Raw genomic sequence first — 230686 nt, 5'->3', positions numbered from 1 at the left:
AACTTGCCGAGCAGAGCACCGGAGTGCCGCGCGAGGACACCGAGCGCGAGTTCGATCGCCTGCCTTGTCGGGGTACCCCGTTCGACGACGAGTTCCTCCCGAATGGTGACCGTATTGTCCGCGTCCTCGACGTACACCGCCAGCGCTTCGTTGAGCAGATGGCGGTATTCGGCCGCGGCCAGCAACACTTCGCGCAGCGTGCGTTTGTGCGCGAGCAGGACATTGATCACGCCGCTGCCGAAAGTCTGCCGCGTTTCCGCCATTTGCAGCGCGAGGGTCGGGCACGACGCCTTTTCGGCCGTCATTTCCAGCAGCCGGCAACAGGCGGTGGCCGATACGCGATCGTCCGGATTCGCGAGCGCGCCGGCGTCGATGCCGGCCTGTTTCGCGAGCTCGACCGGATTGAGTCCAAGCCGTCGCGTCACTTCGAAATAGCCGCTCATGGCTACCGACGTCACCATCGTTTCCATCGTAGTTTCTCCGGACGATTCACACGCTGAGTATTTTTTCTAGTCATTAAACACATGCTTCGCGCAATTATTGGTGTTAACACGCGGTGGCACGAATCGCTAAAAGGATGGCGTCCAATCATAAAAGTGTAGCGCGCGATTGCCGTATTGTGGGCACATGTCGTTCGATGTGTTCCAGCAAATTTTCATGCGACCTCGCGATAGCGGAACACCGTCACTTCAAAACTGGATGGAGGCAAACAAATGCAATTTCTCGACGATTCGTTGCACCCTGAGAATCAGGACAAGGTAGTCATCACCACCGCCCCTTACGGCCCGGAATGGATGCCGGAGGACTTCCCGGAAGACATCCCCGTGACGATGGACGAGCAGATCCAGAAGGCCGTCGATTGCTACAACGCCGGCGCCACGGTATTGCACCTGCACGTGCGCGAACTGGACGGCAAGGGCTCGAAGCGCCTGTCGAAGTTCAACGAACTGATCGCGGGTGTGCGCGCGGCAGTGCCCGACATGATCATTCAGGTCGGTGGCTCGATCTCGTTTGCGCCGGAAGACGACGGACAAGCCGCGAAGTGGCTGTCCGACGACACGCGTCATATGCTGGCCGATCTCGATCCGAAGCCCGATCAGGTGACGGTCGCGATCAACACCACGCAGATGAACATCATGGAGCTGCTCTATCCGGAGTATCTGGCAGGCACCTCGCTTTCCAACCCCGGGTTCATGGCCGCCTATAGTGAAATGACGGTGCCGGCTGGCCCCGCATGGGTCGAGGAACACCTGCGCCGCCTGCAGGCTTCGGGCATCCAGCCGCACTTCCAGCTCACCGGCATTCACGCGCTCGAAACGCTCGAGCGCCTCGTGCGCAAGGGCGTCTACAAGGGCCCGCTGAACCTGACGTGGATCGGTATCGGTGGCGGCTTCGACGGCCCCAATCCATTCAACTTCTTCAACTTCGTGCATCGCGCGCCGGATGGCTGCACGCTCACCGCCGAGTCGCTGCTGAAGAACGTGCTGCCGTTCAACATGATGGCGATGTCGATGGGCCTGCATCCGCGCTGCGGCATCGAGGACACGATCATCGATCAGCACGGCAAGCGCTTCACGTCGGTGCAGCAGATCGAGCAGTGCGTGCGCGTCGCGCGCGAACTGGGGCGCGAAATTGCCACTGGCAAAGAAGCGCGCGAGATCTATCGTATTGGTGTGCAGTACGAGACGGTCGAAGAGACGCTGGTCGCAAACGGCATGGCGCCGAACCGCCAGGCCGGTGTCAGGAACCTGCCGCTTCGCGCGGCGTGATCACCAGGAGCCCGGGCCGGCGCATTGGCCGAGGCCGGGCTTCATGGCTAACGCTTCCGGTGCATAGCGGGGAGCAGATAGCTGAATCCATAACAGTCGTCGGCCCATGCGGGCAAGGCGGCCGCCAGGGAGTCAGCGTGGAAGGAGACAAAATATGCTCGTTCAGCATGCAGCCCCCACGACGGGCGAAGTTTCGACAGCTCAGACGGACGTGCGCGCTTATGCGTGGGTAGTGTTTGCGTTGACGGTCGGATTGCTGCTTTCCGACTATATGTCGCGGCAAGTGTTGAATGCCGTGTTTCCGCCGCTCAAGGCGGCATGGCATCTGTCCGACGCGCAGCTGGGTTCGCTCAGCAGCGTGGTCGCGCTGATGGTCGGTGTGCTCACGTTCCCGCTGTCGGTTCTGGCCGACCGCTGGGGCCGCGTGAAGAGCATCGTGCTGATGGCGGCGATGTGGAGTCTCGCGACGGTGGGCTGCGCGATCTCGGCGAACTATGGGCAGTTGCTGCTGGCGCGTGCCTTTGTCGGAATCGGCGAAGCGGCCTATGGCAGTGTCGGTATCGCAGTTGTTCTGAGCATCTTTCCGGTCCGGCTGCGCTCCACGCTGACCGGCACCTTCATGGCGGGCGGCGCGTTCGGCTCGGTGCTGGGCATGGCGCTCGGCGGCGCGGTGGCGGCTCACCTCGGCTGGCGTTCGGCATTCGGCGCCATGGCGGCGATGGGGGTCGTGCTGGTCGTGATCTACCGCCTCGTCGTCACCGAAAAGCGTCTTGTGCCACTGCAGCCGGCGAGCGTGACGAGGCAGGCGCAATCGCGCGGCATGTGCATGAGCCTGCGCGCGCTGATGAAGGGGTTGTTTTCGACGAAGTCCGTGGTGTGCGCCTATGTGGGCAGCGGCCTCCATCTGCTGGTTCCTGCCGCTGTGTGGGCATGGATGCCGAGCTTCCTGAATCGTTACTACGGCATGGCCACCGGCAAGGCTGCGATGTGCGCGGCGGTGTTCGTGCTGGTGACCGGGGTGGGCATGGTGGTGTGCGGAAACCTCGCCGACCGGCTCAGCAAGAACATGCGGGAACGCAAGTGGAGCGCCGCGATCGCCTTCTGCCTCGCCTGTTTCGTTCTGCTCGCGATCGGCTTGCGGATGCCCGCGGGGCCGTGGCAACTGGTCGTGATCGGCGCCGGCATGTTCTTCTGCGCCGGTGCGAGCGGCCCGTCGGGTGCGATGGTGGCGAACCTCACGCCGCCGACGATTCATGCCTCGGCGTTTGCGACCCTGACGCTCGCGAACAACCTGCTGGGCCTCGCGCCGGCGGCTGTTCTGACGGGGATCATCGCCGATCGGATCGGACTGCTGGGCGCGTTGCAACTGGTGCCGTTCGCACCGCTCGTCGCGGCCGCCGCATTCATGATCGGCAAACGGAACTACTCGGGCGATCTGGATCGGCTGAACACGCTGCGCGAGCAGGCGGCACGCTGACCTCGCATGGTGCCGCGCGGACGGCGCGGAGCACCGAACCTGTAACTGCGCCGCTGGCGCAACGAATTCTGCAAAGTGCAGATCAAGTAAAGAATTGGAGAGTCAACATGGCAAAGGCAGTTCGCTTTCATGAAACCGGTGGTCCTGACGTGCTGCGCTACGAGGACGTCGAAGTGGGCAACCCCGGTCCCGGTCAGGTTCGCCTGCGCCATCAGGCAGTGGGCCTCAATTTCGCCGACACCTACTTTCGCAGCGGCCTGTATCCGGTCCCGCTGCCCGCGGGGATGGGCGTGGAGGCCGCGGGCGTGGTCGAGGCCGTTGGCCCGGACGTCACGAACGTCGCGGTGGGCGATCGTGTGACTTACACGGGCTTCCTCAACACGCTCGGCGCGTACAGCACCGAACGTCTGATTCCGGCCGCGCCGCTGATCCGGCTGCCCGATGCGATCGACTGCGAAACGGCTGCCGGCATGACCATGCGCGGGTTGACCTGCGCGTATCTGATGCGCCGCATTCACGACTTCAAGGCGGGCGACACGATCCTTCTGCATGCCGCCGCCGGCGGTGTCGGCCTGATCGTTTCGCAATGGGCGAAGCTGCTGGGTCTGACCGTGATCGGCACGGTTTCGAACGAGGCCAAGGGCGAGGTGGCTCGCGCGCACGGCTGCGACCACGTCATCAACTACAGCCACGAAGACGTCGCCAGGCGCGTGCGCGAACTGACCGATGGCGTCGGCGTGAACGTCGTGTTCGACAGCGTCGGCAAAGACACCTTCGAGGCCTCGCTCGATTCGCTGAAGCGCCGCGGTCTGCTGGTTTGCGTCGGCACGGCCTCCGGCCCGATCCCGCCGTTCAATCCGCAACTGCTGGCTATGAAAGGCTCGCTCTATCTGACCCGCCCGGCGCTGGCTGACTACATCGCCGACCCGGCCGAGAAGGACGAGCTTGCCGACGAAATCTTCGGGCTCATTGCCTCGGGACGCATCAAGATCGAGCTGAATCAGCGCTATGCGCTCGAAGATGCGGCGCAAGCCCATCGTGATCTGGAGTCGCGCAAGACGACGGGTTCGTCGATCTTCGTCATCTAAGGAGCTAGCCATGCGAGTCGAACAACTGACGTGCTCGATCGGCGCCGAACTGATAGGGGTGAATCTCGCCCACGCCGTCTACGACGATGGCCTGTTTGCCCAAATCCGCTCGGCGCTGCTGAAGCACCGGGTGCTGTTCCTGCGCGACCAGGACATCACGCGTGCCGAACACGTGGCGTTCGCGCGCCGCTTCGGCGAACTGGAAGACCATCCGGTCGCGGGCAGCGATCCGGAAAATCCGGGCCTCGTGCGTATCTACAAGACCCCGGATCAGCCCAACGACCGTTACGAAAACGCGTGGCATGCCGACGCCACCTGGCGCGAAGCGCCGCAGTTCGGTGCCGTGCTGCGCTGCGTCGAGTGTCCGCCCGTCGGCGGCGACACGATGTGGGCGAACATGGTCCTCGCCTACGAGAAGCTGCCGGCGCACGTGAAGGCTCAGATCGCGGACCTGCGCGCGCGCCACAGCATCGAGGCGAGCTTCGGTGCCGCGATGCCGATCGAAAAGCGTCTCGCGCTGAAGGCGCAATTTCCGGACGCGGAGCATCCGGTCGTGCGCACGCATCCGGAAACGGAGGAAAAGGTGCTGTTCGTGAGCGCTTTCACGAGCCATTTCACGAACTTTCACACGCCGGAGCGAGTGCGCTTCGGGCAGGACGCGAATCCGGGCGCGGGCGATCTGCTGCGCTATCTGATCAGCCAGGCGTACATCCCCGAGTACCAGGTGCGCTGGCGCTGGCAGAAGAACAGCATCGCGATCTGGGACAACCGCAGCACGCAGCACTATGCGGTGATGGACTACCCGCCGTGCCACCGCAAGATGGAGCGCGCCGGCATCGTCGGCGACAAGCCGTACTGAACTAGCAGGTAGCTTCCCATGAATTACGAATTGAAACCGACCATTCTGATGGTTCCGGGTCTGCGTGACCACGTCGCGGAGCATTGGCAAACCCTGCTGCAGCAACGGCTGCCGAAAGCGCTGTCGGTGCCGCCGCTTGAGCACGACAAGCTCAGTTGCGCGGCACGCGTCGCGGCGCTCGATGCCACGCTCGCGCGGATCGACGGCCCGGTCATTCTGGTCGCGCATAGCGCTGGCGTGATGATCACCGTGCATTGGGCGGCGCAGCACAAGCGCGAGATTCACGCTGCGCTGCTCGCGGCGCCCGCGGACCTCGAGACGCCGATGCCGGCGGGCTATCCGGAGCTGGATACGCTCGAGCAGAACGGCTGGCTGCCGATTCCACGCAAGCCGCTGCCGTTTCCGAGCATCGTCGGCGCGAGCCGCAACGATCCGCTCGCGCGGTTCGAGCGGGTGCAGGAGATGGCGCAGGACTGGGGCAGCCGCCTCGTCGATCTCGGCGAAGTGGGGCACCTCAACCCTGCTTCGGGCTTTGGCGAATGGCCAATGGCGGAGACGTTGATTCGCCGCCTGGTACTGATGTGACGCGGCCCGCGTCGGATCAGAAGGAGTCTGGGATGTCGCGTCGGATCGTGGTGGGTGTTGCCGGCGAGCTCGCGCCGGGCCAGCGCAAGCTGGCCTTCATCGATGGCCGCAGCATCGTGCTGTTCAACATCGAAGGCTCGCTTCACGCCATCGACAACACATGTCCGCACAACGGGGCCGCGCTGTCGAGCGGCCAGCTGGAAGGCTGCATGTTGCGCTGTCCGGCGCACGGTCTGCGCTTCGACGTGCGCACGGGCTGCATGGCGGGAACAGGCGGATTGAGCGTGACGACCTTCCCGGTCGACATAGTGGATTCAAAGGTGGTGGTGAGTCTCGACGCGCCGAACGCGACGCCCTCGCAAGCGCGAGCCGGCAGCGCGGCAACGTAAGGCCGGGTAGGCCAGGCGCGAGACGCCACAACCAATCAGGAGACGGAAAGATGCAAGGCTTGATGATGCAGCAGTCGCTGCTGGTTTCCGCGCTGCTCACGCACGCGGAGCGCCATCACGGCGAACAGGAAATCGTGTCGCGACGCGTGGAAGGAGACATCCATCGTTATTCGTATCGGCACCTCGCGCAGCGCGCGCGCCGTATGGCCAACGCGCTGTCGACGCTCGGCGTCGGCCAGGGCGAGCGCGTCGCGACGCTCGCGTGGAACGGCTATCGCCACATGGAGCTCTATTTCGCGGTGTCGGGCTCCGGGTCCGTGCTGCATACGCTGAACCCACGACTGCACGTCGACCAGCTCGCGTACATCATCGAGCATGCGGAAGATCGTGTCGTGTTCTTCGACCTGACCTTTCTGCCGCTGATCGAGAGCGTCGCGCCCCGGGTGAAGAGCCCGAAAGTATTCGTGGCGATGACCGATCGCGCGCACATGCCGCAAGCGAACGACCTGAGCGGCATGCTGATGTGCTACGAGGATCTGCTCGAGCTGCACGACGACGTTTTCGAATGGCCGCTGCTCGATGAAAACAGCGCGTCGTCGCTGTGCTACACGTCGGGCACCACCGGCAATCCGAAGGGCGTGCTGTATAGCCATCGTTCGACCGTGCTGCACACCTACGCGGCGGCGCTGCCCGATTCGCTGAACTGTTCCGCGCGCGACGTGATCCTGCCGGTCGTGCCGATGTTCCATGTGAATGCGTGGGGACTGCCCTATATCGCCTGCATGGTCGGCGCGAAGCTGGTGTTTCCGGGGCCGGCGCTCGACGGCAAGTCGCTCTATGAACTGATCGAAACGGAACACGTGACGCTGTCGGCCGGCGTGCCGACGGTGTGGCAGGGACTGCTCACGCATGTCGATGCGATGGGCGGGACCTTCTCGTCGATGCGACGCACGGTGATCGGCGGCGCGCCGTGTCCGACCGCGATGACCGAGGCGTTCCAGAAGCGCCACCGGGTGGAGGTACTGCACGCGTGGGGCATGACCGAATTGAGCCCGATCGGCACGGTCTGCAGCTTCAAGGCGCATCAGCAGTCGCTGCCGATGGAGGATCAGTACATGATTCAGGCGAAGCAGGGACGCGCGCTGTTCGGCATCGACATGCGGATCGTCGACTCCCACGGTAATGAATTGCCGTGGGGCGGCGAGAGCGCTGGCGATCTGCAGGTGCGCGGTCACTGGGTCACGCAGCAGTACTTCGGCGCCGACGTCGAGTCGCCATTGTGCGACGGCTGGTTTCCGACCGGCGACATCGCGACGATCGACCGGCACGGCTTCATGCAGATCACCGATCGCAGCAAGGACGTGATCAAGTCGGGCGGCGAATGGATCAGTTCGGCGGCGATCGAAAACGTCGCTTATCTGCATCCGGAAGTCTCGACGGCAGTGTGTATCGCCGCACGGCATCCTAAGTGGGACGAACGGCCGCTGCTGCTGGTCGTGAAAAAACCGGGCAGCGAGCTGGCCAGCGACGAACTGCTGTCCTTCTTCAACGGCCGGGTCGCGCGCTGGTGGACGCCCGATGCAGTGGTGTTCGTCGACACGGTGCCTATCGGCGCAACAGGCAAGGTCCTGAAGAACCAGTTACGCGATCAGTTCGGCAACTACTACATGCCCTGATGCGCGGCTCTCGCAGCAACGCAGTTCGATTCACGCAACAACGCGACCGGGTACGCCCGGCGCACACAAAACCACCAACCATTTGAAGCGACCGCAGCATCGGCTTTTGCGCCACCGCCGGTACGCGAAGGAGACACAATGAAGTTGAAGTCAAGCAGCGCTGTCGTGTTGGCCATTTTCGCCACCGCGGCTCATGCGCAGTCGTCAGTGACGCTTTATGGCGTAGTCGATACGGGGCTGCTGTATCAGAGCACATCGGCCGCTACCTTTCTGCCGCACGCGCCGAACACGGGCAAAATTTATCAGCTGAAGGACGGCGGTATCTATTCGAGCTTCTGGGGTATGAAGGGAAGCGAAGACATCGGCGGCGGCTACAAGATCAACTTCAAGCTGCAGGGCGCGTTCAACACCACGAACGGCAAGTTCGGTCTGTCCGACACGCCGGGCACCACGGCGATCTTCAACCAGTTCGCGACGGTCGGCGCATCGGGGCCGTTCGGTACCTTCGACGCCGGCCGGCAGATCATTCCGATGATCTACGCGATGGCGGAAACCGACGTCCGCGGCGCGCAGTATTTCGGCAGTGTTCTGACCGCGTGGCTGGGCATCAATCAGGCGGCCGGCTGGCCTGGCACGAGCACGAACGCGCCGATCGGCGCGCTGTACGACAGCAACGCGCTCGTCTACAACTCGCCGAAATTCCATGGCGCGTCGCTCGCGCTCGAGTACGCGCCGGGCGGCGTCGCCGGTCAGTTCCAGGGCGGTACGCGCGAGTCGGCCGTGCTCAAGTATTCGAACTACGGTCTGAATCTGTCCGCGTTGTATTACAACGGCCACGATACCAACCCGTACCCGATCACCTACCCGGCGGCGCCCGCTATCCCCGCGACCGGGCTTGCGAACAACCGTTTCTACTATTTCGGTGCGATGTACACGATCGCCGGATTTTCGGTGTCGGCCTCGTACGGCGCCGGCAAGAACCCGGCCCATACCAACACCGCGGACTTCGAAATGATCTCGGGGGGCCTCGGCTACCAGTTCAATCCGCGTTTCAAGATCACGTCCGGGTACTACTACCTGAAAGACAAGAACAACTCGGCGAACCATTCGGGCGAGTTCGCCGTGGGCGCGGAATACAACCTGTCGCAGCGCACCAAGGCGTACGCGCAGGTGGGTTATGTCAACAACAGGGGGACCATGAACCAGACCATCGTCTATGGCGCCCCGGTTGCACCTGGCGTGTCCACCACGGCGGCCATGGTCGGCATCCGCCATAACTTCTGATTACGTCGCCTATAACAACTGGAGTATTCGATGAAAAGCATTCAGGCACGCGCGTTGGCGATTGCCATATTGATTCTGGCCGCGTCGAGCAACGCATGGTCGCAGTCGGGCCAGACGGCTAGTGCAGCTTCGGGCGCACCTGCGATGTCAGCTAGCGCAGCCGCTCCCGTCAGCTCGAGGCAAGCCAATCGCGCGCTGCGTCGGCAGGTGTATGCCGCGATCGGCAAGCATAAGGAGATCAGCGCCGGCAATATAAGCGTCATCGCAAAAGGCGGCGCGGTGACGCTGAGCGGCACGGTCACCGACGTTTCCCAGATCAATCAGGTCGCGGAGATCGCGAAGGGTGTTCCGGGGGTGACTTCGGTGACCAACAAGCTCACGGTGGAAAAGCCGTTCGGCGGGATGTAAAAAGAGCTCACGCATCGGGGGATTAAGCGCGAGGAGCCCAATATAACAATCCACTAGCTGTCGAATAGCGCCGTGTAACGGCGCTGCATCTCTTCAGGCGTGAGCGCTTCGATCTGCGCGCCGAGCATCCATTCGTGGCCGAATGGATCGCGCACGGTCGCCGAGCGCTCGCCATAAAAATGATCGGTTAGCGGGCGGACCACGGTTGCGCCCGCTGCAACCGCTCGTGCGAACAGCTCGTCGACGTCGTCGCAGTGGATATGCAGCAGCACACTCGGCCGGCTGTCGCCGGTCGGTCCGAGCATGTCGTGCTCGGGATATTCATCGGACAGCATCACAGTCGCGGGACCGATCTTCACTTCGGCATGACCGATGCGGCCGCCTGGCTCGGTCAGGCGAAATTGCTCGACGCCGCCGAATGCCTGCGCGTAGAACTCGATAGCCCGTGCGGCGTTGCGCACGCGCAGATAGGGGTAGAGCTCGTGGATCGCGTTCATCGTCACCTCCGGGTGGTGGGCGAATATGGGTTGCCGGACATAATAGTCTGCCCCGATCCGCTAAGCGGTCGCTTGGCTACCCACGGGATTCCATCGCCTTTTGACCAACGACGAATCGAGGTCGCTAGCGCTGCTCCTTCTGAATCGAGCCGCACCTGAATCGCGTCACATTTGTCACTCCCACCATTCGATGTCCGGCGGCCTAAACTACCCCATCATCAGCAGCGAGCGATGCCCGGTGAGCGAATCGCCTTCCGACCCGAACGCACAGGACATCGCTCAAACCCGGAGGTCACGATGACGACGATCAAGTCACCTGAGAAACGTGGGAAAGATGGACAGCCTGCCATGAAGACACCACCGATTGTGTCGCGGCAAGAGTGGGAGGCCGCGCGCGAGCAGCTGCTCGTCAAGGAGAAAGCCTTGACACGTGCCCGCGACGCGCTGGCCGCTGAGCGACGGCGGATGCCATGGCTTGCCGTGGATAAAACGTATGCGTTCGACGGGCCGGAAGGCAGAGTAAGCCTGCTCGACCTGTTCAGCGGCCGCCGCCAGCTGGTGGTCTATCGCGCCTTTTTCGAGCCCGGCGTGCACGGGTGGCCAGAGCATGCGTGCATTGGCTGTTCCCTGGGGGCCGATCAGGTCTCCCACCTTGCCCATTTGCACGCTCGCGACACTACGCTTGTGTACGCGTCCCGCGCGCCGCAAGCCGATATCGCGCGCCTGAAGACCCGGATGGGCTGGGAGATGATCCCCTGGTACACCATCACCGACAGTTTCGACGCCGACTTCGGCGTGGACGAATGGCACGGCCACAACGCGTTCATCCGGGACGGCGAGCGGGTGTTCCGAACGTACTTCATTAACGGGCGTGGGGACGAGGCGATGGGCACGATCTGGAGCTACCTTGACATGACGGCGCTCGGGCGGCAGGAGACGTGGGAGGATTCGCCGGAGGGCTACCCGCAGAGCCGACCGTACAAGTGGTGGAACTGGAACGACACTTACGTCCCCGGCGCGGCTCCCGATCCGAAGTGGGTCGAGGTGTCAGATGCCGGAGAGGCTGCGTTTCGGAAACGCGACGACTAGCGCCTGACGAATCATCGATCGCTGTCGTTTCTCCGAGTGACTCACTTCGAGCGTAGAGTTTCGAGGTGAAATCTGAGCCCAGGTCCCCGGATGCGAATGAGCAGTATCGCGGTACGTTCGATGTTTGAAATCGCGTCATCCGCCAGCCACGAATCCAGGCGGAGATTACAATGACTGGATCGTTACGGCATCCTATCGGTTCAACCGCTTCGTTTCCCCGCTTACGAGGGCCGCACTCCGATGAACGCATCCGAACGTATCGACGAACTGATCGCAGGACTCACCGACTGGCGCGGCGCAACCTTCGCTCGCATCCGTCAATGCGTGCTCGCGGCGGACCCGGCGATCGTCGAGGAATTCAAGTGGATGGGTAGTCCGGTCTGGTCGCGCGACGGCATGATCGCGGTCGCCAACGCCCACAAGGGCAAGGTCAAGCTGACCTTCGCGCATGGGGCGGGCCTGGCCGACCCGGACGGCTTGTTCAACGCAGGCCTCGAAGGCAACGCGCGGCGCGCTATCGACTTCTTCGAGAGCGACGGGGTCGACGAGCGCGCACTGAAAGCGCTGGTGCGCGCCGCAATCGACTATAACCAGAATCATCTGAAGACGAACACGCGCGGCGCACTACCGAAAGCCCGCCGTAAGCAGGCGTCCGGCGACGCCTGAGGCCGGCGCAGTCTGCTCGCCAGCCCCGCTGCGCCGCCACCCCCGGCGGATCGATACCAGAATTGATATCGATATCACCCAAAATATGATTGGAAAGATATCAACTCGCTCCGTACACTGCACCATCCCTGGACACTGAGCGGCAACCTTGCGCCGTAGCGCCGGGCGGGCCGCTTCCGTCAAATTGGCCGGTGAGGGTCCCGGCACATGCATCAAGGACCTAGTATGTCGGAAAAAAAGCGGAAATTGCGCTCGGCCGAGTGGTTCGGCACGGCTGACAAGAACGGCTTCATGTATCGAAGCTGGATGAAGAATCAGGGCATTCCCGATCATGAGTTCGACGGGCGTCCCGTGATCGGTATCTGCAACACGTGGTCCGAGCTGACGCCGTGCAACGCGCACTTTCGCAAGCTTGCCGAGCACGTGAAGCGCGGCGTCTATGAAGCGGGCGGCTTCCCGGTCGAGTTCCCGGTGTTTTCCAACGGCGAATCGAATCTGCGTCCGACCGCGATGCTCACGCGCAATCTCGCGGCGATGGATGTCGAGGAGGCGATCCGCGGCAATCCGATCGACGCGGTCGTGCTGCTGACCGGCTGCGACAAGACGACCCCCGCGCTGCTGATGGGCGCGGCGAGCTGCGACGTGCCGGCGATCGTCGTGACCGGCGGCCCGATGCTGAACGGCAAGCTCGACGGCAAGAACATCGGCTCTGGCACCGCGGTGTGGCAGCTGCACGAATCGCTGAAGGCCGGCGAGATCGATCTGCATCAGTTCCTGTCGGCCGAGGCGGGCATGTCGCGCTCGGCGGGCACCTGCAACACGATGGGCACCGCGTCGACGATGGCCTGCATGGCCGAGGCGCTCGGCACGTCGCTGCCGCACAACGCGGCGATTCCCGCGGTCGACTCGCGCCGCTACGTGCTTGCGCATATGTCGGGAATCCGGATCGTCGAAATGGCGCTCGAAGACCTGAAGCTGTCGAAGATCCTCACGCGCGAGGCGTTCGTCAACGCGATTCGCGTCAATGCGGCGATCGGCGGCTCGACCAACGCGGTGATTCATCTGAAGGCGATCGCGGGGCGCATCGGTATCGATCTTGATCTCGACGACTGGGTGCGCATCGGCCGCGACACGCCGACGATCGTCGACCTGATGCCGTCGGGCCGTTTCCTGATGGAAGAGTTTTATTACGCGGGCGGCCTGCCGGCCGTGCTGCGCCGGCTCGGCGAAGCGAACCTGCTGCCGCATCCGGACGCGTTGACGGTCAACGGCAAGTCGCTGTGGGACAACGTGAAGGATGCACCCAACACCAACGACGAAGTGATCCGTCCGCTCGACAAGCCGCTCGTCGCCGATGGCGGCATCCGCGTGCTGCGCGGCAATCTCGCGCCGCGCGGCGCGGTGCTGAAGCCGTCGGCGGCGACACCCGAGTTGCTCAAGCATCGCGGACGCGCGGTTGTGTTCGAGAACCTGGAGCACTACAAGGCGCGCATCGTCGACGAGACACTCGACGTCGACGCGAATTCGGTGCTGGTGATGAAGAACTGCGGGCCGAAGGGTTATCCGGGCATGGCCGAAGTCGGCAACATGGGCCTGCCGCCGAAGCTGCTGAGGCAGGGCGTGAAGGACATGGTGCGCATTTCCGATGCGCGCATGAGTGGCACCGCCTACGGCACCGTGGTGCTGCACGTGACGCCGGAAGCGGCGGCCGGCGGCCCGCTCGCCGCGGTGCAGGACGGCGACTGGATCGAGCTCGATTGCGACGCGGGCACGCTGCACCTCGATGTCAGCGACGCGGAACTCGAGCGCCGTCTCGCGCAGCATGTGCCGCCCCAGCCGCCGGAAGGTGGCGGCTACCGGCGCCTGTATATCGATCACGTGCTGCAGGCCGATGAGGGTTGCGACCTCGACTTCCTCGTGGGGTGTCGAGGTTCCGCGGTGCCGCGGCATTCGCACTGACGCGCCGTTGCAACGGCAACGGCTCGGCCCATGACCGTGCGGGCGATGCATTCGTGCATCGCCCGCATTTTTTTATGACCTGTGGTTGGCGTTCGCGGCGCAACTGCCTTGGATGGTGCGCCGCAAATGGCTATTGGCCGAGGTTGTCGACCGCGTCGAGCACGAGTCCGAAGAACTCGTTCGCCGCGGCCGGATTCAGCCAGCGCACGACCACCGTCATGCGCCGCTCCGGTTCGACCCACGTGAACGAACTGCCTGCGCCGACACCGAAATAGCTCGACTCCGGCACGTTCGGGAACACCTTGCGCCCGGTGTTGAGCCACACGAGGTAGCCATAGAACGGCGCGATCGCGCACGGCGTGCGCATGCGCGCGATCCATTCGGACGACAGCACGCGCTGGCCGTTCGCTACGCCGTCGTTGAGCAGCATCTGTGCGACCTTCAACTGATCGTTCGCGCTGACCGACATGCCGCCGCCCCAGTGCGTGCCGCCCGGCACCGACTGCATGCGTCGCCCGTCGATTTCGACCCACGCATTGTCGTAGCCGACCCATTGCCAGTTTTCGCTCGCGCCCGAAGGCCGCATGATCGCTTCGCGAAACACCTCGGGCAGCGGCTGACGGAACAGATGCAGCAGCGCGAGCGAAAACTGGTTGATGCGGACGTCGTTGTATTCCCAGTACGTGCCCGGCCGTTGCGGCGGACGCAGATCGCCTTTTTTGCCATCGGGCGGCGCGGCGAAATTGACCGCACGGTAGTGATCCGCCTGATCCGACAAACCGAAGTACGTGCCGCGCCATTCGCTCGTTTGCTGCAGTAGATGCGCCCAGCTGATCGGCGCGTTGTGTTCGTCGTCGAAGCCGATGTCGGGTACGCGCACGCGCACCGGTTCGTCGACGTCGGGCAACAGGCCGCGATCGTGAGCGACGCCGGCCAGCAGCGCGAGGTACATCTTCGCGACACTGAAGGTCAGGTCGGCGCGATCCGGTTCGCCCCAGCTCGTCAGCACGCGGCCGTCGACGGCGATCGCGCCCGACACCGGCCCGCGATCATGCACGGGACCGAGCAGCCTGTTCCACGGCGGCGGGTCGTTGACGTGCACACCCCATGCGCCACCCACATGGCGGTCCCAAAGCGATTCATGATTCACCGCGAACTGCACGGCTTGCTGCAAACGGTCTTGCATGGATAAGTTCCTGTCGGTTCAACGAAGCCCGCGAGGCAGAGACTCAGCGTGCGTGCAGTCGCACGCGTGCCCACATCACGGTGAAAAGGCTGAGCACGGCCGCGAGCATCAGATAGAGTCCGGGCGCGAGATTATTGCCGGTCGCCGCGATCAGCGCGGCAACGGCGAGCGGCGTGAAGCCCCCGAACACGGTGGTGCCGATGTTGTAGCCGAACGCCATGCCGGTCGTGCGCGTGCGGGTCGGGAACAACTCGGACATCAAGGCCGGAATCGGCGCGAAGTAGGTCGCCTTCAGCAACGCGACCCACGTGACCGCGGCAAGCAACGAGCCGAGCGACGGGCGCGCGTTCATCAGCACGAAGGCGGGATACACGGTCGCGAAGAACAGCACGCCGGCGCCGAGCATGATGCGCACGCGGCCCACCTTGTCGGACAGATGACCGACGACCGGCGTGAGCATCATCATGATCAGACCGGCCGCGAGCGTCGCGATGAAGCCCGACGACGGTGCGAGTCCGAGCTGCCGCGCCGCGTAGGTCGGCATGTAGAGCAGCATGTAGTTGGCCGTGGTGGTCAGCACGAGCACGCCGATCGACACGAGCACCCGTTCCTTTTGCGTCGCGAGCAGTTCTCGCACCGGTGCGGCGGATTTTTCCGCGCGCTCGAACTCCGGCGTTTCGTCGATGCGGCGGCGAATGTAGAGTCCGACCGGACCGATCAGCATGCCGAACAGGAACGGAATGCGCCAGCCCCAGCCTTCGAGTTGCGTGGTCGTCAGCGTGCTCGTCAACACCGCGCCGAACAGCGACGCCAGCACCGTGCTAGCGCCCTGGCTCGAGAACTGCCAGCTCGCCATGAAGCCTTTGCGCTCCGGCGCATGTTCGATCAGAAACGCGGTCGAACTGCCGAACTCGCCGCCCGCCGAGAATCCCTGCAACAGCCGCGACGCAAATACGCCAATCGGCGCGAGCACGCCGATCGCCGCATACGACGGCATCAACGCGATCATGCTGGTGCCGAGCGTCATCATCGCAATCGATAGCGTCAACGATGCCTTGCGGCCTTTGCGATCGCTGAACGAGCCGAGCGCGAGCGCGCCGATCGGTCGCGCGAGATACGACAGCGCGAAGGTGCCGAGCGTGAGCAGCAGCGATACGGTGCGGTCGTGCACCGGAAAAAACGTGCGCGACAGCACGGCCGCGAAGTAGCCGTACACGACCAGATCGTAGAACTCCAGTGCGTTGCCGATCGAGGTCGCGAGAATCAGCCGCGATACGCTCGAGCGCGAAGTGTGCCGCGCGAGCGCGTCGGCGGTGGTGACGGAGTCCATGCTCATGACGAAGTCCTCTGGCGGCATTGGGAGGCGCGCCGGCAGTGTCGCGTGAGCGGCGCGGGCGCGAGATCGAAGCGTGTGACCCGATGTTGGGGTGGACGATATTTATAGACAATTACAATATTTGGCAGATATCGTTGCCGAAACGGCAAAGCGGAATCGAGCTGACCCAGCTATTCGATATCGCATGCAGTCTCGAAGGCCTCGCGTTCGATCCGGCGTTGCTCGACCGATTTCGCACCGCAAAAGAAAAAGCGCCCCGTAGGGCGCTTTCCATCGATTCAATCAGACAGGGAACACAGATGTTCCCCTCCGCGAACCGTCTGCTTAGAACTTGTGACGCAGACCGATACGGAACGCCAGCTGGTTGTCGGCGCCGACGCCCGACGTGCTGAAGTAGCTCGTGCTCGAACCGATCTGTGCCTGCAGATCCTGCGTGCCGTTGCGGCCCGACGCGATCTGATAGATGCCCAGCACGTACACGTCCGTGCGCTTCGACAGCGCGTAGTCGCCGCTCAGGTCCACCTGGTTCCAGTGACCGACGTTCGCGCCGCTCAGGTGCATGTACGTGTAGCCCGCGCCTGCCGTGATAGCCGGCGTGACCGCGTACTTCGCGCCTGCTTCGTAGGCGGCGAACGTGGTCGACCCACCCGAGATCGGTGCAAGGCGCGTGTTGGTGTACAGGGCCCACAGCGTCGCCGGGCCGAAAGCGTAACGGCCGCCAACGCCGACCGTGCGCAGATCCTGGATCTGGCCGTTGCCGAGCGTCGGGAAGCTGACGTTTGCCAGCGAAGTCGAGAAGGCCGGCGATGCCTGGCCCGGATAACGGATGTCCGTGTACGCCGCGCCGATACCGAACGGGCCGTTCGCGTAGTTCGCGCCGAAGCTGTAAGCGCGCGACGAACCTGCCACCGGGGCAGTGGACGTGCCCGTACCCGGCGTGCCGGCAAAGCCGCCTGCCGTGTTCGAGAAGCCGTACATCGCGCCGAAGGTCAGGCCGGAGAAGTTCGCGCTGCTGAACTTGACCGAGTTGTTGATACGGCTCGACGTGAGCTGGTCGACGTCGTTGATGTGGTAAGCGTAGTTGCCCGCGACGGTCTGGCCGCCGGTCGCGTAGTTGGAGCCGAGGTAGTCGGTCGAGAACGAGTACTGGCGACCGAACGTCAGCGAGCCGACGTTGTTCTGCGACACGCCGACGTACGCCTGGCGGCCGAACATCGCGCCGCCCTGGCCGGCGGTGCCGTTCCCGCTGTTGAAGCCGTTTTCCAACACGAACAGCGCTTTCAGGCCGTTACCGAGGTCTTCCGTGCCACGCAGGCCCCAACGGCTGCCGTTCGCGACGCCGTCGTCGTACTTGGTCAGGCTGCTGTGGCCGGTGGCCGTTTTCGAGTTGTTCACGTAGCTGATACCGGCATCGATCAGGCCGTACAGCGTGACGCTGCTTTGTGCGTGAGCGGCGGAGGCGAAGACGGCAAGCGTAGCGGCGGTCAGGATTTTCTTGTTCAAAATACTTCTCCGAGTTAGCAAATTTTGGCGATCGCGACGCGCTGCTCTGCGGCAACGTCGTGCGATGGCCGGCAATTTAAGGGAACGCAGAGTAAGGTATGTGACACTGAAAAATTCTTTTCACGGTGTCGTGTCGGCGCGACACTTTGCGTGTGCACCGGAGGCAGGTGTATCGGTGGCGGGGCGGGTCGGTCGACCCTGGAGCGAGGCTGGACGCGTGGCAGCGAATCGCCCGCTTGGCGGCGGGCGATCGGTTATTTCAGCTGGTGCGTGAAAATTCAGTTACATGGCCGGCCGCGACAGCAGCGACGGTCGCGGCGGCTCTGGCGTCAGTTGCTCAGCAACGAGCCGCTGCGGAACGGCGTCGCGCCGGCGATGCGTGCGAATTCGAGGCCGGCCGTCGCGAAACGCGCCAGATGCCGCGCGTACAGCACGCCGGCCACGGTGTTTTTGATCGTGACGACGCGGTCCGTCAACGGATCGACGATGTCCGCGATTTCCTGGCCCGCGTCCACCCACGTGCCGACCTCGCAGCGATAGACGAGCACGCCGCTGATCGGCGCGACGAGCGGCTCGGCGCCCGCGAGCGGCGTCGCCGCGAATTCGAGCAGCGGAATCGGCGCCGGCTCGCCGTCGACCACGCCGCGCCAGGTCAGATACTCGATGATCGCCTGCGCGTCTTTTTCCGCGAGTTCGTACGACACATCGCGCTGGCCGCGCAGCTCGATCGTGACCGAGATGCCGCCGTTCGGGATCGGGAAGCGCTCGCCGAAACGGCCGCGCAGATCCGACCAGCAGAAGCTGTGGATTTCGTCGAACGGATTGCCGACCGAGTTCAGCGCGAGCAGCGACGCCTTCGCGTCCAGGTAGCGCGCGAGCGGCTCGACTTCGGGCCACAGGTCCGGATTGGTGTACAGGTGCATCGCGGCTTCCCAGTCGCAATGCAGATCGAGCACGACGTCGGCGTCGTACGAGAGCTTTTGCAGCGCGAGGCGTTGCGAGCCGAGTTCGGTGGTCGGCTGCTGCGCGTCGAGCGCTTCGCGCATCGCCGTGCGGATGGCGGCGCGGTTCGCGTCGATGTCGCTGGTCAGACGCGATTCGATGAACGGCTGCACGAGTTCCGCGAGGTCATAGAAGTTGCGGTTGAAGTTCTGCGCGCTGCCGGTTTCGAAGCGGCCGAGCATCTGGCCGAGCAGATGCTGATTAAGGCCGATCGGATTCGGCACCGGCACGACTACGACTTCGCCACGCAGCTTGCCCGCGGCTTCGAGCGCGGCCAGCTTGCGGCGCAGCGACCACGACACCAGCATCCCGGGCAGTTCGTCCGCATGCAGGGACGACTGGATATAGATTTTCTGGCCGCCGCCGGGACCGTAGTGGAAACTCGTCAGTGCACGGGCGGTGCCAAGCGACGGGGCAATCAGCGGATGGGTCTGGGTTTGCATGGTTTTGGCTTCGCGGCCCGTTCGGAGCAGCCGCGCTAGGTGGTTGATTGCAAGGGGAAAGATGCGCGCCGGCAGCGCGCGTGGTCCGCATGCGCGGACCGCGGCAACCTGTCTCACGGGGGGCCGCGTCTCGCACGATCTTAGCCGATATGCCACACGATGTGGCTTGATGCGGCTAGATGTGGAGCCGCAAAAACAAAACGGGCTCCGCGTCGCGGAGCCCGTTTCGGACAAGCTGCCGGCGCGCCGTGCGGCGCGCGTGGGCGATTTAGCTGCCGTACACGTCGAAGTCGAAGTACTTCTTCTCGATCTTCTTGTAGGTGCCGTCCTTGATCATGTCGGCGATCGCCTTGTCGACCTTCGCCTTCAGATCGGTGTCTTCCTTGCGCATGCCGATGCCGGCGCCATTGCCGAGGATCTTCGGATCGTCGAGGTCCTTGCCGACGAACGCGAAGCCCTTGCCGCGCGGCGTCTTCAGGAAGCCCTGGTCAGCCTGCACCGCGTCTTGCAGCGCTGCGTCGAGACGGCCCGAGATCAGGTCGGCGTAGACCTGGTCCTGGTTCTGATACGCCACGACTTTCGCGCCCGCCGGTTCCCAGTAGGTCTTCGCGTAGGTTTCCTGGATGGTGCCCTGTTCGACGCCCACCGTCTTGCCCTTCAGCGATTCAGCGGTCGGCAGGATGCCCGAGCCCTGCTTCGCGACGAGGCGCGTCGGCGTGTTGAACAGTTTCGACGAGAAAGCGATCTGTTCGGCGCGTTGCGGCGTCATCGACATCGACGACAGCACGCCGTCGAACTTCTTCGCCTTCAGTGCCGGGATCATGCCGTCGAAGTCGTTTTCCACCCACACGCACTTCGCACCGACGCGCTTGCAGATTTCGTTGCCGAGGTCGATATCGAAGCCAACGAGCTTGCCGTCCGCGCCTTTCGACTCGAACGGGGGATAGCTGGCATCAACACCAAAACGGATCGTCGACCAATCTTTAGCGTGTGCGCCAATCGAGACGGTGGCAAGCAGAGCAACCGTCAAAGCCGCTAGCAGTTTTTTCACTGTTTTTACTCCTCGGTGTAGTTCAATTACGCCCTCGGCGGTTGTGCCGCCTTGGGACGCCCGGCGCGTCTCGCAAACGGGCTTCTGGTCAGGATGCAAGCCGGGGTGGCCTGCAACGCGCGCCAAGCTTATCAGTTCAAAAATATTGGGAAGCTAGTAAAACACCGGATGGCGCGGGAGGAGGCCCTCTAGAGCAACGCTTGCGCCCCAGCCGGTGTGACCGGATCGTACACCGTTGATAGGGTTTGCGTAACGCGGATGCAATGCACGAGCGGTAATACGAAGGGCCGGCGAGCGTAATCGACTGGGATTTACGCCGGTTTTCTCGAGAGTTCGCCGAAAACCGGTTTGAAACGCGAGTTTGAAACGTGGACGGATCGTTAAAGCTCGCGGCTGAATTTGCCGTTAATTAAGAACGGCCTCGAGGCTATTGCCTTGCACGTTATTACCAACACCGATATTTTTGCGCCGCCGTTTCGAACCGGTGCAAAAAACAAAGGCTTTGGCGCTATCATCGATGCTCCCTGCGCTGGACGCCGGCCGTCCGCGCAGGCGGGGATCGCTCGGGCGCAGGTCGTCGGACGGCCGTCAAGATTCAAATTCCGCGTGTTTGCGCTCGCTCACATGGCCTTTCTGCTCAACGGTGTTATGCATGCACACGATGTTGTTCACGGCGGATCGAACAGGCTGTTGCAAACAGACTTTCAAGCGACGAATCGCGAGCACCGGCGTGCGGGCTCGCGCGGCATTATTGCAGCGCCGGTTTTTTGACGGTTTTTTGTCGAGCGTTACATCGGGATTTTCATCGATTGGCTCATCCGGATTTTCGTGCGACGTTTTTTCCGGGGTTTTGCCCCGCGTGTCGCGCGTTCTGATAGGCGCATTGCTGTGCGCGGGTTTCGGCGCGGCGACGCCCGCAGCGGCCGCCGAGAAAGTGCTGCACGTTCTCGCATGGCCCGGCTATGCGGACCCGGACGTCGTGAAGGCGTTCGAAGCGCGCTACGGCGCGAAGGTCGAGGTCACGCTCGTCGATTCCGATGAGGCGCTGTGGGCGCAGATGCACAGCAAGGGCGCGCCGCCGTTCGACGTACTCGCCGCCAACACCGCCGAAATCCGCCGCTATACGCAGGCGAATCTGCTCGCGCCGCTCGATCTCGCGAGTCTGCCGAATACGAAGAAGCAGTTGCCGCGTTTCCAGGCGCTCGGCTCGATCGACGGCCTGACCTCGGCGGGCAAGGTATACGCGATTCCGTTCACGTATTCGTCGATGGGACTCATCTACGATCGCAAGCAGATTCCGGTTGCGCCGCATTCGATGCTCGAACTGTGGAACCCGCGCTATCGTGGCAAGGTGCTCGACTTCAATAGCGCGCAGCACAACTTCTCGTTCACCGCGCTTGCGCTCGGCTATCCGCATCCGTTTCAACTCGACCCCGCGCAGATGCGCACGATCGCGCACAAGCTCGTCGATCTGCGCCGCAACCTGCTGACCTACTACACGCTGCCCGAGGAGGCGACCGCGTTCTTCATCCAGCACAAGGTCGCGTTGATGTTCGGCAACTACGGCACGCAGCAGGTGCAGTTGCTGCGGAGTGCGGGCGCCGACGTCGGCTACGTGATTCCGGACGAAGGCGCGCTCGCGTGGCTCGATTGCTGGTCGATGACGCGCGCGGCGAGCGACCAGCCGCTCGCGCTCGAGTGGATCAACTACATGCTCGAGCCGAGCGTGAGCGCGTTGCTGACACAGCGCCAGGGGCTCGCGAACACGCTGACCGAGCCGGCCGAAGGCAGCGCCAACGAGCACATCGTCTGGATCAGTCCGGTGGAAGATATCGAGCGCCGCGAGCAACTGTGGACGCGCATCGTGTCGGGCGACCGTTCGGAGCGCTTCTGATGCTGCATCGCGGCCTGACCTTCAAGCTATCCGTGCTGCTCGCGTGCATCGGCGTGCTGGCGTCGGGCGCGACCGGCTATTACGCGTATCGCGCGAATCGCACGATGCTGGTCAACGAAGCGGAGCACAGCCTGCAGACGTCGACGGAGCTGCTCGGCCAGCGCATCGCGGTATCGATCGACGACGTCGCGGCGGACGCGCTCGTGCTCGCGACGATGCCGTCGTCGGTGAGCGTCGCGCAGACCGACGACGGTATCGGCCCGAACCTCGGCCGCGAGCGGCTCGCGCAGGTGTATTCGAGCTTCATGCTGCACCACCCGGAGTATCTGCAGGTGCGGCTGATCACGCGGCAGCATCACGGTCTCGAACTGATCCGTTTCGATCGCGATAGCGATGGCCTCGTGCGTGTAGAGGGTGACGATTTACAGGAAAAAGCTCAGTTTCCCTACGTATTCGAAACGCTCGCGTTTTCGCCGGGCCGCATCTACACGTCGCCGATTTCGGTCAATCACGAATTCGGCACGCATGCGGCGCAAGGCAAGCCGACGCTGCGTCTCGGCACGCCGATCGCGGATGCGCGCGGCACGGTGGTCGGCGTCGTCGTAATCGATGTCGATCTGGCCGGCATGCTGCGGCGTTTGCAGAGCGATCTGCCGAGCGACTATCAGGTCTATCTGGCGAACGAGTGGGGCGACTTCCTGATCCATCCCGACGCGTCGAAAACCTTCGGTTTCGACCGCGGCCGTCGCGTGCTGATGCAGGACAGCTTCCCGGCCACGAAGCAGCTGTTCGAGCAACGCCAAAGCGAGGTGCTCATCAACGGTCTCGCGAGACCCGGCGAGGCGGCCGGCCGTGTGCTCGCGTTCGTGCGGCGGCCGTTCGGCGGTTCCGAGGGCAACCGCTTTATCGTGCTCGGTCTCGCGAAGCCGCTCGAGGACGTGCTGACCGGCGCCAATCAGCTCGGCACGCGGATCATTCGCATGGTGCTGGTGTTCAGCGCATTGTCGGTACTGCTGGCGATCCTGTTCGCGCGAGCGCTGACCAAGCCGCTGCATCTGCTCGCGTATGCGGCGACGCACCTGTTCGCCGACCACGCGATGCACACCTTGCCGCTCAAACGCACCGACGAAATCGGCGTGCTCGCGCGCTGCTTCGAGCGTTTGCGTTGCGAAATCCGCGCGCAGATGGATACGCTGCACAGCAAGCAGAGCGAGCTCGTGCATCTGGCCTCGCACGACGTGCTGACCGGCTTGCCGAACCGCATGCTGTTCATGCAGAAGCTCGAGAACGCGATCGAGGAGGCAAGCTTCCGCCGCGAAGGCCTCGCCGTGCTGTTCGTCGACCTCGACCGCTTCAAGCAGATCAACGATCAGTTCGGTCACTCGGTTGGCGACAAGGTGCTGGTCGCGGTCGCACGCCGTCTGAAGGACGTGCTGTGTGCCGGGGACGTGGTCGCGCGGCTCGGCGGCGACGAATTCATCGTGCTGATCGAAGGGCAGCGCGCGGCCGAGGTCACGCCAGAAATCGCCGAGCGCATCATGGACGCGCTGAACGAAACGCTGACCGTCGACGGCAATAGCATGACGGTCGGCGCGAGCATCGGCATCAGCGAGTTCCCGCACGACAGCGGCAATGCCGAGGAACTGCTGCTGAACGCCGATGCCGCGATGTATGCGGCGAAATCGGGTGGCCGTTGCGCGTATCTGCGCTATCAGGATCTGCTCGCCATGCGGCTCGACGAACAGGCTGGGCAGGCGAGGGCTGCCCAGGCCCAGCTCGCCCAGGCGCACGCCGCGCGCGATGCGACCGAGGGGCGCGAGGCGGAGCCCACCGCGTGACGCGGTCTTACCCGCGCCGCTGAGGGTTTTCTATTGCCACGCCGCGATCGCGCCGCGAGTGCCTTCTTGCTGCAACTGTAGCAGCGCGTGATCGAGCGTCAGGCGCGCTCAACCAGCCCACTCAAACGATCCGCACCCCTGCGCGATAAGTCGCGCGCGGCACCGGCAGCTTGTCGAGCATCGTCACGCGCACGAGATCCGCGCGCAGGCCGGGCTCGATCGCGCCGCGGTCCGTGAGGCCGGCGGTGCGCGCCGGCTCGGCCGAGACCGTTGCCATCGCGCGCGGCAGCGACCAGCCCGCTTTTTCGACGAGATCGAACACCGCGGTCAGCAAGCTCGACGGCACGTAATCCGACGACAGAATGTCGAGCAGGTCCGCGCGCGCGAGTTCGAGCGCCGACACGTTGCCCGAATGCGAGCCACCGCGCACGATGTTCGGCGCGCCCATGATCGTCGCGATGCCATGCTCGCGCGCGGCTTGCGCGGCGATCCGCGTGGTCGGGAATTCGGCGAGCACGATGCCCTCGGCCTTCGCCTGTTCGACGTGCTCGATCAGCGTGTCGTCGTGGCTCGCGACCGGAATGCCGAGCCGCCGGCAACGCGCGACGATCTCGCGGCGGTGCTCGTCCGCGTAACGCTCCTGTTCGACCGCGAGTTCGGCGAGCGTGCTCGCGACACGCTCGTCGCTCATCTTGCCGTTGCGCTCCTGGAAGCGGCGCCATTGCTCGCGGTCGTGCCATTGGCGCTGGCCCGGCGTATGGTCCATCACCGACGCGAGCCGCAGCAGCGGATGCGCGCACAGCGAATCGAATACCTCGAGCACGTCGGCGGTCGCGATCTCGCAGCGCAGATGCAGAAAGTGCTCGGCGCGCAGCAGTCGACGCGTGGACAGCCGCAGCAGCGAATCGGCGCATTGCGTTTGCACATCGCGGTTACGCAGCCCAACGCTCGAGCGCGAGCCGATGGCGAGCGCGTCGAATACCGTCGTGATGCCGGCTGCGGCGACCTGCGCGTCGTGAATCACGAAGGCCGCGTCGGTATTCCATTCGACGCCGGGACGCGGCACGAGGTGCTTCTCGAGGTTGTCCGTATGCAGTTCGATCAGACCGGGCAGCAGATAATCGCCGTCCCAGTCTTCGGCGTCGCGCGCCAAACCCGCGCCGCGTTCGACGTCGCGAATCACGCCGTCTTCCACGCGCACGGTGCCAATGAATTCTTCGTCTCGCGTCACGATGCGAGCGTTACTGATCAACATCGACTTGCTCCGTAGTCAGTCGGGACTGGTGTCAATTTAGTGCCGCAGCGGCGGCCGCAGTTCCAGGCGGCGCGTCGCGACCTTGTTGCGGGTCTCTTCGTCGTGAAAGATACCAACGATCGCCGCGCCGCGCTCGCGCGCCTCGACGATCAGATCGGCCACAACGTCGCGGTTTTCCGCATCGAGCGAAGCGGTCGGTTCGTCGAGCAGCAACAGCGGATGTTCGGCGATCAAACCTCGCGCGATGTTCACGCGTTGCTGCTCGCCGCCCGAAAACGTCGCGGGCGCGAGGGACCACAAACGCTCGGGCACGTTCAGCCGCGCCAGCAATTCAGCGGCGCGCGCGCTGGCTTCGGGTTCGGCGACGCCGTGCAAGACCAGCGGCTCGGCGACCAGCGCGAGCGTCGGCACGCGCGGGATCACGCGCAAAAACTGGCTCACATAGCCGACCACGCGACGGCGCAGCCGCAGCACGTCACGCGGTTCGGCACGGGTGATTGCAATGGGCCGGCCGTGATCGCTGGTGTCGCGAATCGCAATCGAGCCGCTGCTCGCCAGATAGTTGCCGTACAGACAGCGCAGCAGCGTGCTCTTGCCCGCACCCGACGGCCCGACCAGCACCACGCATTCACCGCGCTCGACCTCGAGCGACACGTTCGCGAGCGCGTCGATCCGCACACCGCCCTGGCCGTGCAGCGTGAAAGTCTTGCCGATGCCGATGGCGCGCAGCATCAGCGCCGCGTTGTCGGCGAAAGCGCGCTCGCCGTGGCGTGCATCGCTGCCTGCTTCTTTGACTACCTCAATGACTACCTCAGTGGATTGCATCGTGAGCCTCAAACCGGCAGAACCGAGGAAACCAGCGTTTGCGTATACGGGTGCTGCGGATCGTCGAGCACCTGATCGGTCAGACCCGCCTCGACGACTTCGCCCGCCTGCATCACCATCAGCCGATGCGCGAGGAGACGCGCGACGCCGATATCGTGCGTGACGATCAGCACCGACAGATGCAGCGTCGAGCTCAGCGTGCGCAGCAAATCGAGCAGACGCGCCTGCACGGACACGTCGAGACCGGCGGTCGGTTCGTCCATGAACACCAGACGCGGACCGGTGACGAGGTTGCGCGCTATCTGCAGACGTTGCTGCATACCGCCCGAAAACGCGGCGGGGAATTCGTCGATGCGAGTGGGGTCGAGCTCGACGTGCTCCATCCATTGCGTGGCTGTGCGGCGAATTTCGCCGTAGTGGCGCGCGCCGACCGCCATCAACGGCTCGCCGATGTTGGCGCCGGCCGATACGCCGCTGCGCAGGCCATCGCGCGGATTCTGCTGCACGAAGCCCCACTCGGTGCGCGTCAGCAGACGGCGGCGCGGCTCGGACAGCGCGCGCAGATCGAGCGAGTCGCCATGCGACGCGGTGTAGTGCAGCGAGCCGCTATCGGCCTCGGTCTTCAGCGCCAGCGTGTTGAGCAGCGTGGTCTTGCCCGAACCCGATTCACCGACGATGCACAGCACTTCGCCCGGATACAGATCGAAACTCACGTTGCGGCAACCGTTGCGGCCGCCATATTGTTTGGTGAGCGCGCGTGCGCTCAGAAGCGGCGTCATGCGGATTCTCCTTCGCGCGTGGCGTGGGGCAGCGGCGCTTGCGCTTCGATAGCGTCGTCGCCATCGCTATCGCCATTGCCGCGCCGCCCGTGACAGTAGTCGCTGTCCGAGCACACGAACATGCGCGTGCCCGCATCGTCGACGATCATCTCGTCGAGAAAGCTTTCCTTCGATCCGCACAGCGCACACGCGTGCTGCCACTTCTGCACTTCGAACGGATGATCGTCGAAGTCGAGGCTGCGCACCGGCGTATAAGGCGGAATCGCGTGAATGCGGCGCTCGCGGCCCGCGCCGAACAGTTGCAGCGCGGCGTTCATATGCATCTTCGGATTGTCGAACTTCGGGATCGGCGACGGCGAGCTCAGATAGCGATGATTGACGACCACCGGGTAGTCGTACGTGGTCGCGATGCTGCCGTGATGCACGATGTCCTCGTACAGTTTCACGCTGATCAGCCCGTAATCGGCGAGCGCATGCAGCTTCTTGCATTCGGCGACGCGCGGCTCGAGCCGGTACAGCGGCTCGGGCATCGGCACCTGATAGACGAGGATCTGCCGCTCGGTCAGCGGCGTTTCGGGAATCCGGTGCCGCGTCTGGATGATCGTCGCTTCGCTCGTGTGCCGCGTGGTCGCCACCCCCGTGGTGCGCGCGAAGAAGCGGCGGATGTTGACGGCGTTGGTGGTTTCGTCGGAGCCCTGATCGATGACCTTCAGCGTGTCCGTCCTGCCGATGATCGCGGCCGTCACCTGGATGCCGCCGGTGCCCCAGCCGTACGGCAGCGGCATTTCGCGCGACGCGAACGGCACCTGGTAGCCCGGCACGGCGACTGCCTTCAGCAGCGCGCGGCGCAGCATGCGCTTGGTCTGCTCGTCGAGATACGCAAAGTTGTAGCCGTGCGCGGCGGTGTCGTATGAGGTATTGGCAACAGCGGTGTCGGGCGCGTTCATGCTGCCTGCTCCTTGTCGGTGGCGCGGCTTGTTTCATCGTTGCTGCGATGCTGCGCGCGCAAACGCCGCACCAGTTCCAGCTCCGCCTGGAAGTCGACGTAATGCGGCAGCTTCAGGTGCTGCACGAAGCCCGACGCCTCGACGTTGTCGCTATGCGACAGCATGAATTCGATGTCCTGCGTCGGTGACGCGAGCGTCTCGCCGAGTTCTTCGGCACGCAACGCGCGATCGACGAGCGCCATCGCCATCGCCTTGCGCTCCGAGTGGCCGAACGCGAGGCCGTAGCCCTGCGTGAAGGTCGGCGGCACCGTGCCGCTGCCCGCGAACTGGTTGATCATCTGGCATTCGGTGATGTCGATATCGCCGATGTCGACCGCTTCGCCGAGTTCGTCGAGGTCCATCTCGACCGCGATCGTGCCGAAGCGGATCTCGCCGGCGAACGGATGCGAGTGCGCGTAGCCGCGTTGCGTCGCATAGCCCATCGCGAGCAGAAAGCCTTCGTCGCCACGCGCGAGATTTTGCAGACGCGTCGCGCGGCTCGCCGGAAACGCGAGCGGTTCACGCGACAGGTCGCCGGGTTCCGCGCCGTCGGGTGTCGGGCGCTCCTGTTCGATCAGGCCTTCCTTGTCGAGCAGCGACACGACGCGCGGCATCGATTCTGGCGCTGGCGGTTCTTGCGGAACGGGCGCGTTGCAGCGCGTCACGTCCTGCCGCGCGTCATCACCATCGGCGAGCAACGCGAAATCGAGCAGACGCTGCGTGTAGTCATAGGTCGCGCCGAGCAACTGGCCGCCGGGCAGGTCCTTGAACGTCGCCGAGATGCGCCGCTCGACCTGCATCGTTTCGGTATCGATGGCGCGCGTATAGCCGAAGCGCGGCAACGTGGTGCGATACGCGCGCAGCAGGAAAATCGCCTCGACCAGATCGCCGGCCGCCTGCTTGATGGCGAGCGCCGCAAGCTCCTCGTCGTAGACCGAGCCTTCGGTCATCACGCGTGCGACCGCGAGCCGCAACTGCTCGCGAATCTGCGCGACGCTCAGCTCGGCGATCCGCGTATCGCCGCGGCGCGCTTTGTCGAGCAGGCGCCACGACGCTTCGATCGCGCGTTCTCCACCTTTGACGGCAACGTACATCAGTTCACCTTCGCTTCGGTTGTGCGCGGCAGGCCGATCACGCGCGGGCCGCAAACCAGATAACAGTCGATGCCGCACGGAAACAGCGGCGCGAGCATTGCGCGCTCTTGCCAGAACCGCGCGGGAAGACCGACCGGCGAAATCGTTTCGGCATCCAGAATGCCGGGGCCGCTCAGCGTGACCGCTGCGCCGCCCGTCAGCGCGTCGACGCGGATCAGCAACGTGGCCGATTGTTCCGGTGACTCGGCGCTGCCGGGCGCGAAGCTTTCGAGCGACGGCAACGCGTCGGCATCGTGCACATACGCGAACGCGGCGTTGCCGGGCGCATCGACGAGCGGCGCGCCGGTATGAAAACGCAACGCCGACGCGAGCGCGGGATCAGGCTGCGCGAGCCACACCGGCGTCGCGTAGTCGCAGAGCGTCAGCAGTGCGGCAAACGCGGCGGGTTCGACCGGCGTGTTGCGCAACTCGGGCAGCACGTCGCGGATCACGCCGATCGTGCCGGGCCGCGACAACGCGTCGAGCAGCGTGCGAAACACGGCCTGGGTATCGTGGACCGGGTCCGCGAAACCCGGCGTCAGCGTGGACAACGCAATCGGTGAACGTTCCATCAGTCGCCTCGCACCATCGTGAAGAATTCGACGCGCGTCGCCGCGACGTCCTGTTGCTGTTGCGCGCCCCGGGCCTGCTGTTGCGCGGCGAATGGCTCGATCAATTGACGATGCAGGCTGTCGTGATGCTCGGGCATCTGCAGCAAGGCATCGGCGAGCGCGGCAAGCTCGGCGCGACGGCGGTCGCGTCCCAGATGGCAGGCGACGCCGACGGTGGCTTCGGCGTCGCCGCTGGCATGCAGACGCAGCGTGGCGCGCGTAACCGTGGCTTCGCCGAGATTGAACGGATCGCCGCTGCCGCCGATGCGCCCGCGCACCATCGCGAGGCCGATTTCAGGGGGGCGCAGCCAGTCGTAGGCGGGGGTGGGGCGGCCTTGCAGCGCGCGCTGCAGCGCGGCTTCGAGGTCGGCGCGCGGCGTGCGCGCCAGCACGGCCATCCAGGCGCGCCGCGCCGCCGAAGACACGGCCGGCAACGGCGAAGAGGATGGACGGGGCGGAACGTAACTCGGGCTCATCGGATTTCCTGTCGATCCAGCGAGTGGGCATTGAAGCATCTATTCATCTAAACGTCTAGACGTTTATAAGCATACTTGTCTGGACTGTTGTGCGCGGCGGACGTTCATATTTTCATCACGGCCCGCGCACTACAATGCACGTCATGGCGATCATTTGAACCGAAGGGAATGACAGCACCATGACATCGAACGACAGCGCGGCGCCGGCCACGACGCTCGAACGCGGCGCGGGCGTGGCCGTCTGGAGACAGATCGAACAGATTCTCGCCGCAGAGATCACGGCAAGCGGGTTCGGCGAAGAAGGGCGGCTGCCGAGCGAGGGTGAGTTGGCGAAGCGCTTCGACGTCAACCGTCACACGGTGCGCCGCGCGATGCTCGGCCTCGCCGCGCTCGGCCTCGTCAGCGTCGAGCAGGGGCGTGGCACGTTCGTGCAGCCCGGTGCGATCGACTATTCGATCGGCCGCCGTACGCGTTTCACCGAAAACCTGCGTCAACAACACCACTCGCCCGCGGGCACGATGCTGTCGGCCGCGCGCGTGAAGGCCGAGCCCAGTGTCGCGAAGGCGTTGGGTCTGCGCGCGGGCGCGGCGGTCTATCGCATCGAATCGCTGAACGAGTCGGACGGCGTACCGCTCACATACGCGCGCAGCTGGTATCCGGCCGCGCGTTTTCCGGATTTGCCGGAGGTCGTGCAACGCCTCGGCGGCACGACGAAAGCGCTGGCCGAATTCGGCGTGGACGATTATCTGCGCAAGTGGAGCCGCATCGGCAGCGTGCTGCCCGAGCCGGAAGTCGCGCGGCGGCTCAACATCAACCGTCAGCAGCCGGTGCTGTGGGTCGAGAACGTCGACGTCGATCTGCAGGGCACGCCGGTCAAATACGGCTTCACGCATTTCGCGGCCGATCGCGTGCAACTGCTCGTGGAGCATGACCTGTGAGCGGCCCCGCATGGAGTGCCGAAGCGCGCTTTGCGCTGTACTACGCGCCGTCGGTTGAATCGGCGTGGTGGCAGGCCGGCTCGACATGGCTCGGCCGCGATGCGCGAAGCGGCGAGCGCCGCGCGCAGCCGCAGCCGCCAGGCCTGACGCGCCCGCTCGCCGCGCTGACCGACGCGCCGCGCCGCTATGGCTGGCATGGCACGCTGGTCGCCCCGTTCCGGCTCGGCGCCGGCGTCACGCAGCCCGACGTGCTCGCGGCCGCGCGAGCCTGGGCGCTCGCGCAGCGGCCGTTCACGTTGCCGGTAGAAGCGGCCACGCTGGGCGACTTCGTCGCGTTGCGACCGGCCGATGCAGATGGCGAGACGCGCATTGGCGAGCTCGCGTCGAACGCGCTGCAGTCGCTCGACAGGCTGCGCGCGCGGCCGTCCGCGGCCGATCTCGAGCGACGGCTCGCCGCGCCGCTCAGCGAACGCCGACGTGCGTTGCTGTTGCAATGGGGCTATCCGTACGTGTTCGACGAGTTCCGTTTTCATATGACGTTGTCCAGTTCGCTCGCCGATGCCGACGAGCGCGCGACGCTGATCGCATGGTGGCGGGAGCGCACGCCCGCGCTCGGGCCGCTCGCTGTCGATCAGGCCGCGCTGTTCGTCGAGCCGGCGGCGGGCGAGCCGTTCGTGCTTTGGCAGCCGCTGCCGTTCAGCCACGGCGCGCAACCTGGCGATCGCACTGACGACGAGCAGCAAGACGAGGTGAGCAGCCAATGACTGGGCGTTTGATCTATGTGATGGGGCCGTCGGGCGCGGGCAAGGATTCGCTGCTGCAGTTCGCGCGCATGCGGCTCGCCGGGGAGCCGCTCGTATTCGCGCATCGTTACATCACGCGGCCGAGCGGCAATGGCGAGGTGCATGTTGCACTAAGCGTCGAGGAGTTCGCCGCGCGCTCGGTGCTTGGCCTGTTCGCGCTCGAATGGTCGAGCCATTCGCTGCGCTATGGCATCGGCATCGAACTCGATGCGTGGCTCGCGCGCGGCTGCACGGTGGTCGTCAACGGCTCGCGGCAGTACCTGCAGCATGCGCTCGCGCGCTATCCACGCGCGGAGGTGGTGCACGTGAGCGCCGCGCCGCATATTCTCGAAGCACGGCTCGGCGCGCGGGCGCGCGAATCGTCGGAGCAGGTCGCGGCGCGGCTCGCGCGGCGCGCGCCGTTTGCGTTGCCGGCCGGCGTGCGCTCCACGACGATCGACAACTCCGGCGCGCTCGAAGAAGCGGGGCACGCATTGATCACGGTGCTCAAGGAGCAGGTGAGCGCGTAGCGCAAGCACGCGGCCTTACTGCACGGCTCCCATCCGCTCCCGCGTCACCTGCCGCAAACATGCGACGAACTGCTGCACGGCCGGCGTCGGCAGCAGATCGCGTCGCGAGATGATGCTCAGATCGTAGTTCGGCAGCGCGTCTTCGATCTGTGCGACGCGAATGCCGAGCGGCGCGACCCTCTGCGCAAGCGGCCGCGTGAAGCAACTGATCACGTCGGTCTGCGACACGAGCCCGAGCGTGACTGCAAACGACGACGGCGCGCGCAGCAAGCGCTTCGGTACCGGCAAGCCGTGCGCGCTGAACATCGCCATCATCACGCTGTGCGGGAAGTGGTCGGCGCCCACCGTGACGATCCACTCGGCGTCGAGCAGCTCGGACAGACGCGTGACGTTCGCGAGCGGATGGCCGGCGCGCATCGTGACGACGAACTGCGTCGAGTACAGCGGCACCTGCACCAGATCGTTATCCAATGCCAGAACGTGATGGATCGCCGCGAGATCGAGCGCGCCGTTGCGCAGACGCGCGAGCGCGTCGGGCACGGTCACTTCCTCCAGATGCAGACTCACGAGCGGCATCCGCTCGCGAAAGCTCGACACCGCATGCGGCAGTACCGTCAGCGCCAGCGATGGCATCGTGCCGACGCTGACCTTGCCGGCCAGTTCGCCCTTGACCTGCTCGACGGCCTCGACCGTGCGGCGCATGTCGCCGAGCAGCTGCTCGGCGCGCGGCAACAGCGCGAGCCCGCACGCGGTCAGCTCGATGCCGCGCACGCTGCGCACCATCAGGGCGGCGTTGAGCGCGCTTTCCAGCTCGCGAATCGTATGCGTGACGGCCGGCTGCGTGACGCCAAGCTCACGCGCGGCGGCGCGCAGACTGCGGTGATGCGCGGCGGCGACGAAGGCCTGCAACTGCTGCAGCTTCATAAGGGTAACCCCGTATATAAGGGCTGTTAATCAGGGTGAAAAAAATAGCATCTTATTCGAACAAAACAGCGTGGCTATAGTGCGAGGCTACTCACTGGAGCCATACAAACTATGAACGAGACCCCGCGTTTGACCGAAGTGTCCGATCTGGAACCCGCCGCCGCGAGCCTGCGCGAGATTCGCCATCACATTCACCACCATCCGGAACTCGCGTACGAGGAAGTGCAGACCGCGGCGCTCGTCGCGGAAAAACTCGAACAGTGGGGCTGGCAGGTCACGCGCGGGGTCGGCAAGACCGGCGTGGTCGGCACGCTGAAAGAGGGTGACGGCAAGCGCAGCATCGGCATTCGCGCGGACACGGACGCGTTGCCGATCATCGAACAGACCGGCCTGCCGTACGCGAGCGGCACCCACGGCAAGATGCACGCGTGCGGCCACGACGGCCACACCACGATCCTGCTCGGCGCCGCGCAACGTCTCGCGGCCACGCGCAAATTCTCGGGCACCGTGCATTTGTATTTCCAGCCGGCCGAGGAAAGCGGCATCGACAGCGGTGCGCTGAAGATGATCAACGACGGCCTGTTCGAGCGCTTCCCGTGCGACGCCGTGTTCGGCCTGCACAACCATCCGGGAGCCGAGCCGGGCGTGTTGCTGTTCCGCAAGGGACCGTTCATGTCGGCGGGCGACAAGGCGATCATCACGATCGAAGGCGTCGGCGGCCATGCGGCGCGTCCGCATCTGACCGTCGATCCGGTCGTGGTCGCCGCGAGCATCGTGATGGCGCTGCAAACGATCGTCGCGCGCAACGTCGATCCGTCGCAGCCGGCCGTGGTGACGGTCGGCTCGATGCACGCGGGCACCGCGAACAACGTGATTTCCAGCAGCGCGCGGCTCGAGCTCAGCGTGCGCTCGTTCAGCCCCGAGGTGCGCGCGTTGCTGAAGAAGCGCATCACCGAACTGGCCGAGTCGCAAGCCGCGAGCTATGGCGGCAAAGCGCACGTCGAGTACATCGAAGGCTATCCGGTCGTCATCAATACGGATGCCGAAACGGATTTCGCGGTGCAGGTCGCGCGCGAACTGGTGGGCGACGACAAGGTGGTCGAGCAGACCGACATCCTGATGGGTAGCGAGGACTTCGCATTCATGCTGCAGAAGCGGCCGGGTACGTTCCTGCGCATCGGCAATGGCGTCGGCGAGGACGGCTGCATGGTGCACAACCCGCACTACGACTTCAACGACCGCAGTCTGCCGATCGGCGCGGCGTTCTGGGCACGGTTGGTGGAGCGCTATCTCGTGCAGTGAGCGCTTGATGCACACGCCGCGGCGCGCACGAGGCGTGCGCGCCCGGCTGCTCATCACCGCGCGGCCAGAGCCACGAAGCGTTCATTAGCCGCGCCGCGCGACCATCTCCGAGACTGTCTGCGCGGCTCGCTGCAGCGGTTCCAGGAACGCCTTCACCATCTGTTTGGCCGAATTGCGCTGTGCGTTGCCGCTGATGTTCATCGCGGCGATCACGCGGCCCTGGCGATTGCGAATCGGCGCGGACAGCGAAATCAAGCCGCCTTCGAGTTCCTGATCGACGATCGCCCACCCCTGACGACGCACCTGCTCGATCAGCTTCTTCAACTCTTGCTTGTCGGTGACGGTGCGCGGCGTGTGCGCGTAGAGCGGCGTCGAGTTCAGCGTCGCGTCGAGCGTCTCGTCGTCGAGCGAGGCAAGCAGCACGCGGCCCATCGACGTGCAGTACGCGGGCAGGCGGCTGCCGATCGACAGGTTGATCGTCATGATCTTGTGAGTCGGCACGCGCAGCACGTAGACGATCTCGGTGCGATCGAGCACGGCCGCGGAGCAGCTTTCGTGCACCTGCGCCGACAGGCTTTCCATCACCGGTTCGGCGAGATTCCAGAACGGCATCGAGGTCAGATACGCGAAGCCGAGGTCGAGAATCTTCGGCGTCAGACGAAACAGGCGTCCCTCGGCTTCCACATAGCCGAGTGTTTGCAGCGTCAGCAGGATCCGGCGCGCGCCGGCGCGCGTGAGGCCAGTCGCCGCGGCGACGTCGGTGAGCGTCTGTTCAGGCCGCGTCGCGTCGAACGCGCGGATGACCGCGAGGCCGCGCGCGAACGACTGCACGTACGAGTCGCCCGGTTTCTCCGGGGCTGGTTCGGCGTTGGCGGGCGCGACGGAAGACGGCGGCAGGGCTTTGCTCATGGACCTTGATCGTGGGTTCGGAAGAGTGCGCGCGAAGGACGCGCGACGCGCGTTCGTTTCGATGCGGCGACGCGTTTTGCGTTGCGGCGCAAAGGCGAGACGATAGCTTAAGCCTTCTATTTCGCCAAATAACGCCGATTCGTGCAAAAACCCCAGGGTTTGCGTGGATGCGATTTCCCACTCCAAATTTGTATGATGACCCGATAACCTGACTAGTTCGAGACACCCGGTCCAACCGATCCGCCATGTTCGACAAGATTCCCGCGCGCGCTTTGAGCGACACCGTCGCGCAGCAACTGCTGAAGCAGATCGACAAGGGCACCTTTGCGCGCGGCGCCAGGCTGCCGACCGAAGCCGTGCTCGCGCAACAGTTCGGCGTAAGCCGCACGGTGATTCGCGAGGCGCTGTCGCGACTGAAGAACGAGGGGGTGGTCGAGCCGCGCCAGGGCAGTGGCGTGTTCGTCGCCGGGCACGGCGCGATCCGCCCGCTGCGAATCGACTACGCGGAAGCCGTGGAGCCGGGCTCGGTCGTGCAGATCCTCGCGCTGCGTCGCGCGATCGAGGCGGAGGTCGCGTCGGAAGCCGCGATGCGCCGCAGCGATGCCGACATGGCCGCGATCGACGCCGCGCTCGCGCGCATCGAGCGCGCGGTCGGCAATGGCGAAGACGGCGTTGCCGAAGACGTCGCGTTTCATCGCGCGATCGCGGCGGCTACGGGCAATCCGTATTTCCTGAAGACGCTGACGTTCCTCAATCAGTACCTCGAAGCGGGCACGGTCGTCACGCGCCGCAACGAGGCGCTGCGCGAGGACTTCTCGCGGCAGGTGCGCGAGGAGCACGCGACGATCGCCGCGGCGATTCGCGCCGGCGATCCGATGGCGGCGCGCAACGCGGCGCAGACGCATCTGTACAACGCGGCGCGGCGGCTTGCCGAGGCGGGCATCGTCTGACGCGCCGAAGGCGCGCGGTGATTCCGACGCGCGCGAACCCACGAATGCAGCACCTATCCATAGAGGTCATGCATGTCGAGAAATGTCGGTGTCATCGGCTTGGGGGCCATGGGGCTCGGCGTCGCGCGCTCGCTGTTGCGCGCGGGCTTCAGGGTCCACGCGTGCGACTTGCGGCGCGACGCGCTGCAGGCGTTCGTCGATGAAGGGGGCATCGGCTGTGCGACGCCCGCGGAGCTCGGCGCGCAGTGCGAGGTCGTGATCACGCTGGTCGTGAATGCGGCGCAAACCGAGGCCGTGCTGTTCGGTGAGCACGGCGCGCTCGCGGCCATGAAGCCGGGCGGCGTCGTGATCGCGAGTGCCACGGTCGCGCCGGAGTTCGCGAGCGATCTCGGCAGGCGCGTCGAGGCGGCTGGTCTGCAGATGCTCGATGCGCCGGTGTCGGGCGGCGCGGCGCGCGCGGCGTCGGGCGAGATGACGATGATGACGTCCGGTCCCGCGGCCGCTTATGCCGCGTGCGAAGACGTGCTCGCCGCGATCGCCGGCAACGTGTATCGGCTTGGCGCCACGCATGGCGCAGGCTCGAAGGTGAAGATCATCAACCAGCTGCTGGCCGGCGTGCATATCGCGGTGGCCGCCGAGGCAATGGCGCTCGGCCTGCGCGAAGGTGTCGACCCGGACGCGCTGTACGACGTGATCACGCATAGCGCGGGCAATTCGTGGATGTTCGAGAACCGCGTGCCGCATATTCTCGCGGGCGACTACACGCCGCTGTCGGCGGTCGATATTTTCGTCAAGGACCTCGGCCTCGTGCTCGATACCGCGCGTCGCACGAAGTTTCCGCTGCCGCTGTCGGCGGCAGCGCATCAGATGTTCATGATGGCGTCGACGGCGGGCCACGGTGGCGAAGACGACTCGGCGGTCGTGAAGATTTTCCCAGGCATCGAATTGCCGACGAAGCAATAGGCGAGGGAGAGGTCATGACGGCTCAAACGAAACCCGCGCTGCTCGGCTGCATCGCCGACGATTTCACCGGCGCCACCGATCTCGCCAACATGCTCGTGCGCGGGGGCATGCGCACGGTGCAGACGATCGGCGTGCCCACCTCCAACGCAGCGCTTGGCGCCGACGCGCTCGTCGTCGCGCTGAAGTCGCGCACGATCCCGGCCGCCGACGCGGTCGCGCAATCGCTGGCCGCGCTCGCCTGGCTGCGCGCGCAAGGGTGCCGGCAATTCTTCTTCAAGTACTGCTCGACCTTCGATTCGACCGATGCGGGCAACCTCGGCCCGGTGACCGATGCGTTGCTGAATGCGCTGTCCGCCGAGTTCGCTGGGCGCGCGTCGTTCACGATCGCGTGTCCCGCGTTTCCCGAGAACGGCCGCACGATTTTTCGCGGTCATCTGTTCGTCGGCGATGCGCTGCTCAACGAGTCGGGCATGGAAAACCATCCGCTGACGCCGATGCGCGACGCGAACCTCGTGCGCGTGCTGCGGCGGCAAACGCAATCGAAGGTCGGGCTCGTGCGTTACGACCAGCTCGCGCAAGGCGATGCGGCCGTGCGTGCCGCATTCGCCGCGTTGCGCGCCGACGGCGTGCGCATCGCGATTGCCGATGCGGTGTCCGACGCCGATTTGCACACGCTCGGCGCTGCCTGCGGGGACCTCGCGCTGATCACCGGCGGCTCCGGCGTCGCGCTTGGTTTGCCGGCCAACTTCCGGCGCGCGGGTCTGCTCGGCGAGCAAACCCATGCTGCGCAATTGCCGCGTATAGAAGGTTTGTCGGCGGTGCTCGCGGGCAGTGCGTCGACGGCGACCAACGCGCAGGTCGCCGCCTGGTGCGCGACACGGCCCGCGTTTCGCATCGATCCGCTCGCGGCGGCGCGCGGCGAGGACGTCGTCGGCGAAGCGCTCGCGTTCGCACAACAGCGCTTCGTGCACGCCGAACCAGTGCTGGTCTATGCGACCGCATCGCCCGACGAAGTGCAGGCCGTGCAGCGCGAACTCGGCGTCAACGAGGCCGGGCATCTGGTCGAAAAGACGTTGGCGGCGATTGCGCGCGGTCTGCGCGAACGGGGAGTGCGCAAGTTCGTCGTCGCGGGCGGCGAGACTTCGGGCGCCGTCGTGCAGGCGCTCGACGTGCGCATGCTGCGCATCGGCGCGCAGATCGATCCGGGTGTGCCGGCCACGGCGACGACCGGCGCCGAGCCGCTCGCACTCGCGCTGAAATCCGGCAATTTCGGCACCACGGACTTCTTCGACAAGGCCCTGCGCCATCTCGACGGAGCCGCGCAATGAGCGACGCACCGGCACTTCACACCTGCGCCGAAGCGCGCGTGCGCGAGGAAATCTGCGCGGTCGGCGCGAGCTTGTATCAACGCGGCTATACGGTCGGCAGCGCCGGCAACATCAGCGCGCGGCTCGACGACGGCTGGCTGATCACCCCGACCGACGCGTGCCTCGGCCGTCTCGATCCCGCCGACATCGCGAAGGTCGATGCAAACGGCCACGCGGTGTCGGGCGGCAAGCCGTCGAAAACGCTGGCGCTGCATCGCGGTATCTATGCGCGCAACGGCGAGGCGCGCGGCATCGTCCATACCCATTCGACGCATCTGGTCGCGTTGACGCTCGCGGGCGTGTGGAGCGAAGCGGACGTGCTGCCGCCAATCACACCGTACTACGTGATGAAAGTGGGCCACGTACCGCTGATTCGCTACGAACGCCCGGGTGATCCCCGAGTGGCCGCGCAGATCGCTGCGCTGGCCGATCGGGTGCGCGCGGTGTTGCTCGAACGTCTGGGGCCGGTAGTGTGGGAGCGCTCGGTCGCGCACGCGTCGTATGCGCTCGAAGAACTCGAGGAGACCGCGCGCCTGTGGCTGATGACGAATCCGCGGCCCGCGCCGCTCGACGCCGCCGCGATCGAAGAACTCCGTGCCGTGTTCGGCGCGCGCTGGTAGCAGCGCGCATTGCCGATGAACGCCGCGCACCGTATTGCACTGTCTTGAAGGAGTTGCCGCCATGCCTCGCTTCGCCGCCAATCTGTCGATGATGTACAACGAGCACGCGTTCCTCGATCGCTTCGCCGCCGCCGCGCGCGACGGCTTCAACGCGGTCGAATTCCTGTTTCCCTACGAGTTCCGCCCGGGCGAGCTGAAGGCGCGGCTCGACGCGCATGGCCTCACGCAGGCGCTGTTCAATGCGCCACCCGGCGACTGGAGCGGCGGCGAGCGCGGCCTTGCGTCGTTGCCGGGCCGTGAGGACGACTTCCGCCGCGGCATCGACAGGGCACTCGAGTACGCGCGCGTGCTCGGCAATCGCAAGCTGCATGTGATGGCGGGGTTGATCGCCGGCGATCAAGCGGGCGAAACGCAGCGCAAAACACAACGCGACGTGTATCTGAACAACCTCGTCTATGCCGCGCGGGCCGCGCAAGCCGAACAGATCACGGTCGTCATCGAGCCGATCAATACGCGCGACATGCCCGGCTATTTCCTGAATCGACAGGACGACGCGCAAGCGATCTGCGCCGAAGTCGGCGCGCCGAATCTGAAGGTGCAGTTCGATTGCTATCACTGCCAGATCGTCGAGGGCGATCTCGCGACGAAGCTCAAACGCGATATGGCCGGCATCGGTCACATCCAGGTTGCGGGTGTGCCCGAGCGGCACGAGCCCGACATCGGTGAGCTGAACTACCCGTACCTGTTCGATCTGATCGATGCGCTCGGCTACGACGGCTACATCGGCTGCGAATACCGGCCGCGCGCGGGGACCTCGGCGGGGCTTGGCTGGCTGAAGCCTTATCTCGATGCGGGGCGTTGACTCTTTCCGACAACCACTGACGCACACGTAACCATGAAAGTACTGATCACCGGCGGTGCCGGTTTTCTCGGCCAGCGTCTCGCGCGCGAGCTGCTCGCGCGCGGCGCACTGAAAGATGCGCACGGCGCACCGCAAGCGATTACCGGGCTCGTGTTGCTCGACGTCGTGCGCGCACACGATTTCGGCGATGCGCGCGTGCGCACCGAAGTCGGCGATATCGCGGAGCGCAGTGTGCTCGAACGCGTGATCGACGATCAAACCTCGGTGATCTTTCATCTCGCTGCGATCGTCAGCGGCCAGGCCGAGGCGGACTTCGATCTCGGCATGCGCATCAATCTCGATGCGTCGCGGCTGCTGCTCGAAATCTGCCGGCAGCGCGGGCACCAACCGCGCGTCGTGTTCACCAGTTCGGTCGCGGTCTACGGTGGCGATCTGCCTGCAGTCGTGCGGGACGACACCGCGCTCAATCCGCAGTCGTCGTACGGCGCGCAGAAGGCGATCGCGGAGCTGCTGCTCAACGATTATTCGCGGCGCGGTTTCGTCGACGGCCGCGTGCTGCGGCTGCCGACCATCAGCGTGCGGGCGGGGCGGCCGAATGCGGCGGCGTCGTCGTTCGCGAGCGGCATCGTCCGCGAGCCGCTCAATGGCGAGGAGGCCGTGTGTCCGGTCGCCGGTTCGACGCGGCTGTGGTTGCTGTCGCCGCGCAAGGCGATCGAGGGTCTTATCGCCGGCCTCGAACTCGACGGCGCCGCGCTTGGCAAGCAACGCGTGCTGAACCTGCCTGGCTTGTCGGTCAGCGTCGACGAGATGATCGCGGCACTGCGCGAGGTCGCGGGCGAGGCGGTCGCGAGCCGCATTGTGCGGCAGCCCGACGAGCGCATCGAGAAGATCGTCGGCAGCTGGCCCGGCGCGTGGGATACGTCGCGCGCCGAACGGCTCGGGCTCGCGACCGAGCGCAGTTTCGCGGACGTGATTCGCGGCTACATCGCCGATGAAGGAATCGAAGTTCGCTGAAGATCGCCCCCTCCGCGTATTCCCTGGTGTCGCTTGGCACGGCTGCGGCCGTGCTTGACATGCTTTCGCGCCCCCGCCTATTATCGAGGCTGTTTTGTTCGATATATGACCTTGTGTTCGTATAAAGAACATGAGGCGGGCGAAGAAGGGGCGGCAGCCGTATCGGTCGTCAATCCCAAGCCCATCGTTCACGATCCTGCGCTAAGCTGCTTCGACGTGACGGCGCGCTACGCCGCCGCCATTTTGCAGTTGCCCGTCCGCGGCCGTTGACGCCCAGGGCCGATGCCTCGGCGCATCGAACCGGCCTCATCGGTGCGAAGCCGGCCGAGGCGCAGCGCACGCAGCATCTCAACTGGAGACATCCCATGACCGAAGCATTCCTGTGCGATGCGATTCGCACCCCCATTGGCCGCTATGCGGGTTCGCTGTCGTCGGTGCGCGCCGACGACCTGGGCGCGGTGCCGCTCAAGGCGTTGATGGAGCGCAACAAGAACGTCGACTGGACCGCGATCGACGACCTCATCTACGGCTGCGCGAACCAGGCCGGTGACGACAACCGCAACGTCGCGCGCATGTCGCTGCTGCTCGCGGGTCTGCCGAAGGACGTGCCGGGCTCGACGGTCAACCGTCTGTGCGGCTCGGGCATGGATGCGGTCGGCATCGCCGCGCGCGCGATCAAGTCGGGCGAGGCCGCGCTGATGATTGCCGGTGGCGTCGAAAGCATGAGCCGCGCGCCGTTCGTGATGCCCAAGGCGACCAGCGCGTTCTCGCGTCAGAACGAGGTCTACGACACGACGATCGGCTGGCGTTTCGTGAATCCGCTGATGAAGAAGCTGTACGGCGTCGACTCGATGCCGGAAACCGGCGAAAACGTCGCGACCGACTACAACATCAGCCGCGCCGACCAGGACGCATTCGCGCTGCGCAGCCAGCAGAAGGCGGCGCGCGCGCAACGCGACGGCACGCTCGCGCAGGAGATCGTCGGCGTGACGATCGCGCAGAAGAAGGGCGATCCGATCACGGTCATGCAGGACGAGCATCCGCGCGAAACGAGCCTCGATACGCTCGCGAAGCTGAAGGGCGTCGTGCGTCCGGACGGCACGGTTACGGCCGGTAATGCATCGGGCGTGAACGACGGCGCGGCGGCGTTGCTGCTTGCCAATGAAGAGACCGCGAAGCGCTTCGGCCTCACGCCGCGCGCCCGCGTGCTCGGTGTGGCCACCGCCGGCGTCGAGCCGCGCGTGATGGGCATCGGCCCGGCACCCGCCACGCAGAAGCTGCTCGCGCGTCTGGGCATGACGATCGACCAGTTCGACGTGATCGAACTGAACGAAGCGTTCGCCTCGCAAGGTATCGCGGTGCTGCGCGCCCTCGGCGTCGCCGACGACGATCCCCGCGTGAACCCGAACGGCGGCGCGATTGCGCTCGGCCACCCGCTCGGCATGAGCGGCGCGCGTCTGGTGACGACCGCGACGTATCAACTGCAACGCACGCAGGGCCGCTTCGCGCTGTGCACGATGTGTATCGGCGTCGGCCAAGGCATCGCGATCGCGATCGAGCGCGTGTGATGCGTGAGCTGGTTTAGCGCCAGCTTCGGTCCCCGCGCTAGGCGGGTCTCCGCGCAAGCTGAATAGTAAAAAGCGGAAGGGCCGGCGTCGAGACACGCCGGCCCTTTGTTTTGATCGCGCCTTGTTGCGCCGGGCGCAGGCGCTATGACGCCGCTTCGACGGTCAGATGCATGACCTCATGCACCGGCGCGAGCCGCGCGCGAATCGTCTCGGCCGTAACGCCGCCATGCGTGCGCACGCTGACGATCGCCGCTCGCGCCTCCGGGCCGATCTGCCAGACGTGCAGGTCGGCGATCTCGGCATCGCCGTGCGAATCCAGGATTTCGCGGATTTCGCCGGCCACGTGCTCGTCGGTTCTGTCGAGCAGCACGCCGGCCGTGTCGTGCATCAGCGTCCATGCCCAGCGCGCGATGACGATCGATCCGACGATGCCCATCAGCGGGTCCGTCCAGACCCACCCGAGATAGCGGCCGGCCAGCATGGCCACGATCGCCAGCACCGAGGTCAGCGCATCGGCGAGCACGTGCACATAGGCCGAGCGCAGGTTGTTGTCGGACCCATGCGCATGGTCGTGATGATGGTGATGATCGTGATGCCCATGGTGCGCATGGCCGCCCGACAACAGCAGCGCGCTGACGATGTTCACGACCAGCCCGATCGCCGCAATCACCGCGGCCTGCCCGAACGCGACACCGGTGGGATGAACGAGGCGGATCGCCGATTCGATGCCGATGCCAAGCGACACCAGCGCGAGAATCAGCGCCGAAGCGAAGCCGGCAAGCTCGCCCACTTTTCCCGTTCCGAAACTGAACGCGCGGTTTGCCGAGTTGCGTCTCGCGAACGCATACGCGAGCGCGGCAATGCCGAGCGCGCCGGCATGCGTCGCCATGTGGAAGCCATCGGCGAGCAGCGCCATCGAGCCGGTCACGTAACCGGCCGCGATTTCGCCGATCATCATGACAACGGTGAGCGCGACGACGAAGTGGGTCCGGCGCGCGTTGTCGTCGTGCGAGCTGCCGAGAAACGAGTGCTCGTGTTTGCGGATCAGATGGTCAGTCATACAAACTTACTTCGAATAGCGGCGGATTGCGCCGATCAATGCATCAACTCCCTTCTTGCGCTGGCTGGCCGTCAGGTCCGGATGCGCGACATGTTCGCGCGCGTGCGCCTCGACGATCTCGTCGAGCAGGCCGTTCATTGCGCCGCGGGTCGCGGCCACCAGGTGCAGGACTTTTTCGCAATCGGCGTCCGACTCCAGTGAACGCTCGATAGCCTGAACCTGGCCCGCGATGCGACGAACGCGCTTCAATAAGCCGTCTTTGTGTGTGCTCAGATGTGCCATACATATACCCCCTATGGGTATATAGGATAGCACGGTACTGAGATGGCGTTTCTGATGGCTGTCGGCGGCCATGCCGATGCATACGTCGGCAAATCGTTCGCGTCATACTGTTGGCCGTGGTTGTCCTGTAGGCGCGGAGTTCATGACGCCGGGCACGAATGCTGCGTAGCACGAAGCGATTGCGCTCGACGCGCATGACCGGCCGTCAAGCCGTATCGATACCTTGCACGAGGAGAACGCGGATGAAAACAGCGACGATAGCTGCAGCATTGGTCAGCGCGGTGGTGGCCGCGGCCCCGCCGGCGCGAGCGCAGGACGACATGGCGAGCACCGCGCAAGCGATGCTCAGCGCGGCGCAGCCGGTGCATATGACGGCGGAGATCGTCGCCATCGATGCGGGCACCCGTTCGCTGACATTGAAGGGTCCGCATGGCGACGTCGCGATCGTGCTCGTCAGCCAGCAGGTTGCCGGTTTCGATCAGTTGAAGATCGGCGATCGCGTCGACGTGCTGTACAAGAATGCGTTGCTCACCAAGGTCGAGAAGGCTAGCAGCGCGGGCAAGGGGATTCGCGAGCGGGTCGACCGGCGGAGCTATGCGCCGGCGTCGGGCGGGTACGAGTCGGCGCGGCAGACCGAGGTGCTCGCGACCGTGCTGAAGATCGATCGCAAGCAGCGCCTCGTGACGCTGCGCGGCGCGTATCAGACCCAGACCTTCGAAGCAGCGCCCGACGTCGATTTGAGCGACGTGAAGGTCGGCGACACCGTGCATGCGGCGTTCGTGTCGGCCGCCGCGGTGCAGGTGACGCCGGTCGGGCAGTGAGCGGCGGGGCCGCAGTCGATTCCGGCGGCCGCATCTGTTTCGCAAACTATGTCGAAATATGTCACGGCTCCCGCCGAATGCCCGCAAAACCTTGCCTGGCGGGCCCGCGTCGCGGTGAAACAGCGCGACATATGTTCCGTGATGATTTCCGCGGTGTGTCCTTCTATAGTCCGTTCGTTGCCACGCGGCAGTGACGCAAGTGGCCCGAATCCAGCAAGGACATACCGTGAAAAATCGTTCATTCGCAGGTTCCGACAGGGTCTGCGCCAGCATGGCGCGAGGCGCGCTGCGCAAGGCGGTGTTCGGCGCGGCCGCCGCCGTGCTCGCGCTCGGCAGCGCATCGGCGTTCGCGTGGTCGGGTCACGGCACCGCGTACACGTCGCGCGGCGTCTATAACGGCGCGCACTACGGCTCGTGCGGCGGCGGTAGCTGCTCGCATGCGGGCAGCGTGGCCGGCCCCTATGGCGGCGTCGCGAGCAACACTGGCACGGTCACGCGCACGGCGCCCGGCCAGTTCTCGAACTCGGGTACCGCGACGGGCCGCTACGGCAACTCGGTGCAGCACTCGGGCGACACCAGCTGCGCGGGCGGCTCCTGCTCGCATAGCGGCACGCTGACCGGTCCCGACGGCAAAACGGCGACGACGTCCGGCGACGTGACGCGCACCGCGCCGGGCCAGTATTCGTCGTCGGGCTCGATCAGCGGGTCGAACGGCAATACGGTCAATCATTCTGCGTCGACGAATTGCGCGGGGTCGACCTGCGCGCGCTCGGGCACGGTGACGGGTCCGGACAACAACAACGTCTATCACTCAGGCACCGCGACGCGGGTCGCGCCCGGCGTCGTGACGACTTCGACGAGCGTGACCGGCACGCAAGGCCACACGGTGACGTCGAGCGGTACGGTGGTAACAGGCGGCGTGGTGGTCGCGGGCGGGACCACGACGGCGACCGGTACGACCGTGGTCGTTGCGCCGAAGCCGGTGGTGGTCGTGGCGCCGCCTCCGCCGGTCGTCGTCCCGCCACCGGTCGTGTACGTGCCGCCGCCGGTCGTGGTGACGCCTCCGCCGGCCTATGTTCCGCCGCCGGTGGTGGTCGTGGCGCCGCCCCCGCCGCCGGCCGTCTACGTCGCGCCGCGTCCCGTGTATGTCGCGCCGCGGGCTGTGGTCTGGGTGCCGGGCCATTGGGTCGGGCGCGTGTGGGTGCCGGCGCATTGGGCCTGACGATGAGCGCGGCGATGAGAATCAGAACCTGCGTAGAATCGTGGCGCTCACGTCGCGCCGCGCGGTGCGACGCGATGTGCGAAATGGCGGGCTCGTGTCCACCATCTGCTGAGGGGGAGCGTCACTCGCGAGCGCAAAGGGCTGCGCGGGGCGCGCTCCGCAAAACGGTCGCGCTCGCGACGATCGTCGTGGCGACGTTGCTGGCGGTCAACGCAGTCATCGACGCCGGCGACGCCAACGACGACCTTCGCGCGAACCCCGCCGCCGGCGCGGCGAGCGACTGTTCCGCGCGCTACGCCGCGTTGCTCGATCTGGCCGAACTCGCGCGGCGTGACGGCAAATCGTCCGAGGTGGTCGTGCGTGGCTTGAGCCAGCAGAACGGGGCAATGAGCGAGTGCATACCTGCAGGCCGGGTCAGGCCTGCACCGCCATTACATTGAACGCGGCCGCGTCAGATCGCGTTCCAGAAAAATCGCGCCGGGGATCGGATTGAACACGTAGGCGTCGATGGGCTCGAATCCCAGCGATGCGTAGAGGCCGCGCGCCGCTTGCATCGTCGGCAGCTTGTCGAGACGCATGCGGCGATAGCCTCATCGCGAACAGCGAGAATCCCTTGAAGAGGTATCGGTCCTGATTCTGCGCAATCCAGTTTCTGGCTGATTCGTGAAACAGCCACCGCCAGTGGCGCCACGCCGACGCTGCCGCGCCTGGGTGATGGCACTCTTCTTACTCACAAACGACCCATCGGCCACAGCTAACGCAAGGTCCAGTTCATCGACGACCTCGCTGATTGACTGGTGTGTGGCTGATACCAACTAATGGATTGAATCGCTTGACCGGGTATTTGCGGAGGAGGCGCAAGATCAAACTATGTTTCAGTCAGGACTGGTGCATTGCAGAACATCTTTGTCAAAACGTTGCTCAAAATCGCTTCGGCCGAAGCGTTCGACAGATCATTGGGCATCGTCATGTTGAAGTAGAGGATGCCGTCGATCAATGCGATAACGGCGAGCGCGTGGTCGGCGAAAGGGCCCGGCAACTGTATGTTGAGGCGCTTGCATAGCTGCTCAACGAAGTACGCGATCATGTCGCGCTTTTGCAGGCATAAGGCATTCACATGTTGTCGGAATTTCGCGTCACGCATGGCATGCAAACGTGCCTCAGCCCAGATGATGTAGTTGTTGTCGTCGCGATAGCACTGCGCGTACAACAAGGTGAGCTGCACTTGCAGGTTTTCGCTGGACGGTGCGGCGTCTCGCAGGTTCTGCAAGTTTTCTTGCATGTTCTGGTGATCGAGACGGAGCAGTTCGACGAATAGATCGCTCTTGCTGCTGAAGTTCGAGTAAAACGCGCCGCGGGTATAGCCGGCCTGGGCTGCGATATCCTCCACGCTAGTCGCAGCAAACCCTTTTTCGGCGATGCTCGACGCTGCTGCGTCGAGCAAGCGCCGTCGGGTTCGCTCGCGGCTTTCTGCCCGCGTCATTCGTTTGTGTGGCATGCGGCAAAGCGCTCATATGGCAAAGAACGATGGCCAAAATCCACGCTCCTGGCAAATCGTTGGGTGCGTAGGGTTGCTATTTGAAGGCGACCGCTTCGGATTCGCGAGGTTGCCATCCGCCACCGAGCGCCTTGAAGGCAGCAACGGCTGCGCGTGCGGATTCCGTTTGCGCCTGCACCCGCTCGTCCGAAGCGCGTAGCAGGTTGTCGTCGGCCTGCAAGACTTCGATCAGGCTGACGACGCCTTTTTGATAGGCTGCGAACGAGGCGGCTCGAGCGCGACCGAGCGAATCCACTCCCTGGGCGAGCACCGCGGCCTCTTGCTCGCGCTTCACGAGTGCCGAGAATGAGTTCTCGACGTCTTCGGTTGCATGAAGCGCGGCGAGCCGATACGCGGCCAGCATTTCCGCCTGCTGCCCCTTGGCCTGCTCGATCTGCGCATTGATGCGGCCGAAATCGAACAGACGCCAGCGCAGCCCCAGCACGCCAGCGGCCTGATTGGCGCCGGTACTGAACAGGTTGCCGCTGGCCACCGAGGTGGCGCTGCCGAGCAGTCCACTAAGCGACACCTTGGGGTAATACTCGGCGATGGCCACGCCGATGCGCGCGTTCGATGCGGCGAGGCGACGCTCGGCCACGATCAGGTCGGGCCGGCGCCTGAGCAACTCACCCGGCGATCCTGTGTCCGCGATCCGCGGGGCGACCGGGATGTCGCCAACTTCGACCAGTTCGGCTCGATGCGTGCCGGGCTGTGAACCCAGCATTACATCCAGCGCGTTCATCGCAGCATCCAGAGCCGCCTCGAGGACCGGGACGGATGCCTGAACCTGGGACAGCGCACCTTCGGCCTGGCTCACCTGAAGGTCGGCCGCCAATCCTTTGCTATACAGGAGGTTGATGGTCGAAAGCAGATCCTGCTGCGTCTGCACCTGCCGTCGGGCAACCTTCAGACGGGCCTGCAATCCACGAATCGTGATGTAAATATCGCCAGTCTGCGCCGCCACTGCCAGGCGCGTGGCCACCGCACCGGCTTCCGAAGCCTGGTATTCGGCAAGTGCCGCTTCCCGCCCGCGACGCAGGCCACCAAACACATCCAGTTCCCAGCTCGCGTTGAAATTAGCCTCGTAATCATTGCCGTAGCGATCGAAACCGGGCGTCGAATTCAGAACTCGCCCCAAGGGGGTTTCAACCGACTGGTAGACTCGCGCCGCCTGCCCGCTGACAGTGCCGGACGGCAGCAGCGCGGCATTCGCCGCGCCAAGTCCCGCGCGCGCCTGCGAGACGCGAGCGGCGGCCTGGGCGAGGTCCAGGTTCTGTTCCAGCGCGAGCGTGACGAATCGTGTCAGTTCAGGATCATCGAAACCCGTCCACCACGTGACAAGGTCGGCACTGGCCGCCGCGTGCCGGTGATCCACGGCGGCCTGGCCCTGGAACTGCTCGGGCATGGCTATATTGGGCCGGACATAATCGGGGCCTACTGCGCAGCCAGCCGAGAGACTGGCGGCAATAACCGCGGCAAGGATGGGTTTGGGTAGCATGAGCGTCTTCGCAAGATTCCGGTGGTGACTATAATACCAAATAGTCACTGGTTGTCCATTCCTGTATGCTATACCCATGAAAAAAGCCACCAGTTCCCCCATCCCGGCGCGCGGCCCCGCTGACCACGAGGTACGGGATCAGATCGTTGTCGCCGCCACCGAGCACTTCAGCCGGTATGGCTACGAGAAAACGACGGTCTCAGACCTCGCCAAGGCGATCGGGTTTTCCAAGGCCTACATCTACAAGTTCTTCGAGTCCAAGCAGGCCATTGGCGAGATGATTTGCGCGAACTGCCTGCACGAGATCGAAACCGAGGTCAGGTCGGCCGTCGCACAGACCGATCTGCCACCGGAGAAGCTGCGGCGGATGTTCAACGTCTTCACGGAAGCGAGCCTCCGTCTGTTTTTCCAGGACCGCAAGCTCTACGAGATTGCCGCATCGGCGGCCACGGAGAACTGGCAGGCGGTGCTTGCGTATGAAGAGCGCGTCCAGAAGCTGCTTCGGGACGTCCTCCAGGAGGGTCGGCAAAGCGGGGACTTCGAGCGCAAAACACCCCTCGATGAGACTGCGATGGCGATCTATCTGGTGTTGCGCCCCTACCTGAACCCAATGCTCCTGCAGTACAGCTTTGATTACACCAAGGTCGCGCCTGCACAACTGTCCAGTCTCGTGCTCCGCAGTCTGTCGCCTTGATGGAAATCTCGGGTGTGACCATTGACTAAGTTGGTCACTATAACCATAATGAAAGCCCCGATCACTCCGTCAATGGGTCTTTCATGCTCCGGCGTCGTCTTGCTATCTCTACAGTCGTCTGTGCACTGGCACTTGCGCTAGCCGCCTGCGGCGCAAAAGCACCGTCCGATCCGCGCACCGAAGCGCCCCTGGTGCGCACCGCCATCGCTCGGGCGGCGATCCCCGCCTCCCGTTCGTTTACCGGAACCGTTGCCGCGCGTGTGCAGAGCGACCTGGGATTTCGCGTCTCCGGCAAGGTGCTCGAGCGGCTGGTGGATGCCGGGCAAACCGTCAAACGCGGCCAGCTGCTGATGCGCCTCGACCCCATCGATCTGAGGCTTGCCGCGCAGGCCCGGCAGGACGCGGTCACCGCCGCGCGAGCACGGGCGCAGCAGACCGCGCAGGACGAAGAGCGCTACCGCGACCTACGCGGCACCGGCGCGATATCGGCATCGGCCTACGACCAGATCAAGGCGGCGGCCGATGCCGCCAAAGCGCAGCTCAGCGCGGCCGAGGCTGACGCCGACGTTGCGCGCAACGCGACTGGCTATGCCGAACTGCTGGCGGACGGCGATGGCGTCGTGATGGAAACGCTGGCCGAACCGGGCCAGGTCGTCAGCGCCGGCCAGCCCGTGGTGCGCCTGGCGCACGCCGGGCGCCGCGAGGCTGTCATCCAGCTACCCGAAACCCTACGCCCCGCAATCGGTTCGGTCGCCCAGGCCACGCTGTTCGGCAACGGCGGTGTTAGCGTGCCGGCGACGCTGCGCCAGCTTTCGGATACGGCGGATCCTCGTACCCGGACCTTTGAAGCGCGGTATGTGCTGCAGGGAGAGCTGGCCGACGCCCCACTAGGCGCCACCGTCACGGTCCAGATTCCGGACGCGCGTTCCGCGGTGCAAGGCGGTTTGCAGGTGCCGATCGGCGCGCTGTTTGACGCGGGCAAGGGACCGGGGGTGTGGGTCATCAACGGCGAGCCGGCAAAGGTTGCCTGGCGGCCGGTTACTGTCGAACATCTGGACGACGATAGTGCTCGCGTCGCCGGTGAGATCAAGCAAGGCGACCGGATCGTCGCGCTCGGCGCGCAGCTGCTGCGCGAAGGCGAGCAGGTCCGGGTGACAAGTCAAGCCGTCGCCATGACGGCCGAGGGAGCCCGTCCGTGAGCGAAGGCCGTTTCAACCTGTCGGCGCTCGCCGTGCGCGAGCGCTCCATCACCCTGTTCCTGATCTGCCTGATTTCTCTGGCAGGGCTCGTTTCGTTCTTCAAGCTGGGCCGGGCGGAAGACCCCGCGTTCACGGTCAAGGTGATGACCATCATCACCGCATGGCCGGGAGCCACGGCGCAGGAAATGCACGATCAGGTCGCCGAGAAGATCGAAAAGCGCATGCAGGAGCTGCGCTGGTACGACCGGACCGAGACCTACACACGGCCTGGGCTGGCCTTCACGACCTTGACCTTGCTCGACAGCACGCCGCCGTCGGAAGTGCAGGAGCAGTTCTACCAGGCCCGGAAAAAAATCAGCGACGAGGCGGGCAATCTTCCATCCGGCGTGATCGGACCGATGGTCAACGACGAATACGCGGATGTTACCTTCGCGCTGTTTGCGTTGAAGGCGAAGGGTGAACCGCAGCGCCTGCTCGTTCGCGATGCCGAGACGCTGCGCCAACGGCTGCTGCACGTGCCGGGCGTGAAGAAGGTCAACATCATCGGTGAGCAGGCGGAGCGGATCTATGTCGAGCTCTCACATGACCGGCTGGCAACGCTGGGCGTGAGCCCCCAGGACGTGTTCGCCGCGCTCAACGGTCAGAATGCCCTGACGCCGGCCGGCTCCGTGGAGACCAAAGGTCCGGAGGTGTTCATTCGCCTGGACGGCGCCTTCGACAACCTGCAGAAGATCCGCGACACGCCGGTCGTAGCGCAGGGCCGCACGCTGAAGCTGTCGGACATCGCCACCGTCACACGTGGTTATGAAGATCCGGCGACGTTCATGATCCGCAACAACGGCGAACCTGCACTGCTGCTGGGCATCGTCATGCGCGACGGCTGGAACGGGCTCGATCTCGGCAAGGCGCTGGACAGCGAGGTCGGCGCAATCAACGCCGGGCTGCCGCTAGGCATGAGCCTGACCAAAGTCACCGATCAAGCCGTCAACATTCATTCGGCGGTCGACGAGTTCATGCTCAAGTTTTTCGTCGCGCTGCTGGTGGTCATGCTGGTGAGTTTCGTCAGCATGGGCTGGCGGGTGGGCCTCGTCGTTGCCGCGGCCGTACCGCTGACACTCGCGGTGGTGTTCGTGGTGATGGCCGCAACCGGCAAGAACTTCGATCGCATCACGCTCGGATCGCTGATCCTCGCGCTCGGCCTGCTCGTGGACGACGCGATCATCGCGATCGAAATGATGGTGGTAAAGATGGAGGAAGGCTACGGCCGCATCGCCGCCTCCGCCTACGCGTGGAGTCATACGGCCGCGCCGATGCTGGCGGGCACGCTGGTGACCGCCGTCGGCTTCATGCCCAATGGTTTCGCGCGCTCCACGGCCGGCGAATACACCAGCAACATGTTCTGGATCGTTGGCATCGCACTGATCGCATCGTGGGTCGTCGCCGTGGTCTTCACGCCCTACCTGGGTGTGAAGATGCTGCCCGACTTCAAAAAGGTCGAAGGCGGTCACGACGCGATCTACGACACGCCGCGCTACAACCGCTTCCGTCAGTTGCTCACGCGCGTCATCGCGCGCAAATGGCTGGTCGCCGGTTCGGTCGTGGGCCTCTTCGTGCTGGCCATCCTCGGCATGGGCGTGGTCAAAAAACAGTTTTTCCCGATCTCCGACCGTCCCGAAGTGCTGGTCGAGGTGCAGATGCCCTATGGCACGTCGATCTCGCAAACCAGCGCCGCGACGACGAAGGTCGAAGCGTGGCTCGCGAAGCAGAAGGAAGCCAGGATCGTCACCGCATACATCGGGCAAGGCGCGCCACGCTTTTACCTGGCGATGGGGCCGGAACTGCCCGATCCGTCGTTTGCCAAGATCGTGGTGCGCACTGACAGCCAGGATGAGCGCGACGCATTGAAGCAGCGACTGCGTCAGGCAGTCGCCAACGGTCTCGCCTCCGAGGCGCGCGTGCGGGTCACGCAACTCGTGTTCGGTCCGTATTCGCCGTTCCCGGTCGCCTACCGTATCTCTGGTCCGGACCCGGACAAGCTGCGCGGTATTGCGGGAGAAGTTGAGCAGGTGATGGACTCCAGTCCGATGATGCGTACGGTCAACGCTGACTGGGGTACGCGCTCGCCCACGCTGCACTTCACGTTGCAGCAGGACCGTCTGCAGGCGGTGGGGCTGACATCCAGCGCCGTGGCGCAACAACTGCAATTCCTGCTAACCGGCGTGCCCGTCACCGCCGTGCGTGAGGACATTCGAACCGTGCAGGTCATCGCGCGTTCGGCCGGCGATGTTCGTCTCGACCCGGCCCGGCTCGGCGACTTCACGCTGGCTGGCGCGAACGGGCAACGCATTCCGCTGTCGCAGGTGGGCAAGGTCGACGTGCGCATGGAGGAACCAATCATGCGCTGGCGCGACCGCGTGCCGACGATCACGGTACGGGGCGACATCGCCGACAACCTTCAGCCGCCGGACGTATCGACGGCGATCACCAGGCAGCTTCAACCCATCATCGCCAGGCTTCCGACCGGCTACCGTATCGAAGAGGCGGGCTCCATCGAGGAATCGGCTAAAGCGACGAAAGCCATGTTGCCGCTCTTCCCGATCATGCTGGCGGTTACGCTCATCATCATCATCTTCCAGGTGCGCTCGATCTCCGCAATGGTGATGGTGTTCCTGACCAGCCCGCTGGGCTTGATCGGGGTGGTGCCGACGTTGATCCTGTTCAGGCAGCCGTTCGGCATCAATGCGCTGGTCGGTCTCATCGCGCTATCGGGCATCCTGATGCGCAACACGCTGATCCTGATCGGACAGATTCACCAGAACGAGCAGGCGGGGCTGGATCCGTTCCATGCGGTCGTCGAAGCTACCGTGCAGCGTGCCAGACCGGTGATCCTGACGGCCATGGCGGCGATCCTCGCTTTCATCCCGCTGACCCATTCGGTGTTCTGGGGAACCCTCGCGTACACGCTGATCGGCGGCACGTTCGCCGGGACGATTCTGACCCTGGTCTTCCTGCCGGCGATGTATTCGATCTGGTTCAAGATTCGACCCGAGCGTATCGCCGGCTTGCGCAAAGATCGGCATGAGCAGGTGCAGCCTTCCGAGCAAACGCTGCAGGACGCGCTCGACGCGGACAGTTAAAAAAACACCATCAATTCACCTGAAGGGAGCTGTTCATGTCGAATTCCACTGTTGTCGTTGTTAGCGGCGTGTCATCGGGTATCGGACGCGCCGCCGCCGAGAAGTTTGCCAGGCGGGGGTGCCGCGTATTTGGCACCGTGCGCAGCATCGCAAAAGCCGCGCCTATCTCGGGAGTCGAGCTTGTCGAGATGGATGTTCGCAACGATGCTTCGGTCCAGGCTGGAATCCAGTCCGTCATCGATCGCGCCAGGCGAATCGACGTGCTCGTCAACAATGCAGGAACGAGCATGATTGGCGCGGTCGAGGAAACGTCGACTGCCGAGGCCTCGTCTCTGTTCGATACCAACGTATTCAGCATTCTGCGCGCGACACAGGCTGTACTCCCCCACATGCGGGCACAACGCGGTGGAAGGATCGTCAATGTCAGTTCGGTGCTCGGGTTTCTCCCGGCGCCCTACATGGGACTCTATTCGGCGTCCAAGCACGCTGTGGAAGGGCTGACCGAAACCCTCGATCATGAGGTGCGCCAGTTCGGCATACGCGCAACGCTGGTCGAACCGACTTTTACCAGGACCAATCTCGACATCAATGCGCCCCAGGCGGGTTCGAAAATCGCCGACTATGACCGCGAGCGTGCCCTTGCAATGAGCGCAGTCGTGAACAGTGTCAAAGGTGCCCCCGAGCCCGAGGGCGTGGCCAACACTATTGTCGAAGCGGCGCTTGGCGCCTGGCGGATGCGTCGCACGCCTGCCGGACAGGCGTCGTTGCTGAGCAAGTTACGCCGCTTTATGCCCGCTGGTCCCGTCGATTCAAGCTTGAGGAAAACATTCGGACTTGGTTGAAGCGCTCGTCCACGCATCACATTGCGGCCAAGGTTCGGCGCAGCGGAAACCGGATCTCGAACGTGGTCCCCACGCCCTCGCGCGACGCAAACTCGATCTGCCCATCGAGCACGCGGCATAGCTCCCTGACGATCGCGAGCCCGAGCCCCGTGCCCGGAATCTCGTCGCAGGCCGCGCGCTCGAACTCATCGAATACGCGCTCCGCGTCGGCGGGCGCAATGCCGACGCCGGTGTCGGAGACGCGAATCGCCCAGTGTTCGGCGCCATGCATCGCGAACCGGATTTCGACTTGCCCCGACTTCGTGTACTTGATCGCGTTGGTCAACAGATTGACCGCGATCTGCTTGAGCTTCAGCCGATTCGACGTGACGACCGGCAGCGCCGCGTCGAACGCGCTGCGCAACGCAAGCCCTTTCGCCTCGATCGACGGTCGCGTCGACGCGACGAGTTCGTCGAAGAGTTCGCGCAAATCGACGTCTTCGAGCACGAGCGGCGCGGAGTCTCCGAGCACGACCGAGTACTCGACCATCTGGTCGACCAGTTGCTTCATATCGGCAGCCTGACGGTTCGCGAGCGTCAATGCGGCATCGGCTTTCGACGGCGCTCGCTCGATCAGTTGCAGCGCGACCGAAAACGCGTTGAGGAAATTGCGCAGATCGTGCACGACGCTGCGCGTGATCTGCATCCGCGATGCATATAGATCGCCGACCAGCCGTTGCTCGAGCGTCAATTCGTGATTCGCGCGTTCGAGCCGTCCCGTGTATTCGTCGATCTTGCGATCGCGTTCGGCGACCACTTCCTTGATCGACTCATACCTGACCACGCTGAATGCTTCGGCGATCAGGCGGCGCGCGCGGCTCTCGTGACGGCGCGTGCAAGTCCGGTCGCGTTCGACGAACTCTTCGAGCGCTTCGAAGAGCACCTGCTGAAAGAGGTCCAGTTCGCGCACCAGCTCTTCGATCCGGTAGCCCTGCTGCCAACGGACCTTGCCGTGCTTCTTCGCGTCGCGTTCGATCGACGTTTCGACGCGCTCGAGATCTTCTGCATCGAGCGCCCGGCACAGCTCGTCGAGAATATCCGGCAGATGGTCGGCCAGTTGCCGATAAGTGAGCTTGTCCGCTTCGACGAGATCGGCGTCGGCGGAGACGGCATGCATCCATTGCCGCGTCAGGCCGCCCCGTTCCGCGCGGATGAAGTTGGCGAAGTTGCGCAGCGGGCTCACGCGTCTGTCGGTCATGATGGATACCGGAATGGAGTTTCTACAACATACAACGCGCGAACGGTTCGAACGCCTCGATTTGCGCGTGCACCGCAAACCTGTTTCGCTGCCGATCGGCCAGGCGACCCGATGCGCGCCGGCAACCCGCGTCATTATCCGCGCAATTGCCGTTCGTGGAACATCTCTTGCGGGACTCTGATCAGACGAGAAGGCAAATTTTGTCCGCAAAACATGATGTATTCGATATTGCTGGTCGACGACGAACCGGAAATTCTAGCCGCATGGCGGTTGATTCTGGAGAGCGCAGGGTATGAGGTGAGTTGCGCGAGCAATGGCGCCGAAGCACTCGCTTGTGTCGTCGCTCACGTTCCCGACCTGATTGTTACGGACTGGATGATGCCGGTCATGGACGGCGCGGAGTTATGCCGCCGTTTGAAATCGATGCCGTTATCCGTCAACGTACCGATTCTGGTCCATACCGCGGTGCCGCCTTCGGACAGCGATGCGCATTACTGCAGCGCATGTCTGCTGAAGCCGATCGGCGCGGATCTCTTTCTGACCACGATCGCGCAGCTCTGCGCGCCACGATGCTGATATGGCACGCGTCGCCGCGTTCACCGTCGTGTGATGACATCAACGCCGTGCCACGTCATCGTCTGGGACACTTGCTGAGTCGGCCTTCAGGAAATCGACGAACGCGCGCAGCGGCGCGGGCACATGACGATGGCCCGGATAGTAAAGAAAAGGCCCTGAAAAGCGCTGCCACCACGGTTCGAGAATCGCTTCGAGCGCGCCGCTGTCCAGATGCGGGCGCAGCATGTCTTCGAACAGGTGAATGATGCCGAGGCCCGCGACCGCGCCGTTGACCGCGAGGTCGATTGCGGCGCCGGGCCGCACCAGCAGCGGTCCTGTCGGATTCAATTGCAGCAGCTCGCCGTCGCGCTCGAAGTACCAGGTCGGCATCGCGCCGCTGGCGAATTGCCCGCGCAGGCAGGCATGCGCGAGCAATTCGCCGGGATGGTGCGGACGGCCGTGCGCGTCGAGATACGCGGGCGCCGCGGCGGTCGCGAAGCGCTGCACGCGCGCGCCGATCGGCACCGCGATCATGTCCTGCTCGAGGCGTTCATCGTAGCGAATGCCCGCATCGCACCCGATCGATAGCACGTCGACGAAGCCATCCTCGACCACCACTTCGACGCGAATATCCGGGTACTGCTTCAGAAAGCGCGCAAGCACGTCGGGCAGCACGATGCGCGCGACGCTCGACGGCACGTTGAGCTTCAATGTGCCGGTCGGCTTGTCGCGAAAGCCGTTCAGCACGTCGAGCGCCGCTTCCATTTCGCCGAACAGCGGCGTCAGCTTCTCGATCAGACGCAGCCCGGCTTCGGTCGGCGCGACGCTGCGCGTGGTGCGGTTCAGGAGCCGCAGCCCGAGTTTCGTTTCGAGGCGCCGCACCGCGACGCTCAGACTCGACGCCGACACGCCGCTCACGCGCGCCGCGTCGCGAAAGCCGCGGGCGCGGGCGACGGAAACGAAGGCGGCCAGATCATTCAGTTCCATGATGATTGATTGTGCAGAATTTTGAACAACCCGTACACGTTAGACCGCTTTATTCAACAACGCAATTCCGGCGATACTGCCGCTCATCACTTCACAAGGAGATCGTCATGCCGAACTTCAGCTCCATCGACACTTTCGCACTAGCCGGCCGCCCGGTGCGGCGCATGGGCTATGGCGCGATGCAGCTGGCCGGCCCCGGCGTGTTCGGGCCGCCGAAAGACCGCGACGCGGCGCTCGCGGTGCTGCGTGAGGCGGTCGCATCGGGCGTCGACCACATCGATACCAGCGATTTTTACGGGCCGCACGTGACCAATCAGTTGATCCGCGAGGCGCTCCACCCGTATCCACGCGATCTGACGATCGTGACGAAGGTGGGCGCGGTGCGCGACGGCGCCGGCGCCTGGCTGCCGGCGCAGGAGCCCGCCGACCTCGAGCGGGCGGTGCATGACAATCTGCGCAACCTCGGGCTCGACGCGCTCGACGTGGTCAACATGCGCGTGATGGGCAACGTGCACGAGCCGAGCGAGGGCTCGATCGAAAAGCAGGTCACGGCGCTTGCCGAGCTGCAGCAGCGCGGGCTCGTGCGTCATGTCGGCCTGAGCAACGTGACGGCCGCGCAGATTGCCGAGGCTCAGCGCATCACGAAGGTCGTGTGCGTGCAGAACCACTACAACCTCGTGCATCGCGACGACGATGCGTTGATCGATGCGCTCGCGGCGCAGGGCATCGCCTACGTGCCGTTTTTCCCGCTGGGCGGCTTCACGCCGATTCAATCGTCCGAGCTGTCGGAGCTTGCGCGCAAGCTCGAGGCAACGCCGATGCAGGTCGCTCTTGCCTGGCTATTGCATCGGGCACCTAACATTCTGCTGATTCCGGGCACGTCTTCGGTGACTCATCTGCGTGAAAACCTGCAGTCGGCGCAGTTGAAGCTCAGCGACGAGGTGCACGATCAACTGAATGCGATCGGCGCCGAAAAGGGCTGATTACACCGATGCCGCGATGAACTCCCGCAACCATTGATGCGCGGGATCGCGATGCACCCGCTCGTGCCATAGCATCGCCATCTCGTAGCCCGGCACCTCGACGGGCGGCTCGACCATCCGCAGCGCGTCCGTGCCGCGCACGAGACGCGCGGGCAGCATCCCCACGAGATCCGTGCTCGCGAGCACCGACTGCATGAACAGAAAGTGCGGCACCGACAGCACGACCTTGCGCGCGAGACCCGCCTTCGCGAGCGTCTCGTCGGTGACGCCGAAAAAGCCGCCGCCATCGGGCGACACGATCACGTGTTCGAGCTTGCAGAACTGCGCGAGGGTGGGCCGGCGCTTCAGCTTCGGATGACCCGCGCGGCCGACCAGCACGTAGCGCTCGGCAAACAGCACGCGACGGCGCAAGCCTTCGCTTTCAGCCAAGGCACGAACGTGTATGCGTCGTATGCGTTGCTGCCCATATAAATCCAATTGCTGAGAATGTTGGACATCACCATCTCCCACTCCTTCCGTCGCTAACGGGCGCCGCCCCGGTTTCGCGGCAAAAGCCGATCCCAGCCACGTTCTCACGCCTCTCGATGCCGCGGCACCGCTCTTGTGCCACGACTACCAAAGGTGCGGATATGCCAGACGGCCACAAATACTGTACACAAAGACTAAGACAGGTATGTTTACAAAATAAAGCAAGGAGGTTCGGACGGCCCGCTCATCGCTTTCGTCCTCGAAGGCGGGACCTCGGCGCCCGAGCTGCTTGCAGGAACAGGAGCCGCGTTCTGCTTCTAACCGTGGCTTGGCATCTTGTGCTCAACCTTGTGAAGGCAGGGAATTCCCTCTCTTTTTTCTTTTTTTAGGTTTTGTATCATGACCTAACTTTGGTAATATTTTCTATGAAGGTGCCGCGGGAAGCGTTTTGAACCGGGCTGCCGATTGACGATTCAGGAGTTCAGACATGGATGAAGCCACGCGCGAGGCGTTCGCCGAGGACGGCGCCGTTCTGGTCAAAGGTCTTCTCAGCGAGCAGCAGTTGGCCCGGTGCCGGGAGGTCTTCGACTGGGGCATAGAGAACCCCGGGCCTATGGCTTGCAGCCTGTTCGAAGGCACGGTACACAAGACCCACAACGACAACGCCAATCCGTATGCGAAGGGGCGTCTGGACGAGCTGGTTGGCCAACTGCCGTTCGGCCGACTGTTCGCGGACCTGTGGGCCTCGGATCACGTCTGGTATTTCGCAGAGGAGCTGTTCCTCAAAAGTGGAGGCAGGAGCGGTCGCTCGCCGTGGCATCAGGACACGTCCTACCTGCCATGGGAGGGGATGCACCTCGGGAATGCGTGGATCAGCTTTGAGGCCGTCCCCAAACAGAATGCGCTTGAGATTGTGCGGGGATCCCATCGAGGTCCGCGTCACGATGGCACGACCTTTCAAAATGCTGAAGATCCGACTGATCCTCTCCATGGCGGCGATGTCTGGCCGCGCCTGCCGAATATCGAAGCTGAGCGCCGCGAGAACCCGGTTGCTTACGACATCATTTCGTGGGCGACGGAGCCCGGTGACGTCCTGCTGCTGCATCCGGGCGTGCTGCACGGCGGCGGCGCGGTGGACAGCGCGTTTCCAGAGCGCCACACGCTCGTGCTGCGCTTCTTCGGCGACGACGCGGTTTTCAGTCCGCTGCCGCAACCGAGCGTCTCGGGCTTCACGTCGTCCGGTGTCTTGCTCATCGAAGAACTTGCCGCGTTGAAAGAAGGGGATCCGTTTCGCGCACCGTGTTTCCGTCAACTCGTCTGACCCAAGGGGCCACCATCATGACAATGTCCACTACGCGGCAATCGATCATCCCGCCGCCGTTCCAGGCGTTCTACGACGCTTACCACTTTTCACCCGCGACCCGCGTGGGGAACACGATCTGGGTCTCCGGCCAGGTCGGCATCGGCACGGATATGAAAGCCGGCGAGGGCATGCCGGCGCAGGCCCGCATCGCCTTCGAGTCCCTCAAAGCCGTGCTCGAGACGGCGGGCGCGAGCCTCTCCGACGTGGTGGAGCTGACCACCTTTCACACGGACTTACGCAGTGAAATGGAGGCCTTTTCGGCGGTCAAGGACGCGTACTTCCCGGCGCGCTATCCGTCGTGGACCGCGGTTGGCGTAACACAATTGGCGCTGCCAGAGTTGTGCATCGAGATTCGGGCTGTGGCCGTGGCAGGCTGCGGCGAGGACTGAGCGGTTCGGCCCCGATGTGTAGGGTTTGATTCTAACGATGCGTACTACGAATGAAAATGGGATCGGAAGGAGAGTCATGATGAGAAAGCACACCATCGGAACCATGTCCGCCGTCGCGGCTACTTTATTGCTCGTGGCCGGAGTGGCAGTTGCCGACGACCTCACGCCGTCAGGCGCCGAGCGCGCGGCCAGCAAGGACGGACTCGTGCCGGCGTTTGCCGGCAGGGAAGCCACGCCGGCCGGCTGGGAGTGGGGCAAGGTCCGCGGTGACTTCTGGAAGTACAGGAACGAAAAACCCCTGTACACGATCGATGCGTCGAACGTCGACAAATACGCCGAAAAGCTGTCACCGGGGGAGATTCAGCTCGTCAAGCAGTTGAAGGGCTACCGCCTGGACGTCTATCCGTCCCACCGCGAATGCCAGCTGCCGGATTTCGCCGAGCAGAATTCGAAGGCAAATCTCACGACGGCGAAACTCGCTTCGGATGGCGAGACGCTGCAGGCAGCGGCGCTACCGGGCGTGGCGTTTCCGCAGCCGAAGAACGGCGCCGAGGCGATCCTCAACTATGAAACACGGTACCGCGGCGAGGGGGTCGAGTGGTCGCCGGTTGTCACGTCCATTTCACCGCGCCCGGGCGGCAGCGACTGGATCGACGCAATCGGTCCCCAGGTGTTCTATTTCCCGGGGGGCAAGGATGGCAGCAGCACGCCGCAGGATGTTGACCAACTCAGTCTCGGTGCCTACTTTTCCGTCGATTCGCCGGCAGCACTGGCCGGGCAGGCCTTCGTGCAGCGGCAGTACTTCGATAAGGATTCGGAAACGTATTACTACTTCCCCGGCCAACGCCGGGTGAGACGCATGCCGGCCTATACGCACGATGCGCCACTGATCGGCTTCGAGAATCAGTATCTGATCGACGAATCCAACATGTTGAACGGCTCAATCGACCGCTTCAACTGGAAGCTCGTAGGCAAGAAGGAAATGATCGTCCCGTATAACGATTTCGGCATGTACACCTTCAAGGACAAACTGCATGACGTCGCCACGCCCAATGGCATCTCGTCCGATCATCGCCGCTACGAGGTGCACCGCGTCTGGGTCGTGGAGGCGACGCTCAAGCCCACGGCGCGCCACGTTGCGTCGAAGAAGGTGTTCTACCTGGACGAGGATAGCTGGCTTGCGCTCGTGGGCGAGGACTATGACGCGCAGGGCAAGCTCTGGAAGGTGCGCGAGAGCTACCCGATCCCGGTGTGGGAACTGGGCGGCGCCTGCGATAACGAGCCGTTCGTGCAGTACGACGTCAACAACGGGCGCTACGTGTTCGACGCTTCGTCGATTGGCCAGGGTAAGGACATTCGCTGGTACCAGCAGGTCAACGACCCGCGTTTCAAGACGGACTTCTTCACGGCTGAATCCTTGCGATCGGTGAGCGAGCGCTGAAGTTCGGCGAAGGACCAGGGACCGGCGTGCATCGGTGACGTGCGCCGGGATCGAGGGTGACGGCAGGGGAGATCCATGAAAACAAAGATCATCGGAAGATATATTGCGGCGTCGCTGGCCATGTTCGGTACGGCTGCGACAAGTGCGTACGGTTATGAGTTCACGACGGGTCTGGGTGATCTCACGGGTTCATGGGTGACCAACCTCACGGGGGGCGCGGGCATCCGCACAAAAAACCCGAGCTGCTCGCTTACCGGCGACCCGAACTCGTTCGGTTGCGGCGCGGCAGCCAACACCAATCAATGGGGCGTGGGTGACGACGGTAATCTGAACTACCGCAAGGGTCAGCCCTTCAGCACCTACATCAGCGCGACGAGCGAACTGCTCTTCAAGATGCCAAGCGAGGGCCTAAAGTTCATGATCCGTGGCACGGGTATGTACGACTTCCTCGCCGGCGACACGAACCGCACGCCGCTGTCGAGCACCGCTGCGGCGCAGGTCGTCTACAACGTGCAACTGCTCGACCTGTGGGGCGAGAAGGATTTCACGATCAACGGGCAGAACGCGCACGTGCGCCTCGGCAACCAGGTGGTCAACTGGGGCGAGAGCATGTTCGCGCAGGGCGGTATCAACGCCACCAACTCGCTCGACGTGCAGAAGCTGCTGATTCCCGGCTCTCAGCTGAAGCAGGCGCTGCTGCCCGCGCCGATGATCAGCTTTGCAGCGGACCTTTCTCATGGCTTTAGTACTGAGGATTACTACCAGTTTTCGTGGAACGGCAACCGCTATCCGCCGGTGGGCTCGTTCTGGTCGGTATCGAACAGCCTGGGCCGGGGAACCAACCCGTATACGGTGAGCACCACTAATCTGAACGTGGCCGGCCCCAGCGCCGGCACCATCGCGGGGGCCAGCAGCGGCAACCAGAACGTGCTCGACGCCATCAATAACGGCCTCGTCAGCGGTGCGTTTGCGGGGCCTCCCTTTAACGTTGTCGGCCTGCCCGTCAACTGGCAGGCGCCATCGAAGTACCATCCGCAGTTCGGCATGAAGTTCAACTATTCGCCGCGCTCCTTCGATGCGAACTTTGCTGTCTATTACGAGAACTACACCGACAAGTCGCCGGTGCTTTCGTCTCTGGCCAATGGGACGTTGGACTGGTCGTATCTGCAGAACCGTCAGCTCTTTGGCGCCAGCGCGAACTTCGGGATCGGCAACTGGGCGATCGGCACCGAGCTCTCGTACCGGCCGCACGATGCCGTCGCACTGTCGAGCTGCTATGGCGCAGGTGGCCCACTGGACCTGAACACCAACGGCGTGGCCGGCGTGAATTGCCAGCAATGGGCCGACATGAAGAAGCTCCAGTACGACATCAACGGGCTGCTGGCGCTCACGCGCAGCGAGTATCCGTTCCTCAAGCTGCTCGGTGCGGATGAAGCGACGCTGACCTGGGAGCTCACATGGATCTACTACCCTGGCCTGAGCCAGCGCGGCGTCACGCGCTCGGTGGATGGCCAGACGGTCACGCAGGTGCCTCAGGCGGGCTACCTGCCCTGGCTGAACAACGGATCCAGCCTGGGCTACCCGATCGGCATGGCGCAGGGCACGTCGAGCTCCGTGGGCGCAACCATCGATTTCAACTGGACCTACGACGGCACGCTGATTCATGGCTGGCAGGTGACGCCGGGCGTGACGTTCGCCGACGGACTCTACGGCTATACGCCGACGCTTACCGCGAACTACCTGCAGGGCTCGAAGTCGCTGAATCTCTACGTGCTGTTCAACCAGAACCCGACGGTCTGGCAGGCGGGCATCAATTACACGCTGTTCTGGGGTGGGCACAACACCGTAGGCAATCCCTACGCAGACCGCAACTTCGTCGGCATGTTCGTCACCCGGAACTTCTGATGGCCGAAGCGCCGGTGTGGGGTCCGATGCCGCTTGTCGCCGGAGCTGCCGAAATATTTGAAGGGAAAATGCCGTGTTAAATCGTCTGGTAAAAACGCTGGAAAGGGTGTTCTTCGGTCACCGCATGGCGGTGCTGGTGAGCATTGGCCTGTTCACCGTGGTCATGGCATTTTTTGCCGTGCAGTTGCGGATGGATGCGGGCTTCGAGAAGCAGATGCCGATCGGCCACGAATACATTCAGACTTTCCAGAAGTACCGCTCCGACCTGCTCGGCGCGAACCGGATCACCGTGGTCGTGCGTGCACGCAGGGGCTCGATCTGGACGAAAGAAGGGCTTACGCGACTGTACAAGGTGACCCAGGCGGTGACGTACCTGCCGAACGTGGACCGCATTGGCGTGCAGTCGCTGTGGACGCCGAACGCCTACGTGAACGAGATCACCGACGAGGGCTTCCGCGCGGAGCCAATCATCTCCGGCACGATCACGCCCGACCAGCTCACGCCCGACGTTGTCGCGAAGGTGCGCCGTGCGACGACACTCGGCGGCTATATCGGCACGCTCGTTTCGCACAACGAAGACAGCGCCATGATTACGGCCGAGCTCAACGAGCGGGACCGCACTGGCAAGGTGCTCGATTACGTGGCGTTCAACCACCTGCTCGAAGCCCAGATCCGCAAACCGTTTGAAGATGCGGGCTATGAAATCCAGATCATTGGCTTCGCGAAGCAGATCGGCGATATCGCCGATGGCGCGACCGCCGTGCTCGGCTTCTGCGGCATCGCGTTGCTGCTCACGGCGCTTGCGGTCTACTGGTACTGCCATTCGGTGCGCTTCACGGTGCTGCTGATTTCATGCTCGCTGACATCGCTCGTCTGGCAGTTCGGCACGCTGAAGCTGTTGGGCTTTGGACTGGACCCGCTCGCGGTGCTGGTGCCATTCCTGGTCTTTGCGATTGGCGTCTCGCACGGTGTACAGCAGGTCAATTTCATCGTGCGGGAGATTGCGCACGGCAACAGCTCGTTCGATGCGGCGCGGCACAGCTTCAGTGGTTTGCTGATTCCGGGCGTACTGGCACTCGTCACCGCATTCGTATCGTTTATCACGCTGCTGCTGATTCCGATTCCGATGGTGCGGGAACTGGCAATCACGGCATCGCTCGGCGTCGCATACAAGATCGTGACGAATCTGATCCTGCTGCCGGTGGCGGCGTCATGCTTCAACTTCGCGAAGAGCTACGCGGACAGCGCGCTCGAGCGCAGCGAGCGGCGCTCGGCGTGGTTGCGCGGGCTCGCGCGCATCGCCCAGCCGCGTTATGCAGGCGTGACCGTTGCATTGACGCTGGTGGTGTTCGCACTTGCCGCGTGGCAAAGCCGCGACCGTGTGATCGGCACACTGCAGCCGGGCGCGCCAGAACTGCGTGCGGATGCGCGTTTCAACCGCGATGCCACGTCGATCGCTTCGAGCTACGACATCGGCCTCGACTGGCTCACTGTCGCGATCGAGTCGGCGCAAAAGGGCTGCGATAACCCGGCAGTCGGCCTGTACGAGGACGACCTCACGAGCGCGATGCGCACCGAGCGAGGCGTGGTGTCGGTCGAGTCCTACTCGGCGATGCTGCGCCGCTACAACCAGGGCTACAACGAGGACTACCCGAAGATGAATGTCGTGCCGATCGACCCTGGGAACTACGGCGCGGTCTCGGTGGATGTGGGCCGGGTGAAGGGCTTCATGAAGGCGGATTGCAGCATGACGGCCGGGCACCTGTTTCTCACCGACCACAAGGCCACGACGATCAGCCGGATCCTGGACGACGTGAAGACGTATCGCGCTACGCATCCGTTCCCGGGCATCACCGTGCGTCTCGCGGCGGGCAATGCGGGCGTACTCGCCGCGACCAACGAGGAAGTGGCAGCGAGCGAACTGCCCATGATGCTCTACGTGTATGCAGCGATCCTGATACTGGTGTTCCTCGCCTACCGCGACTGGCGCGCGATGCTCGCGTGCTGCCTGCCGCTCTCGGTGGCGACTTTCATCGGCTACTGGTTCATGAAGGAACTGCAGATCGGGCTCACGGTGGCGACGCTGCCCGTCATGGTGCTGGCGGTGGGTATTGGCGTGGATTACGCGTTCTATATCTACAACCGGCTGCAGGTGCATCTGGCGGGCGGGCAGAACATCGTGAAGGCTGTGCAGCACGCAATGCTGGAAGTGGGTGTGGCGACGATCTTTACGGCTATCACGCTGGCCATTGGCGTGGCGACGTGGAGCTTCTCGGCGCTGAAGTTCCAGGCCGACATGGGCAAGCTGCTGGCGTTCATGTTCCTGGTGAACCTGCTGATGGCGATGACGGCACTGCCGGCGCTGGCCTCTGTGCTGGAACGGTGGTTTCCGAGGCGCAAACCGGCGCGTGCGCCTGGACTCTTCAGCCATTGAACAGGGGAGACGCAGTCATGATCAAGATACTTGTTGCTTGTGCCGCGCTGTGCGCGAGTGCGGCAGTCTGGGCTCTGCCGCCGGGAGCCATTGCGGAGTGGGCGGCGATGCCCGCACACGCGTGGGCGGCCCCGTCCCACATGATGCTGCTGGACGCCACGCGTGCGGGTAAGCGCATCGTGGCGGTGGGCGAGCACGGCGTCATCGTTATATCGGATGACGAAGGAAAGACGTGGCGCCAGGCGAAAGGAGTGGCTGTTTCGGCGACGCTCTCGGCAGTCACCTTTACCGACGCGCAGCACGGCTGGGCGGTCGGCCAGTGGGGCGTGATTCTCGCAACGGGCGACGGCGGCGAGACCTGGCAGAAGCAGCGGATGGACCTCTCGGTGGACCAGCCGCTCTTCTCAGTGCTGTTCACGAGCCAGAGAGATGGCGTGGCCGTAGGCCTGTGGTCGCTGATGCTCGCCACGCACGACGGCGGCAAGACGTGGACGAAGGTGACTGTGCCGAAGCCGCCGGGTGGCACGAGGGCGGACCGCAACCTGTACCACATTTTTGCCGACAGCAAGGGCGCGCTCTATATCGATTCGGAACAGGGGATGGTGCTGAAGTCCACGGATGGTGGCGCGAACTGGAGCTATCAGGCAACGGGCGGCAAGGGCACGCTGTGGACGGGCGTGGCGCTGCCCGACGGGCGGATCGTGGTGGGCGGGCTGCTGGGCAGCCTGTACCAGAGCAGCGACGGCGGGGCGACGTGGGCGGCGCTGAACGCGGGCACGAAGAGTTCGATCACCGATCTCGTAGCGACTCGAAACGGACTGATGGGCGTCGGGCTCGATGGCCTTGTGTTCCGGCAACGCGAGGGCAGCACGTCGTTCGAGGTTCATCAGCGCGACGATCGCGCAACGCTCACCGTCGCATTGATTGATGGCGCCGGCAAACCGGTGTTGTTTTCGCAGGAGGGGGTGCTGACGATCCATTGAGAAGCGCCAGTCGCTATCTTATTAAGAGTTCTCCTTAAGAGCGGAGAAGAAAGGGGAGAAACAATGAAACTGAATTGGGCATGAAAGATGGATCGGAAACGTAAGCCGGATACACAGACCCGGCGCCAGCTGCTACGCGTTACGGCGATGGGCGCGGCGTCACTCGCGGCCGGCGGCATGTCGCTGGCACAGGCCGCCATAACGAAGCCCATGAACGGCGACATTCTGGACGTCGCGATCATCGGCGCGGGTCTCGCTGGATTGACCGCGGGCCGTGACCTCAAACTGGCCGGATGCGATTCGTTCGTCGTGCTCGAGGCACGCAACCGCGTCGGTGGACGCACCTATAACCACGACCTCGGACACGGCGTCGTTTCCGAAGCTGGAGGGCAGTGGATCGGTCCCGGCCAGACCGCGATCTTCGATCTGGCACGTCAACTCGAGATCGATACGTTTCCGAGCTGGTACACGGGTAAGACCCTCGTGATGGCGCAGGGCGCTACGGTGGCCCAGGATTTTCATGGCGGCACGGGGGGTGACGACACGATCGGCAACCGGCTTGCCCAACTGTCGCGCGGCGTGCCGTCCGGCGCGCCGTGGAAAGCACCGCATCTGGCGGAACTGGACAAGCTCTCTTACGGCGAGTGGCTCTTGCAGCAGGGCGTGAAATACGAGGACGGCTACTTTCTTGCGCTAGCCGCGAAGCTGACCACGGGCGGTGCGCCGGCGCAGCTGGGTCTGCTGCACTACTTATCGATGATCAACAGTGCAAGCTGCAACTACACGCAGCTCGAAGCGTTCAAGGGCGGCGCGCAGGAAACGCGCATCGTCGGCGGTTCGCAGCGTCTGAGCATCAAGATGGCCGAGCAACTCGGCGACAAGGTCAGGCTGTCCTCGCCCGTGCGCAAGGTCACCGGCTGGGATCGTGACGTTGTGGAGGTGCACACCGATCAGGGCGTGGTTAAGGCGCGTCGTGCGATCGTCGCGATGAATCCGGCCCTGTGCAATCAGGTTGTTTTCGATCCGCCGTTGCCCGGCGGGCGGGCGCAACTCCAGCAGAACTGGCCCACGAACGCCCCCATGCGCAAGACGGTCCACGTCTACGACAAACCGTTCTGGCGCGACGCCGGTTATTGCGGAACGATCTTCCAGGTCGGTGGCCCCGTCTTCATGGCGTACGACAACTCGCCTCCCGATGCATCGCTCGGCGTGATCGCCGCATTCGTCGCGCCGGGGATGTTGCCGGACGATTCCGCGATGGCCGAAAAGACGCTGTCGGCCACTTTTGCCAAGGCATTCGGCGACCGCGCGCTGCATCCGACGCAGTTCCACGACTACGACTGGGGCCGGGTCGATCCATGGACCCTGCATTGCATCAATCCCATGCCGCCGGGCTTCTGGACCAGGTGGGGCAAGTATCTGCATCCCGCAGTGGGGCGCCTGATCTGGTCAGGGACCGAAACCGCCGACATCTGGGCCGGCGCGATGGACGGTGCCGTGCGTTCGGGCCACCGCGCTGCCTTGCAGGCGCTGGCCGGCTTCACTCGACGCGGCGAGGAGGCGTGAATGAAACGGGCATGGATCGTAAGCGCAGCCGTTGTGCTGGCAGGCGTCGCGGGCGTGGGAGCGCTCTACGGACGCGATTACCTCGACGGTATGCATTTCGAAAAGGCGATGAGCGAGATCGACAAGACGGCAGTGGCCAACGGTGGCCCATGGCCGCAACCGCAGGAGACCTGCTACTTCTGCCACGGTGCGCACGGGCAGTCCGTCAACGCCTGGTATCCGGCGCTGTCCGGACAGCCAGAAGCTTATCTCGTCGCCCAGTTGCACGCGTTTGCCGGCGACCTGCGACCTAGCCCCCACATGGGGGCGATTGCGAGGGAGCTTACGGACGAGCAGATCAAGTCGTTGGCTGTCTATTTCGCGCGGCAGACGCCGGCCCAAAGCGAAGCGGTGCACGGCCAGGCGGCGCTCGAAAAGCGCGGGATGGCGCTCGTAGCGGCGAAAAGCTGTCAGGCCTGCCACGGGGCGTCGTTCATGGGCCGCAACCTGGTGCCACGACTGGCGGGCCAGGGCGAAGCCTATCTCGCGAAGCAGCTTGCTGCGTTCAAGACGGGCGAGCGTCGTGACCCGAGCGGCGCAATGAACGGGATGGCGGCCACGTTGTCCGGCGAAGACATCCAGGCGGTGGCCAGCTATCTGGCGAACCTGACGCCGGGTGGCAGCGCGGCAGGCACGCAATAGCTGCCATGGCGTAACGGGCAGGAACAGTGGGGTGACAGGGGAATACCCTGTATTTTTTTCAGTTTCGTTAAGTTGTCAATATGACCTAAGTTGGGTATTTTGTTCTATTAATGAAGCGTGCTTCATCGCAACACTGCACTGACTGACGGTGCTGTTTGTCAGCCGCCGGCGACATCCCCGCATTTGACAGACGCAACATTTAACCAATCACGTTTCAGGAGACAAGCATGGCAAAGCATCCCGTCGTCGTTTATGGCGCAAGCGGTTACACCGGCATGTTGATCATGGACTGGCTCATCGACCAGGACATTCCCTTTACGGCGGTCGCGCGTAACGCGAAGCGCACGCAGGACATGATGGCCCAGCGTGTCGTGCGCCTCGAATCGGCGAACTACGAAGTCATCGAAGCCGAGCACAACGTGGATTCGCTCGTGAATGCCTTTCGCGGTGCAAAGGTCGTGTGCAACACGGTCGGGCCGTTCTTCAATTTCGGCCTTACCGCCGTGGAAGCGGCGCTCAAGGCAGGCTGCCATTACCTCGACACCACTGGCGAGCAGCACTATATCCGTCAGGTTCGCGAACAGTTCGGCGAGAAGTTCCGGCAGGCGGGGCTGCTGGTATCGCCCTCGAATGCCTACATGTATACGTTCGCGGAAATCGCCGCCGAACTGGCGCTTGAAACGCCCGGCATCGATGCGTTGGAGACCGCCACGCTCACGCGCGGCCCGCGCGGCGCCGGCGCCGGTGTGAGCGTGGGCTCCACTGCGACCATCTTCGAAGGCTATCGTCAGGAAGCATGCTATCTGTGGGAAAAGAAGCTGGTGCCGCATGACAGCCACGCTTCGTTCAACATCGCCTCTCCCGACTTCCTTCAGCCCGTGTTCGCCCTGCCGTGGGGCGGGACGTCGCTGCCGGTCTACTTCGAGCACGATCCGCGCGTGCGCAGCTGCGTTTCCTGCGTGGGCTTCTACGACAACAATGCGATGCAGATGGTGCACGCGCTTGGACAGAAGTGGGAAGCCGAGTACGCGAACTTGCCGCGAGAGCAGCAGGATGCGGTGCTCAAGCAACTCGTCGATTCGACCACGCCGGCCATGCCGCCACGCGAACGCACGTCGCTTCATCGCACTGTCGACTTCGCGATTGGCCGCGGCCAGCTCTCGGCCGTGCGCGCGACCGTGCACGGCATCACGCCGTACATCGCGACCGGGGCCATCCAGACGGCCGCGGCTATCAAGCTCCTCGACGGCGAGACCGCGAAGGTGGGCTTCGCCTCGGGTTCCAAGGCATTCGGGCATCGCTATCTGCTCGGCTTCCTCGAGCAGCGTGGGCTCGCGCGCGCGACCGTCGCTCAGCTGTAAGCGCCGCGAGCGCGCAGTTTCGGTACAGACTCAGGACAGACAGGGAAACACGGGATATGGCAATCATTGACTTCTTCGACCGCGGTTGGCGCATCAACCCCAACGGCATCGCCTACATCCAGGACGAGCGTAGCTATTCGTTCGATGAGGTGCACACGCTGTCGTGCCGCATCGCTAACGGCCTGCTCGCTGCCGGCTTCGAAAAGGAAGCGAAGGCTGCGGTCTGGGCCGACAACGACGTCACGGCATGGACCTGCACGCTGGCGCTGTGGCGTGCGGGTGTGGTGTGGATCCCGGTGAACGGGCGCAACGCGCCGCAGGAGAACCAGTACCTCCTCGACGCGTTCGATTGCGAAGCGCTGTTTTTCCACCAGACGTTCGCACCGGCGATCGAAGCGCTGCGTCCCCGTCTGCCCAAGGTCAGGCTCTGGGTCTGTATCGATGCCGATTTGCCGTGGGCGCCGTCGATCGAGAAGTGGAGCGCGGCGCAACCTGCGACAGAGCCGCGCGTCGATTACGACATGGACGACATCGTGACCCTTTCGGCCACGGGTGGAACGACGGATTTGCCGAAGGGTGTGATGAACACGCATCGCGCGTTTCAAACCTACTTCGCGCAGTTCATGATGGCGTTTCCGTATGGCGTGGAGCGTCCGGTGAATCTCGCCGCCGCGCCCATGACGCATACTGCGGGAATGCTCTCGCTGCCGTGCACCGCGCGCGGCGGCACGGTGGTCGTGTTGCCCAAGCCGGAGCCGGCGCTTCTTCTCGCGGCGATCGCGAAGCATCGGGTCACGGAGTTCTTCCTGCCGCCGACGGTCATCTATCGCCTGCTCGATATCCCCGGCATCGAGGACCAGGATTTTTCGTCGCTCAAGTGCTTCCTGTACGGCGCCGCGCCGATGTCGGTGGAGAAGCTCAGGCGCGCGATCGTGGTGTTCGGTCCGGTTATGGCGGGCGGCTACGGACAGACGGAAGCCCCCGCCTCCATCTCCTATCTCACGCCTGCCGAGCACTTCGTCGACGGCAAGCCTGCGCCGGACAGCCGGCTCTCGTCGGTCGGCAGGCCCAACCCGCTGATCCGCGTCGAAATCATGAACGATCGCGGCGAGATCCTGCCGCAGGGCGAGACCGGCGAAATCTGCGTGCGCGGCGACCTTGTCATGAAGGGCTACTACAAGGCGCCGGAGAAGACCGGGGAAACGATCATCGACGGCTGGCTGCACACGGGCGACGTCGGTCATCTGGATTCCGATGGGTATCTGCACATCACCGACCGCAAGAAGGACATGATCATCAGCGGTGGCTTCAACGTGTATCCGAGCGAAGTCGAGCAGGTGATCTGGGCCCATCCGGCGGTGCAGGATTGCGCGGTGATCGGTGTGCCCGACGAAAAGTGGGGGGAGGCCGTGAAGGCGGTGGTGGAGCTCAACGCGGGTCAGAGCGTCAATGCCGAAGATCTCGTGGCGTTGTGCAAGGAGAAGCTCGGCTCGATCAAGGCACCGAAGACTGTGGACTTCGTCGCGGCACTGCCTCGCAGTACGGCCGGCAAGGTGCTGAAGAAGGATCTGCGCGAGCAGTACTGGCAGGGTCAAACCCGCCGGATCTGAGTCAGCAACGTTGAGATAAAACACCATGAGCGACATTTACATCGCCGGCATTGCAATGACCGTGTTCGGCCGGCACTTCGAGCGCAGCATCGACGATCTCGCGGGCGAAGCGCTACGCGGAGCATTGAAGGATGCGGGTTGCGATGCTGGGGCGATCGGCGCGGCTTTCTATGCCGGCATCACCAATGGGCCGCTGCAGGGCCAGCTGTCAATTCCGGGGCAGGTCGTGTTCAGCAAGATCGGGATTGAAGGCATTCCGGTCTACAACGTCGAAAACGCCTGCGCATCGGGCAGCACCGCGGTGCATCTCGCAGCGCAGGCACTTCGGTCGGGCGCCTGCGATGTGGCGCTCGCGCTCGGCGCGGAGAAGATGAACGTCGCGGACAAGGCGAAGTCATTCGCCCTGTTCGAGGCGGGCTGGGACGTGTCGCGCGTCGACGAAAACTTCGCCAGGCTGATGAAGCTCGGCGAAGGCATCGAGCCGCCGCCCGGATCGGAGTCCGATCGGCCCTATAGCCGCTTCATGTCGGTCTACGCCGCGCTGTGCCGGTATCACATGAAGACCTACGGCACCACGCAACGCCAGATCGCCGCCGTGTCGTCGAAGAACCATCTGCATTCGGTGCACAACCCGTATTCGCAGTTCCGCCAGCCGTTCACGATCGACGAAGTACTTGCGGCACCGCCGATCACGTATCCGATCACGCTGCCGATGTGCGCGCCGGTTACGGACGGTGCGGCAGCGGCGATCCTCTGCACCACGGAGGGGCTGCGGCGCATCGGCGCCGACCACAAGCGTTGCATCCGGATTGCGGCGAGCATGATCCGCAGCTTCACGCATCGATGCGCCGACGAGCCGGAAAAGAACATCGGCCGCCTCGCCGCGCTGCAGGCCTATCAACAGGCAGGCCTCGGCCCCGAGGACATAGATGTCGCGGAAGTGCACGACGCGTCGGCAATGGGGGAAATCATCCAGGCTGAAAATCTGCAACTGGTCCCGATCGGCCAGGGCGGCCCCGCAGCCGAGCGCGGCGAGTTCACCCTCGGCGGGCGTATTCCAATCAACACATCCGGCGGCCTCGAATCGAAAGGCCATCCACTGGGTGCGACGGGAATCGCTCAGCTATACGAACTGGTGACTCAACTGCGCGGCGAAGCGGGCGCGCGTCAGGTATCCGGCGCGCGGCACGCAATTCAGGAAAACGGCGGCGGATTTCAGGGTATCGAAGAGGCGGCGCTCGCCGTCCACATTCTGAGCAAGACTTGAAGGAGCGCGCATGAGCGAGACAACGGAAACCCAGGCAGGACAGCAAGGCGACTCGCGCTCCGGAGTGAACCGCCGCACTTTCCTCAAGGGCGCGGCGGCAGTAGCCGTAGTGGTGCCGGCAGTGGCGGCCACGCAATGCGCGCGCGTCGAATCGGCTGGGCCAGTGGAGGAGGCCAAAATGACCGCTGACATGGAGAAGTACCGCGCGCTTGGCGGCTGGGTGGAAAGGCCGGGCGACATACAGCCGGAACTCGTGGGCGACACGAGTGCGGATGTGATCATCGTCGGCGCCGGGTTTGCCGGGCTGTCGGCTGCGCTGGAACTGGTCAGGCACGGAGCGAAAGTGATCGTGCTCGAGCGCGAGTTTGCCGGCTTTGGTGCAAGTGGACGCAACGCTGGCTATCTGGCCGGCGCACTCGCGCTCGAGTACGATCTTTTTCTCAAGGACATAGGCAACCAGAAAGGCAGGGAGATCGTTCGCTACTACGAGGAGGCAGTCCCCTTCGTGGAGGGAAAGCTCAAGGAGCACGAGATCGACTGCGACTATAACCAGACGGGCATTATCCGCGCGGGCATCGATCCCGCGCAGGAAGACAAGGTGCGCGAGGACATGCGAACCGGTGCCGAGCTGGGCTTTCAGTCGGAGTTTCTCGATCAGGCCGAGATGCGTGCGCGTGGCATTCCGCCTGCGTTCCTGTTTGGCAACTACGTGCCGCGCGGGGGCACGCTGCATCCCGGCAAGTACGTGATGGGGCTCAGGCGCGCGGCTCTGCGGGCAGGCGTGAAGATATACGAGAACACGCCGCTGCTGTCTTACACGGAAGGGCCGGTCATCATGGTGCAAACTCCGCGAGGCAGTGCGAGTGCCCCGGCTCTGATGCTGGCCACCAACGCCTATACGCCGCAACTCGGCCTGCTTGCAGACAAGGTCGTGCCGTTACGGGTCTCGGCGATCGAGACCGAGCCGCTTTCCGATGCTCAGCGCAAGGCGTTGGGTTGGCTGCGACGCGAAGGCATCGTGACGGCGCACTGGACCATGGAAAGCCATCGCCTGACCGTCAACAACACGCTCGTGGTGACGACCAAGCGCCTCCGTTATCCATACGGCTCCAAAACACCGAACGTACCCGACTATGATTCGTATCGCGAGCTGCGCACGGCTCTGCATGACCGCTTCCCGACCCTCAAAGGCATCGCGCTGCGGGCATGCTGGAGCGGCTATATCAGCTTTGCCAATGACGCGCTGCCGGTCGTCGGGGCAACGGGCGCGCATCAGAACATTTTCTACAGCGCTGGGTGCTCCGGGCATGGCGTGGCCGCCCAGTCCATGGTGGGAAACATGATCGCCGGGCGGATTCGCGGCACCGAAAATCCGCTCCTTTCGGCGCTGGATCACAAGACGCCGTCGACACTGCCCGAGCCGTTGCGATGGTGCGTCATGAATGGGGCGCTGGGCGTGGTGAACGTGCTCGACGACCGTGTGAACGGCAAGGCGCGTGCCGCGCAAGCGCAGCGGGCGTAATGCGATCAGCGCCACAGAATGCTTTCGGAGACCATGTCGCTCGAGGCCCCGTTTGGGGCATTCGGAGAGTCGCTTGATGTTTGACTACTGCGAATTGAGGTGATATTGGGCGAGGACGAACGCTGCATCACGCGCCCGCCATGAAAATGGATGTTCAACCTGGTGTAAGGTATAGTCATGTTTACCTAGAGAACGGTTCGTGTGACCGCGTTGCTTCGCTTCGGCGAGGCGTCATACTTCACTCAGGACGGAAAGCGATGACAGTGCCAAAAGAACCCAGCACCCGTAAGCGGCGCCCGTCGAGCGCAGCACCTTCCACGGGAACCGCACCCGACGGACTGCGGGCCCAGGGCATACGTACGCGCAATGCCATTATTCGTGTGGCGAGGAAGCTCCTGCTCGAGAATGGTCCCATGGACTTCTCGCTGCGTGCCGTTGCGCTGAAAGCGGGAATCAGTGTCAGCAACCTCCAATACTACTTCCCGACGCGGCCTGACGTCGTGCGGGCGGTGATGGCGCCGGTGATCGACACGTATCTCGATGTTCTGAAACAGGCGCTCCAGAACAATGCCTCGCCACGTGCGGCAATCGACGCCATTCTCGATCAGTCGTTGCGGGACGCGAAGGACTCGAAGAACATCCCGCTGTGGTGGCATTTCTTTTCGTTTGCGTCTACAGACCCCGAGTGCGCACAGATGCGAGACGAATGGTACGACACCTTGACAAGCGAATTTGCCCAGCTCATTCGCGCCGTGAATCCGGAGCGTGGGGCGGCCGAGAGTGCACATATCGCCATGTTGCTCATTTCAATGGTGGACGGAATGACACTCCATCTGGGCACCGCGCGCAGCAAGCGCGCATATATGCGAGGGTTCGAAGCGAAATTTCTTCAGGTCGCGCATGAGATGGTGTGGGGGAAGGCTGTCGACGCCAAGGCGGCTTAGGGCAGGTCACGCCAGTTCTGGCCCCGGCAGCCACAGCTGCCATGGCAGTGTAGAAAGAGGACAGGGGAATACCCTGTCTTTTTTTTTCGGCTAGTGTTTTGTATTGTTACCTATGTTTGTCTTTATGTTCTATAAGTGAAATGACCGGGTTGTCGGGCAGTCCGGTCGACATGCGTCCAGGAGAGGAGGAGTACCGAAATGATTCGACTGCACAAGTCCGTAGGGTTGCCGCTGGCAGGATTGACCGGTTTCGAAACGCCGATGAGCGAGGAGGAGCGTGCGATCCAGGACACGGTTCACCGTTTCGCACGCGATGTACTGAAGCCCGTCGGTCGCGAACTCGACCGCATGACGCCGGAGGAAGTGATCGCGCCCGGTTCGCCTTACTGGGCCGCCATGATGGAAAGCGCGAAACTGGGCCTCGATCCGCAGCTTCTCACGCAGCTTCCCCCAGACATGGCGGTGCGCATCGAATCGCTGATCGGCGAAGAGCTCGGCTGGGGTGATGCTGGGCTTGCCGTTTCGATCGGCGTGGCGCCCGCTCCGTTGATGATGGCGCAGTCGGTTGGCAATCAGGAGCTGATCGACATGTGCACCGGCAAGATCGGCTGCTGGATGAACACCCAGCCCGACCGCGGCTCCGATGCCGCGATTCTCTACCGCGACGAGATCAGCGCGGGCGGCAAGCAGCCGGTCGGCAACCTCACGGCGAAGGTGGGCACGGACGAGATCGTCATCAACGGGCAGAGTTCGGCGTGGATCTCGAACGGCTCGGTCGCGCAGGTGGCTATTGCGTATATGGCTGCAGACTACGGTGACGGCTTCTACGGTACCGGCGAACATGGCATGTTCACCAACGGCGTGGGCATGATCATTCCGCTCGATCTGCCGGGTATCTCGCGCGGCAAGCCGCTCGACAAGATTGGCCAGCGCTCGCTGCCGCAGGGCGAGATCTACTTCGACAACGTGAAGGTGCCCAAGCGTTTCGCCGTTGCATTGCAGGACGATTATCTCGGCAATCTGGCCTCGACCTGGTCGTTCGCCGGCACGCACATGTGCCAGGTGTTCGTGGGTGTGGCCCGCGCGGCGTTCGAACTGGCACTGGCGTATTGCCACGAACGTAAGCAGGGCGGGGCGCTGTTGATCGATCACCAGATGACGCAATTGCGCGTGGGCGAGATGCTACGTCGGCTGGAGATGGCGCGGGCCATTGCGCGACGCAGCCTCGCGTTCTCGCGCCTGTCTCCGAAGAGCCATCCCTACGCGACGGCCCAGGCCAAAGTCAGCGTGACCGAGGAAGCGATGAAGATCACGCACGAGGCCTTCCAGCTCTTCGGCGGCAACGGCACCACCCGCGAATTCCCGATCGAGAAACTGTTCCGCGATGTGCGGTCCGCACTGATCGAAGATGGAGAGAACTACCACCTCACGTTGCGCCTCGGCGTGCTGGCAGGAAAGCTCTACCAGGGCGGGTGGACGAAGGAGTAAAGATGTCGTCGACCCGATGTCGCGGCGTGGCGTCAAGGTAATCGTGGCGGTCAACAAGGACGGAGAAGCGCCCATCTTCACCGTGGCTGATTACGGTCTCGTCGGCGACCTTTTCCAGGTGGTGCCGGAGTTGGTGTCGTTAATCTGAGCGCATAAAAGGCGGGATGTCGCGAGCAGGCTTCGAGATACAGGGGAATACTCTGTATTTTTTCTGTTTTGTTTGTGTGTATTATGACCTATATTTGGTTGATTGTACTAACACAGATAAGCGGAGCAGCAGACTTCGCGGTTCCCAGCCAGGCGCGCGAATGAATGTGAAAGGATTCCGAATGATTCTGGCAGCAGGGTGTAGCGATCGGATATGGAGCCTGGAACCTGGCGCCTGAGCAGAGCGGCTTCGGTGAGCCACAAGGAGCGGGAACCTTCATCACGTAGACAGAGGCACTATGGCAAAAAAATCTTCCCCTGACGGCGCTGCAAACCTGCAGCGCAGGCAATGGCTCAAATATGCCAGTGCCTCGGCTGCCGTCGGCACGCTCGCAATGGGTGCCCGACAGTCGCATGCCGCGGTTACCAAGGCCGCGCAAGGCGCGGACGGCATTCTCGACGTCGCCATCATTGGAGCGGGGCTGGCCGGACTGACCGCCGCGCGAGACCTGCGTCAGGCGGGCTGCGAGTCCTTTCTGGTGCTGGAAGCCCGGGATCGTGTGGGGGGACGAACACTCAACTACAACATCCCCGGTGGCTTCGTTTCGGAAGTCGGCGGGCAATGGATGGGGCCCGGCCAGACCGCCGTCGCTGATCTCGCGCGTGAACTGGGCGTCGGGACTTTCCCAACCTACTACGACGGCAATACGGTCATTCTGGGCGGTGCGGGGCGTATGACAGTCGATCTGAAGGGCACGTTCGGCACCGACGAGGCGGTCGGAGCAAGGCTCGGCAGGCTGTCACGTGACGTACCTTGTGGTGCGCCGTGGACGTCCTCGAAGGTCGGCGAGCTGGACAAGCTCTCGGTCGGCGATTGGCTGGCGAGGCAGGACATCAAGCCTGAAGACCAGGTGGCATGGAATGCCAGCAGCATTCTTTCGGGCGGCGCGGCGCCGGCGAAGATGGGGTTGCTGCATTTCCTTTCGATGATCAATTCGGCGGATTGCGATTATTCGCAGCTCGACAGCATCAAGCACAGCGCCCAGGAAACCCGCTTCGTCGGCGGCTCGCAAATCCTCAGCATCAAGATGGCCGGGCAACTGGGCGACAAGGTGCGACTGTCTACGCCGGTTCGCCAGATTTCCGGATGGGACGGCGACGTTGTCACCCTGCATACCGACCATGGAGAAGTGCGGGCACGGACCGTCGTCGTGGCCATCCATCCGGCTTTGTGTCATCAGGTGCAGTTCGATCCGCCTCTGCCCGACAAGCGCGCGGCCTTGCAGCGCGCATGGCCCGCGCATTCCCCTGCACGGAAGACGGCCATGGTCTATCGCCGCCCGTTCTGGCGCGACAAGGGCATGAACGGCAGCATCTTCCAGGTCAATGGCCCCATCCTCTGGGCCTTCGACAACTCCCCGCCCGCTGGGGAGATCGGGGTGATCAACGCGTTCGTCGAGAATGGGATGGTCCCTTCGGAGCGGGACGCGGCAATGGCCATGCACAAGCAACTCTACGCGCAGGCATGGGGCGACGACGCGCTGTCTCCCATCGCCTACCACGATCAGGACTGGAGCCGGGTCGATCCCTGGACCATTACCTGTATTTCCGCCATTCCGCCGGGCTTCTGGAGCGCCCACGGAGAAGCGCTGCACCCGTCGTGCGGCAAGCTGATCTGGTCGGGGACGGAGACGGCGAATATCTGGGCCGGCTACATGGATGGCGCCGTGCGCTCCGGCCATCATGGCGCGCTTCAGGCACTGAATGCCCTGCGTCGGGCGTAAGAGGGCAGCGATGAAAAAATACCTATTGATTGGCATTCCTTTGGTTATCGTCCTGCTGCTGGCCGTTTTCGGTTCTGATCTGCTAGGTCTCTACAGGCTTCAGGGCTATATCACTACTTCGACAGCAGCCTATCTCGCCGACGGCGGCCCCTGGCCGCACGTGACCGACACCTGCACTGTGTGTCACGGCGTCAAGGGCAATTCGCTTCATCAGGGCTATCCGAGCCTGGCGGGCCAACCGGCCCCCTACCTGGAAACCCAACTCCACAATTTCGCCAGTGAGGCGCGGCGCAATCCGAACATGGGACCTCTCGCGATGACGATGAGCGATCCGCAGATCAAATCCCTCGCTGAGTATTTCGCCGGTGCGACCCCTGTCGCGAATCGCTACTTCAAGCCGGATCAGCAACTGCGCGAGAAGGGACAGCACCTGGTGGCTGCGGGCAACTGTGTCGCATGTCACGGTTCCCAATTGATGGGCCACGAGCAGTTTCCGCGTTTGGCTGGTCAGGGATATGACTATCTGCTCGCGCAGTTCGACGAGTTCGCTTCCGGCACCCGAAGCGAACCCACCGGCGTAATGAAAAGCCTGTCGCAAGGCTTTTCACCGGAAGACCGCAAGGCTATCGCGAGCTATCTGGCAAGCCTCGATCCGAAGAAAAATTGACCAATCAGATGCAACCTGAGTTGGGAGTTTAGTCATGGACCTCAGATCTTTAGTTCTTATGCTCTCTAGTGCTTTGCTGGCATTGAGCTCATTTTTCTACGGCTGGAAGATCGTTAAGAAACGAAACTATCTTCTCGGGCTGGAGATGTGGATTGTCGGTATCTCCGCGACGAACGCCATCGGATTCTTTGCCACTGGCAATGCAGTTTCCTATGAGGTAGCGCACTTCTTCGATGCGTTCTCTCGCGGATTCGGCATGCCCATCATCGCCGTCGCGGGCATGATGGCGATTACGCATGGCTACAAGCCGTCAATTCGCCAGGACGTCGCGGCATTCGTCGCCTCGTTTGCGCTCACATTCGTCCTTGTGGGAGCGGATTTCATCGCTGGCGTTTTGCCCTATTACTATCTGGCGATGTGGATCTGGCTGTCGATCTATCTCGCTTATTTCATCGTGCGATTGCTGAACGTCGGCGCGATGCTTGAGGGGCTGGGCGTGGCAGTGGCGCTGGTGACGTCGCTCGCGATTGCCGGCATCTACGATTTCTACAAGATTCCTGGTGAGGAAACCAACGTCGTGCTCAATTTTTACACGCTTGCGCTGTGCACGTGGGCCTACTTCATGCCGGCGATCTATTACAGCTACTGCGCCCTTGAGCGTGTTCGAAGCGGGAGCGTGGCTTCGAAGAACGCTACTCCCTACTGCAATTGAATGAAGAACGTTGCTGTTGCCGCGGTCCGCGACAACCGGGAGTTATGCGCGGGCGGCGCTGAAGGTTTTATCCTGGAGACTATGATGAATCAGACCTCGCGCAAGGTAATGCGCTTTACGGCTTGGAGTGCCATCATCGGCGGCATTCTGGCGTACGCGAATGTTGGATTGTCTGTCGCGGTGACGGGCCCGGATGCGGACATGGTGCTGCATGGTGTATCGATGCTGGCATTGCCACCGGATATCCGCGACCTGTTCCGCTGGTGCATGGTTGCCGACACGCTTGGCTTCTACCTGCCGTTCCTCGTCATCGGCGGATACTTCGTGCACGTATTTCGTGAGGAGTTGGGCGCGCTCGGCAACATGGTGGCAATGGCCGTCGTGCTGTATGTCATGGTGGGCGTGACAGGCGCAGTTCTGCAGTTTGCAATCCTTCACCCGCTGGCACATCTGTATGCGGGCGGGGACGATGCCACGAGAGGCGCAGCGGCGGCAGTATGGACAGCGGTAGCCAATGGGACGCAAAACGGGCTCTGGTGGATCGAAGGCCCCCTCGTGCTTTTCTGGACGTTGATTGCGGCCAAACTGCTCAAGAACGCGGGCTGGAAGGGAGCGATTCTGTTGAAGATCGTCGGCTGGGCTTTCGGCTTGTTTTTCGTGTTCGGCTTTTTTCCGGATCTCGACGCGCTTTCGAATGCCAGTGAAATGGTCGTCGTGCTGGTTCTGCCGCTGTGGATGTTGTTGTTCGGCTGGCAGTTGCTCCGCCGCGCACGGACGTTACCGGCACGCTTGCATGGCGTTGGCGCAACCACCTAAGACATTGCTCGGGTTCAGCCCAGAGCGACGCCAAAGCATTTCCCAGCGATGTAAGCAATCCCGATAGTCGTGAACTCGCTTATCCCGCCGTTCTTATCGCGATATGGCCCAAAACGTACTTTTTTTCAACTCTCAAACACATCTCAACACTGGATTAGATATGACTACCCTGATCGTGAGCTACCCGAGCACAGAAGGCGGGAGGTTTGACCGCGAGTATTACCTTTCGGTCCATGCTCCGCTTGTCCTCTCGGCGTGGGGTGAGTTCGGTCTGCAATCGGCCGAGGTCCTGTTTCCATCACCAGCGCCGCAACCCTTCGCATGCGTAGCGATACTACGTTTCAGCGATCAGATCGGGATCGATATGGCCCTTTCCTCCGCCAAAGCCGCCGAAGTGATCGGCGACGTGAAAAACTTCACCGATATCACACCGACGATTTTCCACGCGGACGACTGACGGATCGCGCAGCGGCCTGACTTCGCTATTGCCGCCTGGGCTGCATCGCACCACTGCGCTTTCTGTCGTCTGAAGGGGTGGTCGACTCGCTCAACTGCATCCAGCAAGGTGTGCTTCAGTGTCCCTCGGTTTTCTCGACGGCGTGGGCGCCCAGCCTGACGTCGTCGATCGATACCTCGAAGGTGCGAGCATCTCGCGCGCGTTATTGACCGAACCGGGCGCGCGCGTGACGCAGGCGCAGTTCGCGACGCTGTACCGGGCACTGGCGATCGAATTCGACGACGAAATGCCGGGCATCTTCACGCGGCCATTACGCAACGGCACCCTGAAATTCCTGTGCCTGAGTCTCCTCGACGCGCCCAACCTGGAAACCGCGATGCATCGGTTCGGCCAGTTCATGCATATCGTGCTCGATGACTTCCGGTTCGAGACACGGCGCAGTGCTCTGGTGGCTGATGTCGCGCTCGGACAGGGCGCCGCGGCCGTCAGCGTCCTTGGTCAGGAACTGATGCTGAAACTCGCGCACGGCGTGGCGTCCTGGCTCGTCGGCCAGAAGATTCCGCTGCTGCAAGTCCGCTTTGCGTTTCCGCGTCCACCGCATGATATCGGCTTCGATGATCCGACCGCCTTCCAGCGGGCCTTTCGGCACTGGACGGGCAGCACACCTGGCGCGTACCGCCGCGGCACCTGATTCCATTGACAACACCGGGCCTGCACGAGGGGCCGGTGTTGTCGCGCATCGGCCGTGAAAAACGCGCCGCGCCACGGCTACACGACCGGATTGCTCGTATTCCGTGGCCGACTTTGTCAATAGATGGTCCGGTTCGGTCAGCCGGATTCGCCATGTTCGAGGCTACGATGTCCGTCAATCGTTGCCGTGCAGGACCTGGCGTTCCAGTGTCATGGCACCCCTTTAAATTCCACCATTGGGAAGACACAGGATGACCTATTCCGCGCCCGTCAAGGACATGCTGTTCGCCATGAATGAACTTGCAGGTCTCGAACACGTGTCGACGCTGCCCGGCTTCGAGGACGCGACAGTTGAAACTGCGCAGGCAGTCCTCGAAGAAGCCGCCCGCTTTAATGCGGACGTGCTGGCGCCACTGAATGTCGAAGGAGACAGGAACCCGAGCAGCTGGACGGATGGGGCGGTCACCGCCTCGCCAGGCTTCAAGGAAGCATTTCAGCAGTTCGCCGAGGGCGGCTGGCAGGGTGTCGTTCACCCCATCGAATATGGCGGCCAAGGGTTGCCGAAACTGCTTGCCACACCGTGCATCGAAATGCTGAATGCCGCGAACCTGTCGCTTGCGCTGTGTCCGTTGTTGACCGACGGCGCGATCGAGGCGCTATTGACCGCGGGCAGCGAGGAGCAGAAGCAACGCTACGTGCCGAAGCTGATCTCTGGCGAGTGGACCGGTACGATGAACCTCACTGAACCGCAGGCCGGTTCCGATCTCGCGCTCGTGCGCACACGCGCTGAACCCTGCAACGACGGCACATACCGCATTTTCGGAACGAAGATCTTCATCACCTGGGGCGAGCACGATATGGCGGGGAACATCGTGCACCTTGTGCTCGCGCGGATACCGGACGCGCCGCAAGGTGTGAGGGGTATTTCGCTCTTTATCGTCCCGAAGTTCATGATCAACGACGACGGCACGCTTGGCGCGCGCAACGACGTGCAGTGCGTGTCGATCGAACACAAGCTGGGCATCAAGGCGAGCCCCACGGCGGTGTTGCAATTTGGTGATCACGGAGGCGCAATCGGTTACCTGATCGGCGAGGCCAACCGCGGGCTCGAGTACATGTTCATCATGATGAACGCGGCGCGCTTCGGTGTCGGCGTGCAGGGCATCGCTGTTGCCGATCGCGCGTACCAGAAAGCCGTTGCCTATGCGAAGGAGCGCGTGCAGAGCCGGCCGGTTGACGGTTCGGCTAAACAGTCAGTGGCGGTTATTCAGCATCCCGACGTGCGCCGCATGCTCGCGACGATGCGCGCGTTGACGGAAGGAGCCCGTGCGCTCGCCTACGTCGCTGCTGCCCACAGCGACATCGCGCATCGTCACGCCGACGAGCCGGTGCGAGCCGACCATCAGGCGATCTACGAATATCTGGTGCCAGTCGTGAAGGGTTGGAGTACGGAGCTGTCGATCGACGTCGCGAGCCTGGGCGTACAGGTGCATGGCGGGATGGGTTTCATCGAAGAGACTGGCGCCGCGCAGTACTACCGCGACGCACGCATTCTGACGATCTACGAAGGTACGACCGCGATCCAGGCGAACGACCTGGTCGGACGCAAGACGCTCCGCGACGGCGGTGCGGTCGCCAAGGTGTTGATTGAGCAGATTGACGAAACGCTTGCGGCGTTGTTGGAGCATGCCTCGTACGAGTCCAGCCCAGCGTTCCAGGTGCTTTACCGTCATCTTGCGGCGGGTCGCGTTGCGCTGGCGAACGTCGTCGAGTTTGTGCTCGCCCGAGCCCAGCAGGAACCGAACGTGGTGTTTGCCGGCAGTGTGTCGTATCTGAAGCTGGCCGGCATCGTGCTGGCTGGCTGGCAGTTCGCCCGGGCGCTACTGGTGGCCACGGACAAGCGCAGCGACGATCCGTCGTTCTACGACGCGAAGATCGCGACGGCACACTGTTTCGCGACGCAGGTCCTGCCGCAGGCACTCGCGTTGGAAGCGGCCATCGTCGGCGCGCAGGATGACGTGGGCGTGCTGGCGCTGACGGAAGACCAGTTCTGATGCAAGGGGGGATCATGACTGAAGCTCGCCTCATCGAGCAATACGGTCCACGCGAGTCGATGGAATACGACGTCGTGATCGTCGGCGGCGGCCCGGCTGGGCTGTCCGCGGCGATCCGGCTGAAGCAGTTGGCCGCGGAGAAGGGCGTCGAGCTTGGCGTGTGCGTACTGGAAAAAGGCTCGGAGATCGGGGCGCATATCCTCTCGGGCGCGGTGATGGACCCGCGTGCGATCACCGAACTGATTCCCGACTGGAAGGAAAAAGGCGCGCCGCTGACGGTCGACGTGACCGAAGACCGCTTCCTGTTGCTCTCGGAGACGGGCGCGAAGAGCGTGCCGACCTGGGCGCTGCCGGACAATTTCAAGAACCACGGCAACTACGTGATCAGCCTCGCGAACGTGACGCGCTGGCTGGGTCAGCAGGCCGAGGCGCTCGGCGTCGAGATATTCCCGGGCTTTCCGGCGGCCGAGATTCTGTACAACGACGATGGTTCGGTCAAAGGCGTCGCGACCGGCAATCTGGGCGTCGGCAAGGACGGCGAACCGACCGGGAACTTCCAGCTCGGCATGGAACTGCACGCGAAATACACGCTGTTCTGCGAAGGCGCGCGCGGGCATCTCGGCCGTCAACTGAATGACAAATTCAGGCTGCGCGAAGGCGCCGATCCGCAGGTCTACGGCATCGGCATCAAGGAACTGTGGGAGATCGATCCGTCGAAGCACAAGCCGGGTCTGGTGATGCACACGGCCGGCTGGCCGCTCGAAAACGACACGTATGGCGGCTCGTTCCTCTATCACATGGACAACAACCAGGTGGTGGTCGGTTTTGTGGTCGGCCTCGGCTATTCGAATCCGTATCTGTCGCCGTTCGAGGAATTCCAGCGCTTCAAGACCCATCCGGCGATCCGCGCGATTCTCGAAGGCGGCAAGCGGGTGTCGTACGGCGCGCGGGCGATCACCGCGGGTGGCCTGCTGTCGCTGCCGAAGCTGGTGTTCCCGGGTGGCGCGCTGGTGGGCGACGATGCGGGTTTCCTGAACGCATCGCGGATCAAGGGCTCGCATGCGGCGATCAAGACCGGCATGCTGGCGGCGGAGGCTGCTTTTGAAGCCGTGCAGGCAGGCCGCACCAGCGATGAACTGACGGCCTATCCGGAGTCGTTCAAGACCTCGTGGCTTCACACGGAATTGCATCGTGCGCGCAACTTCAAGCAGTGGATGAGCAAGGGCCTGTACCTCGGCACGCTGATGGTCGGCATCGAGCAGAAGCTGCTCGGCGGCAACGTGCCTTGGACGCTGCATCACCAGCATTCCGATCACGAGATGCTGAAGCCGGCTTCGCAGTGCAAGCCGATCACGTATCCGAAGCCGGACGGCAAGCTGACGTTCGATCGGCTCTCCTCGGTGTTCATCTCGAACACGAATCACGAGGAAAATCAGCCGGCTCACCTGACGCTGAAAGACTCTTCAGTGCCGGTGAATGTGAACTGGCAGACCTATGCCGGCCCCGAGTCACGCTACTGCCCGGCCGCCGTCTACGAGTTCGTCAGGAACGACGACGGCAGCGAACGCCTCGTGATCAACGCGCAGAACTGCGTGCATTGTAAGACGTGCGATATCAAGGACCCGACGCAGAACATCGTGTGGGTGACGCCTGAAGGCGGCGGCGGTCCGAATTATCCGAATATGTGATCGGCCGACAGCGCTTCGTTTCAAGAAGGGCACGGCAACCAATTCAAGGAGCAACTGATGCAGAGGGAAGTCGTTGTTGTCAGTGGTGTCCGCACGGCCGTCGGGAAATTCGGCGGCAGTCTGAAGGATCTGCCACCGACTGAGCTTGGCGCGATCGTCGTGCGCGAGGTGCTGGCGCGCGCGCAGCTCGCAGGCGACCAGGTCGGGCACGTCGTGTTCGGAAACGTGATCGCGACCGAGCCCAAAGACCTCTATCTGGCGCGGGTCGCCGCGCTTAACGGCGGCGTCTCCGAAGCGACGCCGGCCTTTACCGTCAACCGGCTTTGCGGGTCGGGCCTGCAGGCGGTCGTCTCTGCTGCGCAAACCATTCTGCTCGGCGACGCGGATGTAGCGATCGGCGGCGGCGCGGAGAACATGAGCCGCGCCCCGTATGTGACGCCCGATGCGCGCTTCGGTGCGCGCATGGGCGACGCCCGCCTGATCGACATGATGCTCGGCGCGCTGAACGATCCATTCCATGCGGTGCCGATGGGGGTTACCGCGGAGAACGTCGCGCAGAAGTACGGCATCATGCGTGACCAGCAAGACGCACTGGCGCTGGAATCGCACCGCCGGGCCACCCGCGCGATCGCCGAGGGACGCTTCAAGGAACAGATCCTCCCGATAACGCGGAAAGTCAAAGGCAAGGAGGTCGTGTTCGATACCGACGAGCATGTGCGTCAGGACGTCGATCTGGCGGAACTCACCGGGCTGCGCCCGGTGTTCCAGAAAGAGCGCGGCACGGTGACGGCTGGCAACGCCTCCGGGATCAACGATGCGGCGGCAGCGGTCCTGATGATGGAGCGCAAGGAGGCTGAAGCGCTCGGACGCAAACCGATGGCACGCCTCGTGTCGTACGCGCATGCGGGAGTCGATCCGCGTTATATGGGCATCGGCCCGGTGCCTGCCACGCGCATCGCGCTGGCGCGGGCCGGCCTCACTATCGGTGATCTTGATGTCATCGAGGCGAACGAGGCGTTTGCCGCGCAGGCGTGTGCGGTGGCGCAGGAGTTGCAGCTCGATGCAGCTAAAGTCAATCCGAACGGCTCGGGCATCTCGCTCGGCCATCCGATCGGCGCGACAGGCGCGCTGATCACGGTCAAGGCGCTTTACGAACTGCAGCGCATCCGTGGGCGCTATGCGCTCGTGACGATGTGCATCGGCGGCGGCCAGGGCATCGCGGCCATCTTCGAGAACCTTCAGTGAACGGCACACGAGAACTTGCAGGAGACGACAGATATGGCGATTGAAACGGTAGGAATCGTCGGCGCGGGCACCATGGGCAATGGCATTGCCCAGACTGCCGCGGTGTCCGGACTGAAGGTCATGATGATCGATCTTGCCGAGGCGGCGTTGGTGAAGGGAATGGCGACGCTTACGTCCAGCCTCGAGCGGCTCGTCGCGAAAGAAAAAATCGATGCAGCCACGCGCGACGCGGCGCTCGCCCGCATCGAGACCTCGACCGACTATCAGCGCCTTGCGAACGTCGATCTCGTGATCGAGGCCGCCACGGAAAGCACCGAACTGAAGGTGCGCATCCTGAAACAGATCGAAGCCTCAGCTCGTGCCGACTCGATCATCGCATCGAACACCTCGTCGATCTCCATCACGGCGCTTGCATCTACGCTGTCAGATGCTTCCCGCTTCGTTGGTATGCATTTCTTTAACCCGGTACCGCTGATGCCGCTGGTGGAGATCATCCGTGGCTTGCAGACGAACGATGCCACTGTGCAGGCGATCCGCGAACTGACGACGCGGTTTGGCAAGTCGCCGATCTGCGTCAAGAACGCCCCAGGTTTTGTGGTCAACCGGATTCTGGTGCCGATGATCAACGAAGCGTTCTTCGTGCTTGCAGAGGGCGTTGCCACGGCGGAAGAGATCGACGCCGGCATGTGTCTTGGCGCGAACCACCCAATCGGCCCGCTAGCTCTCGCAGACCTCGTGGGGCTCGATGTCTGCCTGTCCGTGCTAGATGTATTCGCGAAGGATTTCGGTGACCCGAAGTACCGCGCGTGCCCGCTGCTGCGCGAATTCGTGGCCGCCGGCCGGCTTGGTCGAAAGACCGGACAAGGTGTCTACGGCTACGACTGAGCAGCGTGTCGACGAGCGAACTGCAATTATTGTGGGCCGCCAGCCTGGCAGGCTGCGCGATATGTGGCGGGGTTGTCGAAGAGGACCCGGCCGTGGCTTGTAGTTTTCGATCGTCCGACAGGTACTGGAACTCGACTTTATTATTTTGGAAAACCAGATAGATATGGAACACTCAGCGATCAAGGCGACGTTGTCCTTCAGTGACGAGTCGCCGAGCGTCGAAATGCCGATTTACAAGGGCACGATTGGCCCGGATGTGATCGACATTCGCAAACTGTACGGCCAGACCGGCAAATTCACGTACGACCCGGGCTTCATGTCGACGGCGGCGTGCAATTCGGCGATTACCTACATCGACGGCGACAAGGGCGAACTGCTGTACCGCGGCTACCCGATCGACAACCTCGCGCAAAACGCCGACTTCCTCGAAACCTGCTACCTGCTGCTGAAGGGCGAACTGCCGAACGAGAAGCAGAAGGTCGAATTCGTGAAGACGGTCACGAACCACACAATGGTGCATGAGCAGATGCACTTCTTCTTCCGTGGTTTCCGTCGTGACGCGCACCCGATGGCAATTCTGGTCGCCGCAGTCGGCGCGCTGTCGGCGTTCTATCACGACTCGCTCGACATCAACGATCCGTGCCACCGTGAAGTGTCGGCGATCCGTATGATCGCGAAGCTGCCGACGCTGGTCGCCATGGCGTACAAATACAGCATCGGCCAGCCGTTCGTGTATCCGAAGAACGACCTGTCGTACAGCGCGAACTTCATGCGCATGATGTTCTCGAACCCGTGCGAAGAGTACAAGGTCAACGACGTGCTGGTGCGGGCTCTGGACCGTATCCTGATCCTGCATGCGGACCACGAGCAGAATGCATCAACTTCGACCGTGCGGCTCGCCGGTTCGTCGGGCGCGAATCCGTTCGCCTGTATCGCTGCCGGTATCGCGTGTCTGTGGGGCCCGGCGCACGGCGGTGCGAACGAAGCTGCGCTGAACATGCTGGAAGAAATCGGCTCGGTCGACAACATTCCTGAGTTCATCAAGCAGGTGAAGGACAAGAGCTCCGGCGTGAAGCTGATGGGCTTCGGCCACCGCGTGTACAAGAACTACGACCCGCGCGCGAAGCTGATGCGCGAGACCTGCTACGAGGTGCTCGAAGAGCTGGGCCTGCACGACGACCCGCTGTTCAAGCTCGCCATGGCACTGGAAAAGATTGCGCTGGAAGACGAATACTTCGTGTCGCGCAAGCTGTACCCGAACGTCGACTTCTACTCGGGCATCGTGCAACGTGCACTGGGCATCCCGACGTCGATGTTCACCTGTATCTTCGCGATGGCACGTACGGTCGGCTGGATTGCGCAGTGGAACGAAATGATCGCCGATCCGGAACAGAAGATTGGTCGTCCACGTCAGTTGTTCGTCGGAAACGGTGCTCGCAGAGTAGCTGATCGCTAGTTCGTATGCGGACATTGTCAACTTGTCCCTGTGATGCGGATTTGCCGTCTCGCGTGACGGCAAATCTGGCTCGTTTCATTTAATAAAACGTTCCCACGACGTCGAAAGAGGGTATATGCACATCGGAGTGCCAGCCGAGACGCGCGCGCACGAAACCCGCGTCGCCGCGACGCCCGAAACGGTCAAGAAGTATGTGACCCAGGGCCACCGGGTCACGATCCAGAGCGGCGCCGGCACCGGCGCCAGCTTTCCTGACGATGCCTTTACGGCCGCCGGCGCGGAGATCGTCGACGCGGCGACCGCGTTCGGCGCCGATCTGGTCCTGAAGGTCCAGTCGCCCACCGACGCCGAATTGCCGTTGCTCAAACGCGGCGCGGTGCTGGTCGGCATGCTCGATCCGTTCAATACCGAAAACTCATCGAAGCTCGCCTCCGCGGGTGTCACCGCCTTCGCGCTCGAAGCCGCGCCACGCACCACGCGGGCACAAAGTCTCGACGTGCTGTCGTCGCAGGCGAACATTGCGGGCTACAAGGCGGTTTTATTGGCCGCCACGCTCTATCCGCGCTTCATGCCGATGCTGATGACCGCGGCCGGCACCGTGAAGGCCGCGCGCGTGCTGATTCTCGGCGCTGGCGTCGCGGGCTTGCAGGCGATCGCGACCGCCAAGCGTCTGGGTGCGGTGATCGAAGCCTCCGACGTCCGCCCCGCCGTGAAGGAGCAGATCGAATCGCTCGGTGCGAAGTTTCTCGACGTGCCCTACGAAACCGACGAGGAGCGCGAAGCCGCGCAAGGCGTCGGCGGCTATGCGCGGCCGATGCCGCCTTCATGGCTGCAACGCCAGTCGGCGCTGGTCCACGAGCGCGCCAGACAGGCGGACGTGGTGATCTCCACCGCGTTGATTCCGGGCCGCGCCGCGCCGACCTTGATTTCAGTGGAAACGGTGCAGGCGATGAAACCCGGCTCCGTACTGGTGGATCTCGCCGCCGGACGCGGCGCGGAGTATGAAGGCCGGTGCGGCGGCAACTGTCCGCTGACCGAAGCGGACCAGGTCGTCACGAAACATGGTGTGATCATCGTCGGCTATACGAATCTGGCCTCGATGGTGCCCGCCGACGCGTCGTCTTTATACGCGCGCAATCTGCTCGACTTCCTCAAGCTGATCATCACGAAGGAAGGGACACTCACCATCGATCTCGCGGACGACATCGTCGCGGCCACGCTGCTGGCCCGTGACGGCGAAGTCACGCGCAAGGCCTGAGCAACCACTAAAGGAGAACGGCGATGGAAATCATCAACCACACCGTCATCAATCTGATCATTTTCGTGCTGGCGATTTACGTCGGCTACCACGTGGTCTGGAACGTCACGCCCGCGCTGCACACGCCGCTGATGGCCGTGACCAACGCGATTTCGGCGATCGTGATCGTCGGCGCAATGCTCGCCGCGGGCCTGACCCTGGGCACGCCCGGCAAGTTCTTCGGCACGCTCGCGGTCGCGCTGTCGGCAGTCAACGTATTCGGCGGCTTTCTCGTCACACGACGAATGCTGGAGATGTTCCGCAAGAAAGAGCCGAAGAAGCTCCCCGCTGACAAGGCACAATCCACGACCAGGGAGAACGCGTAATGAGTCTGAACGTCGTCACGCTGCTTTATCTGGTCGCGTCGGTCTGCTTCATCCAGGCGCTTAAAGGGCTGTCGAATCCGAAGACGGCGCGCATCGGCAATACCTTCGGCATGGCCGGGATGGCGATCGCGATCCTCACCACCATCGCGCTGATCGTCAAGCAGGCGAACGGGCTCGGCTCGAACCTCGGTCTGGGTCTCGGTCTGCTGCTGGTCGCGCTGGTGGTTGGCGGCGCGGTGGGCGCGTTCGTTGCTGCGCGCGTCGAGATGACCAAGATGCCGGAACTGGTCGCGGCCATGCACTCGCTGATCGGTCTCGCGGCCGTGTGTATCGCGTATGCGGTGGTGTCGGAGCCGGCCGCGTTCGGCCTTGTCGATCCGGAGAACACGGCGCCGGGTTTCCTGCCGTACGGTAACCGTATCGAGCTGTTCATCGGCACGTTCGTCGGCGCGATCACGTTCTCCGGTTCGGTGATCGCGTTCGGCAAGCTGTCGGGCAAGTACAAGTTTCGGCTGTTTCAGGGTGCGCCGGTCGTCTACGGCGGCCAGCATCTGATCAACCTGATGCTGGCACTGGCGATGCTCGGCTTCGGCATTCTGTTCTTCCTCACGCAGTCGTGGCTGCCGTTCATCATTATGACGCTGATCGCGTTCGTGCTCGGCGTGCTGATCATCATTCCGATCGGCGGCGCGGATATGCCGGTGGTCGTGTCGATGCTGAACTCGTATTCGGGCTGGGCGGCGGCGGGCATCGGCTTCTCGCTGAACAATCCGATGCTGATCATCGCCGGCTCGCTGGTCGGCTCATCCGGTGCGATCCTGTCGTACATCATGTGCCGCGCGATGAACCGCTCGTTCTTCAACGTGATTCTCGGCGGCTTCGGCAATGAGCCGGGTGCGGCGGCCGCAGGTGGTTCGGCCGAGCAGCGTCCGGTGAAATCCGGTTCGGCCGACGATGCGGCCTTCATGCTCGGCAATGCGGAAACCGTGGTGATCGTGCCGGGTTACGGGCTGGCCGTGGCGCGCGCGCAGCATGCGTTGAAGGAGTTGACCGACAAGCTCGTCGAGAAGGGTATCGAGGTGAAGTACGCGATTCACCCGGTGGCCGGCCGGATGCCGGGACACATGAACGTGCTGCTCGCCGAAGCCGAAGTCGCCTACGACATGGTCTATGAAATGGACGATATCAACGGCGAGTTCGGGCAGGTCGACGTGGTGCTGGTGCTCGGCGCGAACGACGTGGTGAATCCGGCGGCGAAGAACGATCCGAAGTCGCCGATCGCGGGCATGCCGATCATCGAGGCGTACAAGGCGCGCACGGTGATCGTCAACAAGCGTTCGATGGCAGCGGGCTACGCCGGGCTCGACAACGACCTGTTCTACATGGACAAGACGATGATGGTGTTCGGTGATGCGAAGAAGGTGATCGAGGATATGGTTAAGGCGGCGTAACGCCATTGGCACAACAATTGATACCCCGGAAATTTCCCGGTTTGTCGACAAAAAATTTCCCTGAACGATAAGGACCTGCATGAAAGCATCTCGCCGTACTTTTATGATCACGACTGCCGGTGTCGCTTCGAGTCTGGCACTTTCGCGCCTCGCATTCGCCGATTCGCCAAAGTTATCGGACACTGACTCCACGGCTCAGGCACTCGGCTACAAGTCCGACGCGACCAAGGTCGACAAAGCGAGGTACGCGAAGTACGCGGCCGGTCAGATCTGCGGGAATTGCACCTTCTATCAGGGCAAGCCGAGCGATGCGTTCGCGGCTTGCCCGATGTTCGGAGGCAAGCAGGTCGAGGGCAAGGGCTGGTGCAGTGCCTATAGCAGGAAAGCGTGACGTAGCCGACCGTATCGGCGGTTTCTGAAGCGTCACTTGGCAACGCCAGTAAGAGGCGCGGCAGCAGGACGGCAAAACCAGATAGTTCGTAATACGAGAGTAAAAGGCTGGCCGTACGGGAGCTTTCGCGGGGACAATCCGGTTCAAGGTCATGCTGACGCTCAGCGTCTGCGTGGCGCTGATGGTGGTTATCGGTCTCATGGGTCTGCGCGGTCTCGCAAGGCTCAGCACCGACATGGGCAGCATGTATTCGGCGAGTACCGTGCCGATCGAAGATCTCGCCGCGATGCAAGCGGCGGCGCTGAAGATCCGCCTTCAGATGCGTTACATCCAGGCGTTGCACGAACAGGAGAGGGCGGCGGATCTCGTGGCAGATATCGGCAAGGAGCAGAAGAAGCTCGATGTGGCTTGGCGTGACTACTATCCGGCAAAGATCGCGACGACGGATGAGCGCAGACTGGCCGATCGGGTAGCGAGGTCCTGGCCGCCTTCCGGACGCAATCCGACGACATCGTCGAGGTGCTTCGCTCCGGCAATCTGGACATGGGAGGACGTTCGGCGTGCGATCCAGCGCGTGGTCGAAATCAACGACAGCATCTTCGAAGCTTCAGAAGAACAGCGCGGCGGGATCGGGCAGGTGAACGATGCGGTGAATCGCATGGATCAGGTGCTCCGCAACAATGCTGCCGTGGTCGAGCAGGCCGCGCAGGCGGCGCTCTCGCTGGAGGACCAGGTCGCCGCCCAGCGGTGTGCGATTGCAGTCTTCGAGGTCCGCTCGCAGGCATGCGGGACAGCGACCTGAGCTTGGGGCGACCGGGGTTTCGGGCGCTAATAGTGCCAAGGCGCTCGACGCGCGTTTCATGGAGACCGCCAACCTCCTCCTGCTGGAGGAATCGTCGGGCGTAAGAAACGGCTAGTGGTCTGCGTCAAACGGATTGCATCTTATTCAGCTTGGTGCGGGCACGCGTGACTTTCGCCAGAATGTCGGAAGCTTTAGCGGTCCAGATGAAGGGTTTTGGATCACCATTGTGCTTTTCAATGTACTGCTCGATCGTGCTGACCAACTCGGGTACCGAGCGAAAGGCTGACCGCCGTAGCTGGTTCTCGGACAGATCACGAAAGAAGCGTTCGACCATATTGAGCCAGGAAGCGCTGGTGGGCGTGAAATGCATGTGAAATCGTGGGTGCTTGGCCAGCCACGCCTTCACCTCGGGATGCTTATGAGTGGCGTAGTTGTCGGCAATCAAATGTAGTTCCCTACCCTTGGGGGTGCTGCGATCGATCTTGCGCAGGAAGCCCAGCCATTCTTGATGACGATGCTTCGTCTGGCACTGGCCAATGATGCTGCCATCGAGCGTGTTCATCGCGGCGAACAACGTCGTCACACCATTGCGCTTGTAATCGTGCGTCATCGTCTGACCTCGACCTCGCTTCATCGGCAAGCCAGGCTGGGTCCGGTCCAGAGCCTGAATCTGGGACTTCTCGTCACAACTGAACACCAGTGCGTGCTCAGGTGGATCGAGATAAAGGCCGACGATGTCCTCCAGCTTCTCGGCAAAGTGCTTGTCGTTCGAGACTTTGAAGGTTTCTATCCGATGCGGCTTGAGTCCATGCGCCTGCCAGATGCGCCTCACGCTCGCCTCGCTGACGCCGGCCACTGCCGCCATGCTGCGCGTACTCCAATGCGTCGCGTTATCGGGACGCTGCTGCGTGGTCATCGCCACGATGGCCTTGACCTTGCGCGCAGAGATCTTCGGCTTGCGCCCGGGTCGCGTCTCGTCCCGCTCGATCCCCGCCACACCGTCCGCGATGAAGCGCGCTCGCCAGCGCGCCACCGTGCCTCGCCAGATACCCAACTGCACACCGATCTCTTTGTCTGTGTGGCCCAGTGCCGCGAGCAATATCATCTTGGCACGCTCGGCCAGTCGTACCGGAACCCTCCGCCCAGCCGCCCACGTTTCCAATTGTTTGCGCTGGCCTTCGCTCAGCTCAACTTTTGCCGCGATTCTCATGGGTTCTCCCTCATCACCTGGAAGGAGACTCGCAAATCGCGATTAAGTTGCATTATTTACGACGCACTACACTAGCAACCGGAATGCCACCACGGCGGCCAGAAAAGACAGGGTATCCCCTGTCTATTTTGTTCGCCATTATTTTGTATCATGACCTATGTTTAGTAACGTTTCATATTTGCGGTGTGTCGGGCACGGACGCTGATGGCAGGAGCCCGGTACATCGCCGGCCGTGGGTGCTGAAGGTAAAGGAGTAGGAAATGAGCAGCAACGTAGAGTCTTTGCGAAGCCTGATCGAGAAATGGCTTGCCCCCACGCCGGCCTCGCCGATCAGTTTGACCCGGATGAATTACGCGAAGTCGCGGTCTATGCGATGTGTACGTGTGGAGTCGCTTCGGGCGTCGGGAGCCCTGGCGATTATCTTTTTCCGCCACGACGACGGATCGTGGTGCGTGTTTCCTCCCGAGCCGCGGCGGCCGGCAATGCGAGCTTGTCTGTAGCCCGGGTAAGGAAAGCCGGCGCATGCGTCGACATTTGAGTGGAGGTTGCGATGGATATCGAAAAGATTGCGAACGACTCGGGTATGCTGCTCGTGCTCGAAGGCCGGATCGGCCGTGAAGAGTACAAGAGCGTGTACGGATCCCTGCATGCTTTGCAGCGCTTTGCCAACAACATTCGCGAGCTGGTCGCCAGCGAAGCCTGTTCCGAGATGCTGCACACGGAAACGAGCTAAGGCTACGCTGAACAAGCCGCGAATTCGGCAGCGTGTCAGCAATTTGAACGTCGCCAGGTCATGAGGCCGAGCTTGAGCCATTGCCTTTCGGCCCTCGCGGGCTTGTTGGGCGGGCGCGTTGCCCGCCTTTCGCCCACTATGGGCGTACCGGTGGCATCAGTTTCTTTCGCGACAGGTAGACGTTCGCCAGCGCGAGCGCGACGAACGCCCGGTTGGCGTTCTTTGCCAGCCCGCGATAGCGCACCTTGGTAAATCCCCACAGTCGCTTCACGACGGCGAAGACATGTTCCACCCGGGCGCGAATCTTCGACTTGTTGCGGTTCTTGCCCCGTTGCACTTCGTCGACTTCGCCGCCCGCACGGCGCGTGCGCTGATTGGTAAAGTCGCGCGCCCTGGGCGCCTTGCTGTGGATCAGTTCCTTCTGGCTCGCATAGGCGCTGTCGCCGTAGACGCGCCGCTCCTGTCCGTGCAGCAATTGCGGCAGTGGATGCTTGTCATGCACGTTGGCCGGCGTGAGCACCGCGCTGTGCGCCAGGCCGCTCTGGCTCTCCACACCGATGTGCAGCTTGGCGCCGAAATACCATTGGCGACCCTTGCGCGTCTGATGCATCTCGGGGTCGCGCGCCTTGTGCTCATTCTTCGTCGAGCTCGGCGCGCCGATGATCGTCGCGTCCACGATGGTGCCGCTTTTGAGCTTCATGCCGCCGGCCTGCAGCACCCGGCCGACCTCGGCAAACAATTGCTCGCCCAGTTTGTGCGTCTCCAGCAGGCGCCGGAATTTGAGCAGCGTCGTCGCGTCCGGTACGGCTTCACAACCCAGGTCAATTCCGGCAAAGCGACGCAGGCTGGCGCTGTCGTAGAGGGCCTCTTCGCAAGCGAAGTCGGCCAGATTGAACCAGTGTTGCACGAAGTGGATCCGCAGCATGCGCTCCAGACCCATTGGCGGGCGGCCATTGCCGCGCTTCGGATAATGCGGCTCGATCACCGCGCACAACTGCGGCCATGGCACGATCGCATTCATCGTGTCGAGAAACTCGTCGCGCCGCGTGCGTTTGCGGTGCGTCTCGAAACCCGCACCTTGATCGGCTGCCATCGCCAGCGTCTGCTGCTTCATCCTGTTTCGCCTTCTTCGTTCAATCCGATTTCTATAACGCTTGAGGTACCGGATCGGTGGACTTAATCAGCGTTGCCCTAAGGCGCCATGCGGCGCGGCGATGCCGCGCCGGCGCAAGGACTGCAAGAGAAAGGTGGTCGCGAACCGCGCCACCAGGGTCCGGCAGCGCCGATCAGGAAATGCCATCGTGCCTTTGTCAAAGATCGATCTGAATCTGTTCGTCGTTTTCGAGGCGATCTACAGGACGCGCAATCTCACGCGCGCCGCGGAGATGCTCTTCATCACGCAACCCGCCGTCAGCAATGCGCTGGCGCGCATGCGCAAATCGCTCAACGATCCGCTATTTGTCAGCACCTCGACCGGCATGGCGCCGACGCCCCTCACGGAGAACATCATTGGGCGGGTGCGCGAAGCGCTGCAACTGCTTGACTCGAGCGCGCACGCGGCAAGCGCGCGATGCTGATCGTCACGACGGGCGGCTGGGAGTCGCACTACAGCGCACGCGGCATCAACGGTCCGATCGACGACGTGCTGTTCCCGATCCAGCACGGTGCGCTGTTTTACCCCGGCTTCGAGGTATTGCCGCCGTTCGTCGTCTATCGCACGAGCCGCGTCGACGAGGCGAAGTATGCCGAGGTCAGCGAGGTGCCCGGGCGACGGCTCGACACGCTGTGGACGGCCGCGCCGATCGCGTTCCTGCCGCAGAACGGCGGCGCGTATGAGATTCCGGCGCTCACATTGCGGGACGATCTGGCGCCGGGGCGGGTGGGGTTTGCCGCGCACGTTGAAGATGCGGGCGCAGAGACGGCAACTGAAGCCGATGAAGCGACCGAAGCCTGACTGGATCGTATGTTTCCCTGAAATTTGATTGTAAGTCGCCATTGCTACAGTCGTTCGCGGACATAGGCCGAGGCATGCCGGGGCGCTCTTCTTCGGACGCCTGACGAACGTAAGCAGCCGGAAGCAAGCGCAAGGGGCGACTCACCATGAATCCAGTCCATACGTTCTGGCTCATTCTGATGCTGATCGCATCGCCGGCGTGGGCGTTCCAGTCGCGCGTCGTCACGATTCCGAGCGCGGCGATGCATCGTACGTTCGACGCAACCATCGTACTGCCCGATCGATACGCGCGTGGCAACCAGGCCGCGCGCTTTCCTGTCGTCTACGTGCTACATGGCTCGGGCGGCGATTACACGGACTGGACCGCGAATTCGCATATCGGCAAGCTCGCCGACCGCTATCACGTGATCCTCGTGATGCCCGACGGCGGCCGCGACAGCTGGTACATCGATAGCCCCGTCGATCCGCGCAGCCGCTACGAAACCTACGTGGGTACGGAAGTGGTGGCCTATATCGACAGCCATTTCCGCACGATCGCGACGAAGCAGGCGCGCGCTATCACGGGCTTGAGCATGGGCGGCTTCGGCGCGCTACGCATTGCGCTCGACCGGCCCGACGCGTTCGGCGCGGCGGGCAGCATCAGCGGTGCGGTGGACCCGCGCGGGAGCGAGGACGAGCCCGGCATCGAGCGGGTGTTCGGCGACCCGATGCAATATGCGGACTTCTGGAACAGCAAGGCGATCGTCGCGAGTGCGGAGGATTTCGGCCGCGACCATATCGCGCTGACGATCGATTGCGGCGTGAACGACTCGCTCGTGCAGTCGAACCGGCTGCTGCACGAGCGGCTCGTCGAACTCGGCGTGCCGCACGATTACGCCGAGCGGCCCGGCGGCCATACGTGGAAGTACTGGTCGAACGCGGTCAAATATCAGGTGCTGTTCTTTGCCGGCACGTTCAGGCAGGCGGTGCGCGAAATGCGTGACGCGCGGGCCGCGGCCTGACGGCAGACGGCTATCCGCGTCAATCGATTCCGTGAAACACCGCGTCGTCCGGTCCCAGGTAGACCGGCGGGCGCCACGCGGCATCGCGCATCGAATGCTGGACCTGTTTGTCGACACCGAGCAGCACCGCGAAAATCGCCATCCGCACCGGAATGCCGTTGTCGGTCTGCCGGAAAATCGCAAGCCGCGAATCGTGATTGAGGTCGGTGCTCAAATCGTTCGCGCCGGGCCGGCTGTCGCGCGGCAGCGGGTGCATGATCAGCGTGTCGGCGCCGCACACGCTATCGACGAGCGCCTGGTTGATCTGGAAGTCGGGCGTGTAGCCTTCGAACGATTCGTCGGTGAAGCGCTCCTTCTGGATGCGCGTCGCGTATACGACGTCGGCGCCGCGCAAGCCAGTGCGCAGGTCGTGCGTCTGTTCGATCACGTGAGCGTTGCGCGAAATCTGCTCGATGATATAGCCCGGCAATTCGAGCATCGGCGGCGAAATCAGCGTGAACTTGATGCCGCGATAGAGCGCCAGCAGCTTCACGAGCGAATGCACGGTACGTCCGTACTTGAGGTCGCCGACCAGCGCGATGTGCGCGCCGTCGACGATCTTGCCGAGCCGCGAAAACTCGCGCTGGATCGTGTAGAGATCGAGCAGCGCCTGGCTCGGATGCTCGCCGGGACCGTCGCCGCCGTTGATCACCGGCACGTTGGTCGCGCGCGCGAATTCGGCCACCGAGCCTTGCTCCGGGTGGCGGATCACCAGCGCGTCGACATAGCCGCTCATCACCCGGCTCGTGTCGTAGATCGATTCTCCCTTCGCCATCGACGAAAACGTGAAGCCGGTCGTGTCGCACACCGAGCCACCGAGCCGGCAGAACGCCGCGCCGAAGCTCACACGGGTACGCGTGCTCGCCTCGAAGAACAGATTGCCGAGCACCGCGCCTTCGAGCACGCGCGAGATTTTGCGGCGCCGGGCGATCGGCTGCATGATGTCGGCGACGCGAAAGAGCGCCTCGACCGAGTCGCGCGAAAACTGATCGACCGACAGCAGCTGCGGCTTGCCCTCGAACAGAATCTGGCTTGCTAGCGATTGCGAGTCTACGCTTTGCGTATATCCTTCGCCCGGCTCCGTGTTCGCGACGATCTCCGACACAAAACGCTCGACGATTTCCGGCATCGCCCGCGATTCCTGCGAGTCGTCCGGCAGCAGCCACGTATCCAGCGCCCGGCGCGACACGCCGATGCGGTTAGCGAACGTATCGCGCGTCATGTTCAGGCGACGCATCGCATCGCGTAGGAAGGCTTGTTGCGGAACGCTCATGAGGGCACCTGTCGCAAAAGTGGGGTCGGCGAGAGTAAGGCAGCAAAACGCGTTGATGTACGCGGTGCGTATATTAGTTTCCGGCGCGTAGAAGTCAAGCGTTTTCCTTCGCGAGCTGGTTCGCGAGGCGCCGACGACCCTGCGACGCGGGTTTCGCGGTTACACTGCGGTCCATGCACTCCGGCCCCACGTTCCCGCTCCGTTCTTCGACCTTCGCCCGCGTCGCTCTGGCGAGCGCGGCGGTCGTACGCGCGATCGGTGTTTCGCGCAACGTCGGCGCCAAAGCCAAAAAACAGCCGCTCATCTGACCGGAGCACGCTGTTCCGTCGTCAGATGTGCGACGGAACGACCGGTCGACCGCCCGCCTGCGGCTTTCTCCTCTGTTCTCCCTCGCACCGCTGACCCGGAATCGATACGGTCGTCATCGAGGTAGAAAACATGTCTGATTTCTCGGGTATCTGGATTCCGCTGATCACGCCGTTCGCCGACGGCGCCGTCGATCACGCCGCGTTGCGTGCGCTGGTGCGTCGCTATGCGGAGGCCGGCGTGGCCGGGCTCGTCGCGCTCGGCACGACCGGCGAGCCCGCCACGCTCGACGCCGCCGAACAGGACGCCGTGCTCGCGACGATTCTCGACGCGGTGCAAGCCGTCAGCGCGTCGCCGCAGCGGCGCGCGTTGCCGGTGCTGGTTGGCGTCTCGGGCAATCACACGGCGAGCATGCGCGCGCGGATCGAGCAGTTGAATCCGTTGCCGATTGCCGGCGTGCTGATCGCCGCGCCGTATTACACCCGGCCCTCGCAGGACGGCATCGTCGCGCATTTCAGCGCGCTCGCGGACGCGAGCGTGCATCCCGTCGTGCTCTACGATATTCCGCAACGCACCGGCGTGCGGCTCGACCTCGACACGCTGCTGACGCTCGCCGTGCATCCGCGAATTCAGGCGATCAAGGATTGCGCCGGTTCGCTCGACACGACGCTCGCGCTGATTCGCGACGGCCGTCTGCAAGTGCTCGCGGGCAACGACCTCGAGCTCTTCTCGACGGTGTGCGCGGGTGGAAGCGGGGCGATCGCGGCGTCGGCGCATTGGCGGCCCGAGCGTTTCGTCGCGCTTTATCGCGCGTTGACGCAGGGGAAGCTCGACGAAGGACGACGCATTTTTCACGCGCTCGTGCCGCAGATCCAGCTCGCGTTCGCGGAACCGAATCCCGCGCCGGTGAAGGCGCTGCTCGCGGCGAGGGGATGGGTGCGCAACGAATTGCGTTTGCCGATGACGCGTGCGAGCGAGGCGTTGACCGAACGGCTCGCGGCGTTGGGGGAGACGCTGCTCAGATAGAGACGCCGCTTGCGGCCATCGTTTTGCCGCGGAGCATTGCGCCGAAGTCGTCGGCGTTGATCGGCTTGCCGAGCAGGTAGCCCTGCACTTCGTCGCACATCATCGAGCACAGCTTGTCGAGTTGCGATTGGGTTTCGACGCCCTCGGCGACCACGTCCATTTCGAGCGAGTGCGCGAGCGCGATGATCGCCGACACGATTGCGCTGCCCGCGGCGCCGTTCGCGTCGAGACCGTTGATGAAGAAGCGATCGATCTTCAACTGCTTCACCTGGAAGCGCTGCAGATACGCCAGGCTCGAATAGCCGGTGCCGAAGTCGTCGATCGAGATGTCGAAGCCGCTCGCCTGAAACGCGCGGATTACTTCGACGGTGCGCGCGGCATCCTGCATCGCTACGGTCTCGGTGATCTCGAACATGATCTGCTCGCACGCGACGCCCTCGCTCCTGACGATGTCGAGGATCGTCTCGACGAGGTCCGGTTGCAACAGCTGACGCGGCGACAGGTTGATCGCCACCTTCATCGCCGGCAGGCCCTGTTCGATCCAGCCGCGAATGCGCCGGCAGGTTTCACGCACGACCCAGTAGCCGATCTGCACGATCTGCCCGGAGCGCTCGGCGACCGGGATGAACTCGGCCGGCATCAGCGCGCCCATCTCCGGATCGTGCAGGCGGATCAGCGCCTCGGCGCCCGCGAGCGCGTCGCCGCCGCGCTCAAACTTCGGCTGGAACAGCAGCGAGAAACGATCATTCGCGAAGGCGTCGTGCAGCACTTGCTGGATCCGCAGCGTGCGCGTGGCGGCCTCGTTCATGCTGCGCTCGAAGAAGCGGTAGGTGCCGCGGCCGGCGCGCTTCGCTTCGTACATCGCGGCGTCCGCGTGCTGGAGCAGCGTCTCGACGCTGTCGCCATCGCGCGGATAGAGCGCAATGCCGATGCTCGGCATCACCTGCAGCGGTTGTTCGTCGCTCCACGTGCCCTGGCGCATCCGGTGAAGCACGCCGTCGGCGAGCGCGGCCGCGTCGTCGCCGCACGTAAGATGTTCCGTGAGCACGACGAACTCGTCGCCGCCGAGCCGCGCGACGGTGTCGCTCGAACGCACGCATTGCTGCAGGCGTTGCGCGAATGCGGACAGCACCGCGTCGCCAGCCGAGTGACCGAGCGAATCGTTGATCATCTTGAAGCCGTCGAGATCCATGAACAGCACCGCGAACGACGTACGCTGGCGACGCGCGCCGCTGATCGCGCGTTCGATCCGCTCGGTCAGCGTCGCGCGGTTCGGCAGGCCCGTCAGCGCGTCGAGCGTCGCGAGCCGCACGATCTGGCCGTTCAGCCGCGACACCGCGCCGAGCAGGAAGGTGGTGCGCACGTCGAAGCGCGACAGCATCAGCGTGACGATCAGCACCGCGAACGTGAGCAGGATCACCGAGGTGGCGAGCCATCGCGCGTTCATGTCGTTGGCCGCGCCGCAGATCGCGCCCGGCGCGAAGTCGGCGGCGGCCATGCCGGTGTAGTGCATGCCGCTGATCGCGACGCCCATCACCAGCGCCGCGGCGAGACGTTTGCGCGCGATATGGCGCTCGTGTTCGTTGCTGAGCGCGCGCGCCATCCACAGCGCGGCGCTCGACGCACTGATCGCGATCGCGATCGAGGCCGCGAACCATGCCGGCTGGTAGTGGATCGCGGGCGCCATGCGCAGCGCCGCCATCCCGGTGTAATGCATGCCGGCGATAGCGATCCCCATCGCCACGCCGCCCATCAGCAGCCGGACCGGCGTCAGGCGCTGCTGGGTCGTCAGCGAGAGCGCCAGATACGAAGCGCCGATCGCGAGGGCCAGCGAGCAGGCGGTCGTCGCCGGGTCGTAGCCGAGCGGGATAGGCAGCGAGAACGCGAGCATCGCGACGAAGTGCATCGACCAGATGCCGACACCGAGCGCGAACGCGCCGCCGAGCCGCCATGCGTGCCGCCGGCGCGTCGAGCCGAGCAGGAAGATGCGGCCCGTCAGATCGAGCGCGGTGTACGACGCGAGGGTCGCGACCGCGAACGAAATCGCGACGAGCCAGAAATTATATGAACTCTGCATATTGGGTCCGCCGGGAAGAGTCCGGCTGGACATGTTATCGGCACCTTTCGAACTTTTGTTTAACTTATTTGCGATTTGCGAACAGGGGGCAAAGCCGACGCGCGGACGGCGGCGGATGCCGCGCTGGAACGCGTGTCGGATTGCGAGTCACGCTATGCATCGGAGCGTGGATCGGACGGCGGATCGGCGTCCTCGCGGCTCAGCGGGAAGCCTTCGTCCAGCCAGCCGGTGACGCCGCCCGCCATCAGCTTGACGGGCCGCCCCAACTGCGCGAGCCGCAGTGCGCCGCGCGCCGCGCCGTTGCAGTGCGGGCCCGCGCAGTAGGTGACGAACAGCGTGTCCGGCGCATAAGCCGCGAGCTTCGACGTGACGATCTTGCCGTGCGGCAGATTCAGCGCGCCCGGCACGTGGCCCTGCGCGAACAGCGCGGGACTGCGCACGTCGAGCAGCACGAAGCCGGGCGCGCCGCTCGCGAGCGCGGCGTGGACGTCGGTGCAATCGGTTTCGAAGCGCAGCGACGCCTGGAAGTGCGCGAGCGCGGCGGCGCTGTCGGCGGCGGGGATCGCGGTGACGGCGTTCGGGACGGTGGTGAGGTTGTCGTGAGTCATGGCAGCAGGGGTGAGTTGATTAGGTGGTGGGACGCGCGCTTTTCAGGCACGGTCGATTGTGACGAGCGGCGGGTCGCCCGGTAAGTGGCGTGATCGTCAATCTTCGGTAACATTGCGCCATGCACAATCATCTCGTCGTCGCGCTGGCCTACGACCGGCTTTGCACCTTCGAATTCGGCTGCGTGACCGAACTGTTCGCGCTCGAGCGTCCCGAGCTCGGCGTGCCGTGGTATCGCTTCGCGGTCTGCGCGAGCGAGCCCGGTCCGATCCGCGCGGCGGGCGGCATCACGCTGGCCGCGCCCTACACGCTGAAGCTGCTCGCGAGCGCCGACACGATCGTGATTCCGGGTTGGCGCGATGCCGACGAGGTGCCGCCGGCCGCGCTGCTGCGCAGGCTTCGCGCGGCTTACGAGCGCGGCGCGCGGCTCTGCTCGATCTGCTCGGGCGTGTTTGTGCTCGCGGCGGCCGGCGTGCTCGACGGCAAGACCGTGACGACCCACTGGCGCTACGCGGACAAGTTGCAGCAGCGCTATCCGCAACTGCGTGTGCAGCCCGACGCGCTGTATGTCGATGAAGGGCAGGTGATCACCTCGGCGGGATCGGCGGCCGGGCTCGACATGCTGCTGCATCTGGTGCGGCGCGATCATGGCGGCGCGGTTGCGAATCGCGTCGCGCAACGGCTCGTGGTGCCGCCGCATCGCGAGGGTGGCCAGGCGCAGTTCGTGCCGCGCCCGATGCCGCCCGACGAAAGCGGACGTATCGCGAAGCTGATGGACTGGGTGCGCAGCCATGCGGCCGAGCCGCATACGCTGCGCTCGCTCGCCGGGCGCGCGGCGATGAGCCCGCGCACGCTGCAACGGCAGTTCCGCGACGCGACCGGCATGGCGCCTTATGAATGGCTCGTCAGGGAGCGCGTCGCGCTTGCGCGAGAGTTGCTCGAAGCCGCGACGCCGCTGCCGATGGCGCGCGTCGCCGAGCTCGCGGGGTTCGGGTCGGAGGAGTCGTTGCGGCGGCATTTTCGCCGGATCGCGTTGACGAGTCCGGGGGCGTATCGGCGCAGGTTCGGTGGGGAGGGGTGAGTCCAGCAGATCGTAAGCACAATGGATGCGACACATTGATGACATTGGACATGTATTCGAACCAACATAGCGCGTTCGTCAGCAACAGGAGCGCGGTCGCGTTGAGCGCCAACAACGACGCATAGAACTCGAAGTTCGAGCCTGTCGAGCGCGCCCACTGGCGATACGCGTAGGCAAGCAGCCCACCGATCGCCACTGCCGCGACAAGCAACGACAGCCACGTCACTGCATCCGGGTTGAACCCGCATTGAATTCGCGGCACGCTCCGAGGTCACAGCAGCAGGCATGGAGCTCACGTCGAGCTTGCCCATTCAACGGAACCCGCTATGTCCGATATCGCAAAGATCATCGCCAACTTCAACGCCGGGCGGGACCCCGAACGACTCGCGATGAAATACAAAGCCATGCGCGGCTCGCCGTTCGTATTTCTGCGCGGCACCTGCCATCTGTTCTATGCGCGTCTGCCGCGCGCGAACGTACTCGACGACGCGCCGCACGTGTGGATCTGCGGCGACATGCACCTCGAAAATTTCGGCAGCTACAAGGGCGACAATCGCCTCGTCTACTTCGACAACAACGACTTCGACGAAGCCTGTCTCGCGCCGGTTCCGTACGAGCTGGTGCGTCTGTTGACGAGCGTGCTGGTCGGCGCGGCCAACCTGAAGCTGAGCCGCGCTGAAGCGCTCGCGCTGTGCCACACCGCGCTCGATGCCTACGGCGCCGCGCTCGCGTACGGCAAGTCGCGCTGGATCGAAGCGGAGACCGCGACCGGCATGGTGCGCGATCTGTTCGTCGCGCTCGTGAGCCGCACGCGCGCCGCGCATCTGGACCGGCGCACGGTGCTCAAGGGCAAAACGCGCATGCTGAAGGTCGACGGCAAGAAAGCGCTGCCCGTCAGCGATGAACGGCGTGCCGCGGTCGCGCAGTTCATGCAGCAGTTCGCGGTGACGGAGCCGAATCCCGAGTTCTACCGCACGCTCGATGTCGCGCGCCGCATTGCGGGGACGGGCAGCCTCGGTGTCGATCGCTATGTGATTCTGGTCGAGGGCAAGGGCTCGCCCGATGGCAACTACCTGATCGATTTGAAAGAGGCGCTGCCGTCATCAGTGAGTGCGCACGTGACGGCGACGCAGCCGAAGTGGCAGACCGAGGCACAGCGTGTCGTCGAAGTGCAGCGGCGCAATCAGGCGGTCTCGCAGGCCTTTTTGCACGCGGTGGAATTCAACCAGCGCTCCTATGTGCTGCGGAGTTTGCAGCCATCGGAAGATCGCGTCGCGCTTGCCGACTGGGACGGCAAGCTGCCGCGGCTCGAGGCAGTGATCAACAGCATGGCCGAGTTGAGCGCGTGGGCGCATCTGCGCAGCGGAGGGCGGCAGAAGTCGGCGATCGCGGACGATCTGATCGCGTTTGGCAGTCGGCGCGATTGGCAACTGCCGTTGATCGATCTTGCGACGCAGTGTGAGGCGCAGGTCGCGGCGGACTGGAAGGCTTATTGCGAAGCTTATGATCGGGGAACCTTCGAGACGAGCGGCACGGGCAACTGAAGCGTTGCATTGGAGGGCCGGCGCGGGCGTCAGGGCTGCGGACGGCGTCGCGGTGATCGGCGGCGATCGATGACGACCGGGGAAGTTGCGCGGGTCATGACCGCTCGCGATTGACGAAGCGGGAAGCGGAGCAGGATCACGTGTGCGCGGGCCGTACGAGCCGCGCGGCGAAAGTCGCGTTGTCTCATACATGCCCCAGCACCTTCCACCAAAGCGGCCCAACGACCAGCCAGGCCACCATGTAAAACAGGCTCATCAAAAATCCCGCCTTCCACCATTCGCCCTGGGTCACGTAGCCCGCGCCGAACATGACGGGACCGGAGCCGATGCCATATTGCGTCAGGCAGCCATTCACATTGCTCAGAATGCCGAGCGAGACTGCGGCGACGAAGGGTGGGACGCCGGCGGCGACCATCAGTGCCATGGAGAGCGGAAACAGCGCGCTGATATGCGCGGTGGCGCTGGCGAAAAAGTAGTGAATGTAAACGTAGATCACCGCCACCAGCATATAGACCGCCAGCATCGGAAAGCCCGCGAGATGCGCGCCGAATTCCTTGCCGAACCAGGTCACCATGCCATATTCGTTGAGCTTGGAGGCCAGCATGATGAGCAGGCCGATCCAGATCATCGTGTCCCAGGCGGACTTCTCGTTCAGCGCGTCCTGCCAGGTCAGCACGCCGCTGATGAACAGCAACGAAACGCCGATCGCCGCCGCGAGCGTTGCGCCGACGCCGAGATCGTCGCCGAACACCCACAGCACCAGCAAGCCGACGAAGATGCACGCCATGATGATTTCTTTGACCGAGATGGGCCCCATCGTCGTGAGCTCTCGTTGCGCGAGGTCGGTGGCATCGGGGGTGCGTCTGACCTGCGGCGGGGCGATCCACAGCATGGCGATCGGAATCACGGCGAGGCACAGCAGACCGGGGATCGACGCCGCCACCGCCCAGTCGAGCCAGCTGATCGACACGCCCTGGTCCGCGGCCAGCCTGACCGCCAGCGGATTGCCCGCCATTGCCGTGATGAACATGCCCGCCGTGATGATGTTCGCGTGGAAGGCGCAGAGAATCAGGTAGCGTCCCACCTTCACGCGTGATTCTGGATCGTCGGCGTGACTGCCCAGCACTTCGGAAATGGCTCGTGTGATCGGCAACATCACGCCGCCCGCGCGCGCGGTGATGCTCGGCATCGCGGGGGAGATCACGAGTTCGGTCAACACGAGCCCGTAGCCGAGCCCCGTCGTTCGCTTTCCCAGCAATCGCATGAACAGAAGCGCGATCCGGCGGCCAAGGCCGGTCTTGATCACGCCGCGTGAAATGAAAAACGCGAGCATCACGAGCCATACGAGGTCGGTGCCGGTGGATTTGGTGACGTCGGCAAACGACAGAACGCCGACGAGCACGCCAATGGTCGAGCCGATGATGGCAACCACCGACATCGGCAGCGGGGCGGTCATGATGCCGGCAATGGTCGCGACGAACACGGCGAACATATGCCACGCCTTCGGCTGGAGGCCGGCGGGCGCGGGCAGAAACCACAGCGCGACGCCGACCGCGATCGGTACCAGATATTTCCAGACGCCGGCCGGCAGTCCGACCGAGGGCTTCGGCGTGGCGGGAGGCGAGCTGGTGGGCCGTGAAACCTTGGCAGGTGTAGGAGCCATGATGGACCTCGTGCCGGCGTGGTTGGGTTTTTTCGGAGTGCGCGGGAAGGCGTCACCGCTCGTGGAGCACGCTTTCCGTCGCGTCCTTGACGATGCGCGCGCTACCTAGCAAGGTCTCGCGCTCGATAGGGTCGAGTTCCGGATAGGCGATCAACCGCGCGCCCGCGCCATTGACGACCATTGGCAGCGACACGCACACGTCCGGTACGCCTTCCACTTCGGGCTGGACGATGCCAACCGTGAGGATCAGGTCGGTGTCGTGCACGATGGCCTCGCAGATCCTTCCTATCGCGCTGGCGATGCCGTAATGGGTGGCGCCTTTGCCTTCCTTGATGAGCTTCGCCGCCTCGTGGACGGAGCGCAGGATCAGATCCCTGCTGGCGGGGCCCAGCTCCTTGCCGTTGCGCGTCAGGAAGGTTTCGAGGGGCATGCCGCAGACCGTTGCGGCGGACCACTGGATCACGGCCGATTCGCCGTGCTCGCCGAGCACATAGGCGTGAATCGCGGAGGCCACCACGCCGAGCCGTTCGGACAGCAGGGAGCGCAGCCGCCCGGTATCGAGCGAGGTTCCCGTGCTGATGACGCGCTCGCGCTCGCAACGCAATTGGTCGTAAACGGCGCCGGTCAGCACGTCGCATGGGTTGGTCGCGATCAGATAGATGGCGTCGGGCGCGAGCGGCGCGATCTGCCCGACGATTTCGGTCGCGATGTCCGCATTGGTTCTGGCAAGGTGCAGGCGAGTCTCGCCGGGTTTGACGCCGGCGCCGGCCGTGATCACGACGATGTCGGCGTCACGCGCGTCTTCGTAGTCCCCTGCGCGAAAACGGCTGTGCCCCCAGAATGCCGCGGCGTGGGCGAGATCGAGAACCTGTCCCTCAGCACGCACCCGCGCGACATCAATGATGACGACTTTCGCACTCGGAATGGCCAACGCCACGAACAGGGCTGCCGATCCCCCGACCAGCCCCGCGCCGACGATAACGATCTTGGCCTGCCGCATAGCGAACCTCGTCAAGTTCGGGCTTCAGCCCCCTCGAAGCATAGTCGCATGCGCGCGTTTGTCATCAATCGGACCTTGGTCCTACACGGCCGCGGCGCGTTTTTTCACGCGGTCCGCTCAACCCATTGACTCCGCCAATCCGGGGCCTCGAACGGATCAGCAAAATACTGCGTCTCGTGGACGACCTTGCCTTCGCGGAACTCCATCACGCTGACCGTGTAAGCGATGCGCCCCTGATAGTTGATCGTGTACTCGGTGATCCACAGATTGCCTTCGCCTTGAATTCGCCTGATCGCGAAACCCGATGGCTTGCCGGGATGATGGCCGCGCAGAGCCTGCAAATTGGTTCGTCCGTGGATTCGCTCGCCTGATTGGGGATAGTCGCAGATCGCATCGTCGGCGTAGATAGCGTGTTCGGCGTCGAGATCGCCGTCCGCCGACGCTCGCCAGTGTGCGTTCAAGGCTTCACGTATCGCTTGTTCGTTCATGGAGTGCCTCCAGAGTCGGGTATTGCAGTCGACCAGCCGCGCGTGGCCGTCGCGTTGAAATTTCGCCGCCAGCGCATAGTCTGCGCCATAAAATCCCTGGCCCCACCCTTGCTGCAAGTACTCCCCCGGACGTGCAAAAAATGTCTGGCGCCTGCAGGGATTGCTCGCCGAGTAGTCCGGTCATTCGGACTGCCGGCTTGCACGCGCGGGCCGCGACATCCGCTTGCCGTCTCCTTTGTTGCGAACGCTCTGCAGAGAAGGCGAGCGCTCGGTGAGCATTGGCGACATCTGTTGCTCCGCCCGCCGCGCGCCCGCGAACTGCTGCCTGAACTCAACCGGTGTCATGTCCTTGGCGGCTTTGAATTGCCGGTTGAAATTCGCGACGTTCGCGAATCCGGAACGCGTCGCAATGACGGAAATCGGCGCTTGCGTATCGGTCAACATCCGGCATGCGTGGCCGATTCGTACGCGCGTCACGTAGCGCCCGACGCTCTCGCCAAGATGCTGCGTGAAATGCCGCGTCAACGAGCGCTCGGAAAGCCCCGACGCATTGGCCAGCGCGGAAAGCCGAAGCGGATGCGCGAACTGTGTTTCGATCAACGCGAGCACGCGATCGATCTGATCGGATTCGTGGCCAGTCGGCGTTCCGGTTCGCGCGTCGAATGCGCTTGGGGACGCGAGCGGCGTGGCGGGGAGCGCCGACAGCAGATCCAGTACATCGAGCGCCGCCTGCAAGCGTTCGCGCGGTTTGTCGGACAGCAGGCGGTCGAGGTGTTCGCGCATGCGTGTGCCGGCACCGTCTTCGAACGCGAGGCCGCAGGCCGCTCTGCGCAACAGGTCGCAAAGTCCGTTGTATTCGGGGCAGACATCGGCGAGTCGCCGCACCCACGCGCCGTCGAACCATACGACGATCGCGACCTGCGGGTGCGCCGCGTCGATCGAACGGTTCGAGGCCCAAGTGTGCGGCAGATTCGGCGGCACCAGCACCAGATCGTCCGCGCCGTAGGTCGCGACGGAGTCTCCGATGTACCGCTTGCCCTGACCGTTCATCGTCAGCGTCAGCTCGTACTCGGGATGGTGGTGCCATTCGAAAGGGATGCGGGGCAGCCGGCGGTGGTAAACCCTGACCGAACAGTCCCGGCCAAAATCCACATGTTCAAAAGCGGCTTTCATGTCTGAAATCGTCAAATCTTTGACCGGATAGTATCACGCAGGCGGCGATCGTTCGCGTACGCTTCAAGCATCAGAAACCACATGGAGACGATGCCATGGCCCTGCAAATCGACGACCTGCCGGCAGCGATCCGTCAAGCGAAGCGCGAACTGCGCGCGATGCTGCCGAACTACCGCGACGTGTTCGCCGACGTCGAAGCGGCGATGACGAAGGAGGCGGAGCGAATCGCGACGCTGCGTGAGCGCGGCGAGCCGGTCATTCCGGAAATCCAGTTCGCCGACATCGTGACGAACCGGGTCACCGACGAGCAGATCGCGCTCGTCAAAGCTCGCGGCGCCTGTGTGATCCGCAAGGTGTTCGACCGGTCGCTCGTCGAGCAATGGGATCAGGACATCGCCGACTACGTCGAGCGCAACGACCTCGACGCAAAGCTGCAGAATCGCGCGGAAGACAAGTACTTTGGGCAGCTCGCCTCGAGCAAGCCGCAAATCTACGGTGTGTACTGGTCGAAACCGCAGGTGCTCGCGCGGCAATCGACCGAGCTCACGCAGGCCCGCGTGTTCCTGAACCGGCTGTGGCGCACCGAAAGCGAAGGGCGCGTGCATTTCGATCCGAACCATGTGCCGGTGTATGCGGACCGCCTGCGCCGTCGGCCGCCCGGCTCGGAATCGCTCGGGTTGTCGGCGCATTGCGACGGCGGTTCGGTGGAGCGCTGGATCGAGCCGAACTTCCGCAAGGTCTATCGCCATGTGTTCTCGGGCCACTGGCGCGACTACGATCCGTTCGACGCCGCGTGGCGAACCGAAGTCGAGGAGATCGCATCGCCGGCCGTCTGCTCGATGTTCCGCACGTTTCAAGGCTGGACCGCGCTGACGCCGCAGGGTCCCGGCGACGGCACGCTGCAGTTGGTGCCAATGGCGAACTCGATGGTCTACATCCTGTTGCGCGCGCTTCAGGATGATGTCGCCGAAGACGATCTGTGCGGAGCGCTGCCGGGGCGCGCGCTGTCGATCAAGTCCGACTATCACGCGCCGCTGTTTCATGCGCTGTCGTCGATTCCGCTGATGCAGGCGGGCGACACCGTGTTCTGGCATAGCGACGTCATTCACGCGGTCGAGGACGCGCATCGCGGCAACGGCTATAGCAACGTGATGTATATCGCTTCGCTGCCGGGCTGCGCGAAGAACGATGCGTATCTGAAGCGGCAACTGCCGGGCTTTCTCGAAGGCAGGAGCCCGCCGGATTTTCCGGCCGATCATTTCGAAGTCGATTTCGTCGGCCGCGCGACGCCAGACGATCTCACCGAGCTTGGCCGTGCGCAAATGGGCTTCGACTTGTGACTGGAACGGGCATGGCCGCGTCTGGATCGGGAGCGGAACTTGCTGCCGCTTCAGCATGGCAACGACCTAAGGAGGACCGGCCATGGCAACCACACCGAACAAGGACGAAAACCCGATCCGCCCGGATCAGTCCGACGTCGTGCAGACGGATCTGCCCGACCTCGGTCCATCGCAGGACCCGGATGAGCCGCCGCTCGATCCCGACATCGACCCCGATAGCGAGGACGACAAGCCATAGACGAGCGCATTCGCCCGATAAAAAAAGAATCGAAGTGAAATGCGGGCGTTTCTGATAACCGCGGCAGTTCCCACATGGCAGAATTGCCGCGCGAGTTCGGTTTTGCCATGAGTGCCGCGCATAGCGACTTCAACGGAGACGGAGGTTTGCCGGAGCGATGCGCTCCGTGACAGCCTCGCTGACGGGGCGTCTCCGCGCGCACAAAAAGATGCACGCGAGCGACACGCGTGTCCCTGAGCCGCTACAACTGACTCTCGATCGCGGCTTTATCGATGACCGACCAGACTTGCTGGATCTTGCCGTCACCAAACTCGTAGAAGACGTTCTCGGAAAACTCCACCCGTTTTCCTTGCACGGGAAGCCCAAGTAACATGCCGATGGGTGTGCAGTCAAAATGCAATCGGCTTGCGATATGTGGCGGCTCGCAAACCAGCATCTGAATCTCGAAGTGCAGGTCGGGAATGTCGCGGAAGTCTCTTTCCAGCATCTCGCGATAGCCCGACAAACCGATTCGTTGGCCGTTGTACTTCACGTCTTCGCCAACGAAGTCTCGCAGCTTTGACCAGTCCTGCGTGTTCAGGCAGGCGATATAGCCGCGGTAGAGTTCCGACAGATTGAATTCGCTCATCGCAATCGTCTTCCATGCTTCAGTGGATAAGCCGATTGTCGGCGATCCGAGACTTTGCGTTGCACGGCTGCCAGGGATTTTCGTCGGAAGCCGTAACTATCCGTTGCAGTGAACACCCCCGATGCGCGCCGCATCACCCACGCACGCATGCCAGAAACCCCTCCAGACAAACCCGGATTGCTGCGCCGATTTCCCCGCTGCTATCGTTCGCTGGACAGTGTGGAAGCGCTTCCACTTAAGCGCTCACAGCAAGTTCGAACGCCAGCGCCTCGAGTTCCACCACACCCGGTTCAACGACCTCATTGGCAGGAGAGAATCCGTGGTCAACGACGCATCCGCAGTCATCGACGCCGCCCGTCCAACCGCTCACGGCGAACCGCATTCCGATCAATTCACACCGCCCGCCGATTCGTCGCTGTGGCGCCAGGATTTCCTGCTCGGCGCGGCCACCGCGTCGTATCAGATCGAAGGCGCGGTCAACGAAGACGGCCGCCTGCCGTCGATCTGGGACACGTTCTCGGCCACACCGGGCAAGGTGTTGGCCGGCGACACCGGCGCCGTCGCGTGCGATCACTATCATCGCTGGGAACAGGACGTCGACCTGCTCGCGGGCCTCGGCCTCGAAGCGTACCGGCTGTCGACCGCATGGCCGCGTGTGATGGACGAAAACGGCACGCCGAACCGCAAGGGGCTCGACTTCTACAAGCGCCTGCTCGGACGGCTCAAAGAGAAGAACATCACGACTTTCGTCACGCTTTATCACTGGGACCTGCCTCAGCATCTCGAGGATCGCGGCGGCTGGCTCAATCGCGAAACCGCGTACCGTTTCGTCGATTACGCGGATCTGATGAGCCGCGAGCTGCACGGCCTCGTCGATGCGTGGGCGACGCTCAACGAGCCGTGGTGTTCGGCGTACCTCGGCTACGGCAACGGCCATCACGCGCCGGGACTCTCGAACCTGCGTTTCGCCGCGCAGGCCATGCATCATCTGCTGCTCGCGCACGGTCTCGCGATTCCGGTGCTGCGCGCGAACGATCCGCGCTCGCACAAGGGCATCGTCGCGAATGTCGGGCGCGGCACGCCGAATAGCGACAGCGCCGCCGACCGTCGCGCGGCCGAGCTGTTCGAAGTTCAGCACAACGCGTGGATTCTCGATCCGCTGTTCAAGGGCGAGTATCCGCAAGACCTGTTCGAGTTGTGGCCGGGCAGCGAGCCGCTCGTGCTCGAAGGCGACATGCAGACGATCAATACGCCGCTCGATTTTCTCGGCATCAACTATTATTTCCGCACCAACGTGGCGAGCGATGGTGGGCACGGTTTCAAGGAGGTGCCGCTCGAGGATGTCGAGCGCACGCAGATGGGCTGGGAGGTTTACCCTGACGGTCTTCGCGATCTGTTGACCGGTTTCAGGGATACCTATGCCAATCTGCCGCCGATCTACATCACCGAGAACGGCATGGCATCGGACGACAAGGTGATCGACGGCCGCGTCGAGGACACGCAGCGCATCTCGTTCCTGAGGCGCCATCTCGCCGCGGTCGATCAGGCGATCAAGGCGGGCGTCGACGTGCGCGGCTATTTCCTGTGGTCGCTGATGGACAACTTCGAGTGGGCTTTCGGCTATGAGCGGCGCTTCGGCATCGTGCACGTCGACTACCAAACGCAGAAGCGTACGGTCAAGCGCAGCGCGGAGCTGGTGTCGAAATTCCTCCAAGATCGCAACGCGCAAGCGCAATAAACACAATTAAAACGACGCAGCAACGATGTAAAGCCGGGTGGAGCTGATTGGTATTTCGACTTGACACACGGGCACTCAGCCTGGAGGAGACGGAATGAACAGCAACAGAATGGTCTTGCGAGGCGTAGTTGCGGCACTGGCGCTGTATGGCGTCGTCGCGCATGCGGAACCGCTCAAGGCTAACGTGATTCACTGGTGGACCTCGGGCGGCGAGTCGGCCGCGATTCGGCAGTTTGCCGTCGCGTACGACAAGGCCGGTGGCCAATGGGTCGACAACGCAGTCGCCGGCGGAGATCAGGCGCGCGCCACCGCGATCAACCGGATCGTCGGCGGCGATCCACCCACCGCCGCCCAGTTCAATACGTCGAAGCAGTTTCACGATCTGATCGACCAGGGACTCCTGAATAACGTCGACGACGTCGCCGCGAAAGAAAACTGGAACGGCATTTTTCCGCAGTCGATTCTCGACAGTATCCGCGTGAAGGGCCATTTCTACGCGGCACCGGTCGACATTCATATGCCCGCGTGGTTCTTCTACTCGAAGCCGGTGTTCCAGAAAGCGGGCATCGCGAGCGAGCCAAAAAGCTACGACGAATTCATCGCCGATCTCGGCAAGCTGAAGAGCGCGGGCGTGATTCCGCTCGCGTTCGGCGGCCAGCCGTGGCAGGAGAAGATCACGTTCGACGCGGTGCTCGCCGATGTGGGCGGCCCGGACCTGTATATGAAGGTCTATCGCGATCACGATCAGAACGCGGTGAACTCCGATGCGTTCAAGAAGGTGCTCGTGTCGTTCAAGCGGCTGCACGATTTCGTCGATCCGGGCTCGCCTGGCCGCAACTGGAACGACGCGACCGCGCTCGTGACTTCGGGCAAGGCCGGCGTTCAGATCATGGGCGACTGGGCGAAGGGCGAGTTCGTCGCGGCGAATCAAACGGCGGGCAAGGACTTCGGCTGCTTCCCGGGCTTCGGTCCGCGTTCGCCGTATCTGGTCGCGGGCGACGTCTTCGTGTTCCCGAAGACCGACAGCGCGTCGGCGATCAAGGCGCAGAATCTGCTCGCCACGGTGATGACCTCGCCGTCCGCGCAGGTCGCGTTCAGCGCGAAGAAGGGCTCGATTCCGATCCGGTCTGACGTCGACGCAAGCAGCCTCGACGTCTGCGCCAAGGAGGGCATCGCGATCATGAAGGACAAGTCGCGCCAGTTGCCGAATCCGGAAATGCTGCTGTCGCCCGATATGCAGGGTGCGCTGACTGACGTCGTGACGAACTTCTGGAACAAGAACGAGTCCGTCGACGACGCGCAGAAAGCGTTCGCCAGCGCGTTGAAGGGCTAGGCCTCGCCATGCACGCGCTCAAGCTGCCAGCCGAGGGTTCGAAACCACAGGACAAGTCGCACCCCAAACCGCGAAACAAGCCGCTGAACCGGCGGTTTTCGATCGCGGTCTGGCTGGCCTTGCTGCCGATGCTCCTGACCGTCGTGTTCACGTACCTGGGCACGATGGTCTGGACCGCGCGCGTGTCGCTCAGCAATTCGCACACGTTTCCGTCGAACGACTTCGTGGGCTTCACGCAGTACGTGCGGCTCTTTCACAACGACCGCTGGTTGACGTCGCTGCAGAATATCGTGATCTATGGCGCGTGTTTCATCATCGCGTGCATGGTGATCGGCTTGCTGCTGGCGATCTTTATCGATCAGCGCGTGGTCGCGGAAGGCGCGTTGCGCACGGTGTTTCTGTATCCGTACGCGATGTCGTTCGTCGCGACCGGGCTCGTGTGGCAATGGATCCTGAATCCCGCGCTCGGTGCGCAGCAGGTGCTGCGCAATCTCGGCTTCGCGCATGCGCGCTTTGACTGGATCGTCGATCAGGACTGGGTCATCTACACGATCGTGATCGCGACCGTGTGGCAGGCTTCGGGCCTCGTGATGGCGCTGTTGCTCGCGGGCCTGCGCGGCATCGACGAAGAGTTGTGGAAAGCCGCGCGCATCGACGGCATTCCACGCTGGCGCGTGTACGCGAGCATCGTGGTGCCGATGCTCGGACCGTCGATCTCGACCGCGTTCGTGCTGCTGTTCGTGATGGTCGTGAAGCTGTACGACGCGGTCGTCGCGATGACGCAGGGCGGCCCCGGCACTGCGAGCGAAGTGCCGGCCAAATTCATCATGGACTATCTGTTCGGGCGCGCGAACATCGGCCTTGCGTCGGCCGCATCGATCGTGCTGCTCGCGACGGTGCTGGCGGTTCTCGCGCCGTTCTTCTATGCACGCAGCCGTGCGGCGCTGCGCGGGGAGAGAGGATGAACACGCTCGATTCCACGCTCAAAGGCGGCATGCCGCATCGCGCGCGCACGCGGCCCCGCCGCTCGGCGTTCTCGCCGGCGCGGCTCGGCATCTACGCGTTTCTGCTCACCGCGGCGGTGTTCTTTCTGCTGCCGCTCTACGTGATGCTGGTCACGTCGGTCAAACCGATGAGCGAGATCCGCCTCGGCAATCTGCTCGGCTTGCCGATGCATTTCACGCTCGACGCGTGGAGCGCCGCATGGCAGTCGGCCTGCACCGGGCTCGATTGCAACGGCATTCGCGTCGGCTTCTGGAACTCGGTGCGTATCGTCGTGCCAAGCACAGTGCTGTCGATCATGGTCGGCGCGGTGAACGGCTACGCGCTGTCGTTCTGGCGGCCGCGCGGCGCGGGTCTGCTGTTCGGCGTGCTGCTCGTCGGCGCGTTCATTCCAGTGCAGGTAATGATCTATCCGCTCGTGCGCGTGCTCGCGAGCGTGCATCTGTTCAGCTCGCTGCCGGGCATCGTGCTGATCCATACGATGTTCGGCATGCCGGTGATGACGCTGCTGTTCCGCAACTACTACGCGTCGATTCCGCAGGAGCTGTTCAAGGCCGCGCGCATCGACGGCGGCAGCTTCTGGCGCATCTTCTTTCAACTGATGCTGCCGATGTCGACGCCGATCATCGTCGTCGCGCTGATCATGCAGGTCACGAACATCTGGAACGACTTCATTCTGGGCCTCGTGTTCGCTGGCACGAAGAATCTACCGATGACGGTGCAGTTGAACAACATCATCAACACGACGACCGGCGAGCGGCTCTACAACGTCAATATGGCGGCGACGATCCTGACGTCGCTGGTGCCGCTCGCGGTTTATTTCATTTCGGGCCGCTGGTTCGTGCGCGGCATTGCGTCGGGCGCCGTCAAGGGGTAGGGCATGGCAAACATGGCTAATACGATCGATGCGGCCGGCGTGCCGGGTGCAAGCGCTGACGTTGAGTCCGACGCCGCGGCGCTCACGCATCCCGCCAATGTGGCGGTCCGCAATCTGACGATTCGCCTCGGTTCGAACACGGTGATCGAGAACCTCGATCTCGACGTGCTCGCCGGTGAGTTCGTCGTGCTGCTGGGGCCGTCGGGTTGCGGCAAGTCCACGCTGTTGCACAGCATCGCGGGATTGATCGACGTCAGCGACGGCAGCATCGAGATCGCCGGCGAAGACATGACGTGGGCCGATCCGAAGGATCGCCGCATCGCGCTGGTGTTCCAGTCGTACGCGTTGTATCCGACCATGAGCGTCGAGCGCAACCTGTCGTTCGCGCTGCGCATCAACGGCACGCCGAAGGCGGAAATCGCGCGGCGTGTCGCCCGCGCGTCGGAGATGCTGCAACTGGGGCCGCTGCTCAAGCGCAAGCCGTCGCAGTTGTCGGGCGGACAGCGGCAGCGCGTCGCGATCGGCCGCGCGATCGTGCGCGAGGCCGACGTGTTCCTGTTCGACGAGCCGCTGTCGAACCTCGACGCGAAGCTGCGCACCGAACTGCGCCGCGAACTGAAGCAGCTGCATCACAGCCTGGGCGCGACGATGATCTACGTGACGCACGACCAGGTCGAGGCGATGACGCTCGCGACGCGCATGGCCGTGATGCGCGGCGGCGTGATCCAGCAGTTCGGCACGCCGGCGGAGGTCTATGCGCGGCCGAACAATCTGTTCGTGGCGACCTTCCTCGGCTCGCCGGCGATGAATCTGCTGAGGGGCACGCTCGAGACGCGCGACGGTGCGCTTCACTTTTGCACTGGGCAGGTGCGGATCGACGTGTCGGCGTACGCGTTCAAGGGGGCGCCCGCGCAGGGCGTGCGCTGCGTGCTCGGCGTGCGTGCCGAAGACGTGCATATCACGGAAGGCGCCAGCGAGCGCGCGAAAGTTTCGCTAATGGAGCCGATGGGCAACCACCGCGTGATCTGGCTCGACTATCATGGCGAACAGATCGCGTCGATCGATCAGACCAAAGCGCCGATTGCGGAGGATGACACCGTGGCGTTCTCGTTCGACGCCGCGCATGTCTCGCTATTCGACGAAGCGAGCGGCGCGCGCTTATAACGCCGCGGCGCGTCACGCGCGAAGCGGCTCGTCGAGACAGGCTTGATGGAGAACCGCGTGGCAACACTCAAGGACGTCGCGGAACTGGCCGGCGTGGGCATGTCGACCGCCTCACGAGCCATTTCCGGCAAGGGACCGATTTCCGCCGATGCCGCGGCGCGCGTGAAGGCGGCGATCGAGGCGCTGAATTTCCGCCCGTCGTCGATCGGCCGGGCGATGGCGACGCAGCAGCTCGGCATCATCGGCATCTTCGTGCCGACCTTCTTTGGTTCCTACTACGGCACGATCCTGAAGCAGACCGACACCGAGCTGCGCGCGGTGGGGCGCCATGTCGTGGTCGCGACCGGTTGCGGCGAGGTGTCGCCGCGCGAGCAGGCGATCGAGGCAGTGCGCTTTTTGATCGGCCGCGATTGCGATGGCGTGGTCGTGATCAGCCACGATCTGCACGACGAAGACCTGATCATGCTGCATGGCATGCATCCGAAGATGGTGTTCCTGAATCGCGCGTTCGAGCAGTTGCCTGAGGCGTCGTTCAGCGCGGATCATCGGCGCGGCGGCGAACTCGCGGCGCGCACGCTGCTCGATCACGGGCATCGCGACATCGCGGTGATTTCCGGGCCCGCTACCGCGTCGGACAACGTGATGCGGATCGACGGCTTTTTCGCCGAGCTCGCGCGAGCCGGCATTGCGCGCGACGACGTCACGCTGATCGAATCCGACTTTTCGCCCGAAGGCGGCTACGCGGCCGCGCAGAAGCTGCTCGAGACGCAGCGGCGCGTGACCGGCCTGTTCTGCGCGAACGACACGATGGCGGTCAGCGTGCTCGCGCGCTTTCACCAGGCGGGCATTTCGGTGCCGCACGACATCTCCGTGATCAGCTACGACGACGACTACTCGGCCGCCTACGCGGCGCCCGGGCTCACGTCGGTGCATATTCCAACCGGGGAACTTACGCAAAACGCGGTGCGCTGGCTCATCAACCAGTGTTACGGCACCACCTGGGAGATCGTGCGCGAGTTTCCGCTCAGCGTGACGATGCGCGAATCGGTCGGGCCAGCGCCGATGCCGAAGAAAAATACGCGCGGCGCAAAGCGGTAGAAGGGTTTGCCTAATCGTGGCGCTGTGATGCCTGGCGCGCGCACGCGCGCCGTGGCGGCCTATTCGCGTTTTCACTTGCGTATCGACGATCTCTTTAAGGCTCCCGTAATCCTTCGCAATAGTGCTTTGCGGTTTTCCCTCATTAAACTTACTTCAAATTTCTTTACACTTCCCGGTAACAAGTTGTTACGGGGTGAGTGTGATGTTGGCCATCTTTCTGATCGCCTGTCCGATCTGCATCGCTGCGCTGTTCGGTTTCGCGCGCTATGTGGACCCGCAGACAGGGCAATTCAAACGGTAGATCTTCTTCGCGCGTTTTTTTCCGCGGCTGCGCCGTGGAGATTTTCGCTTTGCGATTAACGTCCGTTAGTCTGTTGTGCGCTTGAAAGGAGCAATCGTTTGCGTTCTTTCGGTTTGCTTTCTCGTTTTCGTTTTCGTCAATAGCCCGTTCTCCCTTCCATAAGTCTTGCCTTGGCGCGCCGGTTCGCGGCACGATGCGCGATTACTTTCGTTTTAGGTCAGCATCGCGTATGCAAGATTCTCTGCAAAAAATGGCGGCGCGTGCCAGCGCGCTGAAGGGCGTTCTTCCTTTGAGCCGGATTGCGGCGGCGCGCGATGCGCTAGCCGGTGTGCAGCTTGCGTCGATGGATATTCCCCAGGTCCTCGGCTATGCGCGCATTGCCGGCATGCCGGCCGTCACCGGGCTCTACACGGTGTTCCTGCCGCTCGTCGCGTTCGCGTTCTTCGGTGCTTCGCGGCATCTGGTCGTCGCCGCCGATTCGGCCACCGCGACGATCTTCGCGAGTCGTCTTTCGACGATGGCGCCCGCGTCGAGCGCCGAGTATGCGGCGCTCGCGGCGATGGTCGCGTTGCTGACGGCCGCGTTGCTGTTCGTCGCGCGCATCTTCAAGCTCGGCTTTCTCGCCGATTTCCTGTCGCGTACGGTGCTGGTCGGCTTTCTTGCGGGCGTCGGCGTGCAGGTCGGCATCGCGATGCTCGGCGACATGCTCGGCGTGCCCGGACATGCGGCGAGCAGCGTGAAACAACTGCTGCTCGTCGTGAGCGACGCCGCGCAGATCAATCGGCCGACACTGGCGATCTCGCTGCTCGTGGTGACCGCGATTCTCGTCTGCAAACGTTTCTGGCCGCGTCTGCCGGTGCCGTTGGTCGCGGTCGTCGCGGGCATTGCCGCGAGCGATGTGTTCGGATTCGCCGCGCACGGCATCTCCATCCTCGGACCGGTGGAGGGCGGATTGCCGCCGCTGCGGATTCCGTCGGTGACGTGGCAGCAGATGCTCGATCTCGTGCCGGTCGCGGCGTCGTGCTTCGTGATGATCGTCGCGCAAAGCGCCGCGGCGAGCCGGGTGTTCGCCGACCGCTATCACGAGCCGGTCGATATCAACGCAGACCTGCTCGGCATAGCGGCCGCCAACGCGGCGGCGGCGTTTTCCGGCGCGTTCGTCGTCAACGGCAGCCTGACGCAGACCGCGATGGCCGATCGCGCCGGCACGCGCAGCCAGTTCGCGCAGCTCGTGTTCGCGGCGTTCGTGGTGGTCGTGCTGCTGTTTTTCAGCCGCTATCTGCAGTATCTGCCGCACTGCATTCTCGCGAGCATCGTGTTTACGATCGCGGTCGGCCTGGTCAATCTGCAGTCGCTCTTTTCGATTCGCCGCGAAAGTCCCGGCGAATTCGCGCTGGCTTTGTTCACGGCGGCGGCGGTCGTGCTGATCGGCGTCGAGCACGGCATTCTGGTCGCCGTCGCGTTGTCGTTGCTGCGTCACGTGCGACACAGCTACCGCCCCCACACGATGATGCTCGCGCCCAACGGCGACGGCATGTGGGTGCCGGTGCCGGCGGTGCCCGGCGTGGAGACCGCGCCTGGGTTGATCGTCTATCGTTTCGGCGCCGATCTGTTCTACGCGAACGATCATTTTTTCGTCGACGATACGCGCCGCCTGATCGATCACGCACCGAACGCCGTGCGCTGGTTCGTCGTCGATGCGAGCGCGATTACGGATGTCGATTATTCGGCGGCGCGCTCGGTGGGCGAGTTGTGCTCGGCGCTCAAGCGCAATGGGATCGAGGTGGTCTTTGCGCGGGTGAATCGCTATTTGCGCTCGGATATGGATCGGCATGGAATCACGCCGATCGTCGAGGAGCGCTGTATTTTCGGCACGCTGCATGAGGCGCTGAGCATGGCGGGAGTGGAGAATCCGCATGAGCGGGTTAAGGGGGCGCCATAACGGGCCGCCCTGGCTTCGCACTGAGGCGGCGCATGCCGCGAACACCGCCTCGGACGGGCAAATTGCTAGCAAACGTTGTCTGCGCCTCATTTGTTGTCGCTTGCCTCAATTATTCTGACGTTCCGCTTCGACTGGCAGATATCGATCACAAGAACATGAACGGCTTCGATTCGACCATCGAAACATATCTGTCCAGCATACACTTCGGTCATTTCGCGACTGCAATGCTGGCCTTCAGTTTGTGTGTCGAACTCGTCACGCAGTTCGAAGAACTGCGTGCTCTGGCGTTCGGCGTGTTCAAACATCTATGACCCGCGCGGAGCGCCACGGCGCATGCCGATATTCTTGAGGTTCGCCCTGGCGCCGCCTTTCAGTGAGCTGAGATTAGCGAGCACACTCTATTGCCATCTCATGCAATATTCTGTCTAATGAATTCAGAATAAAACGGCCGATTTATTCGGCTCGCTGACTTAGTCGACGGGGTTCACTTCATGTACTCTCTGCTGCCGCTCAAGGCCCAGGTGCGCCGTCACGCGCGAACGCTCGCCGGGTATTTTCCAGCTCCATTTTCACGCGACGAATCAAGCAGTGTCGACATCCTCGGTGTCATGACCCCCGGGCTGCTGAACGGGAACACCCTGCTGAACCTCAACTACGGCGAAGTGGACCACTTCACCGGCAAGACCCGCGCGACGGGCACGTTATTCGTCGCAATTGGCGACGACTTCGTGCGCGTCGCCACTTCGGTCAAAAGGCAAACCGGCGAGCGGGCCGTGGGCACGGTGCTCGACCGCTCGCATCCCGGCTATCGGATGCTGCGCGGCGGGCGACCCTACACCGGTTACGCGACGCTATTCGGCAAGCAATACATGACACGGTACGAGCCGATCCGGGACAGTTCTGGCGAGATAATCGGCGCGCTGTATGTCGGCCTCGACGTCAGTGAGGTGTGGAACCTGTCGATCGGAGCCAGACTCGCGCTGCTTACGCTGGCCGCCAATACCGTACTTCTGCTGGGCTATGGTCGGCTGCTGGAGGCCGTGATCCCCCCCGACCGATCGAGCCCGGGAGCGGCATTGCCCGCTTTCCTGCAAACCGGGGTGATCGGCTTCGGGCTACTCGGCGCGCTGCTGGTCAGCGCGCTGGTCTTCGTGACGACCCGGCGCGGTCTCGGCATGCAACTGCTCGAAGCGAAGGCCGCCGCCGAAAAACTCGCGGCCGGCGATTTGACCGCGCAAGTTCATGTCAGCCGGCGCGACGAACTGGGCCAGTTGATGCAGGCAATGAACGGCATCAGTGTCGGTTTGGCCTCGGTAGTCGGCAACGTCCGACGTGCCTCCGATATGATCGCGCTGGGCGCGCGCGAAATTGCGGCCGGCAACGCGGAGCTTTCGTCCCGCACCGAGGCGCAGGCTGGCTCGCTCGAGGAAACCGCGTCGACGATGGAACAGTTGACGGCGATGGTCCGCGCCAATGCCGAACGCGCTTCGCACGCCAACCAACACATCGCCTCGGCCTCCGATCTCGCGGTCAAAGGCGGCACCGTGGTGGGGCATGTGGTGACCACCATGTCGTTGATCCGCGGCAGTTCCCACAAGATCGTCGACATCATTAGCATGATCGACTCAATTGCCTTTCAGACCAATATCCTGGCTTTGAACGCGGCCGTCGAGGCAGCACGCGCCGGCGACCAGGGACGCGGCTTTGCGGTCGTCGCCGCCGAGGTGCGCAGCCTGGCCCAACGCAGCGCCATGGCCGCCAAGGAAATCAAGGCGCTGATCACCGACTCGGTCGGCAACGTCAATGCAGGCGGCGAACTGGTCGACCAGGCTGGCCGGGACATGACCGAAATCGTCACGGCTGTCGATAGTGTGGTCACTTTGATGGGTGAGATTACCCACGCGAGCAACGAGCAAAGTACCGGCATCGGCGAAGTCAACCGCGCGATCGGGCAGATGGACGAGATGACCCAGCAGAACGTCGCCCTGGTGGAGCAGGTGGCAGCCGCGGCAGCCAGCATGCAAGAACAGGCGTCCACATTGGAAGATGCCGTGCAGGTATTTCGGCTGGTAGGCGATGGGCAAACTGACATTCGCCCCATACGATGAGCGCTGCGCGCGAGGTGCACGCAGGCGTTTCTCGCACTTTCCTGGACTAGAATGGGTTATTGCCGACGTCGTAGACGTATCTGGTCAGCCCGACGTGCGGGATTCTCGTTGGAGGAATGCCATGCCGACTTACCGGTACAGGTGTGAGAAGTGCGGTGAGATGTTCGAACACGCCGAGCATCTTGCTGAACATGAAAACGCTCATCCGGCTTGCCCAAAGTGCGGAAGCGAGAAGGTTCTGCACACACCCACGCCATTTGTGCCGAAAACCTCCAGAAAGAGCTGAAACCTGTCTGACCGGGCGACGGCAAAATCCGGGCCTTTGCAGCCGTTGCCCATGCTTTCGCGCGGACATTCGTGCGTCGGGTTCAGCCCTGCCGGCGGATCTACGCTCGCAGATCCTCCCGTCGCCTTGTGGGATGGCGTAAGGCGGTTACCGACTGTGCGGCGCGTGTTTATCAGGAGCCTGAAACGGGATGTCACACCAAAAACGCCGACTCGTTTGAAATCCTATGCACATCTGCGAGACGTGAGCCGACTTGCGCTCCAGACTCGGGCCGTTTCAAGCTCGTGCCTGCTTACGGGCAGCAAGACGAAGGAGATTGGGTATCTCGATGGGAGCGTGCAAATCTGGAAATAGGCAGTGCGTGCTGCCAGATTGACGGCGCGGTACGCATGATAGGCAACGTCATTTGCGCGTGGTTGCCGTTATGCGGTTGTTTAACTTCAACGGTGCGTAGTTTCCATCCGCTGACCGTCACGGGTCGGGGCGTAGGCTGGCGTAAGAATGGATCACGCGCAGCGCGTCGAGCGTATTCTATGAAGCTTCTTGCCGAATTCGTCGGTAGGCCGTGAGGGTGCCATGGATACGACAGAGCGGATCATCAAGTGGCGCGATCAGCGGCATGCAGACGGTGTCGGCAGCGAACCGCACAATCCGCTGCCCGCGGTGTGCGACGTATCGGTGACGAACGTTTGCAACGCCGCATGCGACTTCTGCGGGTTCTCTCGCGAGAAAGATCTGGCGGGGCCACGTCGCTATCTCGACCCTGATGAGTTCGCGCGCGCACTGCCGATCCTGCGCAGACGCCGGATTCGTTACATGACGCTGCAGGGAGGTGAGCCGCTGGTTCATCCCGAGATCGCATCGCTCGTGGCTTCGGCCACCAAGGCCGGCATGCAGTGCGGCGTGATCACGAACGGCTGGTTTCTTCCCCGCTACATCAAGCCACTGGCGGCGGCCGGCCTCAGGCGTCTGCTGATTTCCATCGATAGCGCGGACATGCGCGAGCATGAGCGCAATCGCGGTCTGCGCGGTCTCGAGGCCCGCATCCGCGAGGGCATCACTCAGGCCCATAGCTTCGGCATCGAGGTCTGCGCATCGATTACGGTGAGCCGACTGGTCCGTTACGAGTTGCTTCCCGAGACGCTCAACCGGCTCGGCTTCGATGCCGTCGTTTTTTCCTATCCACGGCGCGAGGCGTTTGGATCTACATCGCTTGTTTACGACGAAGAATCGAAACTCGTCGACCTGAACACCGACGAACTACTCGAAGCGTTGAGCGCAATCGCGCGCCTCAAGAAGCATTTCCGTGTCATGGACCCGAGCGCTGCACTGGCCGAGGTCGCGCGTTTCGTGCGCGGCGAACAGCAACTGGTTCCATGCATCGGTGGCAGCAAGTACTTTTATATCGACTGGAACCTCGATGTTTGGCGTTGCGAGGCGTGGCCTGAGCCGATGGGCTCCGTCTTCGACCTCGACCGCCTGCCCGATCAACGGCAACCCTGCAATGACTGCATGATGGGATGCTACCGGCATGCCAGCATTCTGATGCACGGTGCCGTCGCCGTGACCGACTCGGTGTACGCGCTGGGCAAGGGGCAGCTTCGGGCTGCTGTCGGCTTGTTGTTCCAGCGCGGCGTTGCGTATTCGCTGTGGGCGCTTTCAGTCGAAGAGTTACCTCGGGCGGCGCTCATCTCGTTCGCAAGACGGACTGGCCAACGCCGTTCCACGCCGCAAGCTGAATGAGCTCAATTTCCGCGACTGAGGTCCCCGGGGGAGACGGCTGCTCCCCATTCGAACGCCCGTCCGCGTTACTCGACCGGCGCAACCGCGCCTCCCGACAAGGTCTCGACGAGGGCTTTAGATGATTGCGGGCAAGCCGCTTTCACCGCCGAACCCATCGGCTGTGCTCGGCATCGGAAGCGAGAAAACTGTCATTGGACCGATTCCATTGCCTAAGATCAAGTTGCGCGCTCCGTGAGGAAAGCACCGCGGCTCGCGAACGGCTTTATTGTCGCGCCCCCTTTTTCCGCGCGACTTTTCCACAAGGAGGTCACGATGAAATCAGAGGACAAGGGCGACGTGCGCGCTTTCGTGCAAACGGCCGAGCAGGGTGGCGAGCATGTCTGGGTCATCACGCTGGTCGACTTCGCGGCCCGTGAGGTCAAACGCTCGCTCGTTTCGGACGAGACGTATGCGACCTCCGCCGCTGCCAGAGATGCCGGCGAGGCTCATTTGAAGGCACTGGAGCAAGACCGCTAGGTCCACGCACTGCCGCCTTGTTTTCGCGCGTGGACGTACTAACGTTGGACTATAAGTACACGGGTGGTAATGGGGCGGAAGAGGGCAAAGTTCATGGCCAGTACGCAAGGAACAACCGGATCGCCGTTTGCGGTGTCCGTCGAAGCGGGCAGCTATCGCGTCACGCGACCACAAAGCGCAAGCGATGTGATCGGCCTGCTGCAAGCGCGCGATATTCAGATCGTCGATCTGAAATTCACCGACTTGCCCGGACTCTGGCAGCATTTTTCGATCACGCTTCCCGAGGTTCACGACGACCTGTTCAGCGCCGGCATCGGTTTCGATGGTTCATCGATCCGCGGCTTTCAGGAGATCCACGAGTCCGACATGCTGCTGCGGCCTGACCCCGCAACGGCCTTCGTCGACCCGGCTTGCGGCACACCGACGCTGTCGATCATTTGCGACGTCGTCGATCCCGTGCTGCGGCAGCCGTATTCGCGCGATCCGCGCTACGTGGCGAAAAAGGCGGAGAACTACCTGCGCCAGACGGGCATCGCGACGACGTGTTATTTCGGGCCCGAGCTCGAATTCTTCATCTTCGACTCCATCCGCTTCGGCCAGGATCAGCACTGCGGCTACTACTACGTCGAGTCGGGCGAGGGCGACTGGACCACCGGTCGCGACGAAGGCGCATACGGCGGTGGCAACCTCGGCTACAAGCAGCGCTACAAGGAGGGCTATTTCCCGGTGCCGCCTCATGACACGCTGCAGGAAATCCGCTCGGAAATCGCGCTGACGCTCCAGCAGGCGGGCGTACAGATCGAAGTGCATCACCACGAAGTTGCGACCGCGGGACAGAACGAGATCGATATGCGCTTTGCGACGCTGACCCGCATGGCCGACAACGTAATGATCTACAAGTACATCTGCAAGAACGTCGCGCGTCGGCACGGCAAGGTCGCAACCTTCATGCCGAAGCCGCTGTTCGCCGACAATGCGAGCGGCATGCATTGTCACCAGAGCCTGTGGAAAGACGAACAGAACCTCTTTTACGACGCGGGCGGCTGGGCGCTGACTTCGGACCTGTGCCGCTGGTACATCGGCGGATTGCTCCAGCACGCACCCGCGCTGATGGCCTTCTGCGCGCCGACGACGAATTCATACAAACGCCTGGTACCCGGATATGAGGCGCCCGTCAATCTGGCGATGTCGCAGCGCAACCGGTCGGCCGCGGCGCGCATTCCGATGTATTCGGATTCGGCGAACGCGCGGCGCGTCGAATTTCGCTGTCCGGATCCGTCGGCCAATGCATATCTTGCTTTCGCAGCGATGCTGATGGCCGGCCTCGACGGCATTGAAAACAAGACCGATCCCGGCGAACCGCTCGACCGCAACATCTACGATCTGCCGCCCGAAGAAGCCCGCAATATACGGCAGGTGCCGGGCTCCCTCGACGCGGCGCTGGCCGCGCTCGAAACCGATAACACGTTCCTGCGCAAAGGCGATGTCTTTACCGACGACGTGATCCAGACCTGGATCGACTACAAGCGCAGCCGCGAGATCGACACCATCAAATTGCGTCCGCATCCATGGGAGTTTTATCTGTACTTCGATATCTAGACTTCGATATCTAGAAGAACAACGCAGGCGGTGACTCGGTCTTGGTACTAGAGCGCCTCGATGCGAGCGCCTCGCGACTCAATCGTCCGCGAAAAAATGGCCGATGAAAATGCAGCCAGCCGCGAGCGCGGCGCCCAGCGCCGCGACCGTATAAGCGAGCCTGACACCGTGCCACAAGCTATCGAACCATTGATGCAACTGCGCCATCAGTACCGCCGCGTTGCCGCCGATCTGCTGTAGCTCGATCTGATAGCGCGGATCGACGATGCCGTACATGGCGACCGCGCTATCGGGCGGCGGGACGCTCAAGTAGATGAGCACCGCGGCGATCAGGCTGACGACCAGGATCGCCGCGCCGGTGAGATAGAGCCGCTTTTGCAGCGGCGAGCGTTGGTTGGAAGAAGGTGCGTCGTGGTCGTTGCCGTTCATCGTTGCGTAGGTGGGTGCCGTCGTTGATGGAGCCGAACCGCCAGTATCGCAGAGCGCGGCCTCGGGCGACCCAGACGCGCCCGACCCACCTCAACGCTTCGACGTCAACAATTTGACCCCCGCAATGCCGAACATCACCGCGAGCGAGCCATCGAGCCAGCGCCGGATCGCCGTATAGACGCGGCGTGCGGACGCCGTCGAAAACAGCACCGCGTAGCTGCTGAATACCGTCGCGCCGATCACCATGCAGCCCAGCACGACCGGCGTCACGTGCGCGGCGCCGTGTACCGGCGACATCGCGAGCGACACGATCGACAGCCACACCAGCACCGCTTTCGGATTCGTGAGATGCAGCAAAAGGCCACGCAGATAGAGTCGCCCGAGCGGTTCGTCGACGCGCGCCGCGCTCGCGGCCGGCTTGCCGCCGCTCCACGCCGAGCGTGCGGACTTCAAGCCGAGCCACAGCAGATACAAGCCGCCCGCGATCCGGATCGCGACGAGGCATTCCGAGTAGGCGGCGAGCACCGCCGACAACCCGAGCGACGCGAGCAGCGCCCATGAGAACGAGCCCGACACCACGCCGAGCGCGAACACCAGTGCCGCGCGTCGGCCCGCGCTCATCGCGAGCGACATGATCGCGAGATTGCTCGGCCCAGGGCTCGCGGTGCCGACGAAATAGGCGCTGTAGGCGATCAGGACATCGGCGGTGAGCAGAGGGCTAACGATCATGGCGGGCAAATGCAAGGGCGGAGCGCGTGTTCGACAATGCAATGCAACGCGCCACAGAGCAGGTTGAATGAAGCAACGATTCTGCGCGCCGTCGCGCGCGATTCACAGATACAGTTGCGCGTACGTATGGCAGCACACTCGATTCGAACCCGAAGCGAACTCGCATCGAATGCGGCGTGCAAAGCGCTCAACCGTGCGCCGCGCTCGCAATACACTCCGCCAACGCATCGGCGACCACCGGCCGGCTATGCCGCGGCCGCAGCACGAGCCCGATCTCGCGCTCGAAGCTCGCATCGCCGAGTTCGAGTGCGACGACGCTCGCTGGCCATTTGCCGAGCCCGGCCGTATTCGGAATCAACGCGACACCCATGCCGCGCGCGACCAGTTGCACGATCGCCTGCAATTCGTCGAGCTCGACCGCATCGCGCACGCCAAGGCGCGCGCGCCGCAGAAAACGGTCGACGAGCCGTCCGCCGAACGACGCGCGGTCGTAGCGGATGAACGGCTCGCTGCGCAGCAGTTCGCGCCACGAGCGGCCGCCGCGCGCAAGCTTTTTCGGCGCGAGCAGCACGAACGGTTCGGCGACGAGCGTGCGCCATTCGAGTTCCGACGGCAGCGCGAACGGCGGTTTGATGATGACGGCCAGATCGAGCTCGCCCGAGTCGACCTGGCCGAGCAGCCCCAGCGACACGCCCGGCACCACGCGAATCCGCCAGCCGGGACGGTCGTCGCGAAAGCGCGCGAGCGCGTCGGCGAGCAGCGACACCTGCGCGGACGCGATCGCGCCGACCCGCAGCATGCCGCTTTCGGCGGCGCCGCCGCTGCGCTCGGAGAGCCGCGCATAGAGCGTCATCATTTCCTCGGCGAGCGCGAGCGTTTCGCGGCCCGCCTCGTTGAGCGTCGCAGAGCGGCCGGTGCGGTCGAACAGCTGAAAGCCGAGTTCCTGTTCGAGCCGCTGCATCTGCGCGCTGACGGCCGATTGCGTGAGCCCGATGCGCGCGCCCGCGCCGGAGAACGTGCCGTACTGGCTGACGGCAAGCAAGGTTTTCAACTCGCTGAGCATGATCGATCAATCGATTTTGGTGATGGTCAGGTCAAATATATATCGTTTCTCAACATTTTTATTCATGATTAAACTTTGCTTCAACTGAACCGGTTGCCAGTCGTGCCAGTCGCAATTCATCCTCACACCCACCCCAGCGAGTCTTCCTATCATGAGCGTTGCCGAAACCGCTTTGCCGCCGTTCCACCTGGCGTTTCCTGTTCATAGCCTCGCCGCCGCGCGCGAGTTCTACGGCGAATTGCTCGGCTGCCCGGAAGGGCGCAGTTCGGACGCATGGGTCGATTTCAATTTCTACGGTCATCAGATCGTCGCGCATCTGGCGCCGGACGAAGTCGGTCACCGTCATACCAGCGCAGTGGATGGCGACGCGGTGCCGGTGCGCCACTTCGGCGCGGTGCTGTCGATGGAGCAATGGCAGGCCGCCGCGGACAAACTGCAGAAGGCCGGCATCGAATTCATCATCGAGCCGCATGTGCGCTTCAAGGGCGAGGTCGGCGAGCAGGCGACGATGTTCTTCCTCGATCCGTCGGGTAATGCGCTCGAGTTCAAGGCGTTCGCCGATATGTCGTCGCTGTTCGCCAAATAAGCGTCGCGGGCGTTGACGCCAGGATACGAATGACTGCAAATGAGGGCCGGTCGACCATTCAGGTTGACCGGCCTATTTTCGTTGAAGGGGATGGCCGCACGGAGCAAAATCGCCCCGTCTTGCGAATCAATCTGAAAGCATGTTTCATATCATTTCGGCCAAAAAACGTGCCGCGTATCAGCAAACGTTTCATTAACTGCGCGTAAATTTATTCAACAAACGTTTGCTTTGCGGCCAATTCGCAGCTAATTCGGCGAGAGCCCTTCGCCTTCAAAAATGGCGCATTTGCTTTCAACAAGCTTCCTGACGATTTCGCCATTTTCATGCCATGCAGGCGTTGGTACCATCGATCTAGCATAAGCGCAGATTCAATCCCTCCCTCCACCCGCATTTTCTCTGGCCCGTTTCAATGTGGATCGTCAACGTAGCGCTTAAGCGGCCATACACGTTCATCGTGATGGCAATTCTGATCGTGCTGGCGACGCCCTTCGTGCTGTTCACCATGCCCGTCGACGTGCTGCCGGATATCAACATTCCGGTCGTCAGCATCATCTGGACGTATACGGGGCTGTCGGCCGAAGACATGGCCACCCGTATCACGTCGGTCAACGAGCGCAGTCTGACCACGACGGTCAACGACATCGAACATATCGAATCGCAATCGCTCCCCGGCATCGCGATCCTGAAGGTGTTTCTGCAGCCCAACGCGAACATCCAGACGGCGATCGCGCAGACGGTCGCCATCGAGCAGGCGCAATTGAAGCAGATGCCGCCGGGCGCCACCGCGCCGCTGGTCATCAGCTACTCGGCTTCCAGCATTCCAGTCATCCAGCTCGGCCTGTCGAGTCCGAAACTCTCGGAGCAGGATCTCAACGACACCGCGCTGAACTTCCTGCGACCGCAACTGGTGACGATTCCGGGCGCGGCCGTGCCGTATCCGTATGGCGGCAAATCGCGGCTGATCTCGGTCGACCTCGACACGCGCGCGCTGCTGGCCAAGGGCCTGACACCTGCCGACGTGGTCAACGCGTTCAACGCGCAAAACCTGATTCTGCCCACGGGCACGGCCAAGATCGGGCCGAAGGAATACACGATCGACATGAACGGGTCGCCACCGACGTTGGAAGGTCTCAACGACATTCCGGTGCGCACCGTCAACGGCGCGACGACCTACCTGCGTGAAGTCGCGCATGTGCGCGACGGCTTCTCGCCGCAGACCAACATCGTGCGGCAGAACGGTCATCGCGGCGTGCTGATTTCGGTGCTGAAGAACGGCAACGCGTCGACGCTGTCGATCGTCGATACGTTGAAAGCCATTTTGCCGGCAGCGCGCGCCGCGCTGCCGCCGGATCTGCAGATCACCGCGCTGTTCGACCAGTCGGTATTCGTGAAGGCGGCGGTGCAGGGTGTGGTGCGCGAAGCGCTGGCCGCCGCGGCGCTGACCGCCGCGATGATCCTGCTGTTCCTTGGCAACTGGCGCAGCACCTGCATCATCGCGATCTCGATTCCGCTGTCCATTCTGTCGTCGCTGATCGTGCTGCACGCGCTCGGGCAGACCATCAACATCATGACGTTGGGCGGCCTCGCGCTCGCGGTCGGCATATTGGTGGACGACGCGACCGTGACGATCGAGAACATCGAGCGGCACCTGCACTTGGGCACGAATCTGCACGATGCGATTCTCGAAGGCGCCGGCGAAATCGCAGTGCCGGCGCTCGTCTCGACACTGTGTATCTGTATCGTGTTCGTGCCGATGTTCTTCCTGACCGGCGTCGCGCGCTATCTATTCGTGCCGCTCGCGGAAGCGGTGGTGTTCGCGATGCTCGCTTCGTACATCCTGTCGCGTACGCTCGTGCCGACGCTCGCGATGCTGCTGATGGGCCACGCGCACAAGCCGAAGGCGGGCACGAAGCCGAATCTGTTCATGCGTCTGTATCACCGCTTCGACGCAGGCTTCGAGCGCATGCGCGCGACTTACATCATGATCCTGAGCAGCCTGCTCGTGCGTCGCAAGATGTTCGGCGCGCTGTTCCTCGGTTTCTGCGTGCTGTCGATGGGCCTGTTCTTCACGCTCGGCGAAGACTTTTTCCCGAGCGTCGACGCGGGCGATATCCGCTTGCACATGCGCGCGCCGACCGGCACGCGTATCGAGGAGACCGCGCGGCTTGCCGACGAGGTCGAAAAGGTGATCCGCGAAGTCGTGCCGCCCAGGGAGTTGGGCACGATTCTCGACAACCTCGGCGTACCGTATAGCGGCATCAACCTGTCGTATAGCAATGCGGGCACGATGGGCACGCTCGACGGCGAGATCCAGATTGCGTTGAACGAAGGCCACAAGCCGTCGCAGATCTACATGGACAAGCTGCGCGCGATCCTGCCGCAGCGTTTCCCGGGCGTCGAGTTCTTCTTTCAGCCGGCCGATATCGTCACGCAGATCCTGAACTTCGGCCTGCCTGCCGCGGTGGACGTGCAGATTTCGGGCGCGAATCAGCAGGGCAACCTCGACGTCGCGCGCAAGCTGCTGAAGCAGGTGCGACTGATTCCCGGCACCGTCGACACGCATATCCAGCAGAAGCTCGACGAACCGGTGATCGATCTGCACATGGACCGCACCCGCCTGCAACAACTGAACCTGACCGCGAACGACGTCGCGCAGAACGTGCTCGTTTCGCTGTCGGGCAGCTCGCAGACGTCGCCGGGCTTCTGGGTCAACAACAGGAACGGCGTGGAATACAAGGTGGCGGTGCAGACGCCGCAGTACCAGGTGTCTTCGATCGACGAACTGTTGCGCACCCCGGTCTCGGCCACGATGAACGGGCCGACGCAACTGCTCGGCAACCTCGTGCAGATCTCGCCGAAGAGCCAGTTCGCGGAAGTCACGCATTACAACATCCGTCCGGTGATCGATCTGTATGTGAGCGTTGAAAAGCGCGATCTCGGCAGCGTGGCGAATCAGGTCGACAAGATCGTCGACGAGGTGCGCGGCTCGCTGCCACGCGGCAGCACGATCACCGTGCGCGGCCAGGTACAGACGATGCGCAGTTCGTTCTTTGGGCTCGGCATCGGCGTCGCGATGGCGATCGTGCTCGTGTATCTGCTGATCGTCGTGAACTTCCAGTCGTGGGTCGATCCGCTGATCATCGTCAGCGCGTTGCCGGCGGCGCTCGCGGGGATCATGTGGATGCTGTTCCTGACCGGCACCCATCTGAGCGTGCCGGCGCTGACCGGCGCGATCATGACGATGGGCGTCGCGACCGCGAACAGTATTCTGATGGTCGCGTTCGCGCGCCAGCGGCTGTCGGCCGGCGCACCGCCGCTCACGGCCGCGCTCGAAGCCGGCGCGAGCCGGATTCGTCCGGTGCTGATGACCGCGTTCGCGATGATCATCGGCATGATTCCGATGGCGCTCGGTCTCGGCGAAGGCGCCGAGCAGAATGCGCCGCTTGGCCGCGCGGTGATCGGCGGGTTGCTGTTCGCGACCGTATCGACGCTGTTTTTCGTGCCGCTCGTGTTTGCGGGAATTCATTCGTGGCTCGCGCGCCGTCATAAGAACGGCGGCGACGACGACAACGGCGGTGGCGACGCTGGCGACGATGGCGGTGGCAGTGGCAGTGGCGGCCATAGTGACACCCCCGCACCGGAACCCAGCAGTGCGGCGACGCCCGCGTAAAAGTTAAACGATGGTTGACTGAGATGACCGAAAAAACTCATGCATCGCTAGCGATCCCCGCGCGGGAAACCGAAGAAGGAGAGCACCGGCTGCCGCCGCGCCATCGCGAATGGAAGCGCGCGAAGATCGCCGTCGTGATCGTGCTCGTGCTGCTCGTGGTAGGCACACTTCGCACCGTGATCGCGAACGTGCTGCAAAACCGCGAAGTCGCGGCGATCGCGCAGCAGAATGCCACGCAGTACGTGAACGTCGTCATGCCGACCCAGACCGAGGGCGGCGGCGACACGCTGCTGCCGGGCACGCTGCGCGGCTATGTCGAGTCGCCGATCTATGCACGCGCGACCGGCTATCTGCTGCACTGGTACGCCGACATCGGCACCCACGTGAAGCAGGGGCAACTGCTCGCCGAGCTGGATACGCCGGAAATCGACCAGGAACTCGCGCAGGCTCTGGCACAGCGTCAGCAGATCAATTCGAGCCTCGCGCTCGCGAAGAGCTCGTTGGACCGTTGGCAGCAGTTGCGCCAGCGTGATGCGGTGTCGCAGCAGGAGCTCGATGAACGGCAAAGCACCTACACGCAGGACCTCGCGAATCTCGCGGCCGCCGATGCGAACGTCAAGCGTCTGCAGCAGCTCGAATCGTTCAAGCGGATCGTCGCGCCGTTTACCGGCGTGGTCACGCAGCGCAACGTCGACGTCGGCGATCTGATCGACGCGGGCAGCGGCACGAGCCGTGCGTTGTTCGCGCTTGCTCAATCGGACCCGTTGCGCGTCTACGTGCAGTTGCCGCAGGCCTACGCGCAGAACGTCGCGGTCGGGCAGAAGGTCGTGGTCACGCAGGCCGAGCTGCCGGGCCAGCAGTTCAACGGCAAGATCACGCATATATCCGGCGCGATCGACGTACCCACGCGCTCGTTGCAGATCGAAGTGACGCTGCCGAATCCCGACGACAAGCTGCGCCCCGGCGCGTACGTGCAGGTCGCGGTGCCGGCCGCCGCGCATGCGCGTCTCACGGTGCCCGGCAACGCGCTGCTGTTTCGCGCGGAGGGTCCGCGCCTCGCGGTCGTCGATGCAAAGGGCAACGTGAGCCTGCGCAAGGTCGTGATCGCGGTGGACCTCGGACAGCAGCTCGAAATCGAAAGCGGTATCTCGCCGAGCGATCGCATCATCGTCAACCCGAGCGATTCGATTGCCGATGGCGATCACGTGCAGGTGCAGCCGCTGCAGAAGAACGGCAAGGGGGCGTCGTGACGTTCGCGGCTTCACGCCAGGCGCGTACGCGTGGCACTGTCTTCACCGCGCTGAGCGCGTGCGCCGGCGCGGCGCTGCTCGCCGCGTGCACGGTCGGCCCGGACTATCAGCGGCCGCAGGCCGAGGTGCCGCCCGAATGGCACACCGATTCGTTCTGGCGCGTCGCCGCGCCGTCGCATGCGCCGATCGCGCCGGACTGGTGGACGGGCTTCGCCGACCCGACGCTCGCGACGCTCGAAACCCAGGCACTCGCGCAGAACCAGACGCTCGCCGCCGCGAGCGCGCACTACGAGCAGGCGAAGGCGACGCTCGCGAACACCAGCGCGCAGCGCGTGCCGGAAGTCGATTTCAACGCACAGGCCTCGCGCTTCCGTATTTCGCACGACCGGCCGCTGACGAACTACGCGACGCCGACCGAATCGACGGTGCAGAACAACCTCCAGCTCGGGCCGACGATCAGCTATGACACCGATCTGTTCGGCCGCATCCGTCGTCAGGTCGAGGGCGCGCAGGCGTCGGCCGAACAGTCGGCGGACGATCTCGCGAACGCGCGCCTCGTGCTGACGACCGACCTCGCCACCGACTACTTCTCGCTGCGTGAGCTCGACCGCGAGATCGACGTGCTGAACCAGTCGGTGAAGCTGCAGCAGAAAGCGCTCGACTACGTGAACACCGAGCACGATCTCGGTTCGGTATCGGGCCTCGACGTGCTGCAGCAGAAATCGCAGCTCGATTCGACGCGCGTGCAGGCGCAACTGCTGCTCAATCAGCGCGCGCAGTTCGAGCATGCGATCGCCGCGCTGGTCGGCGTGCCGGCACCGCAGTTCGCGATCGAGCCGAAGGTACTCGACATCAAGGCGCCGACCGTACCGCTCGGCGTGCCGAGCGACGTGCTGCAAAGGCGTCCCGACGTCGCCTCGGCGGAACGTGCGATGGCGGCGGCCAACGCGCAGATCGGCGTGGCCAAGGCGGCGTTCTTCCCGAGCCTCACGCTGACGCCGGGCATCGGCTGGGAGAGCACCGAGTTCGCCAATCTGCTGAGCGCGCCGACGCTGATGTGGACGCTCGGCGCGACGGTCGGTCAAGTGATCTTCGACGGCGGCCGGCGCGCGGCCAACGTCCAGTACGCGAGCGCGGGCTACAAGGCGACCGAGGCGAATTATCGGCAGACCGTGCTGAGCGCGTTCCAGCAGGTACAGGACGGCATCACAGGACTGTCGGTGCTCGACGGCGCGGCGAAGCAGTCGCGCGAGGCGGTCGAGGACGCGCAGCGGCTGCTGTCGCTCGCGAACGATCGCTATTCGGGCGGCCTCGTCGCGTATCTGAACGTGATCGACGCGCAGGAGTCGCTGCTGACCAGCGAGCGCACGGACGTGCAGATTCACGGCCAGCAGTTGACGCTGTCGGTGGCGCTCGTGAAGGCGCTCGGCGGCGGCTGGGAGGGCGGCGCGCAAGGTGGCGCAATGGCCGGGAACGAGGCTACTCCTACGAACGCGACAGCGAACGTCGCCAGTGCTACGGCATCGCCGCAGCAAGCGCCAGCCGGCGGCGCGCAGCAGAAGGAGATGCCGGCTCCTGCACACTGAATCGCCCGGCAGAGCTTCCATGCCGAGGGAGTGGGATCGGCGCGAGGCGTTAGGGGCGTTTCGTATAATGGACAGTTGACCGCCAAACGTGGCATGGGGACGCGGATGAAATTGCTGATCGTTGAAGACGAGCACAAGGTGGTGGACTACCTGCGCTCCGGTTTGACAGAGCAGGGCTGGGTCGTCGATGTCGCGCTCGACGGCGAGGAAGGCATGCATCTGGCCACCGAATTCGATTACGACGTGATCGTCCTCGACGTGATGCTGCCTAAGCGCGACGGCTTCAGCGTGCTGAAGGCGCTGCGCATGCGCAAGTCGACGCCGGTCATCATGCTGACCGCGCGCGATCACGTGAACGACCGCGTGCGCGGCCTGCGCGAAGGCGCGGACGACTACCTGACCAAACCGTTCTCGTTCCTCGAACTGGTCGAGCGTCTGCATGCGCTCGCGCGCCGCACGCGTTCGCAGGAATCCACGTTGATTTCCGTCGGCGATCTGTTCGTCGATCTGATCGGCCGCCGCGCGACGCGCGACGGCGTACGCCTCGACCTGACCGCCAAAGAGTTTCAACTGCTCAGCGTGCTCGCGCGCCGTCAGGGCGACATTCTGTCGAAGACCGCGATCACCGAACTCGTGTGGGACGTCAACTTCGACAGCCACACGAACGTCGTCGAAACCGCGATCAAGCGGCTGCGCGCGAAGCTCGACGGCCCGTTCCCGTCGAAGCTGCTGCACACGGTGCGCGGCATGGGCTACGTGCTCGAAGTGCGCGAAGAAGCCGAGACATCATGAACCGTTCGATTGCCCGCCGTCTCGCGTCGATGTTCGCGCTGGTCGCGCTGTTCGTGTTTACGCTCGTCGGCACGGGGCTCTTTCTGGTGCTGCGCACGCAGCTCGAGCATCATCTGCGCGAGTCGCTCGACGATCGCACGCAGATCGCGCGCATCATCGTCTATCACGCGGTGACGCCCGAAAAATGGCGGATGTGCCGCGAAAAACTCACCGACATGACGCCGCACGACGGCAGCACCGTGTACTCGGTGACGAGCGCGGACCCGAGCTATCACTTCGGCACGCCGGTGCAGGGCACCGTCACGAAGAGCTGGCCGGGCGGCTATGCGCGCATCGCGCCGGCGGGCGGCGGCCCCGACATGCTGACCTCGACGGTGACCTTGCCCGCCAACGCCGCGCGGCCGCCGGTGCAGTTGCAGGTCGCGTCGAGCTATTCACCGAACCTGCGCACGATGCGCGTGTTCGGCTCGGCGCTCGCGGCGCTGTCCGCGCTCGGCAGTCTCGCGGTGCTGCTGCTCAGCTACTCGGTCACGCGCATCGGTCTCGCACCGCTCACGCGTCTGACGCGCGACGCATCGGCGGTCAGCCCGAACAACCGCTCGCAGCGGCTCAATACGGCGTCGCTGCCGCTCGAACTGAACGACCTCGCGAACTCGTTCAACGGCGCGCTCGAACGGCTCGACGGCGCCTACGGCCGGCTCGAATCGTTCAACGCGGACGTCGCGCATGAACTGCGCACGCCGGTCACGATCCTGATCGGCCAGACCGAGGTCGCGCTGACCCGCAACCGCTCGGTCGACGATCTGCGCCACACGCTGCAATCGAATCTCGAAGAATTCGAGCGGATGCGCACGATCATCAACGACATGCTGTTCCTCGCGCGCGCCGATCAGGGCGAACGCGCGACGGGGCTCGTCGAGGTGTCGCTCGCGGCGGAACTCGCGCATACGCTCGAGTTTCTGGAGATTCCGCTCGAAGAGGCGCACGTGCATGCGCAGTTGCACGGCGATGCGTTCGCGCGCGTGAACCGGTCGCTATTCGGCCGCGCGTGCACGAACCTGCTGATGAACGCGATCCAGCATTGCGAGCCGGGCGCGTCGATCAGCGTGACGATCGCGCGCGGGAAAGGACCGATGCGCGACCAGGTACGCGTCGCCGTGGCAAATCCTGGCGAGCCGATCGCGCCGGACGTCCTCGAACATCTGTTCGACCGTTTCTATCGCGCGGAAGTCTCGCGCACCAATAGCCGCGAAAACCACGGGCTCGGGCTCGCGATCGTGAAGGCGATCGCGGAGATGCATCGCGGCACCGTGTCCGCGCACAGCGCCAACGGCGTCAACACGTTCTCGTTTTCGGTGGCGGCGTCGGCGCTGTCCACGTCAGGCGACGTGCCGGCCATGCGTGCGAACGCGACCGGCGTCGCCGGCGACAGCGCCTATTCGTCGCTCGCGAAAGGCAAGTCGGCCTGAACCGGCAGGCGCGGCTTCAGCGCCTGTTCGCTGGCCGACGTCAGCGTGCTGATGCGCACGCCCAATAGCCGCAGCTTGCGGTTCAACTCCACGCGTCGCAAACATTCGGTCGCCGCGCGGCGGATTTCGGTCGCGTCGGCGGTCGGTTCGTCGAGCGTCAGGTCGCGCGTGACGGTGTGGAAATCGTCGTAACGCAGCTTGATGCCGATCGTGCGGCCCACGTAACCCTTGCGCACGAGATCGTCGGCGACACGCACGCACAGCCCCGTAAACGCGCTCGATAACGCCGGTCGATCGTGGCGCGGATGCAGATCGCGCTCGAACGTGGTCTCGCGGCTGATCGACTTCGGCTCCGATTCGACCACCAGGGGCCGCTCGTCGTGACCCTGCGCGACCTGCATCAGCCAGGCGGAATAGCTGCGCCCGAAGTTGTCCTGCAACAACCCGGCGTCGGCGGCGGCCAGATCGCCGACCGTCGCGAGGCCGAGTGTGGTCAGCTTCTGCGCGGCCTTCGGGCCGATGCCGTTGACCTTGCGTACCTGCAGCGGCCACACGCGCAGCGGTATATCGGCCGGCGTGAGGATCGTCAGGCCGTCAGGCTTGTCGAGTTCGGAGCCGATCTTCGCGAGCAGCTTGTTCGGCGCGACGCAGATCGAACACGTGAGACCGGTGGCCTGATGAACGGCGTCCTTGATGCGCCGGCCGATGTCGGCTGGTTCGCCCGCCAGGTCGGTCAGGTCGATATAGATCTCGTCGATGCCGCGATCCTCGATGCGGTCCGTGAACGTCCTGACGGCGGCCTTGAAAAGACGCGAGTAGTGGCGGTATGAATCGAAGTCGGTCGGCAGCAGGATCGCGTCGGGCGCGAGCGCGGCGGCCTTCATCATGCCCATCGCCGAAAATACGCCGAGCGCGCGCGCCTCGTAGGTCGAGGTGGTCACGACGCCGCGGCCCGCGTAATCGCGCAGCTTCGCGAAGCGCCTGCTGCCGTCTTCGAGCACCTGCGGCGCGCTGTTGCGCCCGCCGCCGATCACCACCGCGCGCCCGCGCAACTCCGGATAGCGCAGCAGTTCGACGGACGCGTAAAACGCGTCCATGTCGAGGTGCGCGATGCGGCGGGTTGGCGAATTCATGGGAGTTGAAGCGGGCGATGGCAATGAACGAAAGGGGTGACGGCGCGCGTCGCGACGCCGCCAGCCCGTAATGGTACCTTGCAGCGCTCGCCGCCGGTCAGGGCCGGCGCGGCCGGCCGCACGCGTGTCGTTCGACGCGTTGTTGAAAAAGCGGGTTCAGAAACTATGCTTGACACTGAACTCCGCCGCTTGCGTACGGGGTCCATGCCGGGCCGCTGCCGCTCCCGGCGGGTTTCGCCGCGACCGCTTCACCACGGGGCTCGACAGATGATCCAGCGCATGTCGCTGATTTCGGCGTATATCGCACTCGGCTGCGCCGCAACGGTGCTGCCGGTCCTGATCAGCATCTATATCGCGAACGAAGACGTCACACGCCGCGAGCAGCGAGATTTGCGCCAATACGCGGAAAAGGCCGTGATGCGCACGGAACTCGTCACGTATCAGGGTTTTGCGGCGATCGCTGACCTGCAGGCCGAGCACGGCGCGCCGTGTTCGCCGGAATACCTGGAGCGCGCCGCCCATGTGATTTTCAACTACCGCTACATCCGGGACGCAGGTGCGTACGGCGACGGGCGCTATCTTTGCTCGCCGCTGTTCGGCGACGTTCGGACGCAGAATGTCGAACTGCCGCCGCCGCGCTGGCGAAGCAACGACGGCTACCTGGTCTGGTTCCAGCAAAAGAATCCGCTCAGCGACGTGCGCGAGGACATACAGATCGGGCGCAACGGCGAGTACGTGTCAATCGATCCGCAGTCATACGTCGATGTGATGGATCCGGAGGGAAGGCCCATCGCCACGATCAACACCGGCCTGAACTCGATCGTCGCGCTGTCGACGGGCGCGGACCCCGACGAGATGCTCCATGCATGGAAGCGGGCGGGGCGCGTCGATAGCGATGAATGGAACTACGCGGTCGCACGTTCGGCGACGCGCGCGCTTGGCGTCGTCGTCAAGGGCCGGCGCACCAGCCTGCTGAGAGACTGGCCCGGCCTGCTGGCGACGTGGCTGTCGATAGGCGTCGCGATGGGCGCCGGGTTCGGCTGGTTCGCGTTCAAACGGATCTCGCGACAGGTGTCGTTCCGGGCATCGCTCGAATGGGCGATCTCGCGCAAAATCATCGACGTCGCCTATCAACCGATCGTGAGTCTCGCGACCAACGAATGCGTCGGTGTCGAAGCGCTGGCCAGATGGAATCTGAACGGACGCGAGATCTCGCCGCATATTTTCATTGGGTTGGCCGAGCAGCATGGCCTGATCCAGTCGTTGACCGACCTCGTGCTCGATAAAGCGCTCCACGACCTGACAGAGCTATTGCGTTCGCGGCCGTGGTTCTACGTGTCGGTCAACGTGAGCGGCGAGGATCTGCGCACGCCGCGCTTTCTTAACCTGATCACCGCGAGGCTCGCCGGAACCGGCCTGCGTCCCGCGCAGATCAGGATCGAAGCGACCGAGCGCAGTTGCCTGAACGCCGATGCGACCCGGCAGACGATCGCGGCCTTCCGAAGCGCCGGCCACCCGGTCTATATCGACGATTTCGGCACCGGCTATTCGAGCCTCGCCTATTTGCAGACTTTCATGATCGACGCTCTGAAGATCGACAAATCGTTCGTCGACACGATCGCCCGGGATGCGGCGTCGAGCATCGTTGCGCCGCATATCATCGACATGGCGCACGAATTGGGGGTGGAAGTCGTGGCGGAGGGAATCGAGCGCGACGAGCAGGTTGAGTATCTGCTGCGCCGAGGCGTTCAGTACGGACAGGGCTGGCTGTTCGCGAAGGCCATGCGCCGCGAGGAGCTGGTCGCGTGGCTGGAGGCGCGCCGCGCGTCGCACGCGCCGGCGCAGCCCGCGATCCAGTAGTTCGGCGCCCGGCCGTGCCGGGCGTGATGCGCTTACTGCTTGACGCCTTCGGCCTGGATATGCAGCGTGGTCTTCATGTTGAAGCCGTACGCCTTGCCGAAATCGATGCCGAAATCGTCGCGATTGAACGTCGCGACCGATTCGGTGCCGCACACTTCGCGCTTCAGCATCGGGTGCTGGATGCACTTGAACGATTCGATCTTCAGGTTGACCGGTTTCGTGACGCCGTGCAGCGTCAGCGTGCCGATCACTTCGACCGGCTTGTCGCCGTCGAAGCGGATCTGCGTGCCCTTGTAGGTCGCGGTCGGGAACTTCGCGGTGTCGAAGAACTTGTCGCCGACCAGTTCCTCGTTGAGCTTGTCGTTGCCGATGCCGACCGAGGTCAGGTCGATTGTCGCCTCGACCGTGCCGGTCTTCGCCGCGCGATCGAGCACGACGGTACCGCTGCTTTTCTGGAACTTGCCGCGCCAGATCGACAGGCCGCCGAAGTGGTCGGTCTCGAAGCTCGGCGACGTGTGCGTCGGATCGAGCAGGTAGGTTTCGGCGGCGGCCATCGCGTTGAACGAGCATGCAGCGGCGAGCGCGCCGGCGGCGAGCAGGAAGGATTGCTTCAAGTTGGACTCCAGAGGTCGAAGGGTAAGGCGGTGCTGCGGCGTGGTGGGTTATTTCTTCGCCGCGACCAGATGAAATTTGATGACGACTTCGTCGGCGACCACCGACGTGTCTTTCCATTCGCCGGTGCCGACGTCGAACTGCGTGCGCTTGATCGGCAGCGAGCCGTCGAAAGTTTGCGTGGCGCCCTGGCTCGCGATCACGACCGGCACGACGACCGTTTGCGATTTGCCTTTGATCGTCAGCTTGCCGGTCACCTTGTACTGGTTGCCGCCGGCCGGCGCGATCGAGCTCGACACGAAGGTCGCGCTCGGGAAGGCGCCGCTGTCGAACCATTCCTTGCCTTGCGCCTGCTTGTTGTAGTCGTCGGCGCCGAGGTCGTAGCTCGCGGTGTCGATCGACACGTTCGCGCTGCCCGCAGCCGGCTTCGCCGGATCGAAATTCAGTTGCGCGGAGAACTTCCTGAACTTGCCGTCGACGGGCACGTTCATCTGTTTGGTCGTGGCGATGACGCTGCTTTTCGCGAGGTCGACGTCGGCGTGCGCGAGGTTCGCGCCGAGCAGCGCAAGCACCGCCAAAGAAGCGAGCGTCGCGCGACGAGTGGAGAGATAAAAAGGTGTCTTCATGATGGTACGCATCCTATCCGAGCTTCGCGGCCTGATTGCACACCGCGAGGAATTTGATTGCCAACCAGTCGTAACCAATCGACAGGAGTTGTGACTTTCTTCAAGCCGTCATATCGTTATGCGCGGGTCTTCAGAAACGGCACCATGCGCGCGAGCAATCCGTCGCGATCGATGAACTGATGCTTGAGCGCCGCAAGCACGTGCATGATCACGAGCGCGAGCAGCGCGTAATTGAGCAGCACGTGCACCGTGCGCAGCGCGGCCTTCAGCGCGTGGTCGGGACCGATGATCGTCGGCAGCGGCACGATGCCCAGATACACGACCTGAATGCCGGCCGCCGAGCTGTAGAAGTAGCCGGACATCGGAATCGCGAGCATCAGCAGATACAGCAGACCGTGCACCAGATGCGCGGCGGCCTTCTCCCACGCGGGCGTCGCGGCATCGAGCGCGGGCGCGCGATGCGTCGCGCGCCACAGCACCCGCAGCAGCGCCAGCGCGAACACGGTCACGCCAATCCATTTGTGCCACGAGAAGTACTTGAGCTTCGTCGGCGTGAAGCCGGGGATATCGGTCATGATCCAGCCGATGTAGAAGCCGCAGATCATCAGCGCGGCGACCAGCCAGTGCAGTGCGATCGCCGCGCCGTGGTAGCGCGTGGGAGCGCAAGCGTGTGTTTGCATCGTGTTCTATCCGTTGCTCGCGAGCAGCCGCGTGAGAATGCGGATAGTAGGGATGCCCATTCAAACTGAATAGGCGGGTGGGCGGGAACAGATCGTTGTTGCGGTGATGTTAATCGTGTCGAGAGGTATGCGCGCTGAAAGGTCCGCGCATGAAGGCACGCACACTGCTATGGAGCGCTCGCCGTGGTACCGCTGTGGTAATTTGTTGCCCCGAACAACAGGTTGCGCGCTTTGCGCAGCCACCGACATAACCCATTATCCGGGCGTCAAGCCGTGAATTCCATTTTTCTTTCCTGGAGTATTGCCGCGTTCGCCACCGCCGGCGTGATCATACGGCCGTTCAAATGGCCCGAAGCCGTGTGGGCCGTCGCCGGCGCGGTGCTGCTCGTCGCCCTCGGCCTATTGCCCTTGCATCTCGCGGTCGAAGCGATCGGCAAGGGCACCGACGTCTATCTGTTCCTGTTCGGCATGATGCTGCTATCCGAAGTCGGCCGCCGCGAAGGACTGTTCGACTGGGTCGCGGTGCTCGCTGTCAATCATGCGCGCAGTTCGCCGCGCAAGCTGTTCGTGCTCGTGTATCTGTTCGGCGTGGTGATCACCGCGTTTCTTTCCAACGACGCCACCGCCGTCGTGCTGACGCCCGCCGTGTTCGCGGCGGCGAAGAAAGCGAAGACACCGCCGCTGCCGCTGCTGTTCGTCTGCGCGTTCGTCGCCAATGCGGCGAGCTTCGTGCTGCCGATTTCGAATCCGGCCAACATCGTGCTGTACGGCAATCACACGCCGCCGCTGGGACCGTGGATGCTGCGCTTCACGCTGCCGTCGGTGCTGTCGATCGCCGCGACCTTCGTGATGCTGCGCTGGACGCAACGCGAGGCGCTCGCTGGCGTCTGCGAGGCAAATCTCGACGCGATCGAGCTCTCGGCGAGCGGGCGCGTCGCGCTCGCGGGCATCGCGGTGACGGCCGGCGCGCTGCTGACGGTCTCCGCCTACGACATCCAGCTCGGCCTGCCGACCGCGATCCTCGGCACGCTGACCGCGCTCGTCGTGCTGATCAAGGAGCGCAGATCGCCGCTGCCGATGATGCGCGAAATTTCGTGGAACGTGTTGCCGCTCGTCGCCGGGCTGTTCGTGCTGGTCGAGATGCTCGATCACACCGGTGTGATCAACCTGTTCGCGGGTGCGTTGCGCCGCGCGACCGAACACAACGAAATGGAAGCGGCCGGGTGGGCCGGCGCGAGCATCGCGTTCCTCAGCAATCTGATCAACAACCTGCCGGCCGGCTTGATCGCGAGTTCGACCGTGATGCAGGCGCATAGCCCCGAGCGCGTGATCGACGCGCTGTTGATCGGCGTCGACCTCGGGCCGAACCTATCGATCACCGGCTCGCTCGCGACGATCCTGTGGCTCAACGCGATTCGCCGCGAAGGCGAAGACGTCAGCTTCATGAAGTTTCTGAAAGTCGGCGCGCTGGTGATGGTGCCCGCGCTCGTGCTGGCGCTTGGGGCGCGGATATTAATTGGCTGAACGGATGCCGGACCCGCCCGCCATCAGCGGGCTTGTGCAGGAACCGACGCGCGTCGCGCCGGCGAGTTGGTCCAGTCGCGCGCCGACCGAGCGCAGCCTTGCTTCGAGGTGGGCGACGCGCTGGCGTTGCGCGGGCACCATCGACGAACGGTTCAACGCATGCAGCCGACGATGCCAGTACGACAACGGAAAACGGTCGCGCCCAGAAAGTGCGTTGAAAACGACTTCGAGGTGGGCGATTTCCTTGTCGATATCTTGGTAGCTCATCACAAAGGTCCAGGAAAGAAGGTGGGAAAAGGGGCGCGCGAACCTGACAGGGATCGCAAGGTCCGTTCCATCCCGCCTATATGTAGTCACTATCAGCCGTGCCGGCGCAGAGCGCCACATCGGGCGCGCGCCTGGCGCGGTGCGCGATGGTAAGAAGCGGCAAACTCCATGCAAGCTTTACGCGGCGCTCCACCTTTCAACGGGACAACGGGAATTCACCAGGCGTGCCCGCGAGGCGCGTGTCCTATGCTGAGTCAACGGCGTGGGTCGGTCTCGGGGGCGATCGAAACCGCCCGCGCGACGGCCCGGCGCGCGCTTTCAACGCGGCGCGATCACGAGCGGTTGCGCATAGCTGACCGTCGGCGCGGGCACCACCGCATAGTTGGGCGCGGGCGGCACGACCACGGCAGCGGCGGCCGTCGTGCTGGCCGGCTGCCAGGGCGGCGCCGCGACGATGGTCGCGGCCGCCACAGGCACGGCGACAGGCGGTGCCGATACGTACACGGGATTGACCGGCACCGGGTAGTAGACCGGCCGCGGCGGCGGCGCGTAGACCACGGCGGCGGGCAGATACACCACGACTCTCGCGTAGGCAGCGGAAGAACAGGCGAGACCGATAGCGGTGAAAGTCGAGGCGCAGGCGAGACGGATAGTCATTTGGGACTCCTGATACGTGAATGCCGACGAACGGCAGACGGAACGATACGCAGCAGGCCCGCAAAACGAAACCGCGAACTCATTTCGTTCGATGTCACGCTGCAGCGGCACCCGGTGCCGTGACATGATTCGACATGATTCTCGAATTGCGATCGCGCGGCGTCTGACCAACAATTCGGCCTGTCATCGAAACGGCTCGCGGCACCCAGGCAGGCGACGGTCGATGTTCCAACCGAAGGAGTCAGTCATGAAGAAGTTGCTCGCCACCGTGCTGCTGTGCTGCTGCGCGTCCACCGTCGCGTTCGCTCAGGCCGCCGCGCCGCAAGGTATCAGCCAGCAGCGGATGGAGCGCATGGAGCAGCAGTTGCAAACGCGTTTTTCAAGCGCGAACACCACCCACGACGGCAAGCTGACGCGCGACCAGGCAGCGGCCGGCATGCCGCTGCTCGCGCGTCATTTCGACGAGATCGACACGCAGAAGGCCGGCTACATCACGCTCCCGCAGATCGAGGCATTCATGCAGGAACGCGGGGCCGCACACTGAGCGGCTCGGTTATCGAGGAGCTTTCGGATGGAACGCCCCGCCAGGATCATCGTGCTCGACGACGAAGCCGAGTTGCGCAACATGCTGCTGCGCTTTCTGCGCGGTCATGGCTTCGACGTGCGCGCGGCCGAGGACGGCAAGCGCCTGAATCGCTACCTTGAGCGCGAGCCGTTCGACCTGCTGATACTCGATCTGATGATCGGCGAAGAGGACGGCCTCGAGATCTGCGCGAAGCTGCGCGCTCAAGGGCAGACCTTGCCGATCCTGATGTTGACGGCGAAGGGCGATCCGCTCGATCGCGTGACCGGCCTCGAAACCGGCGCCGACGACTACCTCGCGAAACCGTTTCTGCCGCGCGAACTGGTGGCGCGAATCAATGCGTTGCTGCGCCGCCAGAAGATGGCCGCGGGCGACCTCACGCTGACGTCGCAGCGCGTGCGTTTCGGCGACTTCACGCTCGACATCGGCAAGCAGGAGCTGTCGCGCGCGGGCGAGCCGCTCGAGATTCATTCCGCGCAGATGCTGCTGCTGGTCGCGCTCGCGTCGTCGCCGAATCGTGCGGTGAGCCGCGACAACCTCCTCGCGCGTGCGCGAGGGCGCGACCATGACGCGCTCGATCGCAGCATCGACGTACAGGTGCTGCGGCTGAGGCAGATCGTCGAGGACGATCCGTCGAAGCCGCGTTTCATTCGCACCGTCTGGGGCGTCGGCTATATGCTCGTCGCCGATGTCGAATCATGATGCGCTCACTGTCGCGCGCACTGCTGCCGCGCACGCTGCTCGCGCGCAATATTGCGCTGTTGATCGCGCTCGTGATGCTGAGCCAGATCTGCTCGATCGTCGTGCTGCTGCATTACGTGCAGCGGCCACGCGTCGAACGCGCGGCGGCCGTGTTCGCGACCTACGTGACGACGCTCGACAACCTGCTCGCGGCCACTCCACCCGCCTCGCGCGCGGCGCTGACCGCGCGTCTCGACGCGCGCGAGCAGTTGCCGCCCGAAGCGACCGACACACCGCCGCACGATCTGTTGCGGGTGTACAGCACCTATCAGCGCGGCGTTTTCATCGACAGCCTGCAGAAGCATCTGCCCGCCGATATGCCCGTGCGGTGGCAGACCGAGGGCGCGCAGCGGCTGTGGATTCGCATGCATGCGCCGGCTGCCGGGTCCGACCACGCGGCCGGTTCGTTGGCCAGCGCGCCATACTGGATCGCGCTGCCGGTTCCCGAGGACGCGCAGGGCAGCGGCCTCGAAGCGGCGATCTTCCTGTCGTTGGGTCTCGGCGTGCTCGCCGCGCTCGCCGGCTACGCGATCCAGCTGCACCTGAACGAACCGTTGCACGAGCTCACGCAAGCGGCGCGGCGCGTCAGCGCCGGCGACCTGCCCGCGCCGCTGCCCACCGACGGCCCCGCCGAAATCGCCGCCGTGGGCAGCGCTTTCAATCAGATGACGCGCGCGTTACAGGACGCCGAAGCGACGCGCGCGTTGATGCTCGCGGGCATCTCGCACGACATCCGCACGCCGTTGACGAAGCTGCGCCTGTCGATGGCGATGGCAATGCCGCAGGGGGCCGACAGCAGTTTCGTGATCGCCGCCGAATCGTATCTCGATCAGATCGAGACGATTCTGCAGCAGTTCATGGATTACGCGGGCAGCGGCGAGCGCGAGGAAGCGCAGCCCGGCGATCTGAATGCGCTGATCGAACGGCTCGCGGGCGACTTCGCGGGGCTCGGGCACGAGTTCGACCTGTCGCTGGGCAGCTTGCCGGCCGTTCGATATCGGCCGATCAGCATGATGCGGCTGCTGATGAATCTGATGCAGAACGCGATCGTCTACGGCGGCAGCGGGCTTGCGGTGCGCACGTGGGCGACGCAGGACGCGGTCACGGTTGCGGTCGGCGATCGCGGTAAAGGTTTGACGGCGGAGGAGTTGGAGAAGCTGAAGGCGCCGTTCCAGCGCGGCCGCAATGCGCGTGCGCATAGCGGCGGCACGGGGTTGGGGCTGTCGATCGTCGATCGGATCGCGCGGCTGCACGGCGGCGGCCTGCAGTTTCATCCGCGCGACGGCGGCGGCCTCGAAGTGTGGGTCGTATTGCCGGTCGAGGCGGCATGATGGGATGAGGCGGTGGCGTTCTTGCCGCTCACTCGCGATCGAGCCACGCGTCGAGCCCGACCCGAAACGCGACGCCTGCGATGACCGGCACGGTCAGCATCAGGATGATGCCGAAGTTCGGGATCTCGTCGCCGTACATGATCGGGTTGTACAGCACGACGCCCGACACGATCGTGAACATCACGACGCCAATGGCGACCATCAGGAGATTGCGCACGGACATGGACAGCGTCTTGCGTTTCGGCTTGTCCGTCGTGTCGTGAGCGCCGGGTGCTTCGTCGTGTTGGGCAGGCATGATGGTTCTCGTGGCAAAAAATGCGGCATCGGAAGCGGGTGCGGCGGGCACCGCGCCCGGCATCATACCCGCACCCGCGCGGCTGATGCAGATCGGGGCTGCGCCGTTGCGGTACTCATCCTTACCAACAATATATGCCATTCCAGGCCGCGATTTCAGGCGTCGGCAGTCGACCCCGCCGGAGGCGCCGAATCCGCGCGAGACGCCGATGCAAGCGCGCAACCGCTCTGGCCGAGCTCGTCGAGAATCGCGCTCATCAAGCCCGTGCGGCGCCATTGCAGCCACCTGATGTAGCACGTCTGCGACGGCGGAAACGTGCCGGGCAGCCGATGCCATTTCTCGTTGCGCGTGACGACCCACAGAATCGCGTCCAGGATCTCGCGCGGAGGACGCGCGGGCCGGCCCAGACGTTTCTTCGGGTCCTGCTTGAACAGATGACTGATGCGCGCCCAGGCGTCATCGGAAAGAGGAAGATCTAGCATGCCGCGAACACCTGACTGACCGGTTTATGTCGATCTTACGGTTTGGGCGGTTCCTTCTAATTCCGGATTTACGCGGGGTTTGGTCCGCTGAACCGCGGATTGCTTCGCGTCCGATGATGCTAGCGTTGCTTTTCAAACCTTCATCTGCGACGCGCCGGGGATTACCGCGACCACGTTGAAGGAGCTGACGCTGCTCTCCCTCATAGCATCTAGGACGCCGCTTCGGTGTGGTCGAGCCATTGCGCGAACTCGTGTCGCAACTGCGCAATATCGAGCGGCTTGCCGAGTAGCCGTGCACCCGGAATCGCCGCCCCGATCTCCGCGCTGCGACCGTACCCCGACACCAGCAGCACGCGTATCTCCGGCTGCACTTGCCGCACCGCGCGCGCGAGTTCGTGGCCGGACATGCCGGGCAGCGTGAGGTCGGTCAACAGTACGTCGTAGCGTTGCGTGTTCGCGAGCGGCAACGCTGCTTCCGCGCTCGCGACCGCGGTGCAAGCGAGGCCTAACGCGCCGAGCAGTTCGCCGAGCGCCTCGCGCGATTCGGTGTCGTCCTCGACGAACAGCACGCGCGCGGCTTCGTGGGCCGCACGCGGCTGGATCGGCTTGTGCGGCTTTTTCTTCGGCTCTTTGTTCGACGCTTTCCGCGGGCCCTTCGCAGTGGCGCACGTGTTGGCGCTTTCGTACGCGGCGGGCGGCACGCATGCGGCGATACGCGCTTCGCGCATCCCGGCCGCGAGGTCCGCGCGCGCGGCGCCCGCGCGTAGAACGTTACGCACCAGACGGGCAAGATCGTCGCGCCGGTACGGCTTCGACAGCAGCGTGATACCGGCGTCGAGCTTGCCGTGGTGGACGATTTCGTCGCGCGTATAGCCCGACGTGAACAGCGTAGGCAGCGGTGGCGTGCGCGCGGCCGCGCGTTGCGCGAGCTCGACGCTCTTCAGCTTGCCGGGCATCACGACGTCGGTGAACAGCAGATCGATCGGCATGTCGCTGTCGATGAATTCGAGCGCCGCGTCGCCGTTCGACGCGGTCAGCACCTTGTAGCCGAGCTGCGCGAGCATTTCGACCGCGGTCAGCCGCACGTCGGCATCGTCCTCGACGACGAGTATCGTTTCGCCGCCGCCGACCGGTGCCGCGGTGCCATCGACGGTCTCCGGCGTCTCCGCCTCGCAGCAGCGCGGAAAGAACAGCGACACCGTGGTGCCGTGTCCCACTTCGCTTTCTATCGACACATGCCCGCCGCTTTGCCGCGCGAAGCCGAACACCATGGACAGGCCAAGGCCGGTGCCGTGGCCGTCGGGTTTGGTCGTGAAGAACGGCTCGAACACGCGTTGCAGCACTTCGGGCGGCATGCCCGAGCCGGTGTCGGCAACCGAGAACTCCACGTATTCGCCGGGCGACAACTCCGGCTTGCCGCGGCAGAACGCGGCGTCGAGCGTGCGGTTGGTCGCGCGCACGGTCAGCACGCCGTCGGCGCGCATCGCGTCGCGCGCATTGATCGCGAGATTGAGCAGCGCGTTTTCGAGTTGGTTGCGGTCGACCTGCACGTTCCACAGATCGTCGCTGAGCACCGTGTCGATCCGCACCGTTTCGCCGAGCGCGCGATGCAGCATCTCGCTCATGCCGGTCAGCAGGCGGCGCGGATTCAGCACGGTCGGCGACAGCGGCTGACGCCGCGCGAACGCGAGCAGATGTGCGGCTAGCTTCGCGCCGCGTTTGACGGCATCGGTCGCGGCGGATAGACGCCGCTGCGCGACCGGGTCGTCGTTGGCGTCGGCGGCGAGCATCTGCAGATTGCCGTTGATCACCTGCAGTACGTTGTTGAAGTCGTGCGCGACGCCGCCCGTCAGGCTGCCGATCGCTTCCATCTTCTGCGCCTGGCGCAGCTGTTCCTCGGCGAGCGTGCGCGCCGCGATCGAATCGGCGACGCGCTGCTCGAGCGTTTCGGTCAACTGAAGAAGCTGCTGTTCGGCGATCTTGCGATCGTGAATGTCGATCAGCACGCCCGGAAAGCGCGTCGGTTCGCCGTGTTCATCGAACTGGCAGCGGCCGTTCGCCTGTACCCACATATAGCCGCCGTCAGGCCGCCGGATTCGGTACTCGGCGCGAAACGGCTCGCCGCTGCGGATCGCTTCGGCGGTCAGGCGGTCGTTGAGCGCCTGGTCGTCGGGGTGGATCATCAGCGTCACGGCATCGCGCGCGACGCCCTTCGACGCTTTGTCGCGCGCAAACAGGAAGGTCCGCGCGAAGCGTTCGTCGCCCGTGACCTCGCCGGTGCGCACGTCGAGCACCCAGGTGCCGAGCACCGCGCCGGTGTTCAGCGCGAGCTGCAGGCGTTCGTTGGTCTCGTGCAATTCGGTTTCGGCTTGCTGGCGCATCCGCTCGGTCAGCACGCGCCCGGTGGTCTCGACGACCATCGCGAGCACGCCGGCCGGCGCGCCGCCGTCGCCCGCGACCGGGCTGTAGTACAGATCCATCCACACGTCTTCCGGCTTGCCGTCGCGCAGCAGCATGAGCGCCTTGTCGCGATACGACAGCGAGCCGCCCGCGAGGCAGGTGACCATCACGTGATGGTTGAAATCGGCGACTTCGGGCCAGCCGTCTTCGACCGGACGGCCGAGCAGATACGGATGCCGCCCGCCCGCGAAGACCGCATAGGCGTCGTTATAGATCATGTAGCCGGGCTCGCCCCACAACAGCACGAGCGGCACCGGCGAGGCGAGCATCATCTGGACCGTCGAGGTCAGACTGCGCTGCCAGTTTTCGATCGCGCCGAGGGTGGTGGCGCGCCAGTCGAATTCGCTGATGCGTCGCGCCATCTCGCCGCGCCAGCCAGCGCAGCCGCAGTCTTGTGCCGGAAAAGGCATGCAGCGCTCCACGTGAAATCACGTCGAAAATGATTGGCTCTTGACCGAAGCTTCGAGGGTTCGCGCGCGTTGCGCAGCCTCGCGAACCCCAAATATTGTAGGGCACAACGCCTTATCGGTGATGCATCGCAGACGCTATTCGGGGTTTTGCCGGGTAAGCACCCGTGTCCGAAACCGTACCAATTTGGCACCTCGTTCGATGCGCGGGCGACATTTACCGCGAGGCCCGTTTGCTGCGCGGCGAAAGCGGCAGAAGCGCCCGCATTTCCGGCGTGGCTCAGGTGCGAATCGTGCTGCCGTCCCCGATTCCTGCGCGAGCTTCGAACGTCAATGGAACGCACCGTACGATGGCGAAGGAAAACATCACACGATATCCACTCCCCAAACCCGCCGTCGAGCTCGTGAGCAGCCACGAGGCCGGCTATCTCGAGCATGGCCGGCGCTATGCAATGGAGTGCGAACGAAAGTGAGAGCGGGGGCGACGAGGCTTGCGATTCATCGAATGCAAGCCGCGACCTCACCCAACGAGTGCGTCCGTCAGTTGGACAGCGACAGATACTGCGACGTCAACGGCACCGGCGGGAACGGCTGCAAGCCGGTCTGCTTGTTGAAGCTGTAGCGCACGTACACGGCCGCGAGCCACTCGCGATATTCATAGGCATTGCCGAGCGACGCGGTCGCCCCGACCGCGAGCTGCGGCGCGAGCTGATATTCACCGACGCCGCTGATCGAATACGACACGCCGGTCTTGCTCTGACCCGGGTAGACGGCGGTCAGACCGTTGCCGAGGGATTGCGCGGCGGCCGCCGCGTCGCCTTGCCGCGTCGAGCCGTCGTTCAGCGGGAAGTAGTTCGACGCATCCTCGCGATAATGCTGCACGCCGATCGACCCCTTCACGTCATATGTAAACAGGCCCGCGCGGCCCGACCATTCGACCGGCAGATTCAGGATCACGTACTGCTGCGGACTGAAGTAGCCGCCCTGGCCGTAAGTGAAGTACGACAGATTGCGGTTGTATCCCATGATCGTCGTGTTCACGCCGACCGTCAGCGTCTGGTCGGCGTCTTTCAGCAGACGCGTGTAGACGCCGCCGCCGCCCTTGATCGCGTTGTTGCTCGGCACGTTGGTGCCCATGTAGTGCTGATACGACGCGTTCACGTACAGGCCGCTCGTGCCGTCGTCCCAGCTGAGGCTGGCAAGCGCGCCGTTCGACGTGACGCCGCCCCATTCGAGGCCGGCGGCCGCATCGCGCGCGCCCGCGTACGACAGCAGGCTGTCCGTCACCGCGCGTCGCGCGACCGCGATCGAGTACGAGACCTTGTCGGTGATGCCGCCGTTGTATTGCGCGCCACCGACGATGTTGGTCTCGCGCAAGCCGATCGGCGTCACGCCGATATCGCCGCTGATGCTGCGACTGTCATAGCCGACGGACAGGCCCACACCGCTCGCGGTCTGGCTGCCGTAGTTGTTGGTGCCGTTCTGCGCCGCCGATTTCGACGACGCGCTCGAAAGCCCCGCGCCGAAGCGCGCGAGCGTCGACGTGCTGTTCGACGCGGTGCCTGCGTCGAGCGTGACCGGGGTCGCGGTCACGACCACGTGACCGTTGCCCGCCTTGATACGCCCCTGAATCGGCGCCTCGATGTCGGTGAGCGACGACAGTCCGTCCTCGCCGACGCGATTGCGGAAGATCAGGCCGCCCGACACGGTGCTCGACTGCTCGCGATTGACCTGCGCAAGCTCCTCGGCGACGCCGAGCGTCTGCGCGTTCGCGACGTTCGACTGCGGGTTGTTCTGCGCGTTGCTGCCGGGCGGGTAGTACGGCTGCGCGTAGCCGGCCGGCGGTTGCGGAATGTACGGCTGCTGCGAGTAGTAGCCCTGGTTCGGGTAAGGCTGCTGTTGATAGGGCTGTTGCGGCGGGTACGGCTGATACGGCTGATACGGCTGCGCGTAGCCCTGCTGCTGCGGATACGGCGGCGGCGGCTGCGCGTAGACCGGCGCGGGTTGGCTCGTTTTCGCCGTGCTCTTCTTGGCGCTCTTCTGCGTGCTCGTGCGTGTCGATCCGTACGGCAGCGCCGTCGTCGACGCGGCGTTGGCCTGCGCTTGGCGCGCGGCCGGCGACATAGGCCACGGTGTGGCCGCATAGCCGTCCTGCGCGCCGTAGGGCTGCTGCCCGTATGCCGGTTGCCCGTACGCCGGTTGCTGCGGATACGCTTGCTGCTGCGGGTAAGGCTGTGGCTGCGGATACGCTTGCTGCTGCGGGTAAGGCTGTGGCTGCGGATACGCTTGCTGCTGCGGGTAAGGCTGTGGCTGCGGATACGCTTGCTGCTGCGCATAGGGCTGCTGCTGCGCATAGCCCGCGTCGTACTGCTGCCGCGGCATCGGCTGCCCGGCGGGCGCCTGACCTTGCCCCGGATAAGGCTGCAACGGCGCGCCCGACTGGCTCGATCCGTTGGATTCCTGTCCGTAGCCGCCGACCTCGGCGGCGGAGCGGGGCGCTCCGTACGGTGCGGCGACCGGCGCGGGCTGTGCGGCAGGCGCGTTATAAGGCGTCGCGGCGGGCGCCGTATAGGGCGCGACATACGGCGCGGGCTGAAGGGGCGGCGGATAGTTCGGCACGGTCTGCGTCGGCGAGGAAGACTGCGTATTCAGGAACGGAAGCGCGGGACGCGCGGCATTGCCGGCGTCGCCCGAAGGGACGATCGCCGTTTTGCCTTCGAATGGATTGGTGCCCGGCAGCGGCGTCGCGCCGATCTGGCCCATCGCCGCTTCCCAGCCGCGCGGCACGTTGGTGCCTGCGTTGCGGGGCGCGTTCGCCGCCAGCGGCGTATTGGCCGCGACCAGCGAGCGTTGCAGATAGGTCGACGCGAGCGACAGCTTGCCCTGGGCGCGATACATGCGCCCCACGGTCGCGAGCACGCCCGGGTCGTTGGGCGCGAGGGCGAGCGCCTGGTTCGCGAGCGTTTCGGCGTAGCTGAACTGCTTCGCGCCGGCCGCGGCCGAGATCGCCGCCTGCAGCAGATTCAGATCGTCGGGGCGGCGCTGCAGCGCGACACGGAAGCTCGTGAGCGCGTTGCGGTCGTCGCCCGCACTCGCATACATGCGGCCGAGCGCGGCCTGCAGGTCGGGGTTGTCGGGCATCGCGGCGAGCCACGGGGCGATCACCTCGTAGGCGCTCGCGAGATCGCCGCGCAGGCGTACCGCGTCGGCTTGTCGGATGACGATGCCGAGATTCAGGTTGTTGAAGTCAGTGCGCTGCTGCGGCGTCAGTTGCATGCCTTGCAACTGGCGCATCACGGCGCCGAGCTCGGCATGCTGGTTGGCCGCGGACAGAATGCTCGCGTATTGCAGCAGCAGATCGGTGTTGCCGGGCGCCGCGCTCATCGCGCCGCGCACGAGTGCGAGCGCGCGGGCCGGGTCGCCGGCCTGCTGGTACGCGCCGGCGATCACGCCGATCAATTCGGGGTTGTTGCCGGCCACCGGCTCGGCGGCGCGCAACATCGCGATGGCCTGCTGCGTCTGGCCGTTGTTCGCCATGCGCGTCGCGAGGTCGGCCTGCCGATGCACCCACAGCCGATGCTGCAACGTCGTCATCGCATCGGTGCGCTGCGCGGGCGCAATACGGTCGAGCTGCGCGAGACCGGTCGACCAGTCCTGCGTTTCCGCCGACAGCAGCGCGCTCGCGTACAGCGCATCGGTCATGTCCGGATGCGCGGCGAGCAGACCGTCCATCATGCTGCGCGCATTCGCGACCGCGCCCTGGCGCACGTAGATGCGCGCGAGGTCGAGCCGCAGCCACGGATCGTCGGGCTTGTTCAGCAGCGCGTCTTCGAACAGGCTGCGCGCGCTGCCGAGATCGCCGCGCGCTTCGGCCGCGCGCGCCTGCGCTGCCTGCGCGTCGCCGCGCAAACGGTCGATGCCGCCGACCTTCGCCTGTTGCTGCGCGTTCAGCTGATTGGCGAACTGCAGCGCCTCGTCGGCACGGCCCTGCGCGGCGAGCGCACCGACGAGGCCGCGAATCGCGTCCGGGTTGTCGGCCTGGCGGCGCAGTGCCATCCGGTATGCCTGCTCGGCGCCGGCCGGGTCGCCGGTCGTGAGCAGCATTTCACCGAGCTGCACCTGGGCGGTCACGTCGGACGGATTCAGCGCGATCGCGCGCTCGAACAGTGCCTTCGCCTTCGCGAACTCGCCATTGCTGCGCGCGCCGATCGCTTCGCTCGTGTAGGTCCAGTAGGTCGCGCTGTCGAGCGCGGTTTTCCAGCGCGCCGGATTCGGTCCGCGCGAGGCACGCTCGAGGTAGTTGCGCGCCTCGGCGAAACGCTCCTGCTTCAGCGCGGCGATGCCCATGCCGCCGAGCGCGTCGGTATCGTTAGGACTGTTCGCGAGTACCGACGTGAACCTGGCGCGCGCGCTCACGATGTCGTCGCGGTCGAGCGCGGCGAAGCCGTCGGCGATCACGCGGCCGCGCGCGTCGGCGGCGGCGTTTTCCTGCGCGCGGGCGCGCGCCGCGCTGTCCTGCTGCACCATCGATTCGAAGCGCGCCTTCACGGCGGCATCTTCACCAGCGGTCTGGAAGTACGACTCGTACAGCGCGGCGTCCGAGGGCCGCGCGTCGAGCCACAGCAGCGCCTGGCGCCAGCTCTTTTTCGCCGCCGCGCCGACCGAGGTGTCGCCCGCGAGCTTTTGCAGCCGCGCGATACCGTCGCGCCGCGTAACGTCGCGATAGGTCAGATGCTGCGCGTACGCGAGTGCGAAACGCGGGTCGTTGGGGTTGTCGTGGACGAGCTGTTCGAGGCCGCGGCGTGCTTCGTCCCAGCCTTGCGGCGTCGCCGACAGCGCCTGGTAATACTCGAGCTGCAACTGGGGCGTGGCGGGCTTGCCGGCCAGCGCGCGCTGATACTCCTGCGCCGCGCTCGCGCTCTGACCGGCTTGCGCGAGCCGGCGCGCCTCGCTGATGGTCTGGTCGCGCGAGCTCGTTTCGCCAAGGCGGCGGCCGAGCTCATCGAGATTCGGATAATTCGGCGCGGCCGCCTTCAGCCGCGCGAGGTACTGCTGCGCGCCGGCGCCGTCCTTGCGGTCGGCCAGCACCATGCCCATGCCGAACAGGGCGTCGGGCTGCTTCGGATCGATGCTGAGCACCTTCTGCCAGGCCTGCTCGGCGAGGTCGCCGCGCTGATGCGACTGCCAGTACTTGCCCTGATCGATCAGCACTGTCAGCGGATCCTTGCTCGCCTGCGCGAGCGCATCGGGCGCGGCCGCGGCCGCGCACAAGAGCGCGCCGACGGACAGCGCGATATGCAGCGACCCGGCGAGGGCGTTCAATCGCATGCGGTCCTCCAGGCGGGCACGAGACCGCCGGCTTCATCGAAGCGATAGCGGCCATCGATGAACCCCGTGCCGAACAGACCCAACACACGATCGTAGTACACCGGTTCACGGCCCGGAACGTTCGCGTCGAGCGCGGCGAGCCGCGTGCGCGCGAGGCCGAGTCCGTGCTCGTCGCCCAGTGTCTTGAAGTACGGCGCGAGCGCGCCCCAATAGCTGAGCGGGCCTTCGCCGCTCGCCGCGCCGGTGGTCGACGACACCTTCTCCGGCGGGAAGCCGTTCTGCGCGACCTTCGCGCGCATGCCGCCGAGCGCGCCGAGCCACGGCTTCGCGAGCGGATCGGCGGGCGAAGCGAGGCCGGCCCACAGATAGACGCGGATCGCATCGTAGCTGCCGACGTCGCCGTTCTTCGGATCGACGACGAACCGACCGTTCTGCCACGCCGCCCAGTCAGGCGCGAAGCCTTGCGGCGACACGGTTTTGACGAACTGATAAGCGTTGTCGGCGAGCTTGGCCCACGGGCCGTCCGGCACCTCGTGCGCGAGCGCGCGCAACACCGGCAGCGGCAGATAGCTCGGATTCAGACGCGTGACGTTGCCGTTCCTGAAGCCCTGCGCCCCCGGCAGCAGCATCGGCCCGAGGCCGGATAGATTCGCGACTTCGTCGTGCGCGATGCGCTCGGCGAGTGCCTGGCCCAGTTGCGTGTAGGCGGGGTTGTGCCACAGGCGGCCCGCCTGCAGCAGATCGTAGGCGATCCAGAGGTCGGAATCCGACGCCGAATTCGGATCGAGCACGCCGTACGAGCCGTCCGGCTTCTTGCCCCATTGCCATGCGGGCAGCCGCAGGTTCTGGGCGTCGAACTGGTTGCCCGCGAGATTCGCGCGGGTCCAGCCGAGCAGCTTGTCGAAGGTCGCGCGGTCATTGGCGACCAGCGCGAAAAAGAGCGCGTAGGACTGGCCTTCCGAGGTGGTCTGCTGGGCCGGCGTCGAGTAATCGATCACGCGGCCGTCGGCCTGGACGAAGCGTTGCACGAAGCTTTGCCAGGCGCCCCAGTCGCCGCATGCAGCGCCGTTCTGCGCGGCCTGAGCGGCGCCGCTCAAACCCGCCAGACTGGCCGACGCCGTCATGCCGATACCGAGCGCGAGCGCAAAAGAGGTTCTTCTGCTGATCCGAAACCGCATTCGAGTCATATCCATCAGTCCTTCAGTCGACGCGCGGCGATCGCGCGAAGCGTCCGGTAGCACAAGGCCGCGATGATCAGCGCGGCGAGCACGCCGCCGAGCAACAGCAGCAGCGGATGCGACGACAGTGCCCAGCGCAGATACTCCTGCGGCGACAGACGGCCCACGTAGTATGCGGTGCCGTTCGACGTGATGGTGACGGCGCGGCCATGGATCACGGCCATCGCGCCTTGAATCTTCGGCAGCACGTCGGCGTCGAGCAGCGCGGCGGACAGATCGGCATCCGACGGGCCGGCCGCGCTGATCAGCGCAACCGCGCTTCGGCCTCGCTGCAGCGGCGACTCGAAGCCGGTTAGCAGCGCCGCGCCGTTCGAGCTGACCATCGTCAGATCGGCACGCGCGGGCGTGCGCTCGACGCCGCGCTCGCCGTGCCACCAGTCCCGCAGCTTGAACACCAGGTCGGTGAGCTGGAACGTGTGCGCGGCGCCGTCGCTGGAGAACGGCATCGACTTCGACCAGCGCTGCAACAGCGGCTGCTTGCCAGGCGCGCCGAACACCAGCAGGTCCTTGTCGGCGAGGCGCTCGACGTCGGCCGCATGGGTGACGGTCACGCCGGAGACCGGATAGCCGGTCGATTCGCCCATCCGGCCCATCGTCAGCAGATACAGGCTGTAGTCGCTCGCGTCCGGGTCGTCCGGCAGCACGACGGCGGTCCCGGAGAGGTCCGCCATCCGCGTGAACGGAAAGCCGCTGTTGGCGAACGCGGCCAGATCGGGCAGCGCCATGTAGTGCGGGAACGACGACAGGTCGATCGTCGAGTTCGGATCGATCGCGCCGACCACGTTCTGCAGCAGGCGGCCCGCGCATTCGCCGGTGTTCGGGATGTCGTAGTAGAAGTGCAGCCGCAGCTGTATGCGCGGCGTCATCAGCAGCGGCGGGATGCGGATGTTGCGGCGCGCGTCGGCGGTGCCGTCGGGCATGATGAGGTTGAAGTAGCGGCTCAGGTCGAACACCGACGCAGGGCGCGCCGGAATCGGCAGCGCTTGCACGAAGCCGTTGTTCACGCTGATGTTCAGCGACGAGCGGTCGCGCGCCGGCCGCACCGTGTAGCGGTAGCGCAGATCGATCGGCACGCCGCGCGTGTGCCACATGAACAGATCGGGCGGCACCCGCATGTTGATGCGCACCGCGTCGGCGTCGTAGCCGAACACGGTCAGGTCTTTCGGATCGGCGAGCTCGCCGAAGCGCACCGCGCGGTCGGTCGGCAGCCAGTTCGGCGCGTCGTACGGCACGCGCGGCGTAATTTCGTTCAGCGACGTGATCGTGGCGCTCGCGCCGGACAGCGCGCTATGGCCGATCCCGAGCGACTTCGCGGCGGTCTTCAGCTCGGCCTCGTTGCGGCCGAGCACGAGCAGCAGCTTGCCGCGCGCGTTCGCGTCGCGCTCGACCACCGCGATGGTCGGCCCGGTGATCTCGGGAATCGTCACGCCGGCCGGATGCTGGTCGCTGGTCGCGAACACGACCGCGTTGCCCGACAGCGGCGCGTTGTCGAGCTGGGTGGGAAACACCGCGCCGCGGTAGCCGGCGAGCGAGCCGAACCACGACGCGACGATGCCGGCGGCTTCGAGCGTGCCGTTGCCCGGCTTCTGCGCGAGCACGAACGGCAGCTCGAGGCGGCGCACGTCGCGGCGGTCGAAAAACGGCTGCGGCAGCGCGGCCAGCTCCGCCTTCGTCGCGAGCGACGAGTAGGTCAGGTCGAGCGAGCTCGCGTTGCTGATCGTCGCCCACAGCGACGAGTTGGCGGGGTCTTCGCAGGCCGTCGTGTAGTGGCCGATCAGCTGCAGGTTCAGGTGGTTGAAGTCGGTGATGAAGCGCGGATCGATCGTGATCTCGCGCGCGACCAGCATGCCGGCCTGCTCGTGCGGCAGCGGCAGCGTCGCCGCGACTTCGCCGTTGACCAGCACCTTCAGCTGCGACAGGTTCGCCAACAGCGCGGGCGAATAACTGTAGATCAGATGCAGCGTCGCGCCGGTCACGACCTCGTCGCCGCGCACCGAGAACGCGATGCCGTTCTGTCCGTCGACGCCGCGCAATTGCAGCGGGTCGAGCGCGCCGAAGTCGGCGAACGTCAGCGTCTGGCGGCGGCCTCCGGGCACCAGCGTGCCGGGCTCGGCGGTGGTCGGCGTGCGCATGCCGAGCGCCTTCACCGACGCCGCCGCGAGCGCGGGCGTCGGCGTGGCGAGCTGGCCCGGGGCGATCGCGTTCGGATCGAACGGCACCGCCGCGCTCGGCGCGGGCACGTTGCCGACACCGGTCGCGACTTGCGGCGTTTGCGGCGCGCCGGCGGGTGCCGCCGCGTCCGACGCCGGTTTGGCCGCGGCGGCGGCAGGGGTGGCCGCTTCGGCGAGCGGCACGAACGACGCCAGCGCGGTCTGCAGCGCGAGCCAGCAGGCGACGCCGCGCATGATTCGCCGCGAGTGTCGCAAGCCGTGACAAGCAAACAGGCGCGATTGGGGTCCAATGCTGTTGCGCCCGTGTGCCGGGCGTTCGATATTGTCCGTGGCCATCCGGTAGCCCATAGATCAGTCTTTCGCTTTTAGCTTCTTGACGTCCGCGGGACGGCTTTTGATCGAACTGCGCAAGTCGTCGTACAGATGTTCGAACAGCCCCGCGATGCCGCGCACGCCGACCTTCAGCACGTGCGACAGACCGCGCAGCGGTGCGTCCGTCTCGCGTCCCTCGGCCCAGCCGGTCCACGCGTCCGCGCGGGCGAAGGTGGTTTTGACGAACTCGTACTCCTGTTCGCGCGACATCGACGAAAAGCGCAGCCCCACGCGGCCCGGCTCGGTAAAACTGACGGTGGCGGGGAACGCGTACTCCTCGTCGCCGCGGAACAGCGACACGGTCACGCGCTCCTGCGTCGGCACTTCGATGGTGCTGGGCAGCGCGACGCCGACGCCGCCTTCCGAGTAGTCGATCGTTTCGCACGCGAGCGTGCGGCCGGTCGAGAACTTCAGCATCACGGGCATCTTCATCGCGACGCGCGGCACCGCGCGGATCTGGCGGCGCTCGCTCGCGGCGGCCACGCTCGCGCCGAGGATCAGCATGTTGTAGCTGGTCCACGCGAGATTGAGCAGTGTGGTCTCGACGATGCTGCGCACGTGCCAGTTCATGTAGATGTGCACCAGACCCGCGAGGAAACCGAGCAGGTTCAGCAGCAGCAGGAACAGATACGGTCGCGAGATCGACCAGTCGAAGTAGCTCTTCTCGATCACGCCGCCCTTGGCCGTCACGTTGAACTTGCCGAGCTTCGGGTTGATCAGCGCGAGCAGCGTCGGCGCGGTGATGTACGACGCCAGCACCGACTCGTACACCTCGGCCCAGAACGAATGGCGGAACATGCGCTGCATCCGCGAGTTGGTGATGCTCGCGTGCATCATGTGCGGCAGCGCGTAGATCGCGATCGTGCTGGCCGCCGCCTCGATCACATGCGCGCCGAAGAACAGATACGACAGCGGCGCGGTCAGGAACACGAGACGCGGCACGCCGTAGAAGAAGTGCATCATCGCGTTCAGGTAACACAGCCGCTGGCCGATCTTCAGCCCCTTGCCGGTGAGCGGATTGTCGATGCGGAAGATCTGCGTCATGCCGCGCGCCCAGCGGATGCGCTGGCCGATGTGGCCCGACAAGCTTTCGGTCGCGAGGCCGGCGGCCTGCGGAATCGCCAGATACGCGGTGGTGTAGCCGAGGCGGTGCAGCTTCAGCGCGGTGTGCGCGTCCTCGGTGACGGTCTCCACCGCGATGCCGCCGATCTCGTCGACCATGCTCCGGCGCAGCAGCGCGCACGAGCCGCAGAAGAACGTCGCGTTCCACAGATCGTTGCCGTCCTGCACGAGGCCGTAGAACAGCTCGCCTTCGTTCGGCACCTTGCGGAAAGTGCCGAGGTTGCGCTCGAACGGGTCGGCGGAGAAGAAGTGGTGCGGCGTTTGCAGCATCGACAGCAGCTTGTCGCGCAGGAACCAGCCGAGGCCGATCTGCAGGAACGAGCGGGTCGGGATGTGATCGCAGTCGAAGATCGCGAGGTACTCGCCGCTCGTGATCTTCAGCGCCTCGTTGATGTTGCCGGCCTTCGCGTGGCGATTGTGCGTGCGGATCGTCCAGTTCACGCCGACTTCCTCGCAGAACGCCTTGAACTCGGCGCGGCGGCCGTCGTCGAGCACGTGGATCGACATCTTGTCGGCTGGGTAGTCGAGCGCGAGCGCCGCGTAGACGGTCGGCTTCACGACGGCGAGCGGCTCGTTGTAGGTCGGAATGAACACGTCGACGGTCGGCCATTCGTCGCGATTGGCGGGCAGCGGCATTGGTTTGCGCTTGAGCGGCCACGCGGTCTGGAAGTAGCCGAGCATCAGCACGATCGTCGCGTAGAGTTCGGCGGACACGAGCAGCAGACCCCAGGCGGCGTCGAGCGGATGCTCCCAGTAGGTCGTTTCGGTCAGCCGCCAGTACATGTAGCGGCCCGACGCGACGATCGACAGCATGATCATCACCATCGTCGCGTAGCGGCCGGGACGACGGCGAAACAGCAGCGCGAGCACGAAGCACAGGGTCGCGAAGGTCAACTGCTGATAGAACTCGAGCGGCACCGTGAACACGAAGTACAGCATGTACAGCGCGAGCATCGTGACGAGCCCGGTGACGATGCGGCTGTTCCAGAAGCTTGCGTCGATGAAGCGTTGGAAGCGCGACGGCTCGCCGCCCTCGGGCTCGCGCGAGGAGGGTGGACTGCTCATGCGACGTTCCTTGGCCGGGCGGCGATCGCGTCGAGCGCCGCCATGAGCCAGGCGGCGCATGCGCGGAAATCGGCGGCGGCCTGGCTCAGCGGATCGTAATGGATCAGCGTGGTGTCGCAGGCGAGCGCTTCGCTGACGCCTTCGTCGAGATGGATCACGCCGGGGAACACCTTGCCGGCGAGCATCTGACGCAGCACCTTCAGCACGTCCTTGGTCAACTGGCGGGATTGGTCGATCTGGTTGATCACGTAGCCGACGCCGCCGAAGTCCGCGCGCGGCGCCGCGTAGGTTTCGATCAGCCGCTCCATCTGCGGGATCGCCGCGTACGACGCGGCGTCGGCGAGCACGATGTTCAACGCGAAGGTGGCCGCGCTCAGCGCGGTTCGCACGTAGGTCGACGAGCCGGGCGGCGTATCGACGATCACGATGTCGGACGCATCGAGCCGCAGGTGCTGCAGCGACTGCGCGAGCCATTGCGGATGCTGGTCGATCTGCGCCTCGAGGCGGCGGCGGTCGTCCTCCAGCAGCGCGCCGTACGGCAGCACGGTCACGCCGTCGATACCGTCGAACATCACCGTTTGCCACGGGTTGCCCGAGAGAGTCGCGCGCGACAGGCCGTCGATGCTGTCGAGCGGCACGCCGAAGTGCAGCCGCAGGGCGTTCTGAGGATCGAGATCGAGTGCAATCACACGCCGGCCGCTGTTGGCGAGCACGGAGGCGAGATTGGCGGCGAGGGTGGTCTTGCCGACCCCCCCTTTGGCGGACACCACGGCAATGACTTTCATGAGCGACGCGGACCGTTGGTGAGCCACGAGGCGAAGCCGCCGCGCGCGGTGCCGGCGGGTGCTTGCGTGCCTTGGGCGGACGTGCCGCGCAGACGGTCGAACACCGAGTTCAGCGACGCGGCCGCGGCCGCTTGCGGCGGCGCGCTCGGGGTTTGCGCTGCAAACATCTTGCCGAGGATCGACGGCGGTTGGGCCGGTTGCGCGGGTTGGGCCGTATAGGTCGGTTGCGGCGCTGGTGGCGGTGGCATCGACGATGCCGGTGCCGTGCTCGCGCTGCCATGAGCGAGCGCGGCGGGGCGTGTCCTGCCTGGCGCGACAGGCGCAATCGTTTGCGCGGCCGCCTCGTCGAGTTCGTCGGCCGTGCGGAAGCGTGACGCGCCGCTCGGCGCCGCGGGCTGGGCTGCGGCCACAGGTACCGGTGGAATGTCACGCCGGTGCGGGCGCGTGAACAGCGGTGCCTTCGCGCGCGTCACGGATGCCATGTCCTTCGGTGTCGTGTCCTCGTGGACGGCGGCCCGTGGCGCCACGGTTATAGGCGGCTGTGGTTTCGCGTCGCGAAGCTGGCCGATTGCCGGAATGGCCGGTTGCGTCAGATCGAGCGTCACGAGCAGCGGCCAACGAGTGCGCGCGGTGCGCGCGTCGTTCTCGCGGCCGATCTCCTGGTACGCGTTGGCGTCGCCGCCAAATTGCTCGAACAGTTTTTCGATGTCGCTCGATGAACTCATGATGCCGTCGTCTGTTACATACCGTGCATGGCCCCAAACCGACTGCTCGGGGTGCTGTTTATTTGAACTGCCTTCCCTGATCCTGCGTGGCGGCTGTATCGCCGTCGCACGCTCGTTCGCACGTATGCGTGCAGCACCCGCTGGTGCTCAGGCGGGGTGACGGCCGAGGCGGAATTCGAGCGAGCTGTCCTCGCCGAACGCGCTCGTCTGCACGACCGACAAACCCTGCGCGCCCAACGCGCTCAACCACGTCTGATAGGCGCCTTCGAGAAATGCCGGCGTCCAGGCGAGCGCCGATTCGCCGAAGGCGGGCAGCGGCGCGCAATAGTGAATGATGCGCAGCGACTCCGCCTCATCGGCGAGCGCGACGTAACCCCAATCCATCTGATGCCAGTAAGAATTCAACACCTGCTCGAGCTCGGCCGTCGATGCGCAGGCGGGCAGCGGATACGCGAGCGCGAAACGGCTGCCGACGCGATGCATCAGCTGGCGCAGCTCGTCGTGTCCGATTTGCGCTTCGAACTCGCTCGCCAGCGCGCTCAGCATGCCGCGCCATTGCGGCGAGATTTGGCGTTCGAGCAGATAGTTGAGGATTGGGACCATGTTTTCCGGAAGTGGTCGCGGCCCGTTGCACATTGCGGACGTGACAGCCATTGAGCATTGGAGTCGTCGGCAATCAGGCGCCGACTACGTCATTTCTACCGGGTTGTCTAGGGTGTCCGGCACACATTGCAAGCAGTCTACTTAAGACACAGGCTTTTAGCCACTTTCCATTGCTCGGCTTATACGGTAATAAGCGCGCAATCGAGCCACATGAATTGCGTAATTTTTGCTGCTTAAAAGAAATTGAAAGGTTAATCTTCGCCTGGCGTGCGAAAAGGCTTGCGGAACCATAGGTGTATTAGCCGGCAATCCGGCCTGCTTTGAGCTTTAGTCTTTTAATCATGCATTAGGCGGATGGTGAGTCGCGCGAAAGATCGGCGCGGCGTCGTTCGGCACGCAGGCGCCGAATTTATACGTCGTGTTACGTTAGCCATAAATGTTTATCGAACGTTTGCCGATAACTACTGGCGGAGTGACCGGAAACCCTGATCAACCATCTATGTCTGCCATCCCGACGCAGCACCTGCCCGAGCCAAGCATGCGTGAGCGCTTTCACCGGCGCTCGCTCGACCATCAGCGGCCGCTTTCCCTCGTGACGATGGGCTTCACGGTGGTTGCGTTCCTGTGCATGGTAACGGCGCGCGAACTGGTCGGCGCACCGGCCGGGCCGCTCGCGTACCGGCTGCTATGCGCGCTCCTGCTCGCGCTGCTGGTGCTGGCGATCCCGCGCGCGAAGTCGACGGCGCTGTTCGGCGCGATCGGCGTCGCGTACGAACTGGTGCTGATCGCCGGGCTCGTGCTGAATGCGAAGGGCCTCGCGCATCCGTTGCCGTGGCTATTGCCCGCATTCGTGGTGATACCGATCTGCGCGGCGCCGCTATGGCTTACGCCCGCGCATTTCGTCACCGGCAGCGTGGTCTTCTACGCGGCGGCCATCGCGCTGCTGCGCGGCAAAGCTCATGCGCCCGAGGTCGACGCGGCCGTGTGGACGTGGGTCATCGCGATCGGTGCGCCGACGGCGGTGGTATTCCATTTCGGCTTCTACCGTTTCCGGCGCAATCACTTTCTGCTCGAGAGCCAGCTCGCGCAACTCGCGGCGACCGATCCGCTGACCGGCCTGCAAAATCGTCGCTCGTTCGTCAAGCACGCGGAGGGACGCCTCGAGACGCTGGCGCCAGGGGCGCAGATCTGCGCGATCTTTCTCGACATCGACAGCTTCAAGTCGCTCAACGACCGCTTCGGTCATGCGGTCGGCGACCATGCGCTGTTCCAGGTCGCGCAGGTGCTGAAGGACGCGGTTGCGCTCTACCCAAGCGTGAGCCGCGTCGGCGGCGAGGAATTCGCGCTGCTGCTCGACGATGATCTCACCGGCGCGCTGCAGATCGCCGAGCGGCTGCGTCTCGACATCGCCGCGATCGAACGGCCGGACGGCCATCTGACCGCGAGCTTCGGCGTCGCCGAGCATCGGCGCGGCGAAAGCTTCATGATGCTGCTCGATCGCGCGGACGAAGCGTTATTGCGCGCGAAGCAGACGGGGCGCAACCGTGTCTGCGCGGAGCGCGCGCTGCCGTTCGACGCGCTGCAGTCATCGTTCGGCGATCCGAGCGCCGACCCGGCGCGCTACCGCTGGGAAGACTTCTATCTGATCTCGCACTTTCAGCCGCTCTACAGCCTATCGCATCAGAAGCAGGTCGGCTTCGAGGCGCTGCTGCGCGGAGAGCATGACGACGGCACGCTGGTGCCGCCGGTCGTGATGTTCGCGCCGAAGCCGTCGAGCGACGAAGGCGCGCTCGACCGCGCGAGCCACGCGGTGCATCTCGGCAACGCGCGTCGCGCGCTGCCCGGCGACGCGTGGCTGTTCCTGAACATCCTGCCGTCCACCTTCGTCGCCGAAGGCTACGCCGACCAGTTGACGAAGATCGTGCGCGCCGCAGGGCTCGAACCCGAGCGCGTGATTCTGGAGATTCTCGAATCGCATGGCGGCAGCGTCGATGAGATGTCGCGCGCGGCGGCGCGCTATCGCCAGCACGGCTTCCTGATCGCAGTCGACGACTTCGGCGCGGGCCAGTCGAATCTCGACCGGCTGCTGCGGATCCGGCCGGACCTCGTCAAGCTCGACGGCGAGCTGATCCGCGCGACCACGTACGGCACGCAGCAGCCGATCCTGCCGAAACTCGTGTCGCTGCTGCACCAGGCGGGGATGCTGGTGGTCGTCGAAGGCGTCGAGACGGCCGACGAGCTGATTCTCGCGGTCGAGTCGAATGTCGATTTCGCGCAGGGCTATCTGCTAGGGCGGCCCGCGGCAGAGATCGCGCCGCCCGACTCGGTGCATCGCCAGATCGACGATGCGTTCGACGTGATCGCGCAGGGCCGTGCGCATCAGCATGCGTTGTTCGAATCCGAAATGGAGCCGTACCGGCTCGAACTGCGGCGCGCGGCCGACGGCTTGCGCGCCGGCGCCATGATGGACGACGCGTTCGCGCTGCTCGCCACCTTCAAGCGTTGCATCAGCTGTTTCATCCTCGACGACACCGGCCGCCAGATCGGTCACGAGGTGCGCGGGCCGGCGTGGTGCGAGGACGCGGCGTCGCTGCAGCCGGTCGCGAATCCGCGCGATGCGCGCTGGGATCATCGGCCGTACTTCCGCAATGCGGTGCTGCTGCCCGGCGAGGCGGTCACCAGTAATCCTTATCTGTCGCTCGCGAGCGGGCGGCCGTGCATCGCAGTGACACTTGCCGTGCAGCTGGCGAGCGGGCGCTGTGTGATGGGGGTCGAGCTGGATTGGTCGGCGCGAGGCTTGCCTTGGCCGGCGGGCGAGTAGGGGAAGTGAAAGGCTTTCGCTTCAATACCCGCCTTTGACCTGCGGCGCGCTCGCCGCCAGGTTCTTGTACGACGCGGCGAGGTCCGCGGCCGCGCGGCTCAGCAAGCCGGTGTCCGTGCCGACCGCGACGAAGGTCGCGCCCGCCGCCAGATATTCGGCCGCCAGCGCGGGATCAGGGGCGAGCACGCCCGCAGCCTTGCCAGCGGTGCGCACGGTGTCGATGCCGTGGCGAATCGCGTCGCGCACGCGCGCGTCGCCCGGCTTGCCGAGCAATCCCATCGACGCGCTCAGATCCGACGGCCCGAAAAACACGCCATCGACGCCATCCACATGCGCGATCTCCACGAGATTGTCGAGGCTCTGCACGGTCTCCGCCTGCACGATCACGCACAGTTCGTCGGCGGCGGTGTCCAGATAGTCGGGCACGCGATTCCAGCGCGACGCACGCGCGAGCGCGCTGCCGACGCCGCGAATGCCTTGTGGCGGATAACGCGTGGCCGCGACCGCATCGAGCGCTTGCGCGGCCGTGTCGATCATTGGCAGCAGCAGCGTTTGCGCGCCGATGTCGAGCAACTGCTTGATCAGCGCGGCGTCGCTGCGTACCGGCCGCACGACCGGATGCGACGGATACGCGGCGACCGCCTGCAATTGCGACAGCGTGCTGCGTACGTCGTTCGGTGCGTGCTCGTTGTCGATCAGTAGCCAGTCGAAGCCGGCGGTGGCGAGCAGCTCGGTCACGTAGGCGTCGGCGAGCGCGGCCCACAGGCCGAACTGCGGTCTGCCTTCGGCGAGCGCGCGCTTGAAGGGGTTGTTCGGCAAGGACATATTGATGCGTTCAGATGAAATTCAAACCGATGCCGCCGAGCGGGCCATAGTCGATGTGGAACGTGTCGCCCGCGCGGGCGGGAACCGGGCTCGTGAACGAGCCGCTCAGGATCACGTCGCCCGCATTCAACGATTCGTCATGCGGAGCAATTTTGTTGGCGAGCCACGCGACGCCGGTGGCCGGATGGTTGAGCACCGCCGCCGCGAGCCCGCTTTCCTCGACCGCGCCGTTCTTGTACAGCAGCGCGCCGACCCAGCGCAGGTCGACGTCGAGCGGACGCACCGGCCGGCCGCCGAGCACGACGCCCGCGTTCGCGGCGAAGTCGGAGATCGTGTCATGGACCTTGCGCGGCGCGCGTGTTTCGCGATCGAACTGCTCGATGCGCGCGTCGATGATTTCGACGGCCGGGCTCACGTACGCGGTCGCGTCGAGCACAGCGAACAGTGTGACGCCGGGGCCCTTCAGCGGTTTGTTCAGCACGAACGCGAGTTCCACTTCGACGCGCGGCGCGATGAAGCGATCCACGCGAATGTCCTGGCCACTTTCGATGAACATGCTGTCGAGCAGGGGCGCATAGTCCGGTTCGTCGATCTGCGACGAGCGCTGCATCGCGCGCGACGTCAGGCCGATCTTCCTGCCCTTGATTACGTGGCCTTCGGCGAGTTTCAGCTTGACCCACTCGCGTTGTATCGCGTAGCCGTCCTGTACGGTCATCTCTGGATACTGCGCGGAAAAATGGCGCAGCTGCGTGCGGGTCTTTTCCGCGTGATCGAGTTGCGCGGCGAGGTCGCGAATGGTTTGTTCGTCTAGCATGCTGATGTCAGCCCTTGAACCGCGCGTGCAGATTGTTGTGCTTCCAGGTGCCCGCTTCGCTGAACTCGTTGATTTCGAGCGACAACGCGAGCCCCTGCCGTTCGAACTCAGTGGCGAAGCGCTGCTTGATCAGCGCGAACAGCGCGTCGCCGGTCGCCTTCTTGACGGCCTCCGGGCGGCCCGCGCCGATCTTCAGATTCGCGTGCAGGAACGCGGCGTCGGGCCGCCCATCGGCGATGCAGTACTGGTCGCAGCGCAGCGCGCGCACGCGGATGCCGCCGAGCGGATAGACGCGCTCGCCGTTATCGCGCTGCGCGTCGAGGCACTGCGCGAGGTCTTTGCATAGTTCGCCGAGGCGTTGCGCGTCCGCGAGGTTGGCGCTGTATTCGAGTGTCAAGTGAGGCATGGCGATTCCTTCGCGAGTGTCAGACGGGTAGCGGCGTGACCGGGAAGATCGCGTTGATCTGGCCGGTGCCCGAACTGCCGAAATAAGGCGTGACGACTTCGACCTTGCCGTCGTAACGATCCCAGCCGAGCGCACCGAGCAGCATCGCGGTATCGTGCATGCCGCCTTCGCCCCAACATTTCTCGTTGTAGAGCGGCAGCATGTCGCAGAAGGTCTTCCAGTCGCCGGCTTCCCACATGCGCACCACGCTGCAATCCATCTGTTCGAGGAACGGGCTCCACACTTTGTGCATGAACTGCTCGGCGGTGCCGTTGTTCGCGAAGTGATGCGACAGCGAGCCGCTCGCGAGAATGGCCACGGTACCGTCGTAGCGTTCTTCGATGGCCTTGCGTACCGCGAGGCCGAAACGCGCGCTGGTCGCGAGGTCGTGCCACATGCACCAGCCCGCCACCGACACCGCCTTGAAGTGCTGATCGCCGTTCATATAGCGCATCGGCACCAGCGTGCCGTATTCGAGCTCGAGTGTGGTCTCGCTGTGCGCGCGGCTTTTCACGCCCATTTCGTTGGCGATGTCCGCGATCAGCTGACCAAGCCCGACATTGCCCGGATACGCGTACGGCATGTTCCTGATGAAATGCGGCAGCTCGTTGCTCGTGTACACGCCTTCGAACTTCGGCGCGCAATTGATGTGGTATTCGCTATTCACTAGCCAGTGCACGTCGAACACGACGATCGTATCGACGCCAAGTTCGCGGCAGCGTCGGCCGATTTCATGGTGTCCGTCGATCGCGGCCTGACGGCAACCCTTGTGCGGACCGTCGAGCTCGGATAAATACAACGACGGCACATGTGTAACTTTTGCTGCCAACGCGAGTTTGCCCATCGCGGTCTCCAGTGTCGAGCGGAGTTAGAGCGTCAGCTCTTACTCCGGTCCCATGCTTTAGCAATTTCGTTGGACGTCGCGATCAAATGCCCCAGCGCGGAATATGATGCGAGCCGAGCGACACGCAGACGTTCTTCGGTTCGAGGAACACTTCATAACTCCACGTCCCGCCTTCACGGCCGACACCCGACGCCTTCGTGCCGCCGAACGGCTGGCGCAGATCGCGCACGTTCTGGCTGTTCACGAAGCACATGCCGGCTTCGACGGCGGCCGCCACGCGCAACGCGCGGCCCGTGTTCTCGGTCCAGATATAGCTCGACAGACCATACGAAATATCGTTGGCGAGACGGATCGCCTCGGCTTCATCGTCGAACGGAATCAGGCACGCGACCGGTCCGAAGATCTCTTCCTGCGCGATGCGCATACGGTTGTCGACGTCGACGAACACGGTCGGCGTGACGAAATTGCCGTGACGCAAGGCGTCGGGCAACTCGGGCGTATCGAGCCCGCCGCACGCAAGCGTGGCACCTTCCTTCGGGCCGAGCTCGATATAGCTGCGCACTTTGGCGAGATGCCCCTGGCTGATCATCGGGCCGACGATCGTGCTGTCCGCGAGCGGATCGCCAACCGTCAGACGCTTCGCGCGCTCGACGAAGCGCTCGGCAAACCGCGCGTAAATGGAGCGCTGCACGAGAATGCGCGAGCCCGCGGTGCAGCGCTCGCCATTGTTCGAGAAGATCATGAACACCGCGGCATCGAGCGCGCGTTCGAAGTCGGCGTCGTCGAAGATCACGAACGGCGACTTGCCGCCAAGCTCCATCGAGAACTTCTTCAGGCCTGCGGTTTGCACGATGCGATTGCCGGTCGCGGTCGACCCGGTAAACGACACCGCGCGCACGTCGCGATGCGCAACGAGTGGCTCGCCCGCTTCCTTGCCATAGCCGTGCACGACGTTCAGCACGCCCGCCGGGACGCCCGCTTCGAGCGCGAGCTTGCCGAGCATCGAGGCGCTCAGCGGCGACAGCTCGCTCATCTTCAGCACAGCGGTGTTGCCGAACGCGAGGCAGGGCGCCACCTTCCAGGTGGCCGTCATGAACGGCACGTTCCACGGCGAGATTAGCGCGCACACGCCGACCGGATGAAACAGCGTGTAGTTCAGATGCGAGTCGGTCGGGTACGTGTGGCCGTCTACGCGCGTGCACATCTCGGCGAAATAGCTGAAGTTGTCGGCCGCGCGCGGCACCAGTTGCTTGCGCGTCTGCGAGATCGTCTGGCCGGTGTCCTTCGTTTCGGTCTCCGAGATTTCCGGCACGTGCTTCGTGATCAGCTCGCCGAGTTTGCGAATCAGCTTCGCGCGTTCCGCGGCGGGTTTCGCGGCCCAGGCGGGGAAGGCGCCTTTGGCCGCTTGCACGGCCGCATCGATCTCCTTCGCGCCGCCGCGTGCGACCTCGGCGAGCACTTCCTGGGTGGCCGGATTGACGGTTTCGAAATAGTCGCTCGAGGTGCACGCCTCGCCGTTGATCAGATGGTCGATCGGCATTGCCTTGTCCTTTCGCTGTTCGGTGGGTTTTTGCTGTCGATCAGGTGCGGCCGAAGTCCGCGTCCGAGGCGATCGTGTTGACGAGACGGCCGAGGCCGTCGATTTCGCAGACGACTTCGTCGCCCGTGTTGACGTTGACGATGCCTTCGGGCGTGCCGGTCAGGATCACGTCGCCGGGCGCGAGCGTCATGAAGCCGCTCAGGTATTCGATCAGTGCGCGGATGTCCGTGACGAGATCGCGCGTATTGCCGCATTGCTGACGCGTGCCGTTGACGAACGTGCGCAGCTCGAGCTGCGTGACGTCGGCGATGTCGGTGGCGTCGACGAACCAGGGGCCGAGCACCGTGCCGCCGTCGCGATTCTTCACGCGCAGATTCGGGCGATAGTAGTTTTCGAGGTAGTCGCGAATCGCGTAGTCGTTCGCGATCATGTAGCCCGCCACGTGCTGCATGGCGTCTTCACGCGCGACGTTTTGCGCCGTTCGCCCGATCACGACCGCGAGCTCGCACTCGTAGTGCATGAACGTGACATCGGCGGGGCGACGCGTGACGCCGCGATGGCCGAGCACCGTGCCGGGCCCCTTCAGAAACACCAGCGGTTCTTCCTGTTTGCTGAACTGCAATTCCTTCGCGTGCTCGGCGTAGTTCAGGCCGAGCGCGAAGATCGTGCCGACTTCGATCGGCGCAAGCCAGACCACTTCGTCCTCGCGACGCACGCGGCCGTCGGCGAGGCGCACACCCTGCTCGTGCGGATACGCTTCGTGAATCGCTCCCGCATAGGCGACGCGGCCGCGCATCATGATGGTTCTCCGTTGTGTTGATCCATGCCGATGAACGATATGGTCAAGGGCGGCAGCGTGCCGATCGACAGCGTGGCCGTATCGCCGACATGTGCGACCGGCGAGCCGTGCCGGACGCCGAGCGTGAGCACGTCGCCCGCGTTCAGCGTCATGAAATCGGTGACGTCGGCGAGCAATTGCGCGACGTTGCGCACCGAGGTTGCGGTGCTTGCCGTGAACGGTTCGGCTCGGTTCAGCGAGACGGCGATGTCGAGCCGATCCGGCGCCGCGACGTGGCGCGCGGCGACGAGCGCCGGTCCGATCACGCAGAAGCCGTCGCATGCGCGCAGTCGCACGTTCGGGCGATACACGTTGGTATGCGGCACGCTCAGATCGCCGACCAGCGTATAGCCGGCGATGTAGTCCGCCGCGCGCTCGACGCCGACGCGCGTCGCGGTACGGCCGATCACGATGCCGAGTGACGCGCCGACCTCGACGCCGAGCGTGTTATCCGGCACGACCACGCGCGCCCGATGCCCGGCCAGCGTGTTGCGCGGCTTCAGATACAGAATCGGCGCTTTCGGCGGTGCCTTGTACGGTGCCGCATGCACTGCGTCGCCCAGCGCGTTCAAGGCGCCGCGATCGTTCAGCAGGGCGCCGTACACGACGCCGCTGACCGGCGCGCGACACGCAACGCCGCGTGCCAGCAACGCGGCCGCGGTGTGCGCGTCCACGTCGCGAGGCAGCGCGTCGCCTTCGGGATGCAGCAGATGATCGGCAAGGGCAAACATAAATGCGCAGCCTCGTGGCGAAAGTTTTGCGAAAACACTAAGATGTTAGTAGTATCCCGCTTGATATCATCGACGGTCAATAGGCTGCCGGATGATCGCGGGTTTTCCCGTAAGCTTCGACAGCTGTTTTTTCTGATTCCTTGCCGCCATGTCCGCTGCGTCCACCCGAGTTTTGCACCGCAATTTGCCGATGCTGTTGTTACGCGCCCGCGAAAAAATGATGGAGCGTTTTCGTCCGTTGATCACCGCGCATGGACTCACCGAGCAGCAATGGCGAGTGATTCGCGCGCTCAACGAGCACGGCCCGATGGAGCCGCGCCACATCTCCGACATCTGCACGATTTCGAGCCCGAGCATGGCCGGCGTGCTCGCGCGCATGGAGAGCATGGAACTCGTGACGAAAGAACGTTTCGCGGAGGATCAGCGGCGCGTGCTCGTGTCGCTGACCGATACGAGCGTCGAACTGGTGCGCGTGATTTCGAAGGATCTCGAGGCGCACTATCGCGAGCTCGAGCGCAAGGTGGGACCGGAGATCGTCGAGCGCGTGTATCGCGCGGTCGACGATCTGTTGGCGGGGTTGTCGGAAGAGGATGAGTGACCGACGTTTCGCGGCAGGTTTGGGGCTATCTATTCTCTCAGGAGACGCTTCACTTCATCGAGAAATGAGGCGGTCGTGTGGCCCCACGGTTCGGGATCAACGTAGAGGCCATAGATTTCCTCAAAATATCTGTCCAGGTTGGCGGAATGGTCGCTTGCAAAACGATCGATTTCATCCACGACTAACTTATGAAGGGTCTTGTCGCTCTCTTTTTTGAAGCACGTGACAATTTCCTGTACGTCATTGCCCCATAAATCGAAATCTTCATTGAAATAGCCATGAATCAGAAAATCCAGATTCGGGTAAGGTGATTCGTCTTTCACAGTAAGCTCATGGCATCAGGTAGGCGGTCAGGACGTAGTATGGCATGCCGTTATATTCCTTCCGGATCAAGAACATGTGAACCTTGCTCAGATTCACCATCTCCCCCGTCTTGCGAATGACCCCGTACCCTACCTGCCTACCTGCATCGCCCGTCAGTTCCAGTCGTATGGAACCGGTATGAGATTGCGCCCACGTCGTTATCCGGGCCGCGTTGTCCTGTATGACCTTGGAAATCGCCCACTCTGCCGTTTGTAGATCAGTGAACGATGAAACAACCCGGCGCTTTGTATTCCTGTGGAGATTCCACGCTAACGGCGGGATTCACGTCCGTCTATGGGCGATGGATGATTTTGGCAGAAGCCGTTGGTTCTCCTTGAGTGTGCCGAGTGCGCCGGGAGTGTTTTGAAGCCGCCGACCTACCAGCCGTAAAATCGCTGCCATTCGACGCTGCTGCCGTCCGGCGCAACCGCGTGATACTCGGGGAACTGCGCGCCGGTCGCACAAGCGTGGTTCGGCAGAATGCGCAGTTTCATACCGATCGGAAAGCGCTGCGCGATGTCTTCGGTCCGTGCATCGGCTCGCGCATCGGCCGGAACCGCCGCAAGAATCCCATGCTCCTGATTGGCGCCGCTCACGACATAGTCCGGCAGCAACGTGCCATTGAGCAAACACGGCTGCCCATAGCCGAAATCGTGCGACTGCCGCGACGTACCGCGATCACGGCTTAACGCCATCCAGCCCGCGTCGAGAATCGCCCAGCCTTTGTCTTCCTGATGACCGATCACGGTCGTGAGTACGCTAAGCGCGATGTCGTCGAGCGTGCAAACGCCCACGTTGTGCATGACCAGATCGAACAGCACGTAGACGCCGGCCCGCACCTCGGTGACGCCTTCGAGATGCCGCGCGGCGAGCGCGGTCGGCGTCGAACCGATGCTGACGGCCGGACACGCGATGCCCGCCTCGCGCAACCGTTCGGCGGCGCGCACGCAGCCCGCGCGCTCCTGCTCCGCGAGCGCGGCGAGCGCCTCAGGCGTATTCAACTCGTAGCTCGAACCCGCATGGGTCATCACGCCGCCGACCTTCACGCCGTTCTCGTGCAGAATCCGCCCGACGTCGAGCAGCGTCTGCTGTTCGGGCTGGATGCCCGAGCGATGTCCGTCCGTATCGACCTCGATCCAGACCTCGAACGTTTCGCCGTGCTGGTCGCCGAACGCGGCGATCGCCGTGGCGGCGGTCGGATTGTCGACCACGAGCTTCAGTTCGCAGCCCTGGCGGCGCAGCGCGAGCGCGCGCGGCAGCTTCGACGGAACCATGCTGACGGCGTACAGGATGTCGTCGACGCCGGCCGCGAAGAACGCTTCCGCTTCCTTCAGCGTCGACACCGTAATGCCGCGTGCGCCGGCGGCGATCTGCGCGCGTACGACGTCGATGCACTTGGTGGTCTTCACGTGCGGCCGGAACGCGACGCCGAGCGCATTCATCAGCCCCTGCATCCGCGCGATGTTCTTCTGCATCCGCGCGACGTCGATCAGCGCGGCCGGGGTTTCGATCTGTTCGAGTTTCATGTTTGCACCTGAGGAGCGAGGTGAGGTTGGAGATTCAGTGACGACGATCGCGGCCAAAGCCTGCGAGCCACGGCACCAGCCCATCGAGCGATGCCGCTTCGACCTCGGGCGCCTGCGCTCCCGTGACGAGCGGCAGGCCGACGTGGTTGTGCCAGTAGGTCCGCAAACCGACGGCCGCGGTGCCGAACATGTCGTAGCTCGAGCCGGCGACGAACGCGGCGCGGCGCGGCTCGACGCCGAGCTTGTCGAGCGCGAGGCGGTACGGTTGCGGGGCCGGCTTGTAGACGCCGGCTTCCTCGGCGGTCACGATCGCGTCCCAGCGCACGGGCAAGAGCGCGGCCGCCTGCGAGCCGAGCCGCGTCGAGCAATTGGTGACGACCGCGAGCTTGCAGTGCGGCGCGAGCGCGTGCAACGCACCGAGCGCGCCGGGCCACGGCGTCAGGTTCAGCCAGTTCGCCTCGAGCGCGTTCGCGGCCGATTCGGACAAACCGACTTGCGTGGCGGCCTCGCGCACCAGTTGTTCGTAGGGAACGTAGCGGCCGCAGCCGTATGTCAGACGCAGATAGGCGGCACGCCATGCGCGGCCCGCTTCGTCGGAGCCTGCCGCACGGTTCCATGAGGTCCACGAGTCGAGCAGGGCGGTTAGCAGGTCGAACAGGACCGCGTCGGGGTAGGCGGGGGTGTCGGTGGAATGGGCGGCGGCAGTCATGATTGCATGGGGCCGGCTGTTGAGGATGAGTCAATTATAGGTTTTCGATAGTACTTCAGCGTTCAGACAGGTTGACTGTTAGATTCAGATGGACTGAATCACCGCCGCCACGGTGGCAACGGCCTGAAGCGGCCTTGCAGATACTGCATGAAATGGCGCGTGCGCGCGGGCAGTCCCGCCCGCTGATGCGTGAGCGCGATCACGTTCGCGTCCGGCGCTTTCCAGCCCGGCAGCAGACGCACGAGTTTGCCCTTCGCAAGATCCTCGGCGACGTCCCATTCGGAGCGCAGAATCACGCCGCGTCCCTCGCAGGCCCATTGGCGGATCACGTCACCGTCGTTGCAACTCAGATGCGCGGACACGCGCACGCTGCGGCGCGTGCGGCCCTTGCTGAATGGCCACAGTGATACGTCCTCATTGTTTTCGCGCAGCACGATGCACGGCAGCCGGCTCAACGCATCCGGCGATTCGGGCTGGCCGATTCGCCTGACGAGCGCGGGCGCCGCGCAGACGAAGCGCGCGTTCGGCGCGATCGTATAGCCGACCAGGTTCGACGGCGGCAGCTCGCCGATATGCACGACGATATCGAAGCGATCGAGCGTTTCGGTCAACGGCCGGTCGGACAGCGTCAGCGCGACGTCGATGTCGGGGTTCTGCTGCTGGAACTCGCCGATCAGCGGCGCCAGATGGCGTCGTCCGAAACCGAGCGGCGCGTTGATCTTCAGCGTGCCGACGAGGCCGCCGCGGCGCGTTTGCAGATCGTCGAACAGCGCGTCGAACTGCTCGATCAGTTCGGCGCCGCGCTCGCACAGCAGCAGGCCTTCGTCGGTGAATTGCAGGCGGCGCGCGCTGCGGTTCACGAGCTGCATGCCGAGCTTCTTTTCGAGTTGCTGCAGGCGCTGCGTGACCGCCGACGGCGACAGCGCGAGTCGGCGCGCGGCGGCGATCAGGCTGCCGCTCGCGCGCAGCGTGAGCAGGAAGCGGATATCGGCCGAATCGTTCATGGATGCGAGCTGGGTGCAATGGCGGGAGCGGGGAATCTCGCAGCATAATGCGTCCGGATCGATCACAGGGTAAAGTGGCGCTTCCAGTCTATTGATCCAATCATTGGAAGAGAAGTCCCATGCCGTTGCCTCATGAGTCGTCCGCGTACGACGCCACGCCCAATACTCCGCTGAAACAGGCGGTTTTTCTGCACACGGGCTGGCGCAGCGCGGGCACGTGGGTGTGGTCGCGGCTGCGCGAACACGAGCGCGCGGCCGGTTTTTACGAGCCGCTCAGCAATGTGCTCGCCGATCTCAAACCCGCCGACGTGCCCGCCTCGCGGCCGACCTTGACCTCGGGGCACCCGCCGCTCGCCGCACCCTACTTCGACGAATACCGCCCGTTTTTGCGCGAAGATACGCGCGGCGTGGCGGGTTACGACCGGCGCTTCAGCATCGATCGCTTTACGCGCGATCCCGATGCGACATTCCCGTCACTGCAGGCCTATCTGCGTGCGCTGGGCGAGCACACGATCGAGCAGGGCCGCGTGCCCGTCTTCAAGTTTTGCCGCACGGGCGGTCGTCTGCCGTGGCTGAAGCGCGCGTTTGCCGAGGCGCTGCACGTGGGCGTGCTGCGCAATCCCGCATCGCAGTTCGCATCGGGTTGGATGCTGCGGCAGCAGTGGAGCAATGCATTCTTTGTCGCCGCGCCGTTTCGCGTGCTCGGTCTGAATCAGATGGACCCGCTGGTGCGCGAAGCCATCGGCGTGTGCGGCGTACGCCTGCCGCCGCTACCGTCGATGCCCGATGACGCGTATGCCGTCGCCTGCGAGCAATTCGCGCGCACGGTGGACAGCGACAACGCGTATCGCGCGTTCATTGCGTTGTGGATCCTCTGCGCGCTGCGCATGGGCGCGGGCGTCGATTTGCTGATCGATATGGAGCGGCTCGGCGAGTCGCGCGACTACGCGGCCGGTCTGCGCGCCGCGTTCGACGCGCAATGCGGCTTGTCGCCCGACTTCACGAGCGCGCGCGATCTGGTCGAGGAAACGCGCCGCGGCGCGGCGCGTATGACGGGCATCGACGGCGGCGCGTTGCGCGCCGTGCATTCCGCCGCGCTTAAATTCCTGAAGGCGCAGGCGGGCATCGACGCGGCCTTCGTCGAGGCGGTGCGCCAGAAGATGGTGCTGGCCAACGAGTTGACCGAAACATGGCGCTAGCCGTGCGAGGCCAGCGCCGCGCGGCGCATTCCCGTGGCTAGCCCGCCGCCGATACCGCCGCGCGCAGCCCGAGCAGATAGCTGTCCACGCCGAAGCCGCAAATCTGTCCTTTGACGATCTCCGCGAACACCGACTGATGCCGGAACGCTTCGCGCGGTCCGCGGCTTTGGCGTAGGTCTTCAGGCGCATCGTCGGTACCGCGAGCGAGCCGAACGTGCCCGCGCCGGCGACGGCGATCCGGGTGCGGTTCATGAGCGGGTTCCCTGAAAGTCCTGATCAAGACGCGTTAAAGGGCAAGCGGGCTCAAGCAGCGGCCTTTTTCGCGTCGGCCATGCTCTGCGCGCGCATTGCGTCGTAGCTGAGCTTGTCGAGCGGCACGACGTTCTTTTCGCCGAGGTCGCCAAGCCGCACACGGAAGTTCTCACGCGCGCTCCATGCGGCGATCGCGCAGACGATCGTGATGGCGAACGTGATCGCGCCGATCGTCAGCGGCACGTTGTGCGATCCCGGCGGCGCGACGTAGGCGAACAGCGCCGGCAGCAGCGCGGTGATCGTCGTGCCGATGTTCTGGCCGATCGCCATCGCGGAGACGCGCGAACGGGTCGGGAACAGTTCCGGGTAGAAGCTCGGGAAGATCGCGTTGTAGCCTTGATAGATGACGCCCCACATCAGGATCGACACCACCATCGCAAGCGGCACGTTGTGGATGCTGATCGCGTACAGATACGCGAAAGAAAGCAGCCCTGCGCCGAGAGCGCCGACGATGATCGGCAGACGCCGCCCGATCCGGTCGGACAGATTGCCCACGTACGGAATCACCAGCACCGCGACGATGTTGCCGATCACCGGAATCCACAGATACAGGCTCTTCGAAAAGCCGATGCCGTACGACGGCTGCACCGCGTACGCCGCGCCGAAGATCGTCGCGACGACCGGGATCACGTTCATCAGCGAGCACAGCACGACGCGCAGCATGTCGCCCCAGTTGTACTTGAATGCTTCGACGATCGGCGAGCGCGGCACGCCGCCGCTCGCGTCCTCCTTCTCGAACGCGGGCGTTTCCTCGACTTCGCGGCGGATGATGTACCCGGCGATCAGCACGACCGCGCTGAGCAGGAACGGAATGCGCCAGCCCCACGCATTGAACGAGGCGTCGTTCATGAAATAGGCGAGCGGCAGGAAGATCGCGGCGGCCAGAATCTGGCCGGCCTGCACGCCTTGCAGCGTGAAGCTCGCGTAAAAGCCGCGTCGCCCGAATGGCGCGTGTTCGAGGATCATCGAACTGGCGCCCGAGATTTCACCAGCGACCGCGAAACCCTGGATCAGTCGCAGCACGACGAGCAGCACCGGCGCGAGAAAGCCGACGCGCTGATAGGTCGGCAGCAGACCGACCGCCATCGTCGACAGACCCATCAGGAACATGCAGACGAGCAGTACATTCTTGCGCCCGTGTGTATCGCCCCAGTGCCCGAGCACGACCGCGCCGATCGGCCGCGCGACGTAGCCGACGCCGTAGGTTGCGAGCGATGCGACGATCGCGATCTTGGGATTACCGGAAGGGAAGAACAGCTGAGGAAAGATCAGGGCGGCGGCCTGCGCATAGATGAAGAAATCGTAGTACTCGAGTGCCGAGCCGATCCAGCCGCTGGCGGTAGCCTTGCGCGCCTGCGAGCTATGCCCGCTGCTTGCCGATGCGTTCGTTTGCATGACGTCTCCTGAATGGGAAATGTTTTTGTCAGCTTCTACGGCTGAATCATTGGCGCCTTTAAACGGGCGCCGCGCAAGCCAGGATTTTCCTGGTCTCGTTGCCGCGGTGCGGCACAACGGGATGGATCGACGCGTGTCACGAGCTGGCGCGGCGCACTCCGGGTTAACCACGGCCTGAGTGCGCCGGGCATTGCATTCAAACCGGCTTCAAGCGACTGCCCCTTGCCGCACTGTTTCGCGGCCGCGACGACCGCTTCGGGGTCTGGCGCCTGAGCGGGCCGCATGGCGAAAGGAGCGTGAAGGTGACGGGCACGGTCGCGTCGAATCTGAGCGACATCGTCGTGCAGTGGGCGAAGGAGGGATACGGGAGTGTGGGCGGTGACGGCCGAGCGCTTGTCGTCGTCGGCGCGGATTCAGGTGTGCATCGAGTTTCTCAGGGAGCAACTGACGCACGGACCGTGTGCACGGGTGACGCGCGGCGTGGGCGGACTCTGAGCTGCGCCTGCCAGGATCCGGTGCTCACACGCTTGCGCTTTTACACGCTCGAAGCCGTATCCTCTTCCGCCTCGTCCAGCTCGCTACGCTGAACCGTCGTTACGGAGTCGGGAACGACCGTGGTGGCCGTGACGGGCCGCGGATCTTCGATGCTGTAACGCAGGCGCCAGCCTTCGCGATAGAAACGCAGTTGCCGGTATCGCATCAGATAGACAAGTCCGACGAGCGCGGCGCCGAAGCCCGATGCAGCGCCGACGCCGAGCGCCCAGCGCGGCCCGAAACGGTCGGCGACCCAGCCGACCACCGGCGCGCCGAGCGGTGTGCCGCCGAGCGCGATCGCGAGCAGGATCGCGATCACGCGGCCGCGCATGGCCGGTTCGGTGGTCAGTTGCACGAGGCTATTGGTCGAGGTGGTGAAGGTCTGCGTCGACACGCCGATCGCGATCAGCACGATGCCGAACAGCACGTAGTTCGGCATCAGCGCAGCCGCCGTGCAGCCGACGCCGAACATCGCGCCGGCGCCGAGCAGCAGCCCCATGGTGGGCCGCGCGCGGCGCGCGGCCAGCAGAGCGCCGGTGACCGAGCCAATCGCCATCGTCGAGCTGAGCACGCCGTACTCGCCCGCGCCTGCACGGAACGCGGTGACGGACATCGTCGAGATGAAGATCGGGAAGTTCAGGCCGAAGGTGCCGATCAGGAACAGCATCAGGAGCGCCGCCTTCAGATCGGGGCGTGTCCAGACATATTTGAAGCCTTCGACGAAGCTGCCGCGCGAGCGCACATTGCGTGGCTTGATATGTAACTGGTCCAGCCGCAGCATGCGCAGTGCACCGAGCACGGCGACGAACGAAAGCGCGTTGATCAGAAACACCCAGCCACTGCCCACCGACGCGATCAACAGACCCGCGACCGCTGGCCCGAGCATGCGCGCGGCATTGAACGACGTGGAGTTCAGCGCGACGGCATTCGCGAGATCGCGTTCGCCGACGAGGTCGGATACGAAGGTTTGGCGTGCGGGGGAATCGAACGCGGTCACGCAGCCGAGCAGGCCCGCGAATACGTAGACCTGCCATAGCTGCACGAGCCCCGTGACCGTGAGCAGACCGAGCGCGAGCGCCAGCGTACCCATTGCCGCCTGGGTCGCGAACAGCAGCTTGCGGCGGTCGAAGTGATCGGCCGCGTAGCCGGTGAGCGGCAGCAACAGCATCTGCGGTCCGAACTGCAGCGACATCACGATGCCCACCGCCGTCGCGTTGTGATGCGTAAGCTCGGTGAGCACGAGCCAGTCCTGCGCCGTGCGCTGCATCCATGTGCCGATGTTCGAGACGATCGCGCCGCTCGCCCAGACACGATAGTTGAATATGCGCAGCGAACGGAACGTGGTGCTCACGGCAGGGGTTTCCTCAACGCGGGGTGGGGCGCATGCGGGTAGCGGCCCGCTTCAATTCAGGCTTTCAGCGCGCGAACGTTCGAGCAGATCGAGCACTTCCCGCGTCGTGCCGGTTTCGCCGAGGCGCGGGAAGATGCGCGTGATGCTGTTGCCGTGCGCGTCGGCGTTCAGATCGGTCATCGCGTCGACGACGAGCGTGACGTTCAGGCCCGCCTCGCTCGCGAAGCGCGCGGTCGATTCGACGCCGATGCTGGTCGCGATACCGACGAGCACCACTTGCGTGACGCCTTGCTGTTGCAGATACGCGGCCAGGTCCGTGTTCGTGAAGGCGCCCCACGTGCGCTTCGTGACCAGATGGTCCGACGGCTGCTGCTTCAGTTCGGGCAGAAGGTCGGCGAAGCCGGGCGGGAAGTCGGCGGAGTGGCGACCCTGGTCGGTGCGGCCCGGTGCGCCGGCGGTGACGTTCACGAGCACGACGGGCAGGCCGTGGCGGCGGAACGCATCGAGCAGCGTAACCGAGCGTTCGACGATTTCGCGGGCCGGATGGGGGGCGGTGGGCAGCGCGACGATGCCGCGCTGCAGGTCGACGACGACCAGTGCGGTTTTGGCGTCGAGAGTCGTGAGTGCCATGAAGTGCTCCTGCGAGTGGCGAGACGCGTGTGCGCGAATCGCGAGTTACAAATCGACGAGGCGTTTCAGCAGATCGACGCCCGTCGCGAGTTGTTGCTGTTCGGCTGCCGTGAAACGCGTTTGAATCGTGCGGTACAGCCAGTCTTCGCGTGCCGCGCGGCTTGCCTTCACCTTCTTGCGAAAGGAGGGTGTCAGCGACAGAACCGTCTGCCGTCCATCGTTAGGATCGGGCGTGCCGCTGACCAGCCCCGCGGCTTTCAGTACCGCGAGCGTTTCTCCCATCGACTGCGGCCGCATGCCGTGCGCACGCGCGAGCGAGGTGACGGTGGCCGGGCCTTCGCGTTCCAGCAAGTTCAGCACCTGCACCTGCGACGGCGTGAAGTCGCCGACATGCGACTCTTCGCGCAGACGCCGGCGCAGCTTGCCCGCCAGCACGCGCAGATCTTCGGCGAGCGTATGAAGTTCTTCCGGCGTAACTGCGGGAGGGGATTGGGTCATGCGGTGAACTCGTGCGATGACATGATGTGAAGGTTTCCTGATAAGGTTACCTTCGTATCTCGCCCGGGTCAAGTTTTGAGGTGGCGGGAGGCCGTACGCCGAAACGTCGCCACGATGGCCTCAGCGCGCCCGCATGCGCCGGTTGAAAAAGCGCCATACCGCTCCGCCGACGAGCATCGCACCGCCGAGCGCGAGGCCCAGCAACACCAGCGAACTCAGATGCTCGCGCACCACCGGCACGTTGCCGAACAGATAGCCGCCCGCGATCAGCGAGACCACCCACAGCGCCGCGCCGGCGGTGACGAACGCGACGAAGCGTGAGAACGTCATGCGCGACACGCCCGCGGCGAACGGCGCGAACGTGCGCACCACGGCGATGAACGGCGACAGCAGGAAGGTCAGGCGGCCGCGCGTCTCGCTGAACACGTGGGCGCGGCGCAGCGCATCGCGATTGAGCCAGTAGTAGTTGCGGGTATAGACCTTGTCGCCGACCGCATGGCCGATCGCGTACCCGACGCTGCTGCCGGCCACCGTCGCGACGAACAGCACGGGCGCGATGACCCACACGTTCAATGCGCCGGTGGCCGCGAGCGCGCCGCAGATGAAGATCAGCGGATCGCCGGGCAGAAAGAACAGCGGCAGAAAACCGTATTCGACGAACACGACGACAAACAGCAGTGCGTAGATTGCCGTGCCGAACTGCACGATCAGCGCGCTCAGGTGCTGGTCGAGGTGCAGCGCGATCTGCAGCACGTTCATCAGGTTCATCTTGGCGTGGCCTCGGGTGGCGTTCGGATGTGATGAGTGTAGTCCCGCGAGCATGCGTGCAGGGCGCTGGCGCGAGTTTATGCCATATGCCGCTTGTCGATGTTGCGGTGCCGATGTCAAACTCGGGCGGTCTTCATCGGACGCAACGCCATGTCGCACGATTCCGCCATCACCTTCCGATTTGCCGCTTTGCACGATGCCGAAACGATTCGTGCCATCGAATTCGAAGCGGGCCAGCGTTTCGTCGGCGTCGGCATGACCGGGATTGCCGACGCGCCGCCCATGGCGCGCGAGGTCGTCGAGCGTAAGATCGAAGCGCGCGAGATCATCGTCGCGCTCGACCAGCAGAGGATCTGCGCGGGCTTCGTGATGTTCGAGCCGCAGCCGACGCGCATCTACGTTCAGGAACTCGATGTGCTGAGCTCGCACGCGGGCAGGCGCATCGGCGCGGCATTGATCGAAGAGGTCGCGCGAATCGCGCGCGCGCGACAATTGACACAGTTGGTGCTGTCGACGTATCGCGACGTGCCGTGGAATGCGCCGTATTACCGGCGGCTCGGGTTTCGCGATCTCGACACGTCGGAGCTCGACGCGGCGTTGCTCGCGCGGCGCGACGCGCATATCGCGCGCGGACTCGATGAATCGAAACGGGTGTTTATGCGGCGCGAGCTTGTCTAGCGCACAAATAGCGGCGGGCGTGACTGGAATTCAGTCACGCCCGCCGCTTTGTCATTTCATACAGCGGACATGAGCCCGCTGTCGCTACCGATTACACCGTTTCGAGCGCCGGATAATCGGTGTAGCCGACTTCGCCGCGCGCATAGTACGTCGCCGGGACCGGCTTGTTCAGCGGCGCATCTTCAGCGAAGCGGCGCACCAGATCCGGATTCGCGATGAACAGCTGACCCCAGGCCACCGCATCCGCTTCACCGGAGTCGAGCACCTGCTGCGCGCTTTCCCTGGTGAACTTCTCGTTCGCGATATACGGGCCGCCGAACGCTTCCTTCAACTGCGGGCCGAGGCGGTCGTCGCCGAGCGCTTCACGTGCCGCGATAAACGCGATCTTGCGCTTGCCGAGTTCGCGCGCGACATAGCCGAACGTTGCGGCCGGATCGGAATCGCCCATCGTGTGCGCGTCGCGTCGCGGCGCGAGATGCACGCCGACGCGGTTTGCGCCCCACACGCTGATGCACGCGTCGGTGACTTCGAGCAGCAGACGCGCGCGGTTTTCGATCGGGCCGCCGTAGGCATCGGTACGCTTGTTGGTGCTGTCCTGCAGGAACTGGTCGAGCAGATAGCCGTTCGCGCCGTGCACTTCAACGCCATCGAAGCCCGCGGCCTTGGCGTTTTCCGCGCCCTTGCGGAACGCTTCGACGACACCGGCGATTTCATCGAGCTCGAGCGCGCGCGGCGTCACGAACGGACGCTCGGGACGCACGAGGCTCACGTGACCACCCGCCGCGATCGCGCTCGGCGCGACCGGCAGCTCGCCGTTCAGGAACAGCGGATCCGAAATACGGCCGACGTGCCACAGTTGCAGGAAGATCTTGCCGCCCGCGTCGTGCACGGCCTGCGTGACGAGCTTCCAGCCTTCGACCTGCTCCTGCGACCAGATGCCCGGCGTTTCGGCGTAGCCGACGCCTTGCGGCGTGACCGATGTCGCTTCGCTGAGGATCAGACCGGCGCTCGCGCGCTCGGCGTAGTAGCGCGCCATCAACGCGTTCGGCACGCGGATTTCCTCGGCGCGCTGACGCGTGAGCGGCGCCATGATGATGCGGTTCGGCAGCGTGATATCGCCAATTTGCAGCGGATCGAAAAGAGTCGGCATAAGAGTTCACCTTTGGCGGCGGGCAAGGCCCGAGCCTCAAAAAACTGCGTGAAAAAGGAAGCGCGGCGATGCGAATGCGGCGCTCAGAGCTTCGTGTTCATGTATTCGAGGAACGCCTGAATGACGGGCTCGTTGCGTTTGAAAAACACCCATTGACCAACCCGTTTCGACGTGACGAGCCCCGCGCGCTGCAACGCGGCCAGGTGCGCCGACACGGTGGACTGCGACAGGCCACATCGCGAGTCGATCTTGCCCGCGCACACGCCGTGGTCGAGCGGCAACTCCTGATCGGCAAAATGCGCGTGCGGCTCGCGCAGCCAGCCGAGAATCTCCCGGCGGACCGGGTTGGCCAGCGCTTTGTGGATCGCGTCGAAATCGGGCGTCATGTGGATGGTTTTCAGGTGATTCGGCAACCGGCACGCCGCATGGCGTGCGCGACATGCATCGCTACAGAACGAATCATATATCGGAACTTAGCGATATGGGTGAAAACACTACTGCGGATGGGGCGATAGGTATCGACATACAAAAAAGTCCGCACTTCCGCAGACACGCTCGAAACGCACAAAAAAGAGCGCACTTATCGTCCCACATGGTGGAAATTGTCAGTTATGTACTTGTTCTAATTGGTAATTGTCTTGTCCGTCCTACGGCGGTGGGTATGCGGATAAAGGTTGAAAACGGCGCCGGAGTGCGTCGCAAAATCGTCGGATTCCTAAATTAATGTCTGCACTCGCCGCGTCCAGTAACGACTTGCCCGAGAATTTCATTCTGCTTTCGATTTCAGTCTAGGATTTGGGTGATGGGCCGACACTGCGTTTTGGGGCATCTCAGCGTTGCTTGAATGTTGTCGCCATCTTCGGCTCGAGTAGGGACGGTTCGTCCGTAGTTAGCGATGTGGCTTGATCCGGGAGAGGCGGGTGATCTTGAGGTTTGTTCGATCTTGAGGTTTGTTCGACGTCTGCCCATGTCCGTGGGCTCGTGGGGCTGGCGCCGGCATCTGCGGGCAGGCGTTGAATAAACCTGAAGAGCCCCGGCCCATGGCCTTCACACGACAAAAGGCCGGCTAACTTTGCAACGAGCCGTTGACGCTTTGACATGACGGCACCCCCTCGGGGCGAGAGCATGTGTCTTTGACATTGAGACTCACATTTCGACCTGTGCCTCCGTTCTAGATGCCTCCGTGCTTGTAGAACTGGATGTTCACGGCTGTCGATGAGTTGCCGAACGCCTCGACGGCAGGAACGGCCGGCCGAGGTTGGTGGCGGCGCGTGACGCTTATGCTAGCCCGGACAGTTGTGAGACGCAGGTTATCGTTGACGACGCGGGCTATCGGCTTCGCCCTTGCAGAAGAGTTGTACGCGCCCTGAGCCGCACGGACCCTTCCGACCGGTAGCCTGTCGCGGGGAAAACCTCGGAACCACGCCGCGCACATCGTTGCTACCGGCCAGACTGAGCAAAAAGCGTCAGATGCTAAAGAAAATTCGCGTCGAGCCGACAATAAGAGGCGTTGACTTGCGCTAAGGAAACACTGATTTATTTGGTGCGACCGTCATCGCAGATGTGGTCGAGGGCGTTGTAGAAGAAATTCACGGGACGGACGATCGACGATGAAGCGGCAGATCAGCTTTGCGGAAGCGGAAAGTGCGGGCAAGAAACGTGTGACGAGACGCCAGCGCTTTCTGGCCGAAATGGAGCGCGTCGTGCCTTGGCCGCGCTTGCTGGCGGCGATCGAGCCGCACTACCCGAAGGGCGGGCGAGGTCGGCCGCCGATCGGCCTGGAGCGTATGCTGCGCATCTACTTTCTGCAGCAGTGGTACGGTCTGTCGGACGAAGGTCTGGAAGATGCGTTGTATGACAGCATCGCGCTGCGCGCCTTCGCCGGTATCGACCTGGCGGTCGAGAATGTGCCAGATGCGACCACCTTGCTGAAGTTCCGTCGCCTGCTGGTCGAGCATGATCTGACGCGCAAGTTGTTCGACGAGATCGGCATCTCGCTGTGCGAGCGCGGGCTGATGATGAAGGAAGGGACGCTGGTCGACGCGACGATCATCGAAGCGCCACCGTCGACCAGGAACGCCGGGAAGAGCCGCGACCCGGAGATGCATCAGACGAAGAAGGGAAACGAATGGCACTTTGGGATGAAGGCCCACGTGCGACCTGAAAGTCGCTTGAATTTCTGTTTAACTCAACGAGCAGTTCGTTGTGATTAAACCGGTTGTTCCATCAACCGTTCCCTACCCAGACATGCGGAGCCGGTAACGGCGCGGTGTGAAGCTCTGGGGACAATGTACTAAGCCGAAACAAAGTAACCGGACATGGGTCAAGCCGCGTAGCGGACTGACGGATGTTGAAACATGGATCGGACCAAAGCCGGAATCTTTTGCAACGAGCGCAGAACCGCTCGAACACGCTGCTTGAGATGCCCGGGACCTTTGATGGCAAGCTTGCCGATCTTGTGATGTTTGAGATAACCCCATACCAACTCGTCCGGGTTCAGGTCTGGCGAGTAAGCAGGAAGGAAGAACAGACAAAGGCGCCCATCTGATTCCGCGGCAAGCTGCCGGATCGCTTTGCAACGATGTACCGGATGACCATCGGCAATCAGGAAGACAGGCGCATCGGCGGTGAGCATCAGCCGTTTGACGAAGTCGACGTATACGGAGATCTTGAAGCTGCCTTCGAAACACATGAAGCGAAGTTGGCCACGCGGGCTGATCGCTGAGATCAGGTTCACCTTGAAGCGCGCGCCAGTGACTTCGACTACCGGAGTTTGACCGACCGGCGCCCAGGTCGTGCCGCTGTGATAGTCCGATCGTACCGTCGATTCGTCGACGAAGAAGATCTGTGCCCCGCCGTGTTTGGCCTGCCCGACAATGGCCGGGTATTCGTCCCGCATCCACGACTCGACCAGTTCAGGGTCGCGTTGGTACGCACGCGCAAGCGGTCGCTGGGGCGAAAGCCCGAGCTTGCGCAGCAGTCGACCGACCGACACCTCGGAGAGCCTGACGTTGAAATGTTCGCGAATCAACTCCCGCACCATGTCTCGCGTCCACAATGCAAACTCGAACTTCATCTGCATTGGGTTCTTCGTTGTGACCGTCTGATAGACGAAGCGGATAGCCTCGGACGACAGCTTCATCGGTCGACCAGGGATTGCCTTGGCTCGTAACGCCTCGATGCCCCCTTCGCGCCAGGCCGCCAACCACTCGTAAATACGCGCCCTCGAGAATCCGAGCGTGCGGATCACGTCCTCCGGCGACTCGCCAGCTTCGACGCGCTTGACCGCACGAATACGGATCTCTTCAAGCGTTGCATGTGAAAGCTGCCGGCCGTCGTCCTCTCGCATCTCGCCTCTCCCTAAACCCCTTAAAGCTTAGACCATGGCGTCGATTTATGTTCGCTTACGTACGCACTGGTTAGTAACTGCCGATAGTTTCGGTACGCCGACCCGCGAGGAGAAGCGGAATCTGCCAGCACAAAGGTGGTGAGGGACTAGGGACGAGTGGCAACGACCAACATATGTGAACCTCTGATAAACGTCGTCATCATTGTACAAGCCAAATGTGCTGACAGGCTTGAGCCAAAATGGCACGCGGCAAGGTATGGCCTCTGTGTGCTGGGCCATCGTGGACAGAACGCCGCCGGCGGATAGGAGGGGTCCGCCCCGCTCTGAAATTCATGCGGAACAGGGTAAGTCCGTAGCGCTGCCGGCAACGGCAGGTGAACCGCAAGGAACGCTGTTAGTGCTGCGGATAGAGGATTGCGGAAAAAGCGAACGCCCGGCTGTAATGGTCGAGATACGGGCTGAAACATCGTCCGACGCGAAAGCGGGCTGACTTCCGCGTGGTCATTCATGGCGAGAGAACTTGATTAATCGTTACACGAGGGAAAGCAGATGACGGCAACCGGAGGCATTGCGCAAGCGGAGGCCATCGGGGCTGGTGCGCCCTCGCGCCCCACCCGCATGTGGCTTCAGGCCGATTGGCCTCGCATCAAGGATGAGGTGAAGCGACTCCAGACGCGTATCGCCAAGGCAACCAAGGAAGGCAGATGGGGCAAGGTCAGTGCCTTGCAGCGTCTGCTGACCCGCTCGCACAGCGGCAAAATGCTAGCCGCGAAACGAGTGACTGAGAATCGTGGCAAGAGAACGCCGGGTATCGATGGCCAGCTCTGGTCGAATCCGGCGGCCAGATGGAAAGGGATGGAAGCAATGCAACATCACGGTTACCGTGCGTTGCCGCTTCGGCGCATCTACATCCCCAAGAGCAATGGCAAAAAGCGTCCGCTCGGAATTCCCCGCATGCTGTGCAGAGCAATGCAGGCACTATGGAAGCTCGCGTTGGAGCCCATCGCGGAGACCTTGGCGGATCCAAACTCGTACGGGTTTCGGCCCGAACGTTCGACTGCCGATGCTATCGAATGCTGCTTTACCACTCTAGCCAAGCGTAAGTCGCCGGAGTGGATTCTGGAAGGAGACATTCGTGGTTGTTTGGATCTCTCATAGCAATGCCCCTTGGTTCATGAAGTGCGTTCGAAGAAGTCCGGCTGATCGTTGACGACCTTGATACGTAAGCCTTTGGCTCGTCCACGACGGACCAGTACGGCGTCGAGTTCGCCGCGCTTTACACGCTGCAACACCGTTTGACGGGAAACGCCAAGTCGTCGCGTTGCGACTTGCATGGCGACGTATCCATCAGGAGTACTATCAACAAAGAGGCCACGCAACGCTTCCGTGATGCGGATGCGCCAAGGTGCGCCGGTCGTGGGATGCTCGCCAGCGATGAAGCCGGCGTTGACCCAGCGGTGGAGTGTCGACGGTGCGGTGCACAGTACCCGGGCGGCCTGGCGAATGCTGAGCAGTTCTCCTTCAGGCCGTTCAGCCGGTGGTTCGAAGCAGGGAATCTTCCAGTGACGGCGCAGGTTGCCAACAAGGTTCTGGTTGAAACGAAGGCCCTGTGCGCTCAGACGGCCTTGCGCGTTGAGGATGCCTGCGATGGTCGCATCGGGATAGTGCTGCGCGAGTCGACGTACCAATGCCAGGGTATCTTCGTCGGTGCGAATGGTGGCAGGACGCGAGCGAGGTAGTGCAACATCGCATTCGGTGAGCTTGCCGCCGCGCCAGCGCAGCTTCAGATGAGCCTGATATTGTTCGCGATTGACGGTAATCGAAACCTCTTCGAGTAGCGTGCGCAGCAACTGCTTCCTGTCGCGCACGGCGAGGCTCGGCGCCTCCCATAAGCGCTGGAGATCCTGGCCGAGCGAGAGCAGGTTGTGTCGTTCCTGAGCACTCAATGTTCGCGGACGAAGTTGTTCACGACGGGCAAGCTCCTGCTGTGCCTGCTCGAGTTCGTACAACTGCTTCTCCCATTGCGCTTCGAGCCCGCGTGCGACGAGGCGGTTCTCGGGATCCACGGCACGGTATCGCCGCTCGGCACGCTGTGCTTCATACTGCGCCCGTTCAACGCTCAGGCGCCACTGCGCGAGCGCGGCATCATGATCAGCTTCGAGACGTTCAGCCGCGCGTACGGCAGCCTCAAGGCCTGCGGGTTCAACCGCATGGAGAAAGGCCTGAGTAACTGCCGCGTCGATTTGCAGGCCGCCGACGTTAAGGCAGTAGACGCCGCGACTATTCTCGATCCCTTTGTTCGAGCAGTGGTAACCAGGCGTCTGGTTGGTTCCACGATAGTGAGTTCGAAGTTTGCGGCTGCAGTGGCCACAGGTTGCCAGACCTTGCAGCAAGGCGGTACCTTCTCTCACGGCGCCGCCGGCTTCGTGGGGGCGGGGCTTGGTATTGGTAGCCAGACGCATTTGATTGGTCTCGTAGGTTGCCCAATCGATGTAACCTTCATGATGATCGCGGATGAGCACGGACCACTGCGACTGAGGCAGGCGTCGTATCCGTGTCTTGAGCACACCGTGCTCGTCGACATAGCGTTCTTTGCGGCTCTTGCCGTAACAGTAGGCACCAGCATAAACCGGATTGGTGAGCACGTTGTAGATCGCGATGTAGGTCGGTGCGACCCAGCGGATCGCTTCAGGGGTGCTGTAGTTGAGCTGCAGCGGGAACGATAGGTTCTCTGCGCGAAACCATAGCCAGACACGGCGAGCTGTGCCGAACTCGCTAAAGCGGGCGAACACCGCACGCAGCACGCTGATAACGGCTTCGTCCGGATGCAGTCGCACCTCGCCTTCAGCCTCGCCCCAAACCATTCCAGTAGGCAGACCTCGTCGCAGTTCGCCTCGTGCAGCCTTGTTCCGGATGCCACCGTCGAGACGCGCACGCAGGGTATGCAGTTCGGCCTCGCTCATCGTGCCCTTCAGGCCGAGAAGCAGACGATCGTTGAAAAGCGCCGGGTTGTACACGCCGTCGGCGTCGCCGATAAGCGTATCGGTCATGGTGCAAAGGTCGAGCAACCGGTACCAGTCAGAATTGTTGCGCGCCAGACGTGACACTTCGAGCCCGAGAATGATGCCGGCGTGCCCGAGTGCGACTTCGGCAGTCATGCGTGCGAAGCCGCCGCGGCTTGCCGTAGTGGCCCCCGAAAGCCCCAGGTCGTCGTCAACTACGCAGACGTGCTGCTCGGGCCAGCCGAGGGCGGTGGCTCGCTGGGCGAGCGCGTACTGGCGTTGCGTCGATTCACGGTTGTTCTCAACCTGGTTGGCGCTGGACTGGCGAATGTAGACGAACGCGGTGCGCTGCAAATGACTGGGACTAATCTTGCTGCTGGCCTCACTCATCATCGTTCTCCCGCTGGCCCTGACGGCTTTGCGTCACGACCCTTGCGATTGCGCGAGCGAGTGCGTCGATCACCGCGTCGCGCGCCGTTTGGTCCAGTTGTTCCCATAGGCTGCCGTCGTCCGACGGCAGGTCCGCTAGGGGCAGGTTCAGTTGCATCGTCGCTCTCCTGTTCCGTCTGGCGCAGTAAAGCGTCAATGATCGCGCGAGCGCGGAGAAGATCGGCGAGTGAACCGATGGCGTCGGCTCGCGAAGCGGCGGCGATGGTGACGCCGTTGGCTGTGGACGCTGGGAAGTCGGTCCAGTCGATGGGAATAAGCCCGCGGGACTCGTCGGGCAGGATCAGCAGAAAGTGTAATCGGCCGGCGCGTTGCCGTCGGCTGATGACCTGTAGGCGCTGGCCTTCGAACGGATGGCCAGCTCGTGTGATGACGACTGATTCAGGAACGTCGTGGGATGGGGTAGTCTGTCGTGGCTTCCTTCGATAATTTTAGCCACGACTGGATTCTTCAACACATTCCGATGGATAAGGTTGTCCTGCGACGATGGCTGAAGGCCGGATTCATCGACGAAGGAACCCTGTTCGCGACTGAGGCGGGGACACCGCAAGGGGGCATTATCTCACCCGTCATCGCGAATATGACGCTGGACGGACTGGAGGCGGCAGTAGATGCAAGCGTGGGACCGACGGAACGCGCGCGCCGAAAGTTCAAGATCAACGTCAACCGGTATGCGGACGACTTCGTTGTGACCGGGGTGTCGAAAAGACATTCTGGAGCAGAACGTACTCCCTGCGGTCAAGCAATTCCTGGCTGTTCGGGGCCTGGAACTTTCGGAAGAGAAAACCAGAGTCACCCACATTGCCGATGGGTTCGATTTCCTTGGGCAGAATGTCCGCAAGTACGCGGGCAAGCTGCTTATCAAACCGGCCAACAAAAGTGTGAAGGCACTTCTGGAAAAGGTAAGGAAAATCGTGAGACAGCACATGAGCGCCACACAGCGGAATTTGATCGTACAGCTCAACCCGGTGATTCGGGGCTGGGCCATGTATCACCGCCATGTGGTCTCAAAATCTCATTTTACGTCGGTAGATGCTCACATCTGGCGCCTCTTGTGGAAATGGGCGATGCGTCGGCACCCCACGAAAGGCGCGGGCTGGGTGAAAAACAAATACTTCCGCGTAGAGGGGAACCGTACCTGGGCGTTTACTGCCCGGTCACAAGCCCACGGGGTAACCCGGCTGTTTCGGGCTGCGGCGGTTCCGATTGTCCGTCACGTGAAGGTACGTGGCCACGCCAATCCGTTTGACCCTGCGTGGTCGTCTTACTTTGCCCGCCGTCGAACTACGACTGACGATTGATTGCCCGGTTACCAAAGCTGGTGCTGGTGAATGGCTTGAGCCGGATGCGGGGCGACTCGCACGTCCGGTTCTTAGGGGGCGGTGGCGCAGTAATGCGCTACCGCTACCCGACATCGGTGTCGACGCCGATTCGGGCCTGGTGCATACCGTGGTTGGCACGTCGGCCAACGTGTCGGATGTGTCGCAGGCCCATGCCCTGCTGCACGGACATGAGCAAGAAGCGTTCGGCGACGCGGGCTACATCGGCGTGGACAAACGCGACGAAATGAAGGGCAAGCCGCTGAAGTGGCGCGTGGCGGCCAAGCGCGGAAAGATCAAGGCGATGCAGGACGGTCCGCTGAAGGACCTGGTGGTTGCGGTCGAGCGAACCAAGGCGCAGATTCGCGCGCGGGTCGAGCATCCGTTTCATATTGTCAAGAACCTGTTCCATCATCGCAAGGTGCGCTACAAGGGGCTGGCCAAGAACACGGCGCAACTGTTCAGTCTGTTCGCCTTGGCGAACCTGGTGATTGCGCGAAATCTATTGCGGCCGGTTCATGGGGGCAATCCGTCATGTGTGTGAAAGATGCGATAAGTGAGGCTCGCTCCAGAGCCAAATTCACCGAAACCGATCCTCATTTACTTCGTCATCCAGAAAAATTCCGCGCCATCCCATCTGCAAGCTCGGCAGCCCGGTCAATTAATCGGTTCTGGTGCAAATGGCGACGTGAAATCGGTTAAGGTGTGGGACTGAACGAACTGATGGCCGCCCGATGAGTAAGCTGAAGAGTCTTGACGAGTTGTTCGATGGTCGACACTTTGATCGCGAGATCATCATTCTGTGTGTGCGCTGGTACCTGCGCTACAAACTCAGTCTGCGGGATCTTGTCGAGATGATGGCCGAACGGGGTTTGTCGCTCGCACATACGACGATCCTGCGCTGGGTGCAGCGCTATGCGCCGGAGTTTGTCAAGCGCTGGAATCGTTTTGGCACACCCGCAGGACGATCGTGGCGCGTCGACGAGACCTACCTGAAGATTCGCGGCAAGTGGGTGTATCTCTACAGGGCGGTTGATCGGGCTGGCCAGACGGTAGACTTCATGCTGCGCGCGAAGCGCGACGTGAAGGCGGCCAAAGCCTTTTTCAGCAAGGCCATCAAACATCAGGGCCAACCGCCGAAGACCATCACGCTCGATGGTTATGCAGCGTCGCACCGTGCGGTGCGCGAAATGAAGGTCGACGGCCTGCTGCCGGAGGATACCGCGATTCGATCCTCAAAGTATTTGAATAACCTGATCGAACAGGACCATCGCAACATAAAGTCCCGGACGAAGACCATGCTCGGCTTCAAACGTTTCAGGAATGCCGCGATCACGCTCGCGGGCATTGAGTTGATGCATCGCATTCGCAAAGGACAATTTGGCGTTGCCTGCCTGCGACTCAAAGATACGGCTGCCCCCGCTGTCTGGAACGCCGTCCTCTCCACTCAATAAGATATCCTATCTATAACCATAAAAGCGTTCCGACCGGCTATTTGCACCGGAGCCAAGAAAAGTTGAGTCAGCATTCGCATCTTTTCGTCTTCACTATCGTCACACGTCGGGCTGCACGGCCGGATCGGTTTTCCGGTACATGAGACCGAGATAGCGAGATCTGCTGTCCGCACGATCAAAGCCGTTCCATTCGCAAAAGGACGTGAAGCCGAGCCCTTTCATAAAACGATCGAATTTCTCCCTCGCGAAGAAGCGGTGAGGAATCGTCGCTTTGAAAACTGACGCCGACACGCGCTGAACTGCAATGCGATCGTCGCGCTCGTCGATGAATGGGGTACGGTCGATCACGATGCAATCGCATAACTGCGCGGCCTGGCGGAGCGTTTCGAATGGATCGTCGAGATATTGCAGCGAGCCGGAGAACAAGGTCACGTCAACCGCGCTTCTCGATGCCGCGTCCGTCAATGTGGAATAGAACTTCAGCGTGCCGTCCTCGAAATCCTGCCGGCCGACTTCAACATAATTGCTCTGCTCGACGATGGACCATTGCAAGCCTTCGATATTCGCTAAAAACTTTTGATGCTGAAAATAAAAGCTGCCGAGCGATCCACCAAAATCGGCGACGTGAAGATTGCCCCTCCGCTCAATCGCGACGTGAAGCAGGCAGTCGAGCAGCGGCCAGCGAAATGTTTCCTGGTCGAAGCAGACCGAGTCGCGTTCGAACGCAGCTTCGCCGCGCTTGACCTTCAAGGCCGATGCATGTACCCGTTGAAGTATGACGGGATCGTCGTAGCCGCTCGCGGCTGCGCGCGCAGCCGACCAGGTCGCCCAGTCGCCGCTGAACTCTGCGCTTAAACGGGATCGCCAATAAGTCGGCGAAAACAGACGGCTCGAAGTTGGCATTTTCAGATTTTCCGACGTGTGTTCATCAAGCGCGGTGAGCGCACGAGGAGCTTTCCATCTGGCAAATAAGAGCAGGCGACCGCGTGATTTCGCTGCCGCCGCGTGCTCACCTTCGCTCTTCTGCAAGACAGACGTGCACTGCGGGGCATCTTAGTTGAATGCGCTTCGCTCAATGAGTACTGGCGGAATAAGGCATGACAATGGCCGGATAGTGCCGCCGCAACGGCGAGGTTGGTTTCGAGCGTGGGTGCGATCAAATACGCCAGAACGTCGGGTGATTTTCTGAATCAATGCGATTTTTTGGTGACGTTTTTGATCGCCACCTCCACATCGGCTTATTTCCGTACGATGAGAGATGTCATTTGTCACGCGAAAAAATTGGTATTTTTTTTTTAATTGGATTAGGCTCTCGACGAATTTTTTTCTTGCCTGTAATCTCTATTGCATAAAACCAATGATATAGCTGTCAAGGTAAAAATCGACGTCCATCGCGACAGCAGTCCCGTCCTCTTTCCGCGAGACCGGTGGGAAAGTACCGACCCGGAGGCTCTATGACGCCAACCTGTTCTGACACGTACGTACCGCTTGAAAGTCCGAGAAAAAGCACTTACCCGACGCAGAAGGAAAAACAGGTCAAGCATGTCGGGATCATTTTGTACGAGGGTTTTTCCTTGCTCGATGCCGGCACGCTCGCTGAAGCGTTGCATGTCGCCAACGAGCTGCAATCGGAAGACCCGAATCAATCGATGACCTATCGCGTGAACCTCGTTTCGGCTCGTGGGGGCGCGGTGTCGTGTTCGTCATCGATGCCGGTGTGGACAGAGCATCTGCCCGCGCGTCATGTCGATCGTCTCGACATCCTCTTCGTTCCCGGCGGAAGTGGCGTTGCGCGCGCCTCGGCCGACGACATGCTGATCGATCTGCTGCGGCTGGTATCGACGAAAAGCATCAACGTGACCGCCATCGGGAACGGTCACATGGTCTTGTCGGCAGCCGGTGTGACGCCGCGCGAATGGCCTTCGATGAGGCATGGTATTCATCTGAAGTCTTCGTCGGCGAGCGTCTGCGGAGATGACCGCGATCTGGCCTTGATGACTTCGCTCGCGCTGGTGAAGACGGATCTTGGCGCCGAGTTGGCTGTGCGCGTCGCAAACCGTCTCGGATCGGCTGGCGGACATTCGCTAGCGTCGAGCTTCGAAGAGGCCGATGACAGCACGCTCGCGGAGAAAGCGCGTGCGTCGGCGAGGTGGCTCGTGCAGAACTGCGTCAAGCCGATATCGGTCGGCGACGCGGCACGGATGTTCGCGATGAGCGAGCGCAATTTTCTGCGGCTGTTCAAGCGCGAGGTCGGCGTCACGCCTTCGAAGTACCTTCTTCATGCACGGCTCGACCTCACCTGCAAGATGCTGGCGAACAGCGATCTGCCGGTGGACAAGATTGCGCGCAGAACGGGGCTCAGCAACGGAGAACGGCTTTCGAAATTATTTCGCAAGGAGCTTTCGATGTCGCCCACCGAGTTCCGGGCGCGCAACCGACGAAAGAATTGACGAAAGAGCGGACGAAAGAGCGGACGCGTGAGCGAGACGAGACCGCGTTGCGCGCGGCGGTCCGGGCGACGCTAGGTCGTTGTCGCCCGATCACCGACGTTGCGTCTGGCGGCGACCGCGCTACGCAGGCGCGCCTCGAACTGCAGGAGAATCGGTTCCTTCGAGAGATTGGAGGCCGCGTACTGCCGGCCGAGCGAGCCGAGGTGCTCGCGCAGCGGCCGGTCATCGGCGAGACGAAGAATGGCCTGAGACAACGCCGTGGCCGACTCGGGTTCCACGGCAATACCCACCGAGTTGACGACTTCCCATAGCTCCGTGCCCTGATTCGCCGTCGCAATGACGGGCCGGTTGCTCGAGAGCATCGCGCCGAGTTTTGAAGGCATCACGAGATCCGCAGCGTCCGCGCGTTGCGGCAGCAGATGCATGTCCGCCAGCGCCAGCAGGTCGTTGAAGCGGTCCTTGGGTTGCAGGTCGAGGAATATGACGTTGGACAGGTCTTGAGCTTTATCGAGCAAGAGTGCCTTGGCCGGTCCCGCGCCGCAAATCACAAACACGATGTCCTTGCGCCAACTGAGAATCTGCGCTGCATCCGCAATGATTTCCAGACCTTGCTTCAACCCAAGGTTGCCCGAATAGAGCGCAACCTGTACGCCGTCACCGATCTCGAGCTGTGAGCGATATGAACTGTCTGCGCTGCTCGTATGCACGTGCTGCAGGTCGACCCAATTCGGAAACGTGAAGGTCCTTTCTCGAAGCACACCCTTCTGTGCAGCAAGCCGGGTCATTGCTGCGGAGGGCGTCGAAACCACGTCGGCGCGCGACATCAGTCTTTTTTCCGCGCCCAGTGCGAGTTTTCTTGCCGCCCGGCCTTTCAGTATTCCCAGACGAAAGGCCGCGTCCACCTCGTAGTCCTGAATGTGGAGCCAGTAAGACGCACCGGAGATGCGCGCAGCAAGCAGAGCGACCGGCGACGCGAACAACGGCGGTTCGACCAGCCAGACGGCCTGAGGGCGCCACGCGATCTGCCGTAGCGTGGCCGGAATCGCGAAGAGCGCGAAGCTCATCAGGTGCAACAGTCGTTTCAAACCGGAGGGGCGTGCCGGACACCAGAACGGCACGCGGATGACAGAGACGTTATTGATCTGCTCCGTCACATACATGCGAGGGTTGTAACCCGGCTGTACCCGCCATTCGGGGTAATACGGCGATGCGGCAATCACGCGTACCGTATGGCCGCGCGCCGCGAGCCATTCCGCGAGTTCGGCCGAGTACTTTCCGATGCCGGTGACTTCGGGGGCATAGTTCAGCGAGATCATCAGCACTTTCATTGAGCCACCACCATTGCTGGAATAGGAAAACCGCGTACGTGTACAGCAACGGAAGAAAGCAGCATGCGTAGTTCGAAGTCGGCAGCGTTTTTTCTGCGGGACGTGCTTGCGTTCATGAGCGTGGGTGGCTCGATTGGCGCATGCGTATCGATCTTCGAAGATCGCAGAATTTTCGTCGTCAGGTCAGACGAACGCTTGTTGTGACTCGCCAGACCATGTGATCGATGTCAGACGCGGTTAAGTCGCGATCAACCCGGTGCTATTCGTTACGAGAGCGCGCGCGGTTCAATCGAACCGGTTGCGGATGAAGCGGCACGGATTGCCGCCATAGACGCCTTCGGCTTCGAGCGAACGATGCACGACCGACAGCGGCGTGACCACGGCAGAACGGCCAATCGTCACGCCCATTTGTACGACACAGTTCGCAGTGATCCACACACCGTCTTCGATCACGATGGGAGCGACGCGTAGGGACATCGTCGTACTCATCGCATGCGAGCCGGTTGTCAGAAAAGTGCCTTGCGAAATGCAGACATGCGAGCCGATACGGATCGGGGCCTGGTTGTAGATCCACGCATTGACGCCGAACCAGCAGTGATCGCCGACCACCAGATTCCAGGGTGCTTTCACACGAACCGGATGCACGAAACGGCAACCGGCGCCGATCTTTGCGCCGAACAGGCGCAACAGTCCAACTCGCAAAGCGGAAAATGGCACGAGCTTGCTATTGATGATGGTGGCTTCGGCGAGAAACCATAATGCCTCGACAAGAGGTCCGCGCGCTCTCACATAGTTGCCCTTGCCGGCGCGGCTAAGGTCGATCACGCCGTTAGCCGCGCCATCGCCGTCGCCATTGCAATCAGCGTTCTGCAACGGCTTTTTTGCGTCTGGCATCGGCTCGTCGGCGATCAGTTCGGATGTCATTCGAAGACTTCCTTTATCGATGCATGATCTCGCCCGACCACGGGCGTCTTGCAGATCTCGCGGTTCATCTACAAAGCGCCCCAACACATGCGGCGTACCCGAAATGCCTCCAGCGCGTCTTTCAGGACAGAGAGCCGCTGATCGTCCGTGAGCGCCTCGATACGCCGCTTTCCCCTCTCGATCAGCACCCGCCTCAGCGTAGGATCGGCGATCAGACGGTGAAGCGAGTCGGCCATCGTGTCCGGATTCAACAGATCGATCAGAAGGCCGGCATTGCCGACCTGATCGCGCAGATTCTTCAGATCAGAATAGAGAACCGGCACGCCTAACTGAAATGCTTCATATGGCGGCAGATTCGTGGGGCCGAAGAAAGTCGGCATGACCAAAGCGAGCGACTGGCGATAAAGGCAGGGTACTTCGAGATCGGGCACAAAGCCGGCGAAGCGCACTCTGTCAGTCAGTTTCAGATCTGCTGCGACGGATTGCACGTGCGCGAGGTTGCCAAGATCGCGTCCCGAGAACACGGCGCCAACCCGGATGCCGAAGCGGTCTTCGAGACTGCGTAGCCCTCGCAGCAGGTAGACGTGGTTCTTGTGCGGCCAGAACTGCGCAGGATAGTAGATGTAGTCGCAATCGAGGCCGTACGTTGCCTTGATGGCGACGTGGCGCTCCGGACTGTCGAGTTCGTGCTCGGGTAGCAGCGTTCCGATTGCGGGAGAAAAGGGAATGACATGAACCCTCTCCGTATCGACGCCATAGCGCCGCACCACGTTATCGTGGCCCGCCTGCGAATCGACGATGACTCCCGTCGCCTTGGTCAGCGCGTGTTGATAGATCTGCTCGCGACGCTCGAACTCACCACCGGCCCGCACCTCGGGAAAATCCACTTCGTCGCGGTGCGCGAGATCCCAGACGGTAATGAAGTAGCTGAATTGCGCAGTCACCAGAGCCAGATAGGATGGACAGGTGAAATAGACGATATCGACGTCCCTGTTTCGCAGAAAGCGGTCGAGCCAGTTGAAGTAGACCCTGCGCTTGGCCAGACTTGGCGGACCCAGATGCCGCCACATCACATGAAAGCGGGCGATCAACCGTTGCCATTTCGGAACCGGAAGGTATTGGGAATCGACGCCGCTGCGAGCCAATTCGTCGATGACCTGGCGGCGCGTCGTAATGAAGGTCACCGTACATAGTTCTGCTGGCAGACGCTTGAGCAGAAGTGCGGCGTTCGTCGCCTGCTGAAAGCCTCCGCCAACCGAATTGTCCTGTTCGAGAAAGACCACCATCCGGACTGGCCGCAACAGAGATAAGCCGGCAGCGATTTCCGCACCGCTCATGCGTTCACGATGATCGGTGCGGGAATGGGGGAATCGGGGAATGGCCAGTTGATTGTCTTCTGCAGCGTGGGCAGCGGCTCTCTCCGACAGCATAGTTTCAGTCCCCATGAAAGGATGCCTGGACGACGCCCATCGAGTCTGTCGACCGCAATCGTCAGCGCGACGCAAACGATGCCGGCTCGCACGCACGCGTGCGACTTCTCGACGGGCCATCGGTTGCATGCTCATCTAACGGTAGCAGGTCGCCAACGAAGCAGGCGCGTTCTGACCGGTTTCGCCAGGCCGTTGGCTGACTGACAATGCCGTTGTACGCAATCGCGCTGAATGCACCGTCAAAAGACGTGCAGCCGCCCGGCCAAAAGCTTGATGATTTCCGCCAACTCAAGCTTCTGGGCGAAGCCGAACAGTACGATGACTCTCCTGGGGCCGCAGCTGTCGCCGTGGGCAACCGCTCGCAACCGCTGGCACCAGCGTAAAGATGCCTCCGGCTTCAGGCGGCTCGCATGCGCGGCTGGGCCTATGGGAGGACGTCTTTGAAAACACTTCACATCATTCCGTCGATCGACGCGCGCTATGGCGGCCCCGCCGAGGCGCTCAAGCGGCTCGCCACGGAGCTGAGGCTCAGCGGACACTCCGTCGACATCGTGTGCCTCGACTCTCCAGTGCATGCCGATCAGACCGACGATGTCGCGTTCGACCGGGTCGTTCGGCTTGGACACTATGCGGGAAAATACGCGCTGAGTTTCCGCCTCGTCCGGTGGCTGATCCAGCATGGCAGACGATACGACGCGATCGTCGTGGACGGCATCTGGCAGTTTCATAGCGCGGCAGCCGTGTTTTCCCTGGGCCCGCGAAAAATCCCTTATTTCGTGATGCCGCACGGCATGCTCGACCCGTGGTTCAACGTCGGACATCCACTGAAGTACGCAAAGAAGCTGGTTTACTGGCTGTTGGTCGAACGCTATGTCGTCAGCCGTGCAAAAGGCGTTCTCTTCACGACCGAAAGCGAACGCAAGCTCGCGCGCCAGGCCTTTCCGATGTATCGGGCAAAAGAGCTGATGATGACGATTGGGACCTCGCCATCGCCCGCACTGGACGCACCCGAACTCAGCAAATGGACCACTGCGGGTGAGTCCGGTCGCAGGAAGCTGATCCTGTTTCTCGGGCGGATCCATGAAAAGAAGGGCTGCGATTTGCTGATCCGCTCGTTTCACGATCTGCGCGAAGCCGCAACCGACTACCAGCTCGTCATTGCGGGCCCGGACAACGACGGCCTCGCCGTGAAGCTGCGTCGTGAAGCGGATCGGCTCGGACTGGCGGGGCGAATTACTTGGCTCGACATGGTGACGGGTATCGACAAGTGGTCGTTGCTGCAAGCGGCAGACGTGATGGTCCTTCCGTCGCATCAGGAGAATTTCGGCGTGGTAGTGGCCGAAGCGCTGGCGTGCGGGGTGCCGGTGCTGCTGACGGATAAGGTCGGCATCTGGCGCGAGGTGGTCGGCGATGGCGCGGGGCTCGCGGACGAAGACACGCAGCAAGGCGTGACGCGTCTGCTTCGGCAATGGACCAGCTTGCCGGAAGACGCGAAAGCGACGATGAGAACAGCTGCGAAACACTGCTTCGATAATCGCTTTCACGTGTCCCGCGTCGCTCAAAACTATATTGCGCTGATGAGCGACCGGATTGCGTGAGCCACGCGTGACGTGTGAGGAGACACGCGAGACACGCGAGACACGATCACATTCAGGCAGCGTTTCATCTTGACCGGCACGGCGATTCCTTACCGACAACATCTTGCCGATTTCGGTCTCCACCCTGTCTGCGAGCGACGCGTATGTAAAGTACTCAAGGGCGCCGACGTTCAGGTGGGACGCCGCCGCAGCATGACGGCTCTGATTGCGCGGCACGTCATCGCGATTCGACATCAGCGGTGACGAGGCCGATGAAAGTACTTCGAAAGTGGCTCATGCAAGCTAGGAGAAGAAACGATGCGCAATAAAGTCGCTCTGATCACTGGTGTCACCGGTCAGGATGGTTCCTACCTCGCTCAGTTCCTGCTCGACAAGGATTACGAGGTGCACGGACTGAAGCGCCGCTCTTCGCTTTTTAATACTGACCGTATCGATCATCTGTATGAGGACGATCACGTCGCGCAGCGCCGGTTCCATTTGCATCACGGCGATCTGACAGACTCGTCGAGCATTTTGCGCATCATCCAGCGCGTTCAGCCGGACGAAATCTATAACCTGGCTGCGCAGAGCCACGTAGCGGTTTCGTTCGAAGAACCCGAGTACACCGCCAACGCGGACGGTCTTGGCGCATTGCGGATACTCGAAGCGCTGCTTATTCTCGGCCTGGAAAAGAGCGCGCGCTTCTATCAGGCATCGACGTCGGAACTGTTCGGCCTCGTCAGGGAAGTGCCGCAGCGGGAGTCCACGCCGTTCTATCCACGCAGCCCTTACGCCGTGGCAAAAATGTACGCGTACTGGATTACGGTGAATTATCGTGAGGCCTACGGCATCTATGCGTGCAACGGCATTCTGTTCAATCACGAATCGCCCGTGCGGGGAGAGACCTTTGTGACGCGCAAGATCACGCGGGCCATCGCGCGCATTGCGATCGGATCTCAGGACTGCCTGTATCTGGGCAATCTTGGAGCGTTGCGCGATTGGGGCCACGCGCGCGACTACGTGCAGATGCAGTGGCTGATGTTGCAGCAGGAAGCCCCGGAAGACTTTGTGATTGCTACGGGCGTTCAATACAGTGTGAGAGATTTCGTTCAGCAGGCGGCGTCGGAGCTCGGCATCAAGCTTCGCTTCGAGGGTAGCGGTGTCAACGAAGTCGGCATTGTCGAAGGCGTGAGCAGCAAGGAATGCCGGGTCGCACCGGGCACGGTGATCGTGCGGGTCGATCCGCGCTATTTCAGGCCGACCGAAGTCGAAACCTTGCTGGGCGATCCATCGAAGGCTCGCGATAAACTGGGTTGGACACCGACGGTCAGTTTTGCGTCTCTCGTCAAGGAAATGGTGCTGTCCGACTATCAGATAGCGAAGTGCGACGCGCTGATCACGCTTGCCGGCTATCGGGCGCTGGAGCGTCACGAATAAGAACAGGTTGTCGTCGAACCGCGCGCACGAGCGCCGGAACGCAAGCCGTGTGAACGCGTTGTCATGCGATTCGCGGCCATCCGGGCGATGGGGAGAGGTGCGGCAGTTCCGGCGACATCGTCTGCTCCAGTTCTTATGCAAGCAAGCACATTACGACTGGAGAAGGCAGCATGATTGTCGGCGACGATTGCCCCCGCTTCCGCTTTATCCGTGCGAGAAGCTCATGGAGCCTGTACTTCAATCCACGAAAACGATTCGCGGCTGACAAGCTTGCAGAAGGCACGAAGCTCGACGCGCAGTTCGGGCGAAAGCGTGAGCGAACGCGGCGTGGCGAATGGCTGCATCACGGAGCTTGCGCGGCGATGCAAGGCAACCCGGTGTTGCTGGGCGCTGGCAATCCGTTCTTCGGGTTGGCGCAGGCGCGTGTCGCCGCGCGCATCTTCCTCTAAACCATGCCGCAACCCATCATCGCTCCGCGTCGTGCGCTTGTCGCGATGTCTTCGCGGCTGTTCACGATGCTGCCGTTCGGCGTCGGCAGATCCGAAGGACGCGACAGAGACCGGTACCTGCGCGCTGCGCTCACGATCGCCTGCAATGTCTTCAGCTCGTGCCTCGCGTTCGTCGTGCTGATTGTGTCCGTGTCGTGGACGTTGCCGTACCTCGGCGAGCAGCGTTTCGGCGTATGGATGACGTTTTCGAGCCTTGCCGCCACGCTCTCCATTCTCGATTTCGGCATTGGCAACGCGCTCATCAACCTGGTTGCATCGGCGCGAGCAAACGACGACTATCGTCGCATTCGCGAACTCGTCACACATGGCGTCTGGCTGTTAAGCGCGGTCGGCGCGCTGTGTGCGGTTTGCCTGTATGTCGCGCTCCAGGTCGTCGATATGCGTCTGGTACTCGACTATCGCGCCGAAGCCAACGCACACGAAACGTTCGTGGCCGCAACCATCTTCCTGATCCTCACCTGCCTGAACATACCGTTAGGCGGCGTGAAGCGGGTGTTTCACGGGCTCCAGCGGGCATGGGAGCAGCATATCGTGAGCGCGATCGGCTATTTGCTCTCGCTGCCGCTTCTGTATTGGGGATGCCTGCATCACGTGTCGATTCCGTGGCTCGTCTGCGCGACTTATGGCGTCCAGGTCTGCATGTCGGCCTGCCTGATGGTCCGGCTCAATCGAAACGGATTGCTGCGAGCGAAGTCAGGCGCGACCCGCGGTGCGCTGTGGCGCGATTCGAAAAAGATCCTCAGCATGGGATCGCTATTCTTTGCGTTGCAGGTGGGCGTGATGTGCGCAAGCGGATTCGACGCGCTTATCGTTGCAAAGCTGCTCGGTGCGACGGAGGTCGCGCGGCTCGCAGTGGCACAGCGGCTTTTCCAGTTCCTGGCTGTGGGCATTTCGATGCTGACGGTCCCGCTATGGGGACTTTACGCCGACGCAAAGGCACGAGGCGACAGAGACTTTCTGTCAAAAACGCTGAAGCTCTCAATGTTGGGCACGGGCGCGATCGCGATTGTGACCAGCGGGCTGATCTATGCCGCGTCGCCGTGGCTCCTGAGCGAATGGGTCGGCAATCATCTTAGCGTTCCTGTCGCGCTTCTTTGCGCAGTCGCGGTGATGTCGGTACTCGACGCATTCGGCAAATCGTTCGGCATGTTCCTGAATGGCGTTGGAGAGTTGAAATCCCAACTGATCGCGGTGGTGGTGTGCTGCGCGATTGCGCTGACACTCAAATTCTGGCTGGTCGCCAAATTCCAGGACGTCGCGTGGATTGTCTGGTCGACAGTCATAGCGAGCATCGTGGCCGACTACGTCGTCTTTCTTGGGTTGTTCAGAGCACGCATATTTTCGCATCTGCGCGCGCCGGAGGATCGAGCTGCCAGTTCTGCATGAGTGCCCTGCTGGGTCGCCGGCGGCAGATGCGTAGCCCATGTGACGATTTCGGCCAAAACCATGCTTTCGACCGTCAACGCCCAAAGTAGCGGATGGTTCCGGCGCTACGCTTCTGAAAGCGCATACCGGTGAGCGCACGCGGCCCGCTGCGCATCCGGAGAGTGCGTGAACGGCGATGTTGCAACTGTCGCCACCGAGTGGTCAGCAAGCCTTGGTGTTTCCCTCGTTCGATTTCTGGAGTGCCTAACATGACCAAGGACGTCGGAGATCCTGTTGCCTTGCGACACAGAGAACGTGGCGATACGGTGACGGAGTCGTATGTACGATTTTTGAAAACTCACTTCAGGACAATTGCCGCTTCATCCGTTATCGTCGGATGCATCGCGGCTGTCTACGCGTTTCTTGCGCCCCCTGTGTATCAGACAAGCCTGCTGCTGCAGGTTCAGGAGCCTCCGGAGTCGCCGAGCCGTAGTTCGCTGGAAGATGTCTCGTCGCTATTTGCGGTCAAGCCACGCGCGGCTACCGAGATTCAGAAAATTGCATCGCGCACTATTGTGGAAACCGCAATCGCTCCGATGCATCTGGAAATCTCGATTACGCCGAAACAGAGCGTCGTATCTCGCGTCGCGTCGAAGGTGAACGCTGCGTGGCACAGGATCAGCGGCGACACGGATACTAGCGAAGTTCAGCAAGGCGTCGGCTCGGTTGCGGAGATTCCAGCAGGTCTGCGACGCAAGGCACTCGAAGTTGTTTCGGCAGGAAATGGCCGCTATCGCCTGCTGATTCCCGGCAGCGACGAGACCTTCGAAGGCACGGTTTCCATGCTGGAGCATTTCCAGACCAAGCACGGCGTCATTTCTTTAAAGATCGACGCTCTTCCGGGCGATGCGGGACAGGTCTTCGATCTTCGCCGACTTTCGCATTCGAGTGTCGTCGAGAAGATTCAGGAGAGGTTGAGCGTCACCGAACGCGGCAAGGACTCGAATATAGTCGGCGCGTCTCTGGAGGGTACCGATCCGGTGTTTATTCGCAACGTTCTTCACGCGATCGGCACGACCTATGTGTTGAATGAGGCAGCGAGAAAGGGTAGCGACGCACAGAAGTCGATTGAGACACTGAGTACGGAATTGCCCGCGCTGAAGGGGCTCATTGAACAGTCTGAGGACCGCTACAGCCGGTTCAAGAGCGAGACGGGATCGCTGAATCTCAGCGAGCAGACGAATGTCGTCATCAAGCAACTGGCTGACGTGCAGGCGAAAATTACGGATATTCAGGTGCAGCGTCAGCAAATGCTGGGACGCTTCACGAGCACCGACAGTAGCGTAATCTCCATGGACCGGCAGATCGCGACGTTGAGCTCGCGTGCCGCTGACCTTGAAACCGAAGCGCGAATGTTGCCCGATCTCGAGCAGCAGGCGCGCGGCCTCTCACGCGACATCAGCGCCAACAACGAACTGTACGCGGGCCTGCTTGCCAACATGCAGCAGCTGCGGTTCATCAAGGCTGGCCGGGTCAACGAAGTGCGCCTGGTCGACGATGCAACACTCCCCGAAAAGCCGATCAAACCGTCGCGTGGGTTGATGGTCGTACTCGGGTTTCTGAGCGGCGCATTTCTGGGAATGGTGTTGGCATTGGCCCGAAAAGCATGGTCTGGTCGGATTGACGGCCCCGACGACATAGAGCGGCGTACTGGCGTGCCTGTCCTTGCGTCGGGAGTGTTCGGCGACTTCGCACGCGGTGTTTCGTATCGGCGAGGCATCGTCGCGGCGCGTGGACGTGCTGCGACCACCGCCTATCATTCGGCGGTTCGGCCCAACGAGTGCTTGCGTCGCTTCAGCGTCATCTTCGAACATCAAATGTACGAGTCGGGTTCTCGCATCGCGCTTTTTAGCGGAGTGGATGCGCGCACCGGAACATCATCCGTCGCGGCGCAAGTTGCGGGTCAACTCGCGCGAGGGGGCGCTCGCCTACTGCTGATCGATGCGGATGCCCGCTCGGGCGGAATGTCCACGCGGGCCGATACCGGCTCCGCGCGTGGCTTGGTCGATCTTGTCGCGGGACATTGCACGTTCGAAGAAGCCGTTCGTGTCGGCCCGGAAGGTAGTTTTGATTTTCTGCCGCGCGGAGTTCAGCCAGTTGGACCACTCGGTGGCTTTTCCGGCGATGCGGTACAGCGAGCGCTGGCCGGCGTTTGTGATCGTTACGGGTACGTGATCATGGACAGCGCGCCGGTGTTTGATGCATCAGAGACGCTCGTCATGGCGCGGCAAGCGGGATGTGTGTTCGTCGTCGCCCGCTCGGGCAGTTCCCGACTCGCAAATCTGACGGCCTGCGTGGACGCGTTCGAATCGGTCGGCGTTCGGGTGACAGGCGCCGTACTCAATATTGCGGAGCGCAAGAAGTACCGTTTGTTTGCGGCTGCCTCCGTCGGCGGTGTCGACGTCCAGGAAGGCGCTAAAAACACGCGGGGTTCGGCGGGCGCATTCGGCGGGGTTGCACGCGCAATGCCGTCCGAGACGATGCGCGACGGCATCGCGCATCGTCCGTCGGGACTTCACGAAACGTGAATAGCCCGCGGATGCGCGGCATCAGTCGAGCCGCATTGATCGTTGTGCTCCGTGGCCCGATGGCGCGGGCCATGGCGGCGTTCGTTGCAGCATTGTCATTCGCGACGGCGGCGTCGATCGCACAAAGTGCACCCGGCATCTCCAGCGCGCAATGGAGCGCTTTGCAGGCTAACGCGCAAGCCCTGGTCGACGCGGAGTCAACGTCGACCTCGTGGCCGTTTGCCATCAATGCTGCGCTGAGAGGATCCGGACATCGACCCTATGTGTTTGCGCATTACTTCACGCCGTTCCCTCTTTCGCTCGACAACCTACCAGCGCCTTCCGACTACTACTGTACGCGATATCTGCAACCGGGCGGTGAGTCGAACAAGTTTCTGAAGGTGGGTGGCTATTTGCGCGACCGCCCCCTCGCAGTGCCTCTTTATGACGTTCAGACTTACAAGGAGCGCGCTCTCGCAGTGGAGATACTGCGCGCCGGGGTCATCGGCATAGACGGTTTTGGAGTGGATCTGATGCAACTGAACAAGGGCGAACAGTGGGACGATGTGATGCGCGTGTACACCGTTGCAGAGCATATCGCGCCGAACTTCACCGTTCTGATCGAGCCGGATATGTCGGCCCTCGCGGGCGCGAGCGTGGACGACATGGTTGCCGCGATACGCGTCATCGCGACCAGAAAAAGCGCATTTCGAACGGCAGACGGAAACCTCGCGATTGCACCGTTCTATGCGGAAAATGTCGAGCCGGGCTATTGGGCCGATGTGATTCACGAGGCAGCGGTAGAGGGCGTGAATGTCACCTTCATTCCGATCTTTCTCGACCCTTCAAAAGCCGCCGATTACCGTGCGATTACGAATTCCTTTTCATTCTGGGGCGTGCGCACACCGACGGAAACGATCGACAAGGGCGGTTGGGAGGATCAGGCGCTCACAACGGCCGAGTCGTTCGGCGCAGACGTGATGATACCTGTCGCGCCACAGGACTCCCGGCCGAAAGACTCGCAGTTTTGGGAGGCATCAAATTCACAACTGTTTCGGGACCAATGGTCACAAGTGCTTTCATGGAGTCCTGCTTACGCGCAGATCGTCACATGGAACGACTATTCCGAATCGACGCATGTGTCACCTTCTGTCGGGACGCAGTATGCGTTCTATGACCTGGCTGCGTACTACATCGAATGGGCGAAATCCGGCGCACCACCGCCAATCACGGAGGACAGCATTCTTTATTTTCACCGCAGGCAGCTCTTTTCGCCCGGGAAATCTTTGACGCCGGAAATTCCGATGATAGAAATGGGTATGGGGCAGACCGTGAATGAAATCGAAATGGTCGGTTTCCTGACGGCGCCAGCCGTGATGCAGATCAGCGTGAACGGGGCCGACTATACGTTTAATGCTTCGCCGGGCCTCAACGTGTTTCGCGTGCCGGCGGTAGCGGGAACGCCGGCGTTCTCCATCATTCGAGATGGGATCATTGTCGCGCAGGTCACATCGGCAACGCCAATCGTTGCAGAGGGGACCGCACAGGATCCGACCTACGTGGGAGGAAGCTCCTCCCGGTCAGCGGTGAGTCTGCAATGCAAGCCCTAGTCCGCTCCGGAGCGCTCGCTCAACCACATGGCGGCCTGATGAAGCGCCTTGTGAATGTGATCGGATTCTTTGCATTGGCAGTCTGCCTGCTTACGGTGCAGCTCCACAGCTCGGGTATCAGTCTGGAACGCACGCCGTTGATGTTCCTGTCGCAGATTCTGTTGCTGGGTGTGGTTCTATTTCATCTCGGCATGAATCTGTTTGACAAGCGGCCTTCGTTTCCGGATTCATCGGTTGTCGTGTTCGAGATCATTTTTCTGATCATTGCGCCTTCTCTACAGTTGGCCTACAACCAGAAAATCATGACCAACACGAAGCCCTTCGACGATGCGTCTGCATTGCAATCGAACCTCATCTTTATCGTATTCATCATCTCCTATCTGGGTAGTCGATTTCTCGTTCGCCATGCTCTGCCGAAGCCAATCGCGGGTCCGCCGCCGAGCTTCGGGATCAACTATGCGGCTCTGATTCCGGTGCTGGCGGTCTGCGTCGTCGCGGCAGCGAGTGCATTCAGATTCGCTCAGCAGCTGCAGACCGATGACCTCGGGGATATGGGTGCGCCCTTCGATATGATTCGGTCGAAGCTATTCTATTTCCTGATCGTCCCGGTGTTTATTCTTGTTGCAATGCATCGTCCGAAGCGGATTGGGCTGATCTGGATTGCACTGGTGTTATTTGCTTTCGTCTTGCTGCTGCTTTGTGAAAACCCGGCAGTCGAGAAACGAAATGCACTCGGGCCGATCTACCTGACCTTGTTATCGCTGCTGTTTCGACGCTGGCTGCGGAGTCCGCCACGCGTGTTCTGGTCGATATTTGTATTGAGCGGCCTGTTTTTCCCCGTCGCAGAGTTGTTTACCAATTCCAGGATCGATGACTGGGCATGGTCACAGTCGGCACTGGAAGCCTACTTCGAGCAGCATTTCACATCGACTACTTACGATGCCTGGGCCAATACGGACGCCATCGTCGAAATCGTGGCGAGAGAGGGATTCTTCTGGGGCAAACAGATAACAGGAGCGCTGCTATTTTTTGTTCCACATACCGTCTGGCCCGACAAGCCGCTCGCAACCGCAATTGTGGTCGGCGAATACCTGTCGCAGAATTACAGCATGTGGTTCCTCAACCTGTCTGCGCCATTTCCCGCTGAGGGATATATCGATTTCGGCTGGCCGGGTGTGGTCCTGTACGGTGTATTGCTCGGCTATTTTTCACGCCGTATCGACCTGCTGATCGAGTCCGTCGTTCCGCTTCGGCGCGCGATGGGTTTCTATCTATCGTTCTACATGATGTTTGTGCTGCGCGGGTCGCTGATGGTCGCGGTTGCTTATGTGGTTCCTGTTTTCGTGACATTCGAGGTAGTGTCTTTCATCCTCACCGCGCGTGGGAACGGGTATGAAAATAGTCGACGCAGCAGTAGGCCGATTTATGGCGGCATAGACCGTCATAGATAGACCGTTCCGGTTCTCTAAAGAAGTCGCGCGCTCTAACCAACGTTGCCTGGCGCCGCCCGTTGCTGGCTGAGCCAGATCTGACTATCGGGAAACCAGAACTCTTTTGGCCGAGGGGGAACCGCCAGCGTGACGGGTAACCCGGGATTGAATATTTTCGACCACGCCGACAGGTAAGACGGCATTTTCACGAGATATCCGCAGTTTGAAAGGAGCAAACTTGACACTAGCGCCTCGCGCCCAATCTGCAATCCAGGATAACCGCTAAAGTGAATCGGCTTATTGCCGGTTGATAGAAGCTTGGCAGGCGCAACCTTGACCGGGCAATTGAAAGGCCATTGAAGAAAGAATTCGATGAAAGCCGGGTCGTCGCTCGAAACAAAGATGTTGGTCAGGCGCGGATTGATCGAGAGCGTCTGCGCAACGAGGTGGCAGAAGTCGGGCCAGGATAGCGGCATCGCCTCGAACTTCTTATCGGTGCCTCTAAAATGTACGCCCAGCGTGGATTGACTGATATCGAGCTTCGCACAGACTGCAGCGACTTCCTCACGTATAGAGCCAGTGGGACGGTAATAGGAGCGGAATAGGTCGCTCGCGTTTTGCAGCCGAAGGCCCGCGTCATAGCGCTGCCGGAAGCCGAGTTGAACAGGGTCGCGCACGGTCGATGTCCGAACCCGGCTCGACAACATCGCTGCGCTGGCCGGCCTCACGTTTTCAAAGAGCTCGGAGAACCAGTCGATCTTGCCTTCGGGGTCGCCATACAAGCCACCGCGTGCAGAGACTCGCGGCGTTAGCCGGTTTTCTTCGCAATGGACGAGGATAAAAAGCACCATCTGCATGATGGCGAAGAATCCGCAGTTCTCCCTGATCTCGATCGAAAATACGCCTCGATTCAATTGCTGCCGCGCGAACAGTGACAGGCGACTGTGCGTAGCGATCGAGTACTTGAATCCCTCACTGCGCCGGAACTGTCTGAGTCGATCGACGACCATGCGCAACATGTTTGACTCCGGTAATCAGGATTGTTGGGCGGTTGTTGTGGACGCAATAAGTACTCGAGTTGCGACAGGGTAGAGGCAACGAGTAAGTAGGGGACTGCGCGATGACCGTGGCGAGCCGCTTCATGCACTGGCGCATCGGGGTTGTTGCACGCTATTCTCGAAATCGGCGTAGGTTGCCGCAATGCCGTCTCTGAGCGGGATCGTCGGTGACCAGCCCAGTTCGGCCAGCCTCGACACATCGAGCAACTTTCTCGGTGTGCCGTCGGGTTTCGATAAGTCGAATCTGAGTGATCCGGAAAAACCGGCAACATCGCAGACCAACCGGGCGAGGTCGGCGATTGCTATGTCTTTCCCATAACCGACGTTAAACGTCCCTTCTGTCACGTCGTTGTTCAGCAGCGCGAGCACGGCAGAGGCCAGATCGTCGACATGAAGGAATTCCCGTCGTGGAGAGCCGGAGCCCCACACAGAGAGAGATTCCTCGCCGGCGAGCTTTGCTTCGTGGGTCTTGCGGATGAGAGCCGCGAGCACGTGTCCGCTTTGCAGATCGTAGTTGTCGTTTGGGCCATAAAGATTCGTGGGCATCACCGAAATAAAGCGCGTGCCGAACTGCCGGTTATATGCTTCGCAAAGCTTCAGCCCCGCTATTTTGGAAATCGCATAGGCCTCGTTGGTTTGTTCGAACCCGCTCGTCAGAAGATAGTCCTCCTTGATCGGCTGGGGGCAGAATTTCGGGTAGATGCACGACGAGCCGAAGAAGACCAGTTGTTGCGTGTGATTCTTGAACGCAGCGTGAATCACATTGGTTTCGATGACGAGGTTCTCGTAGAGAAAAGAAGCCGGCTGAGTGGAATTAGCATGTATTCCACCCACCTTGGCCGCAGCCAACAGCACGATGTCGATGCTTTTCTGGGCGAAGAAATCCATCACCGCGTGCTGGTCGAGCAGATCGAGCGACTGTCTGGGTGCCGTAATCAGATGCTGGTATCCGCAGTTTTTCAGGCGTCGCACGAGTGCCGAGCCGACCATTCCATTATGTCCAGCGATGTAGATTCGAGAGGTTCTGTTCATTTGAGTGCTCAGTAGTCGATAGAGACACGTCGGTTGAAATGCGAGATGCCACGGGACCAGGAATCACGACGCCACCGCTTGCGACTTCCAGCTTAGTTATTCATCTGAACAGCTCAGTGATCATGGCGGACTGTGCCAAGGTATTGGCGCAGACCTCGATCGCATCAGTTGCGTGATCCGAAATATCTGGAAGACTTCGTGATGCTTGAGCAGGAGGCCGCATATCAGCCAACGTCATGCCTAATTCAGCCATCACGTCGGGTGATTGCCTTACCGATTCTATGCTTCGTGGACGCGTAAGGAACGTCCGCGGGTCGTGTTGTCCATTAGCGACCTCGCTCCGGGAATGTTCAGCGTGCCGCCCGGCCATGGCCGGCGCTCTCTGGAGACCAGAATGAAAGCTCTATCGGTAACGGGTGACGCAGGAGTCGAGCAGGACTCGAATTTCGAAGTGATCTCGTTCGCAGGGGAGACAGTGGCGATGATCATCCGGAATACGTTCTCGAGAAGCGGCGTAAATTTCCTAACGCCGAAAGAATTTCCGCAGCAGCTTGCTTATATGGAACATCCTGCGGGAAAAGTAATTGGTGCACATCTTCATAATAAATTGGCAAGACAGATCGAATGCACGCAAGAGGTTCTCGTCATCAAGCGTGGCCAGATCCTCGTGAAGCTCTACACGCCTGAGCAGCGATTTCTGTCGAGCCGGGTGCTGTACGCGGGCGACATCATCTTGCTGGCGTCGGGAGGGCACGGGTTCGAGATGCTGGAAGACGCGTCTTTTGTAGAGATCAAACAGGGGCCTTATATCGGGGAGCACGAGAAGGTTCGCTTCGGTTCTACTGGAATGAGTCTCTGCGCGGAACCGGACAATGGCCGCGACGTCGAGATCGGCGTCAAGGAGCGCGCGCAATGATTCCGGTCAACGAACCATTGCTTGACGGAAACGAAAGGATCTACCTCAACGAGTGCATCGAAAGCGGATGGATTTCGTCAGATGGCGAATTCGTCGAGCGATTCGAAAAGGCAATGGCTGCATACGTCGGCCGTCGGCATGCCATTGCGGTCGCAAACGGCAGCGCGGCGTTGGACGTGGCGGCTGCGGGTCTGAAGCTCGGCCACGAAGACGAAGTCATCATTCCGACTCACACAATCATTTCTTGTGCGTCGGCTATTGTTCGCACGGGCGCGAGTTTGAGACTGGTCGACTCCAGCCAGGAAACGTGGAACATGGACGTCACGAAGATCGAAACCGCCGTGACGAGTCGCACGCGCGCGATCATGGCCGTACATACATTCGGTCTGCCTGTGGACATGACCCCGTTACTCAACATCGCGAAACGGCATGATCTCGTTGTGATCGAAGACGCTGCACAGGCGATCGGCCAAACCTATAACGGAGCGAGGTGTGGCAGTTTCGGCGAGGTCTCGTGTTTCAGCTTCTATGCCAACAAACACATTACGACAGGCGAAGGAGGCATGATCGTCTGTGACGACGACGCGCTGGCCGCACGCATGAGAAGCTTGCGCAACTTGTGTTTCAAACCGGAGAAGCGATTCGTCCATGATGAGCTTGGCTGGAATTACCGGATGAGCAACTTGCAGGCCGCCGTCGGCCTTGCGCAATTCGAGAAACTCGACACGCACATTGCGCGAAAGCGCGAGTTGGGACAGCGCTACGAATCCCTTTTGCGTGGTGTGCGGGGTATAGAACTCGCGCCGGTCTCGATGTCATATGCCGAGAACGTCTATTGGGTGTTCGGTCTGGTACTCGACGACAACTTCCCTATTGACGCGGACGTGGCACGATCGATCCTGGCGGAAGGGGGAGTCATTACCCGGCCGTTCTTCTGGCCTATGCATGAACAGCCGGTGTTCCTCAAGCAAGGCCTGTTCAATGGAGAGAGCTTCCCGGTTGCCGAACGCCTGGGCCGCCGGGGATTTTATCTGCCGAGTGGTCTTGGGCTTTCGGAAGAGCAGCAGAATCGCGCGGTTGCCGCAGTGCGTAACATGCTGGCGATGTTTCTCTAATCGATGAAGAAAGGGCTTAGTATTACTGATACCAAGCCCTCAAGCATTCGTTAGTAGCGGTATCGACGACTCAACGTGAGGCGCGGACCATCACCGTTTTCTCGCGACGAAGGTTGCAGACAAATCCTCCGCACTCAGCGCGCCCCCCATCCACTTGACGCTGTCCAGAACCTCGAACCCGCTCAGGTCGAGCATCAACTCGACTTCGGGCTTGAACATATAGCGCATGACATGCGTTTCGAGCACCGTTTCGACGTGCTGCGTTTGCCGGTCGGTCAGCAGGATCGTGTAGTTGACCGCCACCGCATTCTCGTGAGGGCGCATCGCGGGCTCGGAGATTCGTATCACCGCAGACTCGTCGTTTGACGCGCGTTTAATGCGCACGTCGGGAGGATCGGCGAGTACGGCGGGACCGTACCAGCAATCGAATAGAAACAGTCCGGAACGCGGGAGATGGGTCGCCGCGGTGTGGCACATCGCCATAAAGTCGGCGTTGGTCGTTTGATAACTGGCGACGTGAAACAGCGAAACGACCGCGTCGTAGATTTCCTCGGTCCTGACCGTGCGCGCGTCGCCCTGCTGGAAGCTGAGTCGTTTCGCGATTGCGGCAGGCAACGTGGTGCGCCTCGCGTCGGCTCGCGCAAGCATGTCGGTGCTCATGTCGACGCCGGAAACACGAAAGCCAGCGGCTGCAAATTCCGCGGCATGACGTCCTGTGCCGCAGCCGAGATCCATCAAATGGCCGCCGACTATTCCGTAACGGCCCAGCAACTCGGTGACGAACGCCGCTTCTGCGTTGTAATTCTTCTCCTGATAGAAAAGATCATAGTATCGCGAGTATGTCGTGTGGAAGCTCATGAAGCGACTCCATATTCTCGTTGTATCGCGGTGTGCATTTCGATGTGGAGTGAGCGTTTTAATCCGAAAGGATCGATCCCGGAGTACCGACGCTCATCGGGGAGAGTAGCGGGCAGGGCGCTTGATGACGGTGTGCATGACCGAATTTAGCAAGGTGTTGGCGAGTCGTTTTTTGCTGCCGGAACACGCGCTGCGGGTTTAATTGCGGAGGCAACTTCCCCTATCGACGTGTGCTTTTCTCTCTATCTGGTTCGTGGATACGCAAGCCGCGTTCGTGAGCAAGCCTTGCTGAGTATCCCTATTCTTTTCCTGGGCGGTTTCAAGGGTGAAGCGCAACAGCGGGTTAATGGACGGAAGCTGAAGTTATCGAAGCGATTGCGAGCATACGTTCGAACCACCTCGAATGGCGAATGAAATGCATGCGTAGCACGCGGTCGGCTGTTGAGGCTGTCGGCGATGGCATCGAGGTCGTCCTGGCTGTAGGTCGAGAGGTCGGTGCCTTTTGGCAAGTACTGACGCAGCAGCCCGTTGGTGTTCTCACAGGTGCCGCGTTGCCAGGGGCTGTGCGGATCGCAGAAGTACACGCGCACGCCGGTGGCGGCGCTGGGTTCCTGATGGCGGGTCATTTCCTTGCCCTGGTCGTAAGCGAAGCTCTGCCGCAGAGGGGCAGCGATCGAATTCAGCTTGGCAGTGAAGCCCGCCAGTGCCGAGGCGGCGGTGGCGTCTTCCATCTTCGCCAACAGCACCAGGCGACTGGTGCGCTCAACCAGCACGCCGACGGAAGACTGGTTGCCAGCGCCCTTGATGAAGTCGCCTTCCCAATGGCCTGGCATCACCCGGTCGTCGACCTCAGGCGGGCGCACATGGATGCTCACCATGTCGGGGATCTGGCCGCGCCGGTCAGTGCCCCGCTTGCGTGACATACGCGTGCTGTGGCCGTGGCGCAGACAGGCGATAAGCTGGCGGCGCAGCTCACCGCGTGGCTGGGCATAGATGGCTGTGTAGATGGTCTCGTGGGAGACGTGCTGGGTCGGATCGTTGGGCCACATGCGCTTGAGGGTACCTGAGATCTGCTGGGGCGACCACTTCCATTCCAGCAGGGTGAGTACCACGCGCCACGACACGCTTTGAGGGCGCAGCTTGGGACACGGGCGCGCAGCCTCACGTCGGCTCGTGCTGAGCGCCTGCGCCGGTGCAGACGCATAGCCCACGGCAGAACACGCGTTTCTGGTCAGCTCGCGGCTCACGGTTGATGCTGCGCGGCCGAGTGTTCGGGCCATGGCCCGAACACTCGAGCCCTGCTGCTTCATGCTTGCAATCGTCATGCGTTCTTCAGGCTGCAGTTGTTGGTAACTTCTTTTTTGCATTGGCACACCTTACACGAGCAAGGTGTTGCACTTCAAATTTGATCGCGCCCTGCAATACGTCGAATAGATCCGACAATCTCCTTACCATGTTTTGCAAAGGCGACGTTGTCAGTCAAAAGCATGCTTTTGGCCGCCATGACGGCAATGCCTGGCTGGATTGGACACTAAGCTGCCGACATCCCACGTGATTGATGGCGTTTCGAGGCAAGCCAGAGCAGGGGATCAAAAACGTAAAAAGAAGAGGAGAGTCGACAGCATGTCTCACGCGACAGGCCTGGGTGGAGCAGGAATCAGCAGCCTCTATCACCCATCCAAAGAACGCACGGTAAAGCTCATAGGAATTGTGTTGTACGACGGTTTCTCGTTGCTGGGAGCCGGAACACTTGCGGAAGCGCTTTATATTGCCAATGAACTCCAGTCTTCGAGTCAGAGGGGAAACGTTACTTATAGCGTTCGCCTCGTCTCTGCGTGCGGTGGCGTGATCGCGTGCTCTTCTTCCGTTTGCGTCTGGACCGAGCGGCTAGGTGGTCAGCGTTTCCAGAGCTTCGACGCGTTGTTTGTCGCAGGAGGCGCCGGCGCTGCGCGCGCTGCGCTGGATGAAGCGCTTATCGAGCTATTGACGATCGCATGTTCGCAAAGCGGTGTAGTGAATCCACTCGGCAATGGCGACGTGATTCTGGCGGCTGCGGGTATTCCGCGCCGCGACTGGGCTTCCGTCGACCGTGGAATCCTGAGTCCGGAGATGTCCAGACTCGCGCCGCCCACCGAACGCGGCGATGCGCTGATCAACTCGCTCGCGCTCGTGAAGCGCGACCTCGGATACGACATGGCAACCGCAGTGGCCGACCGTTTTGCGTTCTATAAGGATCAGCATCTGACGACCATGCTCAGCACTATTGGAACGACGACGCTGGCGGACAAAGCACTGCAGTCCGCGCGGTGGATCGAGCGCAATTGCGGGCGTGCCATTTCGATTGGCGATGCCGCCCGTACCGTGGCGATGAGCGAGCGCAACTTTCTTCGGCTATTCAAACGCGAGATGGGACTGACACCGTCGCAATATCTTCTGCAAGCGCGCCTCAATCTGAGTTGTGAGCTGTTGATGAAAAGCGACTTGCCGATCGACAAGATCGCGCGCAGGGTTGGACTGACCAATGGCGAGCGGCTTTCAAAAGTATTTCGAAGAGAATTCTCGATGTCGGCAAGCGAATATCGCCATCAAAAGAAGAGCGACGAAACATCGGAGCCGGCAGCGGGAACGCAGGCTTAGCGCGAAAGCAGTGGAGACCTTCACTGTGAGCGGGAATCTCGAATATCGTCGAAAGGCGACCTGAAGTTGCCTTGATGAGTCACTGGCTATGGAGAGAACGATGCTCACCAATATGATGTCCGCTATCTGCGATATCGAGCAGGCCGCCTACCGTTCCAACGCATTGAGCAATCGGGTAATCAGGTATGGCGTTGGTAAGCTGATGAAGACGGCGATACTTCCTTTTCGGGATCCAATCGTCAGAAGGACGGTCGGCTCGACCGATATGCTGATGCCGCTTTCGCACATGCTGCCGAAATATGCATTGGCCTATCCGTATTACGACACCTTGCTGCCCTCTCTGGCGAAATATCTGGCCGCGACGCGAGAGATTGTGTTCGTCGATATCGGCGCCAACATCGGCGATACGGCGAAGCTGGTTTATTCCGCCGCCGGAGATAATGTGTCGTTCATCTGCGTCGAGGCGGACGAAGCCTATTTTCCGTTACTGCAGACGAATACCCGCAGCATGAGCGCCGCGTGCCACCTGGTGCTCGCGGGCGCGGAGACGAGGCAGTTCTCGGCTTCGGCGCAGCGCAATTCGCTCGGCACCACCTCGTATGAGCTTGGACGGGGTGCTCAGAAACAGGTAATGCGCACCGACGACATCATCGACGGGCGTCAGGTCGACATCATCAAGATCGATACGGACGGGTTCGAACTGGAAGTGCTCAAAGGCATGACGCGCACTCTGCAGGAACAGAATGCGGCTCTTTTCATTGAGTTTTCGCCGTGGCATCTCGAGACATACGGCAAGACGCGAGCCAAAGATGTTGTGACTTTGCTGCGCGATGCCGAGTATCAGAATGTCATTGTGTACGACCATACCGGCAAGCCGATCACGCTAACCCATATCGATGAGTTGGCTTACATGGCGAACTTCTGCAAGATGCAGAAGAACTATTACTTCGATCTGCTTTGCCACAAGCAGAAGTCGTTTCTTGAGTCGTTCTACCAAGCCGATCTGCCGAGATTCGGCATGCTGTCCTGGAGTTAGAACGCGTGTGTATGCGCCGGCATTGCGTGCCGACGTTCAGCGGCTGCGTGCCTCTCGCGGCACGCAGCCACCCATGCACCTCGTCGCAGACAGCTCAAAAATTCGCGAGCAGATTGCCGACGTTGGGAACGCCGAGCCCAGTCACGTCGTCGTATCCTGCTCCGGCAGAACATAGTGCGCAGGGGGCGCTGCCGGTGGCGTCGGAGCCGACTGTCACGTTATAGAAACCGCTGTTCGACGCCTGCGTCAGTTTGGTCTGATAGATCACGCCGTTAAAACCGCCATTCGGCGTCAGCAGGCCCGAAACGGAAGAGCCTTTGGCGCTCAGATACTGTCCGAGGCGCGCTACGATCGCCGACCATTGTGGTGCTCCCTCACTAGTGCCGCCAATTGAATACCAGCCGCCTTTCACATAGACGGCCACCGGGCTGCCGGACGAATCGGCGTTATACGCGACGTCGGGAATGCCGCGTTTGCCCTGATTCAGTTTCAGGACTGCGCTACTGGTCGCTTTCAGATGGGAGCGTTGGTACGCCGGCCTCGACTCATAGATGCTTGGACCGCCCCCTCCGAGAGACCACGCGGTTTCGCTGGTGCTGGTTTCAGGCAGTACCAGGCTCGCGATCGTGGTGCCGCCCACTGCCGTCACATAGGGCGACGCGGCAGGATAGATCTGATTACTTCCGTCGTTACCCGTATCTCCCGCGGCCGCGAAAAAGGCGATACCGGGATGCTACTTGAAGAAGCCGTCGTAATTCGCCTTCGTTTCGGTTCCGTCGCAGTAAGGTAAGCGGGTCAAGCAAAGACGATATGCGAAGGATCGCTTATGAAACCAACGAGTAAAATTGCTGGGCGGCAGACAACGAAGTTTTTGCCGAACATTTCACCTGTCCTTTCCTAACCATGTGCATCAATTCGATGCCACTAAGAATGACGCGCGCGCAGTTGAAATCCTTAAATCCCAGCATCGGTCGGGTTCGGCGTTTGATGGCCCGATGGTCCTGCTCCACGATGTTGTTCAAGTACTTGATCTGACGAACCCTGATGGGCATCTCGCGCTCGGCATTCACCGCGTGAAGCGCGGCCAGATTGGATCCGCTTTTGTCGATGGTTACCGTCTCGGGGGAGCCGTTCTGAGCGATTGCTTTTTCGAAGAAGCGCCGCGCAGCAGTCTTGTCCCGCTTGGCTCGGAACAGAAAATCGATGGTGTTGCCCGCCTTATCCACTGCCCGGTAAAGATACTTCCACGAGCCCTTGACCTTGATATAGGTTTCGTCAACCCGCCAGCTTTTGCCGACCGGACGCTTGAGCTTGCGAAATGTCTTTTCGAACAGGGGCACCACCTTGATGACCCAGCGATGCACCGTCGAATGATCGACACCAATGCCACGCTCAGCCATCATTTCCTCGAGATTGCGAAGACTCAGCGAGTAGACAACGTACCATCGCACGCGCAGCAGAATCACTTCAAGCGGATAGTGCAGTCGCTTCAGCACCTTGGCAATGCCAGGAGCAAGCGTCGTTCGTGGCGTCGGAGTCTTTTTCATCGAGTGGCCAAAGCGTTTTCCTTAGCCTCGAATTCTACCTCTCCCGCGTTAATGCGACAGAGCCTGCAAAAGTCCTGGTGTTGACGTCTTGGTGGACGAAAAGCGCTGCAAGGCGAAGCCGCTTCAGATCTAGTCCCGGCTAATACATCTGATTGAATCATTCATGCCCATGGCTTCACCGAGTCTCGTGACCGCAACCATACAAATCCGGTCTCCGGCCTCTTCAAGCGTGATGGTCTGTTCTTTGTAGGCCAGTGCGATCGCCTCCACTGCACGCATAAAGAACTCCGACTCCTCATCCGTCCAGTCTACGGGAAGGTCAGCACTAAGCCATTCTGAATTCATCCCTGCCTCCTTAGGATACCTTGTGAGGTCCACGAAGCAAGCTGGATCTCGCTCATTTGCGCTAGCACCGGATCCGAAGACTGTTAAGTGGGCCTACGTCGTCGCGCGGTCTCCGAGGTCTCGTTTGCCGAAAACTGAGCTGCGAAGCCGTGCCTCAAACTGGAGAAGAATCGTTTCTTTCGAGAAATTGGATGCGGCGTATTGCCGTCCGAGGGTGCCAAGGCGCTCACGAAGCGACGGGTCGTCGGCGAGACGAAGGATAGCGTGTGACAATGCCGTGAAAAAGCCGGGCTCGACTGCGACGCCGACCGAGTTGATGACGCTCCATAACTCGGTACCTTCATTCGCAGTCGCAATTACCGGTCGGCTGCTCGACAGCATTGGGCCACGCTTCGAAGGCATGACGAGATCCGCGGCGCCCGCAAGCTGTGGAAGGACGTGTATGTCCGCAAGCGATAGCAATTCATTGAACCGCTCTTTAGGTTGCAGCCCGAGAAACTTGACGTTCGGTACGTCACGGGCCTTTTCGAGCAGGACATCTTTTGCTGGTCCAGCGCCACAGATCAGGAACATGATGTCCGCGCGCCACGTGAGAAGCTTTGCAGCGTCGACAATGATTTCCAGACCTTGCTTAAGTCCGAGATTGCCTGAGTAGAGGACGACCAGCGCTCCGTGGCCAATGGTGAGTTGTGCGCGATAGGGGTTGTCCGTGCTGTTTGGATGCGCGTGTTGAGTATCGACCCAGTTGGGAAAGGTGAAAGCTTTTTCCGAGGAGACCCCCTTCTGCACGGCGAGCCGTGTCATCGCTGCGGAGGGTGTCGAGACGACGTCGGCGCGTGACATCAACCATCTTTCCACGCGCAAAGCCAGCTTTCTTGCGACATGGCCTTTCAGTATGCCCAGTCGAAACGCTGCGTCGACTTCGTAGTCCTGTACATGAAGCCAACATGAGGCGCTGGCGACGCGGGCGGCGAACAACGCGACGGGAGACGCGAACAAAGGTGGCTCTACGAGCCACACGACGTGCGGACGCCACGCGATCTGCGACAGAGCGGCCGGACTCGCGAAGACCGCGAAGCTCATCAGATGTAGCACGCGCTTCAGACCCGACAGGCGCTTGGGGCACCAGAAGGGAACGCGTATGACGGAAACGTTGTTGATTTGCTCAGTCGAGTACGTCAACGCGTTATAGCCAGCCTTGATGCGCCACTCAGGATAGTATGGAGACGCGGTTATCACGCGTATCGTGTGCCCCTGTAATGCGAGCCACTCCGCAAGCTCCGCGGAGTACTTTCCCACCCCTGTCACCTCTGGGGCATAGTTGAGCGAGATTATCAGCACTTTCATTGAGTAATCCACATCTTGGGAAAAAGAAGATCAAGTCTGCGTTGGGCACGGGAATGTACGACCCATGCGTTCGGACTCTGATGGAGGCTATCGTTCCGTGGCTTGCTCGCAGTCGCATTCGTATTCGCGTTGTGTCAAAGCTGCGCGTTCGCCTTTTGATTCGAAGATCGCAGATATCAAATCGCCCGGTCGGACAAATGCTTGTCGTGCCTCGCCTAGATGGGCTTCGCCAGCGAGGACATATGATCGCAAGTCGTGTGGGCGGAGGCCTGGTGCCGGTCTCTTGCCACTCGCGGTGGGCGAAAGCCGACAACTTCTTGCCAATTTCCGTCTTGACCGGAAGCGTCAGGGCGCGGCGCTTATATTCCTTTCACGTCGACGAGATTCAAGTTCGCCACATGCGATCGCGTGAACACGCTGTGCTAACCCATCCAGTGCTCGGTATACAGCGGCTTTGACGGAGAACTCGTACAACCATGCCATGGATACTGACACGGTTAATCTGGCGGACTACGCACAGACCTTACTAACTTTACTGTGGGCGCGATCAAATTTGAAGTGCAACACCTTGCTCGTGTAAGGTGTGCCAATGCAAAAAAGAAGTTACCAACAACTGCAGCCTGAAGAACGCATGACGATTGCAAGCATGAAGCAGCAGGGTTCGAGCGTTCAGGTCATCGCCCGAACACTCGGGCGCGCAGCATCAACCGTGAGCCGCGAGCTGACCAGAAACGCGTGTTCTGCCGTGGGCTATGCGTCTGCACCGGCGCAGGCGCTCAGCACGAGCCGACGTGAGGCTGCGCGCCCGTGTCCCAAGCTGCGCCCTCAAAGCGTGTCGTGGCGCGTGGTACTCACCCTGCTGGAATGGAAGTGGTCGCCCCAGCAGATCTCAGGTACCCTCAAGCGCATGTGGCCCAACGATCCGACCCAGCACGTCTCCCACGAGACCATCTACACCGCCATCTATGCCCAGCCACGCGGTGAGCTGCGCCGCCAGCTTATCGCCTGTCTGCGCCACGGCCACAGCACGCGTATGTCACGCAAGCGGGGCACTGACCGGCGCGGCCAGATCCCCGACATGGTGAGCATCCATGTGCGCCCGCCTGAGGTCGACGACCGGGTGATGCCAGGCCATTGGGAAGGCGACTTCATCAAGGGCGCTGGCAACCAGTCTTCCGTCGGCGTGCTGGTTGAGCGCACCAGTCGCCTGGTGCTGTTGGCGAAGATGGAAGACGCCACCGCCGCCTCGGCACTGGCGGGCTTCACTGCCAAGCTGAATTCGATCGCTGCCCTTCTGCGGCAGAGCTTCGCTTACGACCAGGGCAAGGAAATGACCCGCCATCAGGAACCCAGCGCCGCCACCGGCGTGCGCGTGTACTTCTGCGATCCGCACAGCCCCTGGCAACGCGGCACCTGTGAGAACACCAACGGGCTGCTGCGTCAGTACTTGCCAAAAGGCACCGACCTCTCGACCTACAGCCAGGACGACCTCGATGCCATCGCCGACAGCCTCAACAGCCGACCGCGTGCTACGCATGCATTTCATTCGCCATTCGAGGTGTTCGAACGTATGCTCGCAACCGCTTCGATAACTTCAGCTTCCGTTCATTAACCCGCTGTTGCGCTTCACCTTTGAAACCGCCTTTTTTTTATCGCGTCCATCTGATTGCATTCTGAGTCGCTGAGCCATCAGAAACCCATACGCAGCGATACTCAGTGTGGCGTGGTGGTGAAAGCCGCGCCAGCCACGCCCTTCGTAATGTCCCAGTCCGAACTCCTGCTTCAGATCCTGGTAGTCGCGCTCGATACGCCAGCGCATCTTGGTCACGAACACAAGCTGTTCAAGTGTCGCCTCTTGCGGAGCGGTAGAGAGAAAGTACTTGAGCGGCTCCGTATCGCCCTCAGGCCATTCAATGAGCAGCCACTCTTCGTCGCGCACAGTACTTCGCTCATCGTCGCGATGTGCGGGACGAACCCGTACGGCGGCAAAGCGTGAGGACAGTGCTGCGTTGCTACCTTCCCGCCAGGTTACGGCTTGCCAGGCGTTCACGGGTAATTGCATGGCCAGTTCCTTCACCGCGATCGGCTCGTGGCCGGGCGCACGGCGCAACAATGTCGGCGGCTTGCCGCGCCCGCTCCAGGGCCTGGGCGGAAGTGGC

The 230686-nt window shown here is 63.1% G+C and carries 202 protein-coding genes and 12 pseudogenes (2 of these 214 running past the window's edge); 123 read left to right on the top strand and 91 right to left on the bottom strand.

Translation table 11 applies throughout. The annotated features are described in order from the left end of the window. Window positions 1-470, bottom strand: partial view of an AraC family transcriptional regulator gene (locus tag OKW35_RS45150; protein ID WP_090809453.1) — the 5' end (the start) only. The gene continues 532 nt to the left of window position 1, outside the view; the window shows 470 of its 1002 coding nt (coding positions 1-470); the start codon lies at window positions 468-470; its stop codon lies off the left edge, out of view. Window positions 471-713: 243 nt separating this feature from the next. Here OKW35_RS45150 and OKW35_RS45145 point away from each other — a divergent pair, with 243 nt between their 5' ends. The 9 genes from OKW35_RS45145 to OKW35_RS45105 all read left to right on the top strand — a co-directional run bounded on the left by OKW35_RS45145 (window position 714) and on the right by OKW35_RS45105 (window position 9535). Then, on the top strand, window positions 714-1769 hold the full coding sequence (locus tag OKW35_RS45145) for a 3-keto-5-aminohexanoate cleavage protein (RefSeq protein WP_090809455.1): 1056 nt from the start codon (window positions 714-716) through the stop codon (window positions 1767-1769). Between the two features lie 154 nt (window positions 1770-1923). Then, window positions 1924-3246 (top strand): MFS transporter, encoded by a 1323-nt coding sequence (locus OKW35_RS45140; protein ID WP_429555449.1) that lies wholly within the window; start codon window positions 1924-1926, stop codon window positions 3244-3246. Window positions 3247-3353: 107 nt separating this feature from the next. Next, a complete protein-coding gene (locus tag OKW35_RS45135) occupies window positions 3354-4334 on the top strand; it encodes a quinone oxidoreductase family protein (RefSeq protein WP_429352281.1) in 981 nt (326 codons plus the stop codon). Window positions 4335-4344: 10 nt separating this feature from the next. Beyond that, a complete protein-coding gene (locus OKW35_RS45130; RefSeq protein WP_184060596.1) occupies window positions 4345-5193 on the top strand; it encodes a TauD/TfdA dioxygenase family protein in 849 nt (282 codons plus the stop codon). Window positions 5194-5211: 18 nt separating this feature from the next. Beyond that, entirely contained in the window at window positions 5212-5778 is a 567-nt protein-coding gene (locus OKW35_RS45125) for an RBBP9/YdeN family alpha/beta hydrolase (RefSeq protein WP_184060598.1), read from the top strand. Between the two features lie 32 nt (window positions 5779-5810). After that, entirely contained in the window at window positions 5811-6167 is a 357-nt protein-coding gene (locus tag OKW35_RS45120; protein WP_184060600.1) for a Rieske (2Fe-2S) protein, read from the top strand. Window positions 6168-6217: 50 nt separating this feature from the next. Then, window positions 6218-7843 carry a 3-(methylthio)propionyl-CoA ligase gene (locus OKW35_RS45115; RefSeq protein ID WP_429555448.1) on the top strand — a complete coding sequence of 542 codons (1626 nt, stop codon included), beginning with the start codon at window positions 6218-6220 and terminating at the stop codon, window positions 7841-7843. Window positions 7844-7981: 138 nt separating this feature from the next. Next, window positions 7982-9127, top strand: coding sequence for a porin (locus tag OKW35_RS45110; RefSeq protein ID WP_429555447.1), 1146 nt, complete (start codon window positions 7982-7984; stop codon window positions 9125-9127). A 30-nt stretch (window positions 9128-9157) separates the two neighbouring features. Continuing rightward, complete coding sequence (locus OKW35_RS45105; protein WP_429555446.1) at window positions 9158-9535, top strand: BON domain-containing protein; 378 nt, start codon at window positions 9158-9160, stop codon at window positions 9533-9535. Between the two features lie 53 nt (window positions 9536-9588). Here OKW35_RS45105 and OKW35_RS45100 read toward each other — a convergent pair whose 3' ends face one another. Continuing rightward, window positions 9589-10032, bottom strand: a complete 444-nt coding sequence (locus OKW35_RS45100) for a VOC family protein (protein ID WP_184060608.1) — start codon at window positions 10030-10032, stop codon at window positions 9589-9591. A 297-nt stretch (window positions 10033-10329) separates the two neighbouring features. Here OKW35_RS45100 and OKW35_RS45095 point away from each other — a divergent pair, with 297 nt between their 5' ends. From OKW35_RS45095 to OKW35_RS45085, 3 genes are all read left to right on the top strand, one after another. Then, the gene (locus tag OKW35_RS45095) at window positions 10330-11121 is read left to right on the top strand and encodes a DUF899 domain-containing protein (RefSeq protein WP_429352277.1); all 792 of its coding nucleotides are present in this window, start codon (window positions 10330-10332) and stop codon (window positions 11119-11121) included. Window positions 11122-11361: 240 nt separating this feature from the next. Then, window positions 11362-11787 carry a DUF1801 domain-containing protein gene (locus OKW35_RS45090; protein WP_184039244.1) on the top strand — a complete coding sequence of 142 codons (426 nt, stop codon included), beginning with the start codon at window positions 11362-11364 and terminating at the stop codon, window positions 11785-11787. A gap of 225 nt (window positions 11788-12012) precedes the next feature. After that, window positions 12013-13746: an IlvD/Edd family dehydratase gene (locus OKW35_RS45085; protein ID WP_090809494.1), complete on the top strand. Its 1734-nt coding sequence runs from the start codon at window positions 12013-12015 to the stop codon at window positions 13744-13746. A gap of 130 nt (window positions 13747-13876) precedes the next feature. Here the strand turns inward: OKW35_RS45085 and OKW35_RS45080 are convergent, their stop codons facing one another. From OKW35_RS45080 to OKW35_RS45060, 5 genes are all read right to left on the bottom strand, one after another. Next, window positions 13877-14932: a serine hydrolase domain-containing protein gene (locus tag OKW35_RS45080; RefSeq protein WP_429352276.1), complete on the bottom strand. Its 1056-nt coding sequence runs from the start codon at window positions 14930-14932 to the stop codon at window positions 13877-13879. 43 nt (window positions 14933-14975) lie between these two features. Continuing rightward, window positions 14976-16268, bottom strand: coding sequence for an MFS transporter (locus OKW35_RS45075; protein ID WP_429555445.1), 1293 nt, complete (start codon window positions 16266-16268; stop codon window positions 14976-14978). Between the two features lie 324 nt (window positions 16269-16592). After that, entirely contained in the window at window positions 16593-17771 is a 1179-nt protein-coding gene (locus tag OKW35_RS45070) for a porin (protein ID WP_429555444.1), read from the bottom strand. A 329-nt stretch (window positions 17772-18100) separates the two neighbouring features. Further along, window positions 18101-19216 carry a succinylglutamate desuccinylase/aspartoacylase family protein gene (locus OKW35_RS45065; protein WP_429555443.1) on the bottom strand — a complete coding sequence of 372 codons (1116 nt, stop codon included), beginning with the start codon at window positions 19214-19216 and terminating at the stop codon, window positions 18101-18103. A 268-nt stretch (window positions 19217-19484) separates the two neighbouring features. After that, window positions 19485-20267 carry an ABC transporter substrate-binding protein gene (locus tag OKW35_RS45060; protein ID WP_429555442.1) on the bottom strand — a complete coding sequence of 261 codons (783 nt, stop codon included), beginning with the start codon at window positions 20265-20267 and terminating at the stop codon, window positions 19485-19487. 399 nt (window positions 20268-20666) lie between these two features. Here OKW35_RS45060 and OKW35_RS45055 point away from each other — a divergent pair, with 399 nt between their 5' ends. The 3 genes from OKW35_RS45055 to OKW35_RS45045 are packed head-to-tail and all read left to right on the top strand — an operon-like array spanning window position 20667 to window position 23999. Further along, window positions 20667-21038, top strand: a complete 372-nt coding sequence (locus OKW35_RS45055) for a hypothetical protein (protein WP_429555894.1) — start codon at window positions 20667-20669, stop codon at window positions 21036-21038. Further along, the gene (locus tag OKW35_RS45050) at window positions 20920-22161 is read left to right on the top strand and encodes an extracellular solute-binding protein (RefSeq protein WP_429555441.1); all 1242 of its coding nucleotides are present in this window, start codon (window positions 20920-20922) and stop codon (window positions 22159-22161) included. The genes OKW35_RS45055 and OKW35_RS45050 overlap by 119 nt, the downstream gene beginning before the upstream one ends. Further along, window positions 22161-23999, top strand: coding sequence for a diguanylate cyclase domain-containing protein (locus tag OKW35_RS45045; RefSeq protein WP_429555440.1), 1839 nt, complete (start codon window positions 22161-22163; stop codon window positions 23997-23999). Before OKW35_RS45050 ends, OKW35_RS45045 begins: the two co-directional genes overlap by 1 nt. 121 nt (window positions 24000-24120) lie before the next feature. Here OKW35_RS45045 and OKW35_RS45040 read toward each other — a convergent pair whose 3' ends face one another. The 7 genes from OKW35_RS45040 to phnG all read right to left on the bottom strand — a co-directional run bounded on the left by OKW35_RS45040 (window position 24121) and on the right by phnG (window position 30064). Continuing rightward, window positions 24121-25254, bottom strand: coding sequence for an alpha-D-ribose 1-methylphosphonate 5-triphosphate diphosphatase (locus tag OKW35_RS45040; RefSeq protein ID WP_429354154.1), 1134 nt, complete (start codon window positions 25252-25254; stop codon window positions 24121-24123). Between the two features lie 36 nt (window positions 25255-25290). Further along, window positions 25291-25986: a phosphonate C-P lyase system protein PhnL gene (gene phnL / locus OKW35_RS45035; protein WP_260321164.1), complete on the bottom strand. Its 696-nt coding sequence runs from the start codon at window positions 25984-25986 to the stop codon at window positions 25291-25293. 101 nt (window positions 25987-26087) lie between these two features. Continuing rightward, window positions 26088-26858: a phosphonate C-P lyase system protein PhnK gene (gene phnK / locus OKW35_RS45030; protein WP_090809511.1), complete on the bottom strand. Its 771-nt coding sequence runs from the start codon at window positions 26856-26858 to the stop codon at window positions 26088-26090. Further along, a complete protein-coding gene (locus OKW35_RS45025; RefSeq protein ID WP_429555439.1) occupies window positions 26855-27805 on the bottom strand; it encodes an alpha-D-ribose 1-methylphosphonate 5-phosphate C-P-lyase PhnJ in 951 nt (316 codons plus the stop codon). Before OKW35_RS45025 ends, phnK begins: the two co-directional genes overlap by 4 nt. Continuing rightward, the gene (locus OKW35_RS45020; protein WP_429555438.1) at window positions 27802-28938 is read right to left on the bottom strand and encodes a carbon-phosphorus lyase complex subunit PhnI; all 1137 of its coding nucleotides are present in this window, start codon (window positions 28936-28938) and stop codon (window positions 27802-27804) included. The genes OKW35_RS45025 and OKW35_RS45020 overlap by 4 nt, the downstream gene beginning before the upstream one ends. Next, complete coding sequence (phnH, locus tag OKW35_RS45015) at window positions 28938-29549, bottom strand: phosphonate C-P lyase system protein PhnH (protein ID WP_090809517.1); 612 nt, start codon at window positions 29547-29549, stop codon at window positions 28938-28940. Before phnH ends, OKW35_RS45020 begins: the two co-directional genes overlap by 1 nt. Continuing rightward, entirely contained in the window at window positions 29549-30064 is a 516-nt protein-coding gene (gene phnG, locus OKW35_RS45010) for a phosphonate C-P lyase system protein PhnG (RefSeq protein WP_429555437.1), read from the bottom strand. The genes phnH and phnG overlap by 1 nt, the downstream gene beginning before the upstream one ends. A gap of 179 nt (window positions 30065-30243) precedes the next feature. On the opposite strand from phnG, the gene phnF reads away from it, so the two are divergent. Genes phnF through phnN form a run of 3 tightly spaced genes read left to right on the top strand, consistent with a single transcriptional unit; the run spans window position 30244 to window position 32314 of the window. Then, a complete protein-coding gene (gene phnF / locus OKW35_RS45005) occupies window positions 30244-31002 on the top strand; it encodes a phosphonate metabolism transcriptional regulator PhnF (RefSeq protein WP_090809521.1) in 759 nt (252 codons plus the stop codon). Beyond that, window positions 30999-31766 (top strand): DUF1045 domain-containing protein, encoded by a 768-nt coding sequence (locus OKW35_RS45000; protein WP_429555436.1) that lies wholly within the window; start codon window positions 30999-31001, stop codon window positions 31764-31766. The genes phnF and OKW35_RS45000 overlap by 4 nt, the downstream gene beginning before the upstream one ends. Further along, window positions 31763-32314 carry a phosphonate metabolism protein/1,5-bisphosphokinase (PRPP-forming) PhnN gene (phnN, locus tag OKW35_RS44995; protein ID WP_429403481.1) on the top strand — a complete coding sequence of 184 codons (552 nt, stop codon included), beginning with the start codon at window positions 31763-31765 and terminating at the stop codon, window positions 32312-32314. Before OKW35_RS45000 ends, phnN begins: the two co-directional genes overlap by 4 nt. 15 nt (window positions 32315-32329) lie before the next feature. Here phnN and OKW35_RS44990 read toward each other — a convergent pair whose 3' ends face one another. Further along, the gene (locus tag OKW35_RS44990) at window positions 32330-33238 is read right to left on the bottom strand and encodes a LysR family transcriptional regulator (protein ID WP_090809528.1); all 909 of its coding nucleotides are present in this window, start codon (window positions 33236-33238) and stop codon (window positions 32330-32332) included. 111 nt (window positions 33239-33349) lie between these two features. On the opposite strand from OKW35_RS44990, the gene OKW35_RS44985 reads away from it, so the two are divergent. Further along, the gene (locus tag OKW35_RS44985; protein ID WP_429555435.1) at window positions 33350-34540 is read left to right on the top strand and encodes a M20 aminoacylase family protein; all 1191 of its coding nucleotides are present in this window, start codon (window positions 33350-33352) and stop codon (window positions 34538-34540) included. Window positions 34541-34624: 84 nt separating this feature from the next. On the opposite strand, the gene OKW35_RS44980 is transcribed toward OKW35_RS44985, so the two are convergent. Continuing rightward, on the bottom strand, window positions 34625-35449 hold the full coding sequence (locus OKW35_RS44980) for an IclR family transcriptional regulator (RefSeq protein ID WP_018424811.1): 825 nt from the start codon (window positions 35447-35449) through the stop codon (window positions 34625-34627). Window positions 35450-35694: 245 nt separating this feature from the next. On the opposite strand from OKW35_RS44980, the gene OKW35_RS44975 reads away from it, so the two are divergent. The 7 genes from OKW35_RS44975 (at window position 35695) to pcaF (ending at window position 42793) form a co-directional block, all read left to right on the top strand. Further along, window positions 35695-36399: a FadR/GntR family transcriptional regulator gene (locus OKW35_RS44975; protein WP_429555434.1), complete on the top strand. Its 705-nt coding sequence runs from the start codon at window positions 35695-35697 to the stop codon at window positions 36397-36399. 72 nt (window positions 36400-36471) lie between these two features. Continuing rightward, window positions 36472-37362, top strand: a complete 891-nt coding sequence (ltnD, locus tag OKW35_RS44970) for an L-threonate dehydrogenase (protein WP_429555433.1) — start codon at window positions 36472-36474, stop codon at window positions 37360-37362. Between the two features lie 14 nt (window positions 37363-37376). After that, a complete protein-coding gene (otnK, locus tag OKW35_RS44965) occupies window positions 37377-38690 on the top strand; it encodes a 3-oxo-tetronate kinase (protein WP_429555432.1) in 1314 nt (437 codons plus the stop codon). Continuing rightward, on the top strand, window positions 38687-39349 hold the full coding sequence (locus tag OKW35_RS44960) for an aldolase (protein WP_429403475.1): 663 nt from the start codon (window positions 38687-38689) through the stop codon (window positions 39347-39349). Before otnK ends, OKW35_RS44960 begins: the two co-directional genes overlap by 4 nt. A gap of 61 nt (window positions 39350-39410) precedes the next feature. After that, window positions 39411-40211, top strand: coding sequence for a 2-oxo-tetronate isomerase (otnI, locus tag OKW35_RS44955; RefSeq protein ID WP_429555431.1), 801 nt, complete (start codon window positions 39411-39413; stop codon window positions 40209-40211). A 33-nt stretch (window positions 40212-40244) separates the two neighbouring features. Next, a complete protein-coding gene (gene denD / locus OKW35_RS44950) occupies window positions 40245-41225 on the top strand; it encodes a D-erythronate dehydrogenase (protein ID WP_429555430.1) in 981 nt (326 codons plus the stop codon). Between the two features lie 365 nt (window positions 41226-41590). Beyond that, complete coding sequence (gene pcaF, locus OKW35_RS44945) at window positions 41591-42793, top strand: 3-oxoadipyl-CoA thiolase (RefSeq protein ID WP_429403472.1); 1203 nt, start codon at window positions 41591-41593, stop codon at window positions 42791-42793. A gap of 142 nt (window positions 42794-42935) precedes the next feature. Here pcaF and dmeF read toward each other — a convergent pair whose 3' ends face one another. Continuing rightward, a complete protein-coding gene (dmeF, locus tag OKW35_RS44940; protein WP_429555429.1) occupies window positions 42936-43853 on the bottom strand; it encodes a CDF family Co(II)/Ni(II) efflux transporter DmeF in 918 nt (305 codons plus the stop codon). Between the two features lie 6 nt (window positions 43854-43859). Next, window positions 43860-44207, bottom strand: a complete 348-nt coding sequence (locus tag OKW35_RS44935; RefSeq protein WP_429466037.1) for a metal/formaldehyde-sensitive transcriptional repressor — start codon at window positions 44205-44207, stop codon at window positions 43860-43862. Between the two features lie 170 nt (window positions 44208-44377). On the opposite strand from OKW35_RS44935, the gene OKW35_RS44930 reads away from it, so the two are divergent. The 3 genes from OKW35_RS44930 to OKW35_RS44920 all read left to right on the top strand — a co-directional run bounded on the left by OKW35_RS44930 (window position 44378) and on the right by OKW35_RS44920 (window position 46618). Continuing rightward, window positions 44378-44956, top strand: a complete 579-nt coding sequence (locus OKW35_RS44930) for a hypothetical protein (protein ID WP_429555428.1) — start codon at window positions 44378-44380, stop codon at window positions 44954-44956. Window positions 44957-45227: 271 nt separating this feature from the next. Beyond that, window positions 45228-46178 (top strand): hypothetical protein, encoded by a 951-nt coding sequence (locus OKW35_RS44925; RefSeq protein WP_429555879.1) that lies wholly within the window; start codon window positions 45228-45230, stop codon window positions 46176-46178. Window positions 46179-46366: 188 nt separating this feature from the next. Then, a complete protein-coding gene (locus OKW35_RS44920; protein ID WP_429354136.1) occupies window positions 46367-46618 on the top strand; it encodes a hypothetical protein in 252 nt (83 codons plus the stop codon). Here OKW35_RS44920 and OKW35_RS44915 read toward each other — a convergent pair. From OKW35_RS44915 to OKW35_RS44905, 3 genes are all read right to left on the bottom strand, one after another. Further along, entirely contained in the window at window positions 46610-46756 is a 147-nt protein-coding gene (locus OKW35_RS44915) for a hypothetical protein (RefSeq protein WP_429555427.1), read from the bottom strand. The genes OKW35_RS44920 and OKW35_RS44915 overlap by 9 nt on opposite strands. Before the next feature lie 290 nt (window positions 46757-47046). Further along, window positions 47047-47661: a TetR/AcrR family transcriptional regulator gene (locus OKW35_RS44910; protein ID WP_429555426.1), complete on the bottom strand. Its 615-nt coding sequence runs from the start codon at window positions 47659-47661 to the stop codon at window positions 47047-47049. 91 nt (window positions 47662-47752) lie between these two features. Further along, window positions 47753-49213 (bottom strand): efflux transporter outer membrane subunit, encoded by a 1461-nt coding sequence (locus tag OKW35_RS44905; RefSeq protein ID WP_429555425.1) that lies wholly within the window; start codon window positions 49211-49213, stop codon window positions 47753-47755. A 76-nt stretch (window positions 49214-49289) separates the two neighbouring features. On the opposite strand from OKW35_RS44905, the gene OKW35_RS44900 reads away from it, so the two are divergent. From OKW35_RS44900 to OKW35_RS44885, 4 genes are all read left to right on the top strand, one after another. Next, window positions 49290-49907: a TetR/AcrR family transcriptional regulator gene (locus tag OKW35_RS44900; RefSeq protein ID WP_429555424.1), complete on the top strand. Its 618-nt coding sequence runs from the start codon at window positions 49290-49292 to the stop codon at window positions 49905-49907. Window positions 49908-49990: 83 nt separating this feature from the next. Further along, window positions 49991-51106 (top strand): efflux RND transporter periplasmic adaptor subunit, encoded by a 1116-nt coding sequence (locus OKW35_RS44895; protein WP_429555423.1) that lies wholly within the window; start codon window positions 49991-49993, stop codon window positions 51104-51106. Beyond that, on the top strand, window positions 51103-54243 hold the full coding sequence (locus tag OKW35_RS44890; RefSeq protein ID WP_429555422.1) for an efflux RND transporter permease subunit: 3141 nt from the start codon (window positions 51103-51105) through the stop codon (window positions 54241-54243). Before OKW35_RS44895 ends, OKW35_RS44890 begins: the two co-directional genes overlap by 4 nt. A 35-nt stretch (window positions 54244-54278) precedes the next feature. After that, entirely contained in the window at window positions 54279-55085 is an 807-nt protein-coding gene (locus OKW35_RS44885; RefSeq protein WP_429555421.1) for an oxidoreductase, read from the top strand. Between the two features lie 16 nt (window positions 55086-55101). Here OKW35_RS44885 and OKW35_RS44880 read toward each other — a convergent pair whose 3' ends face one another. Further along, window positions 55102-56322 (bottom strand): sensor histidine kinase, encoded by a 1221-nt coding sequence (locus OKW35_RS44880; RefSeq protein WP_184060689.1) that lies wholly within the window; start codon window positions 56320-56322, stop codon window positions 55102-55104. A 111-nt stretch (window positions 56323-56433) separates the two neighbouring features. Here OKW35_RS44880 and OKW35_RS44875 point away from each other — a divergent pair, with 111 nt between their 5' ends. Beyond that, window positions 56434-56898, top strand: a complete 465-nt coding sequence (locus OKW35_RS44875; protein WP_244145179.1) for a response regulator — start codon at window positions 56434-56436, stop codon at window positions 56896-56898. Window positions 56899-56937: 39 nt separating this feature from the next. On the opposite strand, the gene OKW35_RS44870 is transcribed toward OKW35_RS44875, so the two are convergent. Then, on the bottom strand, window positions 56938-57864 hold the full coding sequence (locus OKW35_RS44870; protein ID WP_429555420.1) for a LysR family transcriptional regulator: 927 nt from the start codon (window positions 57862-57864) through the stop codon (window positions 56938-56940). 107 nt (window positions 57865-57971) lie between these two features. On the opposite strand from OKW35_RS44870, the gene OKW35_RS44865 reads away from it, so the two are divergent. Further along, window positions 57972-58847 (top strand): aldo/keto reductase family oxidoreductase, encoded by an 876-nt coding sequence (locus OKW35_RS44865; protein ID WP_429555419.1) that lies wholly within the window; start codon window positions 57972-57974, stop codon window positions 58845-58847. Here the strand turns inward: OKW35_RS44865 and OKW35_RS44860 are convergent. Further along, a pseudogene (locus tag OKW35_RS44860) lies at window positions 58848-59258 on the bottom strand (LysR substrate-binding domain-containing protein); the annotation flags it as partial. It lies immediately after the preceding gene. A gap of 544 nt (window positions 59259-59802) precedes the next feature. Between OKW35_RS44860 and OKW35_RS44855 the strand changes: the two are divergent. The 31 genes and pseudogenes from OKW35_RS44855 to OKW35_RS44705 all read left to right on the top strand — a co-directional run bounded on the left by OKW35_RS44855 (window position 59803) and on the right by OKW35_RS44705 (window position 95137). Beyond that, window positions 59803-60636 carry a phytanoyl-CoA dioxygenase family protein gene (locus tag OKW35_RS44855; RefSeq protein ID WP_429555418.1) on the top strand — a complete coding sequence of 278 codons (834 nt, stop codon included), beginning with the start codon at window positions 59803-59805 and terminating at the stop codon, window positions 60634-60636. 17 nt (window positions 60637-60653) lie between these two features. After that, window positions 60654-61067 carry a RidA family protein gene (locus OKW35_RS44850; protein WP_429555417.1) on the top strand — a complete coding sequence of 138 codons (414 nt, stop codon included), beginning with the start codon at window positions 60654-60656 and terminating at the stop codon, window positions 61065-61067. A 76-nt stretch (window positions 61068-61143) separates the two neighbouring features. Beyond that, window positions 61144-62508, top strand: a complete 1365-nt coding sequence (locus OKW35_RS44845; RefSeq protein ID WP_429555416.1) for a DUF1329 domain-containing protein — start codon at window positions 61144-61146, stop codon at window positions 62506-62508. A 75-nt stretch (window positions 62509-62583) separates the two neighbouring features. Beyond that, window positions 62584-64413, top strand: a complete 1830-nt coding sequence (locus tag OKW35_RS44840; protein WP_429555415.1) for a DUF1302 domain-containing protein — start codon at window positions 62584-62586, stop codon at window positions 64411-64413. Window positions 64414-64486: 73 nt separating this feature from the next. After that, window positions 64487-66847 carry an efflux RND transporter permease subunit gene (locus OKW35_RS44835; protein WP_429555414.1) on the top strand — a complete coding sequence of 787 codons (2361 nt, stop codon included), beginning with the start codon at window positions 64487-64489 and terminating at the stop codon, window positions 66845-66847. 17 nt (window positions 66848-66864) lie between these two features. After that, entirely contained in the window at window positions 66865-67830 is a 966-nt protein-coding gene (locus OKW35_RS44830) for a WD40/YVTN/BNR-like repeat-containing protein (RefSeq protein WP_184060706.1), read from the top strand. 87 nt (window positions 67831-67917) lie between these two features. Next, window positions 67918-69396: a flavin monoamine oxidase family protein gene (locus OKW35_RS44825; RefSeq protein ID WP_429555413.1), complete on the top strand. Its 1479-nt coding sequence runs from the start codon at window positions 67918-67920 to the stop codon at window positions 69394-69396. Continuing rightward, window positions 69397-70077 (top strand): c-type cytochrome, encoded by a 681-nt coding sequence (locus OKW35_RS44820; RefSeq protein ID WP_429555412.1) that lies wholly within the window; start codon window positions 69397-69399, stop codon window positions 70075-70077. 227 nt (window positions 70078-70304) lie between these two features. Continuing rightward, the gene (locus OKW35_RS44815) at window positions 70305-71438 is read left to right on the top strand and encodes a saccharopine dehydrogenase family protein (protein ID WP_429555411.1); all 1134 of its coding nucleotides are present in this window, start codon (window positions 70305-70307) and stop codon (window positions 71436-71438) included. Window positions 71439-71494: 56 nt separating this feature from the next. Beyond that, window positions 71495-73048, top strand: coding sequence for an AMP-binding protein (locus OKW35_RS44810; RefSeq protein ID WP_429555410.1), 1554 nt, complete (start codon window positions 71495-71497; stop codon window positions 73046-73048). 25 nt (window positions 73049-73073) lie between these two features. Then, entirely contained in the window at window positions 73074-74315 is a 1242-nt protein-coding gene (locus OKW35_RS44805) for a thiolase family protein (RefSeq protein WP_429555409.1), read from the top strand. 178 nt (window positions 74316-74493) lie between these two features. Continuing rightward, window positions 74494-75837 (top strand): NAD(P)/FAD-dependent oxidoreductase, encoded by a 1344-nt coding sequence (locus OKW35_RS44800; RefSeq protein WP_429510067.1) that lies wholly within the window; start codon window positions 74494-74496, stop codon window positions 75835-75837. A gap of 380 nt (window positions 75838-76217) precedes the next feature. Beyond that, window positions 76218-76781, top strand: coding sequence for a TetR/AcrR family transcriptional regulator (locus OKW35_RS44795; RefSeq protein ID WP_429404354.1), 564 nt, complete (start codon window positions 76218-76220; stop codon window positions 76779-76781). Window positions 76782-76979: 198 nt separating this feature from the next. Next, window positions 76980-78269 (top strand): acyl-CoA dehydrogenase family protein, encoded by a 1290-nt coding sequence (locus OKW35_RS44790; protein ID WP_429555408.1) that lies wholly within the window; start codon window positions 76980-76982, stop codon window positions 78267-78269. A gap of 34 nt (window positions 78270-78303) precedes the next feature. Next, a pseudogene (locus OKW35_RS44785) lies at window positions 78304-78417 on the top strand (electron transfer flavoprotein subunit alpha/FixB family protein); the annotation flags it as partial. 298 nt (window positions 78418-78715) lie between these two features. Beyond that, window positions 78716-80200: an FAD-dependent oxidoreductase gene (locus OKW35_RS44780; RefSeq protein WP_429555407.1), complete on the top strand. Its 1485-nt coding sequence runs from the start codon at window positions 78716-78718 to the stop codon at window positions 80198-80200. Window positions 80201-80210: 10 nt separating this feature from the next. Beyond that, window positions 80211-80867: a c-type cytochrome gene (locus OKW35_RS44775; protein WP_429493641.1), complete on the top strand. Its 657-nt coding sequence runs from the start codon at window positions 80211-80213 to the stop codon at window positions 80865-80867. A gap of 34 nt (window positions 80868-80901) precedes the next feature. Beyond that, window positions 80902-81579, top strand: coding sequence for a hypothetical protein (locus tag OKW35_RS44770; RefSeq protein ID WP_429555406.1), 678 nt, complete (start codon window positions 80902-80904; stop codon window positions 81577-81579). Next, entirely contained in the window at window positions 81580-82395 is an 816-nt protein-coding gene (locus tag OKW35_RS44765) for a hypothetical protein (protein WP_429555405.1), read from the top strand. Window positions 82396-82555: 160 nt separating this feature from the next. After that, complete coding sequence (locus OKW35_RS44760) at window positions 82556-82852, top strand: EthD family reductase (RefSeq protein ID WP_429354111.1); 297 nt, start codon at window positions 82556-82558, stop codon at window positions 82850-82852. Window positions 82853-82946: 94 nt separating this feature from the next. Further along, window positions 82947-83459, top strand: a pseudogene (locus OKW35_RS44755) (AraC family transcriptional regulator ligand-binding domain-containing protein); the annotation flags it as partial. Window positions 83460-83793: 334 nt separating this feature from the next. Then, entirely contained in the window at window positions 83794-85596 is a 1803-nt protein-coding gene (locus OKW35_RS44750; RefSeq protein ID WP_429555404.1) for an acyl-CoA dehydrogenase, read from the top strand. Next, complete coding sequence (locus OKW35_RS44745) at window positions 85596-87284, top strand: electron transfer flavoprotein-ubiquinone oxidoreductase (protein WP_429555403.1); 1689 nt, start codon at window positions 85596-85598, stop codon at window positions 87282-87284. Before OKW35_RS44750 ends, OKW35_RS44745 begins: the two co-directional genes overlap by 1 nt. A 57-nt stretch (window positions 87285-87341) precedes the next feature. Continuing rightward, a complete protein-coding gene (bktB, locus tag OKW35_RS44740; RefSeq protein WP_429555402.1) occupies window positions 87342-88529 on the top strand; it encodes a beta-ketothiolase BktB in 1188 nt (395 codons plus the stop codon). 33 nt (window positions 88530-88562) lie between these two features. After that, complete coding sequence (locus OKW35_RS44735; protein ID WP_429493649.1) at window positions 88563-89414, top strand: 3-hydroxybutyryl-CoA dehydrogenase; 852 nt, start codon at window positions 88563-88565, stop codon at window positions 89412-89414. Between the two features lie 163 nt (window positions 89415-89577). Beyond that, entirely contained in the window at window positions 89578-90870 is a 1293-nt protein-coding gene (gene gltA / locus OKW35_RS44730; protein ID WP_429555401.1) for a citrate synthase, read from the top strand. Between the two features lie 115 nt (window positions 90871-90985). Further along, window positions 90986-92128, top strand: a complete 1143-nt coding sequence (locus tag OKW35_RS44725; protein ID WP_429555400.1) for a Re/Si-specific NAD(P)(+) transhydrogenase subunit alpha — start codon at window positions 90986-90988, stop codon at window positions 92126-92128. A 23-nt stretch (window positions 92129-92151) separates the two neighbouring features. Further along, window positions 92152-92493: an NAD(P) transhydrogenase subunit alpha gene (locus tag OKW35_RS44720; protein WP_184060740.1), complete on the top strand. Its 342-nt coding sequence runs from the start codon at window positions 92152-92154 to the stop codon at window positions 92491-92493. Then, window positions 92493-93944, top strand: a complete 1452-nt coding sequence (locus OKW35_RS44715; protein ID WP_429555399.1) for an NAD(P)(+) transhydrogenase (Re/Si-specific) subunit beta — start codon at window positions 92493-92495, stop codon at window positions 93942-93944. The genes OKW35_RS44720 and OKW35_RS44715 overlap by 1 nt, the downstream gene beginning before the upstream one ends. A 79-nt stretch (window positions 93945-94023) precedes the next feature. Beyond that, window positions 94024-94335, top strand: a complete 312-nt coding sequence (locus OKW35_RS44710; protein WP_429354102.1) for a high-potential iron-sulfur protein — start codon at window positions 94024-94026, stop codon at window positions 94333-94335. Window positions 94336-94471: 136 nt separating this feature from the next. Beyond that, window positions 94472-95137, top strand: coding sequence for an MCP four helix bundle domain-containing protein (locus OKW35_RS44705; RefSeq protein WP_429354245.1), 666 nt, complete (start codon window positions 94472-94474; stop codon window positions 95135-95137). 124 nt (window positions 95138-95261) lie between these two features. Here the strand turns inward: OKW35_RS44705 and OKW35_RS44700 are convergent, their stop codons facing one another. Beyond that, the gene (locus tag OKW35_RS44700) at window positions 95262-96347 is read right to left on the bottom strand and encodes an IS630 family transposase (protein ID WP_429550962.1); all 1086 of its coding nucleotides are present in this window, start codon (window positions 96345-96347) and stop codon (window positions 95262-95264) included. Between the two features lie 550 nt (window positions 96348-96897). On the opposite strand from OKW35_RS44700, the gene OKW35_RS44695 reads away from it, so the two are divergent. Next, the gene (locus OKW35_RS44695) at window positions 96898-97080 is read left to right on the top strand and encodes a hypothetical protein (protein WP_429354101.1); all 183 of its coding nucleotides are present in this window, start codon (window positions 96898-96900) and stop codon (window positions 97078-97080) included. A 136-nt stretch (window positions 97081-97216) separates the two neighbouring features. Here OKW35_RS44695 and OKW35_RS44690 read toward each other — a convergent pair whose 3' ends face one another. Further along, window positions 97217-98194: an IS5 family transposase gene (locus OKW35_RS44690; protein WP_429555398.1), complete on the bottom strand. Its 978-nt coding sequence runs from the start codon at window positions 98192-98194 to the stop codon at window positions 97217-97219. A 187-nt stretch (window positions 98195-98381) separates the two neighbouring features. On the opposite strand from OKW35_RS44690, the pseudogene OKW35_RS44685 reads away from it, so the two are divergent. The 3 genes and pseudogenes from OKW35_RS44685 to OKW35_RS44675 form a co-directional block, all read left to right on the top strand. Further along, window positions 98382-98636: pseudogene (locus tag OKW35_RS44685) on the top strand (LysR family transcriptional regulator); the annotation flags it as partial. Next, window positions 98636-99034, top strand: a pseudogene (locus OKW35_RS44680) (NAD(P)H-dependent oxidoreductase); the annotation flags it as partial. The pseudogenes OKW35_RS44685 and OKW35_RS44680, both read left to right, overlap by 1 nt. A 146-nt stretch (window positions 99035-99180) precedes the next feature. Beyond that, window positions 99181-100035: an alpha/beta hydrolase gene (locus OKW35_RS44675; RefSeq protein ID WP_429555397.1), complete on the top strand. Its 855-nt coding sequence runs from the start codon at window positions 99181-99183 to the stop codon at window positions 100033-100035. Between the two features lie 19 nt (window positions 100036-100054). Here OKW35_RS44675 and OKW35_RS44670 read toward each other — a convergent pair whose 3' ends face one another. Continuing rightward, on the bottom strand, window positions 100055-101347 hold the full coding sequence (locus OKW35_RS44670; RefSeq protein WP_184049474.1) for an aspartate carbamoyltransferase: 1293 nt from the start codon (window positions 101345-101347) through the stop codon (window positions 100055-100057). 438 nt (window positions 101348-101785) lie between these two features. Between OKW35_RS44670 and dapA the strand changes: the two genes are divergently transcribed. Next, complete coding sequence (gene dapA / locus OKW35_RS44665) at window positions 101786-102679, top strand: 4-hydroxy-tetrahydrodipicolinate synthase (RefSeq protein WP_429555396.1); 894 nt, start codon at window positions 101786-101788, stop codon at window positions 102677-102679. Here dapA and OKW35_RS44660 read toward each other — a convergent pair. Both OKW35_RS44660 and OKW35_RS44655 read right to left on the bottom strand, forming a co-directional pair. Further along, window positions 102672-104756, bottom strand: coding sequence for a putative bifunctional diguanylate cyclase/phosphodiesterase (locus OKW35_RS44660; protein WP_429555395.1), 2085 nt, complete (start codon window positions 104754-104756; stop codon window positions 102672-102674). The genes dapA and OKW35_RS44660 overlap by 8 nt on opposite strands. A 152-nt stretch (window positions 104757-104908) precedes the next feature. Continuing rightward, entirely contained in the window at window positions 104909-105364 is a 456-nt protein-coding gene (locus OKW35_RS44655; RefSeq protein ID WP_090806430.1) for a rhodanese-like domain-containing protein, read from the bottom strand. A gap of 119 nt (window positions 105365-105483) precedes the next feature. Between OKW35_RS44655 and ftrA the strand changes: the two genes are divergently transcribed. Both ftrA and OKW35_RS44645 read left to right on the top strand, forming a co-directional pair. Further along, complete coding sequence (gene ftrA / locus OKW35_RS44650; RefSeq protein ID WP_187618914.1) at window positions 105484-106443, top strand: transcriptional regulator FtrA; 960 nt, start codon at window positions 105484-105486, stop codon at window positions 106441-106443. 326 nt (window positions 106444-106769) lie between these two features. After that, a complete protein-coding gene (locus OKW35_RS44645) occupies window positions 106770-107987 on the top strand; it encodes a DUF2252 domain-containing protein (RefSeq protein ID WP_090806426.1) in 1218 nt (405 codons plus the stop codon). Between the two features lie 184 nt (window positions 107988-108171). On the opposite strand, the gene OKW35_RS44640 is transcribed toward OKW35_RS44645, so the two are convergent. The 4 genes from OKW35_RS44640 to OKW35_RS44625 all read right to left on the bottom strand — a co-directional run bounded on the left by OKW35_RS44640 (window position 108172) and on the right by OKW35_RS44625 (window position 112311). Further along, the gene (locus OKW35_RS44640) at window positions 108172-109650 is read right to left on the bottom strand and encodes a DASS family sodium-coupled anion symporter (RefSeq protein ID WP_429555394.1); all 1479 of its coding nucleotides are present in this window, start codon (window positions 109648-109650) and stop codon (window positions 108172-108174) included. Window positions 109651-109702: 52 nt separating this feature from the next. Continuing rightward, window positions 109703-110650 carry a lactate/malate family dehydrogenase gene (locus tag OKW35_RS44635; RefSeq protein ID WP_429555393.1) on the bottom strand — a complete coding sequence of 316 codons (948 nt, stop codon included), beginning with the start codon at window positions 110648-110650 and terminating at the stop codon, window positions 109703-109705. A gap of 104 nt (window positions 110651-110754) precedes the next feature. After that, window positions 110755-111138, bottom strand: coding sequence for a nuclear transport factor 2 family protein (locus OKW35_RS44630; RefSeq protein WP_090810122.1), 384 nt, complete (start codon window positions 111136-111138; stop codon window positions 110755-110757). A 180-nt stretch (window positions 111139-111318) separates the two neighbouring features. Further along, window positions 111319-112311: a helix-turn-helix domain-containing protein gene (locus OKW35_RS44625; RefSeq protein WP_429555392.1), complete on the bottom strand. Its 993-nt coding sequence runs from the start codon at window positions 112309-112311 to the stop codon at window positions 111319-111321. A 95-nt stretch (window positions 112312-112406) separates the two neighbouring features. Here OKW35_RS44625 and OKW35_RS44620 point away from each other — a divergent pair, with 95 nt between their 5' ends. Next, window positions 112407-113651, top strand: coding sequence for a DUF1479 domain-containing protein (locus OKW35_RS44620; protein ID WP_429555391.1), 1245 nt, complete (start codon window positions 112407-112409; stop codon window positions 113649-113651). Window positions 113652-113733: 82 nt separating this feature from the next. Continuing rightward, window positions 113734-113889, top strand: coding sequence for a hypothetical protein (locus OKW35_RS44615; protein ID WP_184065349.1), 156 nt, complete (start codon window positions 113734-113736; stop codon window positions 113887-113889). Between the two features lie 241 nt (window positions 113890-114130). On the opposite strand, the gene OKW35_RS44610 is transcribed toward OKW35_RS44615, so the two are convergent. Further along, complete coding sequence (locus tag OKW35_RS44610) at window positions 114131-114517, bottom strand: ester cyclase (RefSeq protein ID WP_429493667.1); 387 nt, start codon at window positions 114515-114517, stop codon at window positions 114131-114133. Window positions 114518-114836: 319 nt separating this feature from the next. Here OKW35_RS44610 and OKW35_RS44605 point away from each other — a divergent pair, with 319 nt between their 5' ends. The 13 genes from OKW35_RS44605 (at window position 114837) to glnA (ending at window position 130224) form a co-directional block, all read left to right on the top strand. After that, entirely contained in the window at window positions 114837-116255 is a 1419-nt protein-coding gene (locus OKW35_RS44605; protein WP_429555390.1) for a GH1 family beta-glucosidase, read from the top strand. A gap of 94 nt (window positions 116256-116349) precedes the next feature. Then, window positions 116350-117588, top strand: a complete 1239-nt coding sequence (locus tag OKW35_RS44600) for an ABC transporter substrate-binding protein (protein ID WP_429555389.1) — start codon at window positions 116350-116352, stop codon at window positions 117586-117588. Window positions 117589-117596: 8 nt separating this feature from the next. Beyond that, window positions 117597-118553: a carbohydrate ABC transporter permease gene (locus OKW35_RS44595; RefSeq protein WP_187618924.1), complete on the top strand. Its 957-nt coding sequence runs from the start codon at window positions 117597-117599 to the stop codon at window positions 118551-118553. Then, a complete protein-coding gene (locus OKW35_RS44590) occupies window positions 118550-119467 on the top strand; it encodes a carbohydrate ABC transporter permease (RefSeq protein ID WP_090806412.1) in 918 nt (305 codons plus the stop codon). The genes OKW35_RS44595 and OKW35_RS44590 overlap by 4 nt, the downstream gene beginning before the upstream one ends. Window positions 119468-119470: 3 nt before the next feature. Next, window positions 119471-120631 carry an ABC transporter ATP-binding protein gene (locus OKW35_RS44585; protein ID WP_429555388.1) on the top strand — a complete coding sequence of 387 codons (1161 nt, stop codon included), beginning with the start codon at window positions 119471-119473 and terminating at the stop codon, window positions 120629-120631. Between the two features lie 45 nt (window positions 120632-120676). After that, complete coding sequence (locus OKW35_RS44580; protein ID WP_184065334.1) at window positions 120677-121729, top strand: LacI family DNA-binding transcriptional regulator; 1053 nt, start codon at window positions 120677-120679, stop codon at window positions 121727-121729. 530 nt (window positions 121730-122259) lie between these two features. Next, window positions 122260-123972 (top strand): SulP family inorganic anion transporter, encoded by a 1713-nt coding sequence (locus OKW35_RS44575; RefSeq protein WP_429555387.1) that lies wholly within the window; start codon window positions 122260-122262, stop codon window positions 123970-123972. 155 nt (window positions 123973-124127) lie between these two features. Next, window positions 124128-124283, top strand: a complete 156-nt coding sequence (locus OKW35_RS44570; RefSeq protein ID WP_409340125.1) for a hypothetical protein — start codon at window positions 124128-124130, stop codon at window positions 124281-124283. A gap of 180 nt (window positions 124284-124463) precedes the next feature. Then, the gene (locus OKW35_RS44565) at window positions 124464-126080 is read left to right on the top strand and encodes a methyl-accepting chemotaxis protein (protein ID WP_429555386.1); all 1617 of its coding nucleotides are present in this window, start codon (window positions 124464-124466) and stop codon (window positions 126078-126080) included. Next, window positions 126049-126366, top strand: coding sequence for an FmdB family zinc ribbon protein (locus tag OKW35_RS44560; RefSeq protein ID WP_409259621.1), 318 nt, complete (start codon window positions 126049-126051; stop codon window positions 126364-126366). Before OKW35_RS44565 ends, OKW35_RS44560 begins: the two co-directional genes overlap by 32 nt. Window positions 126367-126942: 576 nt before the next feature. Beyond that, window positions 126943-128109 (top strand): radical SAM protein, encoded by a 1167-nt coding sequence (locus OKW35_RS44555; RefSeq protein WP_429555385.1) that lies wholly within the window; start codon window positions 126943-126945, stop codon window positions 128107-128109. 312 nt (window positions 128110-128421) lie between these two features. After that, on the top strand, window positions 128422-128625 hold the full coding sequence (locus OKW35_RS44550; protein WP_018424860.1) for a hypothetical protein: 204 nt from the start codon (window positions 128422-128424) through the stop codon (window positions 128623-128625). 93 nt (window positions 128626-128718) lie between these two features. Continuing rightward, the gene (gene glnA / locus OKW35_RS44545) at window positions 128719-130224 is read left to right on the top strand and encodes a type I glutamate--ammonia ligase (RefSeq protein WP_184065323.1); all 1506 of its coding nucleotides are present in this window, start codon (window positions 128719-128721) and stop codon (window positions 130222-130224) included. A gap of 78 nt (window positions 130225-130302) precedes the next feature. Here glnA and OKW35_RS44540 read toward each other — a convergent pair whose 3' ends face one another. The 3 genes from OKW35_RS44540 to OKW35_RS44530 form a co-directional block, all read right to left on the bottom strand. Beyond that, window positions 130303-130653, bottom strand: coding sequence for a hypothetical protein (locus OKW35_RS44540; protein WP_429555384.1), 351 nt, complete (start codon window positions 130651-130653; stop codon window positions 130303-130305). A 90-nt stretch (window positions 130654-130743) separates the two neighbouring features. Further along, window positions 130744-131382, bottom strand: coding sequence for a LysE family translocator (locus OKW35_RS44535; RefSeq protein ID WP_429555383.1), 639 nt, complete (start codon window positions 131380-131382; stop codon window positions 130744-130746). A gap of 187 nt (window positions 131383-131569) precedes the next feature. Then, the gene (locus OKW35_RS44530) at window positions 131570-132445 is read right to left on the bottom strand and encodes a LysR family transcriptional regulator (protein ID WP_429555382.1); all 876 of its coding nucleotides are present in this window, start codon (window positions 132443-132445) and stop codon (window positions 131570-131572) included. Between the two features lie 151 nt (window positions 132446-132596). Here OKW35_RS44530 and OKW35_RS44525 point away from each other — a divergent pair, with 151 nt between their 5' ends. From OKW35_RS44525 to OKW35_RS44500, 6 genes are all read left to right on the top strand, one after another. After that, window positions 132597-133031, top strand: coding sequence for a VOC family protein (locus OKW35_RS44525; protein ID WP_008918388.1), 435 nt, complete (start codon window positions 132597-132599; stop codon window positions 133029-133031). 409 nt (window positions 133032-133440) lie between these two features. Then, window positions 133441-136701 carry an efflux RND transporter permease subunit gene (locus tag OKW35_RS44520; protein WP_429555381.1) on the top strand — a complete coding sequence of 1087 codons (3261 nt, stop codon included), beginning with the start codon at window positions 133441-133443 and terminating at the stop codon, window positions 136699-136701. A 23-nt stretch (window positions 136702-136724) separates the two neighbouring features. Further along, a complete protein-coding gene (locus tag OKW35_RS44515) occupies window positions 136725-137951 on the top strand; it encodes an efflux RND transporter periplasmic adaptor subunit (RefSeq protein ID WP_184065308.1) in 1227 nt (408 codons plus the stop codon). A gap of 50 nt (window positions 137952-138001) precedes the next feature. Beyond that, window positions 138002-139537: an efflux transporter outer membrane subunit gene (locus tag OKW35_RS44510; RefSeq protein ID WP_429555878.1), complete on the top strand. Its 1536-nt coding sequence runs from the start codon at window positions 138002-138004 to the stop codon at window positions 139535-139537. Between the two features lie 105 nt (window positions 139538-139642). Then, window positions 139643-140329, top strand: coding sequence for a heavy metal response regulator transcription factor (locus tag OKW35_RS44505; RefSeq protein ID WP_018424874.1), 687 nt, complete (start codon window positions 139643-139645; stop codon window positions 140327-140329). Further along, window positions 140326-141798, top strand: coding sequence for a heavy metal sensor histidine kinase (locus tag OKW35_RS44500; protein WP_184036356.1), 1473 nt, complete (start codon window positions 140326-140328; stop codon window positions 141796-141798). The genes OKW35_RS44505 and OKW35_RS44500 overlap by 4 nt, the downstream gene beginning before the upstream one ends. On the opposite strand, the gene dinB is transcribed toward OKW35_RS44500, so the two are convergent. Continuing rightward, window positions 141765-142931, bottom strand: a complete 1167-nt coding sequence (dinB, locus tag OKW35_RS44495; protein WP_184065303.1) for a DNA polymerase IV — start codon at window positions 142929-142931, stop codon at window positions 141765-141767. The genes OKW35_RS44500 and dinB overlap by 34 nt on opposite strands. A 279-nt stretch (window positions 142932-143210) precedes the next feature. On the opposite strand from dinB, the gene OKW35_RS44490 reads away from it, so the two are divergent. Continuing rightward, a complete protein-coding gene (locus OKW35_RS44490) occupies window positions 143211-144791 on the top strand; it encodes an EAL domain-containing protein (RefSeq protein WP_429555380.1) in 1581 nt (526 codons plus the stop codon). 32 nt (window positions 144792-144823) lie between these two features. Here the strand turns inward: OKW35_RS44490 and OKW35_RS44485 are convergent, their stop codons facing one another. The 3 genes from OKW35_RS44485 to OKW35_RS44475 all read right to left on the bottom strand — a co-directional run bounded on the left by OKW35_RS44485 (window position 144824) and on the right by OKW35_RS44475 (window position 146709). After that, window positions 144824-145405, bottom strand: a complete 582-nt coding sequence (locus OKW35_RS44485; RefSeq protein ID WP_184065285.1) for a YceI family protein — start codon at window positions 145403-145405, stop codon at window positions 144824-144826. A 48-nt stretch (window positions 145406-145453) separates the two neighbouring features. Next, on the bottom strand, window positions 145454-146029 hold the full coding sequence (locus tag OKW35_RS44480; protein ID WP_090810112.1) for a YceI family protein: 576 nt from the start codon (window positions 146027-146029) through the stop codon (window positions 145454-145456). Window positions 146030-146145: 116 nt separating this feature from the next. Next, entirely contained in the window at window positions 146146-146709 is a 564-nt protein-coding gene (locus tag OKW35_RS44475; RefSeq protein ID WP_429555379.1) for a cytochrome b, read from the bottom strand. A gap of 273 nt (window positions 146710-146982) precedes the next feature. On the opposite strand from OKW35_RS44475, the gene OKW35_RS44470 reads away from it, so the two are divergent. Continuing rightward, complete coding sequence (locus OKW35_RS44470; RefSeq protein WP_429555378.1) at window positions 146983-148233, top strand: arsenic transporter; 1251 nt, start codon at window positions 146983-146985, stop codon at window positions 148231-148233. Here the strand turns inward: OKW35_RS44470 and OKW35_RS44465 are convergent. Next, complete coding sequence (locus OKW35_RS44465) at window positions 148222-148500, bottom strand: hypothetical protein (RefSeq protein WP_429555377.1); 279 nt, start codon at window positions 148498-148500, stop codon at window positions 148222-148224. The two genes, OKW35_RS44470 and OKW35_RS44465, sit on opposite strands and share 12 nt — an antisense overlap. A 318-nt stretch (window positions 148501-148818) precedes the next feature. Beyond that, window positions 148819-149157: a hypothetical protein gene (locus OKW35_RS44460; protein ID WP_429555376.1), complete on the bottom strand. Its 339-nt coding sequence runs from the start codon at window positions 149155-149157 to the stop codon at window positions 148819-148821. 247 nt (window positions 149158-149404) lie between these two features. Here OKW35_RS44460 and OKW35_RS44455 point away from each other — a divergent pair, with 247 nt between their 5' ends. The 3 genes from OKW35_RS44455 to OKW35_RS44445 are packed head-to-tail and all read left to right on the top strand — an operon-like array spanning window position 149405 to window position 151812. Next, window positions 149405-149701 (top strand): EF-hand domain-containing protein, encoded by a 297-nt coding sequence (locus tag OKW35_RS44455; RefSeq protein WP_429555375.1) that lies wholly within the window; start codon window positions 149405-149407, stop codon window positions 149699-149701. 27 nt (window positions 149702-149728) lie between these two features. After that, window positions 149729-150442, top strand: a complete 714-nt coding sequence (locus OKW35_RS44450) for a response regulator (protein ID WP_090806371.1) — start codon at window positions 149729-149731, stop codon at window positions 150440-150442. Continuing rightward, window positions 150439-151812, top strand: coding sequence for an ATP-binding protein (locus OKW35_RS44445; RefSeq protein WP_429354063.1), 1374 nt, complete (start codon window positions 150439-150441; stop codon window positions 151810-151812). Before OKW35_RS44450 ends, OKW35_RS44445 begins: the two co-directional genes overlap by 4 nt. A 28-nt stretch (window positions 151813-151840) precedes the next feature. Here OKW35_RS44445 and OKW35_RS44440 read toward each other — a convergent pair whose 3' ends face one another. The 10 genes from OKW35_RS44440 to bcsD all read right to left on the bottom strand — a co-directional run bounded on the left by OKW35_RS44440 (window position 151841) and on the right by bcsD (window position 168865). Beyond that, window positions 151841-152107, bottom strand: coding sequence for a hypothetical protein (locus OKW35_RS44440; protein ID WP_184036397.1), 267 nt, complete (start codon window positions 152105-152107; stop codon window positions 151841-151843). A 155-nt stretch (window positions 152108-152262) separates the two neighbouring features. Then, window positions 152263-152589 carry a transposase gene (locus OKW35_RS44435; protein ID WP_184065265.1) on the bottom strand — a complete coding sequence of 109 codons (327 nt, stop codon included), beginning with the start codon at window positions 152587-152589 and terminating at the stop codon, window positions 152263-152265. A 209-nt stretch (window positions 152590-152798) separates the two neighbouring features. After that, window positions 152799-155459 (bottom strand): response regulator, encoded by a 2661-nt coding sequence (locus OKW35_RS44430; protein ID WP_429555374.1) that lies wholly within the window; start codon window positions 155457-155459, stop codon window positions 152799-152801. Between the two features lie 537 nt (window positions 155460-155996). Then, window positions 155997-160784 carry a cellulose synthase subunit BcsC-related outer membrane protein gene (locus tag OKW35_RS44425; protein ID WP_429555373.1) on the bottom strand — a complete coding sequence of 1596 codons (4788 nt, stop codon included), beginning with the start codon at window positions 160782-160784 and terminating at the stop codon, window positions 155997-155999. Continuing rightward, window positions 160775-161962 carry a cellulose synthase complex periplasmic endoglucanase BcsZ gene (gene bcsZ, locus OKW35_RS44420; protein WP_184065256.1) on the bottom strand — a complete coding sequence of 396 codons (1188 nt, stop codon included), beginning with the start codon at window positions 161960-161962 and terminating at the stop codon, window positions 160775-160777. The genes OKW35_RS44425 and bcsZ overlap by 10 nt, the downstream gene beginning before the upstream one ends. A 14-nt stretch (window positions 161963-161976) precedes the next feature. Beyond that, a complete protein-coding gene (bcsB, locus tag OKW35_RS44415; RefSeq protein ID WP_429555372.1) occupies window positions 161977-164541 on the bottom strand; it encodes a cellulose biosynthesis cyclic di-GMP-binding regulatory protein BcsB in 2565 nt (854 codons plus the stop codon). 3 nt (window positions 164542-164544) lie between these two features. Beyond that, window positions 164545-166752 (bottom strand): UDP-forming cellulose synthase catalytic subunit, encoded by a 2208-nt coding sequence (gene bcsA, locus OKW35_RS44410; RefSeq protein WP_429555371.1) that lies wholly within the window; start codon window positions 166750-166752, stop codon window positions 164545-164547. Further along, on the bottom strand, window positions 166749-167537 hold the full coding sequence (gene bcsQ / locus OKW35_RS44405) for a cellulose biosynthesis protein BcsQ (RefSeq protein ID WP_090806355.1): 789 nt from the start codon (window positions 167535-167537) through the stop codon (window positions 166749-166751). Before bcsQ ends, bcsA begins: the two co-directional genes overlap by 4 nt. Further along, window positions 167534-168262 carry a cellulose biosynthesis protein BcsP gene (gene bcsP / locus OKW35_RS44400; protein ID WP_429555370.1) on the bottom strand — a complete coding sequence of 243 codons (729 nt, stop codon included), beginning with the start codon at window positions 168260-168262 and terminating at the stop codon, window positions 167534-167536. The genes bcsQ and bcsP overlap by 4 nt, the downstream gene beginning before the upstream one ends. A 147-nt stretch (window positions 168263-168409) precedes the next feature. After that, a complete protein-coding gene (gene bcsD, locus OKW35_RS44395; protein WP_090806351.1) occupies window positions 168410-168865 on the bottom strand; it encodes a cellulose biosynthesis protein BcsD in 456 nt (151 codons plus the stop codon). Between the two features lie 499 nt (window positions 168866-169364). Between bcsD and OKW35_RS44390 the strand changes: the two genes are divergently transcribed. Beyond that, entirely contained in the window at window positions 169365-171686 is a 2322-nt protein-coding gene (locus tag OKW35_RS44390; RefSeq protein ID WP_184065245.1) for a bifunctional diguanylate cyclase/phosphodiesterase, read from the top strand. A gap of 21 nt (window positions 171687-171707) precedes the next feature. Here the strand turns inward: OKW35_RS44390 and hpaI are convergent, their stop codons facing one another. The 7 genes from hpaI to OKW35_RS44355 form a co-directional block, all read right to left on the bottom strand. Next, a complete protein-coding gene (gene hpaI, locus OKW35_RS44385) occupies window positions 171708-172511 on the bottom strand; it encodes a 4-hydroxy-2-oxoheptanedioate aldolase (protein ID WP_184065242.1) in 804 nt (267 codons plus the stop codon). Between the two features lie 10 nt (window positions 172512-172521). Further along, the gene (gene hpaH, locus OKW35_RS44380; RefSeq protein WP_429365258.1) at window positions 172522-173325 is read right to left on the bottom strand and encodes a 2-oxo-hept-4-ene-1,7-dioate hydratase; all 804 of its coding nucleotides are present in this window, start codon (window positions 173323-173325) and stop codon (window positions 172522-172524) included. Between the two features lie 7 nt (window positions 173326-173332). Further along, window positions 173333-173731, bottom strand: a complete 399-nt coding sequence (locus tag OKW35_RS44375) for a 5-carboxymethyl-2-hydroxymuconate Delta-isomerase (protein ID WP_090806343.1) — start codon at window positions 173729-173731, stop codon at window positions 173333-173335. A gap of 19 nt (window positions 173732-173750) precedes the next feature. After that, a complete protein-coding gene (gene hpaD, locus OKW35_RS44370) occupies window positions 173751-174614 on the bottom strand; it encodes a 3,4-dihydroxyphenylacetate 2,3-dioxygenase (protein WP_184065233.1) in 864 nt (287 codons plus the stop codon). A gap of 82 nt (window positions 174615-174696) precedes the next feature. Next, a complete protein-coding gene (gene hpaE / locus OKW35_RS44365; RefSeq protein ID WP_429555369.1) occupies window positions 174697-176154 on the bottom strand; it encodes a 5-carboxymethyl-2-hydroxymuconate semialdehyde dehydrogenase in 1458 nt (485 codons plus the stop codon). Between the two features lie 40 nt (window positions 176155-176194). Beyond that, complete coding sequence (locus OKW35_RS44360) at window positions 176195-176953, bottom strand: fumarylacetoacetate hydrolase family protein (protein WP_429555368.1); 759 nt, start codon at window positions 176951-176953, stop codon at window positions 176195-176197. After that, complete coding sequence (locus tag OKW35_RS44355) at window positions 176950-177723, bottom strand: fumarylacetoacetate hydrolase family protein (RefSeq protein WP_429555367.1); 774 nt, start codon at window positions 177721-177723, stop codon at window positions 176950-176952. The genes OKW35_RS44360 and OKW35_RS44355 overlap by 4 nt, the downstream gene beginning before the upstream one ends. 190 nt (window positions 177724-177913) lie before the next feature. On the opposite strand from OKW35_RS44355, the gene hpaR reads away from it, so the two are divergent. Then, window positions 177914-178321, top strand: a complete 408-nt coding sequence (hpaR, locus tag OKW35_RS44350) for a homoprotocatechuate degradation operon regulator HpaR (RefSeq protein WP_018424961.1) — start codon at window positions 177914-177916, stop codon at window positions 178319-178321. A gap of 29 nt (window positions 178322-178350) precedes the next feature. On the opposite strand, the gene OKW35_RS44345 is transcribed toward hpaR, so the two are convergent. From OKW35_RS44345 to OKW35_RS44325, 5 genes are all read right to left on the bottom strand, one after another. Further along, on the bottom strand, window positions 178351-178644 hold the full coding sequence (locus OKW35_RS44345; RefSeq protein ID WP_429555366.1) for a contact-dependent growth inhibition system immunity protein: 294 nt from the start codon (window positions 178642-178644) through the stop codon (window positions 178351-178353). A 7-nt stretch (window positions 178645-178651) separates the two neighbouring features. Beyond that, complete coding sequence (locus OKW35_RS44340; protein ID WP_429334619.1) at window positions 178652-178966, bottom strand: RNase A-like domain-containing protein; 315 nt, start codon at window positions 178964-178966, stop codon at window positions 178652-178654. A 95-nt stretch (window positions 178967-179061) separates the two neighbouring features. Beyond that, window positions 179062-180210 carry a DSD1 family PLP-dependent enzyme gene (locus OKW35_RS44335; protein WP_429555365.1) on the bottom strand — a complete coding sequence of 383 codons (1149 nt, stop codon included), beginning with the start codon at window positions 180208-180210 and terminating at the stop codon, window positions 179062-179064. A 34-nt stretch (window positions 180211-180244) separates the two neighbouring features. Next, on the bottom strand, window positions 180245-180919 hold the full coding sequence (locus tag OKW35_RS44330) for an HAD-IA family hydrolase (protein ID WP_429555364.1): 675 nt from the start codon (window positions 180917-180919) through the stop codon (window positions 180245-180247). A gap of 98 nt (window positions 180920-181017) precedes the next feature. Continuing rightward, on the bottom strand, window positions 181018-181923 hold the full coding sequence (locus OKW35_RS44325) for a LysR substrate-binding domain-containing protein (protein WP_184065174.1): 906 nt from the start codon (window positions 181921-181923) through the stop codon (window positions 181018-181020). Window positions 181924-182042: 119 nt separating this feature from the next. Between OKW35_RS44325 and OKW35_RS44320 the strand changes: the two genes are divergently transcribed. Beyond that, window positions 182043-183122 (top strand): hypothetical protein, encoded by a 1080-nt coding sequence (locus tag OKW35_RS44320; RefSeq protein WP_429555363.1) that lies wholly within the window; start codon window positions 182043-182045, stop codon window positions 183120-183122. Window positions 183123-183159: 37 nt separating this feature from the next. Here the strand turns inward: OKW35_RS44320 and OKW35_RS44315 are convergent. After that, window positions 183160-183276, bottom strand: a pseudogene (locus tag OKW35_RS44315) (type II 3-dehydroquinate dehydratase); the annotation flags it as partial. Window positions 183277-183425: 149 nt separating this feature from the next. Then, complete coding sequence (locus OKW35_RS44310; protein WP_429555362.1) at window positions 183426-184829, bottom strand: MFS transporter; 1404 nt, start codon at window positions 184827-184829, stop codon at window positions 183426-183428. Window positions 184830-185059: 230 nt separating this feature from the next. Here OKW35_RS44310 and OKW35_RS44305 point away from each other — a divergent pair. Then, window positions 185060-185324, top strand: a pseudogene (locus OKW35_RS44305) (LysR family transcriptional regulator); the annotation flags it as partial. A gap of 40 nt (window positions 185325-185364) precedes the next feature. Here OKW35_RS44305 and OKW35_RS44300 read toward each other — a convergent pair. From OKW35_RS44300 to OKW35_RS44285, 4 genes are all read right to left on the bottom strand, one after another. Further along, window positions 185365-186714: an MFS transporter gene (locus OKW35_RS44300; RefSeq protein ID WP_429493704.1), complete on the bottom strand. Its 1350-nt coding sequence runs from the start codon at window positions 186712-186714 to the stop codon at window positions 185365-185367. 51 nt (window positions 186715-186765) lie between these two features. After that, the gene (locus OKW35_RS44295; protein ID WP_429403379.1) at window positions 186766-187344 is read right to left on the bottom strand and encodes an isochorismatase family protein; all 579 of its coding nucleotides are present in this window, start codon (window positions 187342-187344) and stop codon (window positions 186766-186768) included. A 45-nt stretch (window positions 187345-187389) separates the two neighbouring features. Then, window positions 187390-187842 carry a MarR family winged helix-turn-helix transcriptional regulator gene (locus tag OKW35_RS44290; RefSeq protein WP_184065162.1) on the bottom strand — a complete coding sequence of 151 codons (453 nt, stop codon included), beginning with the start codon at window positions 187840-187842 and terminating at the stop codon, window positions 187390-187392. A 120-nt stretch (window positions 187843-187962) separates the two neighbouring features. Then, on the bottom strand, window positions 187963-188610 hold the full coding sequence (locus OKW35_RS44285) for a VTT domain-containing protein (protein WP_429555361.1): 648 nt from the start codon (window positions 188608-188610) through the stop codon (window positions 187963-187965). A 150-nt stretch (window positions 188611-188760) separates the two neighbouring features. On the opposite strand from OKW35_RS44285, the gene OKW35_RS44280 reads away from it, so the two are divergent. Next, on the top strand, window positions 188761-189288 hold the full coding sequence (locus tag OKW35_RS44280) for a GNAT family N-acetyltransferase (protein ID WP_429555360.1): 528 nt from the start codon (window positions 188761-188763) through the stop codon (window positions 189286-189288). 91 nt (window positions 189289-189379) lie between these two features. On the opposite strand, the gene OKW35_RS44275 is transcribed toward OKW35_RS44280, so the two are convergent. Continuing rightward, window positions 189380-190438 carry an alkene reductase gene (locus tag OKW35_RS44275; protein ID WP_429555359.1) on the bottom strand — a complete coding sequence of 353 codons (1059 nt, stop codon included), beginning with the start codon at window positions 190436-190438 and terminating at the stop codon, window positions 189380-189382. 83 nt (window positions 190439-190521) lie between these two features. Next, a complete protein-coding gene (locus tag OKW35_RS44270; protein ID WP_018424976.1) occupies window positions 190522-190824 on the bottom strand; it encodes an ArsR/SmtB family transcription factor in 303 nt (100 codons plus the stop codon). Window positions 190825-192048: 1224 nt separating this feature from the next. Between OKW35_RS44270 and OKW35_RS44265 the strand changes: the two are divergent. Then, window positions 192049-192609 (top strand): annotated as a pseudogene (locus tag OKW35_RS44265) (IS5 family transposase); the annotation flags it as partial. A gap of 152 nt (window positions 192610-192761) precedes the next feature. Here OKW35_RS44265 and OKW35_RS44260 read toward each other — a convergent pair. Beyond that, window positions 192762-193787, bottom strand: coding sequence for an IS630 family transposase (locus OKW35_RS44260; RefSeq protein ID WP_429551041.1), 1026 nt, complete (start codon window positions 193785-193787; stop codon window positions 192762-192764). A gap of 549 nt (window positions 193788-194336) precedes the next feature. On the opposite strand from OKW35_RS44260, the gene OKW35_RS44255 reads away from it, so the two are divergent. After that, complete coding sequence (locus OKW35_RS44255) at window positions 194337-194945, top strand: reverse transcriptase N-terminal domain-containing protein (protein ID WP_429555358.1); 609 nt, start codon at window positions 194337-194339, stop codon at window positions 194943-194945. 14 nt (window positions 194946-194959) lie between these two features. Here the strand turns inward: OKW35_RS44255 and OKW35_RS44250 are convergent, their stop codons facing one another. The 3 genes and pseudogenes from OKW35_RS44250 to OKW35_RS44240 form a co-directional block, all read right to left on the bottom strand. After that, on the bottom strand, window positions 194960-197182 hold the full coding sequence (locus OKW35_RS44250; RefSeq protein ID WP_429555357.1) for a recombinase family protein: 2223 nt from the start codon (window positions 197180-197182) through the stop codon (window positions 194960-194962). Next, window positions 197172-197336, bottom strand: a complete 165-nt coding sequence (locus OKW35_RS44245) for a hypothetical protein (RefSeq protein ID WP_244144848.1) — start codon at window positions 197334-197336, stop codon at window positions 197172-197174. The genes OKW35_RS44250 and OKW35_RS44245 overlap by 11 nt, the downstream gene beginning before the upstream one ends. A gap of 43 nt (window positions 197337-197379) precedes the next feature. Further along, window positions 197380-197607: pseudogene (locus OKW35_RS44240) on the bottom strand (DUF5372 family protein); the annotation flags it as partial. A gap of 92 nt (window positions 197608-197699) precedes the next feature. Here OKW35_RS44240 and OKW35_RS44235 point away from each other — a divergent pair. Beyond that, a pseudogene (locus OKW35_RS44235) lies at window positions 197700-197885 on the top strand (group II intron reverse transcriptase/maturase); the annotation flags it as partial. A gap of 13 nt (window positions 197886-197898) precedes the next feature. Here the strand turns inward: OKW35_RS44235 and OKW35_RS44230 are convergent. Next, window positions 197899-198237: a hypothetical protein gene (locus OKW35_RS44230; protein ID WP_429555893.1), complete on the bottom strand. Its 339-nt coding sequence runs from the start codon at window positions 198235-198237 to the stop codon at window positions 197899-197901. On the opposite strand from OKW35_RS44230, the gene OKW35_RS44225 reads away from it, so the two are divergent. From OKW35_RS44225 to OKW35_RS44215, 3 genes and pseudogenes are all read left to right on the top strand, one after another. Further along, entirely contained in the window at window positions 198163-198537 is a 375-nt protein-coding gene (locus OKW35_RS44225; protein ID WP_429555877.1) for a group II intron maturase-specific domain-containing protein, read from the top strand. The two genes, OKW35_RS44230 and OKW35_RS44225, sit on opposite strands and share 75 nt — an antisense overlap. A gap of 112 nt (window positions 198538-198649) precedes the next feature. Continuing rightward, window positions 198650-199099 (top strand): annotated as a pseudogene (locus OKW35_RS44220) (transposase); the annotation flags it as partial. Window positions 199100-199298: 199 nt separating this feature from the next. Further along, window positions 199299-200009 carry an IS6 family transposase gene (locus tag OKW35_RS44215; protein WP_429555876.1) on the top strand — a complete coding sequence of 237 codons (711 nt, stop codon included), beginning with the start codon at window positions 199299-199301 and terminating at the stop codon, window positions 200007-200009. Between the two features lie 99 nt (window positions 200010-200108). On the opposite strand, the gene OKW35_RS44210 is transcribed toward OKW35_RS44215, so the two are convergent. Beyond that, window positions 200109-201038 carry a methyltransferase, TIGR04325 family gene (locus OKW35_RS44210; protein WP_429555356.1) on the bottom strand — a complete coding sequence of 310 codons (930 nt, stop codon included), beginning with the start codon at window positions 201036-201038 and terminating at the stop codon, window positions 200109-200111. Window positions 201039-201463: 425 nt separating this feature from the next. Here OKW35_RS44210 and OKW35_RS44205 point away from each other — a divergent pair, with 425 nt between their 5' ends. Next, window positions 201464-202459 carry a GlxA family transcriptional regulator gene (locus OKW35_RS44205; RefSeq protein ID WP_429555355.1) on the top strand — a complete coding sequence of 332 codons (996 nt, stop codon included), beginning with the start codon at window positions 201464-201466 and terminating at the stop codon, window positions 202457-202459. A gap of 71 nt (window positions 202460-202530) precedes the next feature. On the opposite strand, the gene OKW35_RS44200 is transcribed toward OKW35_RS44205, so the two are convergent. The 3 genes from OKW35_RS44200 to OKW35_RS44190 all read right to left on the bottom strand — a co-directional run bounded on the left by OKW35_RS44200 (window position 202531) and on the right by OKW35_RS44190 (window position 206141). Then, the gene (locus tag OKW35_RS44200; protein ID WP_429555354.1) at window positions 202531-203787 is read right to left on the bottom strand and encodes a glycosyltransferase WbuB; all 1257 of its coding nucleotides are present in this window, start codon (window positions 203785-203787) and stop codon (window positions 202531-202533) included. A gap of 285 nt (window positions 203788-204072) precedes the next feature. Continuing rightward, window positions 204073-204711: a DapH/DapD/GlmU-related protein gene (locus tag OKW35_RS44195; protein WP_429555353.1), complete on the bottom strand. Its 639-nt coding sequence runs from the start codon at window positions 204709-204711 to the stop codon at window positions 204073-204075. A 68-nt stretch (window positions 204712-204779) separates the two neighbouring features. Continuing rightward, window positions 204780-206141 carry a glycosyltransferase family 4 protein gene (locus OKW35_RS44190; RefSeq protein WP_429555352.1) on the bottom strand — a complete coding sequence of 454 codons (1362 nt, stop codon included), beginning with the start codon at window positions 206139-206141 and terminating at the stop codon, window positions 204780-204782. Window positions 206142-206581: 440 nt separating this feature from the next. Here OKW35_RS44190 and OKW35_RS44185 point away from each other — a divergent pair, with 440 nt between their 5' ends. The 7 genes from OKW35_RS44185 to OKW35_RS44155 all read left to right on the top strand — a co-directional run bounded on the left by OKW35_RS44185 (window position 206582) and on the right by OKW35_RS44155 (window position 216657). Beyond that, complete coding sequence (locus OKW35_RS44185) at window positions 206582-207739, top strand: glycosyltransferase (protein ID WP_429555351.1); 1158 nt, start codon at window positions 206582-206584, stop codon at window positions 207737-207739. Window positions 207740-208036: 297 nt separating this feature from the next. Then, the gene (gene gmd / locus OKW35_RS44180; protein ID WP_429555350.1) at window positions 208037-209155 is read left to right on the top strand and encodes a GDP-mannose 4,6-dehydratase; all 1119 of its coding nucleotides are present in this window, start codon (window positions 208037-208039) and stop codon (window positions 209153-209155) included. Window positions 209156-209223: 68 nt separating this feature from the next. Further along, window positions 209224-209604, top strand: a complete 381-nt coding sequence (locus OKW35_RS44175) for a DegT/DnrJ/EryC1/StrS family aminotransferase (protein ID WP_429555875.1) — start codon at window positions 209224-209226, stop codon at window positions 209602-209604. 45 nt (window positions 209605-209649) lie between these two features. After that, a complete protein-coding gene (locus OKW35_RS44170) occupies window positions 209650-211050 on the top strand; it encodes an MATE family efflux transporter (RefSeq protein WP_429555349.1) in 1401 nt (466 codons plus the stop codon). A gap of 197 nt (window positions 211051-211247) precedes the next feature. After that, a complete protein-coding gene (locus OKW35_RS44165) occupies window positions 211248-213617 on the top strand; it encodes a GNVR domain-containing protein (protein WP_429555348.1) in 2370 nt (789 codons plus the stop codon). 71 nt (window positions 213618-213688) lie between these two features. Then, window positions 213689-215206, top strand: coding sequence for an endo-1,3-alpha-glucanase family glycosylhydrolase (locus tag OKW35_RS44160; RefSeq protein WP_429555347.1), 1518 nt, complete (start codon window positions 213689-213691; stop codon window positions 215204-215206). A gap of 38 nt (window positions 215207-215244) precedes the next feature. Further along, window positions 215245-216657, top strand: coding sequence for a hypothetical protein (locus OKW35_RS44155; RefSeq protein WP_429555346.1), 1413 nt, complete (start codon window positions 215245-215247; stop codon window positions 216655-216657). A 32-nt stretch (window positions 216658-216689) separates the two neighbouring features. Here the strand turns inward: OKW35_RS44155 and OKW35_RS44150 are convergent, their stop codons facing one another. Both OKW35_RS44150 and OKW35_RS44145 read right to left on the bottom strand, forming a co-directional pair. Then, window positions 216690-217655 carry a hypothetical protein gene (locus OKW35_RS44150; protein WP_429555345.1) on the bottom strand — a complete coding sequence of 322 codons (966 nt, stop codon included), beginning with the start codon at window positions 217653-217655 and terminating at the stop codon, window positions 216690-216692. Window positions 217656-217775: 120 nt separating this feature from the next. After that, complete coding sequence (locus OKW35_RS44145; RefSeq protein ID WP_429555344.1) at window positions 217776-218726, bottom strand: GDP-L-fucose synthase family protein; 951 nt, start codon at window positions 218724-218726, stop codon at window positions 217776-217778. 394 nt (window positions 218727-219120) lie between these two features. Here OKW35_RS44145 and OKW35_RS44140 point away from each other — a divergent pair, with 394 nt between their 5' ends. Continuing rightward, entirely contained in the window at window positions 219121-219642 is a 522-nt protein-coding gene (locus OKW35_RS44140; protein ID WP_429555343.1) for a hypothetical protein, read from the top strand. Beyond that, window positions 219639-220757 carry a DegT/DnrJ/EryC1/StrS family aminotransferase gene (locus OKW35_RS44135; RefSeq protein WP_429555342.1) on the top strand — a complete coding sequence of 373 codons (1119 nt, stop codon included), beginning with the start codon at window positions 219639-219641 and terminating at the stop codon, window positions 220755-220757. The genes OKW35_RS44140 and OKW35_RS44135 overlap by 4 nt, the downstream gene beginning before the upstream one ends. Window positions 220758-220847: 90 nt before the next feature. On the opposite strand, the gene OKW35_RS44130 is transcribed toward OKW35_RS44135, so the two are convergent. Continuing rightward, complete coding sequence (locus OKW35_RS44130; protein ID WP_429555341.1) at window positions 220848-221615, bottom strand: class I SAM-dependent DNA methyltransferase; 768 nt, start codon at window positions 221613-221615, stop codon at window positions 220848-220850. A gap of 392 nt (window positions 221616-222007) precedes the next feature. Then, window positions 222008-222982: pseudogene (locus OKW35_RS44125) on the bottom strand (IS30 family transposase); the annotation flags it as partial. A gap of 157 nt (window positions 222983-223139) precedes the next feature. Here OKW35_RS44125 and OKW35_RS44120 point away from each other — a divergent pair. Continuing rightward, window positions 223140-224252, top strand: a complete 1113-nt coding sequence (locus tag OKW35_RS44120; RefSeq protein ID WP_429555340.1) for a GlxA family transcriptional regulator — start codon at window positions 223140-223142, stop codon at window positions 224250-224252. Between the two features lie 100 nt (window positions 224253-224352). Continuing rightward, window positions 224353-225288 (top strand): FkbM family methyltransferase, encoded by a 936-nt coding sequence (locus tag OKW35_RS44115; RefSeq protein ID WP_429555339.1) that lies wholly within the window; start codon window positions 224353-224355, stop codon window positions 225286-225288. A 94-nt stretch (window positions 225289-225382) separates the two neighbouring features. Here the strand turns inward: OKW35_RS44115 and OKW35_RS44110 are convergent, their stop codons facing one another. From OKW35_RS44110 to OKW35_RS44095, 4 genes are all read right to left on the bottom strand, one after another. Then, entirely contained in the window at window positions 225383-225928 is a 546-nt protein-coding gene (locus OKW35_RS44110; protein ID WP_429555338.1) for a hypothetical protein, read from the bottom strand. A 184-nt stretch (window positions 225929-226112) separates the two neighbouring features. Further along, window positions 226113-226835, bottom strand: coding sequence for an IS6 family transposase (locus OKW35_RS44105; protein ID WP_429555337.1), 723 nt, complete (start codon window positions 226833-226835; stop codon window positions 226113-226115). Between the two features lie 129 nt (window positions 226836-226964). Beyond that, entirely contained in the window at window positions 226965-227180 is a 216-nt protein-coding gene (locus OKW35_RS44100) for a hypothetical protein (RefSeq protein WP_429555336.1), read from the bottom strand. A gap of 93 nt (window positions 227181-227273) precedes the next feature. Next, on the bottom strand, window positions 227274-228527 hold the full coding sequence (locus OKW35_RS44095) for a glycosyltransferase WbuB (RefSeq protein WP_429555335.1): 1254 nt from the start codon (window positions 228525-228527) through the stop codon (window positions 227274-227276). A 589-nt stretch (window positions 228528-229116) separates the two neighbouring features. Here OKW35_RS44095 and OKW35_RS44090 point away from each other — a divergent pair. After that, window positions 229117-230139 carry an IS30 family transposase gene (locus OKW35_RS44090; RefSeq protein ID WP_429555334.1) on the top strand — a complete coding sequence of 341 codons (1023 nt, stop codon included), beginning with the start codon at window positions 229117-229119 and terminating at the stop codon, window positions 230137-230139. On the opposite strand, the gene OKW35_RS44085 is transcribed toward OKW35_RS44090, so the two are convergent. Beyond that, window positions 230122-230686, bottom strand: partial view of an IS701 family transposase gene (locus OKW35_RS44085; protein WP_429555333.1) — the 3' end only. It continues 617 nt past the right edge of the window; 565 of the gene's 1182 nt are visible here — the last part of the coding sequence; its start codon lies off the right edge, out of view; its stop codon occupies window positions 230122-230124. The genes OKW35_RS44090 and OKW35_RS44085 overlap by 18 nt on opposite strands.

The organism is Paraburkholderia sp. MM5477-R1 (assembly GCF_050436385.1).
Lineage (GTDB): Bacteria > Pseudomonadota > Gammaproteobacteria > Burkholderiales > Burkholderiaceae > Paraburkholderia > Paraburkholderia tuberum.
This window is presented reverse-complemented; position numbering and strand designations above follow the sequence as displayed.

What these genes read in the sequence shown, in the direction of transcription:
- OKW35_RS44985 (WP_429555435.1), top strand. Translation starts at nt 33,350, where the DNA reads ATGAACGAGACCCCGCGTTTGACCGAAGTGTCCGATCTGGAACCCGCC.
- bcsP (WP_429555370.1), bottom strand. Translation starts at nt 168,262, where the DNA reads ATGAGTTCATCGAGCGACATCGAAAAACTGTTCGAGCAATTTGGCGGC.
- glnA (WP_184065323.1), top strand. Translation starts at nt 128,719, where the DNA reads ATGGCCAGTACGCAAGGAACAACCGGATCGCCGTTTGCGGTGTCCGTC.
- OKW35_RS44440 (WP_184036397.1), bottom strand. Translation starts at nt 152,107, where the DNA reads ATGCCTGCCCAACACGACGAAGCACCCGGCGCTCACGACACGACGGAC.
- OKW35_RS45065 (WP_429555443.1), bottom strand. Translation starts at nt 19,216, where the DNA reads ATGCAAACCCAGACCCATCCGCTGATTGCCCCGTCGCTTGGCACCGCC.
- OKW35_RS44915 (WP_429555427.1), bottom strand. Translation starts at nt 46,756, where the DNA reads ATGCGTCTCGACAAGCTGCCGACGATGCAAGCGGCGCGCGGCCTCTAC.
- OKW35_RS44655 (WP_090806430.1), bottom strand. Translation starts at nt 105,364, where the DNA reads ATGACTCACGACAACCTCACCACCGTCCCGAACGCCGTCACCGCGATC.
- OKW35_RS44815 (WP_429555411.1), top strand. Translation starts at nt 70,305, where the DNA reads ATGGCAAAGCATCCCGTCGTCGTTTATGGCGCAAGCGGTTACACCGGC.
- OKW35_RS44190 (WP_429555352.1), bottom strand. Translation starts at nt 206,141, where the DNA reads ATGCTGTCGGAGAGAGCCGCTGCCCACGCTGCAGAAGACAATCAACTG.
- OKW35_RS44800 (WP_429510067.1), top strand. Translation starts at nt 74,494, where the DNA reads ATGACCGCTGACATGGAGAAGTACCGCGCGCTTGGCGGCTGGGTGGAA.
- OKW35_RS44465 (WP_429555377.1), bottom strand. Translation starts at nt 148,500, where the DNA reads ATGAGCTACCAAGATATCGACAAGGAAATCGCCCACCTCGAAGTCGTT.
- OKW35_RS45110 (WP_429555447.1), top strand. Translation starts at nt 7,982, where the DNA reads ATGAAGTTGAAGTCAAGCAGCGCTGTCGTGTTGGCCATTTTCGCCACC.
- OKW35_RS44910 (WP_429555426.1), bottom strand. Translation starts at nt 47,661, where the DNA reads ATGACGCGGGCAGAAAGCCGCGAGCGAACCCGACGGCGCTTGCTCGAC.
- OKW35_RS44250 (WP_429555357.1), bottom strand. Translation starts at nt 197,182, where the DNA reads ATGATGAGTGAGGCCAGCAGCAAGATTAGTCCCAGTCATTTGCAGCGC.
- OKW35_RS44615 (WP_184065349.1), top strand. Translation starts at nt 113,734, where the DNA reads ATGGCAACCACACCGAACAAGGACGAAAACCCGATCCGCCCGGATCAG.
- OKW35_RS45135 (WP_429352281.1), top strand. Translation starts at nt 3,354, where the DNA reads ATGGCAAAGGCAGTTCGCTTTCATGAAACCGGTGGTCCTGACGTGCTG.
- OKW35_RS44530 (WP_429555382.1), bottom strand. Translation starts at nt 132,445, where the DNA reads ATGCTCAGCGAGTTGAAAACCTTGCTTGCCGTCAGCCAGTACGGCACG.
- OKW35_RS44435 (WP_184065265.1), bottom strand. Translation starts at nt 152,589, where the DNA reads ATGCTAGATCTTCCTCTTTCCGATGACGCCTGGGCGCGCATCAGTCAT.
- OKW35_RS44100 (WP_429555336.1), bottom strand. Translation starts at nt 227,180, where the DNA reads ATGAATTCAGAATGGCTTAGTGCTGACCTTCCCGTAGACTGGACGGAT.
- OKW35_RS44335 (WP_429555365.1), bottom strand. Translation starts at nt 180,210, where the DNA reads ATGAAACTCGAACAGATCGAAACCCCGGCCGCGCTGATCGACGTCGCG.
- OKW35_RS44295 (WP_429403379.1), bottom strand. Translation starts at nt 187,344, where the DNA reads ATGGCACTCACGACTCTCGACGCCAAAACCGCACTGGTCGTCGTCGAC.
- OKW35_RS44455 (WP_429555375.1), top strand. Translation starts at nt 149,405, where the DNA reads ATGAAGAAGTTGCTCGCCACCGTGCTGCTGTGCTGCTGCGCGTCCACC.
- OKW35_RS44770 (WP_429555406.1), top strand. Translation starts at nt 80,902, where the DNA reads ATGGACCTCAGATCTTTAGTTCTTATGCTCTCTAGTGCTTTGCTGGCA.
- OKW35_RS44850 (WP_429555417.1), top strand. Translation starts at nt 60,654, where the DNA reads ATGACAATGTCCACTACGCGGCAATCGATCATCCCGCCGCCGTTCCAG.
- OKW35_RS44255 (WP_429555358.1), top strand. Translation starts at nt 194,337, where the DNA reads ATGACGGCAACCGGAGGCATTGCGCAAGCGGAGGCCATCGGGGCTGGT.
- OKW35_RS44500 (WP_184036356.1), top strand. Translation starts at nt 140,326, where the DNA reads ATGAACCGTTCGATTGCCCGCCGTCTCGCGTCGATGTTCGCGCTGGTC.
- OKW35_RS44870 (WP_429555420.1), bottom strand. Translation starts at nt 57,864, where the DNA reads ATGGAACTGAATGATCTGGCCGCCTTCGTTTCCGTCGCCCGCGCCCGC.
- OKW35_RS44840 (WP_429555415.1), top strand. Translation starts at nt 62,584, where the DNA reads ATGAAAACAAAGATCATCGGAAGATATATTGCGGCGTCGCTGGCCATG.
- OKW35_RS44170 (WP_429555349.1), top strand. Translation starts at nt 209,650, where the DNA reads ATGTCTTCGCGGCTGTTCACGATGCTGCCGTTCGGCGTCGGCAGATCC.
- OKW35_RS44780 (WP_429555407.1), top strand. Translation starts at nt 78,716, where the DNA reads ATGGCAAAAAAATCTTCCCCTGACGGCGCTGCAAACCTGCAGCGCAGG.
- OKW35_RS44430 (WP_429555374.1), bottom strand. Translation starts at nt 155,459, where the DNA reads ATGCCTTTTCCGGCACAAGACTGCGGCTGCGCTGGCTGGCGCGGCGAG.
- OKW35_RS44160 (WP_429555347.1), top strand. Translation starts at nt 213,689, where the DNA reads ATGGCGGCGTTCGTTGCAGCATTGTCATTCGCGACGGCGGCGTCGATC.
- pcaF (WP_429403472.1), top strand. Translation starts at nt 41,591, where the DNA reads ATGACCGAAGCATTCCTGTGCGATGCGATTCGCACCCCCATTGGCCGC.
- phnG (WP_429555437.1), bottom strand. Translation starts at nt 30,064, where the DNA reads ATGAGCCCGAGTTACGTTCCGCCCCGTCCATCCTCTTCGCCGTTGCCG.
- OKW35_RS44710 (WP_429354102.1), top strand. Translation starts at nt 94,024, where the DNA reads ATGAAAGCATCTCGCCGTACTTTTATGATCACGACTGCCGGTGTCGCT.
- OKW35_RS45025 (WP_429555439.1), bottom strand. Translation starts at nt 27,805, where the DNA reads ATGAACGCGCCCGACACCGCTGTTGCCAATACCTCATACGACACCGCC.
- OKW35_RS44205 (WP_429555355.1), top strand. Translation starts at nt 201,464, where the DNA reads ATGACGCCAACCTGTTCTGACACGTACGTACCGCTTGAAAGTCCGAGA.
- OKW35_RS44820 (WP_429555412.1), top strand. Translation starts at nt 69,397, where the DNA reads ATGAAACGGGCATGGATCGTAAGCGCAGCCGTTGTGCTGGCAGGCGTC.
- OKW35_RS44505 (WP_018424874.1), top strand. Translation starts at nt 139,643, where the DNA reads ATGAAATTGCTGATCGTTGAAGACGAGCACAAGGTGGTGGACTACCTG.
- OKW35_RS44565 (WP_429555386.1), top strand. Translation starts at nt 124,464, where the DNA reads ATGTACTCTCTGCTGCCGCTCAAGGCCCAGGTGCGCCGTCACGCGCGA.
- OKW35_RS44425 (WP_429555373.1), bottom strand. Translation starts at nt 160,784, where the DNA reads ATGCGATTGAACGCCCTCGCCGGGTCGCTGCATATCGCGCTGTCCGTC.
- OKW35_RS44320 (WP_429555363.1), top strand. Translation starts at nt 182,043, where the DNA reads ATGCCGTTGCCTCATGAGTCGTCCGCGTACGACGCCACGCCCAATACT.
- OKW35_RS44490 (WP_429555380.1), top strand. Translation starts at nt 143,211, where the DNA reads ATGTCGCTGATTTCGGCGTATATCGCACTCGGCTGCGCCGCAACGGTG.
- OKW35_RS44735 (WP_429493649.1), top strand. Translation starts at nt 88,563, where the DNA reads ATGGCGATTGAAACGGTAGGAATCGTCGGCGCGGGCACCATGGGCAAT.
- OKW35_RS45080 (WP_429352276.1), bottom strand. Translation starts at nt 14,932, where the DNA reads ATGCAAGACCGTTTGCAGCAAGCCGTGCAGTTCGCGGTGAATCATGAA.
- OKW35_RS45075 (WP_429555445.1), bottom strand. Translation starts at nt 16,268, where the DNA reads ATGAGCATGGACTCCGTCACCACCGCCGACGCGCTCGCGCGGCACACT.
- OKW35_RS44695 (WP_429354101.1), top strand. Translation starts at nt 96,898, where the DNA reads ATGGATATCGAAAAGATTGCGAACGACTCGGGTATGCTGCTCGTGCTC.
- OKW35_RS45040 (WP_429354154.1), bottom strand. Translation starts at nt 25,254, where the DNA reads ATGTTGATCAGTAACGCTCGCATCGTGACGCGAGACGAAGAATTCATT.
- OKW35_RS44760 (WP_429354111.1), top strand. Translation starts at nt 82,556, where the DNA reads ATGACTACCCTGATCGTGAGCTACCCGAGCACAGAAGGCGGGAGGTTT.
- OKW35_RS44990 (WP_090809528.1), bottom strand. Translation starts at nt 33,238, where the DNA reads ATGAAGCTGCAGCAGTTGCAGGCCTTCGTCGCCGCCGCGCATCACCGC.
- OKW35_RS44450 (WP_090806371.1), top strand. Translation starts at nt 149,729, where the DNA reads ATGGAACGCCCCGCCAGGATCATCGTGCTCGACGACGAAGCCGAGTTG.
- OKW35_RS44095 (WP_429555335.1), bottom strand. Translation starts at nt 228,527, where the DNA reads ATGAAAGTGCTGATAATCTCGCTCAACTATGCCCCAGAGGTGACAGGG.
- gmd (WP_429555350.1), top strand. Translation starts at nt 208,037, where the DNA reads ATGCGCAATAAAGTCGCTCTGATCACTGGTGTCACCGGTCAGGATGGT.
- OKW35_RS44905 (WP_429555425.1), bottom strand. Translation starts at nt 49,213, where the DNA reads ATGCTACCCAAACCCATCCTTGCCGCGGTTATTGCCGCCAGTCTCTCG.
- OKW35_RS44620 (WP_429555391.1), top strand. Translation starts at nt 112,407, where the DNA reads ATGGCCCTGCAAATCGACGACCTGCCGGCAGCGATCCGTCAAGCGAAG.
- OKW35_RS44575 (WP_429555387.1), top strand. Translation starts at nt 122,260, where the DNA reads ATGCAAGATTCTCTGCAAAAAATGGCGGCGCGTGCCAGCGCGCTGAAG.
- phnK (WP_090809511.1), bottom strand. Translation starts at nt 26,858, where the DNA reads ATGACGCCGCTTCTGAGCGCACGCGCGCTCACCAAACAATATGGCGGC.
- OKW35_RS44225 (WP_429555877.1), top strand. Translation starts at nt 198,163, where the DNA reads ATGAGCGCCACACAGCGGAATTTGATCGTACAGCTCAACCCGGTGATT.
- OKW35_RS44275 (WP_429555359.1), bottom strand. Translation starts at nt 190,438, where the DNA reads ATGCCGACTCTTTTCGATCCGCTGCAAATTGGCGATATCACGCTGCCG.
- OKW35_RS44550 (WP_018424860.1), top strand. Translation starts at nt 128,422, where the DNA reads ATGAAATCAGAGGACAAGGGCGACGTGCGCGCTTTCGTGCAAACGGCC.
- OKW35_RS44885 (WP_429555421.1), top strand. Translation starts at nt 54,279, where the DNA reads ATGTCGAATTCCACTGTTGTCGTTGTTAGCGGCGTGTCATCGGGTATC.
- OKW35_RS44895 (WP_429555423.1), top strand. Translation starts at nt 49,991, where the DNA reads ATGCTCCGGCGTCGTCTTGCTATCTCTACAGTCGTCTGTGCACTGGCA.
- OKW35_RS44590 (WP_090806412.1), top strand. Translation starts at nt 118,550, where the DNA reads ATGAACACGCTCGATTCCACGCTCAAAGGCGGCATGCCGCATCGCGCG.
- OKW35_RS44520 (WP_429555381.1), top strand. Translation starts at nt 133,441, where the DNA reads ATGTGGATCGTCAACGTAGCGCTTAAGCGGCCATACACGTTCATCGTG.
- bcsB (WP_429555372.1), bottom strand. Translation starts at nt 164,541, where the DNA reads ATGGGCTACCGGATGGCCACGGACAATATCGAACGCCCGGCACACGGG.
- OKW35_RS44700 (WP_429550962.1), bottom strand. Translation starts at nt 96,347, where the DNA reads ATGAGAATCGCGGCAAAAGTTGAGCTGAGCGAAGGCCAGCGCAAACAA.
- hpaR (WP_018424961.1), top strand. Translation starts at nt 177,914, where the DNA reads ATGCTGTTGTTACGCGCCCGCGAAAAAATGATGGAGCGTTTTCGTCCG.
- OKW35_RS44330 (WP_429555364.1), bottom strand. Translation starts at nt 180,919, where the DNA reads ATGACTGCCGCCGCCCATTCCACCGACACCCCCGCCTACCCCGACGCG.
- OKW35_RS44825 (WP_429555413.1), top strand. Translation starts at nt 67,918, where the DNA reads ATGGATCGGAAACGTAAGCCGGATACACAGACCCGGCGCCAGCTGCTA.
- OKW35_RS44195 (WP_429555353.1), bottom strand. Translation starts at nt 204,711, where the DNA reads ATGACATCCGAACTGATCGCCGACGAGCCGATGCCAGACGCAAAAAAG.
- OKW35_RS44475 (WP_429555379.1), bottom strand. Translation starts at nt 146,709, where the DNA reads ATGCAAACACACGCTTGCGCTCCCACGCGCTACCACGGCGCGGCGATC.
- OKW35_RS44610 (WP_429493667.1), bottom strand. Translation starts at nt 114,517, where the DNA reads ATGAGCGAATTCAATCTGTCGGAACTCTACCGCGGCTATATCGCCTGC.
- OKW35_RS44810 (WP_429555410.1), top strand. Translation starts at nt 71,495, where the DNA reads ATGGCAATCATTGACTTCTTCGACCGCGGTTGGCGCATCAACCCCAAC.
- otnK (WP_429555432.1), top strand. Translation starts at nt 37,377, where the DNA reads ATGACGGCTCAAACGAAACCCGCGCTGCTCGGCTGCATCGCCGACGAT.
- OKW35_RS45125 (WP_184060598.1), top strand. Translation starts at nt 5,212, where the DNA reads ATGAATTACGAATTGAAACCGACCATTCTGATGGTTCCGGGTCTGCGT.
- dapA (WP_429555396.1), top strand. Translation starts at nt 101,786, where the DNA reads ATGTCTGATTTCTCGGGTATCTGGATTCCGCTGATCACGCCGTTCGCC.
- OKW35_RS44105 (WP_429555337.1), bottom strand. Translation starts at nt 226,835, where the DNA reads ATGAAAAAGACTCCGACGCCACGAACGACGCTTGCTCCTGGCATTGCC.
- OKW35_RS44560 (WP_409259621.1), top strand. Translation starts at nt 126,049, where the DNA reads ATGGGCAAACTGACATTCGCCCCATACGATGAGCGCTGCGCGCGAGGT.
- OKW35_RS44775 (WP_429493641.1), top strand. Translation starts at nt 80,211, where the DNA reads ATGAAAAAATACCTATTGATTGGCATTCCTTTGGTTATCGTCCTGCTG.
- OKW35_RS44280 (WP_429555360.1), top strand. Translation starts at nt 188,761, where the DNA reads ATGTCGCACGATTCCGCCATCACCTTCCGATTTGCCGCTTTGCACGAT.
- OKW35_RS44355 (WP_429555367.1), bottom strand. Translation starts at nt 177,723, where the DNA reads ATGTTTGCCCTTGCCGATCATCTGCTGCATCCCGAAGGCGACGCGCTG.
- OKW35_RS44645 (WP_090806426.1), top strand. Translation starts at nt 106,770, where the DNA reads ATGTCCGATATCGCAAAGATCATCGCCAACTTCAACGCCGGGCGGGAC.
- OKW35_RS44535 (WP_429555383.1), bottom strand. Translation starts at nt 131,382, where the DNA reads ATGATCGTTAGCCCTCTGCTCACCGCCGATGTCCTGATCGCCTACAGC.
- OKW35_RS44900 (WP_429555424.1), top strand. Translation starts at nt 49,290, where the DNA reads ATGAAAAAAGCCACCAGTTCCCCCATCCCGGCGCGCGGCCCCGCTGAC.
- OKW35_RS44830 (WP_184060706.1), top strand. Translation starts at nt 66,865, where the DNA reads ATGATCAAGATACTTGTTGCTTGTGCCGCGCTGTGCGCGAGTGCGGCA.
- hpaH (WP_429365258.1), bottom strand. Translation starts at nt 173,325, where the DNA reads ATGCTAGACGAACAAACCATTCGCGACCTCGCCGCGCAACTCGATCAC.
- phnH (WP_090809517.1), bottom strand. Translation starts at nt 29,549, where the DNA reads ATGGAACGTTCACCGATTGCGTTGTCCACGCTGACGCCGGGTTTCGCG.
- OKW35_RS44290 (WP_184065162.1), bottom strand. Translation starts at nt 187,842, where the DNA reads ATGACCCAATCCCCTCCCGCAGTTACGCCGGAAGAACTTCATACGCTC.
- OKW35_RS44150 (WP_429555345.1), bottom strand. Translation starts at nt 217,655, where the DNA reads ATGTTGCGCATGGTCGTCGATCGACTCAGACAGTTCCGGCGCAGTGAG.
- OKW35_RS44880 (WP_184060689.1), bottom strand. Translation starts at nt 56,322, where the DNA reads ATGACCGACAGACGCGTGAGCCCGCTGCGCAACTTCGCCAACTTCATC.
- OKW35_RS44285 (WP_429555361.1), bottom strand. Translation starts at nt 188,610, where the DNA reads ATGAACCTGATGAACGTGCTGCAGATCGCGCTGCACCTCGACCAGCAC.
- OKW35_RS44660 (WP_429555395.1), bottom strand. Translation starts at nt 104,756, where the DNA reads ATGCAGAGTTCATATAATTTCTGGCTCGTCGCGATTTCGTTCGCGGTC.
- OKW35_RS45020 (WP_429555438.1), bottom strand. Translation starts at nt 28,938, where the DNA reads ATGTACGTTGCCGTCAAAGGTGGAGAACGCGCGATCGAAGCGTCGTGG.
- OKW35_RS44130 (WP_429555341.1), bottom strand. Translation starts at nt 221,615, where the DNA reads ATGAGCTTCCACACGACATACTCGCGATACTATGATCTTTTCTATCAG.
- bcsQ (WP_090806355.1), bottom strand. Translation starts at nt 167,537, where the DNA reads ATGAAAGTCATTGCCGTGGTGTCCGCCAAAGGGGGGGTCGGCAAGACC.
- OKW35_RS44570 (WP_409340125.1), top strand. Translation starts at nt 124,128, where the DNA reads ATGAACGGCTTCGATTCGACCATCGAAACATATCTGTCCAGCATACAC.
- OKW35_RS44525 (WP_008918388.1), top strand. Translation starts at nt 132,597, where the DNA reads ATGAGCGTTGCCGAAACCGCTTTGCCGCCGTTCCACCTGGCGTTTCCT.
- OKW35_RS44260 (WP_429551041.1), bottom strand. Translation starts at nt 193,787, where the DNA reads ATGCGAGAGGACGACGGCCGGCAGCTTTCACATGCAACGCTTGAAGAG.
- OKW35_RS44670 (WP_184049474.1), bottom strand. Translation starts at nt 101,347, where the DNA reads ATGAGCGTTCCGCAACAAGCCTTCCTACGCGATGCGATGCGTCGCCTG.
- OKW35_RS44585 (WP_429555388.1), top strand. Translation starts at nt 119,471, where the DNA reads ATGGCAAACATGGCTAATACGATCGATGCGGCCGGCGTGCCGGGTGCA.
- OKW35_RS44375 (WP_090806343.1), bottom strand. Translation starts at nt 173,731, where the DNA reads ATGCCTCACTTGACACTCGAATACAGCGCCAACCTCGCGGACGCGCAA.
- OKW35_RS45045 (WP_429555440.1), top strand. Translation starts at nt 22,161, where the DNA reads ATGCTGCATCGCGGCCTGACCTTCAAGCTATCCGTGCTGCTCGCGTGC.
- OKW35_RS44845 (WP_429555416.1), top strand. Translation starts at nt 61,144, where the DNA reads ATGATGAGAAAGCACACCATCGGAACCATGTCCGCCGTCGCGGCTACT.
- OKW35_RS44445 (WP_429354063.1), top strand. Translation starts at nt 150,439, where the DNA reads ATGATGCGCTCACTGTCGCGCGCACTGCTGCCGCGCACGCTGCTCGCG.
- OKW35_RS45050 (WP_429555441.1), top strand. Translation starts at nt 20,920, where the DNA reads ATGCACACGATGTTGTTCACGGCGGATCGAACAGGCTGTTGCAAACAG.
- OKW35_RS44230 (WP_429555893.1), bottom strand. Translation starts at nt 198,237, where the DNA reads ATGGCGGTGATACATGGCCCAGCCCCGAATCACCGGGTTGAGCTGTAC.
- OKW35_RS45120 (WP_184060600.1), top strand. Translation starts at nt 5,811, where the DNA reads ATGTCGCGTCGGATCGTGGTGGGTGTTGCCGGCGAGCTCGCGCCGGGC.
- OKW35_RS44960 (WP_429403475.1), top strand. Translation starts at nt 38,687, where the DNA reads ATGAGCGACGCACCGGCACTTCACACCTGCGCCGAAGCGCGCGTGCGC.
- OKW35_RS44635 (WP_429555393.1), bottom strand. Translation starts at nt 110,650, where the DNA reads ATGCGGCAGGCCAAGATCGTTATCGTCGGCGCGGGGCTGGTCGGGGGA.
- OKW35_RS45100 (WP_184060608.1), bottom strand. Translation starts at nt 10,032, where the DNA reads ATGAACGCGATCCACGAGCTCTACCCCTATCTGCGCGTGCGCAACGCC.
- OKW35_RS44675 (WP_429555397.1), top strand. Translation starts at nt 99,181, where the DNA reads ATGAATCCAGTCCATACGTTCTGGCTCATTCTGATGCTGATCGCATCG.
- denD (WP_429555430.1), top strand. Translation starts at nt 40,245, where the DNA reads ATGAAAGTACTGATCACCGGCGGTGCCGGTTTTCTCGGCCAGCGTCTC.
- OKW35_RS44935 (WP_429466037.1), bottom strand. Translation starts at nt 44,207, where the DNA reads ATGGCCGCCGACAGCCATCAGAAACGCCATCTCAGTACCGTGCTATCC.
- OKW35_RS44140 (WP_429555343.1), top strand. Translation starts at nt 219,121, where the DNA reads ATGAAAGCTCTATCGGTAACGGGTGACGCAGGAGTCGAGCAGGACTCG.
- OKW35_RS44745 (WP_429555403.1), top strand. Translation starts at nt 85,596, where the DNA reads ATGCAAGGGGGGATCATGACTGAAGCTCGCCTCATCGAGCAATACGGT.
- OKW35_RS44540 (WP_429555384.1), bottom strand. Translation starts at nt 130,653, where the DNA reads ATGAACGGCAACGACCACGACGCACCTTCTTCCAACCAACGCTCGCCG.
- OKW35_RS45105 (WP_429555446.1), top strand. Translation starts at nt 9,158, where the DNA reads ATGAAAAGCATTCAGGCACGCGCGTTGGCGATTGCCATATTGATTCTG.
- OKW35_RS44805 (WP_429555409.1), top strand. Translation starts at nt 73,074, where the DNA reads ATGAGCGACATTTACATCGCCGGCATTGCAATGACCGTGTTCGGCCGG.
- OKW35_RS44135 (WP_429555342.1), top strand. Translation starts at nt 219,639, where the DNA reads ATGATTCCGGTCAACGAACCATTGCTTGACGGAAACGAAAGGATCTAC.
- OKW35_RS45145 (WP_090809455.1), top strand. Translation starts at nt 714, where the DNA reads ATGCAATTTCTCGACGATTCGTTGCACCCTGAGAATCAGGACAAGGTA.
- OKW35_RS44555 (WP_429555385.1), top strand. Translation starts at nt 126,943, where the DNA reads ATGGATACGACAGAGCGGATCATCAAGTGGCGCGATCAGCGGCATGCA.
- OKW35_RS44690 (WP_429555398.1), bottom strand. Translation starts at nt 98,194, where the DNA reads ATGAAGCAGCAGACGCTGGCGATGGCAGCCGATCAAGGTGCGGGTTTC.
- OKW35_RS44480 (WP_090810112.1), bottom strand. Translation starts at nt 146,029, where the DNA reads ATGAAGACACCTTTTTATCTCTCCACTCGTCGCGCGACGCTCGCTTCT.
- OKW35_RS44640 (WP_429555394.1), bottom strand. Translation starts at nt 109,650, where the DNA reads ATGGCTCCTACACCTGCCAAGGTTTCACGGCCCACCAGCTCGCCTCCC.
- OKW35_RS44270 (WP_018424976.1), bottom strand. Translation starts at nt 190,824, where the DNA reads ATGACGCCCGATTTCGACGCGATCCACAAAGCGCTGGCCAACCCGGTC.
- OKW35_RS44580 (WP_184065334.1), top strand. Translation starts at nt 120,677, where the DNA reads ATGGAGAACCGCGTGGCAACACTCAAGGACGTCGCGGAACTGGCCGGC.
- bktB (WP_429555402.1), top strand. Translation starts at nt 87,342, where the DNA reads ATGCAGAGGGAAGTCGTTGTTGTCAGTGGTGTCCGCACGGCCGTCGGG.
- OKW35_RS44245 (WP_244144848.1), bottom strand. Translation starts at nt 197,336, where the DNA reads ATGCAACTGAACCTGCCCCTAGCGGACCTGCCGTCGGACGACGGCAGC.
- OKW35_RS44725 (WP_429555400.1), top strand. Translation starts at nt 90,986, where the DNA reads ATGCACATCGGAGTGCCAGCCGAGACGCGCGCGCACGAAACCCGCGTC.
- OKW35_RS45130 (WP_184060596.1), top strand. Translation starts at nt 4,345, where the DNA reads ATGCGAGTCGAACAACTGACGTGCTCGATCGGCGCCGAACTGATAGGG.
- phnL (WP_260321164.1), bottom strand. Translation starts at nt 25,986, where the DNA reads ATGCTGCGCGCCATCGGCATCGGCAAGACTTTCACGCTGCACGGCCAG.
- OKW35_RS44515 (WP_184065308.1), top strand. Translation starts at nt 136,725, where the DNA reads ATGACCGAAAAAACTCATGCATCGCTAGCGATCCCCGCGCGGGAAACC.
- OKW35_RS44765 (WP_429555405.1), top strand. Translation starts at nt 81,580, where the DNA reads ATGAAGAACGTTGCTGTTGCCGCGGTCCGCGACAACCGGGAGTTATGC.
- hpaD (WP_184065233.1), bottom strand. Translation starts at nt 174,614, where the DNA reads ATGGGCAAACTCGCGTTGGCAGCAAAAGTTACACATGTGCCGTCGTTG.
- phnN (WP_429403481.1), top strand. Translation starts at nt 31,763, where the DNA reads ATGACTGGGCGTTTGATCTATGTGATGGGGCCGTCGGGCGCGGGCAAG.
- bcsZ (WP_184065256.1), bottom strand. Translation starts at nt 161,962, where the DNA reads ATGCGGTTTCGGATCAGCAGAAGAACCTCTTTTGCGCTCGCGCTCGGT.
- OKW35_RS44925 (WP_429555879.1), top strand. Translation starts at nt 45,228, where the DNA reads ATGGCGCGAGGCGCGCTGCGCAAGGCGGTGTTCGGCGCGGCCGCCGCC.
- OKW35_RS44600 (WP_429555389.1), top strand. Translation starts at nt 116,350, where the DNA reads ATGAACAGCAACAGAATGGTCTTGCGAGGCGTAGTTGCGGCACTGGCG.
- OKW35_RS44595 (WP_187618924.1), top strand. Translation starts at nt 117,597, where the DNA reads ATGCACGCGCTCAAGCTGCCAGCCGAGGGTTCGAAACCACAGGACAAG.
- dinB (WP_184065303.1), bottom strand. Translation starts at nt 142,931, where the DNA reads ATGAATTCGCCAACCCGCCGCATCGCGCACCTCGACATGGACGCGTTT.
- OKW35_RS44155 (WP_429555346.1), top strand. Translation starts at nt 215,245, where the DNA reads ATGAAGCGCCTTGTGAATGTGATCGGATTCTTTGCATTGGCAGTCTGC.
- OKW35_RS45115 (WP_429555448.1), top strand. Translation starts at nt 6,218, where the DNA reads ATGCAAGGCTTGATGATGCAGCAGTCGCTGCTGGTTTCCGCGCTGCTC.
- otnI (WP_429555431.1), top strand. Translation starts at nt 39,411, where the DNA reads ATGCCTCGCTTCGCCGCCAATCTGTCGATGATGTACAACGAGCACGCG.
- hpaI (WP_184065242.1), bottom strand. Translation starts at nt 172,511, where the DNA reads ATGTCCTTGCCGAACAACCCCTTCAAGCGCGCGCTCGCCGAAGGCAGA.
- bcsA (WP_429555371.1), bottom strand. Translation starts at nt 166,752, where the DNA reads ATGAGCAGTCCACCCTCCTCGCGCGAGCCCGAGGGCGGCGAGCCGTCG.
- bcsD (WP_090806351.1), bottom strand. Translation starts at nt 168,865, where the DNA reads ATGGTCCCAATCCTCAACTATCTGCTCGAACGCCAAATCTCGCCGCAA.
- OKW35_RS44980 (WP_018424811.1), bottom strand. Translation starts at nt 35,449, where the DNA reads ATGAGCAAAGCCCTGCCGCCGTCTTCCGTCGCGCCCGCCAACGCCGAA.
- OKW35_RS44715 (WP_429555399.1), top strand. Translation starts at nt 92,493, where the DNA reads ATGAGTCTGAACGTCGTCACGCTGCTTTATCTGGTCGCGTCGGTCTGC.
- OKW35_RS44390 (WP_184065245.1), top strand. Translation starts at nt 169,365, where the DNA reads ATGTCTGCCATCCCGACGCAGCACCTGCCCGAGCCAAGCATGCGTGAG.
- OKW35_RS44360 (WP_429555368.1), bottom strand. Translation starts at nt 176,953, where the DNA reads ATGATGCGCGGCCGCGTCGCCTATGCGGGAGCGATTCACGAAGCGTAT.
- OKW35_RS44625 (WP_429555392.1), bottom strand. Translation starts at nt 112,311, where the DNA reads ATGAAAGCCGCTTTTGAACATGTGGATTTTGGCCGGGACTGTTCGGTC.
- OKW35_RS44790 (WP_429555408.1), top strand. Translation starts at nt 76,980, where the DNA reads ATGATTCGACTGCACAAGTCCGTAGGGTTGCCGCTGGCAGGATTGACC.
- OKW35_RS44855 (WP_429555418.1), top strand. Translation starts at nt 59,803, where the DNA reads ATGGATGAAGCCACGCGCGAGGCGTTCGCCGAGGACGGCGCCGTTCTG.
- dmeF (WP_429555429.1), bottom strand. Translation starts at nt 43,853, where the DNA reads ATGACTGACCATCTGATCCGCAAACACGAGCACTCGTTTCTCGGCAGC.
- OKW35_RS45085 (WP_090809494.1), top strand. Translation starts at nt 12,013, where the DNA reads ATGTCGGAAAAAAAGCGGAAATTGCGCTCGGCCGAGTGGTTCGGCACG.
- OKW35_RS44310 (WP_429555362.1), bottom strand. Translation starts at nt 184,829, where the DNA reads ATGCAAACGAACGCATCGGCAAGCAGCGGGCATAGCTCGCAGGCGCGC.
- OKW35_RS44865 (WP_429555419.1), top strand. Translation starts at nt 57,972, where the DNA reads ATGCCGAACTTCAGCTCCATCGACACTTTCGCACTAGCCGGCCGCCCG.
- OKW35_RS44325 (WP_184065174.1), bottom strand. Translation starts at nt 181,923, where the DNA reads ATGAACGATTCGGCCGATATCCGCTTCCTGCTCACGCTGCGCGCGAGC.
- OKW35_RS44720 (WP_184060740.1), top strand. Translation starts at nt 92,152, where the DNA reads ATGGAAATCATCAACCACACCGTCATCAATCTGATCATTTTCGTGCTG.
- ltnD (WP_429555433.1), top strand. Translation starts at nt 36,472, where the DNA reads ATGTCGAGAAATGTCGGTGTCATCGGCTTGGGGGCCATGGGGCTCGGC.
- OKW35_RS44460 (WP_429555376.1), bottom strand. Translation starts at nt 149,157, where the DNA reads ATGACTATCCGTCTCGCCTGCGCCTCGACTTTCACCGCTATCGGTCTC.
- OKW35_RS44090 (WP_429555334.1), top strand. Translation starts at nt 229,117, where the DNA reads ATGCAAAAAAGAAGTTACCAACAACTGCAGCCTGAAGAACGCATGACG.
- OKW35_RS44630 (WP_090810122.1), bottom strand. Translation starts at nt 111,138, where the DNA reads ATGAACGAACAAGCGATACGTGAAGCCTTGAACGCACACTGGCGAGCG.
- OKW35_RS44750 (WP_429555404.1), top strand. Translation starts at nt 83,794, where the DNA reads ATGACCTATTCCGCGCCCGTCAAGGACATGCTGTTCGCCATGAATGAA.
- OKW35_RS45095 (WP_429352277.1), top strand. Translation starts at nt 10,330, where the DNA reads ATGACGACGATCAAGTCACCTGAGAAACGTGGGAAAGATGGACAGCCT.
- OKW35_RS44145 (WP_429555344.1), bottom strand. Translation starts at nt 218,726, where the DNA reads ATGAACAGAACCTCTCGAATCTACATCGCTGGACATAATGGAATGGTC.
- ftrA (WP_187618914.1), top strand. Translation starts at nt 105,484, where the DNA reads ATGCACAATCATCTCGTCGTCGCGCTGGCCTACGACCGGCTTTGCACC.
- OKW35_RS44200 (WP_429555354.1), bottom strand. Translation starts at nt 203,787, where the DNA reads ATGAAAGTGCTGATGATCTCGCTGAACTATGCCCCCGAAGTCACCGGC.
- OKW35_RS45090 (WP_184039244.1), top strand. Translation starts at nt 11,362, where the DNA reads ATGAACGCATCCGAACGTATCGACGAACTGATCGCAGGACTCACCGAC.
- OKW35_RS44930 (WP_429555428.1), top strand. Translation starts at nt 44,378, where the DNA reads ATGAAAACAGCGACGATAGCTGCAGCATTGGTCAGCGCGGTGGTGGCC.
- OKW35_RS45140 (WP_429555449.1), top strand. Translation starts at nt 1,924, where the DNA reads ATGCTCGTTCAGCATGCAGCCCCCACGACGGGCGAAGTTTCGACAGCT.
- hpaE (WP_429555369.1), bottom strand. Translation starts at nt 176,154, where the DNA reads ATGCCGATCGACCATCTGATCAACGGCGAGGCGTGCACCTCGAGCGAC.
- OKW35_RS44115 (WP_429555339.1), top strand. Translation starts at nt 224,353, where the DNA reads ATGCTCACCAATATGATGTCCGCTATCTGCGATATCGAGCAGGCCGCC.
- OKW35_RS44875 (WP_244145179.1), top strand. Translation starts at nt 56,434, where the DNA reads ATGCGCGCCGGCAACCCGCGTCATTATCCGCGCAATTGCCGTTCGTGG.
- phnF (WP_090809521.1), top strand. Translation starts at nt 30,244, where the DNA reads ATGACATCGAACGACAGCGCGGCGCCGGCCACGACGCTCGAACGCGGC.
- gltA (WP_429555401.1), top strand. Translation starts at nt 89,578, where the DNA reads ATGGAACACTCAGCGATCAAGGCGACGTTGTCCTTCAGTGACGAGTCG.
- OKW35_RS44975 (WP_429555434.1), top strand. Translation starts at nt 35,695, where the DNA reads ATGTTCGACAAGATTCCCGCGCGCGCTTTGAGCGACACCGTCGCGCAG.